Annotated in this window: 211 protein-coding genes, 1 tRNA gene, 1 other RNA gene and 2 riboswitches (2 of these 215 only partly in view); of the genes, 97 read left to right on the top strand and 116 right to left on the bottom strand. The window is 66.9% G+C overall.

Annotated features, from left to right (window positions below; all coding sequences use genetic code 11):
• The 10 genes from gcvP to GV001_RS03030 all read right to left on the bottom strand — a co-directional run.
• Positions 1–610, bottom strand: partial view of an aminomethyl-transferring glycine dehydrogenase gene (gene gcvP / locus GV001_RS03075; protein WP_160078012.1) — the beginning only. The gene continues 2,267 nt to the left of window position 1, outside the view; only the first 610 of its 2,877 coding nucleotides appear in the window; its start codon is at positions 608–610; its stop codon lies off the left edge, out of view.
• 214 nt (positions 611–824) lie between these two features.
• The gene (gcvH, locus tag GV001_RS03070; protein WP_160078010.1) at positions 825–1,214 is read right to left on the bottom strand and encodes a glycine cleavage system protein GcvH; all 390 of its coding nucleotides are present in this window, start codon (positions 1,212–1,214) and stop codon (positions 825–827) included.
• A 52-nt stretch (positions 1,215–1,266) separates the two neighbouring features.
• Complete coding sequence (gene gcvT / locus GV001_RS03065) at positions 1,267–2,349, bottom strand: glycine cleavage system aminomethyltransferase GcvT (RefSeq protein WP_160078008.1); 1,083 nt, start codon at positions 2,347–2,349, stop codon at positions 1,267–1,269.
• Between the two features lie 181 nt (positions 2,350–2,530).
• The gene (locus tag GV001_RS03060; protein ID WP_160078006.1) at positions 2,531–4,150 is read right to left on the bottom strand and encodes an iron ABC transporter permease; all 1,620 of its coding nucleotides are present in this window, start codon (positions 4,148–4,150) and stop codon (positions 2,531–2,533) included.
• 125 nt (positions 4,151–4,275) lie between these two features.
• Complete coding sequence (locus tag GV001_RS03055) at positions 4,276–5,277, bottom strand: extracellular solute-binding protein (RefSeq protein ID WP_160078004.1); 1,002 nt, start codon at positions 5,275–5,277, stop codon at positions 4,276–4,278.
• A 108-nt stretch (positions 5,278–5,385) separates the two neighbouring features.
• Positions 5,386–6,603 (bottom strand): 2-octaprenyl-3-methyl-6-methoxy-1,4-benzoquinol hydroxylase, encoded by a 1,218-nt coding sequence (locus GV001_RS03050; protein WP_160078002.1) that lies wholly within the window; start codon positions 6,601–6,603, stop codon positions 5,386–5,388.
• A gap of 121 nt (positions 6,604–6,724) precedes the next feature.
• On the bottom strand, positions 6,725–7,207 hold the full coding sequence (locus GV001_RS03045; RefSeq protein ID WP_160078000.1) for a DUF4442 domain-containing protein: 483 nt from the start codon (positions 7,205–7,207) through the stop codon (positions 6,725–6,727).
• Positions 7,208–7,214: 7 nt separating this feature from the next.
• A complete protein-coding gene (gene ubiH / locus GV001_RS03040; RefSeq protein ID WP_160077998.1) occupies positions 7,215–8,399 on the bottom strand; it encodes a 2-octaprenyl-6-methoxyphenyl hydroxylase in 1,185 nt (394 codons plus the stop codon).
• A gap of 81 nt (positions 8,400–8,480) precedes the next feature.
• A complete protein-coding gene (pepP, locus tag GV001_RS03035) occupies positions 8,481–9,815 on the bottom strand; it encodes a Xaa-Pro aminopeptidase (protein WP_160077996.1) in 1,335 nt (444 codons plus the stop codon).
• A 14-nt stretch (positions 9,816–9,829) separates the two neighbouring features.
• Positions 9,830–10,387, bottom strand: a complete 558-nt coding sequence (locus GV001_RS03030) for a YecA family protein (protein WP_160077994.1) — start codon at positions 10,385–10,387, stop codon at positions 9,830–9,832.
• A 190-nt stretch (positions 10,388–10,577) separates the two neighbouring features.
• On the opposite strand from GV001_RS03030, the gene GV001_RS03025 reads away from it, so the two are divergent.
• The 4 genes from GV001_RS03025 to GV001_RS03010 all read left to right on the top strand — a co-directional run bounded on the left by GV001_RS03025 (position 10,578) and on the right by GV001_RS03010 (position 11,917).
• Positions 10,578–10,787 (top strand): TIGR02449 family protein, encoded by a 210-nt coding sequence (locus GV001_RS03025; RefSeq protein WP_160077992.1) that lies wholly within the window; start codon positions 10,578–10,580, stop codon positions 10,785–10,787.
• Positions 10,784–11,098, top strand: a complete 315-nt coding sequence (locus GV001_RS03020) for a cell division protein ZapA (protein WP_160077990.1) — start codon at positions 10,784–10,786, stop codon at positions 11,096–11,098. The genes GV001_RS03025 and GV001_RS03020 overlap by 4 nt, the downstream gene beginning before the upstream one ends.
• A 33-nt stretch (positions 11,099–11,131) precedes the next feature.
• A non-coding RNA gene (ssrS, locus tag GV001_RS03015) (6S RNA) lies at positions 11,132–11,310 on the top strand.
• Positions 11,311–11,317: 7 nt separating this feature from the next.
• A complete protein-coding gene (locus GV001_RS03010; protein ID WP_160077988.1) occupies positions 11,318–11,917 on the top strand; it encodes a 5-formyltetrahydrofolate cyclo-ligase in 600 nt (199 codons plus the stop codon).
• A gap of 54 nt (positions 11,918–11,971) precedes the next feature.
• Here the strand turns inward: GV001_RS03010 and GV001_RS20100 are convergent, their stop codons facing one another.
• Positions 11,972–12,103, bottom strand: coding sequence for a hypothetical protein (locus GV001_RS20100; protein WP_256664852.1), 132 nt, complete (start codon positions 12,101–12,103; stop codon positions 11,972–11,974).
• A gap of 202 nt (positions 12,104–12,305) precedes the next feature.
• Between GV001_RS20100 and GV001_RS03005 the strand changes: the two genes are divergently transcribed.
• The 5 genes from GV001_RS03005 (at position 12,306) to GV001_RS02985 (ending at position 19,700) form a co-directional block, all read left to right on the top strand.
• Positions 12,306–12,755, top strand: a complete 450-nt coding sequence (locus GV001_RS03005) for an EVE domain-containing protein (RefSeq protein ID WP_160077986.1) — start codon at positions 12,306–12,308, stop codon at positions 12,753–12,755.
• Positions 12,756–12,805: 50 nt separating this feature from the next.
• Complete coding sequence (locus tag GV001_RS03000) at positions 12,806–14,671, top strand: diguanylate cyclase domain-containing protein (RefSeq protein WP_160077984.1); 1,866 nt, start codon at positions 12,806–12,808, stop codon at positions 14,669–14,671.
• A 103-nt stretch (positions 14,672–14,774) separates the two neighbouring features.
• Positions 14,775–15,845: an HlyD family secretion protein gene (locus GV001_RS02995; RefSeq protein WP_160077982.1), complete on the top strand. Its 1,071-nt coding sequence runs from the start codon at positions 14,775–14,777 to the stop codon at positions 15,843–15,845.
• On the top strand, positions 15,842–18,574 hold the full coding sequence (gene rbbA, locus GV001_RS02990; RefSeq protein ID WP_160077980.1) for a ribosome-associated ATPase/putative transporter RbbA: 2,733 nt from the start codon (positions 15,842–15,844) through the stop codon (positions 18,572–18,574). Before GV001_RS02995 ends, rbbA begins: the two co-directional genes overlap by 4 nt.
• Before the next feature lies 1 nt (position 18,575).
• Positions 18,576–19,700 carry an ABC transporter permease gene (locus GV001_RS02985; RefSeq protein ID WP_160077978.1) on the top strand — a complete coding sequence of 375 codons (1,125 nt, stop codon included), beginning with the start codon at positions 18,576–18,578 and terminating at the stop codon, positions 19,698–19,700.
• A 43-nt stretch (positions 19,701–19,743) separates the two neighbouring features.
• Here the strand turns inward: GV001_RS02985 and GV001_RS02980 are convergent, their stop codons facing one another.
• On the bottom strand, positions 19,744–20,160 hold the full coding sequence (locus tag GV001_RS02980; protein ID WP_160077976.1) for a flagellar basal body-associated protein FliL: 417 nt from the start codon (positions 20,158–20,160) through the stop codon (positions 19,744–19,746).
• A gap of 160 nt (positions 20,161–20,320) precedes the next feature.
• Between GV001_RS02980 and GV001_RS02975 the strand changes: the two genes are divergently transcribed.
• On the top strand, positions 20,321–21,298 hold the full coding sequence (locus tag GV001_RS02975; RefSeq protein WP_160077974.1) for an NADPH:quinone oxidoreductase family protein: 978 nt from the start codon (positions 20,321–20,323) through the stop codon (positions 21,296–21,298).
• Between the two features lie 102 nt (positions 21,299–21,400).
• Here GV001_RS02975 and GV001_RS02970 read toward each other — a convergent pair whose 3' ends face one another.
• The 4 genes from GV001_RS02970 to trxA form a co-directional block, all read right to left on the bottom strand.
• Positions 21,401–22,369 carry a CDP-6-deoxy-delta-3,4-glucoseen reductase gene (locus GV001_RS02970; protein ID WP_160077972.1) on the bottom strand — a complete coding sequence of 323 codons (969 nt, stop codon included), beginning with the start codon at positions 22,367–22,369 and terminating at the stop codon, positions 21,401–21,403.
• Complete coding sequence (ubiD, locus tag GV001_RS02965; protein WP_160077970.1) at positions 22,369–23,835, bottom strand: 4-hydroxy-3-polyprenylbenzoate decarboxylase; 1,467 nt, start codon at positions 23,833–23,835, stop codon at positions 22,369–22,371. The genes GV001_RS02970 and ubiD overlap by 1 nt, the downstream gene beginning before the upstream one ends.
• A gap of 243 nt (positions 23,836–24,078) precedes the next feature.
• Positions 24,079–25,338 (bottom strand): transcription termination factor Rho, encoded by a 1,260-nt coding sequence (gene rho, locus GV001_RS02960; protein ID WP_160077968.1) that lies wholly within the window; start codon positions 25,336–25,338, stop codon positions 24,079–24,081.
• Positions 25,339–25,590: 252 nt separating this feature from the next.
• On the bottom strand, positions 25,591–25,917 hold the full coding sequence (gene trxA, locus GV001_RS02955) for a thioredoxin TrxA (RefSeq protein ID WP_160077966.1): 327 nt from the start codon (positions 25,915–25,917) through the stop codon (positions 25,591–25,593).
• Between the two features lie 217 nt (positions 25,918–26,134).
• Between trxA and ppx the strand changes: the two genes are divergently transcribed.
• Positions 26,135–27,637, top strand: coding sequence for an exopolyphosphatase (gene ppx / locus GV001_RS02950; RefSeq protein ID WP_160077964.1), 1,503 nt, complete (start codon positions 26,135–26,137; stop codon positions 27,635–27,637).
• Positions 27,638–27,728: 91 nt separating this feature from the next.
• On the opposite strand, the gene ppk1 is transcribed toward ppx, so the two are convergent.
• From ppk1 to GV001_RS02935, 3 genes are all read right to left on the bottom strand, one after another.
• Positions 27,729–29,945, bottom strand: coding sequence for a polyphosphate kinase 1 (gene ppk1 / locus GV001_RS02945; protein ID WP_160077962.1), 2,217 nt, complete (start codon positions 29,943–29,945; stop codon positions 27,729–27,731).
• A 19-nt stretch (positions 29,946–29,964) separates the two neighbouring features.
• Positions 29,965–30,978: a porphobilinogen synthase gene (hemB, locus tag GV001_RS02940; protein WP_160077960.1), complete on the bottom strand. Its 1,014-nt coding sequence runs from the start codon at positions 30,976–30,978 to the stop codon at positions 29,965–29,967.
• Positions 30,979–31,077: 99 nt separating this feature from the next.
• The gene (locus GV001_RS02935) at positions 31,078–32,319 is read right to left on the bottom strand and encodes a sterol desaturase family protein (RefSeq protein ID WP_160077958.1); all 1,242 of its coding nucleotides are present in this window, start codon (positions 32,317–32,319) and stop codon (positions 31,078–31,080) included.
• A 150-nt stretch (positions 32,320–32,469) separates the two neighbouring features.
• On the opposite strand from GV001_RS02935, the gene elbB reads away from it, so the two are divergent.
• The gene (elbB, locus tag GV001_RS02930; protein ID WP_160077956.1) at positions 32,470–33,135 is read left to right on the top strand and encodes an isoprenoid biosynthesis glyoxalase ElbB; all 666 of its coding nucleotides are present in this window, start codon (positions 32,470–32,472) and stop codon (positions 33,133–33,135) included.
• 221 nt (positions 33,136–33,356) lie between these two features.
• Positions 33,357–33,827 carry a thioesterase family protein gene (locus tag GV001_RS02925; protein ID WP_160077954.1) on the top strand — a complete coding sequence of 157 codons (471 nt, stop codon included), beginning with the start codon at positions 33,357–33,359 and terminating at the stop codon, positions 33,825–33,827.
• 43 nt (positions 33,828–33,870) lie between these two features.
• Here GV001_RS02925 and GV001_RS02920 read toward each other — a convergent pair whose 3' ends face one another.
• The 5 genes from GV001_RS02920 to GV001_RS02900 all read right to left on the bottom strand — a co-directional run bounded on the left by GV001_RS02920 (position 33,871) and on the right by GV001_RS02900 (position 39,922).
• Entirely contained in the window at positions 33,871–34,323 is a 453-nt protein-coding gene (locus tag GV001_RS02920; protein WP_160077952.1) for a YaiI/YqxD family protein, read from the bottom strand.
• Between the two features lie 63 nt (positions 34,324–34,386).
• Entirely contained in the window at positions 34,387–36,279 is a 1,893-nt protein-coding gene (locus GV001_RS02915; protein WP_160077950.1) for a cytochrome c/FTR1 family iron permease, read from the bottom strand.
• 188 nt (positions 36,280–36,467) lie between these two features.
• Entirely contained in the window at positions 36,468–37,097 is a 630-nt protein-coding gene (gene rhtB, locus GV001_RS02910; RefSeq protein WP_160077948.1) for a homoserine/homoserine lactone efflux protein, read from the bottom strand.
• Positions 37,098–37,173: 76 nt separating this feature from the next.
• The gene (locus GV001_RS02905) at positions 37,174–37,926 is read right to left on the bottom strand and encodes a TerC family protein (RefSeq protein WP_160077946.1); all 753 of its coding nucleotides are present in this window, start codon (positions 37,924–37,926) and stop codon (positions 37,174–37,176) included.
• Positions 37,927–38,008: 82 nt separating this feature from the next.
• Positions 38,009–39,922, bottom strand: coding sequence for an ATP-binding cassette domain-containing protein (locus GV001_RS02900; protein WP_160077944.1), 1,914 nt, complete (start codon positions 39,920–39,922; stop codon positions 38,009–38,011).
• 50 nt (positions 39,923–39,972) lie between these two features.
• Here GV001_RS02900 and GV001_RS02895 point away from each other — a divergent pair, with 50 nt between their 5' ends.
• Positions 39,973–40,434, top strand: coding sequence for a TIGR02444 family protein (locus GV001_RS02895; protein WP_160077942.1), 462 nt, complete (start codon positions 39,973–39,975; stop codon positions 40,432–40,434).
• 1 nt (position 40,435) lies between these two features.
• Here the strand turns inward: GV001_RS02895 and GV001_RS02890 are convergent, their stop codons facing one another.
• Entirely contained in the window at positions 40,436–41,404 is a 969-nt protein-coding gene (locus GV001_RS02890; protein ID WP_160077940.1) for an AlgP family protein, read from the bottom strand.
• A gap of 126 nt (positions 41,405–41,530) precedes the next feature.
• On the opposite strand from GV001_RS02890, the gene GV001_RS02885 reads away from it, so the two are divergent.
• Positions 41,531–42,181, top strand: coding sequence for an FKBP-type peptidyl-prolyl cis-trans isomerase (locus GV001_RS02885; protein ID WP_160077938.1), 651 nt, complete (start codon positions 41,531–41,533; stop codon positions 42,179–42,181).
• A 19-nt stretch (positions 42,182–42,200) separates the two neighbouring features.
• Here GV001_RS02885 and rsd read toward each other — a convergent pair whose 3' ends face one another.
• The 9 genes from rsd to GV001_RS02840 all read right to left on the bottom strand — a co-directional run bounded on the left by rsd (position 42,201) and on the right by GV001_RS02840 (position 50,128).
• Complete coding sequence (rsd, locus tag GV001_RS02880) at positions 42,201–42,674, bottom strand: sigma D regulator (protein ID WP_160077936.1); 474 nt, start codon at positions 42,672–42,674, stop codon at positions 42,201–42,203.
• A 184-nt stretch (positions 42,675–42,858) separates the two neighbouring features.
• On the bottom strand, positions 42,859–43,386 hold the full coding sequence (locus tag GV001_RS02875) for a DUF3833 domain-containing protein (RefSeq protein ID WP_160077934.1): 528 nt from the start codon (positions 43,384–43,386) through the stop codon (positions 42,859–42,861).
• Positions 43,387–43,474: 88 nt separating this feature from the next.
• A complete protein-coding gene (locus GV001_RS02870; RefSeq protein WP_160077932.1) occupies positions 43,475–43,966 on the bottom strand; it encodes a disulfide bond formation protein B in 492 nt (163 codons plus the stop codon).
• A 115-nt stretch (positions 43,967–44,081) separates the two neighbouring features.
• Positions 44,082–45,317 carry a heme biosynthesis HemY N-terminal domain-containing protein gene (locus tag GV001_RS02865; RefSeq protein WP_160077930.1) on the bottom strand — a complete coding sequence of 412 codons (1,236 nt, stop codon included), beginning with the start codon at positions 45,315–45,317 and terminating at the stop codon, positions 44,082–44,084.
• On the bottom strand, positions 45,314–46,423 hold the full coding sequence (locus GV001_RS02860) for a uroporphyrinogen-III C-methyltransferase (protein WP_256664851.1): 1,110 nt from the start codon (positions 46,421–46,423) through the stop codon (positions 45,314–45,316). The genes GV001_RS02865 and GV001_RS02860 overlap by 4 nt, the downstream gene beginning before the upstream one ends.
• A 16-nt stretch (positions 46,424–46,439) precedes the next feature.
• A complete protein-coding gene (locus tag GV001_RS02855) occupies positions 46,440–47,222 on the bottom strand; it encodes a uroporphyrinogen-III synthase (protein WP_160077928.1) in 783 nt (260 codons plus the stop codon).
• Complete coding sequence (gene hemC / locus GV001_RS02850; protein WP_160083129.1) at positions 47,219–48,160, bottom strand: hydroxymethylbilane synthase; 942 nt, start codon at positions 48,158–48,160, stop codon at positions 47,219–47,221. The genes GV001_RS02855 and hemC overlap by 4 nt, the downstream gene beginning before the upstream one ends.
• A 142-nt stretch (positions 48,161–48,302) precedes the next feature.
• Positions 48,303–49,049, bottom strand: coding sequence for a LytTR family DNA-binding domain-containing protein (locus GV001_RS02845; RefSeq protein ID WP_160077926.1), 747 nt, complete (start codon positions 49,047–49,049; stop codon positions 48,303–48,305).
• The gene (locus GV001_RS02840; protein WP_160077924.1) at positions 49,046–50,128 is read right to left on the bottom strand and encodes a sensor histidine kinase; all 1,083 of its coding nucleotides are present in this window, start codon (positions 50,126–50,128) and stop codon (positions 49,046–49,048) included. The genes GV001_RS02845 and GV001_RS02840 overlap by 4 nt, the downstream gene beginning before the upstream one ends.
• Positions 50,129–50,344: 216 nt before the next feature.
• Here GV001_RS02840 and argH point away from each other — a divergent pair, with 216 nt between their 5' ends.
• From argH to GV001_RS02805, 7 genes are all read left to right on the top strand, one after another.
• Positions 50,345–51,739 (top strand): argininosuccinate lyase, encoded by a 1,395-nt coding sequence (argH, locus tag GV001_RS02835; RefSeq protein ID WP_160077922.1) that lies wholly within the window; start codon positions 50,345–50,347, stop codon positions 51,737–51,739.
• Between the two features lie 58 nt (positions 51,740–51,797).
• Positions 51,798–52,277 (top strand): GNAT family N-acetyltransferase, encoded by a 480-nt coding sequence (locus GV001_RS02830; protein WP_160083127.1) that lies wholly within the window; start codon positions 51,798–51,800, stop codon positions 52,275–52,277.
• Positions 52,278–52,297: 20 nt separating this feature from the next.
• Positions 52,298–52,573: a hypothetical protein gene (locus GV001_RS02825; protein WP_160077920.1), complete on the top strand. Its 276-nt coding sequence runs from the start codon at positions 52,298–52,300 to the stop codon at positions 52,571–52,573.
• 183 nt (positions 52,574–52,756) lie between these two features.
• Positions 52,757–52,999 carry a TIGR02647 family protein gene (locus tag GV001_RS02820; protein ID WP_160077918.1) on the top strand — a complete coding sequence of 81 codons (243 nt, stop codon included), beginning with the start codon at positions 52,757–52,759 and terminating at the stop codon, positions 52,997–52,999.
• Between the two features lie 146 nt (positions 53,000–53,145).
• Positions 53,146–55,998 carry a class I adenylate cyclase gene (locus GV001_RS02815; RefSeq protein ID WP_160077916.1) on the top strand — a complete coding sequence of 951 codons (2,853 nt, stop codon included), beginning with the start codon at positions 53,146–53,148 and terminating at the stop codon, positions 55,996–55,998.
• Between the two features lie 18 nt (positions 55,999–56,016).
• Positions 56,017–56,712 (top strand): hypothetical protein, encoded by a 696-nt coding sequence (locus GV001_RS02810; protein WP_160077914.1) that lies wholly within the window; start codon positions 56,017–56,019, stop codon positions 56,710–56,712.
• A gap of 185 nt (positions 56,713–56,897) precedes the next feature.
• Entirely contained in the window at positions 56,898–57,149 is a 252-nt protein-coding gene (locus tag GV001_RS02805; protein WP_160077912.1) for a hypothetical protein, read from the top strand.
• Position 57,150: 1 nt separating this feature from the next.
• Here GV001_RS02805 and rnk read toward each other — a convergent pair whose 3' ends face one another.
• The 4 genes from rnk to GV001_RS02785 form a co-directional block, all read right to left on the bottom strand.
• Positions 57,151–57,558, bottom strand: a complete 408-nt coding sequence (gene rnk / locus GV001_RS02800; protein WP_160077910.1) for a nucleoside diphosphate kinase regulator — start codon at positions 57,556–57,558, stop codon at positions 57,151–57,153.
• A 114-nt stretch (positions 57,559–57,672) separates the two neighbouring features.
• Positions 57,673–57,903 carry a DUF1289 domain-containing protein gene (locus GV001_RS02795; RefSeq protein ID WP_160077908.1) on the bottom strand — a complete coding sequence of 77 codons (231 nt, stop codon included), beginning with the start codon at positions 57,901–57,903 and terminating at the stop codon, positions 57,673–57,675.
• The gene (gene cyaY, locus GV001_RS02790) at positions 57,875–58,207 is read right to left on the bottom strand and encodes an iron donor protein CyaY (protein WP_160077906.1); all 333 of its coding nucleotides are present in this window, start codon (positions 58,205–58,207) and stop codon (positions 57,875–57,877) included. The genes GV001_RS02795 and cyaY overlap by 29 nt, the downstream gene beginning before the upstream one ends.
• A 10-nt stretch (positions 58,208–58,217) precedes the next feature.
• On the bottom strand, positions 58,218–59,267 hold the full coding sequence (locus GV001_RS02785; protein ID WP_160077904.1) for an AraC family transcriptional regulator: 1,050 nt from the start codon (positions 59,265–59,267) through the stop codon (positions 58,218–58,220).
• Between the two features lie 171 nt (positions 59,268–59,438).
• On the opposite strand from GV001_RS02785, the gene GV001_RS02780 reads away from it, so the two are divergent.
• The 6 genes from GV001_RS02780 (at position 59,439) to GV001_RS02755 (ending at position 64,104) form a co-directional block, all read left to right on the top strand.
• A complete protein-coding gene (locus GV001_RS02780; RefSeq protein ID WP_160077902.1) occupies positions 59,439–59,576 on the top strand; it encodes a lipoprotein in 138 nt (45 codons plus the stop codon).
• 9 nt (positions 59,577–59,585) lie between these two features.
• A complete protein-coding gene (gene lysA, locus GV001_RS02775; RefSeq protein WP_160077900.1) occupies positions 59,586–60,833 on the top strand; it encodes a diaminopimelate decarboxylase in 1,248 nt (415 codons plus the stop codon).
• Between the two features lie 10 nt (positions 60,834–60,843).
• Positions 60,844–61,674, top strand: a complete 831-nt coding sequence (dapF, locus tag GV001_RS02770; RefSeq protein WP_160077898.1) for a diaminopimelate epimerase — start codon at positions 60,844–60,846, stop codon at positions 61,672–61,674.
• The gene (locus GV001_RS02765) at positions 61,671–62,369 is read left to right on the top strand and encodes a DUF484 family protein (RefSeq protein WP_160077896.1); all 699 of its coding nucleotides are present in this window, start codon (positions 61,671–61,673) and stop codon (positions 62,367–62,369) included. The genes dapF and GV001_RS02765 overlap by 4 nt, the downstream gene beginning before the upstream one ends.
• A gap of 95 nt (positions 62,370–62,464) precedes the next feature.
• Positions 62,465–63,415 carry a tyrosine recombinase XerC gene (gene xerC / locus GV001_RS02760; protein WP_160077894.1) on the top strand — a complete coding sequence of 317 codons (951 nt, stop codon included), beginning with the start codon at positions 62,465–62,467 and terminating at the stop codon, positions 63,413–63,415.
• On the top strand, positions 63,412–64,104 hold the full coding sequence (locus GV001_RS02755) for an HAD family hydrolase (RefSeq protein WP_160077892.1): 693 nt from the start codon (positions 63,412–63,414) through the stop codon (positions 64,102–64,104). Before xerC ends, GV001_RS02755 begins: the two co-directional genes overlap by 4 nt.
• A 60-nt stretch (positions 64,105–64,164) precedes the next feature.
• On the opposite strand, the gene sutA is transcribed toward GV001_RS02755, so the two are convergent.
• The 5 genes from sutA to glnK all read right to left on the bottom strand — a co-directional run bounded on the left by sutA (position 64,165) and on the right by glnK (position 68,162).
• Positions 64,165–64,494 carry a transcriptional regulator SutA gene (gene sutA / locus GV001_RS02750; RefSeq protein WP_160077890.1) on the bottom strand — a complete coding sequence of 110 codons (330 nt, stop codon included), beginning with the start codon at positions 64,492–64,494 and terminating at the stop codon, positions 64,165–64,167.
• 110 nt (positions 64,495–64,604) lie between these two features.
• Positions 64,605–65,030, bottom strand: coding sequence for a secondary thiamine-phosphate synthase enzyme YjbQ (locus GV001_RS02745; RefSeq protein ID WP_160077888.1), 426 nt, complete (start codon positions 65,028–65,030; stop codon positions 64,605–64,607).
• A gap of 98 nt (positions 65,031–65,128) precedes the next feature.
• Positions 65,129–66,379, bottom strand: coding sequence for an ammonium transporter (locus GV001_RS02740; RefSeq protein WP_160077886.1), 1,251 nt, complete (start codon positions 66,377–66,379; stop codon positions 65,129–65,131).
• A 92-nt stretch (positions 66,380–66,471) separates the two neighbouring features.
• Complete coding sequence (locus GV001_RS02735) at positions 66,472–67,788, bottom strand: ammonium transporter (protein ID WP_160077885.1); 1,317 nt, start codon at positions 67,786–67,788, stop codon at positions 66,472–66,474.
• A gap of 35 nt (positions 67,789–67,823) precedes the next feature.
• Positions 67,824–68,162, bottom strand: a complete 339-nt coding sequence (gene glnK, locus GV001_RS02730) for a P-II family nitrogen regulator (protein WP_021700071.1) — start codon at positions 68,160–68,162, stop codon at positions 67,824–67,826.
• Positions 68,163–68,575: 413 nt separating this feature from the next.
• Here glnK and GV001_RS02725 point away from each other — a divergent pair, with 413 nt between their 5' ends.
• Positions 68,576–68,836: an accessory factor UbiK family protein gene (locus GV001_RS02725; protein WP_160077884.1), complete on the top strand. Its 261-nt coding sequence runs from the start codon at positions 68,576–68,578 to the stop codon at positions 68,834–68,836.
• Positions 68,837–68,875: 39 nt separating this feature from the next.
• On the top strand, positions 68,876–70,369 hold the full coding sequence (locus GV001_RS02720; protein ID WP_160077883.1) for a YifB family Mg chelatase-like AAA ATPase: 1,494 nt from the start codon (positions 68,876–68,878) through the stop codon (positions 70,367–70,369).
• 42 nt (positions 70,370–70,411) lie between these two features.
• Here GV001_RS02720 and GV001_RS02715 read toward each other — a convergent pair whose 3' ends face one another.
• Entirely contained in the window at positions 70,412–71,341 is a 930-nt protein-coding gene (locus GV001_RS02715) for a LysR substrate-binding domain-containing protein (RefSeq protein ID WP_160077882.1), read from the bottom strand.
• A gap of 138 nt (positions 71,342–71,479) precedes the next feature.
• Between GV001_RS02715 and GV001_RS02710 the strand changes: the two genes are divergently transcribed.
• Positions 71,480–72,865 (top strand): NorM family multidrug efflux MATE transporter, encoded by a 1,386-nt coding sequence (locus GV001_RS02710; RefSeq protein ID WP_160077881.1) that lies wholly within the window; start codon positions 71,480–71,482, stop codon positions 72,863–72,865.
• A 98-nt stretch (positions 72,866–72,963) separates the two neighbouring features.
• Here GV001_RS02710 and GV001_RS02705 read toward each other — a convergent pair whose 3' ends face one another.
• Entirely contained in the window at positions 72,964–74,637 is a 1,674-nt protein-coding gene (locus GV001_RS02705; protein ID WP_160077880.1) for a bifunctional diguanylate cyclase/phosphodiesterase, read from the bottom strand.
• 298 nt (positions 74,638–74,935) lie between these two features.
• On the opposite strand from GV001_RS02705, the gene rep reads away from it, so the two are divergent.
• From rep to GV001_RS02690, 3 genes are all read left to right on the top strand, one after another.
• Positions 74,936–76,945 carry a DNA helicase Rep gene (gene rep, locus GV001_RS02700; protein ID WP_160077879.1) on the top strand — a complete coding sequence of 670 codons (2,010 nt, stop codon included), beginning with the start codon at positions 74,936–74,938 and terminating at the stop codon, positions 76,943–76,945.
• Positions 76,946–77,105: 160 nt separating this feature from the next.
• The gene (locus tag GV001_RS02695; RefSeq protein WP_160077878.1) at positions 77,106–77,678 is read left to right on the top strand and encodes a xanthine phosphoribosyltransferase; all 573 of its coding nucleotides are present in this window, start codon (positions 77,106–77,108) and stop codon (positions 77,676–77,678) included.
• 79 nt (positions 77,679–77,757) lie between these two features.
• Complete coding sequence (locus GV001_RS02690; protein ID WP_160077877.1) at positions 77,758–80,316, top strand: SEL1-like repeat protein; 2,559 nt, start codon at positions 77,758–77,760, stop codon at positions 80,314–80,316.
• A 126-nt stretch (positions 80,317–80,442) separates the two neighbouring features.
• Here GV001_RS02690 and GV001_RS02685 read toward each other — a convergent pair whose 3' ends face one another.
• The 5 genes from GV001_RS02685 to dadA all read right to left on the bottom strand — a co-directional run bounded on the left by GV001_RS02685 (position 80,443) and on the right by dadA (position 84,422).
• On the bottom strand, positions 80,443–80,865 hold the full coding sequence (locus tag GV001_RS02685) for a cytochrome c5 family protein (protein WP_160077875.1): 423 nt from the start codon (positions 80,863–80,865) through the stop codon (positions 80,443–80,445).
• A gap of 144 nt (positions 80,866–81,009) precedes the next feature.
• Positions 81,010–81,558, bottom strand: a complete 549-nt coding sequence (locus tag GV001_RS02680) for a cupin domain-containing protein (protein ID WP_160077873.1) — start codon at positions 81,556–81,558, stop codon at positions 81,010–81,012.
• 105 nt (positions 81,559–81,663) lie between these two features.
• On the bottom strand, positions 81,664–82,737 hold the full coding sequence (gene alr / locus GV001_RS02675; RefSeq protein WP_160077871.1) for an alanine racemase: 1,074 nt from the start codon (positions 82,735–82,737) through the stop codon (positions 81,664–81,666).
• Positions 82,738–82,798: 61 nt separating this feature from the next.
• Positions 82,799–83,149: a RidA family protein gene (locus GV001_RS02670; protein ID WP_160077869.1), complete on the bottom strand. Its 351-nt coding sequence runs from the start codon at positions 83,147–83,149 to the stop codon at positions 82,799–82,801.
• Positions 83,124–84,422, bottom strand: a complete 1,299-nt coding sequence (gene dadA / locus GV001_RS02665; protein WP_160077867.1) for a D-amino acid dehydrogenase — start codon at positions 84,420–84,422, stop codon at positions 83,124–83,126. The genes GV001_RS02670 and dadA overlap by 26 nt, the downstream gene beginning before the upstream one ends.
• A 253-nt stretch (positions 84,423–84,675) precedes the next feature.
• Between dadA and dadR the strand changes: the two genes are divergently transcribed.
• Positions 84,676–85,164 carry a transcriptional regulator DadR gene (dadR, locus tag GV001_RS02660; protein WP_160077865.1) on the top strand — a complete coding sequence of 163 codons (489 nt, stop codon included), beginning with the start codon at positions 84,676–84,678 and terminating at the stop codon, positions 85,162–85,164.
• Positions 85,165–85,287: 123 nt separating this feature from the next.
• Here dadR and GV001_RS02655 read toward each other — a convergent pair whose 3' ends face one another.
• A complete protein-coding gene (locus GV001_RS02655; RefSeq protein WP_160077863.1) occupies positions 85,288–85,641 on the bottom strand; it encodes a YkgJ family cysteine cluster protein in 354 nt (117 codons plus the stop codon).
• Between the two features lie 174 nt (positions 85,642–85,815).
• On the opposite strand from GV001_RS02655, the gene GV001_RS02650 reads away from it, so the two are divergent.
• The gene (locus GV001_RS02650; RefSeq protein WP_160077861.1) at positions 85,816–87,150 is read left to right on the top strand and encodes an FAD-binding oxidoreductase; all 1,335 of its coding nucleotides are present in this window, start codon (positions 85,816–85,818) and stop codon (positions 87,148–87,150) included.
• Between the two features lie 80 nt (positions 87,151–87,230).
• Here the strand turns inward: GV001_RS02650 and GV001_RS02645 are convergent, their stop codons facing one another.
• Together GV001_RS02645 and GV001_RS02640 are read right to left on the bottom strand one after the other, a co-directional pair.
• The gene (locus GV001_RS02645) at positions 87,231–88,382 is read right to left on the bottom strand and encodes an MFS transporter (RefSeq protein WP_160077859.1); all 1,152 of its coding nucleotides are present in this window, start codon (positions 88,380–88,382) and stop codon (positions 87,231–87,233) included.
• Positions 88,383–88,672: 290 nt separating this feature from the next.
• A complete protein-coding gene (locus tag GV001_RS02640) occupies positions 88,673–90,166 on the bottom strand; it encodes an aldehyde dehydrogenase (RefSeq protein WP_160077857.1) in 1,494 nt (497 codons plus the stop codon).
• A 215-nt stretch (positions 90,167–90,381) separates the two neighbouring features.
• Here GV001_RS02640 and GV001_RS02635 point away from each other — a divergent pair, with 215 nt between their 5' ends.
• Positions 90,382–90,744 carry a cupin domain-containing protein gene (locus tag GV001_RS02635; RefSeq protein WP_160077855.1) on the top strand — a complete coding sequence of 121 codons (363 nt, stop codon included), beginning with the start codon at positions 90,382–90,384 and terminating at the stop codon, positions 90,742–90,744.
• A gap of 352 nt (positions 90,745–91,096) precedes the next feature.
• Here GV001_RS02635 and GV001_RS02630 read toward each other — a convergent pair whose 3' ends face one another.
• From GV001_RS02630 to GV001_RS02620, 3 genes are all read right to left on the bottom strand, one after another.
• Positions 91,097–91,990, bottom strand: a complete 894-nt coding sequence (locus tag GV001_RS02630; protein WP_160077853.1) for a sigma 54-interacting transcriptional regulator — start codon at positions 91,988–91,990, stop codon at positions 91,097–91,099.
• 119 nt (positions 91,991–92,109) lie between these two features.
• Positions 92,110–92,691: an alpha/beta hydrolase gene (locus tag GV001_RS02625; protein WP_160077851.1), complete on the bottom strand. Its 582-nt coding sequence runs from the start codon at positions 92,689–92,691 to the stop codon at positions 92,110–92,112.
• Between the two features lie 111 nt (positions 92,692–92,802).
• Complete coding sequence (locus GV001_RS02620; RefSeq protein ID WP_160077849.1) at positions 92,803–93,771, bottom strand: sensor domain-containing diguanylate cyclase; 969 nt, start codon at positions 93,769–93,771, stop codon at positions 92,803–92,805.
• Between the two features lie 304 nt (positions 93,772–94,075).
• On the opposite strand from GV001_RS02620, the gene oscA reads away from it, so the two are divergent.
• The 6 genes from oscA (at position 94,076) to GV001_RS02590 (ending at position 99,172) form a co-directional block, all read left to right on the top strand.
• Positions 94,076–94,258, top strand: coding sequence for a sulfur starvation response protein OscA (gene oscA, locus GV001_RS02615; RefSeq protein ID WP_160077847.1), 183 nt, complete (start codon positions 94,076–94,078; stop codon positions 94,256–94,258).
• Between the two features lie 98 nt (positions 94,259–94,356).
• Positions 94,357–95,352 (top strand): sulfate ABC transporter substrate-binding protein, encoded by a 996-nt coding sequence (locus tag GV001_RS02610; RefSeq protein ID WP_160077845.1) that lies wholly within the window; start codon positions 94,357–94,359, stop codon positions 95,350–95,352.
• Positions 95,353–95,504: 152 nt separating this feature from the next.
• A complete protein-coding gene (gene cysT / locus GV001_RS02605) occupies positions 95,505–96,323 on the top strand; it encodes a sulfate ABC transporter permease subunit CysT (protein WP_160077843.1) in 819 nt (272 codons plus the stop codon).
• A 9-nt stretch (positions 96,324–96,332) separates the two neighbouring features.
• On the top strand, positions 96,333–97,205 hold the full coding sequence (gene cysW / locus GV001_RS02600; RefSeq protein ID WP_160077841.1) for a sulfate ABC transporter permease subunit CysW: 873 nt from the start codon (positions 96,333–96,335) through the stop codon (positions 97,203–97,205).
• Between the two features lie 3 nt (positions 97,206–97,208).
• Positions 97,209–98,198: a sulfate/molybdate ABC transporter ATP-binding protein gene (locus tag GV001_RS02595; RefSeq protein ID WP_160077839.1), complete on the top strand. Its 990-nt coding sequence runs from the start codon at positions 97,209–97,211 to the stop codon at positions 98,196–98,198.
• Between the two features lie 209 nt (positions 98,199–98,407).
• On the top strand, positions 98,408–99,172 hold the full coding sequence (locus GV001_RS02590) for a hypothetical protein (RefSeq protein ID WP_160077837.1): 765 nt from the start codon (positions 98,408–98,410) through the stop codon (positions 99,170–99,172).
• A 487-nt stretch (positions 99,173–99,659) separates the two neighbouring features.
• Here GV001_RS02590 and GV001_RS02585 read toward each other — a convergent pair whose 3' ends face one another.
• The 3 genes from GV001_RS02585 to GV001_RS02575 all read right to left on the bottom strand — a co-directional run bounded on the left by GV001_RS02585 (position 99,660) and on the right by GV001_RS02575 (position 102,090).
• Positions 99,660–100,082, bottom strand: a complete 423-nt coding sequence (locus tag GV001_RS02585) for a VOC family protein (protein ID WP_160077835.1) — start codon at positions 100,080–100,082, stop codon at positions 99,660–99,662.
• Between the two features lie 87 nt (positions 100,083–100,169).
• Complete coding sequence (locus GV001_RS02580) at positions 100,170–101,060, bottom strand: EamA family transporter (protein WP_160077833.1); 891 nt, start codon at positions 101,058–101,060, stop codon at positions 100,170–100,172.
• Between the two features lie 61 nt (positions 101,061–101,121).
• Positions 101,122–102,090: a cyclase family protein gene (locus tag GV001_RS02575; protein WP_160077831.1), complete on the bottom strand. Its 969-nt coding sequence runs from the start codon at positions 102,088–102,090 to the stop codon at positions 101,122–101,124.
• 114 nt (positions 102,091–102,204) lie between these two features.
• Here GV001_RS02575 and GV001_RS02570 point away from each other — a divergent pair, with 114 nt between their 5' ends.
• The gene (locus GV001_RS02570) at positions 102,205–103,119 is read left to right on the top strand and encodes a LysR family transcriptional regulator (protein ID WP_160077829.1); all 915 of its coding nucleotides are present in this window, start codon (positions 102,205–102,207) and stop codon (positions 103,117–103,119) included.
• 182 nt (positions 103,120–103,301) lie between these two features.
• On the opposite strand, the gene GV001_RS02565 is transcribed toward GV001_RS02570, so the two are convergent.
• The 4 genes from GV001_RS02565 to GV001_RS02550 all read right to left on the bottom strand — a co-directional run bounded on the left by GV001_RS02565 (position 103,302) and on the right by GV001_RS02550 (position 105,516).
• Positions 103,302–103,378, bottom strand: a tRNA-Arg gene (locus GV001_RS02565).
• Between the two features lie 68 nt (positions 103,379–103,446).
• Positions 103,447–103,611 (bottom strand): rubredoxin, encoded by a 165-nt coding sequence (locus tag GV001_RS02560; protein WP_160077827.1) that lies wholly within the window; start codon positions 103,609–103,611, stop codon positions 103,447–103,449.
• Entirely contained in the window at positions 103,608–104,333 is a 726-nt protein-coding gene (locus GV001_RS02555; RefSeq protein ID WP_160077825.1) for an NAD(P)H-dependent oxidoreductase, read from the bottom strand. Before GV001_RS02555 ends, GV001_RS02560 begins: the two co-directional genes overlap by 4 nt.
• A 130-nt stretch (positions 104,334–104,463) precedes the next feature.
• Positions 104,464–105,516: a fatty acid desaturase gene (locus GV001_RS02550; protein WP_160077823.1), complete on the bottom strand. Its 1,053-nt coding sequence runs from the start codon at positions 105,514–105,516 to the stop codon at positions 104,464–104,466.
• 156 nt (positions 105,517–105,672) lie between these two features.
• On the opposite strand from GV001_RS02550, the gene GV001_RS02545 reads away from it, so the two are divergent.
• The 3 genes from GV001_RS02545 to gabT all read left to right on the top strand — a co-directional run bounded on the left by GV001_RS02545 (position 105,673) and on the right by gabT (position 109,934).
• Positions 105,673–106,686, top strand: coding sequence for an AraC family transcriptional regulator (locus GV001_RS02545; RefSeq protein ID WP_160077821.1), 1,014 nt, complete (start codon positions 105,673–105,675; stop codon positions 106,684–106,686).
• 314 nt (positions 106,687–107,000) lie between these two features.
• A complete protein-coding gene (gene gabD / locus GV001_RS02540) occupies positions 107,001–108,452 on the top strand; it encodes an NADP-dependent succinate-semialdehyde dehydrogenase (protein ID WP_160077819.1) in 1,452 nt (483 codons plus the stop codon).
• Positions 108,453–108,653: 201 nt separating this feature from the next.
• On the top strand, positions 108,654–109,934 hold the full coding sequence (gabT, locus tag GV001_RS02535; protein ID WP_160077817.1) for a 4-aminobutyrate--2-oxoglutarate transaminase: 1,281 nt from the start codon (positions 108,654–108,656) through the stop codon (positions 109,932–109,934).
• Positions 109,935–110,139: 205 nt separating this feature from the next.
• Here the strand turns inward: gabT and GV001_RS02530 are convergent, their stop codons facing one another.
• Entirely contained in the window at positions 110,140–110,733 is a 594-nt protein-coding gene (locus GV001_RS02530) for a 2-hydroxychromene-2-carboxylate isomerase (RefSeq protein ID WP_160077815.1), read from the bottom strand.
• A gap of 162 nt (positions 110,734–110,895) precedes the next feature.
• Positions 110,896–111,636, bottom strand: coding sequence for an SDR family oxidoreductase (locus GV001_RS02525; protein WP_160077813.1), 741 nt, complete (start codon positions 111,634–111,636; stop codon positions 110,896–110,898).
• 90 nt (positions 111,637–111,726) lie between these two features.
• Between GV001_RS02525 and GV001_RS02520 the strand changes: the two genes are divergently transcribed.
• On the top strand, positions 111,727–112,350 hold the full coding sequence (locus GV001_RS02520; RefSeq protein ID WP_160077811.1) for a TetR/AcrR family transcriptional regulator: 624 nt from the start codon (positions 111,727–111,729) through the stop codon (positions 112,348–112,350).
• Between the two features lie 62 nt (positions 112,351–112,412).
• The gene (locus GV001_RS02515) at positions 112,413–113,627 is read left to right on the top strand and encodes an HDOD domain-containing protein (protein WP_160077809.1); all 1,215 of its coding nucleotides are present in this window, start codon (positions 112,413–112,415) and stop codon (positions 113,625–113,627) included.
• 136 nt (positions 113,628–113,763) lie between these two features.
• On the opposite strand, the gene rpmG is transcribed toward GV001_RS02515, so the two are convergent.
• Both rpmG and rpmB read right to left on the bottom strand, forming a co-directional pair.
• Entirely contained in the window at positions 113,764–113,919 is a 156-nt protein-coding gene (gene rpmG, locus GV001_RS02510; protein WP_160077807.1) for a 50S ribosomal protein L33, read from the bottom strand.
• A 10-nt stretch (positions 113,920–113,929) separates the two neighbouring features.
• Positions 113,930–114,166, bottom strand: a complete 237-nt coding sequence (rpmB, locus tag GV001_RS02505; protein ID WP_039806568.1) for a 50S ribosomal protein L28 — start codon at positions 114,164–114,166, stop codon at positions 113,930–113,932.
• Positions 114,167–114,511: 345 nt separating this feature from the next.
• Here rpmB and GV001_RS02500 point away from each other — a divergent pair, with 345 nt between their 5' ends.
• Positions 114,512–116,086, top strand: coding sequence for an ABC transporter substrate-binding protein (locus tag GV001_RS02500; protein WP_160077805.1), 1,575 nt, complete (start codon positions 114,512–114,514; stop codon positions 116,084–116,086).
• Positions 116,087–116,089: 3 nt separating this feature from the next.
• On the opposite strand, the gene radC is transcribed toward GV001_RS02500, so the two are convergent.
• Positions 116,090–116,764, bottom strand: a complete 675-nt coding sequence (gene radC / locus GV001_RS02495) for a DNA repair protein RadC (protein ID WP_160077803.1) — start codon at positions 116,762–116,764, stop codon at positions 116,090–116,092.
• A gap of 204 nt (positions 116,765–116,968) precedes the next feature.
• On the opposite strand from radC, the gene coaBC reads away from it, so the two are divergent.
• The 4 genes from coaBC (at position 116,969) to argB (ending at position 122,200) form a co-directional block, all read left to right on the top strand.
• Positions 116,969–118,177 (top strand): bifunctional phosphopantothenoylcysteine decarboxylase/phosphopantothenate--cysteine ligase CoaBC, encoded by a 1,209-nt coding sequence (gene coaBC, locus GV001_RS02490; protein WP_160077801.1) that lies wholly within the window; start codon positions 116,969–116,971, stop codon positions 118,175–118,177.
• Positions 118,178–118,206: 29 nt separating this feature from the next.
• Complete coding sequence (gene dut / locus GV001_RS02485) at positions 118,207–118,662, top strand: dUTP diphosphatase (RefSeq protein WP_068825207.1); 456 nt, start codon at positions 118,207–118,209, stop codon at positions 118,660–118,662.
• Positions 118,663–119,879: 1,217 nt separating this feature from the next.
• On the top strand, positions 119,880–121,277 hold the full coding sequence (gene algC / locus GV001_RS20040) for a phosphomannomutase/phosphoglucomutase (RefSeq protein ID WP_218583052.1): 1,398 nt from the start codon (positions 119,880–119,882) through the stop codon (positions 121,275–121,277).
• 23 nt (positions 121,278–121,300) lie between these two features.
• Positions 121,301–122,200: an acetylglutamate kinase gene (gene argB / locus GV001_RS02475; protein WP_160077797.1), complete on the top strand. Its 900-nt coding sequence runs from the start codon at positions 121,301–121,303 to the stop codon at positions 122,198–122,200.
• Between the two features lie 42 nt (positions 122,201–122,242).
• Here argB and GV001_RS02470 read toward each other — a convergent pair whose 3' ends face one another.
• Both GV001_RS02470 and pyrE read right to left on the bottom strand, forming a co-directional pair.
• Positions 122,243–122,830: a DUF4124 domain-containing protein gene (locus tag GV001_RS02470; protein WP_160077795.1), complete on the bottom strand. Its 588-nt coding sequence runs from the start codon at positions 122,828–122,830 to the stop codon at positions 122,243–122,245.
• A gap of 33 nt (positions 122,831–122,863) precedes the next feature.
• Complete coding sequence (gene pyrE, locus GV001_RS02465; protein ID WP_160077793.1) at positions 122,864–123,505, bottom strand: orotate phosphoribosyltransferase; 642 nt, start codon at positions 123,503–123,505, stop codon at positions 122,864–122,866.
• A gap of 93 nt (positions 123,506–123,598) precedes the next feature.
• On the opposite strand from pyrE, the gene GV001_RS02460 reads away from it, so the two are divergent.
• The gene (locus GV001_RS02460; protein WP_160077791.1) at positions 123,599–124,378 is read left to right on the top strand and encodes an exodeoxyribonuclease III; all 780 of its coding nucleotides are present in this window, start codon (positions 123,599–123,601) and stop codon (positions 124,376–124,378) included.
• Between the two features lie 17 nt (positions 124,379–124,395).
• On the opposite strand, the gene GV001_RS02455 is transcribed toward GV001_RS02460, so the two are convergent.
• The 3 genes from GV001_RS02455 to rph all read right to left on the bottom strand — a co-directional run bounded on the left by GV001_RS02455 (position 124,396) and on the right by rph (position 126,524).
• Positions 124,396–125,343, bottom strand: coding sequence for a DUF808 domain-containing protein (locus GV001_RS02455; protein ID WP_160077789.1), 948 nt, complete (start codon positions 125,341–125,343; stop codon positions 124,396–124,398).
• A 65-nt stretch (positions 125,344–125,408) separates the two neighbouring features.
• Positions 125,409–125,777: a DUF4870 domain-containing protein gene (locus GV001_RS02450; RefSeq protein WP_160077787.1), complete on the bottom strand. Its 369-nt coding sequence runs from the start codon at positions 125,775–125,777 to the stop codon at positions 125,409–125,411.
• A gap of 27 nt (positions 125,778–125,804) precedes the next feature.
• Positions 125,805–126,524: a ribonuclease PH gene (gene rph, locus GV001_RS02445; protein WP_160077785.1), complete on the bottom strand. Its 720-nt coding sequence runs from the start codon at positions 126,522–126,524 to the stop codon at positions 125,805–125,807.
• Positions 126,525–126,660: 136 nt separating this feature from the next.
• Between rph and GV001_RS02440 the strand changes: the two genes are divergently transcribed.
• The 7 genes from GV001_RS02440 (at position 126,661) to GV001_RS02410 (ending at position 132,298) form a co-directional block, all read left to right on the top strand.
• Positions 126,661–127,524 carry a YicC/YloC family endoribonuclease gene (locus tag GV001_RS02440; RefSeq protein WP_160077783.1) on the top strand — a complete coding sequence of 288 codons (864 nt, stop codon included), beginning with the start codon at positions 126,661–126,663 and terminating at the stop codon, positions 127,522–127,524.
• Positions 127,525–127,564: 40 nt separating this feature from the next.
• The gene (gene gmk, locus GV001_RS02435) at positions 127,565–128,185 is read left to right on the top strand and encodes a guanylate kinase (RefSeq protein ID WP_160077781.1); all 621 of its coding nucleotides are present in this window, start codon (positions 127,565–127,567) and stop codon (positions 128,183–128,185) included.
• A 105-nt stretch (positions 128,186–128,290) separates the two neighbouring features.
• Positions 128,291–128,554 carry a DNA-directed RNA polymerase subunit omega gene (gene rpoZ / locus GV001_RS02430; protein WP_160077779.1) on the top strand — a complete coding sequence of 88 codons (264 nt, stop codon included), beginning with the start codon at positions 128,291–128,293 and terminating at the stop codon, positions 128,552–128,554.
• Between the two features lie 57 nt (positions 128,555–128,611).
• The gene (gene spoT / locus GV001_RS02425; protein ID WP_160077777.1) at positions 128,612–130,720 is read left to right on the top strand and encodes a bifunctional GTP diphosphokinase/guanosine-3',5'-bis pyrophosphate 3'-pyrophosphohydrolase; all 2,109 of its coding nucleotides are present in this window, start codon (positions 128,612–128,614) and stop codon (positions 130,718–130,720) included.
• Between the two features lie 41 nt (positions 130,721–130,761).
• The gene (locus GV001_RS02420; protein WP_160077775.1) at positions 130,762–131,142 is read left to right on the top strand and encodes a RidA family protein; all 381 of its coding nucleotides are present in this window, start codon (positions 130,762–130,764) and stop codon (positions 131,140–131,142) included.
• Between the two features lie 24 nt (positions 131,143–131,166).
• Positions 131,167–131,898 carry a hypothetical protein gene (locus GV001_RS02415; protein ID WP_160077773.1) on the top strand — a complete coding sequence of 244 codons (732 nt, stop codon included), beginning with the start codon at positions 131,167–131,169 and terminating at the stop codon, positions 131,896–131,898.
• Positions 131,899–131,938: 40 nt separating this feature from the next.
• Positions 131,939–132,298: a type IV secretion protein Rhs gene (locus tag GV001_RS02410; RefSeq protein ID WP_160077771.1), complete on the top strand. Its 360-nt coding sequence runs from the start codon at positions 131,939–131,941 to the stop codon at positions 132,296–132,298.
• On the opposite strand, the gene GV001_RS02405 is transcribed toward GV001_RS02410, so the two are convergent.
• Entirely contained in the window at positions 132,274–133,152 is an 879-nt protein-coding gene (locus GV001_RS02405; RefSeq protein ID WP_160077769.1) for an NAD-dependent epimerase/dehydratase family protein, read from the bottom strand. The two genes, GV001_RS02410 and GV001_RS02405, sit on opposite strands and share 25 nt — an antisense overlap.
• A gap of 188 nt (positions 133,153–133,340) precedes the next feature.
• Here GV001_RS02405 and exbB point away from each other — a divergent pair, with 188 nt between their 5' ends.
• The 6 genes from exbB (at position 133,341) to GV001_RS02375 (ending at position 140,225) form a co-directional block, all read left to right on the top strand.
• Entirely contained in the window at positions 133,341–134,450 is a 1,110-nt protein-coding gene (gene exbB / locus GV001_RS02400) for a tonB-system energizer ExbB (protein ID WP_160077767.1), read from the top strand.
• A 3-nt stretch (positions 134,451–134,453) separates the two neighbouring features.
• Positions 134,454–134,879 carry a TonB system transport protein ExbD gene (gene exbD, locus GV001_RS02395; protein ID WP_160077765.1) on the top strand — a complete coding sequence of 142 codons (426 nt, stop codon included), beginning with the start codon at positions 134,454–134,456 and terminating at the stop codon, positions 134,877–134,879.
• Entirely contained in the window at positions 134,876–135,604 is a 729-nt protein-coding gene (locus GV001_RS02390) for an energy transducer TonB (protein ID WP_160077763.1), read from the top strand. The genes exbD and GV001_RS02390 overlap by 4 nt, the downstream gene beginning before the upstream one ends.
• 106 nt (positions 135,605–135,710) lie before the next feature.
• A complete protein-coding gene (locus GV001_RS02385) occupies positions 135,711–136,640 on the top strand; it encodes a hydrogen peroxide-inducible genes activator (protein ID WP_160077761.1) in 930 nt (309 codons plus the stop codon).
• A complete protein-coding gene (gene recG / locus GV001_RS02380; RefSeq protein WP_160077759.1) occupies positions 136,637–138,712 on the top strand; it encodes an ATP-dependent DNA helicase RecG in 2,076 nt (691 codons plus the stop codon). Before GV001_RS02385 ends, recG begins: the two co-directional genes overlap by 4 nt.
• Before the next feature lie 103 nt (positions 138,713–138,815).
• Positions 138,816–140,225: an aminoacyl-tRNA deacylase and HDOD domain-containing protein gene (locus GV001_RS02375; protein WP_160077757.1), complete on the top strand. Its 1,410-nt coding sequence runs from the start codon at positions 138,816–138,818 to the stop codon at positions 140,223–140,225.
• Positions 140,226–140,305: 80 nt separating this feature from the next.
• Here GV001_RS02375 and GV001_RS02370 read toward each other — a convergent pair whose 3' ends face one another.
• The 4 genes from GV001_RS02370 to GV001_RS02355 all read right to left on the bottom strand — a co-directional run bounded on the left by GV001_RS02370 (position 140,306) and on the right by GV001_RS02355 (position 142,412).
• A complete protein-coding gene (locus GV001_RS02370; protein WP_160077755.1) occupies positions 140,306–141,037 on the bottom strand; it encodes a hypothetical protein in 732 nt (243 codons plus the stop codon).
• A gap of 73 nt (positions 141,038–141,110) precedes the next feature.
• Positions 141,111–141,506 carry a helicase gene (locus GV001_RS02365; RefSeq protein ID WP_160077753.1) on the bottom strand — a complete coding sequence of 132 codons (396 nt, stop codon included), beginning with the start codon at positions 141,504–141,506 and terminating at the stop codon, positions 141,111–141,113.
• A gap of 136 nt (positions 141,507–141,642) precedes the next feature.
• The gene (locus tag GV001_RS02360) at positions 141,643–141,915 is read right to left on the bottom strand and encodes an HU family DNA-binding protein (protein ID WP_160077751.1); all 273 of its coding nucleotides are present in this window, start codon (positions 141,913–141,915) and stop codon (positions 141,643–141,645) included.
• A 329-nt stretch (positions 141,916–142,244) separates the two neighbouring features.
• Complete coding sequence (locus GV001_RS02355) at positions 142,245–142,412, bottom strand: rubredoxin (RefSeq protein WP_160077749.1); 168 nt, start codon at positions 142,410–142,412, stop codon at positions 142,245–142,247.
• Between the two features lie 175 nt (positions 142,413–142,587).
• Between GV001_RS02355 and GV001_RS02350 the strand changes: the two genes are divergently transcribed.
• The 5 genes from GV001_RS02350 (at position 142,588) to GV001_RS02330 (ending at position 147,703) form a co-directional block, all read left to right on the top strand.
• Positions 142,588–143,139: a chorismate lyase gene (locus GV001_RS02350; protein WP_160077747.1), complete on the top strand. Its 552-nt coding sequence runs from the start codon at positions 142,588–142,590 to the stop codon at positions 143,137–143,139.
• Positions 143,140–143,240: 101 nt separating this feature from the next.
• Complete coding sequence (ubiA, locus tag GV001_RS02345) at positions 143,241–144,131, top strand: 4-hydroxybenzoate octaprenyltransferase (RefSeq protein ID WP_160077745.1); 891 nt, start codon at positions 143,241–143,243, stop codon at positions 144,129–144,131.
• 86 nt (positions 144,132–144,217) lie between these two features.
• The gene (gene phoB, locus GV001_RS02340; protein WP_160077743.1) at positions 144,218–144,907 is read left to right on the top strand and encodes a phosphate regulon transcriptional regulator PhoB; all 690 of its coding nucleotides are present in this window, start codon (positions 144,218–144,220) and stop codon (positions 144,905–144,907) included.
• Positions 144,908–144,950: 43 nt separating this feature from the next.
• Positions 144,951–146,255: a phosphate regulon sensor histidine kinase PhoR gene (gene phoR / locus GV001_RS02335; RefSeq protein WP_160077741.1), complete on the top strand. Its 1,305-nt coding sequence runs from the start codon at positions 144,951–144,953 to the stop codon at positions 146,253–146,255.
• A gap of 107 nt (positions 146,256–146,362) precedes the next feature.
• Positions 146,363–147,703 (top strand): hemolysin family protein, encoded by a 1,341-nt coding sequence (locus tag GV001_RS02330; protein ID WP_160077739.1) that lies wholly within the window; start codon positions 146,363–146,365, stop codon positions 147,701–147,703.
• 87 nt (positions 147,704–147,790) lie between these two features.
• Here GV001_RS02330 and GV001_RS02325 read toward each other — a convergent pair whose 3' ends face one another.
• On the bottom strand, positions 147,791–148,687 hold the full coding sequence (locus GV001_RS02325; protein ID WP_160077737.1) for a peptidoglycan DD-metalloendopeptidase family protein: 897 nt from the start codon (positions 148,685–148,687) through the stop codon (positions 147,791–147,793).
• Positions 148,688–148,928: 241 nt separating this feature from the next.
• Between GV001_RS02325 and GV001_RS02320 the strand changes: the two genes are divergently transcribed.
• A complete protein-coding gene (locus GV001_RS02320; RefSeq protein ID WP_160077735.1) occupies positions 148,929–150,422 on the top strand; it encodes an acetyl-CoA hydrolase/transferase family protein in 1,494 nt (497 codons plus the stop codon).
• A 60-nt stretch (positions 150,423–150,482) separates the two neighbouring features.
• Here GV001_RS02320 and GV001_RS02315 read toward each other — a convergent pair whose 3' ends face one another.
• The 7 genes from GV001_RS02315 to GV001_RS02285 all read right to left on the bottom strand — a co-directional run bounded on the left by GV001_RS02315 (position 150,483) and on the right by GV001_RS02285 (position 159,913).
• Positions 150,483–151,400, bottom strand: coding sequence for a response regulator (locus GV001_RS02315; protein WP_160077733.1), 918 nt, complete (start codon positions 151,398–151,400; stop codon positions 150,483–150,485).
• Between the two features lie 120 nt (positions 151,401–151,520).
• On the bottom strand, positions 151,521–152,252 hold the full coding sequence (gene phoU / locus GV001_RS02310) for a phosphate signaling complex protein PhoU (RefSeq protein WP_160077731.1): 732 nt from the start codon (positions 152,250–152,252) through the stop codon (positions 151,521–151,523).
• A gap of 83 nt (positions 152,253–152,335) precedes the next feature.
• Positions 152,336–153,169, bottom strand: coding sequence for a phosphate ABC transporter ATP-binding protein PstB (gene pstB / locus GV001_RS02305; protein WP_160077729.1), 834 nt, complete (start codon positions 153,167–153,169; stop codon positions 152,336–152,338).
• Between the two features lie 64 nt (positions 153,170–153,233).
• Positions 153,234–154,850 carry a phosphate ABC transporter permease PstA gene (pstA, locus tag GV001_RS02300; protein ID WP_372238569.1) on the bottom strand — a complete coding sequence of 539 codons (1,617 nt, stop codon included), beginning with the start codon at positions 154,848–154,850 and terminating at the stop codon, positions 153,234–153,236.
• Between the two features lie 81 nt (positions 154,851–154,931).
• Positions 154,932–157,217: an ABC transporter permease subunit gene (locus tag GV001_RS02295; protein WP_160077725.1), complete on the bottom strand. Its 2,286-nt coding sequence runs from the start codon at positions 157,215–157,217 to the stop codon at positions 154,932–154,934.
• Positions 157,218–157,396: 179 nt separating this feature from the next.
• A complete protein-coding gene (locus GV001_RS02290) occupies positions 157,397–158,362 on the bottom strand; it encodes a phosphate ABC transporter substrate-binding protein PstS (protein WP_160077723.1) in 966 nt (321 codons plus the stop codon).
• Positions 158,363–158,605: 243 nt separating this feature from the next.
• Complete coding sequence (locus tag GV001_RS02285; RefSeq protein ID WP_160077721.1) at positions 158,606–159,913, bottom strand: MFS transporter; 1,308 nt, start codon at positions 159,911–159,913, stop codon at positions 158,606–158,608.
• 306 nt (positions 159,914–160,219) lie between these two features.
• Here GV001_RS02285 and GV001_RS02280 point away from each other — a divergent pair, with 306 nt between their 5' ends.
• Together GV001_RS02280 and GV001_RS02275 are read left to right on the top strand one after the other, a co-directional pair.
• The gene (locus tag GV001_RS02280) at positions 160,220–160,624 is read left to right on the top strand and encodes an acyl-CoA thioesterase (RefSeq protein WP_160077719.1); all 405 of its coding nucleotides are present in this window, start codon (positions 160,220–160,222) and stop codon (positions 160,622–160,624) included.
• 177 nt (positions 160,625–160,801) lie between these two features.
• Positions 160,802–161,704 carry a D-hexose-6-phosphate mutarotase gene (locus GV001_RS02275; RefSeq protein ID WP_160077717.1) on the top strand — a complete coding sequence of 301 codons (903 nt, stop codon included), beginning with the start codon at positions 160,802–160,804 and terminating at the stop codon, positions 161,702–161,704.
• 48 nt (positions 161,705–161,752) lie between these two features.
• Here the strand turns inward: GV001_RS02275 and GV001_RS02270 are convergent, their stop codons facing one another.
• The 7 genes from GV001_RS02270 to purE form a co-directional block, all read right to left on the bottom strand.
• Positions 161,753–162,949: an ABC transporter permease gene (locus tag GV001_RS02270; RefSeq protein WP_160083125.1), complete on the bottom strand. Its 1,197-nt coding sequence runs from the start codon at positions 162,947–162,949 to the stop codon at positions 161,753–161,755.
• Positions 162,950–162,977: 28 nt separating this feature from the next.
• Entirely contained in the window at positions 162,978–164,189 is a 1,212-nt protein-coding gene (locus GV001_RS02265) for an ABC transporter permease (RefSeq protein ID WP_160077715.1), read from the bottom strand.
• Positions 164,189–164,872: an ABC transporter ATP-binding protein gene (locus GV001_RS02260; protein WP_160077713.1), complete on the bottom strand. Its 684-nt coding sequence runs from the start codon at positions 164,870–164,872 to the stop codon at positions 164,189–164,191. Before GV001_RS02260 ends, GV001_RS02265 begins: the two co-directional genes overlap by 1 nt.
• Positions 164,869–166,020 carry an efflux RND transporter periplasmic adaptor subunit gene (locus GV001_RS02255; RefSeq protein ID WP_160077711.1) on the bottom strand — a complete coding sequence of 384 codons (1,152 nt, stop codon included), beginning with the start codon at positions 166,018–166,020 and terminating at the stop codon, positions 164,869–164,871. The genes GV001_RS02260 and GV001_RS02255 overlap by 4 nt, the downstream gene beginning before the upstream one ends.
• Before the next feature lie 133 nt (positions 166,021–166,153).
• The gene (locus tag GV001_RS02250; RefSeq protein ID WP_160077709.1) at positions 166,154–166,687 is read right to left on the bottom strand and encodes a DUF3299 domain-containing protein; all 534 of its coding nucleotides are present in this window, start codon (positions 166,685–166,687) and stop codon (positions 166,154–166,156) included.
• Positions 166,688–166,746: 59 nt separating this feature from the next.
• Positions 166,747–167,829, bottom strand: a complete 1,083-nt coding sequence (locus tag GV001_RS02245; RefSeq protein WP_160077707.1) for a 5-(carboxyamino)imidazole ribonucleotide synthase — start codon at positions 167,827–167,829, stop codon at positions 166,747–166,749.
• A 16-nt stretch (positions 167,830–167,845) separates the two neighbouring features.
• Positions 167,846–168,334, bottom strand: a complete 489-nt coding sequence (gene purE, locus GV001_RS02240; RefSeq protein WP_160077705.1) for a 5-(carboxyamino)imidazole ribonucleotide mutase — start codon at positions 168,332–168,334, stop codon at positions 167,846–167,848.
• Positions 168,335–168,968: 634 nt separating this feature from the next.
• Here purE and GV001_RS02235 point away from each other — a divergent pair.
• The 6 genes from GV001_RS02235 to GV001_RS02210 all read left to right on the top strand — a co-directional run bounded on the left by GV001_RS02235 (position 168,969) and on the right by GV001_RS02210 (position 175,496).
• The gene (locus GV001_RS02235; protein WP_160077703.1) at positions 168,969–169,883 is read left to right on the top strand and encodes a glutamate/aspartate ABC transporter substrate-binding protein; all 915 of its coding nucleotides are present in this window, start codon (positions 168,969–168,971) and stop codon (positions 169,881–169,883) included.
• 172 nt (positions 169,884–170,055) lie between these two features.
• The gene (locus GV001_RS02230) at positions 170,056–170,802 is read left to right on the top strand and encodes an amino acid ABC transporter permease (RefSeq protein ID WP_160077701.1); all 747 of its coding nucleotides are present in this window, start codon (positions 170,056–170,058) and stop codon (positions 170,800–170,802) included.
• Positions 170,799–171,467: an amino acid ABC transporter permease gene (locus GV001_RS02225; RefSeq protein ID WP_178091842.1), complete on the top strand. Its 669-nt coding sequence runs from the start codon at positions 170,799–170,801 to the stop codon at positions 171,465–171,467. The genes GV001_RS02230 and GV001_RS02225 overlap by 4 nt, the downstream gene beginning before the upstream one ends.
• Positions 171,464–172,198, top strand: a complete 735-nt coding sequence (locus GV001_RS02220) for an amino acid ABC transporter ATP-binding protein (protein ID WP_160077697.1) — start codon at positions 171,464–171,466, stop codon at positions 172,196–172,198. The genes GV001_RS02225 and GV001_RS02220 overlap by 4 nt, the downstream gene beginning before the upstream one ends.
• Positions 172,199–172,291: 93 nt before the next feature.
• Positions 172,292–174,178 (top strand): ATP-binding protein, encoded by a 1,887-nt coding sequence (locus GV001_RS02215; protein ID WP_160077695.1) that lies wholly within the window; start codon positions 172,292–172,294, stop codon positions 174,176–174,178.
• Positions 174,171–175,496, top strand: a complete 1,326-nt coding sequence (locus tag GV001_RS02210; protein WP_160077693.1) for a sigma-54 dependent transcriptional regulator — start codon at positions 174,171–174,173, stop codon at positions 175,494–175,496. The genes GV001_RS02215 and GV001_RS02210 overlap by 8 nt, the downstream gene beginning before the upstream one ends.
• A 216-nt stretch (positions 175,497–175,712) precedes the next feature.
• On the opposite strand, the gene GV001_RS02205 is transcribed toward GV001_RS02210, so the two are convergent.
• Complete coding sequence (locus GV001_RS02205) at positions 175,713–176,474, bottom strand: general secretion pathway protein GspB (RefSeq protein WP_160077691.1); 762 nt, start codon at positions 176,472–176,474, stop codon at positions 175,713–175,715.
• 4 nt (positions 176,475–176,478) lie between these two features.
• Complete coding sequence (locus GV001_RS02200) at positions 176,479–178,191, bottom strand: AAA family ATPase (protein ID WP_160077689.1); 1,713 nt, start codon at positions 178,189–178,191, stop codon at positions 176,479–176,481.
• 181 nt (positions 178,192–178,372) lie between these two features.
• On the opposite strand from GV001_RS02200, the gene GV001_RS02195 reads away from it, so the two are divergent.
• From GV001_RS02195 to GV001_RS02185, 3 genes are all read left to right on the top strand, one after another.
• The gene (locus GV001_RS02195; RefSeq protein ID WP_160077687.1) at positions 178,373–179,737 is read left to right on the top strand and encodes a sigma-54 dependent transcriptional regulator; all 1,365 of its coding nucleotides are present in this window, start codon (positions 178,373–178,375) and stop codon (positions 179,735–179,737) included.
• Between the two features lie 137 nt (positions 179,738–179,874).
• The gene (locus GV001_RS02190; protein ID WP_160077685.1) at positions 179,875–180,105 is read left to right on the top strand and encodes a hypothetical protein; all 231 of its coding nucleotides are present in this window, start codon (positions 179,875–179,877) and stop codon (positions 180,103–180,105) included.
• 650 nt (positions 180,106–180,755) lie between these two features.
• Positions 180,756–180,829: riboswitch (cyclic di-GMP riboswitch) on the top strand.
• Positions 180,830–180,892: 63 nt separating this feature from the next.
• Positions 180,893–183,181: an Ig-like domain-containing protein gene (locus tag GV001_RS02185; RefSeq protein WP_160077683.1), complete on the top strand. Its 2,289-nt coding sequence runs from the start codon at positions 180,893–180,895 to the stop codon at positions 183,179–183,181.
• 267 nt (positions 183,182–183,448) lie between these two features.
• Here the strand turns inward: GV001_RS02185 and GV001_RS02180 are convergent, their stop codons facing one another.
• A complete protein-coding gene (locus tag GV001_RS02180) occupies positions 183,449–186,115 on the bottom strand; it encodes a hypothetical protein (protein WP_160077681.1) in 2,667 nt (888 codons plus the stop codon).
• Between the two features lie 798 nt (positions 186,116–186,913).
• Positions 186,914–186,988, top strand: a riboswitch (cyclic di-GMP riboswitch).
• Positions 186,989–187,052: 64 nt separating this feature from the next.
• Between GV001_RS02180 and GV001_RS02175 the strand changes: the two genes are divergently transcribed.
• Positions 187,053–189,377: an Ig-like domain-containing protein gene (locus tag GV001_RS02175; protein ID WP_160077679.1), complete on the top strand. Its 2,325-nt coding sequence runs from the start codon at positions 187,053–187,055 to the stop codon at positions 189,375–189,377.
• A gap of 92 nt (positions 189,378–189,469) precedes the next feature.
• Here GV001_RS02175 and GV001_RS02170 read toward each other — a convergent pair whose 3' ends face one another.
• The 13 genes from GV001_RS02170 to GV001_RS02110 form a co-directional block, all read right to left on the bottom strand.
• Positions 189,470–191,296 (bottom strand): hypothetical protein, encoded by a 1,827-nt coding sequence (locus GV001_RS02170; protein WP_160077677.1) that lies wholly within the window; start codon positions 191,294–191,296, stop codon positions 189,470–189,472.
• A gap of 729 nt (positions 191,297–192,025) precedes the next feature.
• Complete coding sequence (gspD, locus tag GV001_RS02165; RefSeq protein ID WP_160077675.1) at positions 192,026–194,248, bottom strand: type II secretion system secretin GspD; 2,223 nt, start codon at positions 194,246–194,248, stop codon at positions 192,026–192,028.
• A gap of 14 nt (positions 194,249–194,262) precedes the next feature.
• Complete coding sequence (locus GV001_RS02160) at positions 194,263–194,979, bottom strand: hypothetical protein (RefSeq protein WP_160077673.1); 717 nt, start codon at positions 194,977–194,979, stop codon at positions 194,263–194,265.
• The gene (gspM, locus tag GV001_RS02155; protein ID WP_160077671.1) at positions 194,976–195,569 is read right to left on the bottom strand and encodes a type II secretion system protein GspM; all 594 of its coding nucleotides are present in this window, start codon (positions 195,567–195,569) and stop codon (positions 194,976–194,978) included. The genes GV001_RS02160 and gspM overlap by 4 nt, the downstream gene beginning before the upstream one ends.
• Positions 195,566–196,675 carry a PilN domain-containing protein gene (locus GV001_RS02150; protein ID WP_160077669.1) on the bottom strand — a complete coding sequence of 370 codons (1,110 nt, stop codon included), beginning with the start codon at positions 196,673–196,675 and terminating at the stop codon, positions 195,566–195,568. The genes gspM and GV001_RS02150 overlap by 4 nt, the downstream gene beginning before the upstream one ends.
• Before the next feature lie 43 nt (positions 196,676–196,718).
• Positions 196,719–197,621 (bottom strand): general secretion pathway protein GspK, encoded by a 903-nt coding sequence (locus GV001_RS02145; protein ID WP_160077667.1) that lies wholly within the window; start codon positions 197,619–197,621, stop codon positions 196,719–196,721.
• The gene (locus tag GV001_RS02140; RefSeq protein ID WP_160077665.1) at positions 197,599–198,264 is read right to left on the bottom strand and encodes a type II secretion system protein J; all 666 of its coding nucleotides are present in this window, start codon (positions 198,262–198,264) and stop codon (positions 197,599–197,601) included. The genes GV001_RS02145 and GV001_RS02140 overlap by 23 nt, the downstream gene beginning before the upstream one ends.
• The gene (locus GV001_RS02135; RefSeq protein ID WP_160077663.1) at positions 198,261–198,653 is read right to left on the bottom strand and encodes a prepilin-type N-terminal cleavage/methylation domain-containing protein; all 393 of its coding nucleotides are present in this window, start codon (positions 198,651–198,653) and stop codon (positions 198,261–198,263) included. Before GV001_RS02135 ends, GV001_RS02140 begins: the two co-directional genes overlap by 4 nt.
• Entirely contained in the window at positions 198,646–199,185 is a 540-nt protein-coding gene (locus GV001_RS02130) for a GspH/FimT family pseudopilin (protein ID WP_256664846.1), read from the bottom strand. Before GV001_RS02130 ends, GV001_RS02135 begins: the two co-directional genes overlap by 8 nt.
• Positions 199,166–199,624 carry a type II secretion system major pseudopilin GspG gene (gene gspG / locus GV001_RS02125; RefSeq protein ID WP_160077659.1) on the bottom strand — a complete coding sequence of 153 codons (459 nt, stop codon included), beginning with the start codon at positions 199,622–199,624 and terminating at the stop codon, positions 199,166–199,168. The genes GV001_RS02130 and gspG overlap by 20 nt, the downstream gene beginning before the upstream one ends.
• Before the next feature lie 14 nt (positions 199,625–199,638).
• Positions 199,639–200,859 (bottom strand): type II secretion system F family protein, encoded by a 1,221-nt coding sequence (locus GV001_RS02120; protein ID WP_160077657.1) that lies wholly within the window; start codon positions 200,857–200,859, stop codon positions 199,639–199,641.
• A 2-nt stretch (positions 200,860–200,861) separates the two neighbouring features.
• Positions 200,862–202,583, bottom strand: coding sequence for a type II secretion system ATPase GspE (gene gspE, locus GV001_RS02115; RefSeq protein WP_160077655.1), 1,722 nt, complete (start codon positions 202,581–202,583; stop codon positions 200,862–200,864).
• A gap of 356 nt (positions 202,584–202,939) precedes the next feature.
• On the bottom strand, positions 202,940–203,845 hold the full coding sequence (locus GV001_RS02110; protein WP_160077653.1) for a LysR substrate-binding domain-containing protein: 906 nt from the start codon (positions 203,843–203,845) through the stop codon (positions 202,940–202,942).
• 904 nt (positions 203,846–204,749) lie between these two features.
• Here GV001_RS02110 and GV001_RS02105 point away from each other — a divergent pair.
• The 3 genes from GV001_RS02105 to aspA all read left to right on the top strand — a co-directional run bounded on the left by GV001_RS02105 (position 204,750) and on the right by aspA (position 208,758).
• The gene (locus GV001_RS02105; protein WP_160077651.1) at positions 204,750–206,198 is read left to right on the top strand and encodes a sodium:alanine symporter family protein; all 1,449 of its coding nucleotides are present in this window, start codon (positions 204,750–204,752) and stop codon (positions 206,196–206,198) included.
• A gap of 103 nt (positions 206,199–206,301) precedes the next feature.
• The gene (locus tag GV001_RS02100) at positions 206,302–207,057 is read left to right on the top strand and encodes an ABC transporter substrate-binding protein (RefSeq protein ID WP_160077649.1); all 756 of its coding nucleotides are present in this window, start codon (positions 206,302–206,304) and stop codon (positions 207,055–207,057) included.
• A gap of 276 nt (positions 207,058–207,333) precedes the next feature.
• Positions 207,334–208,758: an aspartate ammonia-lyase gene (aspA, locus tag GV001_RS02095; RefSeq protein WP_160077647.1), complete on the top strand. Its 1,425-nt coding sequence runs from the start codon at positions 207,334–207,336 to the stop codon at positions 208,756–208,758.
• A gap of 362 nt (positions 208,759–209,120) precedes the next feature.
• Here aspA and GV001_RS02090 read toward each other — a convergent pair whose 3' ends face one another.
• Both GV001_RS02090 and GV001_RS02085 read right to left on the bottom strand, forming a co-directional pair.
• Positions 209,121–209,903 carry a 4-hydroxy-tetrahydrodipicolinate reductase gene (locus tag GV001_RS02090; RefSeq protein ID WP_160077645.1) on the bottom strand — a complete coding sequence of 261 codons (783 nt, stop codon included), beginning with the start codon at positions 209,901–209,903 and terminating at the stop codon, positions 209,121–209,123.
• 378 nt (positions 209,904–210,281) lie between these two features.
• The gene (locus tag GV001_RS02085; protein ID WP_160077643.1) at positions 210,282–211,094 is read right to left on the bottom strand and encodes a helix-turn-helix transcriptional regulator; all 813 of its coding nucleotides are present in this window, start codon (positions 211,092–211,094) and stop codon (positions 210,282–210,284) included.
• 162 nt (positions 211,095–211,256) lie between these two features.
• Between GV001_RS02085 and GV001_RS02080 the strand changes: the two genes are divergently transcribed.
• The 3 genes from GV001_RS02080 to GV001_RS02070 all read left to right on the top strand — a co-directional run bounded on the left by GV001_RS02080 (position 211,257) and on the right by GV001_RS02070 (position 214,249).
• Positions 211,257–212,702 carry a sodium:alanine symporter family protein gene (locus GV001_RS02080; protein WP_160077641.1) on the top strand — a complete coding sequence of 482 codons (1,446 nt, stop codon included), beginning with the start codon at positions 211,257–211,259 and terminating at the stop codon, positions 212,700–212,702.
• Positions 212,703–212,805: 103 nt separating this feature from the next.
• A complete protein-coding gene (locus GV001_RS02075) occupies positions 212,806–213,252 on the top strand; it encodes a GNAT family N-acetyltransferase (protein ID WP_160077639.1) in 447 nt (148 codons plus the stop codon).
• Positions 213,253–213,256: 4 nt separating this feature from the next.
• Positions 213,257–214,249 carry an asparaginase gene (locus GV001_RS02070; RefSeq protein ID WP_160077637.1) on the top strand — a complete coding sequence of 331 codons (993 nt, stop codon included), beginning with the start codon at positions 213,257–213,259 and terminating at the stop codon, positions 214,247–214,249.
• Positions 214,250–214,275: 26 nt separating this feature from the next.
• On the opposite strand, the gene glsB is transcribed toward GV001_RS02070, so the two are convergent.
• On the bottom strand, positions 214,276–215,199 hold the full coding sequence (glsB, locus tag GV001_RS02065; protein ID WP_160077635.1) for a glutaminase B: 924 nt from the start codon (positions 215,197–215,199) through the stop codon (positions 214,276–214,278).
• A 136-nt stretch (positions 215,200–215,335) separates the two neighbouring features.
• Between glsB and GV001_RS02060 the strand changes: the two genes are divergently transcribed.
• The 5 genes from GV001_RS02060 to GV001_RS02040 all read left to right on the top strand — a co-directional run bounded on the left by GV001_RS02060 (position 215,336) and on the right by GV001_RS02040 (position 219,550).
• Entirely contained in the window at positions 215,336–216,331 is a 996-nt protein-coding gene (locus GV001_RS02060; protein ID WP_160077633.1) for an AraC family transcriptional regulator, read from the top strand.
• A gap of 122 nt (positions 216,332–216,453) precedes the next feature.
• Complete coding sequence (locus GV001_RS02055; RefSeq protein ID WP_160077631.1) at positions 216,454–217,485, top strand: histone deacetylase family protein; 1,032 nt, start codon at positions 216,454–216,456, stop codon at positions 217,483–217,485.
• A 24-nt stretch (positions 217,486–217,509) separates the two neighbouring features.
• Complete coding sequence (locus GV001_RS02050) at positions 217,510–218,622, top strand: polyamine ABC transporter substrate-binding protein (protein WP_160077629.1); 1,113 nt, start codon at positions 217,510–217,512, stop codon at positions 218,620–218,622.
• Positions 218,623–218,707: 85 nt separating this feature from the next.
• Positions 218,708–218,893: an alpha/beta fold hydrolase gene (locus GV001_RS02045; protein ID WP_160077627.1), complete on the top strand. Its 186-nt coding sequence runs from the start codon at positions 218,708–218,710 to the stop codon at positions 218,891–218,893.
• A gap of 441 nt (positions 218,894–219,334) precedes the next feature.
• Complete coding sequence (locus GV001_RS02040; RefSeq protein WP_160077625.1) at positions 219,335–219,550, top strand: DUF1127 domain-containing protein; 216 nt, start codon at positions 219,335–219,337, stop codon at positions 219,548–219,550.
• Positions 219,551–219,615: 65 nt separating this feature from the next.
• Here GV001_RS02040 and GV001_RS02035 read toward each other — a convergent pair whose 3' ends face one another.
• The 4 genes in view from GV001_RS02035 to GV001_RS02020 are tightly spaced (at most 29 nt apart) and all read right to left on the bottom strand, a layout consistent with a single transcriptional unit that may run on beyond the window.
• On the bottom strand, positions 219,616–219,918 hold the full coding sequence (locus GV001_RS02035; protein WP_160077623.1) for a P-II family nitrogen regulator: 303 nt from the start codon (positions 219,916–219,918) through the stop codon (positions 219,616–219,618).
• A gap of 1 nt (position 219,919) precedes the next feature.
• On the bottom strand, positions 219,920–220,879 hold the full coding sequence (locus tag GV001_RS02030) for a sodium-dependent bicarbonate transport family permease (RefSeq protein WP_160077621.1): 960 nt from the start codon (positions 220,877–220,879) through the stop codon (positions 219,920–219,922).
• Between the two features lie 29 nt (positions 220,880–220,908).
• On the bottom strand, positions 220,909–222,717 hold the full coding sequence (gene oadA / locus GV001_RS02025; RefSeq protein ID WP_160077619.1) for a sodium-extruding oxaloacetate decarboxylase subunit alpha: 1,809 nt from the start codon (positions 222,715–222,717) through the stop codon (positions 220,909–220,911).
• Between the two features lie 11 nt (positions 222,718–222,728).
• A protein-coding gene (locus tag GV001_RS02020; protein ID WP_160077617.1) for an acetyl-CoA carboxylase biotin carboxylase subunit crosses the window boundary here: on the bottom strand, positions 222,729–223,610 show its 3' portion. 534 nt of this gene lie beyond the right edge of the window; the window shows 882 of its 1,416 coding nt (coding positions 535–1,416); the start codon falls outside the window, past its right edge — the gene reads right to left on this strand; its stop codon occupies positions 222,729–222,731.

Raw genomic sequence — 223,610 nt, 5'->3', positions numbered from 1 at the left:
GGCTGCCGACCAGCACGTCCAGGCCGAAACCTTCGGCACGGGTCTGCACCACGGAGATGGTCTGCGGGTGGCAGTTCTGGTCGACGAAGAACAGGTTGCTCTTCGACTTGGCCACGCGCTTGGCCAGGGCCATGGCTTCGCCGGCGGCGGTGGCTTCATCGAGCAGCGAGGCGCTGGCCAGGTCCAGGCCGGTGAGGTCGATGGTCAGCTGCTGGAAGTTCAGCAGCGCTTCCAGGCGCCCCTGGGCGATTTCCGGCTGGTAGGGGGTGTAGGCGGTGTACCAGCCCGGGTTCTCCAGCACGTTGCGCAGAATCACGGTAGGAGTCAGGGTGCCGTGGTAGCCCATGCCGATCAGGCTGGTCCACTGCTGGTTCTGCTGCGCATAACCCTTGAGCTTGGCCAGGGCGCCCTGCTCGTCCAGCGCCGCCGGCAGGGCCAGCGGGCCGTTCAGACGGATGGCCGGTGGCACGGTCTGCACGATCAGTTCGTCGCGGTCGGCCACGCCGAGGGCGGACAGCATGGCCTGCTGCTCGCCGGCATCGGGGCCGAGGTGACGACGGAGGAAGGCATCGGGCTGGTGCAACTGGGCGAGACGGGGCGTCTGGGACATGGTGGGGCTCTCGAGAAATGACAGAGCCTCGACGAATCGAGGCTCGACAGCGAATGTGGCCTGTGGCGGTTCGTAGAAGCGGATCAGGATCTTGCGAGCTAGAGCCAGACTAGGCGGAAGTGGCCGAGGGAGCGGAGTTTACGTGTTGTAAATGAGCATCCCGAGGCCAGTTCCAACGACGTCTGGCCGACGCGCAGCTGATCCTGGCCGCTTCTTAGGCGTCGGCGTCGCAGGCGGCTTTATAGCCGGCGGCATCCAGCAGGCCGTCGAGGTCGGCGGCATTGCTCGGCTGCAGCTTGAAGAACCAGGCGGCGTAGGGTTCGCCGTTGACCTGCTCGGGGCTGTCGCTGAGGGCTTCGTTGATCGCGATGACTTCACCGGCGATCGGCGCGTAGATGTCGGAGGCGGCTTTCACCGACTCCACCACCCCGGCTTCCTGGCCGGCGGCCAGCTGCTTGCCGACTTCCGGCAGTTCGACGTAGACCACGTCGCCCAGAGCTTCCTGGGCATGGTCGGAGATGCCCACGGTGACGGTGCCGTCCGCTTCGAGGCGGGCCCACTCGTGGCTGGCGGCGTAACGCAGATCGGCGGGGATAGTGCTCATCGGGATGTCCTCAGGATCAGGTGGCGGGTAGCCCGCCCGGAAAAGTTAGCAGTTAGATGACGGCTTTGCCGTTACGCACGAAATTCGCTTTGACCACGCGCACCGGGTACCACTTGCCACGGATCTCCACTTCGGCGCGCTCGCCGGTGGCTGCCGGCACGCGGGCCAGGGCGATGGACTTGCCGAGGGTCGGCGAGAAGCTGCCGCTGGTGATCTCGCCTTCGCCGACGCCGTCGATGCGCACCACCTGGTGGGCACGCAGCACGCCGCGCTCTTCCAGCACCAGGCCGACCAGCTTGGGCTGGCTGCCGGCGGCGCGCTGGCTTTCCAGGGCGCTGCGGCCGATGAAGTTGCGCTCGGCCGGTTCCCAAGCGATGGTCCAGGCCATGTTGGCGGCCAGCGGCGAGACGTCGTCGGTCATGTCCTGGCCGTACAGGTTCATCCCGGCTTCCAGGCGCAGGGTGTCGCGCGCGCCCAGGCCGATCGGGGCGATGCCGGCGCCGACCAGCTCGCTGAGGAAGGCCGCGGCCTGCTCGGCCGGCAGCATGATTTCCAGGCCGTCTTCACCGGTGTAGCCGGTACGGGCGATGAACCAGTCGCCGTCCGGCAGGCCCTGGAACACCTTGAGTTCGTTGATCAGCGCGGCGCGCGCGGGGCTGACCAGCTCGGCGGTCTTGGCGCGGGCGTTGGGCCCCTGGATGGCGAGCATGGCCAGCTCGGCGCGCTCGGCCAGGGTGACGTCGAAGCCGGCGGTGTGCGCCTGCATCCAGGCCAGGTCCTTGTCGCGAGTGGCGGCGTTGACCACCACGCGGTAGCCCCAGTCGGTGAGGTAGACGATCAGGTCGTCGACCACCCCGCCACGCTCGTTGAGCATGCCGCTGTAGAGAGCCTTGCCCGGCGTCTGCAGGCGCGCCACGTCATTGGCCAGCAGGTGCTGCAGCCAGGCCTGGGCCTGGGGCCCGGTGACATCGACCACGGTCATGTGGGAAACGTCGAACACACCGCAGTCGCGACGCACCTGGTGGTGCTCCTCGACCTGCGAGCCGTAGTGCAGTGGCATGTCCCAGCCACCGAAATCGACCATCTTGGCGCCCAGCGCCAGATGCTGTTCGTACAGAGGGGTACGCTGTCCCATGGGTAACTCCTTGCGCTAGACGCCCGCCCGCGCCGGCCGGGGCCTGCAGCGGATGCGGGGTTCATGGTCGGGCTGCGTCAGCAGGCGCGCATTGTAGCCCCGCAAAGGCGTCTGGTCATCTCGCAAAATGACCGATCGGTCACGACCGAGGCCCGACAAGGGCAAGGCACCAGGATCGCCGCTAGTGCCCCGGCTGGCGGGCCGAGCGGCGGATCAGGCCGATCACCGGCAGCAGGCCGACCAGCACCAGGGTCAACGCCGGCAGCGCGGCGCGCGCCCACTCGCCTTCGCTGGTCATCTCGAACACCCGTACCGACAGGGTGTCCCAGCCGAAGGGGCGCATCAGTAGGGTGGCCGGCATCTCCTTGAGCACATCGACGAACACCAGCAGCGCGGCGCTCAGCGCACCCGGCACCAGCAGCGGCAGATAGACGCGGAAAAACAGCTGCGGCCCGCCCACGCCGAGGCTGCGCGAAGCCTGCGGCAGCGACGGACGGATGCGCGCCAGGCTGTGTTCCAGCGGGCCATGGGCGACCGCCATGAAACGCACCAGGTAGGCCAGCAGCAAGGCGCCCAGGCTGCCCAGCAGCAGCGGCTTGCCGGCCCCGCCCAGCCAGGCGGAGACGGGGATGACCAGATGATTGTCCAGGTAACTGAAGGCCAGCATGATCGCCACCGCCAGCACCGAGCCCGGCAGGGCGTAGCCGAGATTGGCCAGGCCCACCGTCGAGCGCATCAGCCGGGTCGGTGCCTGGCGCCGGGCGAAGGCCAGCAGCAGGGCCACGCCGACCGTGACCAGGGCCGCCAACCCGCCCAGGTAGAGGGTGTGCAGGATCAGCCCGACATAGCGCTCGTCCAGGTCGAAACGGCCGCGCTGGAAAAACCACAGCAGCAGCTGCGCCATCGGCACGACGAAGGCACAGGTGAACACCAGGCCGCACCAACCGCTGGCCAGCGCCGCCTGCCAGCCGCGCAGCTGGTACAACGGCTTGCCCCGCGGCCTTTCGCTGGCCGGGCGGCTGGCACCGCGGGCGCGGCGCTCGCCATACAGCACCAGCATCACCGCCAGCAGCAGCAAGCTGGCCAGCTGGGTGGCGCTGGACAGGCTGTAGAAGCTGTACCAGGTCTTGTAGATGGCGGTGGTGAAGGTGTCGAAGTTGAACACCGAGACCGCGCCGAAGTCGGCCAGGGTCTCCATGATCGCCAGGGCCAGGCCGGCGCCGATGGCCGGGCGCGCCATCGGCAGGGCCACCCGCCAGAACGCCTGCCAGGGCGACTGGCCGAGCACCCGCGCCGCCTCCATCAGGCCCTTGCCCTGGGCCAGGAAGGCGCCGCGGGCGAGCAGGTAGACGTAGGGGTAGAACACCAGCACCAGGACGATGATCACCCCGCCGCTGGAGCGCACCCGCGGCAGGCGCAGGCCGCTGCCGAACCAGTCGCGGGCCAGGCTCTGCAGCGGTCCGGCGAAATCCAGCAGGCCGACGAAGACGAAGGCCAGCACATAGGCGGGAATGGCGAACGGCAGCATCAGCGCCCAGTCCAGCCAGCGCCGCCCGGGGAACTCGCAGAGGCTGGTCAGCCAGGCCAGGCTGACCCCCAGCAGGACCACGCCGACGCCGACGCCAAGCACCAGCAGCAGGGTGTTGCCGAGCAGACGCGGCAGCTGGGTGGCCCACAGGTGCGCCCAGATCTCGCCATCCACCTCATGCCAGGACAGCAGCAGCACCGACAGCGGCAGCAGCACCAGACTGGCGATGGCAAAGGCGATGGGATACCAGCGGCGCTGGGCGGGATGGGCCACGCGAGTTCCTCGGCGAGAAAAACAGAACGCCCCGGGCTGGCCGGGGCGTCGAGTATAACGGCTGAGCCCGCCTTTGTTGGCGCGGCGCGGCGCTCGGCCGCAGGGCAGCGCCTAGGCGGCCAGGCTCAGTTCCAGCCGGCGCGATCCATCAGCATGGTCGCCTCGGCCTGACGCTTGCCGGCCACTTCCATCGGGATGCTGTCGGCCTTGAAGCTGCCCCAGGCGGCGACTTCGGCGGACGGCTTGACCGCCGGGTTGGCCGGGTATTCCTGGTTGACGTCGGCGAACAGGCTCTGCGCCTCGGCGCTGGTCATCCACTCCAGCAGCTTCTGCGCCTCGGCGGCGTGCGGCGCGTGGGCGGTCACGCCGGCGCCGGACAGGTTGACGTGCACGCCGCGGTCGGCCTGGTTCGGCCAGAACGGCTTGACCTTCAGCCCCGGCTGCTGCTTGTGCAGGCGGCCGTAGTAGTAGGTGTTGGCCATGCCCACGTCGCACTGGCCGGCGTCGATGGCCTGCAGCAGGGCGGTATCGTCGGCGAACACGTCGGTGGCCAGGTTGCCGATCCAACCCTTGACGATTTCCTCGGTCTTGGCCGCGCCATGGGTCTCGATCAGGGTGGCGGTCAGCGACTGGTTGTAGACCTTCTTGCTGGTGCGCAGGCACAGGCGGCCTTCCCAGTTCTTGTCGGCCAGGGCCTCGTAGGTCGACAGTTCTTCCGGCTTGACCCGCTCGGTGGAGTAGAAAATGGTCCGCGCGCGCAGCGACAGGCCGGTCCAGGCGCCGGAGCTGGCGCGGTACTGAGCCGGGATGTTGGCCTCGATCACGGTCGACTTGAGCGGCTTGAGCACGCCTTCCTGCTCGGCCTGCCAGAGGTTGCCGGCGTCCACGGTGATCAGCAGGTCGGCCGGGGTGTTCGCCCCTTCGGCCTTGAGGCGGGCCAGCAGCGGCGCCTCCTTGTCGGTGATGAACTTCACCGGCACGCCGGTCTTGGCGGTGTAGGCGTCGAACACCGGCTTGATCAGCTCGTCGATGCGCGCGGAGTAGACCACCACCTCATCGGCGGCCTGGGCGCCGGCGGCCAGCGTGGAGAGGACCAGAGAAGCGAGTAGACCGGTACGAGCCTGCATGGGTGCTGCCTCATGTCGAGAAATAGGAGTCGAATAGTAGTGAATACTATTTAGCTTCTCAACTAAAGCCGCCGACAGGCTGTTAACGGATATTGCCGCGCGCCCGGCTCAGCTGCGCGCCAGCGGTGGCAGGTCGCCGGACAGGCCGAGAGCCTGGCGGACGAACAGGGCCTTGGCATCCGGCAGCTCGTCGACCCAGTTCAGCCCGCTGTTGCGCAGCCAGCGCAGCGGCAGCGGGTCGGCCTGGAACAGGCGCTCGAAGCCCTCCATCGCTGCCATCATCGCCAGGTTGTGCGGCATGCGCCGGCGTTCGTAGCGGCTGAGCACGCGCACGTCGTTCGGCTGTTCGCCACGCGAGAGGGCATGCAGCAGCACATCGGCGAGCACCGCGACATCGAGGAAGCCCAGGTTCACCCCCTGCCCGGCCAGCGGGTGAATGCTGTGGGCGGCATCGCCGACCAGCGCCAGGCCGCTTTCCACGTAGCGCTTGGCATGACGCTGGCGCAGCGGGATGCACAGGCGCGGGTCGACCTGGGTGATTTCGCCCAGGCGCCACTCGAAGGCCTTGCCCAGCTCGTGGCGGAAGGCCGCATCGTCCAGCGCCATCAGCCGTTCGGCCTCGGCCGGCACGGTCGACCAGACGATCGAGCACCAGTGCTCATCGGCGCCGCGCCGCAGCGGCAGGAAGGCCAGCGGGCCGTCGTCGGTGAAGCGCTGCCAGGCGGTGGCCTGGTGCGGGCGGGCGCAGCGCACGCTGGTGACGATGGCGTGGTGCAGGTAGTCCCACTCGCGGGTGGCGCAACCGGCCAGGCGGCGCACCGCCGAGTTGGCGCCGTCGGCAGCCACCAGCAGCGCCGAACGCAGCTCACGGCCATCGGCCAGCTTGAGCAGCCAGCCGTCGCCGGAGCGGCGCAGCTGTTCGACGCGGGCGTTGCCGAGCAGGCCCAGGTTGCTGTCGTGCAGGCGTTCGAGCAGGGCATCCTGAATCACCCGGTTCTCGACGATGTGGCCGAGGGTCTCGGCATGCACGCTGGCTGCGGAAAAATGCACGCTGCCGGTGCCGGAGCCGTCCCACACCTGCATCTCGCCGTAGGGCGAGACGCGCCGCGCGGCGATCCCCGGCCACACGCCGAGGCGTTCGAGAATGCGCTGGCTGGCGGCCGACAGGGCACTGACCCGCGGCTCGAAGGCGGCGTCGGCGGCGAAGGGTTTGATGCTCAGCGGGCTGCCATCGACGATCAGGATATCCAGGCCGCTGTGTTCCAGGGCCAGGGCCAGGGCGCTGCCGACCATGCCGGCTCCCACGATGATCAGATCCGCTTGCATCTTCCTTCCTTCTAGAAGCTGTTGCCGCAGTCGGCGAGCAATGGCCGGACAAGCTCGAAATGGCTGAGAACGCGCAGTCTACAGGCAGGGCGCGGGCATGCCGAAGGCATTTTTAGCCGCCTCACGCCGCCTGCCGCGCCCGGGGCTTGAGGCGCACGTAGAGGGTCTTGTGCACGGTGGCCACCAGGTTGCCGGCGCCGTCGCGGACTTCCACCTTGAGCTCGGGCAGGTACTTGTCACCCTGCGCGGTATGGCTGCGGATATCGCTCAGCAGCGTCTCGTCGATGTGGAAGTCGGCATACACCGGGCCCTTGCCGGGAGCGACGAAATCGATGTGCGCGGCCTTGTCCCAGACGATGTAATCGCGACCGAGGTTTTCCATGATCATCAGCATGAAGAACGGGTCGGTCATGGAATACAGCGAACCGCCGAACTGGGTGCCGACATAGTTGCGGTTGTACCAGCCCAGCCCCATGCGGATGCGGATCGCGCGCATATCCGGGGCCATCTTCAGCACGCGGATGCCGGCGCCCAGGTAGGGCGGGTAGAGGTTCATCGCCCAGCGCAGCAAACGCGCCTTGCGGGCCAGTCGGCGGTTACTCATGAGCTTCCTAGAGGGTGCGGGTGCCCAGGCCCATGGCCTGGCGGGCGAACCAGTGCTTGGCCGGCGGCAACAGATCGAGGCCGAGCAGGCCGAGGGTGCGCCCGGCCACCAGCAGCGGCTCGTTGCGGCCGAACAGTCGGGTGACCTGGTCGGAGAAGCCAACGGTCAGGGCCTGGTCCTGCTGCTGGCGACTGCGGTAGCGCTGCAGGGTGGCGAAGTCGCCGAGCGGCGCCGCGCTGGCCAGCAGGCAGTCGGCCAGGGCCAGGGTGTCGCGCAGCGACAGGTTGTAGCCCTGCCCCGCCACCGGATGCAGGCTGTGCGCGGCATTGCCGAGCACCACCAGATGCGGGCGCACCTGTTCCTGGGCCTCGACCAGCGCCAGCGGATAGACATGCCGGGCGCCGACCTGGCGCAAAGCGCCGAGGCGATAGCCGAAGGCCTGCTGCAATTCGTCGAGAAAGGCCCGCTCGGCCAGCGCCTGCAGGCGCGCGGCGTCATTGCCGGGGCGGGTCCAGACCAGCGCGCAGCGGTTGTCCGCCAGCGGCAGCATGGCCATCGGCCCTTCCTCGGTGAAACGCTCGAAGGCCTGGCCCCGGTGCGCCTCGCCCGGGCTGACGTTGGCGATCAGCGCGCTCTGCCCGTAGGGTGTGTGCTTGACCGCGATGCCCAGCTGCTCGCGCAACCCGGAGCGGCCGCCATCGGCCAGCACGGCCAGGTCGCAGTCGAGGACTTCCTCGTCGTTGAGGGTCAGCCGGTAGCCGTCGCCGAGGGCCTGCAGGCGGGTGACTTCGGCCGGGCAGCGCCAGCTCACCACTTCCGGGTCGAGGGCCTGCCACAGGCAGTGGCCGAGCCAGGCGTTCTCCACCACATAGCCGAGGGCCGGCACGCCTTCGTCCTCGGCACTCAGCCGCGCAGCGCCAAAACGGCCGCGGTCGGAGACATGGATCTGGCTGATCGCCTCGGCCCGCGGACTGAGCGCCGGCCACAGGCCGAGGCGCTCGTAGATCTGCCGGGTGCCGTAGGACAGCGCCGTGGAGCGCGCGTCGTAGCTGGGCTGGTAGCTGTCGCCGGGGGCGAACGGCTCGACCAGCACGATCTGCCAGCCACGCGCCTTGACCCCGGCCTGCAGGGCCAGGGCCAGGCTGGCGCCGACCAGACCGCCACCGATGATGGCCAGCTGTACCCGCGCCATCAGACCCTTCCTGCCGTCAGGCTGGCACCGAGCCGACCAATAGCGCCGCCGATAATGGCCAATTGCACCCGCTGCATGACCTCAGGCCGCCTGGCTGCGTGCGGCGGCCATCAGCGCCTCGATCTCGGCGACCGACTTCGGCACGCCGCTGGTGAGGATCTCGCAACCGTTCTTGGTCACCACCACGTCGTCCTCGATGCGCACGCCGATGCCACGCCACTTCTTGGCGACCTTCTCGTTGTCCACGGCGATGTAGATGCCCGGCTCGACGGTCATCGCCATGCCCGGCTCGAGCACGCGCCACTCGCCGCCGACCTTGTATTCGCCGACATCATGCACGTCCATGCCCAGCCAGTGGCCGGCGCGGTGCATGTAGAACGGCTTGTAGGCTTCGCTGGCGATCAGCTCGTCGACCTCGCCTTCGAGCAGGCCCAACTCGACCAGGCCGGCGGTGATCACCCGCACGGTGGCCTCGTGGGCCTCGTTCCAGTGCTTGCCCGGGGCGATGTGCTTGAACGCCTCCTCGTTGGCTTTCAGCACCAGCTCGTAGATGGCCTTCTGCTCGGCCGAAAACTTGCCGCTGACCGGGAAGGTGCGGGTGATGTCGCTGGCGTAGCAGTCGATCTCGCAGCCGGCGTCGATCAGCACCAGGTCGCCGTCCTTGAGCGGTGCATCGTTCTCGCGGTAGTGCAGGATGCAGGCGTTGCGGCCGGCGGCGACGATCGAGCCGTAGGCCGGCATCTTCGCCCCGCCCTTGCGGAACTCGTAGTCCAGCTCGGCTTCCAGGTGGTACTCGGCCAGGCCGCCGCGACTGGCCTGCATGGCGCGGATATGGGCGCGCGCGCTGATCTCGGCCGCCTCGCGCATCACCTTCACCTCGTTGGCCGACTTGTACAGGCGCATGTCGTGCAGCACATGGTCGAGGGCGACGAATTCGTTGGGCGGGGTGGCGCCCTGGCGGGCCTTGGAGCGGATCACGTTGACCCACTCCATCAGCCGGTGGTCGAACTCCTGGTTGCGGCCGATGCCGTAGTAGACGCGCTCGCGGCCTTCGATCAGGCCGGGGAGGATGTCGTCGATATCGCCGATGGGAAAGGCGTCGTCGGCGCCGTAGTTGCTGATCGCGCCGTCCTGGCCGGCGCGCAGGCCGTCCCACAGTTCACGCAGCGGGTCGCGCTCGCGGCAGAACATCACGTATTCGCCATGGGCCCGGCCGGGGATCAGTACCAGCACCGCTTCCGGCTCGGGGAAGCCGCTGAGGTACTGGAAATCGCTGTCCTGGCGGTAGACATGCTCGACATCGCGGTTGCGGATGTACACCGGCGCCGCCGGCAGGATGGCGATGCTGTTGGGTTCCATCTGCGCCATCAGCGCCTTGCGCCGCCGGGCGTATTCCGACTTGGGGATGCTGACCATGGCGATATCCGACCTTAATGCAGGGAAGGTTTGGCCGCGGCCACCGGCGCCGGCTTGGCGCATTCGGTGAACAGCAGCAACGGGGCGACGCGCAGGTATTCCATCACTTCCATGTAGTCGTTCTCGCCGTCCTCGGACTCTTCCAGGGCACTCTGCACCTGGGAGATGGCCGACAGGTCCTGCAGCACTTCCATGGCCTCGGCGCTCAGCGCGGTGTTGCCGAGGACCATGCCGAAGCCGTCGAGGAAGCCCTGGCACCACTGGCCCAGGGCCTGGGCGCGTTCGACCAGCGGCGCATCGTCGCCGGGCAGCAGCAGGACCACGGTGATATCCGTGCCGGTCAGTTCGCCCTTGACCATCTCCTGCAGGCCGATCAGCGCCTGGCGTACGTTGTCGGCCGGCTCGCCGCCGAGCAGCTCGACCGCATCGGCCAGCCAGGGTTCGGCCTCGAAGCCGGCACCGGCGCAGCTGCGGCCGAGCAGCATGCCGTGCAGTTCGGCGGGGGATACGGGTTTGCCGCTGCTGGCGAGCAGGGCGGCGAAAGCGGAGTACGGCGAATTCGAAGAGGTCATGGGCAGCTAGGCGCTAGGCAGCGCAATGTCTAGAATGGAGGCTTCGTATCCTAGCACCGGCAGGCGCGGCAAGACCATCGAAGCCCGGCGTTGGCCGCGGCCGGCGACCGCTCGATAATCGCGACCCGGTCGCCTCCAGGGCCCGACAATCCTTTATAGTTTCGCCACTCATCACCCAGGTAGGGAGCCCATGGAAGACACCGAACTGCAAACCCTGACGCGCAAGCTGGAACTGCTGATCCAGCGCGTGGAGCAGCTCAAGGTGCAGAACCGTGCCCTCCTGGCCAGTGAGAAGGCCTGGCGCGAGGAACGCGCCCATCTGATCGAGAAGAACGAAATGGCCCGGCACAAGGTCGAATCGATGATTTCGCGCCTGAGAGCCCTGGAGCAGGACACATGAGCCAGTCGAACACCGTCACCGTGCACATCCTCGACAAGGAATACTGCATCGCCTGCCCGCCGGATGAGCGCGCCAACCTGGAAAGCGCCGCGCGCTACCTGGACGGCAAGATGCGCGAGATCCGCTCCGGCGGCAAAGTCATCGGCGCCGACCGCATCGCCGTGATGGCCGCGCTGAACATCACCCATGACCTGCTGCACAAGCAGCAGCGCCTGGATCAGGAAGCCAGCCACACCCGCGAACGCGTGCGCGACCTGCTCGAGCGCGTCGACGGCGCCCTGGCCGCCGATCCGGATGGCCTGGGACTCTGATTGCAGAGCCGCCGATTAGGGTATACTCGCGCCAGCTCCCTGGTGTGTTTGCCAGTCGGTGATGTCCCTGAGCCGATACGCACAACCACGGGGGTTGCAAGTGGGGCCGGTGTGCATGTCCGCCTGACGGAAAGCCTTAACGCCTCCTGCAATCTCCACCTTGAACTTTCGGGTTCAAGGGCTAACCCGACAGCGGCATAACCGGGGAGTCCTTTTTCCATGCTCGACGCCGGCACGCTTTCCCGCCCGGCCCTGCGCCGCCAGCTGCGCCAGGCGCGCCGCGACCTCTCTGCGTTGCAACAGCAACGCGCCGCCCTTGCCCTGTTTCGCCAGCTGGCCCAGCACCCGCTGTTCCGCCGCGCCCGGCATATCGCCCTGTACCTGGCCAACGACGGCGAGATCGACCCGCGCCCCCTGCTGCAGGCCGCCCAGCGCCGCGGCAAGGCCATCTACCTGCCGGTACTCAGCGCCTGGCCGCGCACCAGAATGAGCTTCCAGCGCCTGCACCGGCACGATCGGCTGGCAGCCAACCGCTTTTGCATCGACGAACCCCGAGCCAACCGGGCTCGCCAGCGACCGGTCTGGACTCTGGACCTGGTGCTGCTGCCGCTGGTCGGCTTCGACGAGAATGGCGGGCGCCTGGGCATGGGCGGCGGCTTCTACGACCGCGCGCTGGCCTATCGCCATCTGCGCAAAAATTGGCACAAGCCGACGCTATTGGGGCTGGCCCATGAATGTCAGAAAGTCAGCAGACTGGAACTGGCCAGTTGGGATGTGCCGGTGAAGGCGGTGGTGACGGATGCCGGCTGGTACGGCTGAAGCGGTGGCGGGAACGATGGCGCCGCGATCCCTGCGACGCTCGTTTGCCTGCGTTTACTGCGGCGACTGGCTGGTCGCCTGATCGCCCTGACGCTCCCAGAGATTCTGGGTGTAACCCGTGGTAACCATGCCCAGACTGAACAGGATCACCAGTACCCACAATAGATCCGGCTTTTTACGCTTCATTGGTTGCCTCCCCCTTTACCAGGCACCCTGCATCGACTGACCGGTGGTGGTTGTTGTTATTGGCCATGCAACGGCGTCACGACCGAGCACCCTGCCCTCTATGGAGCATTAGGAACCCGGATCCGTTTGACGCCAAACGGCTGTCTCGGGCGGGAACGATTGTCACTCCGCCAACGAAGACCGGCAAACAGGAGCAAAGTTCATGCCTAACTGGCTGATGAAATCCGAACCCGATGAACTGTCGATCCACGACCTGCAACGCCTCGGTCGTGCGCGCTGGGACGGGGTGCGCAATTACCAGGCGCGCAACTTCCTGCGCAGCATGCAAGCGGGCGAGCTGTTCTTCTTCTACCACTCCAGCTGCCCCGAACCGGGCATCGCCGGGATCGCCCGGATCGTCGGCGCCACCTACCCCGATCCGACCGCTCTCGACCCGGGCAGCCACTACTTCGACGCCAAGGCCAGCCACGAGAAGAATCCGTGGAGCGCCATCGACGTGGAGTTCGTCGAGGCCTTCCCCCGCGTGCTGCCGCTGGCCCGCCTGAAGGCCGCGGCGGAACTGGCCGAACTGGCCCTGGTACAGCGCGGCAGCCGCCTCTCGGTGATGCCGGTCGGCGCCGCCGAGTGGGCCGCGATCCTCGCCATGCGTTGAGTCTGTTGCGCCGCTGTGCTATCTGAGAGGCGTAGCCTCCGGAGCCGCCCATGCGCACACGTTCCGTCTGGCCGGCACGGCTGGCGCTGGCCTTCCTCCTCTTGGTGCTCTGCGGCGCCAACCTGATGCTCTGGCGCCAACTGGAGAGCGATCAGCAGGCACGCCTGGCGGAACGCCTCGACTACCAGGCACGCACCCTCGCCCGCCAGCTGGAAAGTAACCTGCGCAACGAGGTGCAGAGCCTCGACCGCATCGCCCAGCGCTGGAACAAGCACGGCCGCCTGCCCCGCGAACAGTGGGAAGACGAGGTCAACCTGGCCCTGCAGGGCTTCCCCGCCTACCAGTCGATCCAGTGGCTCGACGCCGACCTGCAGATGCGCTGGCTGCTGCCACTCAAGGGCAACGAGGCGGCCCGCGACTTCCGCCTGCCGGCCAGCCATCCCAACTACCCGATCGCCATGCAGGCCAGGGACAGCGGCGAGCAGCGCTTCTCCAACAGCGTCGAGCTGGTCCAGGGCGGCCGTGGCTTCGTCCTCTACACCCCGCTGTTCGTCCGCGATACCAGCGGCGCCCGGCGCTTCGACGGTTTCCTGCAGGGCGTGTTTCGCGTCCAGCCGCTGATGGACCAGCTGCTCTACAGCCTCGACAGCCACGAGTTCAGCGTCGAACTGCTGGAGCAGCGCACCCCGCTGTACCGCCACAACCAGCCGCACAGCCAGACCTCACTGACCCTGCAGGTGCCGCTGCGCCTGCTCAACAACCGCAATTTCAGCCTGCAGCTCAAGCCCAGCGACAGCCTGCTGCACAGCCTCAACCCGGCCTTGCCGCAGATGGTGCTGGGCGCCAGCCTGGCGATCAGCCTGCTGCTGGTCGCCGCCCTGGCACTGGCCCTGGAAAACGCCCGGCGCGCCCAGGCCCTGCAGGTCAGCAACCGCCTGCTGAACATCGAGGCGACGCGCCGCGAGGTGGTCGAACAACGCCTGCGCGACAGCCGCGAACGCCTGCAGCTGGTGCTCGACCTGACCGACTCCTGCCACGACAGCCTGTTCATCTTCGATACCCAGAGCCGCGAGCTGCTGCACATGAACCAGGCCACCCATGCCAGCCTGGGCTACCGCGCCGAGCAGTTCGCCCAGCTCCTGCGCGACGACCCGGAACAGCTGCTGCCCGGCTTTCACGCCTGGCTGGAAGAAGTGCGCAGCGCCCGGCAGGGCGAGCAGACGCGCATCTTCCAGCGCGAGATGCGCCGCCGCGACGGCAGCAGCCAGGCAGCCGAGATCAACACCCAGCTGGTGCAGCTGCACGAGCGCGAATACCTGATCGCCGTGTCCCGCGACAACAGCGAGCGCCTCGCCCTGGAAGCGCGCCTGCAGCGCCTGTCGCAGCTGGACGGCCTCACCGGCCTGTACAACCGGCGCTTCTTCGACCAGCAGCTGCACGCCGAGTGGCGGCGCCTGCGCCGTATCGGCGCGCCGCTGACCCTGCTGATGCTGGATATCGACTACTTCAAGGCCTACAACGACGCCCTCGGTCACCTGGCCGGCGACGACATCCTGCGCAAGGTCGGCGTGGTCCTGCAGGAATGCCTGCAGCGCGAAGGCGATGCGGCCTGCCGCTATGGCGGCGAGGAGTTCGCCATCATCCTCACCCACACCGGCCAGCAGGGTGGCGAACATGTGGCGACGCGGATCCACGAGCTGATCGCCAAGCTGGCCATTGCCCACCCCGCCAGCCCGCACGGCCGCCTGACCCTGAGCATCGGCCTGGCCGAAGCCGAGCCGCTCAGCGACGAACACCCCGCCAGCCTGGTCGCCCACAGCGACCAGGCGCTGTACCGGGCCAAGCACGGCGGGCGCAACCGCACCTGCATCTGGAACAACAACGGCGTGCCGATCGCGCAGCCGCAGAGCCCCTAGAACGGCCGCCAGAGCACGCTTGACCTGCATCAACCGCACCGCCGCAGCGCACAGTACAATGGCCGGCACCGCAACACCTCCCTGCCACCGAGAAAGGATGCCCATGGCTACGCGCAAAACCTGGACCGCTCGCCTCGCCCTGGCCGCCGCCCTTGTCGCCGGTGCCGGCCTGCTCTGGTACGAACTGCGCCCCGCCGGCCTGGGCGAAGGCTTCGCCAGCGGCAACGGGCGCATCGAGGCCACCGAAGTGGACGTGGCCGCCAAGCTCGGCGGGCGCATCGCCAGCATCGCGGTCGACGAGGGCGACTTCGTCCAGCCCCAGCAGATCGTCGCGCGCATGGACACCCAGGTGCTCGAAGCCCAGCTGGCCCAGGCCCAGGCGCAGATGCGCCAGGCCGAGAACAGCCAACTGACCGCTGCCGCCCAGGTCAGCCTGCGGCAGAGCGAGAAGGTCACTGCCGAGGCCGTGGTGCGCCAGCGCCAGGCGGAACTCGCCGCCGCGCAGAAACGCCACGCGCGCACCGCCGTGCTGGTCAAGCGCGACGCCATGGCCCAGCAGCAACTGGACGACGACCTGGCGCGCCTGCAGAGCACCGAGGCGGCCCTGGCCGCGGCGCGCTCGCAGGTCAACTCGGCGGCGGCCGGCATCGTCGCCGCGCAGTCCCAGGTGATCGAGGCGCAATCGGCGGTGGAAGCGGCCAGGGCCAGCGTCGCCCGCCTGCAGGTGGACATCGACGACAGCCTGCTCAAGGCACCGCGCGCCGGCCGCGTGCAATACCGGGTGGCCCAGCCCGGCGAGGTGCTCGGCGCCGGCGGCAAGGTGCTCAACCTGGTCGACCTGGGCGACGTCTACATGACCTTCTTCCTGCCCGAGCGCCAGGCCGGCCGGGTCGCCCTCGGCAGCGAGGTACGCCTGGTGATCGACGCGGTGCCGCAGTACGTGATTCCGGCCCGGGTCAGCTATGTGGCCAGCGTCGCCCAGTTCACCCCGAAGACCGTGGAAACCGCCAACGAGCGCGAGAAGCTGATGTTCCGCATCAAGGCGCGCATCGACCCCGAGCTGCTGCAGCGCCACCTGGCCCACGTCAAGACCGGCGTGCCCGGCATGGCCTACCTGCGCCTGGACCCGGCCGTCGAGTGGCCCGAACAGCTGGCGGTCAAGGTTCCGCAATGAGCGCGGCCGCGGCGCCGGTGGCCCGGCTGACCGAGGTCAGCCTGCGCTACGGCAAGACCTGCGCGCTGGACGGGCTGAGCCTGGAGATCCCGGCGCAGCGCATGGTCGGCCTGATCGGCCCGGACGGCGTCGGCAAGTCCAGCCTGCTGGCGCTGCTGGCCGGCGCGCGCGAGATGCAGAGCGGGCAGATCGAGGTACTCGGCGGCGACATGGCCAGCCGCGGCCATCGCCGGCGCACCTGCCCGCACATCGCCTACATGCCCCAGGGCCTGGGCAAGAACCTCTACCCGACCCTGTCGGTATTCGAGAACCTCGACTTCTTCGGCCGCCTGTTCGGCCAGGGCCCGGCCGAGCGCGCCCGGCGCATCGACGAGCTGCTGCGCAGCACCGGCCTGACACCCTTCCGCGAGCGCCCGGCGGGCAAGCTGTCCGGCGGCATGAAGCAGAAGCTGGGGCTGTGCTGCGCGCTGATCCACGACCCCGACCTGCTGATCCTCGACGAGCCGACCACCGGGGTCGACCCGCTGTCGCGCAACCAGTTCTGGGAGCTGATCGGCCGCATCCGCGCCCAGCGCCCGCAGATGAGCGTGCTGGTGGCCACCGCCTACATGGAGGAGGCCGAGCGCTTCGACCACCTGGTGGCCATGGACGGCGGGCGCATCCTCGCCACCGGCAGCCCGCAGCAGCTGCGCGAACGCACGGCCTGCGCCAGCCTGGAGCAGGCCTTCATCGCCCTGCTGCCGGCAGACCGGCGCAAGGATCACCACGCCTTGGTCATCCCGCCGCGGGCGCCGGGCCAGCAGGACATCGCCATCGAGGCGCGCGGCCTGAGCATGCGCTTCGGCGAGTTCGTCGCGGTCGACCGGGTGGATTTTCGCATCGAACGCGGCGAGATCTTCGGCTTCCTCGGCTCCAACGGTTGCGGCAAGAGCACCACCATGAAGATGCTCACCGGCCTGCTGCCGGCCAGCGAGGGCGAGGCGCTGCTGTTCGGCCAGCAGATCCAGGCCAGGGACATGGCCACGCGCAAGCGGGTCGGCTACATGTCGCAGTCGTTCTCCCTGTACGGCGAGCTGACGGTGCGGCAGAACCTGGTGCTGCACGCCCAGCTGTTCCACGTGCCCGCCGCGCAGATCGAGGCGCGGGTGGCCGAGATGGCCAGCCGCTTCGAGCTGGGCACGGTGCTGGACATGCTCCCCGAGCGCCTGCCGCTGGGCATCCGCCAGCGCCTGTCGCTGGCCGTGGCGGTGATCCACCAGCCGGAGATCCTGATCCTCGACGAGCCCACCTCGGGTGTCGACCCGGTGGCCCGCGACGGCTTCTGGCAGCTGATGCTCGACCTGTCGCGCCAGGACGGGGTGACCATCTTCATCTCCACCCACTTCATGAACGAGGCGCAGCGCTGCGACCGCATCTCGCTGATGCACGCCGGCAAGGTGCTCGACAGCGACACGCCACAGGGGCTGATGGCCAAGCGCAGCCTGCCGACCCTGGAGGCGACCTTCATCGCCTACCTGGAGGATGCCGTCGGCCAGGGCCAGACGAGCCCGACCGAGCCGCCGGCCCCAACTCCGGCTGCGCCGCCGCGCCCGGCGCAGCGCCAGCGCTTCAGCCTGCGCCGGCTGTTCAGCTACGCCCACCGCGAGACCCTGGAGCTGCGCCGCGACCCGATTCGCGGCGGCATGGCGCTGCTCGGCACCGTGCTGCTGCTATTTATCATCGGCTACGGCATCAGCCTGGACGTGGAAGACCTGACCTTCGCCGTGCTCGACCGTGACCAGACCACCACCAGCCAGGAGTACCACCTGAATCTGGCCGGCTCGCGCTACTTCCTCGAACAGCCGCCGCTGCAAGACTACGCCGAACTGGAACGGCGCATGCGCAGCGGCGAGATCAGTCTGGCGTTGGAGATCCCGCCGCACTTCGGCCGCGACCTCAAGCGCGGCGACAGCCCGCAGATCGGCATGTGGATCGACGGCGCCATGCCGACCCGCGCGGAAACCATCAAGGGCTACGTGCAGGGCCTGCACCAGGACTACCTGCAAAGCCTAGCGCGGCGCTCCGCGCAAACCCAGGCCGCCAGCCTGGCCGAACTGGAAGTGCGCTACCGCTACAACCCGGACGTGGAAAGCCGCCAGGCCATGGTGCCGGCCATGATCCCGCTGCTGCTGATGCTGATCCCGGCCATGCTCACCGCCCTCGGCGTGGTGCGCGAGAAGGAGCTGGGCTCGATCATCAACCTCTACGTCACCCCGGTGACCCGCCTGGAATTCCTCCTCGGCAAGCAACTGCCCTATATCGGCCTGGGCATGCTCAACTTCGCCCTGCTGGTGCTGCTGGCGATCAGCGTGTTCGACGTGCCGCTCAAGGGCAGCCCGCTGACCCTGCTGCTCGGCGGCCTGCTCTATCTGAGCTGCTCCACGGCCCTCGGCCTGCTCATGTCGACCTTCACCAAGAGCCAGATCGCTGCGGTGTTCGGCACTGCCATCGCCACCCTGCTGCCGGCCATCCAGTTCTCCGGGCTGATCTACCCGGTGTCCTCGCTGGAGGGCATCGGCGCCTTCATCGGCCAGCTCTACCCGACCTCGCATTTCCTGGTGATCTCGCGCGGGGTGTTCTCCAAGGCGCTCGGCTTCGCCGACCTGTCTGCCTACTTCCTGCCGCTGCTGATCACCATTCCCGTGCTGCTGGGGCTGTGCGTGACCTTCCTGAAGAAGCAGGAGGTCTGAGATGGAGCGCCTGGCGAACATCTTCCACCTCGGCCTCAAGGAACTGCGCAGCCTGCAGCGCGACATCGCCCTAGTGCTGCTGATCGTCTGGGCCTTCAGCCTGGGCATCTACTCGGCGGCCACCAGCATGCCGGAAAGCCTGCACCATGCCTCCATCGCGGTGGTCGACGAAGACCGCTCGCAGCTTTCCGAACGGCTGATCCAGGCCTTCCAGCCGCCCTACTTCCGCACCCCGCAGCGCATCGACCTGAGCCAGATGGACCGCGGCATGGATGCCGGGCGCTACACCTTCACCCTGAACATCCCGCCGGACTTCCAGCGCGACGTGCTGGCCGGCCGCAGCCCGGCGATCCAGCTCAACGTGGATGCCACCCAGGTCAGCCAGGCCTTCACCGGCGCCGGCTATATCCAGAGCATCGGCGTCAACGAGGTGGCCGAATTCGTCCGCCGCTACCGGGCGGACCTGCCGCAGCAGGCCGGGCTGGCCGTGCGGGTGGCGTTCAACCCGAACCTGACGCGCACCTGGTTCGGCTCGGTGATGGAGGTGATCAACCAGATCACCATGCTGTCGATCATCCTCACCGGCGCCGCGCTGATCCGCGAACGCGAGCACGGCACCATCGAACACCTGCTGGTGATGCCGGTGACGCCGCTGGAGATCATGCTGGCCAAGGTCTGGTCGATGGGCCTGGTGGTGCTGGTGGCGACCGCGCTGTCGCTGCTGCTGGTGGTCCAGGGCTGGCTGCAGGTACCGATCCAGGGCTCGCTGGCGCTGTTTCTCGGCGGCGCCGCGCTGCACCTGTTCGCCACCACCTCGATGGGCATCTTCTTCGGCACGGTGGCGCGCTCGATGCCGCAGCTGGGCCTGCTGATCATCATCGTGCTGATCCCGCTGGAGATCCTCTCCGGCGGCACCACACCGCGCGAGAGCATGCCCGAGCTGGTGCAGCGGATCATGCTGGTGGCGCCGACCACCCACTTCGTCGACCTGGCCCAGGCCATCCTCTATCGCGGCGCCGGGCTGTCGATCGTCTGGCCGCAGCTGCTGGCCATCGCCGGGATCGGCACGCTGTTCTTCCTCGGCGCCATGACCCGTTTCCGCAAGGCGCTGGCGCAGATGGCCTGAGCCTGCCTGTCGGCGTGCGGGTGCGCCGCGGTTTGCCAGGGCGTTACTGGATGATCAGGTTGTTGAACAAAAGGTCCTCGACGTAGGGCTTGCCTTCTTCCTGGTTGAGCACGTCCTGCACCTGCTTGAGCGCCTCCAGGCGCAGCTTCTCCTTGGCGTCCTGGCCGCTCATGCTGGCCTCGGTCTGCTGGGAGAACAGCATCACCAGCTGATTGCGGATCAGCGGCTCGTGGTGCTCGACCTTCTCCTCGGCCTCGCTGCCGGTGACGCGCAGGGCGATATCGGCCTTGTAGAACTTCAGCTTGGGCCCCGGGCCGAAGTTGCCGACCAGTGCCGGCACCAGGCTGTAGTAGGCCACCTTGGGCGCCGCGTTCTCGCCTTCCGCCTCTTCGCCGCCACTGTTGGCCAGGGCGGTAAGGGGCAGCGACAGGGCCAATAGCAGAGCGATCCAGGTTTTCACGGCGGCAGTTCCTCACGAAGATGTGGCGCTAGCATAGCCATTGCCGGGGCCACACCCAAGCCCGACGCTTATACACCGGCATCAGGCCGGAGCATGCTCGTTGACCGGCCAGGCGGGCCACCTACACTGCCAGACCATCAACCCTGGAGAATATCCGCTGATGAAAGCCGTTCTGTGCAAAGCCTTCGGCCCGGCCGAAACCCTGGTGCTGGAGGAAGTTGCCGGCCCCGCGATCAAGAAGAACGAGATCCTCCTCGAGGTCCACGCCGCCGGGGTCAACTTCCCCGACACCCTGATCATCGAAGGCAAGTACCAGTTCAAGCCGCCCTTCCCCTTCTCCCCGGGCGGCGAAGCGGCCGGCGTGGTGCTGGAAGTCGGCGAGAAGGTCGAGCACCTCAAGGCCGGCGACCGGGTGATGGCGCTGACCGGCTGGGGCAGCTTCGCCGAACAGGTGGCCGTGCCCGGCTACAACGTCATGCCGATCCCGGGCGGCCTCGACTTCACGGCAGCCGCCGCCTTCGGCATGACCTACGGCACCTCGATGCATGCGCTGAAGCAGCGCGCCAACCTGCAACCGGGCGAGACCCTGCTGGTGCTCGGCGCCTCCGGCGGGGTCGGCCTGGCCGCGGTGGAAATCGGCAAGGCCATGGGCGCCCGCGTCATCGCCGCCGCCAGCAGCGCGGAGAAACTGGCCGTGGCCAAGGCCGCCGGCGCCGACGAACTGATCAACTACAGCGAATCGAGCCTCAAGGAAGAAGTGAAGAAGCTCACCGGCGGCCAGGGCGCCGACGTGATCTACGACCCGGTCGGCGGCGACCTGTTCGACGAGGCCATCCGCAGCATCGCCTGGAACGGCCGCCTGCTGGTGGTCGGCTTCGCCAGCGGGCGCATCCCCGAGCTGCCGGTGAACCTCTGCCTGCTCAAGGGCGCGGCGGTGGTCGGCGTGTTCTGGGGCTCGTTCGCCCAGCGCCAGCCGCAGGACAACGCGGCCAACTTCCAGCAGCTGTTCGCCTGGCATGCCGAAGGCAAGCTCAAGCCGCTGGTGTCGCAGACCTTCCCGCTGCAACAGGCGGCCGAAGCGATCAATGCCCTGGGCCAGCGCAAGGCGGTGGGCAAGGTGGTGGTGCAGGTGCGCTAAGCAGCTTGGAGCCGGCTGCGCGCCGCGCCAGGCGCCGTTAAAAGTGAGCTCAGTCCCAAGATAGAAAAAGCCGCCCACGGGCGGCTTTTGCATGGGTAACAGTTAGTCGCGCGGGGCGTAGGCGAACACATCGGCGCGCATCTGGTGCGCGTCCATGCCGGCCGCGACCAGGGCATCCAAGGTGCCGTAGACCATCGCCGGCGAACCGCTGGCATACACATGCAGGGCCTTGAGGTCGGCGAAGTCCTCACACACCGCCTCGTGCAGCAGGCCGCAGCGCCCGGACCAGTCGCCCGGTTCGCTGACCACCCGGTGCAGATGCAGGCCGGGCGTCTGTTGCCAGTCGGCCCAGTGCGGCAACTGGTAGAAATCCTCGGCGTGGCGCACGCCCCAGTACAGGTGCACCGGATGCCGGAAGCCAGCGGCGCGGCAATGCTCGATCAGGCTGTGCATCTGGCCCATGCCGGTACCGGCGGCGATCAGCACCAGCGGCCCGGCCGGCAGCTCGGCCAGGTGGGTGTCGCCGAACGGCAGCTGGACGCGGGCAAAACCCTGCCGGCGGAGGAAGTCGACCAGCGCCAGGGTGCCTTCGTCGCGCGCCAGGATATGCAGCTCCAGCTCGCGCCCGTCGTGCGGCGCCGAGGCCAGCGAGTAGGCGGCATATTCGCCATCCTGACGCTGCAGCAGCAGGTATTGCCCGGCGTGGTAGCGCGGCGGCTTGCCGGCCGGGGCGCGCAGGCGCACGCGGTACACATCGCCGCCGACCTCCAGGCACTCGATCAGCTGGCAGCTCAGCTCGCGCTGCGGCAGCTCGCCCGGCGCCAGCACGCCGTCCCAGTGCAGCACGCAGTCTTGCAGCGGCTCGGCCAGGCAGGTGAACAGCTCGCCCTGGCTGCGCTCCTCACCGCCCTGGCGCACCCGGCCCTCGACCAGCAGGGCCGCGCAGACATGGCAGTTGCCGTTGCGGCAGCTCTGCGGGCAGGTGTAGCCGAGGCGCCGCGCGGCATCCAGAATGCGCTCGCCGGCCCGGACGTCGAGCTGCGCGCCGGACGGTTGCAGAATGACTTTCATCAATCGATCCCGAGCTCGCTCCACAGCGCATCGACCCGCTGCTTGACCGCCTCGTCCTGGACGATGGCACGGCCCCACTCGCGCGTGGTCTCGCCCGGCCACTTGTGGGTAGCGTCCAGGCCCATCTTGCTGCCGAGGCCGGAAACCGGCGAGGCGAAGTCGAGGTAGTCGATCGGCGTGTTGTCGATCAGCACCGTGTCACGCTTGGGGTCCATGCGCGTGGTGATGGCCCAGATCACGTCGTTCCAGTCCCGTGCGTTGACGTCGTCGTCGGTGACGATGACGAACTTGGTGTACATGAACTGGCGCAGGAAGCTCCACACCCCGAGCATCACCCGCTTGGCGTGGCCGGGGTACTGTTTCTTGATGGTCACCACCGCCATGCGGTACGAGCAGCCTTCCGGCGGCAGGTAGAAGTCGGTGATCTCCGGGAACTGCTTCTGCAGGATCGGCACGAACACTTCGTTGAGCGCCACGCCGAGAATCGCCGGCTCGTCCGGCGGCCGCCCGGTGTAGGTGCTGTGGTAGATCGGCTTCTGCCGGCGGGTGATGCGTTCGACGGTGAATACCGGGAAGCGGTCGACCTCGTTGTAGTAGCCGGTGTGGTCGCCGTACGGGCCCTCGTCGGCCATCTCGCCGGGATGGATCACCCCTTCGAGGACGATCTCGGCACTGGCCGGCACCTGCAGGTCACTGCCGCGGGCCTTGACCAGCTCGGTCTTGTTGCCGCGCAGCAGGCCGGCGAAGGCGTACTCGGAGAGGCTGTCCGGCACCGGGGTGACCGCGCCGAGAATGGTCGCCGGGTCGGCACCGAGGGCCACGGCCACCGGGTAGGGCTGGCCGGGAAACTTCTCGCACCAGTCGCGGTAGTCCAGGGCACCGCCACGGTGGCTGAGCCAGCGCATGATGACCTTGTTGCGGCCGATCACCTGCTGGCGGTAGATACCGAGGTTCTGCCGGTCCTTGTTGGGCCCCTTGGTGATGGTCAGGCCCCAGGTGATCAGCGGGCCGACATCGCCCGGCCAGCAGGTTTGCACCGGCAGCCTGGTCAGGTCGACGTCGTCGCCTTCCTCTATCACTTCCTGGCACGGCGCGTCTTTCAGCACCTTGGGCGCCATGCTCAGGACCTTCTTGAAGATCGGCAGCTTGGACCAGGCGTCCTTCAGCCCCTTGGGCGGCTCCGGCTCCTTGAGAAAGGCCAGCAGCTTGCCGATCTCGCGCAGCTCGCCGACTTCCTCGGCGCCCATGCCCAGGGCCACGCGTTTGGGCGTGCCGAACAGGTTGCCGAGCACCGGCATGTCGAAGCCCGTGGGATTCTCGAACAGCAGCGCCGGGCCGCCCTTGCGCAGGGTGCGGTCGCAGATTTCGGTCATCTCCAGCACGGGAGAAACCGGGGTCTGGATGCGCTTGAGTTCGCCGCGCTGTTCCAGGCCGCGGATAAAGTCGCGAAGGTCGCGATACTGCATGCTTGAGCCTCGTATAGGCGTGCAGGTCGGGGCGCAAAGTTTAGCGCCGAACTGGGTTATTCAGAAGGCCGCACAAATGCAAAGGCCGGGTTTCCCCGGCCTTTGTGGCAACGAATCAAGACAGGCTCGTCGCGAGCGACGGTCAGGCTAGGCAAAAATGGCTGAGGAAGCGGAGTTTACGAGTTGTAAATGAGCATTCCGAAGCCATTTTTAACAACGCATGACCGAGCGCAGCAGAGCCGCTTACTTGCGCTTCATCGACAAGAAGAATTCATCGTTGGTCTTGCTGTCTTTCAGCTTGTCGAGGAGGAACTCGATGGCGGCGATCTCGTCCATCGGGTGCAGCAGTTTGCGCAGGATCCACATGCGCGACAGCTCTTCCTCGCCGGTCAGCAACTCTTCGCGGCGGGTGCCGGACTTGTTGATGTTGATGGCCGGGAACACACGCTTCTCGGCGATGCGGCGGTCCAGCGGCAGCTCCATGTTGCCGGTGCCCTTGAACTCTTCGTAGATCACTTCATCCATCTTCGAGCCGGTTTCCACCAGCGCGGTGGCGAGGATGGTCAGCGAACCGCCCTCCTCGATGTTGCGCGCGGCGCCGAAGAAGCGCTTGGGCTTCTCCAGGGCATGGGCGTCGACACCACCGGTGAGGACCTTGCCGGAGCTGGGGATCACGGTGTTGTAGGCGCGCGCCAGGCGGGTGATGGAGTCGAGCAGGATGACCACGTCCTTCTTGTGCTCGACCAGACGCTTGGCCTTCTCGATCACCATCTCGGCAACCTGTACGTGGCGGGTCGGCGGTTCGTCGAAGGTCGAGGCGACCACTTCGCCGCGCACGGTGCGCTGCATCTCGGTCACTTCTTCCGGGCGCTCGTCGATCAGCAGGACGATCAGGTGGCACTCGGGGTTGTTGCGGGTGATGTTGGCCGCGATGTTCTGCAGCATGATGGTCTTGCCCGCCTTCGGCGGGGCGACGATCAGGCCGCGCTGGCCCTTGCCGATCGGCGCGCAGAGGTCGATCACCCGCGCGGTCAGGTCTTCCTTGGAACCGTTGCCGGCTTCCATCTTCAGACGCTGGGTCGGGAACAGTGGCGTCAGGTTCTCGAACAGGATCTTGTTCTTGGCGTTTTCCGGGCGGTCGAAGTTGATCGAGTCGACCTTGAGCAGGGCGAAGTAGCGCTCGCCTTCTTTCGGCGGGCGGATCTTGCCGACAATGGTGTCGCCGGTACGCAGGTTGAAGCGGCGGATCTGGCTGGGCGAGACGTAGATGTCGTCCGGGCCGGCCAGGTACGAGGAGTCCGCGGAGCGCAGGAAGCCGAAGCCGTCCTGGAGGATCTCCAGCACGCCGTCACCGGAGATCTCTTCGCCGCTTTTAGCGTGCTTTTTCAGCAGGGCGAAGATGATGTCCTGCTTGCGCGAACGGGCCATGTTCTCCAGGCCCATCTGTTCGGACATTTCCAGCAGTTCGGCAATCGGCTTTTGCTTGAGTTCGGTCAGATTCATAGGAATGACGTAGCTTTGAGGAAGGGGGGTGAAAGCACTGGGCTTTGGAAGCCGCGCCGCGAGAAGGCGACTGGATCGCTCGATATTATCGATTGGGGATGCGTCGGCGACGGCTTGAAGGGCAGCGGAGGAACCGCTGACCGGCCGAATGTAACACCGGCCAGGCGGTGCGTCCAGCCTGCAGAAAGCAAAAACCCCGCAGAGTGCGGGGCTTTATTGCAACATCCGAGCAGACGGCCGGGCCGCGCGCAATCAGATGTTGGCGTCGAGGAAGGCGGCCAGCTGCGACTTCGACAGGGCACCGACCTTGGTCGCCTCGACGTTGCCGTTCTTGAACAGCATCAGGGTCGGGATGCCACGCACGCCGTACTTCGGCGGGGTGTCCTGGTTTTCGTCGATGTTCAGTTTGCAGACCTTCAGCTTGCCCTGGTAGGTCTGGGCGATCTCGTCGAGCACCGGGGCGATCATCTTGCACGGGCCGCACCATTCGGCCCAGTAATCGACCAGGACCGGACCTTCGGCCTTGATCACGTCGTCTTCGAAACTGGCGTCGCTGACGTTGGTGATGAAATCGCTCATGGATAGTCTCCGTGGTCGGAAGCAGAAAAGTGGCGGCCATGATAGCCCGCCTTGACCTGCGCCGAAAGTCGGCAGGCCATTGTGCTTGCCTATCGCCTGCCCGGGAAAAGCTGATGAAAGAATGCGGCAGGACGGCCGGGGGAGGTTAACATGCAGGGCATTGGACCGACCGCTCCAGTGCGGCCGGCTGCCTCTGTTCAGTTTCGAGACCTTGACCATGCCGCAAACTGCCCCCGAGTCGTTTTCCCTGATTGCCGCCATCGACCTTGGCTCCAACAGCTTCCACATGGTTCTGGCCAAGGCCGAGCATGGCGAAGTGCGGATACTCGAACGCCTGGGCGAAAAGGTGCAGCTGGCCGCCGGTCTCGACGAACAGCGCCTGCTCAGCGAGGAAGCCATGCAGCGCGGGCTCGACTGCCTGAGCCGCTTCGGCCAGCTGATCCAGGGCCTGCCCCAGGGCGCAGTGCGCATCGTCGGCACCAACGCCCTGCGCGAGGCGCGCAACCGCGCCGAGTTCATCCGCCGCGCCGAAGCCCTGCTCGGCCACCAGGTGGAAGTCATTTCCGGGCGCGAGGAAGCGCGCCTGATCTACCTCGGCGTGTCCCACAGCATGCCGGACAACCCCGGCAAGCGCCTGGTCGCAGACATCGGCGGCGGCAGTACCGAATTCATCGTCGGCCAGCGCTTCGAGCCGCTGCTGCGCGAAAGCCTGCAGATGGGCTGCGTCAGCTACACCCAGCGCTACTTCAGGGACGGCAAGGTCACCGCCGCGCGCTATGCCCAGGCCTACACCGCCGCGCGCCTGGAACTAATGACCATCGAACAGGGCCTGCAGCGCCTCGGCTGGCAGGAAGCGCTGGGCGCCTCCGGCACCATCCGCGCCGTGGGCCTGGCGATCCAGGCCGGCGGCCTGGGCAGCGGCGAGATCAACCCCGAGGGCCTGGCCTGGCTCAAGCGCAAGGTGCTCAAGCTCGGCGACGTGGACAAGCTGGACCTCGACGGCATCAAGCCGGACCGCCGGCAGATATTCCCCGCCGGCCTGGCGATCAGCGAGGCGATCTTCGACGCCCTCGACCTGCAGCGCATGGACCACTCCGAAGGCGCCCTGCGCGAAGGCGTGCTGTACGACCTGCTCGGCCGCCATCACCACGAGGACGTACGCGAGCGCACCCTCGGCGCGCTGATGGAGCGCTACCACGTCGACCTGCAGCAGGCCGCCCGGGTCGAGGCCAAGGCACTGTCGGCACTGGAGCAGGTCAGCGAGGCCTGGCAGCTGGACGACGAATGGCACCGCGACCTGCTGCAGTGGGCCGCGCGGGTGCACGAGATCGGCCTGGACATCGCCCACTACCACTACCACAAGCACGGCGCCTACCTGATCGAGCACTCCGACCTGCCCGGCTTCTCGCGCCAGGACCAGCTGATGCTGGCCCTGCTGGTGCGCGGCCACCGGCGCAACATCCCCAAGGAGCGCTTCGCCGAGTTCGGCGAGGAAGGCATCAAGCTGTTGCGCCTGTGCGTGCTGCTGCGCTTCGCCATCCTCTTCCACCATATCCGCGGCACCCAGGAAATGCCCCGCCTGAAGCTGCAGGCCGGGCCGCAGAGCCTCGACCTGACCTTCCCCGAAGGCTGGCTGGACGCCAACCCGCTGACCCAGGCCGACTTCGCCTTGGAAGCCGAATGGCTGACGCGGATCGGCTTCGTCCTGACCATGCGCTGAGCGCCGTCGCAACGAAAAAGCCCCGCATTTGCGGGGCTTTTTCGTTTATGCCGGGCGGCGCGCCAAGGCCAAGGCGTCCGTAGCCGCGGGCTCAGCGCGCCGCGGGGCTGGTCAGCTTCTCCAGCAGGCTGGCCTGGGCGCTGCGCAGGTTGGCGTTGCCGCTCGGGGTGATGCGCAGGTAGCGCCCGTCCGGCTGCAACGCCCAGGCCTGGGTGTTGTCGGTCAGATAGGCTTCCAGCTCCTTCTTCACCCGCACGATCAGCTTGCGTCCCTCCACCGGGAAACAGGTCTCCACGCGCTTGTCGAGGTTGCGCTCCATCCAGTCGGCGCTGGACAGGTAGATCTTCTCCTCGCCGCCATTGAGGAAGTAGAACACCCGTGTGTGCTCGAGGAAGCGGCCGATGATCGAGCGCACCTGGATGTTGTGCGACACCCCGGGAATACCCGGACGCAGGCAGCACATGCCGCGCACCACCAGGTCGATCCTCACCCCGGTCTGGCTGGCCTTGTACAGCGCGCGAATGATCTTCGCGTCGGTCAGCGAGTTGAACTTGGCGATGATGTGCGCCGGCTTGCCCTCGCTGGCCTGCTGGGTCTCGAAGGCGATCAGGTCGAGCAGGGTCTTCTTCAGGGTGAACGGCGCGTGCAGCAGCTTCTTCATGCGCAGGGTCTTGCCCATGCCGATCAGCTGGCTGAACAGCTTGGAGACGTCCTCGCCGAGGGCCACGTCGGCGGTCAGCAGACTGTAGTCGGTGTACAGGCGGGCGTTGCCGGCATGGTAGTTGCCGGTGCCGAGGTGCGCGTAGCGGACGATCTCGCCGCCCTCGCGACGCAGGATCAGCATCATCTTGGCGTGGGTCTTGAAGCCGACCACGCCGTAGATCACTACCGCGCCGGCGGCCTGCAGGCGACTGGCCAGGGCCAGGTTGGACTCCTCGTCGAAGCGCGCGCGCAGCTCGATCACCGCGGTGACTTCCTTGCCGTTGCGCGCCGCATCCACCAGCGCGTCGACGATCTCCGAGTTGGCCCCGGAGCGGTACAGGGTCTGCTTGATCGCCAGCACGTTGGGGTCTTTCGCCGCCTGGCGCAGCAGGTCGACCACCGGGGTGAACGACTCGAAGGGGTGCAGCAGGAGGATGTCCTGCTTGCTCACCACGTTGAAGATGTTCTCGCTGTTCTGCAGCAGCTTGGGGATCACCGGGGTGAACGGCGCGTATTGCAGCTCCGGATGACTGGCCAGGCCGGTGATGGCGAACAGGCGGGTCAGGTTGACCGGGCCGTTGACCCGGTACAGCTCGCTGTCGCTCAGGTTGAACTGCTTGAGCAGGTAGTCCGACAGGTGCTGCGGGCAGGTGTCGGCCACTTCCAGGCGCACCGCGTCGCCGTAGCGGCGACTGAACAGCTCGCCGCGCAGGGCACGGGCCAGGTCCTCGACGTCCTCGGTGTCCACCGACAGGTCGGCGTTGCGGGTCAGGCGGAACTGGTAGCAGCCCTTGACCTTCATGCCCTGGAACAGGTCGTCGGCGTGGGCATGGATCATCGAGGAGAGGAACACGTAGTTGTCCCCCGCGCCGCCGACCTCCTCCGGCACCTTGATGATGCGCGGCAGCAGGCGCGGCGCCGGGATGATCGCCAGACCGGAATCGCGGCCGAAGGCGTCGATGCCTTCCAGCTCGACGATGAAGTTCAGGCTCTTGTTCACCAGCAGCGGGAAGGGGTGCGTCGGGTCGAGGCCGATCGGGGTGATGATCGGCGCGATCTCGTCGCGGAAATAGCGGCGCACCCAGGCCTTGAGCTTGGCGGTCCAGTGCCGACGGCGGATGAAGTTGATGCTGTGCGTGGCCAGCGCGGGAAACAGCACGTCGTTGAGGATGGCGTACTGCCGGCCGACCTGCTCGTGCACCAGCTCGGAGATCCGCGCCAGCACCTGGTGCGGCAGCAGACCATCGGCACCGGCCTGCTCGCGGGCGAAGTTGATCTGCTTCTTCAGCCCGGCCACGCGGATCTCGAAGAACTCGTCGAGGTTGCTGGAGAAGATCAGCAGGAACTTCAGCCGTTCGAGCAGCGGATAGGACTCGTCCAGCGCCTGCTCCAGCACGCGGATATTGAACTTCAGCTGGGACAGCTCGCGGTGGATGTACAGGCTGCTGTCGTCCAGCCCCGGCACGGGGGCCGGCGCGGCCACGGGGGCGGCCACCGGCGCTTCAACGACGGGTGCTACTTCGGCCACGCTCACTTCCTCCAGGATCGGCGCAGCAATCGGCTGACCATCCACTACTTCGTTCTCGCTCAGTCCCTCGGTGTTCATCGCTTGTTCCCTGGGGGCTTCAGTGCCCTGCCTTGATCAGTTCTGCCGCCCGTTTGGCGAAGTAGGTCAGGATGCCATCGGCGCCGGCGCGTTTGAAGGCGGTGAGCGATTCGAGGATCACCGCCTCGCTGAGCCAGCCGTTCTGGATGGCCGCCATGTGCATCGCGTACTCGCCACTGACCTGGTAGACAAAGGTCGGCACGCGGAATTCCTCTTTGACCCGCCAGAGGATGTCGAGATAGGGCATGCCCGGCTTGACCATGACCATGTCGGCACCTTCGGCCAGGTCCGCCGCCACCTCGTGCAGCGCCTCGTTGCCGTTGGCCGGGTCCATCTGGTAGGTGTTCTTGCTGCCCTTGCCCAGGTTGGCGGCCGAACCCACCGCATCGCGGAACGGGCCGTAGTAGGCGCTGGCGTACTTGGCCGAGTAGGCCATGATGCGCACGTTGCTGTGCTCGGCCAGCTCCAGCGCCTCGCGGATCGCCTGCACGCGCCCGTCCATCATGTCCGACGGCGCCACCACCTGGGCACCGGCCGCGGCATGGGACAACGCCTGCTTGACCAGGGCATCGACGGTGACGTCGTTCTGCACATAACCGTTGTCGTCGAGAATGCCGTCCTGGCCGTGCGTGGTAAAGGGGTCCAGGGCCACGTCGCTGATCACCCCCAGCTCCGGGAAGCGCGCGCGCAGGGCACGGATGGCGCGCTGGGCGATGCCGTCCGGGTTCCAGGCTTCCTCGCCGAGCAGGGATTTCTTCTCCAGCGGCGTCACCGGGAACAGCGCCAGCGCCGGAATGCCCAGGGCCACCCACTCTTCCGCCTCTTTGAGCAGCAGGTCGATGGACAGGCGCTCGACGCCCGGCATCGACGGAATCGCTTCGCGGCGGTTTTCGCCGTCGAGGACGAACACCGGCAGGATCAGGTCGTCGACCGTCAGCACGTTCTCGCGCACCAGACGGCGGGAGAAGTCATCGCGACGGTTACGGCGCAGGCGGGTGGCGGGGAACAGGCGATTGGCGGGGGTAAAGCTCACGGCAGACTCCGGGGCCCACGCGCGCGGGCTCAGTGTGACGGTTATAAGCTGCCATTATGACCAATTGATGACGCCTGCGGCATCGCCACGACAAACTAATCAGGCGCGCAGCGGCGCGACCCGTTGCCGCTGCAGCAGCCCCAGCGCCAGCAGGCTCAGGCCGCTGTAGCCCAGCAGCAGCGGCCAGGCCGGATCCGCCGCCGTACCGAGCAGGCCCTGCTGCCCGGCCAGCCATAGCAGCGGCGGGTTGAGCGCCAGGCGCAGCAGCTCCAGCCACAGCACGAACGGCCGGTTCTCCAGCCAGGCGCCGAGGGCATACAGGCCGTAGGCCATCCAGGCGCAGGCGAGCAGCTGGGCAAGCGGCGGCCACTGCTCGCCCAGCGCCAGCAGGCCGCTGCCGAGCAGCAGATAGACGACGAACTGCAGCAGGGCGTAGACCTGCCGCGGCCGCCCCAGCGGCACGGCGAACTTCGTGAAATGCGCCAGGTCCGGCTTGCTGCGCGGATCGCGCGCCGCGACATCGGCCGGACGCCAGCCGGTGCGCATGAAGCCGATACGCAGCTTGTCCCACCAGGATTCGGCGCGCACCGCGTCCCGCCACAGCAGCACGTAGAACTGCAGGTTGGCCCACAGCGGGTTCCAGCTGGCCAGCGGGGTGGTCACGCCGAACACCACCGGTTCCTCGTCGTGCTCCTCCTGGAAGGTGCCGAACAGGCGGTCCCAGAGGATGAACACACCGCCGTAGTTGCGATCCATGTACAACGCGTTCTGCGCATGGTGCACGCGGTGGTTGGACGGGCTGACGAAGAACCATTCGAACCAGCCGAGCTTGGGGATGTGCCGGGTATGCACCCAGAACTGGTACAGCAGATTCATCGCCGCCACGCCGAGAAACACCGGCAGCGGCACCCCGGCGACGGCCAGCGGCAGGTAGAAGATCCAGCCGAAGATGAAGCCGGTGCTGGTCTGGCGCAGGGCGGTGGAGAGGTTGTACTCCTCGCTCTGGTGGTGCACCGAATGGGCGGCCCAGAGGATGTTGCGCTCGTGGCCCAGGCGATGCAGCCAGTAGTAGCAGAAGTCGTAGCCGACGAAGGCGAGCAACCAGACCCACGGGCTGTCGGCCGCCAGCTCGAACAGCCCCAGCTGCTGCCAGGCGAAGCTGTAGCTGAGCACGCCGACACCCTTGCTCAGCAGGTTCAGCGAGGTCGACAGCACGCCGGCGCTGAGGCTGTTCAAGGCGTCGGCCAGGCGATAGCTGCGCACGCCGCGCCAGCGATCGGCGAGCAGTTCGAGGCCGATCAGGAAGAGAAACACGGGCACGGCGTAGAGGATGTAATTCACGGTTCACCCATATCGTTACGGCGGTTCGCGGGCTAGCATTGCGGTATTGGTCGCCATGCTAAGCCAGCCGCGCAGCGCCACCGAGTACCGGGCATGCCAGGCCGGGCGGCATTTGGCGACACCCGCTGTATCCCCGATCAGGAGCAAGCCATGAGCAAGAAAGTAGCCGTCATCCTCTCCGGCTGCGGCGTCTATGACGGTGCGGAAATCCACGAAAGCGTGATCACCCTGCTGCGCCTCGACCAGCGCGGCGCCCAGGTGCAGTGCTTCGCGCCGAACGTGGCGCAGATGCATGTGATCAACCACCTGACCGGCGAGGAAATGGCGGGCGGCCGCAATGTCCTGGTCGAGTCCGCGCGCATCGCCCGCGGCAATGTCGAGGATGTGCGCGAGCTGCACGTCGAGCATTTCGACGCACTGATCCTGCCCGGCGGCTTCGGCGTGGCCAAGAACCTCTCCGACTTCGCCGTGAAGGGCGCCGACTGCAGCGTGCAGGCCGACGTCCTGGCCGCCGCCCAGGCCTTCGCCAGGGCCGGCAAGCCGATCGGCCTGATCTGCATCGCCCCGGCCCTGGCGACCAGGATCTTCGGTGCCGGCGTCACCTGCACCCTGGGCAGCAGCGAAGACCCGGCCGCCGCCGCGCTGCAGACGATGGGCGGCAATCACCAGGAATGCACGGTGGAAGACATAGTCGAGGACAGCGCACACAAGCTGGTCAGCACCCCGGCCTACATGCTCGCCCAGTCGATCGCCGAGGCGGCGAGCGGGATCAACAAGCTGGTCGACCGCGTGCTGGAGCTGGCCCACCCGCACTGAGCCGCGAACCTGGCGTAGGTTGGGTTGAGCGCAGCGAAGCCCAACGGCGGACAGACAGGCCGCTACAGGGCCTGAACCTTCGCCCGTTGGGCTTCGGCGCTGCGCGCCTCAACCCAACCTACGCCGATCCGGCCAATCGCCGTGACAGCCGCGCCGCGGCGCTGGCCAAGCCGGCCCGATTGCGGCAGCGTGACAGGCCACTCCAGCGCAGGAACGCCGTCATGAGCCACGCCCCCTTCGAACTCACCGCCGAGCTGCACGACGCCGTCAGCAGCTTCTTCCAGCGCATCCCGTTCAACCAGGTGCTGGGCATCCGGCTCGACGAGCTGGCCGTCGACAAGGTGGTGATGAGCCTGCCGATGAAGCCCGAGCTGATCGGCAACTTCGTCCACGGCATCCTGCACGGCGGAGTGATCTCCTCGCTGCTCGACGTGGCCGGCGGCGCCATGGCGCTGATCGGCGCCTTCGAGCGGCACCAGCACCTGCCCAGCAGCGAGCGCATGGCCCGCCTGTCCAAGCTCGGCACCATCGACCTGCGCGTCGACTACCTGCGCCCCGGGCGCGGCCAGTCGTTCACCGCCACGGCGGTGCTGCTGCGCTCCGGCAACAAGGTGGCGGTGGTGCGCAGCGAACTGCACGGCGACGACGGCAGCCTGGTCGCCGTGGGTACCGGCACCTATCTGTGCGGCTAAGCCGTAGATCTGCTGAGCTATCTGCCTGCGGATTGCAGCCGGGCTACGCGCGCATCAGGCGGGTGAGGATACGGTCCAGCGAATTGGCGAAGGCCTGACGATCCTTATCGCCGTAGGCGGCCTGGCCGCCGCCCATCTGGCCCTGCTCGCGCAGGTCGGTGAACAGATTGCGCACCGCCAGGCGCTCGCCTATGTTGCGTTCGTCGAACTCGCGACCGCGCGGATCGAGGGCACTGACGCCCTTCTTCACCAGGCGGTCGGCCAGTGGCACGTCGCTGCAGATCACCAGCTCGCCGGGCACGGCATGCTCGACCAGGTGATCGTCCGCCGCATCCGGGCCGCTCGGCACCACGATCAGCCGCACGCAGGTGAAGCCCGGCCGCGCCACCGGCTGGCCGGCCACCAGCACCACCTCGAAGCCACGCTTGAGGGCGAACTTCACCACCTGATCCCGCGCCGCCCGCGGGCAGGCGTCGGCATCGATCCAGACACGCATCGCACAGGTTCTCCAAGAATGACCCGGCCGGCATGGTAAGCCATCCGCCGGCCGGGGTGCGGCCTATCCGGCCGCCTGCGCGCGGCGGCGCTCGCCCAGCCGGCTGCGCCCGTACAGCAGCACGATGGCGGCCAGCGCCAGGCCCTGGGCCGAGAGGCTCCAGGCATCGGCGTGGATGCCCAGCCAGTCGAAGTCGAAGAAAGCCACCGGCCGCGTGCCGAGCACCCCGGCCTCCTGCAGCGCCGCCACGCCGTGGCCGGCGAACACCACCGACAGCGCGCACAGCAGCACCGCGTTGGCGCTGAAGAAGGTCGCCAGCGGCAGCTTGCGCGAGCCGCGCAGGATCACCCAGGCCAGGCCGAGCAGCAGCACCAGGGCCGCTCCGGCACCGGCCAGGACCATGCCGTGACCGGCCGGGCCGGCCTGCAGCCAGAGGGTTTCGTAGAACAGGATGACCTCGAACAGCTCGCGGTAGACCGAGAAGAACGCCAGCACGGCGAAGCCGAAGCGCCCGCCGCCGCCGACCAGGCTTCTCTTGATGTAGTCCTGCCAGGCCGCCGCATGCCGGCGGTCGTGCATCCACACCCCGAGCCACAGCACCATGACGCTGGCGAACAGCGCGGTGAGGCCTTCCAGCAGCTCGCGCTGGGCGCCGCTGACGTCGATCAGGTAGGCCGCCAGGGCCCAGGTGGCGACGCCGGCCAGCAGCGCCAGGCCCCAGCCGATGTGCACGCTGCGCACCGCCTGCGGCTGGCCGGTGTTGCGCAGGAAGGCAAGGATCGCCGCCAGCACCAGGATAGCTTCCAGGCCTTCGCGCAACAGGATCAGCAGGCTGGAGAAGAAGCTCAGCGAGGCATTCATCGCGCCGCCGGCGAGCAGCTCGGCGGACTCGGCCAACTGCACCTTGGCCGCCTCCAGCGCCTGCGCCGCCTGGGCCACGCTGGCGCCATCCTGCAGCGCCTGGCGGTAGGCCATCAGGCTCTTCTCGGTGCTCTTGCGCTGCAGCGTGTCGAGGTTGTCGAGGGCGCCCTCGACCAGCTCGAAGCCTTCCAGGTAGGCGGCCACCGAGAGGTCGTAGGCCTGCTCGCGGTCATGCTCCCTGTAGGCCTGCAGGCTGCGCTCGAGGGTGGCAACGGTGTGCCCGATCAGCTCCTGCGGGCCGCGCTGCTGTTGCGGCGGCTGCGCGCGCTGGGCGCGGAAGGCGGCACTGTCGCCGCCGCGGGCGGCGACCTCGCCCGGCGTCTGCCCGGCCAGGGCGGCCAGGCTGAAAGGGCTGCTGCCCGCCGCGCCGGGCTCGGCGCTGAAGCCGGCGATATAGCTGGCCAGATCCCAGCGCTGGCGCTCGTCGAGCTGGTCGGCGAAAGCCGGCATGTCGGTGCCCTCGATCCCCAGGCCGAGGGTGTTGAACAGGTCGTACAGGCTCAGGCGGTCCAGCCGCGCACGGTCGCGCAGGTTGGCCGGCGGCGGCTCCAGGCCGATGCCGGCGGGGCCGTCGCCGGCCCCCTGGGCGCCGTGGCAGACCGCGCAATGCTGGGCATACAGCGGCGCGCCGCGTGCCGGATCGGGCGTGATCGCCGGCGCCTGGTGCACCTGGTACAGCTCGGCCAGCCGCGCGGCCAGGCGCCGCGCCTCGCTGGCGACCTGCTCGCCCGGCTGGCGCTGGCTAACCGCCTGGCGCAGCCCGGCGACGCCCTGCTCCAGCTCCGCGCGCTCGGCCTTGGCCGGCAGGGCGACGATCAGCCCCTGGAGCACCCCGAGGAATTCCAGCTGCTCGCGGTATTCGCCCCCATCGACGATCTCGCCGGCGGCCACGGTCGCCGGGTAGTCGGCGCCGATATAGCCCAGCAGGTGCAGGGCCTGGGCCGCCCCTTCAGTGGTTGCGGCCCCGGCAGCCAGGCTGAACAGGGACAGGACGGGCAGCAAGAGCATCAGCCAGAAACGGCCAGAACGGGACATGGGCAGATCCATAAATGAGAATGCTTAAGATTAAATTGTTACCTTGCTAACAATTTTTCTCAAGCCCCACTCGATGAAGCGTGCCTGCCCTGCCCCGTTTTACCTGCCAGCCGGGCAGTCGCCGCCGCACACCATGCTGGCCAGCGGCAGCTTCCGGGCCCGGGACGAGCAGCCGATGTGCTGGTGACTCAGGCCGCCGCGCGGCGCACGGTAGCCAGCAATGCGGCGGCGGCGATGAACAGGCCGCCGAAGGTGCGATTGAGCAGGCGCTGCTGGCGCGGCGTGCGCAGGGCACGCAGCACGCGGGAGGCCAGACCGGTGTAGCCGGCCATGACGATCAGATCCACCGTGATCATGGTCACGCCCATGATCAGATACTGCGGCACCAGTGGCTCCTGTGGGTGGATGAACTGCGGCAGCACGGCGAGCATGAAGATGATCGCCTTGGGGTTGCTGGCATTGACCAGGAAGCCGCGCAGCACCAGGGTCAGCGGGCGCCCGAGCGGCCGCTCGCCGGTGGTGACGATCTCGCCGGGCAGCGCCAGCCACTGCTTCCAGCCCAGGTAGACCAGGTAGGCCACGCCGAACCATTTGATCAGGGCGAAGGCCAGCGCCGAGGTGGCCAGCAGCGCGCCGACGCCGGCGGCGACCACGGCGATCTGCAGAGCCAAGCCGATCTGCAGACCCAGGGCGTTCCAGTAACCGCGCCAGAAACCGTACTGCAGGCCGCTGGACATCGAGGCGATGGCCCCGGCGCCCGGCGACAGGCTGATCACCCAGCAGGCGACGAAGAAAGCGAGCCAGGTTTCGAGAGCCATGGCGAATACCTCAAAAGCAAAAAGGGGCAGGCCGTACAGCCTACCCCTCCGTTTTATGCCTGCCCAGCCCTGCGGATCAGTCCGGCAGATCCTTGCGCAGGTGCACCGGCTCGACCTGCTTCTTCTGTTTGCTGCGCAGGCGGATGTTGACCGCCTCCACCGCCAGGGAGAAGGCCATGGCGAAGTAGACGTAGCCCTTCGGCACATGCACTTCGAAGGCTTCGCCGATCAGCACCACGCCGACCACGATGAGGAACGACAGCGCCAGCATCTTCAGCGACGGGTGCTTGTCGATGAAGTCGCTGATGGTGCCGGCCGACAGCATCATCACCAGCACGGAGATGACGATGGCGGCGACCATCACCGGCACGTTCTGCACCAGGCCGACGGCGGTGATCACCGAGTCCAGGCTGAAGACGATGTCGATGATCGCGATCTGCACGATGATGCCCATGAAGCCGTAGGCCTTGCCGCCACCCTGCTGTGCTTCCTCGGCACCTTCCAGGCTGTGGAAGATTTCCATGGTGCTCTTGAACAGCAGGAACAGGCCGCCGAAGAACAGGATCAGGTCACGCCCGGAAATGCCGTGACCGGCGACGCTGAACAGGTCGTTGGTCAGGCGCATCACCCAGGTGATCGACAGCAGCAGCAGGATGCGCGTGCCCATGGCCAGGGCCAGGCCGAAGAAGCGCGCCTTGGGTTGCTGGGCGGCCGGCAGGCGGCTGACCAGGATCGAGATGAAGATGATGTTGTCGATGCCGAGAACGATCTCCAGGGCGGTCAGGGTGAAAAAGGCGACCCAGATCTCCGGGCTCATCAGCCATTCCATGTTGTTGCCTCAGTGGTTTAGTGAATTCGTGTAGAGCTGCCTTGACGCCGCCCGCCGAGCCCGGCAAAGCACCGGCAGGTTGTCAGTCGGCGGCCTGGGCCAGCTGTTGTTCCAGGCTTTCCAAGTGTTCCAGGGCGGCCATCCAGCTTTCTTCCAGCTCGCCTTCGCGGCTTTTCAGGCGGGCCTGCTCGGCCAGCAGCTCGCGCAGCTCGTCCTTGCGCGCGGCCTCATAGATGCCGCTGTCGCCCAGACGCTCCTCGACCCTGGCCAGCTGCTCGTGCAGCTGGCCCAGCTCCTTCTCCAGCTTGTCCGCCTCGCGCTTGTGCGGTGCCAGCTGCTGACGCAGGGCGGCGGCGGCCTGGCGCTGGGCGCGCTTGTCGGTCTTGTCGGCGGCCGGCGCTGCCGTGGTTTGCGGCTGCTGGCGGGCCCGGAAGTCGACCAGCCAGCGCGCGTAGTCTTCCAGGTCGCCATCGAACGGCTGCACGCGGCCATCGGCGACCAGAAGGAACTCGTCGGTGGTGCTCTTGAGCAGGTGACGGTCGTGGGACACCACCAGCACCGCGCCGGCGAACTCCTGCAGGGCCATGGTCAGGGCCAGGCGCATTTCCAGGTCGAGGTGGTTGGTCGGTTCGTCGAGCAGCAGCAAGTTGGGCTTGCCCCAGGCAATCAGGGCCAGGGCCAGGCGCGCCTTCTCGCCACCGGAGAAGTTCTGCACCGCCTCGTCACAGCGCGGGCCGCGGAAGTCGAAGCCGCCGAGGAAGTCGCGCAGGGTCTGCTCGCGCTCGCCAGGGGCGATGCGCTGCAGGTGCAACAGCGGGCTGGCCTTGGCATCCAGCGAGTCGAGCTGGTGCTGGGCGAAGTAGCCGATCGACAGGTTCTCGCCACGCGCCAGGCGCCCGGACAGCGGCGTGAGTTCGCCGGAGAGGGTCTTGATCAGGGTCGACTTGCCGGCGCCGTTGGGACCGAGCAGGCCGATGCGCGCGCCCGGCACCAGCTGCAGCTTGACCTGTTGCAGCACCACCTTGTCGCCATAGCCGAGCTGCGCGTCGGCCATGTCCAGCAGCGGACTGGAGATCTTCTCGGCCTCGCGGAAGACGAAGTCGAACGGCGAGTCGACATGGGCCGGCGCCAGTTCCTCCAGGCGCTCCAGGGCCTTGATCCGGCTCTGCGCCTGGCGCGCCTTGGTCGCCTGGGCCTTGAAGCGGGCGATGTACTTTTCCATGTGCGCGCGCTGCGCCTGCTGCTTCTCGTAGGCCTGCTGCTGCTGGGCCAGGCGTTCGGCGCGGGTACGTTCGAAGGCCGAGTAGCCGCCACGATAGAGGGCCAGCTTCTGCTGTTCGAGGTGCGCCACATGGTCGACCACCGCATCGAGGAAGTCACGGTCGTGGGAGATCAGCAACAGGGTGCCGGGGTAGGCCTTCAGCCAGTCTTCCAGCCAGAGGATGGCGTCGAGGTCGAGGTGGTTGGTCGGCTCGTCGAGCAGCAGCAGGTCGGACGGGCACATCAGCGCCTGGGCCAGGTTCAGGCGCATGCGCCAGCCACCGGAGAAGTCGCCAACGCGGCGATCCATCTGCTCGTTGCTGAAACCGAGGCCGGCCAGCAGCTTGCGCGCGCGGGCATCGGCGGTGTAGCCGTCGGCGTTGTCCAGTTCGCTGTGCAGGCGGGCGATGGCCGTGCCGTCGTGGGCCGCTTCGGCGGCGGTCAGGTCGCGCTGCACCTGGCGCAGGTGGCTGTCGCCATCCAGCACGTAATCCACGGCCAGGCGTTCGAGGTCGTCGACCTCCTGGCGCATGTGGGCGATGCGCCAGTCCGGCGGCAGGTTGCAGTCGCCGGCGTCGGGACCGAGTTCGCCACGCAGCAGGGCGAACAGGCTGGATTTGCCGGCGCCGTTGGCACCGATCAGGCCGGCTTTGTGGCCGGCGTGCAGGGTCAGCTCGGCGCCTTCGAGCAGGCGTTGCGGACCACGCTGTAGAGTGAGGTTCTGGAGTCGGATCATAATGGCCGCGGAGTCTACCAGCTTCGCCCCGCCATCGCCCGGAGAGCCGCATGCCGTCTGACCTGTGGAGTTTTGCCAGTTGTTGCTATGCACGCCCGGGCGTCGAGGCGGCCTGCCTGCGCCTGCAGGCGGCGGGGGCGGACGTGTGCCTGCTGCTGTGCGGGTTGTGGCTGGAACAGCGCGGCGTGCCGTGCAACGACGAGCGCCTGGCAGCCCTCCGCGCACTGAGCGAGCCCTGGCAACGCCAGGTGGTGCAGCCATTGCGCGAACTGCGGCAGAGCTGGCGCACGACGGCAGCCACGGATGAGGTACAGCAACGCCTGCGGGCGCAGGTCAAGGCACTCGAACTGGAGGCCGAGCGCGAGCTGTTGGCCCGACTGGAAGCCGAGGTGAACGGCTGGCCGCACGCCGGGCAGCATGGCGTGGCGGACTGGCTGGAAGCCTTGGCGGGAACCGCAGGAGAGTGCCGCGACGCGCTGCAGGTGCTGCGCGCCGCGACGACTCAGGCCTGACTCAGGCGCCGGTTGGCGGCGTGCTGCCGTTACCGGAGGCCGGCGTAGCCGGAGCAGCAGCCGCAGGCGCCGCGGCCGGGGCAGCCGGCGCGGCGGGCTTGGCCGCCGGCTTCTTCGCGGCAGGCTTGGCGGCGGCCGGTTTCGCAGCAGGCTTGGCAACTGGCTTGGCAGCAGTCGGCGCGGCCTTGGCGGCTGGCTTGGCAGCTGGTTTAGCCGCGGCCTTGACCGGAGCCTTGGCCGCTGCCGGCTTGGCAGCCGCTGCGGCCGGTTTGGCGGCGGGCTTGGCCACCGGCTTTGCAGCAGCCGGCCTGGCCGCGGCGGGCTTGGTGGCGGCGGGCTTGGCAGCAGGTTTGGCAGCGGTCTTCGGCGCAGGCTTGGCCGGGGTCTTGGCCACCGCCGGCTTGGCGGCAGTCGCAACAGGCTTGGCTGCCGACTTGGCCGCTGCCGGACGAGCTACCGCCGGCTTGGCCGCAGTTTTCACCGCGGCCTTGGCCATGGCGGGCTTGCTGGCGGCGGGCTTCTTCGCTGCCGGCTTGGCGGCGGCGCTGACCGCCGGCGCGGCCGTCGAACGCAGGTGCAATGCCTTCGCCGCGGCTTCCTTGACCTTGCCGATACCCTGGGCCAGCTTCAGGCTTTCCTGGGCATCGCGCTTGAGCTGGAGGATGTAATTGCGGGTTTCGGTCTGCCGCGTCTTGAGGTTATCGAGCCCCTCTTCCAGTTCGGCGATCAGCTTGCTGGCCTTATTCTGGGCCTTGGCCTTGCCAGCCTTGGCGGCGTCCTGCAGCTTGCTGCGGGCTTCGTGGAGCTTTTCCTGGGCCTTGCCGCGCTGTTTTTCCAGCTTGGTCAGCAATTCCTCGGCTTCGACCAACGCCTGCGAGCAGGCACTTTCGAGATGCTCCAGCAGGCTATGGGAAAGCTGCTGGAGAAGGTGCAGCGGAGTGGTAACGGGCTTCTTATTGTTGGTCGGCATGGCGTGCCTCCTAACGGACGTGGGTGCCCCCATACTAGACGGCAGATGCGCAGGTCGCTAGCCGCTGATTGTCGCGCTGCGCGGCACTGGCATAATCGGCCGCAACTCCCTTCCGAGACCGCCCCGATGTCGCGCTGTTCCGTGCTTCTGCTCTGCCTGTTTCCGACGCTATTGGCGGCAGCACCGCAACCGGATGATCTGGCCTACAGCCTGGGCGCCCGCCTGGGCGAAAGATTGCGCAGCGAAGTACCCGGCCTGCCGCTGTCGGCGCTGCTCGACGGCCTGAGCCAGGCCTATCGCGGCGAGCCCCTGCGCCTGCCCGCGGAGCGTATCGACAGTCTGCTGGACGAGCACGAAGCCCAGTTGCAGCAGCACGGCGCGGCCGCGCGCCACGAGCAGGCGCAAGCCGCGGAGCGGCGCTTTCTGGCGACGGAAAAAGCCAAGGCCGGGGTGCGTGAACTGGACGGCGGCGTGCTGGTGCAGGAGCTGCGCGGCGGCAGGGGAGACAACCCGCGCAGGAACGGCCGGGTGCAGGTGCACTACCGCGGCGAGCTGGCCGATGGCAGCCTGTTCGACCAGAGCGAAGGCGCCCAATGGTTTCGCCTCGACAGCCTGATCCGTGGCTGGCAGACGGCCTTGCTGGCCATGCCGGTGGGCGCCAAATGGCGGGTGGTGATTCCCGCCGAACAGGCCTACGGCCAGGCAGGCGCCGGCGACCTGATTCCGCCGGATGCACCGCTGGTCTTCGAGCTGGAACTGCTCGACGTCGCCGACTGAAGGCCGGCCCGCGCGCCCCTCAGACCGGAGCGGCGGCCTGCTGCTGGTGGGCGTTGTGCAGCACTTCGATCAGGCAGTCTTCCAGCTCGAAGCGCTCGTGCAGCAGCTGTCCCAGACGTTTCAGCTCGGCGGCCAGCGACGCGGTATCGCGGCAGTCGCCATTGTCGCAGCGGTCATTGAACGCCAGCGCGACTTCGGTGATCGCTTCGATGCGCGGGTAGATCTGCTTGGCCAGGTCCAGGCCGCGCTGATCGCCGAAGGCCTTGGCCTCGCCGGTCAGCTGCTCGTAGACCTCGAAGTGGCCGGCCGACACGTAGTCGACGAGGATTTCGCAGAAGCGCAGCAAGCCCTGGGCGTTGGCCGCGGGAGCCTGGGGCTTATCACTGAGGGCGGAATAGGCATTGACCAGTTCATGGCGTTCTTGCAGCCAGCGGTCGATCAGCTGGTGTACTCCACCCCATCGTTCCTGGGCGTTCTGGCAGCTCTCGAGCATGATGTTGTCACTTCCCTACTAGTGAATGCTGGTGTACTGCGGCCCCGAGCCGGTTATTTGGCATCTTGGGCAGTCTCGGACAATAACTCGACGCAGTGCCGGATTAATGACGAGACGTGGAGCCAGAGTATGCCCGCCAGCTCCCGCCAGCAAGTCACCTTGATCAGGAAGTTTCTTCACCCCTTCAATTTGCCGGTTTATGGAAGCTCAGCGTGACCTCGCCCAGGTCGACGCCCCACTTGGACATGCGGGCACGATTGAGCATCACCCGCCCGTCCATGAGGAACATCCAGTCATCGAAATCGACCACATAGCGCTCGCCATCGACCTTGAGCAGCAGCTGGTAGCGCCAGTGCAAGGCATTGCCGGACACTTCGCCGACGGCCTCGCCGAGCACATCGGCCGCCGTACCGCGCCAGCTGCCATCGGCCTGGCGGCGCAGGGTCCAGACGCGCCGCTCGGTGCTGCCGTCGCTGTAGGTGAAGCGTTCGTCGAGGGTGCCGACATCGCCCTGCCAGGTCCCCGTGAGGGCGACATGGAAACGCTTGACCACTTCCCCGGAACGGTTCTGGAACATGCCCCAGGCTTCCAGGTCGCCGTTCAGGTAGTCGGACAACTCCAGGGCGGGTTGCTGCGCGGCATACTGGCGGATGTCCGGGCCTGTACAGGCGACAATCGACAGGAGCAGAAGCAGGCCGAGAAAGAAGCGCATGAGCGAGTCCCCGTATTCGTGCAGGAAGGGAGACTATGCAAGGAGGGTGGAGCGCCGGCAAACGCGGAGCGTTACCGGCTATTGCCGATCAGCGGCGGCGCAGCAGCTGGAACAGGCCGAACAGGACCATGCCGGCGAAGGCCAGCAGGCTCCACTCCGGCACGCTCAGGCCGAACAGGGTCCAGGTCACTTCGGCGCAATCGGCGGTGCCGTGAAACACCAGGCGCACGATTTCCTGCAACGGCAGGGCATCGAGCATGAACTCCAGACTCGGCAGGCAGGCCTCCAGCTGATCGGGCGGCACGCTCTGCAGCCAGATCTGGCGCCAGGCCGTACCGCCACCGACCAGGGCGAACAGCAGCGCCAGCCCGGCGTACAGGCGCTGGCCGAGCAGCCCCGGGCCATGAATCGCGGCGACCAGGCAGACCAGGGCGAAAAGGATCACGCAGACCCGCTGGACGATGCACATCGGGCAGGGCTCGAGGCCGACCACATGCTCCAGGTACAGCGCGCCGCCCATCAGGACCAGGCAGCCGAGGAAGGCGAGGAGAAACAGGTTACGCGGGGTGGCCAGGGCCATGGGGACTCCGAAGCAGACAGCAAAGGCGGTTACGGTAGAGGAAAGCCGACCGGGCTTTCAAGGCAAGGCGCGGCACCTCGTCCGTGACCAGGTGCCGCACGTCTCGCCGCGCCGCTCAGCCGTGGGCCGGCTGAGGCAGCTGCGGCAACGGCTGGGCGAGCAGGCCGAGGCTTTCCTGCAGCAGCCGGTTGCTCTGCTGCAGATCGCCCTGGTGCGCCAGCAGACGCGCCAGCTCGGCACAGGTTTCCGCGCTGCGGGAGAACTCCAGGCTGATCTCGAAGTACTCGCGCGCCTTGCCCCACAGGCTGTTCTGCAGGCACAGACGGCCCAGGCTGAGCAGCAGCACCGGGTCCTGCGAGTGCTGTTTGAGCAGCCCTTCGGCGGTCTGCAGCTGGCGCAGCGGGTCACGCCCGCGGAGCATGCCGTAGCAACGCACCAGGCGAGGGTCGTAGCCCTGCTTGAGGGCCTTGCGCAGGACCTCCTCGGCCTCTTCCTGGGCGCCCAGGGCATGCAGCTGGCGGGCATAGGCGAGGAGCAGCTCCGGCTCGCCGCGCTGCGCCGAAGACAGCTGTTGCCAGGCGCTGGTCAGCGGCTGCAGGGCCGCCTCGCCCTGGTTCAACCCGGCTTCCCCGGCGGCCTGCAGGCGCCCGCGCCAGACCCGGCGCTCCAGCTCCGCCAGCTCCTCGCCCGGCAGCACCTTGCCCTTGCGCAGCTCGGGCAGCAGGTCGAGCAGCGCCGACCAGTCTTCCCGCGCCAGCAACAGGCTCTGCAGCTGGCGCAAAACCTGGCGGTGCTGCGGATGGCGCTGGCGCATCACCTGCAGGGTTTCCAGGGCGGCAGTCGCCTCGCCACGGGCCTGCTGCAGCTCGGCATGGGTCAGGGCGATCGCCAACTCGGCCTGCGGCTGGCGCTGCAGGGCACGCTCGAGGAACGCATCGCTCTGCTCGTGGTCGCCCAGCTGCTGTGCCGCGCGGGCCGCGCCGAGGTAATACATCAGCGGCTGCGGTTCGCCCTCGGCGGCACGTTGCAGGTGGCGCACCGCGCGCTCCCAGCGGCCTTCGGCGAGGTCCAGCAGGCCCTTGTCGGCGGCCAGCTGCCGGCGCTTGCCGTGGTTGCGTCGCGACCAGGGATTGAGCAGGCCGCCGGAAACATTGAGCAGGCGCCACAGCCAGCGCAGGCCGCGCACCAGCAGCCAGGCCAACAGCACCAGCAGGAGGAACACCCACAGGCTGGACTCGTAGCGGAAGTTCTTCCAGGCGATCAGCACGTAGCCGCTGTGCTCGACGATGGCCAGGCCCAGCAGGGTGGCGCCGGTCACCGCCAGAAGCAGCAGGAGAATGGCGCGGATCATTGCCCGGCCTCCTCAGTATCCACCGCTTCCGGCAGCAGCTCGCCGGCCTCGCGCTGCTTGAGGTAGGCCTGCAGGGTATTCAGCGCGCCATCCAGGCTGGGCAGCTGGCTGACCACGGGCAGCTCGCTCAGTTCGCCGATGCGCTGCTGCATGGCCTTGACCGCCTGGTTGTCGCGGTCGAAATAGCTGTCCAGCACGTTGTGGGCGGAGGCCAGCGCCTGATTGTAGACGTCCGCCTGGCCATTCAACGCGCCCCACTGCGCCTGCTCCAGGGCCAGGGCCAGGGTCAGCCGGACCTGGGCCAGGCTCTGACCGGCCAGCAGCGGACGCACGTCCTGGTCGGCCTGCAGGTCGAGGCGCACATAGCGCGACAACTGCGCCCACAGGTCGGCCCAGCGGCTGCTGTCGCTGGCACTCGCCGCCGTCGGCACCTCGGCCGGCAGGATGTATTCGGGGGCCAGCATCTGCAGCTGGTCGACCTGGCCGCGCAAGGCCGCGAGCTGCAGGAACAGGCCGCTGCGATCGACCTGCGGCAGGCTGCGCAGGGCTTCCAGCACCTTGATCAGTTCGCCGCGAGCGGCGAAGGCCTGCGGATCGTCCTGGGCCTGGAGGATGGTGTCGGCGCCCTGCACCAGCGCCATGGCGCTGTTGACGTCCTGCAGCGCGCTGAGGCGCAGCATGGCCAGGCGCAGCAGGTGCTCGGCCTCGGCCAGACGCCAGTCTTCACGGCTCTTGCCGAGCAGGCTGGCGAGGTTGCGCGCCAGGCGCTGCTGGTCGCCCTGCAGGCTGACCAGCAGCTCGCGCTGGGTCGCCAGCTGGTCTGCCGTGGGCAGGCCCTGCAGACGCGTGGTCACGTCCGCCCGGCTCTGCTCCAGCTGCTGGCGGGTCGCCTCGCCGACCTGCTGCAGCTGCGTCAGCTGCTGCGCGGCCTGGCCCTGCTGCAGGTACAGCTGCCAGCTGCTCCAGCCCCCGGCGGCCAGGCCGGCGGCGCCGACCAGCAAGGCCAGCATGGCCAAGCCGCGGCCCCTCGGCTTGGCGGCCACGGGCGCCGGCTGACGGGAAACGTCCGGGGTGGGTTCGCTGATCTGCGGGGCTGTTTCGCTCACATGTCCTTCCTTTGCATCAGAGGGTCGGCGCCGGGCTTGCGCGCAAGGCCGCCAGAACAGCCGCAGCACTGGCGCCGCGACAATCGATAGGGTGCAGGGCGCCGGCCGCGCGGGCCAGGGCAGCCACCCGCGGACTGGGTACCAGCAAGGGTAGCCGAGCCAGCTCCGGCCAGGCAGCCCCGGCCAGTTGCTGCAGGTGTTCGAGGCTCTGCGCACTGCTGACCAGCAGGGCGTTCAGGCGTTCCCCGCGCACCCGCTGCAGCAGGCTGCCGGCCGGGTAGGACGGCAGCACGCGGCGATACAGCTGCAGATAGTCGACGCGCGCGCCACGGCCACGCAAGGTCTCGGCCAGCAGTTCGCGCCCGCCTTCGCCACGCAGGATCAGCACCCGCGGGTTCGGCACGGCCAGCGCCCGCTCGAGGTCGGGCAGGGCCAGCAGGGCCTCGCTGTCATCGCCCGCGGCCGGATAAGTGGCGCGCTGGCCGTGGGGCAGCAGGTAGTCATCGAGGATCTGCGCGGTGGCCGCGCCGACGCTGAACCAGCGCGGGCCGGCCGGCGGCCTGGGCCAGCAACCCTGGAGCCGTTCCAGGCCCAAGCGGGCGGCCGGCTTGCTGACGACTATCACCGCGCAGTAGCCATCCAGCTCGAGCAGCAGGGCGCGCTGTTCGGCGGTTTCTTCCAGAGCCTCGATCTCCAGCAGCGGCAGGCTGCTGCTGTATACGCCGGCGGCGCCCAGCGTTGCCGCCAGGGCCACATTCTCGGCGGCCGGGCGGGTCAGCAGCAGGCGCCAACCGGTCACTCGGCCGCGGCCTCGCCGTACACCGCCTGGAGAATCGCGGCGGCGCCCTGCGCCAGCAGTTGTTCGGCCACCTGCACGCCCAGCGCTTCGGCCTGGGCCCGCGGCGCACGGGCCTCGGCACGCAGCAGCTGGCCGCCGTCGGGCTGGCCGACCAGGCCGCGCAGCCACAGCTGGTCGCCTTCGAGCAGGGCGTAGCAGGCGATCGGCACCTGGCAACCGCCATTGAGGTGCTTGTTCAGCGCCCGCTCGGCAGTCACCCGGTCGGCGCTATCGACATGGTGCAGGGGCGCCAGCAGCGCGTGCACGTCGCTGTCGGCGCTGCGGCACTCGATGCCCACGGCGCCCTGGCCGCCGGCCGGCAGGCTGTCCTCGGCGCTGATCGAGGAACGGATGCGCGCCGCGAAGCCGAGGCGGATCAGCCCGGCGGCGGCGAGGATGATGGCGTCGTACTCGCCGGCATCCAGCTTGGCCAGGCGGGTGTTGACGTTGCCTCGCAGGAACTGGATCTTCAGGTCGGGCCGGCGCGCCAGCAGCTGGGCCTGGCGGCGCAGGCTGGAGGTGCCGACCACGCTGCCGGCCGGCAGCTCGTCGAGGCTGGTGAAACTGTTGGAGACGAAGGCGTCGCGCGGGTCTTCCCGTTCGCAGATGCAGAACAGGCCGAGGCCCGCGGGGAAGTCCATCGGCACATCCTTCATCGAATGCACGGCGATGTCCGCCTCATTCTCCAGCAGGGCCGTCTCCAGCTCCTTGACGAACAGGCCCTTGCCGCCGATTTTCGCCAACGGTGCATCGAGCAGCTTGTCGCCGCGGCTGACCATCGGCACCAGGCTGACCTTGAGGCCGGGATGCGCCTGTTCCAGGCGCGCCTTGACGTATTCGGCCTGCCACAGGGCCAGGGCACTCTTGCGGGTAGCAATGCGGATTTCGCGGGACATGATCACTTCCGGAAACTGAACTGCCGGGAATGATAACAGGCTGCGCCGGCTCTGGCCGGCGCCGGATTGCCGCGCTCGGGCAATCCACTGCCAGTGGTCCGCTCCCGCTTCGTTCGCGAGCCACGTGAACGAAGCGGGGCAGCCCCTAGAGGTTGTGCATCAGCTTGCGGACACCGGCCACATGCCGGCGGCTGACGGTCAGGGCTTCGCCGCCCATGCCCTTGAGGAACAGCTGGAAATGTCCCAGCGGGGTGCGCTGCAAACGCTCGATGCGCTCGCGCGAAACCAGGGCATTGCGGTGAATACGCACGAAGCGCTCGCCGAACTCGTCTTCCAGCGCCTTCAGCGGCTCGTCCAGCAGCACTTCGCCGCCCTCGTGGCGCAGGGTCACGTACTTGTGGTCGGCGATGAAGAAGATCACGTGCTCCAGCGGAATCAGCTCGATGCCTTTGCGCGTACGCGCACTGATGTGGCTGCGCGGGCCGGCGCCATTGGCGCCGGCCGGGCGGGTCAGGGCCGCGAGCTGCACGCGATTGGGCCGCTCGGCCTTCTTCAGCGCGGCCGCCAGGGCCTCGGGGCGGACCGGCTTGACCAGGTAGCCGACGGCGCTGACGTCGAAGGCTTCCAGGGCGAATTCGTCGTGGGCGGTGCAGAAGATCACCGCCGGCGGCGCTTCGCGCTCGCACAGCTTGGCGGCCACCTGCAGGCCGTCGAGGCCGGGCATGCGGATGTCCAGCAGCACCACGTCGGGCTTCAGGCTGTCGATCAGGGCCAAGGCCTCTTCACCATTGCCAGCCGCGGGTTCGAGGACACGATAACCTTCGAGTTCGCCAACCAGTCGGCTGAGGCGCTCGCGGGCAAGGGGTTCGTCATCGACGATCAGCACATTCATATTGCTCTGGCTTCCTGCGTGAGTCTCTCACATGGATAGCGTAGACAGGTGAAGTGGCGCCCGTCACGGCGATCCACGCTAAGACTTGCGCGCGGCCCGAAAAGTGCCGCCAGACGCGCGTCTATATTCACCAACGCCTGCTGGGTACCGCGCGACGGTTGCCGCTCGGCGCCCTCGTCATAGGGGTTGCTCACACAGAGCAGGAACACCCCGTCTTCATACTGCGCCTCGACCCGCACCAGGCCACCTTCGATGCGCGGCTGGATGCCGTAGATCAGGGCATTTTCCAGCAGCGGCTGCAAGGTCAGTTGCGGAATCGGCAAATCATCCGGTACTGCGTCCACCTGCCAATCCAACTGTAGCCGGTCGCCGAGCCGGTATTGCTCGATCGACAAATATCTTCGCGCCAGCTCCAGCTCCTCGCGCCAGGGCACCAGGGTGCCGGGCTTGGCCAGGCTGGCGCGGAACAGGTCGGACAGATCGAGCACCGCCTGCTCGGCCCTGAACGGATCGACCACCACCAGGCTGGCGATGCTGTTCAGGCTGTTGAACAGGAAGTGCGGACGGATCCGCGCCTGCAAGGCCTCGATCCGGGCGCGCAGCTCGGCCTGCTGCTGTCTGCGCCACTGGCTCTGTAAGTAAAAGTAGCGCAACAACAGGGCCGACATGATCAGGCTGATCAAGGCATGGCGCAGATACAGGTTGACCTCGCCATTGCGCGGCAGCGGCCCGCCCAGCTCGAAGTAGTCCGCCACCGCGGTGCAGGCCAGGGCCAGGCCGACCACCATGGCGCAGCACAGGGTGCCGGCCACGGCCGCGCGCAGGCTGGCCAGCAGGGGCCGCAGGCGGCACAGCAGGCCGGCCGAGAGCAGCACGATCCACTGCACGAACAGCGAGGTCATGGCCAGGCGCACCCAGTTGAAGCCCGGCTGCATGGGCTCGGACAGCACCAGCACCAGCACCAGCAGCTCGGCGAGTAGCACCATGCTCAGCAGCGCCTCGGGCTGGCACAGCTCCGGCAGGAAAAAATCGTCGTCCGCGGCCAGGGTACGGCCCTTGTTGAACCAGTTGATTTGCATCCCGGCAGTTTCCTTGTCCGCCCGCCAACCAGCAAGCCAGAGCGCTGCGGGCGGACGAAATTAGGGGCCCAAGTGGCATGCCGAGCGCAAAACTGTGAGCCCGGCGACATTTCTCCGCCGACCGGGCAGAGCCTCGGTTTTCCCGGCAAGGCTGTTATTATCGGCACACTTTACCGTTCCGCAGGCAACGCGCCTGCCTTTCCCGCGAGTTCCGCCATGAGCACCGAGAAAACCAACCAGTCCTGGGGCGGCCGCTTCAGCGAGCCCGTCGACGCCTTCGTTGCCCGCTTCACCGCCTCCGTCGATTTCGACAAGCGCCTCTATCGCCACGACATCATGGGCTCGATCGCCCACGCCACCATGCTGGCCAAGGTCGGCGTGCTGACCGCGGACGAGCGCGACGCCATCGAGGCGGGCCTCAAGCAGATCCAGGGCGAGATCGAGGCCGGCCAGTTCGACTGGCGCATCGACCTGGAAGACGTGCACATGAACATCGAGGCGCGCCTGACCGACCGCATCGGCGTCACCGGCAAGAAGTTGCACACCGGCCGTTCGCGCAACGATCAGGTGGCCACCGACATCCGCCTGTGGCTGCGCGACGAGATCGACATCATCCTCGCCGAGATCACCCGCCTGCAGCAGGGCCTGCTGGGACTGGCTGAGGCCGAAGCCGATACCATCATGCCCGGCTTCACCCACCTGCAGACCGCCCAGCCGGTGACCTTCGGCCACCACCTGCTGGCCTGGTTCGAGATGCTCAGCCGCGACCATGAGCGCCTGGTCGACTGCCGCAAGCGGGTCAACCGCATGCCGCTGGGCTCGGCCGCACTGGCCGGCACCACCTACCCGATCGCCCGCGAGATCACCGCCGAACTGCTGGGCTTCGACCAGGTTGGCGGCAACTCGCTGGACGGCGTGTCGGATCGCGACTTCGCCATCGAATTCTGCGCCGCCGCCTCGCTGGCGATGATGCACCTGTCGCGCTTCTCCGAAGAGCTGGTGCTGTGGACCAGCGCGCAGTTCCAGTTCATCGACCTGCCCGATCGCTTCTGCACCGGCTCCTCGATCATGCCGCAGAAGAAGAACCCGGACGTGCCGGAGCTGGTACGCGGCAAGACCGGCCGCGTGTTCGGCGCCCTCACCGGCCTGCTGACCCTGATGAAGGGGCAGCCGCTGGCCTACAACAAGGACAACCAGGAAGACAAGGAACCGCTGTTCGACGCCGCCGACACCCTGCGCGACAGCCTGCGCGCCTTCGCCGACATGGTTCCGGCGATCAAGCCGAAGAAGGACATCATGCGCGAGGCGGCACGCCGCGGCTTCTCCACCGCCACCGACCTGGCCGACTATCTGGTGCGCAAGGGCCTGCCGTTCCGCGACTGCCACGAGATCGTCGGCCACGCGGTGAAGTACGGCGTTCAAACCGGCAAAGACCTGGCCGAGATGAGCCTGGACGAGCTGCGCCAGTTCAGTGATCAGATCACCGACGACGTGTTCGCCGTGCTGACCCTGGAAGGCTCGGTCAACGCCCGCGACCACATCGGCGGTACCGCGCCGAACCAGGTACGCGCCGCCGTGGCCCGCGGCCAGCAACTGCTGGCCGGCCGCTGAGCCCACGGCCTGCGGGCGCGCCGAGCGGCGCATCCGCAGGCCCCGAATGGAACGCCAGATGCCGCTGCATATCCGCCCCGCCAGCCGTGACGACGCCGCGCTGATCCTGCGCCTGATCACCGACCTGGCCATCTACGAGAAGGCCGAGCACGAAGTCAAAACCGACGTCGCCGGCATCCAGGCCAGCCTGTTCGGCGCCGGCAGCACTGCCCATGCGCTGATCTGCGAGCGCGATGGCCAAGCGATCGGCTACGCCGTGTACTTCTTCAATTACTCGACCTGGCTGGGCAAGCACGGCCTGTACCTGGAAGACCTGTACATCAGCCCCGAGCAGCGCGGCGGCGGTGCCGGCAAGGCGCTGCTGCGGCACTTGGCGCAACTCGCCGTGAGCCAGGGCTGCGGCCGCTTCGAATGGGCGGTGCTGGACTGGAACCAGCCGGCCATCGACTTCTACCAATCGTTCGGCGCCAAGCCGCAGGACGAGTGGACCACCTACCGCCTGACCGGCCAGGCCCTGCGGGACTTCGCCGCCGGCTGAGCGGCCCAGAGGAAAGCGCCATGAGCGAGCACGACGAGCACGACGAAGAAGCCTTCGCCGAACAGACCCTGATCCAGGCCATCGAGAACCAGCTGGAAGCGGACAGCCCGCCCGCAGCCAAGGCCACCCTGAACAAGCTGACCCTGGTCGGCTACGAGCGCGAGGAAATCCTCCAGCTCATGGCCCTGGTGCTGGCCCACGAGATCGACGCCATGCTGCGCGACGACCGCCCGTTCGATAGCGCCTGGTACGAGCAGGCCCTGCGTGCCCTGCCGGAGCTGCCGGGCGAGGACTGAAGCGCGTCCGCGGCCGCCTTCAGGCCGCCGCCCTGCTGCAACCCTTTCGCCCTGGGCATGCGCCAGATCAAGCGCAATGGCCTCTATCAGCAGATACTAGGTCGGTGGCAGCATGAGCAGACGGCAGAATGAAGCCTGCCCGCTACACTGCACATTGGCCCCCTCACAAGACCCGGAGTCCCTATGGCCTACACCCCCGATTTGGTTGCCGAGCTGGAAATCCTCGCGCTGTACAACCTGGACAACGTGCAAGAAGGCATCAAGGTGCACAACAACGCTGCCCCGAAAGCCCAGGCGGCGATCACCCGCCTGCACCAGAAAGGCCTGGTGACCCAGGCCGACGGCGGCTACCTGACCAGCCTCGGTCTGGATGCCGCAGAACACGCCCAGGCCCTGCTGACCATCCTCCACCCGCAACCCGCCTGATCCGTACGCACCGGCGGGTCGCCACGCGCACCCGCCGTCACCCGCCCCTATAGCCCCCCAGCCGACTGCCGATACAACGAGCAAGGCCCCTGCCGCACGACTGCGCCGGCTGGTAGGCTTGCCTTCTCCACCGTCTCGAGCAGTACATGACGCGCACCCAGGAAATCCGCCCGGACATCAATGACGGCATCGACCGCAAGGTGCTGGCGCAGCTGCGCGCACGCTTCCTGAAGATCAACGACGGGCGCCTGGCGCGGGCCATGCAGGCGCTGTCGACGCGCCAGCAGCTGGTGCTCCGGTTGCTGCCGCTGCTGCTGCACGTGAACCATCCGCTGCTCCCCGGCTACGTGTCCGGCACCACCCCGGCCGGGCTGTGCGGCTTCGAACCGAGCGACGAGCTGCTCGCCGAGGCCACCCGCCTGACCCGCTCCTTCAGCTACAAGCCGCGCCGCGGCAAGCCGGCGCTGCCGATCCACGGCCTGTTCCTGATGGGCAGCCTGGGCACCGTGGCCCAGGCCGAGCAGAGCGACATGGACCTCTGGCTGTGCCACGCGCCGGACCTGGACGGCCAGGCCCTGCACGAGCTGCGCAAGAAGTGCGACCTGCTCGAAGCCTGGGCCGCCACCCTGGGCGCCGAGGCGCACTTCTTCCTGGTCGACCCGGCCCGCTTCACCGCCGGCGACCGCGAAGACGCCCAGCTGACCTCCGACGACTGCGGCACCACCCAGCACTACCTGCTGCTCGACGAGTTCTACCGCACGGCGATCTGGCTCGGCGGGCGCACCCCGCTGTGGTGGCTGGTGCCGGTGTACGAGGAAGCCAACTACGCCGCCTACACCCACGCCCTGCTGAACAAGCGCTTCATCCGCGCCGAGGAAGTGCTCGACCTCGGTCACCTGGCGCGCATTCCACCGGGCGAGTTCATCGGCGCCGGCATGTGGCAGCTGTTCAAGGGCATCGAGTCGCCCTACAAGTCGGTGCTCAAGCTGCTGCTCACCGAGGTCTACGCCAGCGAGCACCCGCGGGTGGAATGCCTGAGCCTGCGCTTCAAGCAGGCGGTGTTCGCCAACCGTCTCGACCTCGACGAGCTGGACGCCTACATCATGGTCTACCGGCGCCTGGAGGAATACCTCACCGGCCGCGGCGAGCGGGAACGCCTGGAGCTGATCCGCCGCTGCCTGTACCTCAAGGTCAACAAGAAGCTCAGCAGCCCGCCGCGCAACCGCGCCAAGAGCTGGCAGCGCCTGCTGTTCGAGCGCCTGACCGGCGAGTGGCACTGGAGCCCGCGCGAGCTGGCGATGCTCGACAGCCGCAGCCAGTGGAAGGTGCGCCAGGTCAGCGCCGAGCGCCGCGCGCTGGTCAACGAGCTGACCTACAGCTACCGCTTCCTCTCCCAGTTCGCCCGCAGCGAACAGACCGGCAGCCAGCTCAACAGCCGCGACCTCGGCGTGCTCGGCCGGCGCCTGTACGCCGCGTTCGAGCGCAAGGCCGGCAAGATCGAATTCATCAACCCGGGGATCGCCCCGGATCTGGCCGAAGACACCCTGACCCTGGTCCACAGCGCCAGCGCCGAGAGCGGCGGGGAAACCCAGTGGGCGCTGTACAACGGCAGCCTGACCGGCCAGGAATGGCCCGACTTCGCCCCACTGAAACGCGCCCGCGAGCTGATCGAGCTGCTTGCCTGGTGCCACCGCAACGGCGTGATCGACAGCAGCACGCGCCTGTCGCTGCACCCCGGAGCTAGCGACCTGAGCGAGTTCGAGCTGTCCAACCTGCTGGCCAGCCTGCAGCAGACCCTGCCGCTCCCCCTGCCGCCGGTGGCCGAAGCGGCCCTGCTGCACGGTGCCGAACCGGCCGAGGTGCTGCTGCTGATCAACGTCGGCCTCGACCCGCTGAAGGCCCACAGCCAGCTCAACGTGCACATGACCAGCGGGCGCACCGACTCGCTGGGCTACTCGGGCGTGCGCGACAACCTGGTGCTGACCCTCGACCAGGTCAGCCTGAACAGCTGGAACGAGCTGCTGGTCAGCCGCTACGACGGCCCGAACGCCCTGCTCGACTGCCTGCGCGACTACCTCAACGCCCTGCCGGCCGACGGCCGCCGGCCGCACCTGCGGGTGCGCTGTTTCTGCCGCAACCGCGCCGGCGCCATTGCCCAGCGCGTCGAGGAGCTGTTCCAGGATGTCCTCGCCAGCCTCGCCAGCCATCGCCACAGCCGCTACCTGCTGCAGGTGCAGCAGCGCTACCACGTGCTCGAACTGCAGCCGGGCCAGGTCAGCCACGCCGCCCTGAGCGACCTGCCGATGCTGGTCGAGCACCTCGGCGAAGAGCAGGCCGACTACAGCCCGCTGCAGGTCGACCGCTATGCCCTGGAAGGCGAGGACCTGGCGCTGATCCTGCCGCAGGGCCGGCCGGCGTGCATCCAGGTGTTCTACCGCCTGGACGGTGCGCAGGCCGAACTCAGCGTGCTCGACGAACACAATGCGCTGTGGCGCCAGCGCCTGCCCTACCGCGACGAGCAGAGCCTGCTCACCCCGCTGCAGCGCTTCCTGCAGTCTGTACTGTACCGGCGCAATGCCCTGCTGCCGCTGGACGACCCGTTGCCGCCGGACGCCCTCGAAGTGCTCTATTACGAGGTGCTGCCGGCAGCGCCGCAGCGCGCCCGCCAGCTCGAACGCCGGACGCCGCCGCAGTCACCGGTGAGCCACCCGTTCTACGACGTGCAGGCCATCGTCGAGCCGGCCGAGCAGGGCCGCGTACACGTCACCCTGTACTGCAACCACCGCGAGTTCTCCGAACTGGAATACGGCGCCGGGCTGTTCGCCGCGGTGGCCCGGCATATCCTCGCCCAGCGCCGCGAGGCCGAACGCTACCCCTGCTACATCACCGATATCGACCTGTCGCGCATTCTCGGCGAAGGCCAGGCGCAGACCATCCACTACCTGCGTTATAAAGCCGAACTGGAAAGCGCGCTGAACCGCGCCCTGCAAAACGCCTGATCCGGCAAGGATGCCCCGATGACCGTCACCACCACCCTATTCGGCGCGGCCGCCCTCGGCGGCGGCTACTGGCTCTGGCGCAAGCTGCGCGTCCGGCAACGCGACGAGTTCATCGCCGCCTTCGAGTTTCCCGAGCGCCTGCGCAGCAAGCTGCTGGAGCGCTACCCGCACCTCACCCCGGCGCAGACCGGCCAGGTGCTGCGCGGCCTGCGCGAATACTTCCAGCTGTGCCGCCTGGCCGAGCGGCGCATGGTCGCCATGCCCTCGCAGGCGGTGGATGTGGCCTGGCACGAGTTCATCCTCTACACCCGCCAGTACCGGGCGTTCTGCCGCAAGGGCCTGGGACGCTTTCTGCACCATGTGCCCAACGACGTGATGCCCAACCCCGGCGCCGCCAGCGACGGCATTCGCCGCGCCTGGCGCCTGGCCTGCCTGCGTGAAGGCCTGGCGCCGCGAGCCCCGGCCAGGTTGCCCATGCTGTTCGCCCTGGATGCCGAGCTGGGGATCGCCGATGGCTTTCACTACCGCCTGGACTGCGGCGCCACACCCGGCAGCTACCAGGCCGGCGATGCCTACTGCGCCAGCCATATCGGCTGCGGCTCGGGTTGTGCCAGCGGTTGCGGCGGCGACAGCGGCTCATCCTCCAGCGGCAGTGATGGCGCAGGCGATGGTGGCGGTTGCGGGGGTGGTTGCGGAGGCGGAGGCGGCGACTAAGGCGCAGGAACTAACAATCGATAATACTGATAGTTATCACGCAAATTAAGCATTATTCAATCGATTCGTTTTGAGTGAACCTGACGCCATCCACTCCCGGCGCAGGAATCCAGCCATGCCCTACCCCCTCGCACAGCACGCCAGCCACAACCTGCTCGCCAGCATCCGCATCGGGGGCTAGGCGCATGCACCTCTCGCCCAGGCGCACCCTCCTGCTGGCAGCCCTGCTGGCCCTCAGCAACGCGCCGGCGCTGGCCGGCAAGGGCGCGGTGGTCGGCGGCGGCGTGGCCCGCACCATCGAGTGCAACCAGAGCCTGGCGCGCCAGCTGCAGCTCGACGAACGGCTCAAGCGCCTGCCGGGCAACCCGCCGGACCGCGGCCAGCAGCACTTCGCCGCGCTCTTCGACCTGCGCAGCCTGAACTGCCCGCGCGGCTGACTCAGCGGCTGTATTCGCCCGCCGCCTCCGGCTGGTACTCGACGGCCAGCAGGGTCAGCTTGAGCGTCTTGCCGCTGGGTGCCGGCCAATCGATATGCTGGCCGACCGTCAGGCCGAGCAGCGCACAGCCGACCGGGGCGAGGATCGACACCGTGCCGTCACCGCCGGCGTCCTGCGGGTAGACCAGGGTCAGGTGGTAGTCCTTGCCGCTGCTCTCCTCGCGGCAATGCACCCGCGAGTTCATCGTCACCACCCCGGCCGGCACCTCCGCGTGACCGACGACCTGCGCTCGCGCCAGCTCTGTTTCCAGCGCCTGGGCCGCCGGGCCGAAGTCCTCCAGACTGTCGAGCAGGCGCTCCAGGCGCTGCAGGTCGAGACGGGTAATGGTGATGGCTGGGGTGCTGCTCATGGCGCTGGGCTATCTCCTGCTGGGGCCAGAAAAGCAAAACCCCGCCCGAAGGCAGGGTTTTGCGAAGTAGGCAACGACCGTAACACAGGCAGCTAAATAAGCAAGACCGTGCGGTCACCAGGCCGGCGGCGGGCGCAGGCGCTGCTGCGCGGCCTGGCAGATCTGCCGGCGGCGCTGGCCATCGGCCCGGCCCCACTCGAGGATCTCGGCCAGGCTGCGGCCGCAGCCCAGGCACTGGTCGTGGTCGTCCAGACAGCACTGCCGGCGGCAGGGCGACTCGACCGCGGCCCCACCCTGCGGGTCCGTGCCCGGCGAATCAGAGCTCTTCGAACTCGAGCTGTTCACCAGCCTGCTCCAGGGTCACGCGGGCCAGCAGCTCGCCCAGCGGCTCTTCGCTGGTATCGCAGATCCACAGGCCCTGCGCCTCGTCGTAGTCGAAGTGGAAACCGCCGGAGCGCGCCGCCACCCACAGCTGGCGGATCGGCTCCTGGCGGCTGAGGATCAGCTGGGTGCCGTTCTCGAAGCGCACGGTCAGCACCCCGGCGGAGTTTTCCAGATCGATGTCCATGTCGCTGTCGTCGAAAATATCTTCCACCGCCTCCTGGGCAGCATCGACCAGATCATGGAAACGGGCTTCGCTCAAACTCATTACAACGTCCTCAGGGCAGGGATGCGGGGTCGGCCAGGGTCAGCCGGTAGGCGCCGGGGCTTTGCCCGGTCCAGCGGCGGAAGGCGCGGGCCAGGGAGCCGGCCTCGCTGAAACCGACGAGGAAGGCGATTTCCGCCAGTTCCAGCGCCGGGTCGCGCAGATAATGCAGCACCAGTTGCTCGCGCGTCTCGTCGAGCAGCTGGCTAAAGGATAACCCGGCCTCGCGCAAACGCCGCTGCAAAGTGCGCGGGCTGAGTTGCAGGGTCTGCGCCAGCAGCTCCAGGTCGGCGCCCTGCTCCGGCAGCTGGCGGGCCAGTTCGTGGCGCGCGCGGTCAAGCACGCCGTGGCCCTGGCGCAGCTCGCCGAGCAGGCGATCGGCGTGCGCGTCGAGCAGCTGGCGCAGCTGCGCATCGGCCTGGCCCAGCGGCGTGGCCAGCAGGCGGCGGGGGAAGACCAGGGCGTTGTCGGCCTGCTCGAACAGCACCGGACAGGCGAAGATGCGCTGGTACTCGCGCAGGTCGGCCGGCGCCGGATGCTGGAAGCGCACCTCGGTGGGCGGAATCTTCAGGCCGCTGATCCAGTGGCCGAAGGTCAGCCAGCCGGCCAGGGTTTCCTCGGCATGCAGGCGCTGATGCTGGGACAGCATGGGCTGCCAGCGGTGCGCCACCTGCGGCTCCAGACCCGCTCGCGGCGGCTCGTCTTCCAGTTCGACGCGCCCCAGGTTGCCGACCAGGCTGGCATAGCGCGCCTGCCGGTGCAGGGCGTCGGCCAGGGTCGCGCAGCTCATGATCAGGTAGCCGAGCACGCCGTAATAGCCGGGGCGGATCGCCTCGCCCAGGTGCAGGCCGAGCTGCTGGTCGCCGGTCAGGCGTGCGCCTTCGCCAAGCAGCTCCAGGTAGGCGCTGGCCGCCACGCGCTGGTCGCGCTGGCCGAGAATCGCCGGGTTGAGCTGCACCCTGGCCAGCAATTCGCCGCTGTCGATGCCCTGGCGGGCGAGGTAATCCAGCAGGCCTTGCAGGTAGGCCACCGAGACAGAACTGGCGAGGGCGGGGCTTTCCATCACGACTCCGTTTTTACTCGCATGCTAGCCGCAAAAGGGCTTGTACAGGCAAGCCCCGCGCGCCAGCGCAGGGGATCGCAGAGCCCGCCGGACGGGAATTCCGGCGCATAGGCAAGGTGGCGGGGGGTCGGTATACTCCAGCCCATTCATGATTTTGCAAAGGAACTCACCATGAAGCGCCTGCTGCTGCCCTTCATCGCGCTTGTCGTCGTTAGCGCCGCCCTCGCCGGCTGTGGCCAGAAAGGCCCGCTGTACCATCCGGACGACCAGAAAACCACGCAAGATCGCGACAAAGACGTCTTCCTCTAAGGGGGTTCCATGCAAGCCTTTACCAACCGCGACGGGCAACTGTTCGCGGAGGGCGTGGCCCTGTCCGCCATTGCCGAGCGCTTCGGCACGCCGACCTACGTCTACTCCCGCGCCCATATCGAGGCGCAGTACCGCGCCTATGCCGATGCCCTGGCGGGCATGCCGCATCTGGTCTGCTTCGCCGTCAAGGCCAACTCCAACCTGGGCGTGCTGAACGTCCTGGCGCGCCTCGGCGCCGGCTTCGACATCGTCTCCCGCGGCGAGCTGGAGCGCGTGCTGGCCGCCGGCGGCGACGCCGGCAAGATCGTCTTCTCCGGCGTCGGCAAGAGCCGCGACGACATGCGTCGCGCCCTGGAAGTCGGCGTGCACTGCTTCAACGTCGAGTCGGTGGACGAGCTGGAACGCCTGCAGGTAGTGGCCGCCGAGCTGGGCAAGACCGCGGCGATCTCGCTGCGGGTCAACCCTGACGTGGATGCCGGCACCCACCCGTACATCTCCACCGGCCTCAAGGAAAACAAGTTCGGCATCGATATCGAGCAGGCGCCGGCCGTCTATGCCCGCGCCGCCGCGTTGCCGAACCTCGAGGTGATCGGCGTCGATTGCCACATCGGCTCGCAGCTGACCAGCCTGCCGCCCTTCCTCGATGCGCTGGAGCGCCTGCTGGCACTGGTCGACCAGCTGGCCGCGCAAGGCATCCGCATCAGGCACCTGGACCTGGGCGGCGGCCTCGGCGTGCAGTACCGCGACGAGCAGCCGCCGCTGGCCGGCGACTACATCAAGGCCGTGCGTGAGCGCATTGCCGGTCGCGACCTGGCCCTGGTGTTCGAGCCGGGCCGCTCCCTGGTGGCCAACGCCGGCGTGCTGCTGACCCGCGTGGAATACCTCAAGCACACCGCGCACAAGGACTTCGCCATCGTCGATGCGGCGATGAACGACCTGATCCGCCCGGCGCTGTACCAGGCCTGGATGGACGTCACCCCGGTGCAGCCGCGCGCCGGTGAGGCCCGCCACTACGACCTGGTCGGGCCGATCTGCGAGACCGGCGACTTCCTGGCCAAGAACCGCGAACTGGTGCTGGCCGAAGGCGACCTGCTGGCCGTGCGTTCGGCCGGCGCCTACGGCTTCGTCATGAGCTCCAACTACAACACCCGCGGTCGCGCTGCCGAGGTAATGGTGGATGGCGAACAGGCCTTCGAAGTGCGTCGCCGCGAAACCCTGGCCGAACTCTATGCCGGCGAAAGCCTGCTGCCACAGTGAGGGCGCAGCCATGCTTTTGCGCTTCACCAAGATGCACGGCCTCGGCAACGACTTCATGGTCCTCGACCTGATCAGCCAGCACGCGCATATCCAGCCCAAGCACGCCAAGGCCTGGGGCGACCGCCACACCGGCGTCGGCTTCGACCAGCTGCTGCTGGTCGAGGCGCCGAGCAACCCGGACGTCGATTTCCGCTACCGCATCTTCAATGCCGATGGCTCGGAAGTGGAGCAGTGCGGCAACGGCGCACGCTGCTTCGCCCGCTTCGTCATCGACAAGCGCCTGACCGTGAAGAAGCAGATCCGCGTCGAGACCAAGGGCGGCATCATCGAGCTGAACCTGCGCCCGGACGGCCAGGTCACCGTCGACATGGGCCCGCCGCGCCTGGACCCCAAGGTCATCCCGTTCCAGGCCGAGGCCGAGGCGCTGAGCTATGCAGTCGAGGTCGACGGGCAAAGCGTCGAGCTGGCTGCCGTGTCCATGGGCAACCCGCATGCCGTGCTGCGCGTCGAGGACCTCGACAACGCGCCGGTGCACAGCCTCGGGGCCAAGCTGGAACATCACCCGCGCTTCCCGCAGCGGGTCAATGTCGGTTTCCTCCAGGTCGTCGACCGCCAGCATGCGCGCCTGCGCGTGTGGGAACGCGGCGCCGGCGAGACCCAGGCCTGCGGCACCGGCGCCTGCGCCGCCGCGGTGGCGGCGATCCGCCAGGGCTGGATGGATTCGCCGCTGCAGCTGGAACTGCCCGGCGGCAAGCTGTGCATCGAGTGGGCAGGCCCGGGTGAGCCGGTTATGATGACCGGACCCGCCGTTCGCGTGTACGAAGGACAAGTCCGCCTATGAGTGACAGCCAGGATTCGCCCGTTCCGCTCGACTCGGATGCCGTCGCCGCCTACCTGCGCCTGCACCCGGAGTTCTTCGTCGACCACGACGAGCTGATTCCCGAACTGCGCATTCCGCACCTGCCGGGCGAGGCGGTGTCGCTGGTGGAGCGCCAGGTCAAGCTGCTGCGCGAGCGCAACATCGAGATGCGCCATCGCCTGTCGCAGCTGATGGACGTGGCCCGCGACAACGACCGCCTGTTCGACAAGACCCGCCGCCTGATCCTCGCCCTGCTCGATGCCGGCAGCCTGGAGGAAGTGGTCGGCGCGGCGGAAGACAGCCTGCGCCACGAGTTCCAGGTGCCCTTCGTCGGCCTGATCCTGTTCAGCGAATTCCCCCTCGGCGTCGGCCGCACGGTGACCAGCGCCGAAGCGCACCAGGCCATCGGCAGCCTGCTGGCCGGCGGCAAGACCACCTGCGGCGTGCTGCGCCCCGGCGAGCTGGAGTTCCTCTTCGGCGCCGCCGAGCAGGGCCAGGTCGGCTCCGCCGCCGTGGTTCCGCTCAGCTACCAGGGCCTGCACGGCGTGCTGGCCATCGGCAGCCCGGACCCGCAGCACTACAAGAGCAGCCTCGGCACCCTGTTCCTCGGCTACGTCGCCGAAGTGCTGTCGCGCGTGCTGCCGCGCTTCGCCGCGCCGCTGCGCTCGGTACGCTGACCCCGTAGGAGCGAGCCCTGCTCGCGAAGCTTTTGCGCAGATCGTTGCGCCAGCAGAGCTCGCCCCTACTCGCATCCCCGCGCCTGGAGCTATCCATGCAGGATCAACTGGACGCCTACCTCGAACACCTGCGCCGCGAGCGCCAGGTGTCGGCGCACACCCTCGACGGCTACCGGCGCGACCTGCTCAAGCTGCTCGCCCTCTGCGAGCAGAACGCCATCGCCCACTGGGCCGAGCTCGACGGCCGCAGCCTGCGCAGCTTCGTTGCCCGCCTGCACGCCCAGGGCCTCGGCAGCCGCTCGCTGGCACGCCTGCTGTCGGCGGTGCGCGGGCTCTACCAGTACCTGAACCGCGAAGGCCTGTGCCGCCACGACCCGGCCAGCGGCATCGCGCCGCCCAAGGGCGAGCGCCGCCTGCCGCGCTCCCTGGATGCCGACCGCACCGTGCAACTGTTGGAGGGCGCGGTGGAGGACGACTTCATCGCCCGCCGCGACCAGGCCATGCTCGAACTGTTCTACTCCTCCGGCCTGCGCCTGTCCGAGCTGGTCGGCCTGGACCTGCCGGCGCTCGACCTGGCCGCCGGCCTGGTGCGGGTACAGGGCAAGGGCAACAAGGTGCGCGAGCTGCCGGTCGGCAGCAAGGCCCGCGAGGCCCTGCACGCCTGGCTGGAGCTGCGCCAGCTGAGCAAACCGGGCGATGGCGCACTGTTCGTCAGCCAGCGGGGCCGCCGCCTCGGCGCCCGCGCCGTGCAGCTGCGCGTGCGCCAGGCCGGTGTGCGCGAGCTGGGCCAGCACCTGCACCCGCACATGCTGCGCCACAGCTTCGCCAGCCATATGCTGGAGTCATCCCAGGACCTGCGCGCGGTGCAGGAGCTGCTCGGCCACGCCGATATCGCCACCACGCAGATCTACACCCACCTGGATTTCCAGCACCTGGCGACGGTCTATGACCAGGCCCACCCGCGGGCCAGACGCAGCACGCAAAACGCCCCGGCCCTTGCCGGCGGGGCGACGCCCAGCGAACGCAGTACGGGAGACGACGAATGAGCCTGCGCCTGATCACCTTCGACCTCGACGACACCCTGTGGGATGTCGCCCCGGTGATGCACGGCGCCGAGGCCAGCCTGCGCGACTGGCTGGCCGTGCAGGCGCCACGCCTGGGCCCGGTGCCGATCGAGCACCTGTGGGCGATCCGCAGCCGCCTGCTGGGCAGCGACCCGGACCTCCGGCATCGCCTCAGCGAGCTACGCCGGCGCATCCTGTTCCACGCCCTGATCGACGCCGGCTACGCCCAGGCTGAGTCGCGCGAGCTGGCCGAACGGGGCTTCCAGGTGTTCCTCGAGGCACGGCATCGGGTCGAGCTGTTTCCCGACGTGCACCAGACCCTGGAGCGCCTGGCCCTGCGCTACCCCCTGGCGGTGATCACCAACGGCAATGCCGACGTGCGCCGGCTGGGCCTGGCCGACTACTTCCAGTTCGCCCTGTGCGCGGAAGAGCTGGGCATCGGCAAGCCCGACCCGCTGCCCTTCCACACCGCCCTGCAACGCGCCGGGGTGGCTGCCGCGCAGGCCGTGCATATCGGCGACCATCCCGGCGACGATATCGCCGGGGCTCGCGCGGCGGGCATGCAGGCGATCTGGTTCAACCCGCAGGGCAAGCCCTGGACCGGCGAGCTGGAGCCGCCCGTACAGATCGCCAGCCTGGCCGAGCTGCCACTGCTGCTGGAGCGCTGGTAGGGCTATGCCTGATATGAAAAAACCCGCCGATTGGCGGGTTTTTTCATCACGGAGCCGGCCTCAGATGGGGCGGCTGCCGTACTTGCTGTCCGGCTTCTTGGGCGGGTCGGCCACCACGTTGGCTTCCACTTCCTGCACCTTGCCGCCGCGCGAGAGGAATTCCTCCATGGCCTTGGCCAGGGCATCGCGTTCCTTCTGCTTGGCTTCGATGCTCGGCAGCTCCTCTACGTCGACCGCCGCCTTGGCCTTCTTGCCAGGCTTGGGGCTGGGAACGTCCGAGCCACTGTCTTCGTCGTCATCGGCAACGCCGTCGTCGGCGGCTTCCAGCTCCTCGCCTTCGTCCTCGTCGCCCGCTTCCAGTTCGTCTTGTTCCAGTTCTTCGTCGCTCATGTTCTACCTCATGACTTGCGCAAAGCAGGTTAGTTATAGCCCAGCCGCGTGCAATGCAAAACGCCGCCGGAGAAAATTCATGGCCAGGTGCCAGACGGCCCCGTGACGCCTCAGCCGATCTCGCCCTGGAGGGTCGCCAGCACACGGCGGCGCCCTGCCCGATCCCGGTGTTCACCGAGGTAAATCCCTTGCCAGGTGCCTAGCGCCAGACGCCCCGCCATTACCGGCAGGCTCAGCTGGCAGCCCAGCAAACTGGACTTGAAATGCGCCGGCAGGTCGTCCGGCCCTTCGTCGTCGTGCTCGTAGTCGCTTGAGCCCTGCGGCACAAGACGATTGAAGAAGCGCTCGAAGTCACGTCGCACCGCACCATCGGCATTTTCGTTGATGGTCAGCGAGGCCGAGGTGTGCTGCAGCCACAGGTGCACAATGCCGACCCGATAGCCGCGCAACTCCGGCAGGGCGGCGACGATTTCGTCGCTCACCAGGTGAAAACCGCGTGCCCTGGCGCGCAGCTCGATCAGCCGTTGTTGCCACATGCTCCGTACCCGCAGCATCCCGTTGGGGGCGCATTCTAGCGTGGCCACAGAAAAAGCAAAGGGCGCCGCAGCGCCCTTTGCCCGAGTCTTTGGTCGAACTATTTGCGGGTGAACTCCGGGTAGGCCTCCATGCCGCATTCGACGATGTCGACCCCCTCGTACTCGTCCTCCTCGCTGACGCGCAGGCCCATGACCAGCTTGATCAGGCCCCAGGTGACTAGGCTGGCGACAAACACCCAGGCAAAGATGCAGGCCGCGCCCATCAGCTGGGCGGTCAGGCTGGCCCCGCTGTTGGTCAGCGGCACCGCCAGCAGTCCCCACAGGCCACCGGCGCCGTGCACCGAGATGGCGCCGACCGGATCGTCGATGCGCAGCTTGTCCAGCAGCAGGATGCTGAATACCACCAGCACGCCGCCCACCGCGCCGATCAGTGCGGCCTGCACCGCGGTCGGCGTGGACGGCTCGGCGGTGATCGCCACCAGACCGGCCAGGGCCCCGTTGAGGATCATGGTCAGGTCGGCCTTGCCGAACAGCACGCGGGCCACCACCAGCGCCGCCAGCAGGCCACCGGCCGCGGCCAGGTTGGTGTTGACGAACACCGCTGCCACCGCGTTGGCATCGGCGATGCTGCTCATCTTCAGCTGCGAGCCGCCGTTGAAGCCGAACCAGCCGAACCACAGGATGAAGGTGCCCAGAGTCGCCAGCGGCAGGTTGGCGCCGGGGATCGCGTTGATCTGCCCCTGGCTGCCGTACTTGCCCTTGCGCGCGCCGAGCAGGATGACCCCGGCCAGGGCGGCGGTGGCGCCGGCCAGGTGGACGATGCCGGAGCCGGCGAAGTCCTTGAAGCCGGCCTGCTTGAGGAAGCCGCCGCCCCAGGTCCAGTAGCCTTCCACCGGATAGATCAGCGAGCACATGACCAGGGCGAACGCCAGGAAGGCCCACAGCTTCATGCGCTCGGCCACCGCGCCGGAGACGATCGACATGGCGGTGGCGACGAACACCACCTGGAAGAAGAAATCGGCGCGCTTGGCGTAATAGGGCGCCCCCTCGCCACCGGCGGCGACGGTTTCGAGCGCATGCTCGCTGCCGATCAGGAAACCGAAATTGGGTATCGCGCCGCCTGCCGCGCCGCCATACATCAGGTAGTAGCCCACCAGCAGGTACATCACGCAGGCCAAGGCGTAGAGCACGATGTTCTTGGTGAGGATTTCCGCGGTGTTCTTCGCGCGGACCAGGCCGGATTCGAGCATGGCGAAGCCTGCCGCCATCCACATCACCAGGGCCCCGCAAATCAGCAGGTAGAAAGTGTCCAGCGCATACTGCAGGGGAATCAGTGCCGTGCTTTCCATGAAGTACTCCGTTGTACCGTTGCACAGTGCGCCGCCGTTGGCGCAGACAGAAAAACGCCCGGCGGACCGGGCGTTTTGCACATCGTCAGGGCTTACAGGTTGTAGCCGCGCTCGTTGTGCTCGGAGAGGTCGAGACCGACGGTCTCGGCTTCTTCGCTGACCCGCAGGCCCATCACCAGGTCCAGCACCTTGAGGATCACGAAGGTGACCACGGCGGTGTAGATCACGGTGAAGGCAACACCCTTGAACTGGATGAACAGTTGCGCGCCGATGTCTTCCACGGTGCCGAAGCCGCCCAGGGCCGGAGCCGCGAACACGCCGGTCAGCAGGGCGCCGACGATGCCGCCGATGCCATGCACGCCGAAGGCATCCAGGGAGTCGTCGTAGCCCAGCTTGCGCTTGAGGCTGGTGGCGCAGAAGAAGCAGATCACGCCAGCGGAAAGACCGATCACGATGGCGCCCATCGGCCCGGCAGTACCGGCAGCCGGGGTGATGGCGACCAGGCCGGCGACCACACCGGAAGCGATGCCCAGGGCGCTCGGCTTACCGTGGGTGATCCACTCGGCGCCCATCCAGCCCAGGGCGGCAGCGGCGGTGGCGATCTGGGTGACCAGCATGGCCATGCCGGCGGTGCCGTTGGCGGCGATCGCCGAGCCGGCGTTGAAGCCGAACCAGCCGACCCACAGCATCGCCGCGCCGACCAGGGTGTAGCCCAGGTTGTGCGGAGCCATGGCGGTGGTCGGGAAGCCCTTGCGCTTGCCCAGCACCAGGCAGGCCACCAGACCGGCAATACCGGCGTTGATATGCACCACGGTGCCGCCGGCGAAGTCCAGCACGCCCCAGTCCCACATCAGGCCGCCGTTGCCGGACCAGACCATGTGCGCGATCGGTGCGTAGACCAGGGTGAACCACACGGCCATGAAGATCAGCATGGCGGAGAACTTCATGCGCTCGGCGAAGGCGCCGACGATCAGGGCCGGAGTGATGATGGCGAAGGTCATCTGGAAGAAGATGAACACGCTTTCCGGGAAGGCGCCGATCAGGCTGCTCGGGCTCAGGCCGCTGAGGAAGGCCTTGGACAGGCCGCCGACGAAGGAGTTGAAGTTGACAACGCCCTGCTCCATGCCGGTGGTATCGAACGCGATGCTGTAGCCGTAGACGACCCACAGGATGCTGATCAGGCCGGTGATGGCGAAGCACTGCATCATCACCGAGAGCACGTTCTTCGAACGCACCATGCCAGCGTAGAACAGCGCCAGCCCCGGGATGGTCATGAGCAGCACCAGCAGGCTGGCGGTCATCATCCAGGCGGTGTCGCCGGAGTTGAGGACGACCTCGTCAGCCATGGCCAGGCCAGGGGTAACGAGGGACAAAAGGGCTCCTAGCCCTGCGATCTTACGCAGAGTCATGTGTTTTTCTCCTGGGGCGTGTGGGGTTCTGAGGCTTAAACTGCGTCGGTACCGGTTTCGCCGGTACGGATGCGGATGGCCTGTTCCAGATTGACGACGAAGATCTTGCCGTCACCGATCTTGCCGGTGTTGGCCGCCTTGGTGATCGCCTCGATGACCCGATCCAGCTGATCGTCGGCAATCGCCACGTCGATCTTCACCTTGGGCAGGAAATCCACCACGTATTCAGCGCCACGGTACAGCTCGGTGTGGCCCTTCTGCCGACCGAAGCCTTTGACTTCGGTGACGGTGATGCCCTGCACGCCGATCTCCGACAGCGACTCGCGCACGTCGTCCAGCTTGAACGGCTTGATGATGGCAGTGACTAGCTTCATGAAACTCTCTCCCGTATTTGGTGGACTTGCCCCAGGAAGAACAAACCCGGCTCAAGTCTAAGCGCAGTACCTGGCTTTTGAAACGAATCAGCCACTTCAGTCGCAACCCGGCCGATACCAACCAACCGCATGCAGCGAAGCATTTCCCCCGCCTCACTCTGCGCACCGGTACTGCATCGGTGCACGCGTCACCAGTCACTAAGCAGAAAGCTTGCCAGCTCTGATAAAAGCCTGTTTTTCATGCAGTTAGCCCGGTATTCGAGGTTTTCCGGCTATCTGACCAACGGGTCATTGCACAACAACGGTGCAGCGTGCGCCCCGTGCATGGTCAATAACCGTGCACCGCAGTGCGACAATAAGCGGCAGCGACCTGCGTGCTACACTGCCGGCCATCTGCAACCGGAACTTTCGCCATGCTGCCTCCCAAAGCCCTGCTCGACGCCCTGACCAGCCACACCTCCCGCCTGTTCAACGGCGACACGCCGCTGCCACGCAGCGAGTTCGAGGCGCAGTTCAAGGTCCTGCTGCAGAGCGCGTTCGGCAAGCTGGACCTGGTCAGCCGCGACGAGTTCGACAGCCAGATGGTCGTCCTGGCGCGCACCCGTGCCCGCCTGGAAGCGCTGGAGGCCAAGGTGGCCGCGCTGGAGTCGCAGCAAACCCCGCCCGCCGACTGATCGCCGATCAGCGGCCGGCGACCTGATCAAGGAGCGATCATGTCCCTGGCCATCGTCCACAGCCGCGCCCAGGTCGGCGTCGAAGCGCCGCCGGTTACCGTCGAGGCCCACCTGGCCAACGGCCTGCCGAGCATGGCCCTGGTCGGCCTGCCGGAAACCGCGGTGAAGGAAAGCAAGGACCGCGTGCGCAGCGCCATCCTCAATGCCGGCTTCGACTTCCCGCCGCGGCGCATCACCCTCAACCTGGCCCCGGCCGACCTACCGAAGGATGGCGGGCGTTTCGACCTGGCCATCGCCCTCGGTGTGCTCGCCGCCAGTGCGCAGATTCCCGCCGCCAGCCTGGAGCACCTCGAATGCCTCGGCGAACTGGCGCTGTCCGGCGCCGTGCGCCCGGTTCAAGGCGTGCTGCCCGCCGCCCTAGCCGCCCGCGCCGCCGGACGCACCCTGGTGGTGCCAAGCGCCAATGCCGAGGAGGCCAGCCTGGCTTCCGGCCTCAGCGTGCTGGCGGTCGACCACCTGCTGCAGCTCGCCGCCCACCTCAACGGTCACACGCCGCTGGCGCCCTACCAGGCCAGCGGCCTGCTGCGCAGCAGCCAGCCCTATCCGGACCTGGCCGAAGTGCAGGGCCAGCTGGCCGCCAAGCGCGCCCTGCTGATCGCCGCCAGCGGCGGGCACAACCTGCTGTTCACCGGCCCACCCGGCACCGGCAAGACCCTGCTGGCCAGCCGCCTACCCGGCCTGCTGCCGCCACTCGATGAAGAGGAAGCCCTGCAGGTTGCCGCCATCCACTCGGTGGCCAGCCAGACGCCGCTGACCAGTTGGCCGCAACGGCCGTTCCGCCAGCCCCATCACAGTGCATCCGGCCCGGCCCTGGTCGGTGGCGGCAGTCGCCCGCAGCCGGGCGAGATCACCCTGGCCCATCAGGGCGTCCTGTTTTTAGACGAGCTGCCGGAGTTCGATCGCAAGGTCCTGGAGGTGCTGCGCGAGCCCCTGGAAAGCGGGCAGATAGTGATCGCCCGGGCGCGCGACCGGGTGCGTTTCCCGGCGCGCTTCCAGCTGGTGGCGGCGATGAATCCCTGCCCCTGCGGTTACCTGGGCGACCCGGCCGGGCGCTGCCGCTGCACCCCGGAGCAGATCCAGCGCTACCGCGGCAAGCTGTCCGGGCCGCTGCTCGACCGCATCGACCTGCACCTCACCGTGGCCCGCGAAAGCACCGTGCTGCATGCCAGTGGCGAAGCCGACCAGGACAGCGCCAGCGTCGCCGCGCGGGTGGCCGCCGCGCGCCGTCTGCAAGTGCAGCGCCAGGGCTGCGCCAATGCCTTTCTCGACCTGCCGGGTTTGCGCCGGCACTGCCCGCTGCAGGCGGACGACCAGAGCTGGCTGGAAGGCGCCTGCGAACGCCTCAACCTGTCGCTGCGCGCCGCCCATCGCCTGCTCAAGGTGGCGCGCACCCTGGCCGACCTGCAGGAAGTCGAACAGATCAGTCGCGCGCACCTGGCCGAGGCCCTGCAATACCGCCCGGCCGCCGGCTAAGCATCCGCTCACGCTCTCGCCCCGGGTGCGCCGAGACAGGTTCTACGCGGGCCTGACCCGCGCCACCGGCGGCAACTGCATCGCCGCCACTTCGGCGAGCAGGAAGTCGCGCAGCCGGCGCAGGCGCTCCTCGCCGCGCCGGCCGCGTGGCCACACCAGGTAGTAGCTGTCGCCGCTGGGCACCGCGCTGGGCCAGGGCAGGCCCAGGCGGCCCTGGGCGACATCCTCGGCGACCATCACCAGGTCGCCGATCGACACACCATAGCCACGGGCCGCGGCGACCATGCCCAGCTCCAGGGTGTCGAACACCTGCCCGCCGCGCAGCGGCACCTGCTCCTCCAGGCCCATGGCCTGCAGCCAGCGGCGCCAGTCGCGGCGGTCCGGCGTCGGGTGCAGCAGCTCGCTGGCCTGCAACCGGGTCAGGTCCCAGGGGCCGGCGGCGGTCGCCTGCGGTGCACACACCGGGATCAGCCATTCGGCGAACAGCTCGACACTCTCCCACTCGGCGGGGAAGACACCGCCGCTGCTGAGCAGCACCGCGCAGTCGAACGGCTCCTGGTGGAAGTCGACCTTGTCCACATCCATCCAGGCGCTGGTCAGCTGCACCTCGATATCGGCATTGAGCAGACGAAAACGCGACAGCCGCGCCAGCAGCCAACGCATGGTCAGGGTCGAGGGCGCCTTCAGGCGCAGGGTCGCGTCATCGGCGCGCAGGGCGGTGCAGGCCCGCTCCAGGGCGTCGAAACCATCGCGCACGCCGGGCAGCAGGGTGCGCCCGGTCTCGCTGAGCTGCAGACTGCGGCCCTGGCGCTCGAACAGGCGACAGGCGAAGTGTTCCTCCAGGGTACGGACATGCCGGCTCACCGCGCTCTGGGTGATGGCCAGCTCCTCCGCCGCGCGGGTGAAGGAGGCATGCCGCGCCGCCGCCTCGAAGGCGCGCAGGGCATAGAGCGGCGGCAGGCGCCGGCTCATGCCTGCAATCCATGAGTATTAGTCATGCCTGGCATCGCTTTTATCCTTTTGTGGAGGACCGCTCGGCTGAGCAGAATAGCGACATTCTTCGCCAGCCCGATGCTCTCGGGCAAGCCTGTCACCTGAGCCTTACTCATCATGCAAAACACCCTGCGCAGCGAACTGGCGGCCCTGGTGCGCCTGGCCGCGCCGCTGATCGCCGCCCAACTGGCCCATGTCCTCATGGTCTTCACCGACACCATCATGATGGCCATGCTCGGCCCCGAGCAGCTGGCCGGTGGAGCGCTCGGCGCCACCTGCTACTACATGCTCTCGCTGTTCTGCGTCGGCATGATGGCGGCCGTGGGCAGCCTGGTCGCCATCCGCCATGGCGCCGGCGACGGTGCAGGGGTCACCCGCCTGATCCAGAACGGCCTGTGGCTGGCGCTGCTGCTGGGCATCGGCGGCGCGCTGGGCCTGCACGGTCTCGGCCCGCTGCTGCCCTACCTGGGCCAGCAGCCTGCCACCGCCGCCCTCGCCATGGAGTTTCTCGGCCCACTGGCGCTGGCCCTGCCCGGCTACCTGTGCTTCATGGCCCTGCGCGGTTTCACCAGCGCCATCGGCTACCCCGGCCCGGTGATGACCATTGGCATGGTCGGTGCCAGCGCCAACTTCGTCATCAACTACGCCCTGATCGAGGGCTGGCTCGGCCTGCCCCGCCTGGGCCTGGGCGGCATCGGCATGACCACCGCCCTGGTCAGCACCGGCATGGCCCTGGCCCTGGGCCTGTACATCCTGCGTTCGCCGGCCTATCGCCGCTATGCCCTGCTCCGCGGCCTGCTGCGCCCGCGCCGCGCCGAGTTGAACATGCTGCTGCGCCTGGGCCTGCCGATCGGCGGCACCTATGCCGCCGAGCAGGGCCTGTTCACCTTCGCCACCCTGTGCATGGGCGCACTCGGCAGCGTGCAACTGGCCGCCCACCAGATCGCCATCCAGGCGGTAACCCTGGCCTTCATCCTGCCCCAGGGGCTGTCCTATGCGGTGACCTTCCGCGTTGGCCAGCACTATGGCGCCGGCCGCCTGGCCGAGCTGCGCCGCGCCGGGCGCCTGGGCATCGCCGGCGGCGCCTGCTGCATGCTGGCCTTCGCCCTGCTGTTCTGGCTGGCCCCGGAAGCCGTGGTGGGCCTGTTCGTCGAGCGCAGCGACCCGGCCTTCGCCGAAGTCGTCAGCCTGGCCGTGAGCCTGCTGGCGGTGGCCGCCCTGTTCGAGCTGTTCGACGGCACCCAGAGCATCGCGATGGGCACGATCCGCGGCCTGGGCGATGGCAAGACCACCCTGCTGGTCGGGCTTGGCTGTTACTGGCTGATCGGCATTCCGCTGGCCTGGACACTGGCCTTCCCCCTGGGCTGGGGCGCGCATGGCGTGTGGTGGGGGCTGGCCGGCGGCCTGGCCTGCGCGGCCATCGCGCTGACCCTGGGCTTCGAGTGGAAGACCGCGCGCTTGCTGCGCCCGCAGCCGGCACAGGGCGCAAGCTGCCTGTCGTAGGTTGGGTTGAGGCGCGCAGCGCCGAAGCCCAACGGGCAAAGGTTCGGCCGCATTGTGGCTGGTCAGTCAGCCGTTGGGCTTCGCTGCGCTCACCCAACCTACGACGGCAAGCCACTCAATAGCGACTGGCGCGCGCCGAACACCAAAAAGCGCGCCAGCTCGGCCAGCGGCAGGGCCTTGCTGATCAGGTAGCCCTGCACCTGGTCGCAGCCGAACTGGCGCAGCAGGGCCAGCTGCTCGGCGTTCTCCACCCCCTCGGCGACCACTTCCAGATGGAGGTTGTGCGCCAGGTTGATCATCGCCCGCACCAGCTGGCGGTTCTCCGCGCGCTCGCCCATGCCGGCGACGAAGCTCTTGTCGATCTTCAGCAAGGCGATCGGCAGGCTGTTCAGGTGCACGAAGGAGGAGAAGCCGGTGCCGAAGTCGTCCAGGGAGAAGCGCACGCCGAGCCGGCCGAGGGCCTGCATGGTCTGCTGTACCTGGTCGCTGCGGCGCATCACCGCGGTTTCGGTCAGCTCGAATTCGAGCCACTGGGCATCCACCCCGCGCTCCTCGATCAGCCGCTGCAGGGTGCCCAGCAGCTGGCTGTCCTGGAACTGGCGGAACGACAGGTTGACCGCCATGTGCAGTGCCGGCAGGCCGCGCCCGCGCAGCCACTGCATGTCGCGCAGGGCGCGGCTGATCACCCAGTAGCCGAGGGGAATGATCAGCCCGCTTTCCTCGGCCAGCGGCACGAACTCGTCCGGGCCGAGCAGGCCGCGTTCGCCATGGCGCCAGCGCACCAGCGCCTCCAGGCCGAGGATGCGCCCGCTGCGCAGGCACAGGCGCGGCTGGTAATGCAGCTCCAGCTCGTCGCGGCGCAGGGCGCGGCGCAGCTCGCTTTCCAGGTCGGCCAGGCTGCGCGCACCGCGGTTGATGCGCTCGTCGAAGACATGGAAGGTGCAGCCCTGGGCCAGCTTGGCCTGCTGCATGGCGATGTGCGCGTGCCACATCAGCGGGTCGGCGCCGGCGTCCGCGCGGGCATGGGCGATGCCCAGACTGCAGCCGATCAGCAGGCTCTCGCCATCCACCCAGTAGGGCTCGGCCAAAGCTTCGGTGATGCGTTCGGCGATCTTCTCCGCCCGCCGCGGATCGCGGCGGGTGTCGATCAGCAGGGCGAATTCGTCGCTGCCCAGGCGGGCCACGCAGTCGCAGGCGTCCAGCTGGCCCTTGAGCCGCGCCACCACCTGGAGGATCAGGCGATCGCCGCCCTGATGGCCGAGGGCATCGTTGGCGTGGCGGAAGTTGTCCAGATCGAGATGGCCGAGGGCCAGGCCGCGGCCGCGGTATTCGGCCAGATGGGCGGCCAGCAGGGTGTGGAAGCCCAGGCGGTTGGCGATGCCGGTCAGCGGGTCCTGCTCGGCCAGGCGCTGCAGGGTGCCCTGCAACTGGCTGCGTTCGCGCGCATAGCGCAGGCAGCGGCGCAGCATGTCGACGCTGAGCTGCTCACGCACCAGCCAGTCGTAGACGTCTTCCGGCGCCTCTTCGGGTTCGGCGTCGAGCAGCAGCACGGTGGGCAGCGGGCAGCGTCCGGGCTCGGGCTGGCAGGCCGGAGTGGTCAGCAGCAGGCCGGCGTAGGGGTCGTCGAACAGGCTGCAGGCGGCTTCCCAGGTGGGCGCGGTGATCAGCGGATAAACGCCGTCCAACGCCTCCAGTCGGGTTCGCAACAAGGTGGCCCATTCCGGCTGTTCGGCCAGCAGGACCAGGCGCAATGGTTCGACAAGCGCGGACAAACGACCTCCCCAGGGCCAGAAGGCAGACTTATCGCGTCTGCGTGCGCCGTAATCGGCGTCTCTTGCCTGCCTGTCCCTGTGCAGATTCCTGCGCATCCTGAGGGAAAGACATAGCAGGGGCAACCGGCACCAATTGGAACAATCGTACTTGATCACTGAAAATAGCGACTCAGCGCACACTCCCGCGGCTTTTTATCGACAACCCGGCCCCTGGGGCGGGTCATCGGACGGCGGCCCGTCGTCCGGCCCGGCCTGCTAGAATGCGCCCCTCGTTTTCCCCCTCGTTGATACCTTCGCCATGTCCCGACTCAATCCCCGGCAGCAAGAAGCCGTGAACTACGTCGGCGGTCCCCTTTTGGTGCTCGCCGGCGCAGGCTCCGGCAAGACCAGCGTGATCACCCGCAAGATCGCCCACCTGGTGCAGAACTGCGGCATCCAGGCCCGCCACATCGTCGCCATGACCTTCACCAACAAGGCCGCGCGGGAAATGAAGGAACGGGTCGGCACGCTGCTCAAGGGCAGTGAGGCGCGCGGCCTGACCGTGTCGACCTTCCACAACCTGGGCATGAACATCATCCGCAAGGAATACGCGGCGCTGGGCTACAAGCCGGGCTTCTCGATCTTCGACGACGGCGACATCAAGGCCCTGCTGACCGACATCATGCAGAAGGAATACGCCGGCGATGATGGCGCCGACGAGGTCAAGAACTACATCGACAGCTGGAAGAACGACCTGATCCTGCCCGAGGAGGCCCTGGCCAACGCGCGCAACCCCAAGGAGCAGACCGCCGCCATCGTCTACCTGCACTACCAGCGCACGCTCAAGGCGTACAACGCGGTGGACTTCAACGACCTGATCCTGCTGCCGGTCAAACTGTTCCAGGAGCACAAGGACATCCTGGAGAAGTGGCAGAACCGTATCCGCTACCTGCTGGTGGACGAGTACCAGGACACCAACTCCAGCCAGTACCTGCTGGTGAAGCTGCTGGTCGGCATGCGCAACCAGATCACCGTGGTCGGCGACGACGACCAGTCGATCTATGCCTGGCGCGGCGCGCGCCCGGAAAACCTGATGCTGCTGAAAGAGGACTACCCCTCGCTGAAAGTGGTGATGCTGGAGCAGAACTACCGCTCCACCAGCCGCATCCTGAAATGCGCCAACACCCTGATCGCCAACAACCCGCACGTGTTCGAGAAGCAGCTGTGGTCGGAGATGGGCCATGGCGACGAGATCCGCGTGATCCGCACGCGCAACGAAGACGCCGAGTGCGAGCGCGTGGCCCTGGAAATCCTCACCGAGCACCTGCGCACCCAGCGCCCGTACAGCGACTTCGCCATCCTCTACCGCGGCAACTACCAGGCCAAGCTGATGGAGCTGAAGCTGCAGCACCACCAGATTCCCTATCGCCTGAGCGGCGGCACCAGTTTCTTCGCCCGCCAGGAGGTGAAGGACCTGATGAGCTACTTCCGCCTGCTGGTCAACCCGGACGACGACAACGCCTTCCTGCGGGTGATCAACGTGCCGCGCCGCGAGATCGGCTCGACCACCCTGGAAAAGCTCGGCAACTACGCCACCGAGCGCAAGATCAGCATGTACGCCGCCAGCGACGAGATCGGCCTGGCCGAGCACCTCGACAGCCGCTACACCGAGCGCCTGAGCCGCTTCAAGCGCTACATGGACAAGATCCGCGAGTTGTGTGCCGGCAACGACCCGATCGGCGCCATCCGCAGCATGGTGATGGACATCGACTACGAGAACTGGCTCAAGCAGAACGCCTCCAGCGACAAGGTCGCCGAGGCGCGCATGGGTAACGTCTGGTTCCTGGTCGAGGCGCTGAAGAACACCCTGGACAAGGACGAAGACGGCGACATGACCGTCGAGGACGCCATCGGCAAGCTGGTCCTGCGCGACATGCTGGAACGCCAGCAGGAAGAGGAAGAAGGTGCCGAGGGCGTGCAGATGATGACCATGCACGCCTCCAAGGGTCTGGAATTTCCCTCCGTATACATCATCGGCTTCGAGGAGGAGATCCTCCCGCACCGCTCCAGCATCGAGGCCGACACCATCGAGGAAGAGCGCCGCCTGGCCTATGTCGGCATCACCCGCGCCAAGCGCAACCTGGCGCTGACCTTCGCCGCCAAGCGCAAGCAGTACGGCGAGATCATCGACTGCACGCCGAGCCGCTTCCTCGACGAACTACCGCCAGAAGACCTGGTCTGGGAAGGCCAGGAAGACGCCCCGGTGGAGGTCAAGGCCGCGCGCGGCAACGACGCCCTGGCCAACATGCGCGCGCTGCTGAAAAAATGATCGGGAAGCATTTTTAACGTCGCGCAGCGACGGCCCGCAGGGTGGCCGCCAAGGATGGCAGGCCATAAAAAATGACCGGGAAGCATTTTTAACGTCGCCCAGCGACGGCCCGCAGGGATGGCAGGCCATCAAAAACAATCGACTACCGGAGGACTGCTGCGTGGAAGCACTGAAACAGATGATTCGCGAACAGGGCACGGTGCTGTCCGACCAGGTGCTCAAGGTCGATGCCTTCCTCAACCACCAGATCGACCCGCGGCTGATGCAGCAGATCGGCCACGAGTTCGCCCGGCGTTTCGCCGGCCAGGGCATCAGCAAGATCGTCACCATCGAGGCCTCGGGCATCGCCCCGGCGGTGATGGCCGGCCTGGAGCTGGGCGTGCCGGTGATCTTCGCCCGCAAGTACCAGTCGCTGACGCTCAGGGACCACCTCTACACCTCCACGGTGTTCTCCTTCACCAAGCAGACCGAGAGCACCCTGGCCATCTCCGCCAAGCACCTGGGCGCCGACGACCACGTGCTGCTGATCGACGACTTCCTCGCCAACGGCCATGCCGCCCGCGCCCTGATCGACCTGATCGGCCAGGCCGGGGCGAGCATCGCCGGCATCGGCGTGGTCATCGAGAAATCCTTCCAGCGCGGCCGCGCCGAGCTGGACGCGCAAGGCTACCGGGTCGAGTCGCTGGCGCGCATCGCCTCGCTGCAGGGCGGCGAGGTCCGCTTCCTCGACTGAGCAGGGCTGCCGGCCGGCGCACAGCTCGCACGGCGGCCACGCCCTATACTGGCGCCTCCCAGGCAAGGAGGCCGTCGCCATGTCCCACCGCATGTACCTGTACAACAAGGCCGTCGTCGGCAGCAGCGACGACGACAGCCAGCTCCTGATGGAGTGGGGCTACGAGCTGCCCCTGCTGTTGCAACCGCTGTTCAGCGCGGCCCCCTGCGTCGGCGCCAACTGCTACAACAGCCCGGGCAGCGAGGAAGGCCTGTACGCCGAGGCCAAGGCCGGCATCCAGGCCCTGCGCGAGTTCTACGACTTCATCGAACGCCACGCCGGCAGCCTGCTGGATGATGTCGAGGCCTTCCGCACGGCGCGGCAGAAGATCTTCCAGCTGCTCGACAAGCAGGCCTGCCACGCCTGGTTCCACCTGGACGCCTGGGACGTGTTCAACATGAGCGACGACGACCGGCGCACCCAGGCCGAGGCCCTGCTCGACGAAATCGAGCAGGCCAACGCCTGTATCCGCGAGGCGATCGCCTGCGACAACCCGCTGCTGCTGGACAACTGCCCAGGGGTCGACGCGCCCTGGGCCGGCAGCTTCCGCGCCGTGCTCAATCTGGGCAACTACGACTACGACTACGGCTGGGAACCGCTGGGTGCGCAGCTGGCCGAGGACGAGGACGGCCTGGAAATCTTCTGCGAGAACCAGCGCTACGGCCTGCGCGGCGCCGATGGACGGGTACTGATCGAGCCGCGCTACCAGGCCTTCTTCGATTTCGACTGGCCCAGCGGGCTGGCCTGCGTGCAGCACGACGGCCGTTTCGGCTATGTCGACCGCCAGGGCCGCGAAGTGATCGCCTGCCAGTTCGAGGACGCCTTCGACTTCATCGGCGAGCATGCACTGATCACCGAGGGTGGCCGCTACGGCCTGATCGACCGCCAGGGCCGGGTAACGCTGCCCTGCCAGTTCGACGGCGGCGAGGCCCTGGATTACACCGGCGCCTACTGGAGCGTGCAACAAGGCGAACTCTGGGGGGTGATCGACCCCAATGGCCGCTGGATGCTGCCGGCCCAGTACCAGCAGATCCACGCCTACGAGGGCTACTACAGCGCGAAGCCGTCCAAAGGCCCGCAACACCTGTTCACCACGCGCTTCCACGACCTTGGCGCCATTGGCCTGGATAACATCAACAGCGTCAGCCTGGGCAAGGGCGGCGAAGCCTATCTGATCCGCCGTCGCGAGGGTAAGCAGTGGCTGTGGCGCGCCCTCGACGAGCTGGGCCAGGCCCTGCTGCCCGGCGAGTACCAGGCGCTCGACTACCTGCACGAGATGCAGGCCTGGCGGGTGCGCGACAACCGCCAGTACGGCCTCTATCGCCACCAGGACGGGTGCTGGCTGCTGCCCTGCGCCTATGCCCGGATCGAGCTGCAACAGGGCTGCCGGGGCGCCGACGGCAGCCACTACTGCCTGGTGCGGGAGAACACGCGCTGGGGCCTGTACCGTGGCGGCGTGCAGGCCGGCTGGACGGTGGAGCCGCGCTTCGAGCGCCTGGAGAGCCTGCACGAAAACTATTTCAACGCCTGCCTGGACGGCTGCTGGGGCATCCTCGACAGCCAGGGCCGGTGGCTGCGCGAACCGCTCGACCAGGCAGCCGCCGAGCGCCGCTTCGTGCAAAGCGATGAGCTGGCTCTGGTGTTCCACGCCGAACAGGCCTGGCTCCTGCAGGAAGACGGCAGCTGCCAGCCACTGGCCGCCGAGCGCGCCCTGCAGATCGTCGACCGCTACGCCCAGTTCGGCCTCAGCGAGGTGCAGCAGGCCTGCCTGCAAAACAGTGCGGGCGATCTCTGGCAGGCTCTGGACAGCCACCGCCGCGGCCTGGTCGCCCTGGACGCGCAGGACTACGAGAAGGCCCGCCCACTGCTGCTGCGCGCCGTGGAGCTGGGTAACAGCGACGCCTTCAATGACCTGGGCTGCCTGCTGGAGCATGCCGACCAGGACTACGCCGGCGCCCTCGCCTGTTTCCAGCGCGCCAGCGACGCCGGCTCGGCCCTGGCCGCACGCAATCTGGGCTACTGCTACCTGCACGGCCAGGGCTGCGCGCCGGACCCCGCCCAGGCACGCCACTACTACCAACTGGCCAGCGAGCGCGGCCATCGCGCCGCACACCTGGAACTGGCCAGGTTGCTGTTCGAACAGCAGCCACCCGTGGGCGATCAGGATCTGGCCCTGCAGCACTACCTGGCGGCCTGGCGCTTTGGCGAGCGCGACGAGAGCGCCAATCACCTGGGCTGGCTCTACGAACAGCGCGAGGACTATGCCCAGGCCCAGCGCTACTACCAGCACGCCATCGGCCTCGGCTACGGCTATGCGCACTGGCGGCTGGGCCGCATGCAGCAGTATGGCCTGGGCTGCCCGGGCAACCCGCACAAGGCCCGCGAACACCTGCAGATCGCCTGCGAGCAGGCGCACGAAGCGGCCTATCTGGACCTGGCCAAGCTGCTGCTGGGTGAAGCGTCGAGCCAGGAGCAAGCCCTCGGCTGGCTGCGCAAGGCCGTGGAATCCGCGGTGCCGGGGGCCCACGAGCTGGTCAAGGAGCTGCTCCGGCAACAGAAGAAACCGGGCCTGTTCGGCCGGCTGTTCGGCAGGTGGTAAGCGCCGTGTGCACGCCTGCCATAGGCGCGGCTGCAGCCATAAAGGCTGCAGCTCGCCCAACCAGCAAAGCGCGGGCATAAAAAAACCGCCCGGAGGGCGGTTTTTTCGGCGATGTCGGGGCTGTTATTACAGGCCGGACATCTTCTGGATGGCGCTCTTCAGCTCGTCATCCGAGCAGGTGGCGCAGGTGCCTTTCGGCGGCATGGCGTTGATGCCGGCGATGGCCGACTTCAGCAGGCCGTCGACACCGCCCTTGGCGTCGGCACGGGTTTTCCACGCGGCGCCGTCGCCAACTTTCGGCGCACCCAGCACGCCGGCGTTGTGGCAGGCGCCGCAATGGGCAGCGATCACGTCGTCGGCGGACTTGGCGCCACCACCGGTAGCCGCTGCAACAGCGCCTACGCCTTTGCACTCTTGGCCTTGCACGCAGACTTCACCCACCGGCTTGATGCGCTCGGCGATCTCGTCGTTGGTCGCAGCCTGAGCGCTCACAGCCCACAGGGCCAATACGGCAGCTTGTGCCACCAGCATCTTCTTGATCAGGTTCACGGTACACCCTCATTGTGGCTAGTCACGCTCGCGGCCACGGTTTCGCGAGCGGGCGCAGTATAACGGTTAGGCCTGCCGGCCGGAACAACCCAAGTTGTCGCAGGGATATTGGACTTTCGGCCCGAGCCGAAAGTCCTGGCCGGCTCAGAAGTTGGCCGGCGTGGTGGCGCTGATCAAGCGTGCCGGGCGGTCATAGGGATTGCGGAAGCGGTGCGGCTTGGTGCTGTCGAAGTAGTAGCTGTCGCCCGGTTCGAGAACGAACACGTCGGCGCCCACGGTCAGTTCCAGCCGCCCTTCCACCAGCATGCCGGCCTCTTCGCCTTCATGGGCGTACATCTCGTCGCCGGTATCCGAGCCAGGCGGATAGGTTTCATCGAGGAAGGTGATGGCCCGGCTGGGATGCGCCTTGCCGATCAGCTTCATGGTCACGGCGCCGCTGGAAAGGTCGGTGAGTTCGTCGGCCCGGTACACCACCTGCGTCTGGTTGTCCTGCTCCATGTCGAGGGAGAAGAATTCCACCAGCGACATGGGAATGCCGCCAAGCACCTTTTTCAGCGAGCTGATCGAGGGGCTCACGCTGTTTTTCTCGATCATCGAGATGGTGCTGTTGGTGACCCCCGCCCGCTTGGCGAGTTCACGCTGGGAAAGGCCTTTGAGTTTGCGAATGGATTGCAGTCGAACACCGACGTCCAATGCTGGAGTCCTCCTTGAGGAGCAGATACGGAAAGTTGGCCGTATCATGGCAACAGTGTTCAGTATTTACAACAGGGTGTTTGCAAATCCTTTGCGCGGCGCTCACTAGCCCCCGGAATAGAGCAGTGGCACCCGCTTCAAGTTGCAAAACAGCTGGTAGGGAATGCTGCCCGCGGCCTGGGCCACGTCGCTGGCCAGCACGTTGCGCCCCCACAGCTCGACCCGGCTGCCGAGCCCGGCCTGGGGTAGATCGGTGAGGTCGACGGTGAGCATGTCCATCGACACCCGGCCGATCAGGCGGGTCATTTGCCCGTCGACCAGCACCGGCGTGCCGGTCGGCGCATGCCGCGGGTAGCCGTCGGCATAGCCCATGGCGACCACGCCGACGCGGGTCGGCCGCTCGCTGACGAAGCGCGCGCCATAGCCCACCGGCTCGCCGGCCGGCAGTTCGCGCACGCTGATGATCTGCGATTCCAGGGTCATCACCGGCTGCAGGCGCGCGGCCAGTTCCTGCGGCTGCTCGAACGGGGTGGCGCCATACAGCATGATGCCGGGGCGCACCCAATCACTCGGAATACTGGGCCAGCCGAGGATGGCCGGCGAGTTGCGCAGGCTGACTTCGGCCTGCAGGCCATGCCGGGCCTCGTGGAACAGGGCCAGCTGCTCGGCGCTGCGCGGGCTGTCCAGCTCGTCGGCGCGGGCGAAGTGGCTCATCAGTACGACCTTCTTCACCTTGCCGCTGGCCAGCAGGCGCTGGTGGGCGTCGCGGTACTCGGCCGGGTGCAGACCGACCCGGTGCATGCCCGAGTCCAGCTTCAGCCAGACGGTCAGCGGGCGCTGCAGCGGCGTGCGCTCGATGGCCTCCAGCTGCCAGCTCGAATGCACCACGCACCACAGCTCATGCTGCTCGATCAGCGCCAGCTCGGCGGCTTCGAAGAAGCCTTCCAGCAGCAGGATCGGTTGGGTGATACCGGCCGCGCGCAGTTCCAGGGCCTCCTCGATGCAGGCCACGGCGAAGCCGTCGACCTCGCTCGCCAGGGCCTGGGCGCAAGGCACGGCGCCATGCCCGTAGGCATCGGCCTTGACCACCGCCAGGGCTTTCGCGCCGCTGACTTCGCGGGCCAGTTGGTAGTTGTGGCGCAAGGCCTGGAGGTCGATCAGGGCACGGGCGGGACGCATGGTTCGGGCTTCTTCAGGGTATAAAAAAGCCCGGCGGGGGGACGCCGGGCGAACGGGATGTTCAGGCTTGTGCGGCAGTCACCATCATCTCGACCAGCACGCGCGGGTCGTACAGCTTGGCCTCGACGCAGGCACGGCCGGGGGCGGCGCCTGCGGCGACCCAGGCGTCCCACTCCAGGTTCATGCCGGCATAGTCGGCCATGTCCTTGAGGTAGATGGTCACCGCGAGGATCTTCGTCTTGTCGCTGCCGGCTTCGGCCAGCAGGCGGTCGATATTGGCCAGGGTCTGGCGGGTCTGCTCGCGGATGTCGCCGGCGTAGTCGTCAGCCAGCTGGCCCGCCAGGTAGACGGTGCCGTTGTGGATGACGATTTCGCTGTAGCGCTTTTCAGTGTGCAGGCGCTGGATGGACATGCTTGGTGGTCTCCTTGGTCTTGCCGTAGCGGGAAATATCCAGGCCTTCGCTGCTGATCTGCGGGCGCTTCTGCGCCATCAGGTCGGCGAGGTAGCGACCGGAGCCGCAGGCCATGGTCCAGCCAAGGGTACCGTGTCCGGTGTTGAGAAACAGGTTGCGGTAGGCGGTGGCGCCGACGATCGGGGTGCCGTCCGGAGTCGCCGGGCGCAGGCCGGTCCAGAACTCGGCCCGGGCCACGTCGCCGCCCTCGGGGTAGAGATCGTTGGTGATCATCTCCAGGGTGGCGCGGCGGGCCGGGTTGAGGGACAGGTCGAAACCGGCGATCTCGGCCATGCCGCCGACGCGGATGCGGTTGTCGAAACGGGTGATGGCGACCTTGTAGGTCTCGTCGAGGATGGTCGAGCTCGGCGCCATCGCCGCATTGGTGATCGGCACGGTCAGCGAGTAGCCCTTGAGCGGGTAGACCGGCGCCTTGATGCCCAGCGGCTTGAGCAGCTGCGGGCTGTAGCTGCCGAGGGCCAGTACGTAACGGTCGGCGGTTTCCAGCTTGCCATCGACCCACACGCCGTTGATGCGGTCGCCGGCATGATCCAGGCGCTCGATATTGCAGCCGAAGCGGAACTGCACGCCCAGCTCCTTGGCCATCTCGGCCAGCTTGCTGGTGAACATCTGGCAGTCGCCGGTCTGGTCGTTGGGCAGGCGCAGGGCGCCGGCCAGCTTGTGCTTGACCCCGGCCAGGGCCGGCTCGACCCGGGCGATGGCGTCGCGGTCGAGCAGCTCGTAGGGCACGCCGGAGGCTTCCAGCACGGCGATGTCCTTGGCCGCGCTGTCGACCTGGGCCTGGGTGCGGAACAGCTGGGTGGTGCCCAGCTGGCGGCCTTCATAGGCGATGCCGGTCTCGGCGCGCAGCTCGTCGAGGCAGTCACGGCTGTACTCGGACAGGCGCACCATGCGCTCCTTGTTCACCGCGTAGCGGGCCGCGGTGCAGTTGCGCAGCATCTGCGCCATCCACAGGTACTGGTCGATATCGGCGGTGGCCTTGATCGCCAGCGGCGCGTGCTTCTGCAGCAGCCACTTGATGGCTTTCAGCGGCACGCCCGGGGCGGCCCAGGGCGAGGCGTAGCCGGGAGAGACTTGCCCTGCGTTGGCGAAACTGGTTTCCAGGGCCGGGCCGTTCTGACGGTCGATCACCACCACCTCGAAGCCGGCACGGGCCAGGTAGTAGGCGCTGGCGGTACCGATCACACCACTGCCAAGAACCAGAACACGCATGATTGTCTCCCTCGTCGCGAGCTTTCGCTGGCGTTTGTTTTACTGAGCGTTATGGGCCGCAGTATAGGAAGACACGACTAGAGATATTCACTGTTTATCTAGTCGCATTTGGCGGTAGTTCTCGGCACAGAGCGGTTTCACAGGATGCCACCCAGGCAATATGGCTGGACTTATCGCATACTCACAGTGAATTATCGCGTTCCACTATTTCACACGCGCACCGCCCGAGCGTGCGCCCGCACCGGAGTCCGCCATGCGTACCCAGCACCAGAGCCGCCGCGAACTGGACAAGATCGACCGCAACATCCTGCGCATCCTGCAGGAGGACGGGCGCATCAGCTTCACCGAACTGGGCGAGCGGGTCGGCCTGTCCACCACGCCCTGCACCGAGCGGGTACGGCGCCTGGAGCGCGAGGGCATCATCATGGGCTACCACGCCCGGCTCAACCCGCAGCAGCTCAAGGCCAGCCTGCTGGTGTTCGTCGAGATCAGCCTGGACTACAAGTCCGGCGACACCTTCGAGGAATTCCGCCGCGCCGTGCTCAAGCTGCCCCACGTGCTGGAGTGCCACCTGGTCAGCGGCGACTTCGACTACCTGGTGAAGGCGCGGATCAACGAGATGGCCAGCTACCGCAAGCTGCTCGGCGACATCCTGCTCAAGCTGCCCCATGTGCGCGAATCGAAGTCCTACATCGTCATGGAAGAGGTCAAGGAGAGCCTGACCCTGCCGGTGCCGGAGTGAGGTCGACGGGGACGTAGGTTGGGTTGAGCCGCGTAGCGGTGAAGCCCAACGAGCGAAGGCTCAGGCAGCGGCGTGGCCAGCCCGTCCGCCGTTGGGCTTCGTCGCGTTGCTCCTCAACCCAACCTACACCAGGCGCTGGCGGGTGCTGGCGATCAGCTGATGGATCTGCCGCTCGACCGCCGGCTCGATCGGCGTTTCCGGGCCCTGGCCACGCGGGCACGGCAGGTTCGGCGTAGTGCCGAACAGGCGGCAGATCAGCGGGCGCTGGTCGTACACCGTGCAGCCTTGCGGGCCTAAGTGCACGCAGTTGAACTCGGCCAGCGCCGCATCGTGCTCGGCCGCGCTTCTGACCGGCAGGCGCGCCAGCTCCTCGGACGAGGCGGTGACCGGGCCGCAGCAGTCGTGGCAGCCGGGCACGCAGGCGAAAGCCGGGATCTGCCGACGCAGGTGATCGATTTTGCGGTTGGTGCAACTCATGGACGGCGCTCGGCAAACTGGCCGCCCATCTTACCCGCGCCTCGCGCTTGCGGCCCGCCCGGCGACGAACGCCCAGGGGGAAAAACTGTTTTTCCTGCCGCGCCCTTGGCTATGAATAAAGCCCGCGCTTATCCTGCGTAAAATTTTAACAACACCGCACTCAGGATTTCAGACATGAACGCCCGCGTTCGCCAACCGCTGCAACACCCCGTGCACGATGACCAGCACGCCGCCTCCTACTACGCCGCCACTGCCAACCGGCAGCTGGCCTACCCGCCGCTGGCGGGTGAGGAGCTGGCCGATGTGTGCATTGTCGGTGGCGGTTTCTCCGGGCTGAACACGGCCATCGAGCTGGCCCAGAAGGGCTTCTCGGTGGTCCTGCTGGAAGCCCACCTGATCGGCTGGGGCGCCAGCGGGCGCAATGGCGGCCAGCTGATCCGCGGCGTCGGCCACGGCGTCGAGCAGTTCGCCCCGGTGATCGGCCAGGACGGCGTGCGGGCGCTCAAGCTGATGGGCCTGGAGGCGGTGGAAATCGTCCGCCGCCGGGTCGAGCAGTTCAACATCGACTGCGACCTGACCTGGGGCTACTGCGACCTGGCCAACAAGCCGGCGCACCTGGAAGGCTTCGCCGAGGACAAGGCCGAGCTGGAAAGCCTCGGCTACCGCCACGAACTGCGCCTGCTGCAAGCGGAGCAGATGCACCAGGTGGTCGGCTCCGAGCGCTACGCCGGCGGCATGATCGACATGGGCTCCGGCCACCTGCACCCGCTCAACCTGGCCCTGGGCGAAGCCGCCGCGGCCGCCTCGCTCGGCGTCAGGCTGTTCGAACACTCGGCAGTCACCCGCATCGACTACGGCCCGCAAGTGACGGTGCATACCGCCGGCGGCCGGGTGCGCGCCAAGACCCTGGTGCTGGCCTGCAATGCCTACCTGGGCGACCTCAACGGCAAGCTCGGCGGCAAGGTGCTGCCGGCCGGCAGCTACGTGATCGCCACCGAACCGCTGTCACCGGCCCAGGCGCGCAGCCTGATCCCGCAGAACATGGCGCTGTGCGACCAGCGGGTGACGGTGGACTACTTCCGCCTGTCCGCCGACCACCGCCTGCTGTTCGGCGGCGCCTGCCACTACTCGGGCCGCGACCCGGCGGATATCGCCGCCTACATGCGGCCGAAGATGCTGCAGGTGTTCCCGCACCTGAAAGACGTGAAGATCGACTACCAGTGGGGCGGCATGATCGGCATCGGCGCCAACCGCCTGCCGCAGATCGGCCGGCTCAAGGACCAGCCCAACGTGTTCTACGCCCAGGCCTATGCCGGCCACGGCGTCAACGCCACCCACCTGGCCGGCCAGCTGCTGGCCGAGGCCATCGGCGGCCAGCTGGGTGGCGGCTTCGCCCTGTTCGACCGGGTGCCGCACCTGACCTTCCCCGGCGGCAAGCACCTGCGCTCGCCGCTGCTGGCGCTGGGCATGGCCTGGCACCGGCTGAAGGAAGCCGCCGGCCTGCTCTGAGCTAACAGCCCCTGGGGGCGCCCTGCGCACCGCAGGGCGTCTCGGTGTGCGCGGCGCACCCTGTGAGGACGGCTGCGGCGCTAGTCGCCGGCCAGTGCCTGCGGGGCAAGAAAGGCCGCGCGGCGCCAGGCCAGCCAGACGAACAGCGCGGCCCCGGCGGCCATCAGCAGCGGCAGCGCATGGCCGCTCAGCCACTGGCTGGCGGCGCCGGTGGACAGCGGCCCGAGCAGGCAGCCGACACCCCAGAGCAGGGCGATATGGGCATTGGCGCGGACCAGCGCGTCATCCCGGTAGAACTGCCCGACCAGGATCAGCGACAGGGTGTACAGGCCGCCGGCCGAGGCGCCGAACAGCACCAGCAGCGGCCAGATCAGCGGCGTGTGCAGCAGTGCCGGAATCGCCAGGCTGGACAGCAGCAGCACCACACCGCAGATGCGGAACAGCAGGCCGCGCGGCACCCGGTCGGCGAGCAGGCCGATGGGCAGCTGCAGCAGGGCATCGCCGACCACCACCACGCTGGCCATCAGCAGGGCGCTGTCCTGGGCGAAGCCTTCGCGCAGCAGGTACACCGGCAGCAGGGTCAGCACCATGGCCTCGAAGGCGGCGAACAGCACCACCGCCCAGGCGATAGCCGGCAGCTGCCGGCAGAACCTCAGCAAGCCGCGCCCGGCGGCGCTGTGGGCATCGACCCGGGGCGCGCCGTCGTGGCCGAACAGCACGCTGCAACCGGCCACCAGCAGCCCGGCAGACAACCAGAAGCCCAGATCCCCGTCGCTGCCGATCAGGGTCAGCAGCAGCGGCCCGCACAGCTGGCTGAGGGCGAAGCCGGTGCCATACAGCGCCACCAGGCGCCCGCGCAGGCGCTCCTCGACCAGCTGGTTGATCCAGCTCTCGCCGAGGACGAACACCACGGTCAGGGAAATGCCGATCAGCAGGCGCAGCAGCAGCCACAGCGGATAGCTGGGCAGCAGCGCCAGCAGGCCGACCGACACGGCGCTGGCCAGCAGGCACAGGCGCAGGGTGCGCGGCGTGCCCAGCCAGCCGGCCAGGCGCCCGGTCAGGCGCGCGCCGAGCAGCACGCCGATGGCCGGCATGCCCGCCATCACGCCGATGGCGAACGGCCCGTAGCCCCAGCTTTCCAGGCGCAGCGAAACCAGCGGCAGGGTCACGCCCAGGGCCAGGCCGACGATGATCACCGCCGAGCAGACGGCGAAATAGGTACCCCAACGCATAGCCACTCCACTCCCTTTCGCTGGCCGTGCTGCAAAACAAAACGGCCGGGTTCCCTAGGAAACCCGGCCGCAGGTGTGGCTCGCCAGAGCCGGCTCCTCTCAAGAAGAACGGACCTTCATAACAACGCTATCCGGCCTTACCTCGACCGAATCCACCACCCATCCAGAGCTTCGGGACTAAGGCCAGGCCAGGCGCCCCGCAGCTTTAAGCGCAGCGTACTGCAGTACGTGAGCATTAAAGCGAGGACGCAACGCCGCATGGCCGACGGCCCGGAGCTCGCCCAGAAGGATTACAGCTTGATCCAGGTGGCTTTCAGCTCGGTGTACTTGTCGAAGGCGTGCAGCGACTTGTCGCGACCGTTGCCGGACTGCTTGTAGCCACCGAACGGCGCGGTCATGTCGCCGCCGTCGTACTGGTTGACCCACATGCTGCCGACGCGCAGCGCCTTGGCGGTCATGTGCGCCTTGGACAGGTTGCTGGTCCAGATCGCCGCGGCCAGGCCGTAGATGCTGTCGTTGGCGATGGCGATGGCCTCTTCGGTGGTGTCGAACGGGATCACCGTCAGCACCGGGCCGAAGATCTCTTCCTTGGCGATGCGCATGTCGTTATGGGCGTCGTCGAAGATGGTCGGCTGAACGTACACCCCGCCGGTCTCGGCCAGGGTCTGCTGGCCGCCGCAGAGCAGCTTGGCCTGGTCGGCATGGCCGGCCTCGATGTACGACAGCACGCTGTTCAGGTGGCCCTGGTCGACCAGCGCGCCGACCTGGGTTTCCGGGTCCAGCGAGTGGCCGACCTTCCAGGCCTGCATGGCTTCGACCACCATCGGCATGAACTGGTCCTTGATCGAACGCTGCACCAGCAGGCGCGAGCCGGCGGTGCACATCTCGCCCTGGTTGAAGCAGATGGCCATGGCCGCCGCCTCGGCGGCGTCCTTCAGGCAGGGCGCGTCCTCGAAGACGATGTTGGCACTCTTGCCGCCCGCCTCCAGCCACACGCGCTTCATGTTCGACTCGCCGGCGTAGATCATCAGCTGCTTGGCGATCTTGGTCGAGCCGGTGAACACCAGGGTGTCGACGTCCATGTGCAGGGCCAGGGCCTTGCCCACGGTGTGGCCGTAGCCCGGCAGGACGTTGAGCACGCCGGCCGGGATACCGGCCTCCAGCGCCAGCTGGGCCATGCGGATGGCGGTCAGCGGCGATTTTTCCGACGGCTTGACGATCACCGAGTTGCCGGTGGCCAGGGCCGGGCCGAGCTTCCAGGCGGTCATGATCATCGGGAAGTTCCACGGCACGATGGCGGCGACCACGCCGACCGGCTCACGGGTGACCAGGCCCAGCTCGTCGTGCGGGGTGGCGGCCACTTCGTCGTAGATCTTGTCGATCGCCTCGCCGCTCCAGCGGATGGCGCGCGAGGCGCCGGCCACGTCGACGCTCAGGGAGAAGCCGATCGGCTTGCCCATGTCGAGGGTTTCCAGCAGGGCCAGCTCTTCGGCATGGGCATCCATCAGGTCGGCGAAGCGGATCATGATCTTCTTGCGCTCGACCGGCTTGAGCCGCGACCACACTCCGGACTCGAAGGTGGCGCGGGCATCGGCCACGGCCAGCTCGGCATCCGGCGCATCGCAGCTGGCCACCAGGCCGAGCAGACGACCGTCCACCGGGCTCACGCATTCGAAGGTGGCGGCGGAAACGGCTTCGCAGAGTTCGCCGTGGATCAGGGCGCGGCCCTCGATCTTCAGGTTCTTGGCGCGCTGTTCCCAGTCGGCACGGGTCAGGGTAGTCATGCGGGAGTCCTCGGTGAAAGCGTGTCGTAAATCGACAACACGCACTGTCAATTATTCTGCCAGGCCGCTTGCCGGCCATCGTGCCCGTAACACTAAACCAGAGGCCGTGACCTTTTCAATATTTTTGACAGAAGGCCAGCAAACGCCTTGCAATGTTCGTTTTATCAAACATAGACTCCAGAACGTTTTTGCCCACCCAGACCTGGAACAGGCCCATGCATATCGAGCAGATCGTTGACTTCGCCACCGCCGGCACCACGCCCGAGTACTACCGCCCGGCGCCCGAGAAAATCCTCAAGGGCGACCCCGAGCAGAGCGTACGCAACCATTACGGCAGCCCGTGCGGCCAGTTCCATGCAGGCATCTGGGAAGGCGCCGTCGGCCACTGGACGGTCAACTACACCGAGCACGAGTACTGCGAGATCCTCCAGGGCGTCTCGGTGATCCGCGATGCCGCCGGCAATGCCAAGACCGTGCGCGCCGGCGACCGCTTCGTGATCCCGGCCGGCCTCTCCGGCACCTGGGAAGTCCTGGAACCCTGCCGCAAGGTATATGTGATGTTCGAGGCCAAGGCCTGACTGCACGCCGCCCCAGGGCGGCGCCCCCGCGTGACCCTGTTGCCCGCTTAACTGCGGGCTTTTTTATGCGCCGGCGCCGCCCTTCGCGGCTGCAGCCGCTGCCACCGTCTGTTACTCGAACCTGCAGGCACCCATCCCACCGATCTGGACGGCTTTCGACAGCGCCTGGCTTGCCGAAACCATCGACGGCATCCGTCAGGCACGCCGAACCTCGGCGCTGCGCCGCTGGCGCGACAGAGCCTGGGTCGCCTACCTGCGCCACAGACTCAAGTCCGAGTGGGAAAGCATCGCCCGCGAACTGGATCGGCAAGCGGACTGAGAATCGGCAGACCCGAGGAGCCATCACGCCACGCTAGTGCGCCAGCAACTCGCGCAGCCGTGCGCGCTGCGCCGGGTTGAGGCGGGCGACCTGCAGCTCCAGTTTCAGGGTCGGCAGGTTGAGATGCTGCGGCAGGATCTCCGCGCCGCTGCTGACCAGCAGGGCGAAGTGGATGACGTTCTCCAGCTCGCGGGTATTGCCGTACCAGTGATGGCTCTCCAGGGCGGCCTGCACGGCCGTGCCGAGCAGCGGAATGGCCAGGCCCAGGCGCTGGGCATAGATGCCGAGGAAGTATTCGGCCAACGGCAGGATATCGCCCGGCCGCTCGCGCAGCGCCGGCAGTTCCAGGCGGCTTTCGTTGAGGTACAGGTAGAGACGCTCGCTGAACTTGCCGGCGGCCACCGCCTGGGCCAGGTCGATGCTGGTGGCGACCACCAGGCGCACATCCACCGGGGTCGCGTGCTGGGCGCCGACGCGCAGCACTTCGCGGGTTTCCAGCACGCTCAGCAGCTGGTCCTGCAGGACGCGCGGCAGATCGCCGATCTCGTCCAGGTAGAGGGTGCCGCCGGTGGCCGAACCGAACCAGCCGGCGCGGCTGCTGGCCGAACCGGCATAGGCGCCAGCGGCATGGCCGAACAGCTCGGCCTCGCCCCACTGCGGACTGATTGCGCCGCAGTTGACCGCGACGAACAGGCCGCCGCGTTCACTTTCGCGGTGGATATGCCGCGCCAGCAGCTCCTTGCCGGTACCGGTCTCGCCGACGACCAGCACCGGCAGGGAGAGGGCCGCCAGCCGGTTGGCCTGCTCGCGCAATTCACGGGAGCGCGGGTCGACGAACACCAGCGCCTTGGCGCGGATGCTCAGCGGGCTCTTCTCGGTGTCGGCAAAGGTCAGCAGGGCCTGCTGGGGATGCTCGGGGCGGCTCATGGATAGGTGTCCCTGTGCGCGATGAGCCACCGCACGGCAGCGGACTCAGGATGAATAGGGGTCGTGGACGGGCAAGCCGCCGGGCATTGGCCTGGCGGGCGAAGAGGTCTGGCGAGGTTTCACGCGCGCTGCCGGCCCTGCTGTTCGATCTGGCTCTGCAGGCGGTACAGGTAGGCGAAACCCTGTTCCCAGCGCTGGTGGCCGGACTTCACGTTGATATGCTCGGCGCCGCTCAGCACCGCGGCCTGCGCGCCCCAGTCACGGGCCAGTTGCAGGGCACGGGCGGCGCTCGCCGCCGGGTCGTTGTCGGAGCCGACTAGCTGGCTGGGGAACGGCAGCAGCTCGCGGGAAATCGGCGCGAAGCCTTGCAGGGCCTCGGGGCAACCGGGGCGCTCGACATCCGCCGGGGCCACCAGCAGGGCGCCGCGCACCCGGCGCAAGGACGCCAGCGGCGCCTGCGCCGCCCAGCGCGCCACGGTGACGCAGCCGAGGCTGTGGGCGATGAGGATCACCGGGGTGCTGGCGGCACTGACGGCGCGTTCCAGGGCGGCCACCCAGCTGGCCGGATCGGGCTGATCCCAGTCGGCCTGCTCGACCCGCGTGGCGTTCGGCAGGCTGCGCAGCCAGTGGCTTTGCCAGTGATTGTCCGGCGAACCCTGCCAGCCCGGCAGGATCAGGTAGCGGATGGATTGGCTGCGCATCGCGGGCCTCCTTGAGCGGTGAATGGGGGCCAGTCTAGGAGGACGAGAAAGATATGTTAAGGAATAAGAAATTATTTATTTATGCCTAAATAGATATAAGAAGTGAGGCGCTCACACCTGCACGATGCAGTTCTTGCCGCCGTGCTTGGCCTGGTACATGGCCTCGTCGGCACGCACGTAGAGCGACTCCAGGCTGTCGTCCGGGCCCAGGCTGGTGAGGCCCTGGCTGATGGTCACGTTGAAGGTGCGCCCGTCGGCGCTGAATGTCAGGCGCTGCACTTCGCGCTGCAGGCGCTCGGCTATCTGCAGCGCCTGCACAGCGGTGCAGCCGGGGAAGATGGCGGCGAACTCCTCGCCGCCGATGCGCCCGAACAGGTCGTCGCGGCGCAGCACGTAGGCCCCGCAGTGGGCGATGCGCTGCAGCACGCGGTCGCCGATCTGGTGGCCGTGGCTGTCGTTGATCTTCTTGAAGTCGTCGATATCGAACAGCAGGAAGGCCAGCGGGTGAGCGTTGCCCCGGGCCTGCTCGAAGGCCAGTGCGGCGCTGTCGAAGAAGTGGCGGCGGTTGTGGATGCCGGTCAGCACGTCGGTGGTGGCCAGGCGATGCAGCTCGCCCTGCAGCTGCTTCTTCTCGGTGATGTCCTCGGCGATGCCGACGATCAGCGGCTGGCCCTCGGGCGTGCTGCGCGGGCTGACGAAGCACTTGTCGCTGAGCCAGCGGATCTGCCCGTCGCCGCGGATGATGCGGTATTCGCGCTGCTCCACCGCACCGACCTCGAGCACCGAGGCCAGGCTCTGCGCGGCGAACTCCATGTCGTCCGGGTAGATGCTGTTGAGCCACTCGCCGTAGTCGCTCATCAGCAGCGCGGCCGAACGACCGAACACGCTTTCATAGGCCGGGCTGACGTAGACCACCCGTTGCTGCTGCCAGTCGAAGGCCCACAGCACCACATTGACGCTGCCCAGCAGGCTGCTGACCAGCGACTCGCGCTCGCGCAGGCGCTCGACCTCGCCCCGGCTGTGCAGCAGGGCGAGGGTCAGGGTTTCCAGCTCACTGGGCGCACGCGCGTTGTCATCCATGGGTCATCTCCTGACTGCCAATTCACAAGACTATCCCGCGGGCCAGAGGCTGGCGATGGGCAGGCGGCAGTGATGTGACCAGCGGCAGAAAAACCGCCGAATCAGTCAGGATCAGGGAACTTGCGGCCACCTGGCAGTTCCGCCGGACACTCGCCGGGGTGGCAGGCCAGCCACGCGCAAATAGAAGTAAAAAGAATATATAAATCATTAAATATTCTTTTTAAGCATATTAAATCTACCCCTAGTATCCGCTCCACGCCCAGCGCCTATCCCCGGCCGGGCCTCTTTCCCCAGGAGCAGAGTCATGAGCGCAACCCTCAGAAGCGTCGAAGGCCAGGACGAAGCCAGCATCCTGCGCGAGATCCAGGCAGCCCTGCAGGGCCTGCGCTTTGGTTCGGTGGAAATCACCGTGCACAACGCTCAGGTCGTGCAGATCGAGCGCAAGGAAAAAATCCGCCTGCAGGCCCCGGCCAGCAAACAAGCCTGATCACCTAACGAACAGCCCGACTGGACAACCAGAGGGTGCCAAACCTGAAACCAACAATACCTACACGCCAACACCGCAGAATTCTCAGGAGCACCCCCATGTCCATTCGCCGTTTCGCTCTGGCCGCTCTGGCCTCCGCCCTGATCGCCGGCCCGGCCGCCGCCACGGAAATCCTCAACGTGTCCTACGACCCGACCCGCGAGCTGTACCAGGAGTACAACGCCGCCTTCAACAAGCACTGGCAGGCCGCTGGCCATGAAGCCGTGACCATCCAGCAATCCCACGGCGGCTCCGGCAAGCAGGCCCGCGCGGTGATCGACGGCCTCAAGGCCGACGTGGTGACCCTGGCCCTGGCTGGCGACATCGACGAACTGCACAAGCTCGGCAAGCTGATCCCGGCGGACTGGCAAAGCCGCCTGCCGCAGTCCAGCACCCCCTACACCTCGACCATCGTGTTCCTGGTGCGCAAGGGCAACCCGGAAGGTATCAAGGACTGGGACGACCTGGTCAAGCCGGGCGTGGAAGTGATCACCCCCAACCCGAAGACCTCCGGCGGTGCGCGCTGGAACTTCCTCGCCGCCTGGGCCTATGCCCAACAGAAGTACGGCAGCGAGGCCAAGGCCCAGGCGTTCGTCGAGCAGCTGTACAAGAACGTCCCGGTGCTGGACACCGGCGCCCGTGGCTCGACCATCACCTTCGTCAACAACCAGATCGGCGACGTGCTGCTGGCCTGGGAAAACGAGGCCTTCCTGGCCCTCAAGGAACAAGGCGGCGACCAGTTCGAAATCGTCGCTCCCTCGCTGTCGATCCTCGCCGAGCCGCCGGTGGCGGTGGTCGACAAGAACGTCGACAAGAAGGGCACCCGTGAAGTGGCGACCGCCTACCTCAACTACCTGTACAGCGAGGAAGGCCAGCGCATCGCCGCGAAGAACTTCTACCGCCCGCGTAACGCAGCGGTGGCCGCCGAGTACGCCCAGCAGTTCCCGCAGCTGAAGCTGGTGACCATCGACCAGGACTTCGCCGGCTGGAAGACCGCCCAGCCCAAGTTCTTCAACGACGGCGGCATCTTCGACCAGATCTACCAGGCCCGGTGAGCTCGTAGAGCGAACGTAGGATGGGTTGAGGCGCGTAGCGCCGATACCCATCGCCGCACGACATGGGTATCGCTGCGCTCAACCCATCCTAAGGCTGACCTTCGCTCGCAACGCGTCACTCCTTCGTCGTAAATCCAGCCAAGGCCAAAACCATGTCTCGCCGCATTTCCCCCGTCATACCCGGCTTCGGGCTGACGCTGGGCTACACCCTGGTGTACCTCAGCCTGTTGGTGCTGATTCCCCTGGGTGCCATGTTCGTCCACGCCGCCCAGCTCACCTGGGCCGAATTCTGGGCCATCATCTCCGCACCGCGGGTGCTGGCTGCGCTCAAGCTGAGCTTCGCCACCGCCTTCGCCGCCGCCGTGCTCAACGGCCTGATCGGCACCCTGCTGGCCTGGGCTCTGGTGCGCTACAGCTTCCCCGGGCGCAAGATCATCGACGCGATGATCGACCTGCCCTTCGCCCTGCCCACCGCCGTGGCCGGCATCGCCCTCACCGCGCTCTATGCCCCGGCCGGCCCGGTCGGGCAGATCGCCACCTGGCTCGGTTTCAAGATCGCCTACACGCCGTTGGGCATCACCCTGGCCCTGACCTTCGTGACCCTGCCGTTCGTGGTGCGCACCCTGCAGCCGGTACTCGCCGACATTCCCCGTGAGGTCGAAGAAGCTGCCGCCTGCCTGGGCGCCAAGCCCCTGCAGATATTCCGCCATATCCTCGTGCCGGCGCTGCTGCCGGCCTGGCTGACCGGCTTCGCCCTGGCCTTCGCCCGTGGTGTCGGCGAGTACGGCTCGGTGATCTTCATCGCCGGCAACATGCCGATGAAGACCGAGATCCTGCCGCTGCTGATCATGGTCAAGCTCGACCAGTACGACTACACCGGCGCCACGGCCATAGGCGTTTTGATGCTGGTGGTCTCCTTCCTCCTGCTGCTGCTGATCAACCTGCTGCAGCGCCGCATCGAAAAGCCCTGAGGAGCCGCCATGACCTCCATTACCCTTGGCGCCGCCGCCAGCGCCAATGCCGCCCGCCGCGGCAGCCGCGCCGGGCGCATTGCCCTGATCCTCGGCGCCTGGCTGGCCTTCGTGCTGTTTCTCCTGCTGCCCTTGCTGGTGGTGCTGAGCGAGGCACTGAAGCTCGGCCTCGGCACTTTCTTCAGCGCGCTGATCGAGCCGGATGCGATTGCCGCGCTGAAGCTGACCCTGCTCGCCGTGGGCATCGCCGTGCCGCTCAACCTGGTGTTCGGCGTAGCCGCCGCCTGGTGCGTGAGCAAGTACGAGTTCACCGGCAAGAGCCTGCTGGTGACCCTGATCGACCTGCCGTTCTCGGTGTCGCCGGTGATCGCCGGTCTGATCTACGTGCTGCTGTTCGGCGCCCAGGGCTTCTTCGGAAGCTGGTTACAAGATCGCGATATCCAGATCATCTTCGCCCTGCCCGGCATAGTCCTGGCGACTGTTTTCGTCACCGTACCCTTCGTCGCCCGCGAGCTGATCCCGCTGATGCAGGAACAGGGCACCCAGGAAGAGGAAGCCGCGCGCCTGCTCGGCGCGGGCGGCTGGCAGATGTTCTGGCACGTGACCCTGCCCAACATCAAATGGGGCCTGATCTACGGCGTGGTGCTGTGCGCCGCGCGGGCCATGGGCGAGTTCGGCGCGGTATCGGTGGTGTCCGGGCATATCCGTGGCTACACCAACACCCTGCCGCTGCATGTCGAGATTCTCTACAACGAATACAACCACGTCGCCGCGTTCAGCGTGGCCAGCCTGCTGCTGGCCCTGGCCCTGATCATCCTGCTGCTCAAGCAGTGGAGCGAAGCGCGTCTGTCCCGCCTCAAATCGAATGCCGACGAGGAATAAGCCATGTCTATCGAAATCCGTAACGTCAGCAAGCATTTCGGCGCCTTCCGCGCGCTCAACGACATCAATCTGGACATCAACAGCGGCGAGCTGGTGGCTCTGCTCGGCCCCTCCGGCTGCGGCAAGACCAGCCTGCTGCGCATCATCGCCGGCCTGGAAACCCCGGACAGCGGCAGCATCCAGTTCCACGGCGAGGTCGTCTCCGGCCACGACGTGCGCGATCGCAACGTCGGCTTCGTGTTCCAGCACTACGCGCTGTTCCGTCACATGACGGTGTTCGACAACGTCGCCTTCGGCCTGCGCATGAAGCCCAAGGCCGAGCGCCCGAGCGAGGCGGAAATCGCCGAACGGGTGCACGAGCTGCTCGGCATGGTCCAGCTCGACTGGCTGGCCGACCGCTACCCGGAACAGCTGTCCGGCGGCCAGCGCCAGCGCATCGCCCTGGCCCGCGCCCTGGCGGTGAAGCCCAAGGTGCTGCTGCTCGACGAACCCTTCGGCGCCCTCGACGCCAAGGTGCGCAAGGAGCTGCGCCGCGCTCTGGCGCGCCTGCACGAGGAGATCCACCTGACCAGCGTGTTCGTCACCCACGACCAGGAGGAAGCCATGGAAGTGGCCGACCGCATCGTGGTGATGAACAAGGGCTCGATCGAACAGATCGGCGCGCCGGGCGAAGTCTATGAGCAGCCGGCCAGCGACTTCGTCTACCACTTCCTCGGCGACTCCAACCGCCTGCATATCGGCGAGGATCAGCACCTGCTGTTCCGTCCGCACGAGGTCTCGCTGTCGCGGCTGGCGATCGCTGAACACCAGAGCGCCGAGGTGCGCGATATCCGCCCGCTCGGCGCCATCACCCGGGTGACCCTCAAGGTCGCCGGCCAGGACGAGCTGATCGAGGCCGAAGTGGTCAAGGATCACGCCAGCCTGAACGGGCTGATCCGCGGCGAAACCCTCTACTTCAGGCCCAAGGTCTGGCAACAGCAAGCGGCTCTCTGAGCCGTCCTGGACCTCGCGCTACCCGCCGGCTCCGGGGCGGGTAGCACAGGCTGAGCCGCAACGGCTCTGCGGCGTCATAATTGCGACGCAAATCACTCTTTTGGCTCATCCTTTGCTATGACAAGCACAGTAGGCTGTTGCCACTGCGCGACAGCTGCTGTTTTGCCTACGTTCCCGCGGCTCACAAGAATAATAAGGAGTCCCACGGTATGAACCGTAACCCTTTGATCAATAAAATCTTTACCCTTTGCATGGGGCTTCTGGCACTGCTTTCGGCAGAAGCCTTCGCCGCCCCGATGACCGCTGCCGAACAGGTTCAGGTGTTCGCCAGCCGCGCCACCGGCAGCCTGCTGCTGCTACGCGGCGAGGGCTTTCAGGAAAGCCATCTGAGCCGCCTGGAGAAGGATATTGCCGATCTGGAAGGCGCCGCACAGAACGCCATCAGCGCCAGCTCGGAAATCCCCGGCCTGACCACCAAACTTGTTACCCAGTTACGCCTTGGTGTTTCCTTTGGCCCCAAAGAAGACAACGTGCCATGGCGCTACCCGGAAGAACTGGCCCAGTCCCTGCGTGACCTGCTCACCGTGGCCCGTGCCGTACCCGGCGCCGACCCGGAAGGCGAACTGCCGGCCAAGGTCGAATACCTCGCCGTGCAATACCTCAGCCGCTCCTACATCGGCACCTTCGAGATCGCCCGCGAACAGCCGGACAACTACGTCGGCCAGGACGAGCGCGTGCTGGTGCCGGACATCGACCAAGAGATGCAGGTCCTCGACGGCAAGAGCAACCCGGCCGTGGCCAAACTGAAGACCCGCTGGAACTTCCTGCGCGCCGCCCTGATCGACATGAACAGCCAGAGCAACGCCCTGGCCAGCGCCTCCGGCCGCGCCTTCGCACCGACCACCGTGGACCGCCACGCGCGCTCGCTGAGCAACCAGTGGATGGCCATCAACTCGCTGGCCGGTATGCCATAAACAGCCCCCCCAGCGAACCGAAGCCGGGCCGAGTGCCCGGCTTTTTTCTGCGCGGCCACCGGCAGAGCGGACACGGCCGGCAGGCATGTTTGCGCCGGAACCGCGGCGGCAAGCGGCGCCGAACGGCCCGCAGGAGCAGCTCCAGCCGCCAATTCATAAAAAAGCCCCTGGCGCAAACCAGGGGCTTTTTCGTATGTCCAGGCGGGATTCGAACCCACGCCCCCTGCCTTCGGAGGGCAATGCGCTGCAGTCATCTTGGTTGGCGGCAACGCTCCTGAATGTCTCTTAGGTGCGTCTGTCATGTGGGAAAGGGCCGATGCCAGGTGCTCGCAGCGGCTAAAAGCTCCGAGATGAGCGAATGACTTGATTGATGTGGGTCGAATCGCCGCTTTCAAAATCAACGGGGCTGAAGTTAGCCATAGATACATGACAGCACCGTGCCGCAAAGGTCAGCTTTTGCACTCAGATTTTGCCGCCGCCCAGAGTTTTAGGTGTTGTAGATTGTGAAGGCAATTTCCTGCCCACAGGAAATCTCAAGTGTGTTTCCATCTGGGTCGGCTATGTAGGCCCAATACCCTACGGGGTTGCCGCCATCCTTCGGCGGGGAGCGCAGAATACCCAGATGTTGTGCCTGCTCTGCCAGTCGGTCCACCTCTTCGCGAGATCTGCAGGCGACCCCGAGATGGCCGTGGGGGCCGAGTGGCGTATCGCGCAACGTGTCCGATTCGACCAGCACAAGAGCGAATGGGCGGGACAAATCAGACATCCAGGCAACCGCCTGAATATCTCCAGCCGCCTCTCGGCGATGGACGACGGTCATGTTGGCAAACTGCTGGTAGAAACGAATGCTGGTGTCCAAGTTGCGAATGAAGAACGCTACGTGTGAGAGCCCAATATCGATGCTGTGCATATGAGTGCTCTTGGCTGATGGGGTGAATGACGCATTGCGTGAATTGCCCGGTTTGAATCAGTTCGTACCTGCTTGAGCGTCAGACATTCAGCGTTCTGGCAGAGGCGCCTTGCTACCGACGATATGTATGTGGGCGTTTTGGCTGAACCAGATACTCAGCAGCACGATGAAAATCCCGGCCATTTGCAGGAACGTCAGTGTCTGCTCCAGCAGCAGCCAACCGAGCAATACCGCTACCAGTGGGCTCAGCAGACCCAGTGAGGCCACGGCCGCCGGAGCCAGTCGTGCGATCCCGCGAAACCAGCAGAAATAGGTCAGGGCGGCACCTATCAGCGACAGGTAGGCAATTGCGCCCAGGTTGCGCAGTTCCAGAGTCGGCAGCGGCGGCTCAAAGTAGAAGGCTATTGGCAGCAAGAGCAGGCCGCCCGCGCTGAGCTGCCAGGCGGTGAATGTCAGATTGGATACTGGCGGGCGCCAGCGGCGCGACAGCACAGTACCGGCCGCCATGGCGGCGGCACCCACCATAGCGGCAAGGATGCCGAGCCCATCCAGTTCGGCTGCCGGTGCCAGCACCAGCATGCCGACGCCGCAGACGCCGAGCACACCGGAGACCATGGCCAGCGGCAGCAAGGCCTGGCCCAGCCAGAGCCACGCCAAGGCGATAACCAGCAGCGGCTGAATCGCCCCAACCGTCGCCGCCACTCCACCGGGTAAGCGGTAGGCCGCGACGAAGAGCAGGCTCCAGAACACCGAGAAATTTAGCGCGCCGAGAACGGCCGTGCGGTAAATCCAGACGCCACGCGGCAGGCGCCGGACGATCAGTAACAACAGCAGCCCCGCCGGCAAGGCGCGCAACAGGGCCATGGTCAGCGGGTAGCCGGCCGGCAGAAATTCGCTGGTGACCAGGTAGGTGCTGCCCCAGATGATGGGCGCCAAGGCCGTGATGGCGATGTCCAACGGCAGTCGGTTCGAGTTCATGGCAGACTCCTTGGCGCCAGGCAGGCCGGAAGATTGAGGCAGCACAACTACCTGTGGCGGTTCAGTCGATTGGCAGGGCCACCGGACGCATCGGTGCGCCGTCAGCCCCGCGCAACTTCAGCGGCGCGCCGAACCAGGCGAACTGGTAGACCTTGTCGGCAGCCAGCTCCTCCAGATAGACGTTCTGCATGATCGGCACGCCTTTGATCGACAGCATCGAACTGTGCACCGGAATCCAGTTGTCTTTTTCCTTGGACGGCCAGACATCGGTGCTGATGTTGTCGACACCGATCACCACGGCGCCCTGTTCTGCCAGGAAGTCCGCCGACTCGCGGGTCAACCCCGGGGTGTTGTGCATGTAGCGCTCCGGCTCTTTGAACCACTTCATGCGCCCGGTGCGTACCACCACGACATCACCGGATTCAAAGCGTATGCCCTGCGCTTTGGCCGTCTGGCGCAAATCCTCGACGCTGATGCCATAGGACTCGGGGAGTACCTCGACGCCTTTGTAACGCGCCACGTCGAGCAAGATGCCGCGGGCGATGATCGGCGGATAATTCTCTACACCGGCCTTGTGCCAGCCGCGATCACCCAGGTGCTCCTCGGTGGCGAAGCCGTTGTAGATCTTGCCCTTGAGCCCAAAGTGCGACAGCGCGTCGATATGCGTGCCGGTGTGGGCATACATCGAGATGGCTGATCCGGAGTAGCTGATCAGGCTGTTTTTCTCCTTGCCCAGGCCATTGGGGTCGTCAACGATGGTGCCTTGCGGGGTGTGTACGTTCCAGATCTGGTAGCGCGGTTGTCCCAGGAAGTAGTAGCTGGGCATGCCCACGTAATACTCGACACTGAGGTCGTAGGCTTTGCCGCTTTTCACGCGCTGTACGACATTCAGAATCGACTCTGGGGTGATACGGTTCAGGGCGCCAATTTCATCGGCGCTGCCCCAGGGACTTTGGCCAACCGTGGTGGTGTCGGCCTGGGCCAGTTGCGTGCCGAGGCAGAGCGCGGCGACAAGTGATAGGTATTTCATGGGACGTTCTCCGCAATAGGTAGCGGTCGTTACTCTAGGGGTGCGCAGAGGACGGAAAAACAGAGGGATCGCGAAAGTACTTTTCGTGTTTCGCAAAAGGCCAGGTGGGTGGGAATGGACAGATTGCAGGCAATGCGCTGCTTCGTGCGCGTCGTCAAACTGGGCAGCTTTTCGGCTGCGGCAGAGGAAATGGCGTGCTCGAATGCCACCATCAGCAAGTACGTCAAATACTTGGAAGACTGGGTGCAGAACCTGTTGCTGCAACGCAGCACGCGTAGCCTGCAACTTACCGAAGCCGGCCAGCTGTTTTACGAGTACTGCCTGCGTGTCGAGCAGGAAACCCAAGCGCTGCACGACCAGCTCAGCCAGGAACGCCAGCAGGTGGCGGGGCGCCTGGTGATATCCGCCCCGGTGTCGCTGACGCTGACCCTGCTCGGACCGCTGCTGCTCGACTTCCAGAACGAGCACCCGCAGCTGCAGCTGGAGCTGCGCCTCAGTGACCAACCGGTTGATCTGGTGCGCGATGGCATCGATCTGGCTCTGCGCGCGTCTGCCGAGCTGGCAGATTCAAACCTGGTGGCCATGCCGATGACCCTGCTGCAGCGCGTTGTCGTGGCAACCCCTGCTTACCTGGAGCGACACGGAAGACCACGCCACCTGGAGGAACTCGTCCAGCACAATTGCATCGTTTATAGCCGCAGTAGCGACGCTACAGACTGGCAGTTCACGGTGGGCGATGAGATTCGTTCGGTGCGAGTGGGTGGGCGGCTGAGTGTGGATAACAGCCTTCTGTTGATCCAAGCGGTGCTTCACCACCAGGGGCTCGGCCTGGTGCCTCGGGTCATGGTCGACAGAGAGATGGCTGCCGGGACTGTGCTACCGGTGCTGATGGATTACCCCCCCACGGCGCGCACCCTGCATGCCATTTACCCCAATCGCCTGTATTTGCCCCGCAGGGTGAGCGTGCTGGTGGCCTACCTCAAGGCCCGCTTTAGGGGAACTCAGGAAAACCCGCTTTTTACCCAATGACCGGCCTGTAAACCAGATGGTTGCTGGGCTGCACTTTTCGAAGAGAGATCTTTCATACCGCCCGGGGCGGGGCCAGAAGAGGGGGCATATTTATGTCCATCTAAGCTGTCGCGCCGTGCTAGCTAGAGGCAAAAGCAGGCACAAAAAAAGCCCCTGGCGCAAACCAGGGGCTTTCTCGTATGTGGCGCACTCGGCGGGATTCGAACCCACGACCCCTGCCTTCGGAGGGCAGTACTCTATCCAGCTGAGCTACGAGTGCGTTGCGGGGCGCCATCATACGCATCCGCCGCGCGGGCGTCCATGCGTCGCGGGCATGCGCTGGTCGGCTTACAGCTCTTGCATGTCGAAGTCGGCCTTGCTCACCCCGCAGTCCGGGCACAGCCAGTCGTCCGGCACCTCGGCCCAGGGCGTGCCGGCGGGGATGCCGTCGTCCGGCCAGCCGCTGGCCTCGTCGTAGATCAGCCCGCAGATCACACAGATCCAGGTCTTCATGCCGGCACCTGCTCTTTATTTGTCAGCGGTTGCAGCTGGCGGTCGAAGTCGGCCAGCGACGGGACTGTCAGCGGCTCGACCTGATCCAGGCCCTGCAGATAGTCGCGGTAGCGGTCGAGGATCCCCGCGCGCGCCGGCTGATCGATGTAGGGCACATGGCAGGCGGCGAACGGTGGCAGCACGCGCATGCCGACATAGGCCAGGGTGCCGCGTTGCAGCGGGCGCAGCATGGGCTCCCAGTCGCCATGCACGGCATCTTCGTCGGCGAACATGTGCGCCTGGCCGCCGAGGCTGAAGCTGAGCAGCGCGCGCTTGCCGGCCAGGCCGCCGCGGTCGTAGAAGCGCAGGCCGCCGTAGCAGGTGCCGGAGACCAGCACGCGGTCGATCCAGCCCTTGAGGATGGCCGGCACCGAGCACCAGAACAGCGGGAAGTTGAGGATCACGAGATCCGCCCACAGCAGCTTGTCCAGCTCGGCGGCGATATCCGGCGCCAGGCTGCCAGTCTTCACCGCCTCGCGCTGTTCCAGGGCGTAGACCAGGTAATCCGGGTTGCTGCGCGCCTGGAAGTCGGCGGCGCTGGCCACCGGGTTCCAGTTCATCGCATAGAGGTCGGAGACCTGCACGCGGTGCCCGGCCTGCTGCAGGGTGGTGATGGCGAGGTCTTTCATCGCGCTGCAGAAGGACTGCGGCTCGGGGTGGGCGTGGATGATCAGGGCGTTCATAAAGCCTTCGCAAACATAGCAGTGAAGGGGGCACGGCCTCTGTAGGAGCCAGCTTGCTGGCGATCCGGCGGACTATCGCCAGCATCCTGGCTCCTACAAAAAACGCGGGTGGCTGTGGCAGGGAGAGGGATCAGGCGGTCTGCGCCGCTTCGCCAGTCGGCTTCTCTTGCGCCTGCCAGCGGTTGGCGCGGGTGAAGGTGCCGAAGTCGTTGAAGCGCACCCCGGCTTCGCGCATCAGCCGGTGCGCCAGCGGCGCGGTGAGCTGGCGGATATAGAAGGGCTCCTTGACCACGAAGTGGTGGATGCCGTGGGTGCTGCCGAAATTGAAGCAGAACGCCTGCAGCGGCCACAGCCACCAGGCATTCAGCACCTGGGTCTGCTGGATCACGTTGCCCGCTTCGATGTCGCCGTAGTAGTGCATGTTCGAGCTGATGAAGTGCAGGCAGAAGGTGCGCAGCACGTTGGGCCCGATCAGCGCGACCACGGCGATGTTCACGCCGTCCATCAGGCTCAGGGTGGCGGCGGACCAGGTGATCGGCGCGCCCGCAGCGCTGGCGGCGAAGTCGAGCAGGTGGAAGCCGAGGAACACATACCAGGTGCTCCAGTTGAGCAGGCCCAGCGGCGCGTAGCCGATCAGCGTGCGGCGGACGATCATCTTGCGCTGCGCCCAGGTCTTGGCGCGCAGGAAGCGGATCAGCGAGGACATCAGGTTGTCGCCGACCATCAGCAGGCGGGCCAGGCCCCAGGGCTCGCCGTTGGTGATGGCACGCTCCTCGATATCAGTCTCGCTGCCGGACACCTTGTGGTGGTTGAGGTGCAGGTGGCGGCGGATCCACGGGTTGATCGTGCTTGGCCGCGCCAGCCAGACCAGAGCCATCATCAAATTGTGCGGCACGCGCTGCTTGCGGAAGTACATGGAGTGGATCAGGTCGTGCTCCAGTTCGTGGGTCAGCGAGGCGAAGAAGGCGTTGGCCAGCAGACAGGCCCACCAGGCAATGGCGCCGTCCAGGTAGAGCCAGGCACTGCCGAACATGCCGGCCAGGGCGAAGGCCAGGATGCCGGCACCGAGGGCGTCCTGGTGCTGCAGAATGGGGTAGCGCTGGCGCAACTCTTCGCCACGGGCCAGCACCTGGCTGCGGATATGCGCGGATCGTTGCTGATGGCTTGCAGGAGTCGGGGTCATGCACGCATCCTCTTCTCTGTTCGCCGAACGTTGCCATGCGGGGCAGCGGGTCGGCATGCGGACTGTTGTGGGAAATCGTCTGAGCTACTGTGCGCGCCTGTCGCACGGGTCGCCTGACCCATAACGCCAACCTGTTGACCGAGAATGCCAACCTGCATGACTGAAGCCTCCACCCTGGCCAGCTGGACCCGCGCCCTGCGCCGCCAACTCGACGGCCTCGGCCTGGACAGCGCCGCGCTGTGCCGCGAGGCCGGCCTCGACCCGCAACTGCTGGATGACGCCAATGCGCGCTACCCGCTGTCGGCCACCACCCGACTGTGGCAACTGGCGGTGGCCGCCAGCGGCGACCCGGCGCTGGGCCTGAATACCTCGCGGCACGTGGCGCCGACCACCTTCCATGCCCTGGGCATGGCGGTGATGGCCAGCGGCAGCCTGCGCGAGATCTTCGAGCGCATCGTGCGCTACCACCGGGTGGTCAGCGACGCCCTGGCGCTGGAGCTGCGTGATGTTGGCGATAGCTGCGAGCTGCATTTGCGCCTGCTGCCGGGCGCTCCGGCACCGGCCGCCGAGGCCATCGATGCCTTCGCCGCGATCTACGTGCGCACCTGCCGCAATCGCCTGGGGCGCGCCTACGCGCCACTGGCCGTGCACCTGCGCCGGCCGCCGCCGGCCGACCCGCAGCCCTGGCTGGAGGTGTTCCGCGCGCCGGTGCATTTCGCCGCCACCGAGGACATGCTGTGCTTCGCCCGCGCCGACCTCGACCGCCCGCTGGATGACGGCAACCCGGAGCTGGCCGCGCACAACGAGGCGGTGCTGCGCAAACGCCTCGACGCCCTGCAGCCGGATACCGTCAGCCGGCGCCTGCGCCGCGCCCTGGAACAGTGCCTGCCGAATGGCGAGCCGTCCGCCGAGGCGCTGGCCCATGGCCTGCACCTGAGCCTGCGCAGCCTGCAGCGCCACCTCAGCGAGGAAGGCAGCAGCTACGAGCAGGTGCTGGCCGAGACCCGCCATGCCCTGGCCCTGCAGCACCTGGACGCAGCCGACTGCTCGATCAGCGAGGTGGCCTATCTGCTCGGTTTCGCCGACAGCAGCAGCTTCAGCCGCGCCTTCAAGCGCTGGAGCGGGCAGAGCCCCAGCCAGTACCGCGACGGGCTGCGCCAGGCGCTGTAGCGCGGGGTGGAAAACACTACAGGGCGCCGCCAGAGACCTGTTCTTAATATCGAACAGGTATGCAGCTGCGCCGACTCATGCCGGCGCGGCTGGAAGGCTGGGGGCGACTGAGCGCCAACGGAAAAGCGGGGGAAGTCCCGGGCACAGGCCGCTTCTCATACTTTTTGGTTATTTCGTTGGTTTTATCGAACATAGCTCTTGCCCTTTGTCGACGCCGGCCCTAGCATTCGTTTGACATTTCAAACGCCGGCACCTCGTCGCTGCGATTCGCTGCTGTGCTGCCCGCCCCTCGGCGCCCTTACCAGGAGAACAAGATGCAACTGAAAGACGCCCAGCTGTTCCGCCAGCAAGCCTATATCGACGGTCAGTGGCTGGACGCCGACAGCGGCCAGACCATCGCGGTCAACAACCCGGCCACCGGCGAGATCATCGGCCATGTGCCGAAAATGGGCCGCGCGGAAACCCGCCGCGCCATCGAAGCCGCCGAGCGCGCGCTGCCGGCCTGGAGCGCGCTGACCGCCAAGGATCGCGCCAACCGCCTGCGTCGCTGGTTCGAGCTGATGATGGAAAATCAGGACGACCTCGGCCGCCTGATGACCATCGAGCAGGGCAAGCCGCTCTCCGAAGCCAAGGGCGAAATCGCCTACGCCGCCTCTTTCCTCGAGTGGTTCGCCGAAGAAGCCAAGCGCATCTATGGCGACACCATTCCCGGCCACCAGCCGGACAAGCGCATCATCGTGCTCAAGCAGCCGATCGGCGTGACCGCGGCCATCACCCCGTGGAACTTCCCCTCGGCGATGATCACCCGTAAAGCCGGCCCGGCCCTGGCCGCCGGTTGCACCATGGTACTCAAGCCTGCCTCGCAGACCCCCTACTCCGCCCTGGCCCTGGCCGCCCTGGCCGAGAAGGCCGGGATTCCGGCCGGCGTGTTCAGCGTGGTCACCGGCAGCGCCGGCGAAGTCGGCGGCGAGCTGACCAGCAACCCGATCGTGCGCAAGCTGACCTTCACCGGCTCCACCGAGATCGGTCGCCAGCTGATGGCCGAGTGCGCCCAGGACATCAAGAAAGTGTCCCTGGAGCTGGGCGGCAACGCGCCGTTCATCGTCTTCGACGACGCCGACCTGGATGCCGCTGTGGAAGGCGCGCTGATCTCCAAGTACCGCAACAACGGCCAGACCTGCGTCTGCGCCAACCGCCTGTACATTCAGGACGGCGTGTACGACGCCTTCGTCGACAAGCTGAAAGCCGCCGTGGCCAAGCTGAAGATCGGCAACGGCCTGGAAGACGGCACCACCACCGGCCCGCTGATCGACAACAAGGCCGTGGCCAAGGTCCAGGAACACATCGAGGACGCCCTGAGCAAAGGCGCCAAGCTGGTTGCCGGCGGCAAGCCGCACAGCCTGGGTGGCAGCTTCTTCGAGCCGACCATCCTGATCGACGTGCCGAACAACGCCGCCGTGGCCAAGGAAGAGACTTTCGGCCCGCTGGCGCCGCTGTTCCGCTTCAAGGACGAGGCCGAAGTGATCGCCATGTCCAACGACACCGAGTTCGGCCTGGCTTCCTACTTCTATGCCCGCGACCTGGGCCGCGTGTTCCGCGTGGCGGAAAAACTGGAGTACGGCATGGTCGGCATCAACACCGGCGTGATTTCCACCGAAGTGGCACCGTTCGGCGGCGTGAAGGCTTCCGGCCTGGGTCGTGAAGGCTCCAAGTACGGCATCGAGGACTACCTCGAGCTGAAGTACCTGTGCCTCGGCGGTATCTGAGTTAACTGATTTCCGTGGGTGTCGGGTGACAGGCAGGAGCCGTGGTCACCCGGCGTCGGCGTTTCCGGTGGTGGCACCGGCGAACCCTGCAGACGAATCGGCAGGTGCCTGGCAGTTCGATCATCGCTAGCTGCCAAGCCCCGCCCCATCGTCATCATCCTTGGACCAAGCCGCATCAATCCCGCGGCCGATGAGGAAACCATGAGCAAGACCAACGAATCCATTCTGCAACGCCGTGCTGCCGCCGTTCCGCGCGGTGTAGGTCAAATCCACCCGATCGTCGCCGAACGCGCCGAGAACGCCACCGTGTGGGACGTCGAAGGCCGCGAGTTCATCGACTTCGCCGGCGGTATCGCCGTACTCAACACCGGCCACCTACACCCGAAAGTGGTCGCCGCCGTGCAGGAGCAGCTGACCAAACTGTCGCACACCTGCTTCCAGGTGCTGGCTTACGAGCCCTACATCGAGCTGTGTGAAGAAATCGCCAAGCGCGTGCCGGGCAACTTCGCCAAGAAGACCCTGCTGGTCACCTCCGGCTCCGAAGCGGTGGAGAACGCCGTGAAGATCGCCCGTGCCGCTACCGGCCGCACCGGCGTGATCGCCTTCACCGGCGCCTACCACGGCCGCACCATGATGACCCTGAGCCTGACCGGCAAAGTGGTGCCTTACTCCGCCGGCATGGGCCTGATGCCGGGCGGCGTGTTCCGCGCCCTGGCTCCGTGCGAGCTGCACGGCATCAGCGAAGACGAGTCGATCGCCAGCATCGAGCGCATCTTCAAGAACGACGCGCAGCCGAGCGACGTGGCCGCCATCATCATCGAGCCGGTGCAGGGCGAAGGTGGTTTCTACGTCAACTCGCCGGCCTTCATGAAGCGCCTGCGCGCCCTGTGCGACCAGCACGGCATCCTGCTGATCGCCGACGAAGTACAGACCGGCGCCGGCCGTACCGGTACCTTCTTCGCCACCGAACAACTGGGCATCGTCCCGGACCTGACCACCTTCGCCAAGTCGGTCGGCGGCGGTTTCCCGATCTCCGGCGTGTGCGGCAAGGCCGAGATCATGGACGCCATCGCTCCCGGCGGCCTGGGCGGCACCTATGCCGGCAGCCCGATCGCCTGCGCCGCGGCCCTGGCCGTGCTGAAAGTGTTCGACGAAGAGAAGCTGCTGGAGCGTAGCCAGGCCGTGGGCGAGAAGCTCAAGGCCGGCCTGCGCGAGATCGCGGCCAAGCACAAGGTCATCGGTGACGTGCGCGGCCTGGGCTCGATGGTCGCCATCGAACTGTTCGAGAACGGCGACCACGACAAGCCGGCGGCCGAGCTGGTCGGCAAGATCGTTGCCCGCGCCCGCGACAAGGGCCTGATCCTGCTGTCCTGCGGCACCTACTACAACGTCATCCGCTTCCTGATGCCGGTCACCATCCCCGATGCCCAGCTGGAAAAAGGCATCGCCATCGTCGCCGAGTGCTTCGACGAGCTGGCGTAACTGCTCTGCCGAGGCTTCCGGCCCCGCCGGAAGCCGCAGCGAATCCGCCTGAAGCTCACCAGGCCAGGCGTTTCTTCGAGACCCGCGCAAGCGGGTCTTTTTTTGTGACCTGCCATCCCTGGCGGTCACCCTTCGGGCCGTCGCAAGCGACGTCAAAAATGGCTCCTGGCCATTTTTTGCCCGCACCTCGGCGGTGCCCCTACGGTCAGCCCTGCAGCGCCTCGCGCACGAAGTCCAGGCGATCCTGGCCGAAGAACAGCTCGTTACCGACAAACATGCTCGGCGCGCCGAACACCCCGCGCTGCACCGCTTCCTCGGTGGTGGCCTTGAGCCTGTCCTTGACCTCCTGCTCGCTCGTCAGCGCCAGCAGTTGCTGCGCATCGAAGCCGGCCTCGCTCAGTACCTTGCCCAGCACCGCCAGGTCGCCGAGATTCAGCGCATCCACCCACATCGCCTGGAAGATGGTTGTCAGATAGGCGTCGAAGCGCTCGGGCAGGTGTAGCTGCACGGCCACCGCCCCACGCATCAGGGTCAGGGTGTTGATCGGGAAGTACGGGCTGAACTGCATCGGCACCTGGTAGCGGCGGGCGAAGCGCTGCAGGTCCTGGAGCATGAAGCGGCCCTTGCTCGGAATGCTGATCGGCGAGGCATTGCCGGTGGCCTGGAACACCCCGCCGAGCAGCATGGGCTTGTACACCAGCTCGGCGCCGGCGGCGGCGCAGATCTTCGGCAACTGGGTCCAGGCCAGGTAGGTGGCGGGACTGCCGAAGTCGAAGTAGAACTCGACGGATTTGCTCATTGAGGAATTCTCTCTTGTTGTTTTAACGAGTTTTCGCGCCCCAGCGAGCGACGTTCAGGCTAGGCGGCGAAGTGGAGAGAAAGCGCAGTTGGCTGCTGCCAATGAGCATTTCGCACCGCTTCGCCAACAACGCCTGGGCGTCGCGCAGCGGGTCGATGCAAGTCACCATTTTTCCATCCAGGGGCGCAGATCCAGTTCGAAGGTCCAGGCATCGCGCGGCTGGGCATGCAGGAACCAGTAGTTATCGGCGATATGCTCGGGATTGAGGATGCCGTCCTGGTCCTTGTGCGCATACATCTCGGGGAAGCTGTCGCGGATAAAGGCGGTGTCGATGGCGCCATCCACCACCACATGGGCGACGTGGATATTCCGCGGCCCCAGCTCACGCGCCATGCTCTGCGCCAGGGCGCGCACACCGTGCTTGGCGCCGGCGAAGGCGGCGAAGTGCGAGGCGCCGCGCAGGCCGGCAGTGGCGCCGGTAAACAGGATGGTGCCGCGGCCGCGGGTGACCATGCGTCGCGCCACCGCCTGGGCGGTGAGGAAGGCAGAGAAGCAGGCCATTTCCCAGATCTTGAAGTACTTGCGCGCGGTCTCCTCGAGGATGCTGCACGGCACGTTGGCGCCGATGTTGAAGACGAAGGCCTCGATCGGGCCGATGCTGCTCTCGATCTGCTCGACCAGCGCGGCGACCTCTTCTTCCTTGCGCGCATCCGAGGCGAAGCCGTGGGCCTGGCCGCCGGTGGCACGGATTTCATCCACCAGCGGCTGCAGCTTGTCGGCGCTGCGCCGGGTCACGCAGGCGATATAGCCTTCGCGGGCGAAACGCTTGGCGATGGCTCCGCCGGTGGCGTCGCCGGCGCCGATTACCAGCACCACTTTGTTGTCGTTGTTCTGCGTGCTCATGGACCTCACCTTTACTAAACGATCGTTAGCTAAACGGACGTTATGCTACGCTCGTGGCATCGTCAAGCCGGTTTAGCAGCGGAGACTCCCATGCGCTATTCGCCCGAGCACAAGGCCCAGACCCGCGAGAAGCTGTTGCACAGCAGCGGCGCCATCGCCAAGCAGGGCGGCTTTTCCGCGGCCGGCGTGGACAGCCTGATGAAGGCCATCGGCCTGACGGGCGGCGCCTTCTACAGCCACTTTCCGTCGAAGAACGACCTGTTCGGCGCCATCGTCGAGCGCGAGCTGAGCCACAGCCTGCAGCGCCTCGGTGAAAGCAATGAGGCCAGTCGCACCAAGCTGCAGCGCTGCCTGGAGCGCTACCTGAGCCTGGCCCATGTTCAGCATCCGGACAGCGGCTGCGCCATCCCCACCCTGGGTGCCGAGATCGCCCGCGCCGATATCCGCGTGCGCGAGCAGGCCGAGCACTGGCTGGTGCGCCTGCAGCAGGCCTGGAGCGAGGTGCTGGGCAGTGGCGAGCTGGCCTGGGCCATCCTCGCCCAGTGCGTCGGCGCTCTGGTGGTGGCGCGCATGCTGGCCACGGAGCCGCGCCAGGCCGAAGTGCTGGAGGCCAGCAAGGCGCTGCTGGCTGCGACAGTGGGTCGCGCCCCGTCAGGGCCGGAAAGCGGTGAAACCCCGGCGACGGCTATCGCCATCCAGACGCCGCGGGGATAACCTGTCGCGGCAATCAACATTCCGCGCCCGCCCCCTATTCCGCCACTGTCGTTGAGGTTCCCATGACTGCCCCGGCTACCGCTCCGGAGATCCTGATTGCCGAAGCGAACCCCTGGACAGCCGACCTGCTGGCCCAGCTGGTGCTGGATGTGCGCCGCGACGCCGTGGTCACCAGGGTTGCCGATGGCCAGGCGGCGCTGGCCCGCTGCCGGCGCAAGCTGCCGGATCTGGTGATCGCCGATGGCGAACTGGCCATCCTCGACGGCGTCGAACTGCTGCGCCAGGTGCGCCGCCATCCGCGCACCCCAGCGCTGCCGTTCATCCTAATCAGCCGGCATACCGATGCCCGCAGCGTGCGCGCCGCCCTGCCGCTGGCGCCCACCGCCTACCTGGCCAAACCGTTCAATGCCGAGCTGCTGCGCCAGCGCCTGCAGGGCCTGCTGCAAGGCTCGGGGCCGGCCCCGGCCTACCCGCCGGCGCTACTGGTCAGCGACCTCCAGCAGTACCTGGATGACGTCCGCGAGGCCGGCCAGGGCGCGCCGCTGCTCGGCGACCTGCGCGACGCCGTGGCCCGCAGCCTGCAGGCCAGCGAGGCGAGCCTGGGCGAGCTGGAGCAGGAGTTCGCCCGCGACCCGCAGATCACCGCACGCCTGATCGCCGCCGCCAACAGCGCGGCGGAACACCGCGGCGCCGCCAGCCAGACCCTGGCCCAGTCGCTGCACCGCCTGGGCGTGGCGCGCAGCCTGAACCTGGTGCTGGGCCTGGCCATCCAGCGCAACGCCCGCCTGCAGGACCCGCGCCTGAGCGAACTGGCCGGGCACACCGGGCAGCAGGCCCAGCACAGCGCCGAACTGGCCTTCTGGCTGGCCGGGCGCCTGGGCCTGGATGCCGAGCTGTGCTACACCGCCGGCCTGCTGCACAACATCGGCGAGCTGGCCCTGCTGCGCTGCCTGCAGGACTGGCTGGATGCCGGCGGCGAGCTGAGCAGCGAACAGATCGACAGCGCCCTGCACCAGCGCGCCGCCAGTTACGGCTCGGCCCTGCGCATCCGCTGGCGCCTGCCCTTCGGCCTGCGCGAGCTGATCGCCGCCTACTACGGCCTGGGCAACGGGGTGTTCTCGCGCGAGGCGCTGGTTCTCAACCTCAGCGCCGAACTGCTCGCCCTGCCGGCCGGGCAGGGGCCCGAACAGGCCGCCCAGTGCCGCGCAGCGAGCATGCTGCGGCTGCCCACCGCACTGCTCGGGCAGGTGCCGGTGAGCCTGCTCAGGCGGGACTAGGCGCCAGCGCCACTGCGCCGCATCCGCCAGAAGAACGCCATACCCCGCACCCGGCAGCGAGTACCAGCCGCCGGCACTTTTCTGCAGGCATGAAAAAACCCGCCAGAAGGCGGGTTTTTTCGTGGTCGCCGATCAATTACTTGATCTTGGCTTCCTTGTAGATCACGTGCTTGCGGATGGTCGGATCAAATTTCTTGATCTCGATCTTGTCCGGGGTGGTGCGCTTGTTCTTGTCGGTGGTGTAGAAGTGGCCGGTACCGGCGCTGGACACCAAACGGATCAGTTCACGCATGATTTGCTCCTTAAACCTTTTCGCCGCGGGCGCGCAGCTCGGACAGCACTACGTCAATGCCGCGCTTGTCGATGATACGCATGCCCTTGGCGGAAACGCGCAGACGCACGAAACGCTTCTCGGACTCGACCCAGAAGCGGTGATGCTGCAGGTTCGGCAGGAAACGACGACGGGTTTTGTTGTTTGCGTGGGAAATATTGTTCCCGGTTACCGGACCCTTACCGGTAACTTGACAGACTCTCGACATGCCTCAGCCCTCTAAACCACATGCCCAACCCGGCATGGGTTGGCCGCTTGAACTCAATAGTCATTTGGCGCTCAGCGCCACGTTTCTCGGGGGTCTTACCGCGCTTGTCTGCTTGCGCAGGAGGCGGGCCCCTAGAAAAGAGCGCTGCTTTATACCAGAACACCCTGGCACTCGCAAGGTTGAGCATGTCTTTCCGGCCGCGGGGTGACCCTGGGCGGCGCGCTCTGCGGCGGGCTTGAAGGGCCGCGCCGGCTTGACCGCTCGTCGCCGCTTGCCGATTGTCCCACTCCGGCCCTTGGTCTAGGGTAGACCCTTGCCACCAATTGTCTCACGGAGATCCCACCCATGCGCCTTGCCGCCCTGCCCCTGCTGTTCGCCCCGCTGCTGAGCCAGGCCGCCGTGCTCAGCGTCTGCACCGAGGCCAGCCCGGATGGTTTCGACGTGGTGCAGTACAACGCGCTGACCACCACCAACGCCTCGGCCGACGTGCTGATGAACCGCCTGGTCGAGTTCGACGCCGCCAGCGGCCAGCTGCAGCCGAGCCTGGCCAGCAGCTGGACGGTGTCGGCCGACGGCCTGGTGTGGGACTTCCAGCTGCGCCCCGGGGTGAGATTCCAGCGCACCGAGTGGTTCAGCCCGGGCCGCGAGCTGAACGCCGAGGACGTGCTGTTCAGCTTCCGGCGCATGCTCGACCCCGCCCATCCCTGGCACCGGAGCGCGCCCGGCGGCTATCCGCACGCCCAGTCGATGCAGCTGCCCGCGCTGATCAAGCACGTCGAGGCGCCGGCCCCGTTGCAGGTGCGCTTCACCCTCAACCAGGCGGACGCCACCTTTCTCGCCACCCTGAGCATGGGCTTCGCCTCCATCTACTCGGCCGAATATGCCGCGCAGCTGCTCCAGGCCGGCACCCCGGAGAAGCTCAACAACGCGCCGGTCGGCACCGGACCGTTCATCCTCAAGCGCTTCCAGAAGGATGCCGCGGTGCGCTACACGGCCAACCCGGACTACTTCGCCGGCAAGCCCGCAGTGGACGGCCTGATCTTCGCCATCACCCCGGACGCCAACGTGCGCCTGCAGAAGCTGCGCCGCGGCGAGTGCCAGATCGCCCTGTCGCCCAAACCGCTGGATGTGCAGGCGGCGCGCCAGGACCCGGCCCTGCGTATCGGCGAGACGCCGGCCTTCATGACCGCCTTCGTCGCCTTCAACAGCCAGCACCCACCGCTGGACAAGCCGCAGGTGCGTCAGGCGATCAACCTGGCCTTCGACAAGGCCAGCTACCTCCAGGCGGTGTTCGAGGGCAGCGCCACCGCAGCCAGCGGCCCCTACCCGCCGACCACCTGGAGCCATGCCAAGGACCTGCCCGGCTACGCCCACGACCCGGCCAAGGCCAGGGCGCTGCTGGCCGAAGCCGGGCTGGCGGAGGGTTTCAGCACGACGCTCTGGACCCGCCCGTCGGGCAGCCTGCTCAACCCCAACCCCAGCCTCGGCGCGCAACTGCTGCAGGCCGACCTGGCCAAGGTCGGCATCCGCGCCGAGATCCGCGTGATCGAATGGGGCGAGCTGATCAAGCGCGCCAAGGCCGGCGAGCATGACCTGCTGTTCATGGGCTGGGCCGGCGACAACGGCGACCCGGACAACTTCCTCACCCCGCAGTTTTCCTGCGCCTCGGTGCAGTCCGGGCTGAACTTCGCCCGTTTCTGCGACCCGCAACTGGACAAGCTGATCGCCGCCGGCAAGCTCAGCGCCGAGCAGGCGGTGCGCAGCGGCCTGTACCAACAGGCCCAGACGATCATCCAGCAGCAGGCGCTGTGGCTGCCGCTGGCCCACCCGACCGCCTTCGCCCTGCTGCGCAGCAACGTGCAGGGCTATCGGGTCAACCCCTTCGGCCGCCAGGACTTTGCCAGGGTGCAGCTCGACTGAGCGCTACAGCCAGCCGTATTCGGCCAGGGACAACGGCTCGCCATCGCCGACGATGAAGTGATCGAGCACGCGCACCTCGATCAGCGCCAGCGCCTCCTTGAGGCGCCCGGTGAGCACGCGATCGGCCTGGCTGGGCTCGGCCACTCCGGACGGATGGTTGTGCACCAGGATCGCCGCGGCCGCGTTGTGCGCCAGGGCCCGCTTGACCACCTGGCGTGGGTAGACGCTGGCACCGTCGATGCTGCCGTGGAACAGCGCTTCGAACTCGATCACCCGGTGCTTGGCATCGAGAAACAGGCAGCCGAACACCTCGTGGGGCTCGTGGCGCAGGCGCGCCTTGAGGTAGTCGCGCACCGCCTGCGGGCTTTCCAGCGCCGACTCGCGCTTGAGCCGCTCGGCCAGGTGGCGCCGGCCCATCTCCAGCACCGCCTGCAGCTGCGCATATTTGGCCGGGCCCAGGCCCAGGCGCCGACTGAAGCAGGCCAGGTCGGCCTCGAGCAGCGCGCGCAGGCTGCCGAAGTCCTGCAGCAGATGCCGGGCCAGGTCCACCGCACTCTGCCCGGTGACCCCGGTGCGCAGGAAAATCGCCAGCAATTCGGCGTCGGTCAGGGCCGCCGCCCCCATTTCCAGAAGCTTCTCCCGCGGGCGTTCCGCCGCGGGCCAGTCGCGAATACTCATGACATCTCCCTGTCGAGCCGGCCCGCTGTTCCGGCGCGGGCCCTGTGCTATCTTAGCCCGGCTTTTTCGCGGCGTTTGCCTGGCAAATCGGCGGGCAGTGGCGACCTCGGCAGCACCGCGGCGCCCATCGCCGATGCCTGGCCCAGGGGAGGGAACGCCAACGCCGCCAGCATTCCACACAACCCTACTGATCAAGGCAGGCCTATGCAGCGGCTTTATCGGAAACGCATTGTCCTCGGCGTCGGCGGCGGTATCGCCGCCTACAAGAGCGCCGAACTGGTGCGTCGCCTGCGCGACCAGGGCGCCGAAGTGCGCGTGGTAATGACCCGCGGCGGGCGTGAATTCATCACCCCGCTGACCCTGCAGGCGCTGTCCGGCCACCCGGTCAGCCTGGACCTGCTCGACCCGGCCGCCGAAGCCGCCATGGGCCATATCGAACTGGCCAAGTGGGCCGACCTGGTGCTGATCGCCCCGGCCACCGCCGACCTGATGGCGCGCCTGGCCCAGGGTGTGGCCGACGACCTGCTGACCACCCTGGTGCTGGCCACCGACGCCACCGTGGCCCTGGCCCCGGCGATGAACCAGGCCATGTGGCGCGACCCGGCGACCCAGGCCAATGCGCAGCTGCTGCAAAGCCGCGGCCTGCGCCTGTTCGGCCCGGCGGCCGGCAGCCAGGCCTGCGGCGACGTCGGCCCCGGCCGCATGCTCGAAGCCGAGGACCTGGCCCAGCTCGCCGCCGACTGCTTCCAGCGCCACAGCCTGACAGGCAAGCACGTGCTGATCACCGCCGGGCCGACCCAGGAAAACATCGACCCGGTGCGCTACATCACCAACCACAGCTCCGGCAAGATGGGCTTCGCCCTGGCCGAAGCCGCGGTCGAGGCCGGCGCCAAGGTCACCCTGATCAGCGGCCCGGTGCACCTGCCGACCCCCGACCGGGTCAGCCGCATCGACGTGATCAGCGCCCGCGATATGCTCGCCGCCTGCGAGGCCGCGATGCCCTGCGACCTGCTGATCGCCTCCGCCGCGGTCGCCGACTACCGCCCGGAAGTGGTCGCCGCGCACAAAATGAAGAAAGACCCCAGCACCGGCGACGGCCTGCTCCTGCAGCTGGTGCGCAACCCGGATATCCTCGCCACTCTCGCCGGCCGGGAAGACCGCCCGTTCAGCGTCGGCTTCGCCGCGGAAACCGAGAACCTGCTCGGCTATGCGGCGCGCAAGCTGCAGGACAAGAACCTCGACCTGATCGTCGCCAATGACGTGGCCAACCCCAGCATCGGCTTCAACAGCGAGGAAAACGCCATCACCATCATCGACCGCGAGCTGCAGGCGACCACTTTCGCCCAGACCAGCAAGGGCAAGATCGCCCGCCAGCTGGTGAGCTTCATCGCCGAGCGCCTGACCCGCGCCTGATCCACTTCCGACCGTTCACAGGGCCCGCCATGCACGCTTTGCAAGCCAAGATTCTCGACCCGCGCCTGGGCAGCGACTTCCCCCTGCCGCAGTACGCCACCCCCGGTTCGGCCGGCCTCGACCTGCGCGCCATGCTGCAGCAGGACAGCGTGCTGGAGCCCGGGCAGACCCTGCTGATCCCCACCGGCCTGTCGATCTACATCGGTGACCCGGGCCTGGCCGCGCTGATCCTGCCGCGCTCGGGCCTGGGCCATAAGCACGGCATCGTGCTGGGCAACCTGGTCGGCCTGATCGACTCGGACTACCAGGGCGAGCTGATGGTGTCGTGCTGGAACCGCGGGCAGACGCCGTTCACCATCGCCGTGGGCGAACGCATCGCCCAGCTGGTGCTGGTGCCGGTGGTGCAGGCGCACTTCGAGCTGGTCGAACAGTTCGACGAAAGCCAGCGCGGCGCCGGCGGCTTCGGCCACTCCGGCAGCCACTGACCCCGCCACATCCGGACGAACCGCTCAGGAGACGCTGCGTGAAACTGTTCAAGCGCACTGCCAAGGATGACGCCAGCCCGATTCCGGCCAGCCCCGCGACGCCGGCACCAGGCAACAGTCGCCAGGCCCTGCTGCCGGGGGCGCTGGTCGCCCTCGGCGGGCTGCTGGCCGCCGCCCTGCTGCTCTGGCTCAGCCTGAACGGCAGCGACCGCCAGCAGCAACAGCAGCTGGTCCAGGCCTGGGGCGGCAGCCAGGCCAGCGCCCTGCAGCACGCCCTGCAACAGCTGCAGGCCGACACCCAGGCCGTGGCCGGCAACCCGGCGCTGCTCGAAGCTCTGCACAGCGGCGACCGCAGCCTGATCGCCGCCGCCGAGCGCAGCCAGCAGCACTGGCAGGGCGTGGTCGACGTACACCTCAACGCCCCCGGCCGGGCCAGCCTGGATATCGGCCGCAACGGGCCGATGAACTTTGCCGCTCTGGACCTGCTGCGCCGCCTGGAAAATGGCCAGGTGCCGGCAGCCGAGGCCTACCGGATCGGCGAGCGCTGGCTGGTGTACAGCGCCGCGGCGCTGCGCAGCGCCGACCAGAGCCAGCTGCAGGGCACCCTGCTGCTGGTGGTCGACCTCGAACGCCTGCTCAACAGCCTGCCCGCGCTGCCGGCCGGCATCGGCCAGATGCAGCTCAGCCAGCAGTTCGGCGATACCGCCGCCCAGCTGCTCAGCACCCGCGGCGAGCCAACCAGCGCGAGTGCCCAGATGTTCGCCAGTGGCAACCCGAACTGGACGCTCAGCTTCGCCCCGGGGCCGAACCTGCAGGCGCCGGCGCTGTCGCCCGTCCTGTTGGGCCTGGCCGCCCTGCTCGCAGCCGTCGGCGCCCTGTGCGGCCTGGCCCTGCTGCACAGCCAGCTGCAGAGTCGTCTGCGTAACGACGTGCGCCAGCTCGGGCAGATGCTCCAGGAGCTGTCCAATGGCAAGTCGGTCAAAGCCTTCAGCCTGAGCCTGACCGCCCTCGACGGCCTGGCCCAGACCCTGGCGCGCCTGCCGCGCCGCAAACAAGAAGCCTCGCCCGACGAGGCCGGCAGTCCACTCGCTACTGCCAAGGCGGAACTCGCGAACCAGCCGCTCCGGCCGGCCGAATCGCCGTTCCAAGACACCGATATCCTCGATATCGACATTCTCGACGAAGACCAGGACCTCCTGGGATTGGAGCAAACATCAATGGACAGTGCCCAGCAAACCCCACCGAAGCTGCCCGCCAGCATCTTCCGCGCCTATGACATCCGCGGTGTAGTCGGCGACACCCTGACCACCGAGGCGGCCTACTGGATCGGCCGCGCCATCGGCTCCGAGAGCCTGGCCAAGGGCGAACCGAACGTCGCCGTCGGCCGTGACGGCCGCCTGTCCGGCCCGCAGCTGGTCCAGCAGCTGATCCAGGGCCTGCTCGATTGCGGCTGCCAGGTCAGCGACGTCGGCATGGTGCCGACCCCGGCGCTGTACTTCGCCACCCATGTGCTCAAAGGCAAGTCCGGGGTGATGCTGACCGGCAGCCACAACCCGCCGGACTACAATGGCTTCAAGATCGTCATCGCCGGCGACACCCAGGCCAACGAGCAGATCCAGGCGCTGAAGACACGCATCGACAACAACGAGCTGGCCAGCGGGGTCGGCAGCGTCGAACAGGTCGACATCCTGGCGCCCTACTTCAAGCAGATCGTCGGCGACATCGCCATCGCCAAACCGCTCAAGGTGGTGGTCGACTGTGGCAACGGCGTGGCCGGGGTGATCGCCCCGCAACTGATCGAGGCCCTCGGCTGCACGGTGATCCCGCTGTTCTGCGAGGTCGACGGCAACTTCCCCAACCACCACCCGGACCCGGGCAAGCCGGAAAACCTGGTCGACCTGATCGCCCGGGTCAAGGCCGAGGGCGCCGACCTGGGCCTGGCCTTCGACGGCGACGGCGACCGCGTCGGCGTGGTGACCAACGTCGGCAACATGGTCTTCCCCGACCGCCTGATGATGCTGTTCGCCAAGGACGTGGTGTCGCGCAATCCCGGCGCCGACATCATCTACGACGTCAAGTGCACCCGCCGCCTGGGCGCCCTGATCAGCGGCTACGGTGGCCGCCCGGTGATGTGGAAGACCGGCCACTCGCTGATCAAGAAGAAGATGAAGGAAACCGGCGCCCTGCTGGCCGGCGAGATGAGCGGGCACATCTTCTTCAAGGAGCGCTGGTTCGGCTTCGACGACGGCATCTACAGCGCCGCACGCCTGCTGGAGATCCTCAGCCAGGAGAAACGCAACGCGGAACAGGTATTCGCCGCCTTCCCGGCAGACATCTCGACCCCGGAAATCAACATCAGCGTCACCGACGAGAACAAGTTCCAGCTCATCGACCAGCTGCAAAGCGACGGCGTCTGGGGCGAGGCCAACCTGACCACCCTCGACGGCGTGCGTGTCGACTATCCCAAGGGCTGGGGCCTGGTGCGCGCCTCCAACACCACGCCGGTGCTGGTGCTGCGCTTCGAAGCGGAGACCGATGCGGAACTGGAGCGGATCAAGGAAGTCTTCCGTGCCCAGCTCTACAGCGTCGCCCCCGACCTCAACCTGCCGTTCTGATCCAATCTGGAGCCCATTGCGCCATGACCCTCAACCGTGATGCCGCCACCCAAGTCGCCAAGGTCCTGTCCGAAGCGCTGCCCTATATCCGTCGCTTCGTCGGCAAGACCCTGGTGATCAAGTACGGCGGCAACGCCATGGAAAGCGAAGAGCTGAAAGAAGGCTTCGCCCGCGACATCGTGCTGATGAAGGCGGTCGGCATCAACCCGGTGGTGGTGCATGGCGGCGGCCCGCAGATCGGCGATCTGCTCAAGCGCCTGTCGATCGAGAGCCACTTCATCGATGGCATGCGCGTCACCGACACCGCCACCATGGACGTGGTGGAGATGGTCCTCGGCGGCCAGGTCAACAAGAGCATCGTCAACCTGATCAACCAGCACGGCGGCAGCGCCATCGGCCTGACCGGCAAGGACGCCGGCCTGATCCGCGCCAAGAAACTGCAGGTCACCCGGCAGACCCCGGAGATGACCCAGCCGGAGATCATCGACATCGGTCATGTCGGCGAAGTCACCGCAGTGAACACCGACCTGCTGAACATGCTGGTGCAGGGCGACTTCATCCCGGTGATCGCGCCGATCGGCGTGGGTGAAGGCGGCGAGTCCTACAACATCAACGCCGACCTGGTCGCCGGCAAAGTCGCCGAGGCCCTGAAGGCCGAGAAGCTGATGCTGCTGACCAATATCGCCGGCCTGATGGACAAGCAGGGCGAGGTGTTGACCGGGCTCTCCACCGAGCAGGTCGACGCACTGATCGCCGACGGCACCATCTACGGCGGCATGCTGCCGAAGATCCGCTGCGCCCTGGAAGCCGTGCAAGGCGGCGTGACCAGCGCGCACATCATCGACGGCCGGGTACCCAATGCGGTGCTGCTGGAAATCTTCACCGACAGCGGTGTCGGCACGCTGATCAGCAATAGCAAGTAAGGGACTGACGGCCCGGCAGGTGCGTACCTGCCGGGCCGGCACTCAGCGCTGGCGCAACTCCAGCAGACGCGCCCGATCCGCGGCAAAGGCCGCTTCCTCGACAGCCCGCCCCTCGCGGTAGCGCTGGATGTCCTTCTCCACCCCGGCCTGCTCGATCTTCAGGTTCTCGATCTGCACCAGCAGATGCTCGGGCACCGCACGCCCGGCCCGCTCGTGCTCAGCGGCCTTGGCCTGCAGGTTGTCCTGTTGGGTACGCAGGGACTGCAGGTTGCCCTGCGCCACGCCGATCACCCCGTCCAGTTCGGCCAGCTTGCGATCGCGCGCGCGATCGACATCACCGACTTCGGAGTAGATGCGCAGCAGCTGGGCATCGGATTTGGCCTTGGCCTTCTCCTCGGCCAGGCGCTTGCGCTCCTCGGCGTTCGGCGCCGGCGGCACCACGCGGACCACCCGGCCCTGCTCGTTGAGCACCTCATAGCCCTTGGCCACAGACTCGGGCGGCACGCCGAGGCGATTGATCACGGTCAGGCCGCGCTCATCGACATAGCGGTACATCTCCGCAGCCCCGGCCAGGATCGGCAACCCCAGGGCCAGGAACAACGTACAACGCAGCGCAACCGGTTTGAGCATGAACAGAACACCCTGTGCTGGTAGTGGGGAACGCTAGATGCCGTATTGTGCGCGGTACGCCTCGACCGCCGGCAGGTGTTGCTTCAGCCCGGCATCGCCGGCCAGATAATCCAGCACCTGCTCCAGCGAGACAATACTGACCACCGGCATGCCATAGTCGCGCTCGACCTCCTGGATCGCCGACAGCTCGCCCTGGCCGCGCTCCTGACGGTTCAGCGCGATCAGCACGCCGGCCGCCTGGGCGCCCTGGGCCTGGATGATCTGCATCACTTCGCGGATCGCGGTACCGGCGGTGATCACGTCGTCGACGATCATCACCCGGCCGGTAAGCGGCGCGCCGACCAGGGTGCCGCCCTCACCGTGATCCTTGGCTTCCTTGCGGTTGAAACACCAGGGCAGGTCGCGCTGATGCTGCTCGGCCAGGGCCACCGCGGTCGCCGCCGCCAGGGGGATGCCCTTGTAGGCCGGGCCGAACAGCACATCGAAGTCGATGCCGCTGTCGACCAGCGCGGACGCATAGAAGCGCCCCAGCTTGGCCAGGGCCAGGCCGCTGTTGAACAGCCCGGCATTGAAGAAGTAGGGGCTGGTACGCCCGGACTTGAGGGTGAACTCACCGAAACGCAGCACGCCGCGTTCGATGGCAAAACGGATGAATTCGCGCTGGTACGCCTGCATGAAAAGCCTCGAACGGCACGGTTGTAGCTATGAATTTGGCTAATTGGGAATGAGCTCAGGTATCATACACGCAGGTGTTTTTGGGGGCTATTTATGCGGATCATCAGTGTCAACGTGAATGGCATTCAGGGTGCGGTCGAGCGCGGCTTGCTCAGCTGGCTGCAGGCCCAGAATGCCGACGTGATCTGCCTGCAAGACACCCGCGCCTCCTCCGTCGAACTGGACGATCCGGCCTTTCAGCTGGATGGTTACTTCCTCTACGCAGCCGATGGCGAGATTCCCGAACAGGGGGGTGTCGCGCTGTATTCCCGCCTGCAACCGAAGGCGGTGATTCACGGCCTCGGCTTCGAGATGGCGGATCGCTACGGGCGCTACCTGCAGGCGGATTTCGACAAGGTCAGCATCGCTACCGTGCTGCTGCCTTCGGGCCAGGGTGGCGACGAGAGCCTCAACCAGAAGTTCAAGTTCATCGACGACTTCACCGGCTACCTGGACAAGCAACGGCGCAAGCGCCGCGAGTACATCTACTGCGGCTCGCTGTACGTGGCCCACCAGAAGCTCGACGTGAAGAACTGGCGCGACTGCCAGCAGACCCCCGGCTTCCTCGCTCCCGAGCGGGCCTGGCTGGACGAGGTGATCGGCACCATGGGCTACGTCGATGCGCTGCGCGAAGTCAGCCGCGAAGGCGACCAGTTCAGCTGGTGGCCGGACAACGAGCAGGCGGAAATGCTCAACCTCGGCTATCGCTTCGACTACCAGCTGCTCACCCCTGGCATGCGCCGCACCGTGCGCAGCGCCAAGTTGCCGCGCCAGCCGCGCTTCTCCCAGCATGCGCCGCTGATTGTCGACTACGACTGGCTGCTTAGCGTCTAAGCAGCCAGCTCCACGCTCTAACCGGCGGCTCCGCCGCGCAATGCTCCCCAGGCCTTGCCGGCCGCACCGACCACGCCCAGCACCAGGGCGCCGACCAGCACCCCGAACAGGGCATCGACCAGAGTCGGCGCCAGCACGGCCAGCACGCCACCCACGGCCGGCATGCTGCCGATGACCCCGACCCAGTGCTGGATCAGCGCATGGGCACCGGGAAGGCCATGGGTGAGGATGCCGCCGCCAACCATGAACATCGCCGCCGTACCGACCACCGACAGCGCCTTCATCAGCCAGGGCGCCAGCCACAGGATGCCGCGCCCGACGGCCTGCGCCAGGGCGCTGGCGCGCCGGCTGAGGTAGAGCCCGGCATCGTCCAGCTTGACGATGCCGGCAACCAGGCCATAGACACCCACGGTCATCAGCAGGGCGATGCCGGACAGCACCGTGACCTGCTGCAGGAACGGCTGGCTGGCCACCACGCCGAGGGTGATGGCGATGATCTCCGCCGACAGCACGAAGTCGGTGCGTACCGCGCCCTTGATCTTGTCCTTCTCGAAGGCCTGCATGTCCTCCGCCGGATCGGCCAGCGCCTGCACATGCGCGGCATGCTGGCCGCTGTCCTCAGCCTGGCTGTGGAGGAACTTGTGCGCCAGCTTCTCGAAGCCCTCGAAACACAGGAAGGCGCCGCCGAGCATCAGCAGCGGCGTCACCGCCCAGGGCGCGAAGGCGCTGATCAGCAGCGCGGCCGGCACCAGGATCAGCTTGTTGATCAGCGAGCCGCGGGCCACCGCCCAGACCACCGGCAGCTCGCGATCGGCCTTGACCCCGGTGACCTGCTGGGCATTCAACGCCAGGTCGTCGCCGAGCACGCCGGCGGTCTTCTTCGCCGCCACCTTGGTCATCACCGAGACATCGTCCAGCACGCTGGCGATGTCATCGAGCAGGGCTAACAGATTGGCTCCAGCCACGTCAGGTTTCCTTACTTAACAGGGGATGAAACGACCAGCCCCGGGCGGGGCCGGCAGAATGGGTGTCACTTGATCAAGCGCAGGCACAGCGGATAACGGTAGGCCTGGCCTTCGTTGGCCTTGATCCCGGCGATGATGGTCAGCACCAGCGCGGTCACACCGACCAGCAGCATCAGCGGAAAGCCGATCAGCACCCAGGCCAGCGCGCCGCAGACCATCATGGCGATGCTGTAGGTGATCTGGAAGTTCAGCGCCTCGCGGCCCTGCTGGTCGACGAAGGGGTCCAGGTCCTTCTTCAGCTGCCAGACCACCAGGGGACCGATGACATTGCCGATCATCGGCGCGACGACCCAGAAGAAGGCCGCGTAGTGGCACAGCATCGCCCATTGGCGGGCCTCCGCGCTCGGCGTGGGCACCAGGTTCTGCTCGTCCATGCTCTTCCTCCGCGTCGTCGTGTCGACTCAGTCGGCCAGGGCCGCCAGCTGCAGCTCGAACAGCTCGCGCATGCCGTGCTGGGCCAGGGCGAGCATGGCAGTCAGCTCTTCCGGCTGGAAGGGTGCGCCCTCGGCAGTGCCCTGCACTTCGATGAAGCCACCGGCGCTGGTCATCACCACGTTGAGATCGGTCTCGGCGGCCGAGTCTTCCAGGTAGTCCAGGTCCAGCACCGGCTCACCCTGGTACATGCCCACCGAGACGGCGGCGACCATCTGCTTTAGCGGCTCGCCCTTCAGCCCGCCGCGCTTCTTCAGCAGCTTCAGGGCATCGACCAGGGCCACCATGGCCCCGGTGATGGACGCAGTCCGGGTACCGCCGTCGGCCTGGATCACGTCGCAGTCGATGAAGATGGTGTTCTCGCCCAGCTTGCTCATGTCCAGCGCGGCGCGCAGCGAGCGGCCGATCAGGCGCTGGATTTCCAGGGTACGCCCGCCCTGCTTGCCGCGGCTGGCCTCACGCGCGTTGCGCTCGCCGGTGGCGCGCGGCAGCATGCCGTACTCGGCGGTCAGCCAGCCCTGGCCCTGGCCCTTGAGGAAACGCGGCACACCGGACTCGACGCTGGCGGTGCAGATGACCTTGGTATCGCCGAACTCGACCAGTACCGAACCCTCGGCATGCTTGGTGTAGTTGCGGGTGATGCGTACATTGCGCAACTGGGAGGAGGCACGGCCACTGGGACGTTTCATCTGCGTATACCTGATAAGGAGCGGGAATCTGCCGGCATTATAGGGCGCCCACCGCCCATGCGACATGTCCGATTGGGCCGGCGGTCGCTCTGCGTTACAATCCCGCGCCCCAGTTTCCGATCCGAGAGGTTTTCCCATGGTGCACAGCATGACCGCCTTCGCCCGCGTCGAAGGGGCCGGCGCCCACGGCACCCTGAGCTGGGAACTGCGCTCGGTCAACCACCGCTACCTGGAACCGCACCTGCGCCTGCCGGATGCCTTCCGCGACCTCGAAGGCGCGGTGCGCGAGACCCTGCGCCAGGGCCTGTCGCGCGGCAAAGTGGAATGCACCCTGCGCTTCGCCGAGGAAAACACCGGCAAGCCCCTGCAGGTCGACAGCCAGCGCGCCCGCCAGCTGATCGCCGCCGCCGAGCAGGTGGCCGCCCTGATCCAGCAGCCGGCAGCGCTCAACCCCCTGGAAGTGCTGGCCTGGCCCGGCGTGCTGGTGGCCGACGCGGCCGACCCGCAGGCGCTGAATGCCGCCGCCCTGGATCTGTTCAACCAGGCCCTGGCCGAGCTGAAGAACGGCCGCGGCCGCGAAGGCGCCGAGCTGGCCAAGCTGCTCAATGAGCGCCTGGACGGCATCAATGCGGAAGTCGTCGCCCTGCGCGAGCTGGTGCCGCAGATGCTGGCGGGCCAGCGGCAGAAGATCGAAGCGCGCTTCGCCGAACTGCAGGCCGAGCTGGACCCGCAGCGCCTGGAGCAGGAGCTGGTGCTGCTGGCGCAGAAGAGCGACGTGGCCGAGGAACTCGACCGCCTGAGCACCCACGTGGCCGAAGTGCGCCGCGTGCTCAAGGCCGGTGGCGCCGCCGGCCGGCGCCTGGACTTCCTCATGCAGGAACTCAACCGCGAGGCCAATACCCTCGGTTCCAAGGCCTTCGACCCGCGCAGCACCCAGGCCGCGGTCAATTTGAAAGTCCTGATCGAGCAGATGCGCGAACAGGTCCAGAACATCGAGTAAGCCCCTGCTAGGCTACGAACAACGTTTCCAGGATGCATCCATGACCGTCACCACCGGCACCCTCTACATCGTTTCCGCGCCCTCCGGCGCCGGCAAGACCAGCCTGGTCAAGGCGCTGATCGACAGCGAGGCGCAGATCCGCGTCTCCGTCTCGCACACCACCCGCGCCATGCGCCCGGGCGAGGTGGACGGAGTCAACTACCACTTCGTCAGCCGCGAACAGTTCGTCGCTATGCTCGAGCACAGCGACTTCCTCGAGCACGCCCAGGTCTTCGACAACCTCTACGGCACCTCGCAGAAGTGGGTCGAGCAGACCCTCGCCGAAGGCTACGACCTGATCCTCGAGATCGACTGGCAGGGCGCCCAGCAGGTACGCCGGCTGATGCCCCAGGCCAAGTCCATCTTCATCCTGCCGCCGACTCAGGAGGCCTTGCGCCACCGCCTGACCAACCGCGGCCAGGACAGCGGCGAGATCATCGAGCGCCGCATGCACGAGGCGGTCAGTGAGATGAGCCACTACGTCGAGTACGACTACATCCTGATCAACGACGATTTCGCCCATGCCCTGGCCGACCTGAAGGCGATCTTCCGCGCCAATCAGCTGCTGCAGCACGTGCAGCAGCAGCGCCACGCCGGCCTGCTCAGCGAACTGCTGGTTTGAGCCGGGAAATCAGTGCTTCCCTTAACGCTGGTGATTTTTTAGACTATTCAGTCCGCTCGCCCATCCGGGCCCAGCTCTTTATCTGCATTTGCTACGAGGAACACCATGGCCCGCGTTACCGTTGAAGATTGCCTGGACAACGTCGATAACCGCTTCGAGCTGGTCATGCTCGCCACCAAGCGCTCGCGTCAGCTGGCCACCGGCGGCAAAGAGCCGAAAGTGGCGTGGGAAAACGACAAGCCGACCGTAGTCGCCCTGCGCGAAATCGCCGCCGGCCTGGTCGACTATGACGTGATCGCCCAGGATGACCTGGTCGAGGAAGAGCCGTTCTTCGCCCCCCTCGAGGACGAGGCCAACGAGCCTCTGTAAGGCCATGGGTCGAAGTCGCGCGACTCGCAGTCAGCCGGTGCGGCAGGGGGTGCCACCTTGCCGAGCATAGACACACTCGCCGAACGCCTTTCGACCTACCTCGGCCCGGACCAGGTCAACCTGGTCCGCCGCGCCTACTTCTACGCCGAGCAGGCCCACGACGGCCAGCGCCGCCGCAGCGGCGAAGCCTACGTCACCCACCCGCTCGCCGTCGCCAGCATCCTCGCCGACATGCACATGGACCATCAGAGCCTGATGGCCGCCATGCTGCACGACGTGATCGAGGACACCGGCATCGCCAAGGAAGCCCTCACCTCGCAGTTCGGCGAGACGGTTTCCGAACTGGTCGACGGGGTCAGCAAGCTGACCCAGATGAACTTCGAGACCAAGGCCGAGGCCCAGGCCGAGAACTTCCAGAAGATGGCCATGGCCATGGCCCGCGACATCCGCGTGATCCTGGTCAAGCTGGCCGACCGCCTGCACAACATGCGCACCCTGGAAGTGCTGGCCGGTGAGAAGCGCCGGCGCATCGCCAAGGAAACCCTGGAAATCTACGCGCCCATCGCCAACCGGCTGGGCATGCACAGCATGCGCGTGGAATTCGAGGACCTGGGCTTCAAGGCCATGTACCCGATGCGTTCCGAGCGCATCCGCACGGCGGTCAAGCGCGCCCGCGGCAACCGCAAGGAAATCGTCAACAAGATCGAGGAATCGATCACCGCCTGCCTGCAGCGCGAAGGCATGCAGGGCGAGGTGATCGGCCGCGAGAAGCACCTGTACAGCATCTACAAGAAGATGCGCGGCAAGCGCCGGGCGTTCAACGAGATCATGGACGTCTACGCCTTCCGCATCGTGGTCGACAAGGTCGACACCTGCTACCGGGTGCTCGGCGCCGTGCACAACCTGTACAAGCCCCTGCCCGGCCGCTTCAAGGACTACATCGCGATTCCCAAGGCCAACGGCTACCAGTCGCTGCACACCACGCTGTTCGGCATGCACGGCGTGCCGATCGAGATCCAGATCCGCACCCGCGAGATGGAAGAGCTGGCCAACAACGGCATCGCCGCCCACTGGCTGTACAAGTCCGCCGAGGACGAGCAGCCCAAGGGCAGCCACGCCCGCGCACGGCAGTGGGTCAAGGGCATCCTCGAACTGCAGCAAAGAGCGGGTAATTCGCTGGAATTTATCGAGAGCGTGAAGATCGACCTGTTCCCGGACGAGGTCTACGTCTTCACCCCGAAAGGCAAGATCATGGAGCTGCCCAAGGGCTCCACCGCGGTCGACTTCGCCTACGCGGTGCACACCGACGTCGGCAACAGCTGCATCGCCTGCCGCATCAACCGCCGCCTGGCGCCGCTGTCGCAGGCCCTGGAGAGCGGCTCGACGGTGGAAATCGTCACCGCCCCCGGCGCCCGGCCGAACCCGGCCTGGCTCAACTTCGTGGTCACCGGCAAGGCACGCACCCATATCCGCCATGCCCTCAAGCTGCAGCGCCGCTCGGAATCGATCAACCTCGGCGAGCGCCTGCTGAACAAGGTGCTCACCGGCTTCGCCAGCCACCTGGACAAGGTGCCGGCCGAGCGGGTGCAGGCAGTGCTCGGCGAATACCGCCTGGAAGTCATCGAAGACCTGCTGGAAGACATCGGCCTGGGCAACCGCATGGCCTACGTGGTGGCGCGGCGCCTGCTCAGCGAAGGCGGCGACCAGCTGCCGAGCGCCGAAGGCCCGCTGGCCATCCGCGGCACCGAAGGCCTGGTGCTGAGCTATGCCAAGTGCTGCACGCCGATCCCCGGCGACCCGATCGTCGGCCACCTGTCGGCCGGCAAGGGCATGGTGGTGCACCTGGACAGCTGCAAGAACATCAGCGAGATCCGCCACAATCCGGAAAAATGCATCCAGCTCAACTGGGCCAAGGATGTCACCGGCGAATTCAACGTCGAGCTGCGCGTCGAGCTGGAGCACCAGCGCGGCCTGATCGCCCTGCTGGCCAGCAGCGTGAATGCCGCCGACGGCAACATCGAGAAGATCGGCATGGACGAGCGCGATGGCCGCATCAGCGTGGTCCAGCTGGTGGTCAGCGTGCATGACCGCGTGCACCTGGCCCGCGTGATCAAGAAACTGCGCGCCCTCACTGGCGTGATCCGCATCACCCGCATGCGCGCCTGAAGGCGCGCGCCCCAACAAGAAAAACCCTATCGGAGCTTTCCATGAGCAAGACCGTCATCACTTCGCCCAACGCCCCGGCCGCCATCGGCACCTACTCCCAGGCGATCAAGGCCGGCAACACCGTGTACCTGTCCGGGCAGATCCCCCTGGACCCGGCCACCATGGAACTGGTGCAGGGCTTCGAGGAACAGACCGTGCAGGTGTTCGAGAACCTCAAGGCCGTGATCGAAGCCGCCGGCGGCAGCTTCAAGGACCTGGTCAAGCTGAACATCTTCCTCACCGACCTCAGCCACTTCGCCAAGGTCAACGAAGTCATGGGCCGCTACTTCGAGCAGCCCTATCCGGCCCGCGCCGCCATCGGCGTGGCGGCCCTGCCGCGCGGCTCGCTGGTGGAAATGGACGGCATCCTGGTGCTCGACTGATCCATCCGACCGGAGGCCTCCCGCATGCGTCGACTGTCCGCCTTCGCCCTGTGCTGCGGCCTGCTCAGCGGCTGTGCCGGCCCCGGCAGCCCGGACGGCATCTGGATCAACCAGCCGCTGATCGAGGCGGCCCGCGAAGGCGGGCCGCTGCGCGAGGCGCTGCTGGCCTACGGCCCGAACCTGGAATGGCAGATCGACAGCCAGCGCGGCCTGGCCACCTACAGCAACGGCTTCGAACTGGCTGAAGGTCGGCTGACGGCGCAACAGCCCGGCCAGTGGCGGGTCGACTACCACGGCGACGTCCACGAGCAGCTCAGTTTGCACGACGACGAGCTGGTCCAGCAGGCCAACAGCAACGGCCCCGAGCAACGCTTCAGCAAGCCGCTGCAGCCCGCCGCGACCGACGCGCCGCCGGGCAGCAGCTTCGAGGCGGCGCTGTATGACGCCTACCTGGGCGGCACCTGGAAGATCCGCGAAGGCCTCGGCCAGGGTGGCCTGGTGCTGTTCCACGCCGACGGCCGCATCGAGGGCCTGCCGGGCGCCGAACGCTATGCCCTGTGCCTGGCCGGCGACTGCGCGTCGATGAGCGGCGAGCACGACAGCCTGTGGCTGCAACTCGGCCAACAGGGCCGCTCGTGGATCTTCCAGCGCGACGGCGAACAGCTGCGCATCCTCGAGGCCCTCAACCGCGCCCAGCTGGACGAAGTGCCCGAGCTGCATCCCGGGCGCCAGGCCTGGCTGCTGGAACGCGACTGATCCGCCGCACTCCAACGGTTTTCCCTGTGGAGTTTCCCCCATGCGCCTGATTCTACTGTGCTGCCTGCTCCTCAGCCTGAGCGCCCAGGCCGAACAACGCCACTACGACAGCAGCGGGCGCTACCTGGGGCGCACCGATGACAACGGGCGCGCCTATGACAGCAGTGGCCGCTACAGCGGCCGCACCGACGCGGACGGCCGGCATTACGACGCGGCGGGGCGCTATATCGGGCGCGACGACGAAGACGGCCGGCGCTATGACGCCAGCGGCCGCTACAAGGGGCGCCAGGACCACGACGGGCGCATCTATGACAGCGCCGGGCGCTACCAGGGCCGCGAAGACGACGATGGCCGGCGCTACGACGACAGCGGTCGCTACAGCGGCCGCAGCGACGACTGAGCGGCGGCCAGCAGCGCCGCGTAGCCCTCGCGATAGCTCGGGTAGTGCGGCGCCCAGCCGAGCGCCCGCGCCCGCGCATTGCTACAACGCTTGCTGCCGGAACGACGCACCGCGGACTCCTCGGCCCAGTGGCTGACGCCCAGTTGCTCGCGCAACCAGCCGACCACCTCGTGCAGCGGCGCCGGCTCGTCATCCACGCCGATATAGCAGTCGGCCAGCGCCACTCCGCGGGCATCGGCCTGCAGCAGGAAGGCCAGCAGCCCGGCGGCATCGTCGGCATGGATGCGATTGCCGTACAACGGCGGCTCGCTGGCCGCACGATAGCCCTGGCGCACCTGATTGAGCAGCCAGGTGCGTCCCGGGCCATAGATGCCGGTCAGGCGCAGCGCGGTTGCCGGCAGGCCGCTGTGCAGCGCCAGCTGCTCGGCCTCGCGCATGATCCGTGCGGAGTAGCCCGGCGCCTCGGCCGGGGAATCCTCGTCGATCCATTCACCGCCCTGCTGGCCGTACACGCCGCTGCTGGAGACGAACAACAGCCGCCGCGGTCGCTGGCCCGCCGCGGCCAGCCAGGCCAGCACATGGCGCAGGCCATCGACATAGGCGGCGCGGTAGCCGGCCTCGTCATGCTGGGCCGGTGTCGCGCAGTACACCAGGTAGTCCAGCGGCCCCTGCGGCCAGGCCGCCGGGCGACTGTCGACCTGCAGGTCGCCGGGCACCGGCACAACGGCGGCCGGCAGGCGTGCGACATCGCGCCGCAAACCGTAAACCGTCCAGTCGGCCACAATAAGTTGTTGGGCCAGGCGACCACCGACATCGCCGCAACCGGCGATCAGCAGAGAGGGGGAGGCAGGCATGCTCAACTCCATGAAACAGGGCGCCCAGCCTAGCGCCAGGGGCTCCGGCGGCCAAGTGCCGGGAGATGTAAATGCGAATTACTCTTTTGTTAACAAGAATTACTTGCAATAATGCCGGCACTTTTGCTCCACCGCGCTCCTGCGCCGGTGGCCGCCAACGCTCTTTTCCTTCTTCAGGTCCGGCCAGCATGAACCCATTCAGCCAACCCGCCCACTCCATCGCCGCCACCGCGCAAGTGCTGCTGCGCCGGCTCGCCCTGGCCCTGTTCGGCCTGCTGCTGCCGGTTGTCGGCTACGCCGAAGAAGTCCCCGCCGCGCCGGCGCCGGCCGTCCAGCAGAGCGCTCCGGCCACCGCCTCTGGCCAGCCCGATCCCAGCGCCGCGGCCCCGGCCGCCAGCGCAGACCCCAGGTTGAACGCCCTGCGCGAGAAGATCGCCGCCCTCGGCGAGCAGGCCAGCGCCGAGCAGATCGGCGCTGTGCAGCAGCAGTTCATGCAGGACCACGGCATCGCCGAGGCCGACGCGCAGCAGCTGGTCGCCGCCCTGCAGGCGCTGGACGCCCTGGGCCAGCAACCGGCCGCCACCGAGGAAGGCGCCCACGACCTGTCGCCCTGGGGCATGTACCAGAACGCCGACGTGGTGGTGAAGACGGTGATGATCGGCCTGATGCTGGCCTCGGTGCTGACCTGGACCATCTGGATCGCCAAGAGCCTGGAACTGGTCAGCGCGCGCCGCCGCCTGCAGCGCGAACTGCTCGACCTGAAGAGTGCACGCAACCTCAACCAGGCCGCCGAGCAGGCCCGCGCCAAGCACAGCTTCAGCGCCCTGCTGATCGATGACGCCCGCGAGGAGCTGAAGCTCTCCGCCGGCAGCAAGGAGAAGGACGGCATCAAGGAACGGGTCAGCTTCCGTCTGGAGCGCCTGGTCGCCGCCTGCGGCCGCGAGATGAGCAAGGGCACCGGCGTGCTCGCCACCATCGGTTCCACCGCGCCCTTCGTCGGCCTGTTCGGCACCGTCTGGGGCATCATGAACAGCTTCATCGGCATCGCCAAATCGCAGACCACCAACCTCGCCGTGGTCGCCCCAGGCATCGCCGAAGCCCTGCTGGCCACCGCCCTGGGCCTGGTCGCGGCGATTCCCGCGGTGATCATCTACAACGTCTTCGCCCGTTCCATCGCCAGCTACAAGGCGCAGGTCGCCGATGCCTCGGCCCAGGTGCTGCTGCTGGTCAGCCGCGACCTCGACCTGCCGGCCGTGCCCGAGCGCAGCGCGCCACCGCACATGGTCAAGGCGGTCTGAGCCATGGGCCTGCATTTGAAAGAAGGTGGCGACGATCTCCAGGAAAACCACGAGATCAACGTCACCCCCTTCATCGACGTGATGCTGGTGCTGCTGATCATCTTCATGGTCGCCGCGCCGCTGGCCACCGTCGACGTCAAGGTTGACCTGCCGGCCTCCACGGCCAAACCGGCGCCGCGTCCGGACAAGCCGATCTACCTGAGCATCAAGGCGGACAGCAGCCTGTTCCTCGACAACCAGCAGGTCGCAGCCGCCCAGCTCGGCAGCGCCCTGGACCGGCTGACCGGTGCCGACAAGGACAAGACCATCTTCGTCCGTGGCGACAAGGGCGTGGACTACGCCGAGCTGATGGCCGTGATGGACAACCTGCGCGGCGCCGGCTACCTGAAGATCGGCCTGGTCGGCCTGGAAACGGTCGGCGGCCAATGAGCAGCAGCCTGCGCAAGCTGCCGCTGTGGGGCGTCAGCCTGGTCCTCGTGCTCGCCCTGCACCTCGGCCTGTTCCTCTGGGCCCTGTACTGGCGCCCGCAGGCCATGCCGCTGGCAGTGCCGCCGGCGGCCATGCTGATCGAGCTGGAGCCGCTGGCCGCCGCGCCCAAGCCGGCCCCGCCGCCACCGCCGCAGGTCCAGCCGCCGGAGCCGGAGCCGCAGCCCAAGCTGGTCGAGGCGCCGAAGCCGAAGCTGGCCGTCGCCCCGCCGAAGCCCCAGCCCAAGCCACGCCCGCCCCAGCCGGTCGAGCCCAAACCGCAGGTCAAGCCGGCGGACAACCCGCCGCCGGACACCCCGCCGGCGCCGGTGGCCGCCGCCGATGCCAAGCCGGCCGCCCCGCAGCAGGCCGCGGTCAGCGCGCCGAGCAAGGCCGAGATCAGCTGGCAGAGCAAGCTGCTCAGCCACCTGAGCCGCTACAAGCGCTACCCGGACGACGCCCGCCGGCGCGGCTTCGAGGGCGTCAACCGGCTGCGTTTCGTGGTCGACGGCCGCGGCAAGGTGCTCTCCTACGCTCTCGCCGGCCGCTCCGGCAGCGCCTCGCTGGACCGCGCCACCCTGGAGATGATCCGCCGCGCCCAGCCGCTGCCGCCACCGCCGGCCGAGATGCTGCAGAACGGCCAGCTGGAAATCGTCGCGCCCTTCGTCTATTCCCTCGACCGGCGTTGAGCACACACCCGTAGGGTGCGCCGCGCGCACCTGGCAACTGCTCCGGGACAGTTGGTTCCATTGAAGACAGCCGCTATGCTTGAGCGCATCTCAATGGATTCAGACTATGACCCTTACCGAACTGCGCTACATCGTCACCCTCGCCCAGGAACAGCATTTCGGCCGGGCCGCCGAGCGTTGCCATGTCAGCCAGCCGACCCTCTCGGTGGGGGTGAAGAAGCTCGAGGACGAGCTCGGCGTGCTGATCTTCGAGCGCAGCAAGAGCGCGGTGCGCCTGACCCCGGTCGGCGAAGGCATCGTCACCCAGGCGCAGAAGGTGCTGGAGCAGGCCCAGGGCATCCGCGAGCTGGCCCAGGCCGGCAAGAACCAGCTCACCGCACCACTGAAGATTGGCGCCATCTACACGGTCGGCCCCTACCTGTTCCCCCACCTGATCCCGCAGCTGCACCGGGTCGCCCCGGACATGCCGCTGTACATCGAGGAAAACTTCACCCACGTGCTGCGCGACAAGCTGCGCACCGGCGAGCTGGACGCGATCATCATCGCCCTGCCGTTCGTCGAGGCCGACGTGCTGACCAAGGCGCTGTACGACGAGCCGTTCTACGTGCTGATGCCGGCCGGCCACCCCTGGACCGCCAAGGAACACATCGACGCCAGCCTGCTCAACGACAAGAGCCTGCTGCTGCTCGGCGAAGGCCACTGCTTCCGCGACCAGGTGCTGGAAGCCTGCCCGGCCACGCGCAAGAGCGAAGAAAACAAGCACACCACCATTGAGTCCAGCTCGCTGGAAACCATCCGCCACATGGTCGCCTCGGGCCTCGGCATCTCGATCCTGCCGTTCTCCGCGGTGGACAGCCACCACTACGCCCCCGGCGTGATCGAGGTGCGCCCACTGACCCCGCCGGTGCCGTTCCGCACCGTGGCCATCGCCTGGCGCGCCAGCTTCCCGCGGCCCAAGGCCATCGAGCTGCTCGCCGATTCGATCCGCCTGTGCTCGGTGGCCGCGCGTCCGCAAGGTCAAGCCCTGCCGGCATGACCGAACTGGCCCGGGTACCGGTCACCGCGCTCAAGGGAGTGGGCGCGGCGCTGGCGGAAAAACTCGCCAGGGTCGGCCTGGAAACCCTGCAGGACGTGCTGTTCCACCTGCCCCTGCGCTACCAGGATCGCACCCGCGTGGTGCCGATCGGCGCCCTGCGCCCCGGCCAGGACGCGGTGATCGAAGGCGTGGTGGCCGGCGCCGATATCGTCATGGGCAAGCGCCGCAGCCTCTTGGTGCGCCTGCAGGACGGGAGCGGCACCCTATCCTTGCGCTTCTACCACTTCAGCCAGGCCCAGCGTGACGGCCTCAAGCGCGGCACCCACGTGCGCTGCTACGGCGAGGCGCGCCCCGGCGCCTCCGGCCTGGAGATCTACCACCCGGAATACCGCGCCCTGGGCGCCGACGAAGTGGCGCCGGTGGAGCAGACCCTGACGCCGATCTACCCGACCACCGAAGGCCTCACCCAGCAGCGCCTGCGCAGCCTCAGCCAGCTGGCCCTGGCCCGTCTCGGCCCGCATAGCCTGCCGGACTGGCTGCCGGCCGAACTGGCCCGCGACTACCGCCTCGGCCCGCTGGACGAGGCGATCCGCTACCTGCACCGGCCGCCGCCGGATGCCGACCTGGAAGAACTGGCCGAAGGGCGGCACTGGGCCCAGCACCGCCTGGCCTTCGAGGAACTGCTGACCCACCAGCTGTCGCTGCAGCGCCTGCGCGAGCAGGTCCGCGCCCAGCAGGCGCCGCGCCTGCCGCTGGCCAAGCGCCTGCCGCAGCTGTTCCTGCAGAACCTCGGCTTCGCCCCCACCGGCGCACAGCAGCGGGTCGGCGCGGAGATCGCCTACGACCTGTCCCAGGACGAGCCCATGCTGCGCCTGGTGCAGGGCGACGTCGGCGCCGGCAAGACCGTGGTCGCCGCCCTCGCCGCCCTGCAGGCCCTGGAAGCCGGCTACCAGGTGGCGCTGATGGCGCCCACCGAGATCCTCGCCGAGCAGCACTTCCTCAACTTCTCGCGCTGGCTGGCGCCGCTGGGCATCGAGGTCGCCTGGCTGGCCGGCAAGCTCAAGGGCAAGGCCCGAGTTGCCGCGCTGGAGCAGATCGCCGCGGGCGCGCCGATGGTGGTCGGCACCCACGCCCTGTTCCAGGACGAAGTGCAGTTCCAGCGTCTGGCCCTGGCGATCATCGACGAGCAGCACCGTTTCGGCGTGCAGCAGCGCCTGGCCCTGCGCCAGAAAGGCATCAACGGCCGCCTCTGCCCGCACCAGCTGATCATGACCGCCACGCCCATCCCGCGCACCCTGGCGATGAGCGCCTACGCCGACCTCGACACTTCGATCCTCGACGAACTGCCGCCGGGACGCACGCCGGTGAACACCGTACTGGTCGCCGACAGCCGCCGCATCGAAGTGGTCGAGCGGGTGCGCGCCGCCTGCCGCGAGGGGCGCCAGGCCTACTGGGTGTGCACGCTGATCGAGGAATCCGAAGAGCTCACCTGCCAGGCCGCCGAGACCAGCTACGAGGAGCTGTCCAGCGCCCTCGGCGAGCTGCGTGTCGGCCTGATCCACGGGCGCATGAAGCCGGCCGAGAAGGCCGCGATCATGGACGAGTTCAAGCGCGGCGAGCTGCAGTTGCTGGTCGCTACCACGGTGATCGAGGTCGGCGTCGACGTGCCCAACGCCAGCCTGATGATCATCGAGAACCCCGAGCGCCTGGGCCTGGCCCAGCTGCACCAGCTGCGCGGCCGGGTCGGTCGCGGCAGCGCGGCCAGCCACTGCGTGCTGCTCTACCACGCGCCGCTGTCGCAGCTGGGCCGCGCACGCCTGGGGATCATGCGCGAGACCTGCGACGGCTTCGTGATCGCCGAGAAAGACCTGGAACTGCGCGGCCCCGGCGAGATGCTCGGCACCCGCCAGACCGGCCTGCTGCAGTTCAAGGTGGCCGACCTGATGCGCGACGCCGACCTGCTGCCGGCCGTGCGCGACGCCGCGCAGAGCCTGCTGCAGCACTGGCCGCAACACGTCAGCCCGCTGCTCGAGCGCTGGCTGCGGCATGGCCAGCAGTATGGCCAAGTGTGAGCCAATCGACAGCGCACCGCTGGTCACCTGTCCGGCGGCAGCCACGCGCGCGCGAGCGGCTGGTTATACTCCCAGCCAGTAGTTCCCCTGCCGGATGTTGCCCATGACCGAAGTTGCCCTCGCCCCCGACCCTGCGCCGCGTCCGCCGGCGGTGATCCTCCAGCTGCTGGACAAGCTCGGCGTGGCCTGCACGGTACGCCACGAGCATGCCGGTCTGCCGGCCGCCCGCCGGGTGCAGGCAGTGCTGCTCGACGACGCGGTCGGTGCCCTGCTGGTGCTGTTCCCGCAGAGTCAGCTGCTCGACCTCAACCGCCTGACCGAACTGACCGGGCGCAAGCTGGCGGCGGTCAAGCCGGAGCGCCTGGAACGCATGCTGGCCAAGCACAGCCTCGGCGCCCTGCCGGGCCTGCCGCCGCTGACCAGCTCGCCATGCCTGTACGACGAGCGCCTGCTGCAAGAAAGCAGCCTGCTGGTGGAATCCGGCGAACCCGGCGTGCTGCTGGAAATCGCCAGCGACGCCTACAAGAGCGTGCTGCTGAGCAAGGCCAGCGCCGCGCGCTTCGGCGAGCCGGTGCTGGCGATCAAGCCCAACCTCGACCGTCCGGACGACGACCGCGCGGAAATCACCCAGGCCGTGCAGGCCTTCACCGCCCGGCGCATCCAGCAGCGCCTGGAAGAAACCATCGAGATTCCGCCGCTGCCGGAAACCGCGCAGAAGATCATCAAGCTGCGCGTCGACCCGGATGCCACGGTGGACGACATCACCGGCGTGGTCGAAACCGACCCGGCCCTGGCCGCCCAGGTGGTCAGCTGGGCCGCCTCGCCCTACTACGCCGCGCCCGGCAAGATCCGCTCGGTGGAAGACGCCATCGTCCGCGTGCTGGGCTTCGACCTGGTGATCAACCTGGCCCTCGGCCTGGCCCTGGGCAAGACCCTGTCCCTGCCCAAGGACCACCCGCAGCAGGCCACCCCCTACTGGCAGCAGGCGATCTACAGCGCCGCGGTGATCGAGGGCCTGACCCGTGCCATGCCGCGCGCGCAGCGCCCGGAAGCCGGCCTGACCTACCTCGCCGGGCTGCTGCACAACTTCGGCTACCTGGTCCTGGCCCATGTCTTCCCGCCGCACTTCTCGCTGATCTGCCGGCACCTGGAGGTCAACCCGCACCTGCCGCCGAGCTATATCGAGCAGCACCTGCTGGGTATCACCCGCGAGCAGATCGGCGCCTGGCTGATGCGTTTCTGGGACATGCCCGAGGAGCTGGCCAGCGCCCTGCGCTTCCAGCACGACCCGACCTACGACGGCCCGCACAGCGCCTATCCGAACCTGGTCTGCCTGGCCGTCAGCCTGCTGCGCAGCCGCGGCATCGGCAGCGGCCCGCAAGGCGAGATCCCGGATGAGCTGTTCGAGCGCCTGGGCATCAGCCGCGACAAGGCCGAGGACGCGCTGAACAAGGTGCTGCAGGCGGAAGTGGCGCTGCGCGAACTGGCGGCGCAGTTTCATCACCCGCACTGAGCGGCGACGATCCCCCCGTATTTTCCGGGGATGGGTAACGAAAAAGGGGCCTCGCGGCCCCTTTTGACTGTCAGCACCGGCTATTTCAGCAGCGCGCGCCGGGCGGCGAACACCTTGGGCAGCTCGCGGACACTGGCGTCGAGCAGGGCGCGCACGGCGTCCTGCTCATACAGCGCAGCATATTCGGCCAGCTGGACGCTGGGCGACTGGCGGTAAGCGTAGAGCATGAAGGCCTCCACGCCACTGGCACTGGAAGCGCGCAGCGGGGCGACCTGGGCCGCGGTCTGCTCGCCCAGGGCCTGCTCCGAAATATTCTCGCCGCGGCTGCGCAAGGCCAGCAGCGCCTGGGTCTTGCCCACCTCGTAGCGCAGCAGGGTGGCCAGCTCGGTGGTGTGCGCGGCCTTATCCAGACGCTGCACCAGCTGCAGGCGCTCGGCCCGCGGCGGGCGTTCGCCTAGCTGGGCACGGTAGGCGGCCAGGCCGCCGTCGGCTCCCAGGGTACGTTCGGCCTCGCTGAACTGCCTGGCCAGCGGGCTGTCGAGCAGCTGCAGCGCCGCCTCCAGCTGGGCCTGGGGCAATGCGCCGGCCAGGCGCTTGGCCAGGTCGGCGCACAGCGCCTCGGCGCTGAAGGCCTTGGCCAGCTGCTTCTGCTGGGCGGCGGGCAGGCCGCGCTGCAGCAGGGCCGGCGTCTGCTCGCAGAGCAGCTGCACGCCGGCCAGTTCGAGCGCGCGCTTGAGCGTGGGCTCGAGCGGCGCGGCCTGCAGCGGGGCCACCAGGAGCAGGAGCAGGGAGAGGGATGTCAGCAGACGCATGATGATCACGGCTTGCGGAAAAAGGGCCCAGCCTAGCCAATGCCCACGGCACAGGCCAGCGTCCGGGTCGGCCTCAGGCCGCTTTCTTGACGGCAGTCTTGTTTTTCTTCGGCATGATGTACTTGAACAGGCCCTGGAACCAGATCACCAGCGCCGGGTTGCCCTGGATCTGGATGTCCTTGTTCTGGATGCCCTGCATGAAGGCCAGCTGCTTGTTCTTCGCATTCATGGTGGCGAAGCCGTACGGCGCATCCTTGAAGCCGATGGCGAACGCCGGCTCGCCGGCCTTGCCGGCACGGCTGGTGATGCGCTGGTCCTTGATGATGTACTGGCGCGAGACCTTGCCATCCAGGGTATGCAGCTGGAACACCATGTCCTTGCCCGCCAGCTGTTGCTGGAAGTCAGGATTGGTACGGCTGGCCTTGGCCATCAGGCGGCCCAGCATCCAGAGGAGAAAGCGGAATTTCATGGCGCACAGCCTCGAAGTCGGGGAAATCGGCGGCGCATTGTAGCGGGTTGCGGGAAGGACTACATCCTGCCTGGCACGGTGCAGGAAAAACCGCGGAAAAGCGGTCCGGAGCCTGGCGACCCCGGACCCGGACGCCTTAGTTGACGGCGTCCTTCAGCGACTTACCCGGCTTGAAAGCCACGGTGTTGCTGGCCTTGATCTTCACCGGCTGGCCGGTTTGCGGGTTTTTCCCGGTGCGGGCGCCGCGATGGCGCTGCAGGAAGGTGCCGAAACCAACCAGAGTCACACTGTCCTTGCGGTTCAGCGCGCCGGTGATTTCTTCGAGAACGGCGTTGAGTACACGATTGGCCTGGTCTTTGGTCAGATCAGCCTTTTCGGCGATGGCCGCGGCGAGTTCGGGTTTACGCATAGATGCCTCTTTGACGGTTTGTTGTTTTTGTGTCCGTGCTGTCCGTCCGGAACAGCGCTCAAGGCGCCGCAACAGCTCTGCGCTGCGGCAGACCGGGGGGAGAATGGCACGCCATCCGGCACTGCGCCAGTAGTGCCCGGCGTTTTAGGCTACCAATATAAAGACGTTTACGACAGAACGAACGGCATTTACGCCATTAGCCCGGATTTTCCGGCGACGCCCGGCACGTTCGTACCAGCTCGCCAGACCAACGGTCGACGGCTTGCATCTCGCGCCAATGCAAACGGCGGCCCCAGGGCCGCCGTTCAGGGTGCAGCAGGCGCGGCCGATCAGCCGATTTCGATCATCTCGAAGTCGCCCTTGCCCACGCCACAATCCGGGCACAGCCAGTCGGCCGGAACATCTTCCCAGCGCGTACCGGGAGCGATGTCGTCGTCCGGCCAGCCCAGACTTTCGTCATAGATCAGGCCACAGACCACACATTGCCACTTCTTCATCACTTCCACCTCATCATCGGCCGGACCGGGCGCCTCTGGCGGGCGCTGCCTGGTCAAAAAATCAGCAGGCTTTGTACTGGCATGCGCGCCTGCATGCAAGTGCCGGACGACGGCCTACCTGGCGGTCCGGCATGCTAAGCTCGCCGCCGTCTGTCGCCGCCAAAGCCTGTCCGCCGTGCCATCCGCCGCCCTCGCCCATCCGCCACGCTGGCTCACCTGTGCCCAGTTGCATCCTGCGCCCACCGCCCTGCAGCGCGACTGGCTGTTCGATGAGGGCTCGCTGACCCGACGCCTGGACGCCCTCAGCGCCGGCCAGTTCAGTGTACTGCCGCTGGCGCAGGGCTGGCAGGTGTTGCGCGCCGACGAATGCCACAGCCTGCAGGTCCCGGCCGGCAGCCTCGGCTGGGTGCGCGAAGTGTACCTGCGCGGCGCCGAGCAGCCCTGGGTGTTCGCCCGCAGCGTGGCGGCACGCAGTGCCCTGGAAGGCTCCGGCTTCGAACTGGGCAAGCTCGGCAGCCGTTCGCTGGGCGAACTGCTGTTCAGCGACCGCGCCTTCGCCCGCGGCGAGCTGCAGGTCTGCCGCTACCCGGCCGCCTGGCTGCCCGGCGAGGTGCGCGAGGAACGCCTGTGGGCCCGGCGCTCGAACTTCTGCCGCGACGGCCTCGGCGTGCTGGTGGCGGAAGTGTTCCTGCCGGCGTTCTGGACCCAGGCCCAGGCCGCTCGGTAACCCCGCCCTGATCGCGCAAGCGTGACCCAGGCGGCGCACCCGCCGATTTCCTGGAGCGCCCGGCTCCGTATAATCGGCGCACCTGGACCGGAGAGTCGCCGATGTACACCACCCTGCTGCAATCGCTGAACCGCCTGCACCCGCGGGCCTGGGACTTCATCCAGCTGATGCGCCTGGACCGGCCGATCGGCATCTACCTGCTGCTGTGGCCGACCCTAGGCGCCCTGTGGGTGGCGGCCAAGGGCGTGCCGAGCCTGGGCAACCTGGTCATCTTCAGCCTCGGCGTGATTCTCATGCGCTCGGCCGGCTGCGTGATCAACGACTTCGCCGACCGCGACTTCGACGGCCATGTCAGCCGCACCCGCAACCGCCCGCTGGCCAGTGGCAGGGTCAGCTCGCGCGAAGCGCTGGGCCTGTTCGCCGTGCTGGTGGCCCTGAGCTTCGGCCTGGTTCTGCTGACCAACGCCTTCACGGTCTGGCTGTCCTTCGGCGCCCTGGCCCTGGCCGCCTGCTACCCCTTCATGAAGCGCTATACCTTCTACCCCCAGGTGGTGCTCGGCGCGGCCTATTCCTGGGGCATCCCCATGGCCTTCAGCGCCGAGAGCGGCGACCTGCCGGCCGCCGCCTGGCTGCTGTACCTGGCCAACCTGCTGTGGACCGTGGCCTACGACACCTACTACGCGATGACCGACCGCGAGGACGACCTGAAGATCGGGGTGAAATCCACCGCCATCCTGTTCGGCGAAGCCGACCGGCTGATCATCCTCTGCCTGCAGGGCCTGAGCCTGCTGTGCCTGGCCATGGCCGGCGCACGCTTCAGCCTGGGTATCTGGTTCCTGCTCGGCCTGTTCGGCGCCGCCGCCTGCTTCGCCTGGGAGTTCTGGCAAAGCCGCCAGCGCGAACCGCAGGCCTGCTTCGCCGCCTTCCTGCACAACCACTGGGCCGGCCTGGCGGTGCTGATCGGCATCGCCCTCGACTATGGCCTGCGTTAAGCAAAGGCCCGCCGCAGAGCTGTCATATCACTGCAATAATTCCGTTATCTAATGCGGCGCAAGACAGACGACCCGAGGCTCGGTCCATGGTTGGCAAGAACATCCTGATCGTTGATGACGAAGCACCGATCCGCGAAATGATCGCAGTGGCCCTGGAGATGGCCGGCTACGATTGCATGGAAGCGGAAAACACCCAGCAGGCCCACGCCCTGATCGTCGACCGCAAGCCGGACCTGATCCTGCTCGACTGGATGCTGCCGGGCACCAGCGGCATCGAGCTGGCCCGCCGGCTCAAGCGCGACGAGCTGACCGACGACATCCCGATCATCATGCTCACCGCCAAGGGCGAAGAGGACAACAAGATCCAGGGCCTGGAAGTCGGCGCCGACGACTACATCACCAAGCCCTTCTCGCCGCGCGAGCTGGTCGCCCGCCTCAAGGCCGTGCTGCGCCGCGCCGCGCCGAGCGACGGCGAGGCGCCGATCGAGGTCGGCGGCCTGCTGCTCGACCCGATCAGCCACCGCGTCACCATCGACGGCAAGCCGGCCGAGATGGGCCCCACCGAATACCGCCTGCTGCAGTTCTTCATGACCCACCAGGAACGCGCCTATACCCGCGGCCAGTTGCTCGACCAGGTCTGGGGTGGCAACGTGTATGTCGAGGAGCGCACCGTCGACGTGCATATCCGCCGCCTGCGCAAGGCGCTCGGCGAGGTCTACGAGAACCTGGTCCAGACGGTACGCGGTACCGGGTATCGTTTCTCCACCAAGAATTGAGCCGCCACAGCGTTCGGCTGCGGTTACTGAAAGGACGCGCTAGGTGAATCAGAACTGGCGCGGCGCCGTGGTGCGCCGCCTATTGTTATTGCTGGCCGGCTGCGGCCTGCTGGGCCTGCTCAGCGGGCAATACGCCTGGTGCCTGGCCGTCGGCCTGGGCCTCTACCTGGCCTGGCACCTCAAGCAGCTGCTGCGCCTGCACCAGTGGCTGCGCGAGCGCCAGCCCGACGAAGCCCCGCCGGAAGGCTACGGCCTGTGGGGCGAGGTGTTCGACAACATCTACCACCTGCAACGCCGCGACCAGCGCGTGCGCGGGCGCCTGCAGGCTGTGATCGACCGCGTGCAGGAATCCACCGCCGCCCTGCGCGACGGGGTGATCATGCTCGACAGCGACGGCAACCTGGAGTGGTGGAATCGCGCCGCGGAAACCCTGCTCGGCCTGAAGACCCCGCAGGACAGCGGCCAGTCGATCACCAACCTGGTGCGCCATCCGCGCTTCAAGGAATACTTCGAGCAGGGCAACTACCAGGACGCCCTCGACCTGCCCTCGCCGGTCAACGACCACCTGCGCCTGCAACTGCAGATCACCCAGTACGGCAACCGGGAACACCTGATGCTGGTGCGCGACGTCACCCGCCTGTACCAGCTGGAACAGATGCGCAAGGACTTCGTCGCCAACGTCTCCCACGAGCTGCGCACGCCGCTGACGGTGATCGCCGGATACCTGGAAACCCTGCTGGACAACGTCGAGGAGGTCAATCCGCGCTGGCTGCGGGCCCTGCAGCAGATGCAGCAGCAAGGCGCGCGCATGCAGAACCTGCTGAACGACCTGCTGCTGCTGGCCAAGCTGGAGGCCACCGACTACCCCTCGGACAATCATCCGGTGGCCGTCGACCTGCTGCTGCTCTCCATCAAGAACGATGCCCAGGCGCTGTCCGGCGCCCGTCACCACCGCATCAGCCTGGAGGCCGACGCCCACGTCAAGCTCAAGGGCAGCGAGGCCGAGCTGCGCAGCGCCTTCTCCAACCTGATATTCAACGCGGTGAAGTACACCCCGGACGAAGGCGAGATCCGCATTCGCTGGTGGGGCGACGACAACGGCGCCTACTTCAGCGTGGCCGACAGCGGCATCGGCATCGAGGCCAAGCACCTGCCGCGCCTCACCGAGCGCTTCTACCGGGTCGACTCCAGCCGCGCCAGCAACACCGGCGGCACCGGCATCGGCCTGGCCATCGTCAAGCATGTGCTGCTGCGCCACCGCGCCCGCCTGGACATCAGCAGCAGCCCGGGCAAGGGCAGCACCTTCACCTGCCACTTTCCCGCGCAACAGGTGATCCGCCGCGGCTGATCCAGCCCCGGCCAGCGCATCCGGAAACCAGGGCGCCGGCGCTTGCGGCTTGCATTCGCCGCCAGCAGCCGCCACCCTTTAGCGGTCATTAGCCAACCACAGACCCCATGGACCCTTCTCCTAGTTACACCGCCGCCTCCTATTTCGCCGATTTCGGCCTTGTGCTGTTCGCCCTGTTCCTCGTTCTGCTCAACGGCTTCTTCGTCGCCGCCGAGTTCGCCATGGTCAAGCTGCGCTCGACCAAGGTCGAAGCCCTGGCCGAGCAGAACGGCTGGCGCGGGCATATCCTGCGCACCGTGCACAACCAGCTGGACGCCTACCTGTCGGCCTGCCAGCTGGGCATCACCCTGGCCTCCCTCGGCCTCGGCTGGGTCGGCGAGCCGGCCTTCGCCCACCTGCTCGGCCCGCTGCTGGAGTACGCCGGCATCGACTCGCCGAAGCTGGTGCATGCCATCGCCTTCTTCGTCGCCTTCTTCATCATCTCCTACCTGCATATCGTGGTCGGCGAGCTGGCACCCAAGTCCTGGGCGATCCGCAAGCCCGAGCTGCTGTCGCTGTGGACCGCGGTGCCGCTGTACCTGTTCTACTGGGCCATGTACCCGGCGATCTTCCTGCTCAACGCCAGCGCCAACGCCATCCTACGCTTCGCCGGCCAGGGCGAGCCGGGGCCGCACCACGAGCACCACTACAGCCGCGACGAACTCAAGCTGATCCTCCACTCCAGCCGCGCCAGCGACCCCAGCGACCAGGACATGCGCGTGCTGGCCTCGGCCGTGGAGATGGGCGAGCTGGAGGTGGTCGACTGGGCCAACTCGCGCGAGGACCTGGTGTTCCTCAACAGCGACGCCAGGCTGGAGGATGTCTTCAGCCTGTTCCGCCGCCACAAGTACAGCCGCTTCCCGGTGTACGACGAGCAGGCCGGCCACTTCATCGGCCTGCTGCACATCAAGGACCTGCTGCTGCAGCTGTCGCTGCTGGAAATGCTGCCGTCCAAGTTCAAGCTCAGCGAACTGCTCCATCCGCTGGAACGGGTGACCAAGCACATGCCGCTGTCCAGCCTGCTGGAGCAGTTCCGCCAGGGCGGCGCGCACTTCGCCCTGGTCGAGGAGGCGGACGGCAAGGTGGTCGGCTTCCTGACCATGGAAGACGTGCTGGAAGCCCTGGTCGGCGATATCCAGGACGAACACCACAAGGCCGAGCGCGGCATCCTCGCCTACCAGCCGGGCAAGCTGCTGGTGCGCGGCGACACCCCGTTGTTCAAGATCGAGCGCCTGCTCGGCATCGACCTCGACCATATCGAGGCCGAGACCCTGGCCGGGCTGGTCTACGAGAGCCTCAACCGCGTGCCGGAAGAGGAGGAAGTGCTGGAGAGCGAAGGCCTGCGCATCATCGTCAAGAAGATGAAGGGGCCGAAGATCGTCCTGGCCAAGGTGCTCAAGCTGGATTGAAGTGCGCCGCCGTAGGCTGCGCCGTGCGCACCACGGGCTGCAACGGGGCGCACCCTTCCCGGACCGGCCCAGGCCCGCAAGCAGGCCTTATTCGCCGCCGACGGCGAAGTTGGGCAGGCTGTCCACCGGCTGGGCGAAGCTGAAGGGAATCGACTCCAGGGCCAGGCCGACGTTGCGCTGCACCACGAAGTGCAGGTGCGGGCCGGTGCTGTTGCCGGTGTTGCCGGAACTGGCCAGGCGCGTGCCGGCCTCCACCCGCTGCCCCTCGTGCACGCTCACCGAACCGCGCAGCAGGTGCAGGTAGACGCCCATGGTGCCGTCGTCGTGGAGGATGCGCACGAAGTTGCCGGAGGGGTTGGTGCCCCGCCCGCTCTGCTGGTTCTCGGTCTTCACCACCATGCCGCCGCGCGCGGCGACGATCGGCGTGCCTTGCGGCATGGCGATATCCAGGGCATAGCGTCCCTTGGGGGTGAAGTGGCTGTAGCGGCCGTTGGCGCCCTGGGTCAGCTTGAACGGCCCGCCACGCCAGGGCAGCGGGTAGCGGTAGAGCTGCGGCTGCAGCCGCGGGTCGCCCATGGCGTAGCGCAGGCGCGGCTTGTAGCTCATCGGCTGGCTGGCATCGATGGGGGCCAGGGTGGCCAGGCGGATCTTGCTGCGCGGCGGCAGCACCCAGCGAATCGGCTGCTGCGGGGCGCCCGTGGCGTTGACCACGCGGTTCAGGCTCAGCTCGATTTCCACCGGGGCATACAGGTCGTTGCGGATCAGCAGGGTCTCGCCGGCGTCGTGCTTCTTGGTTTCCAGCTTCACCAGGTTGTCCAGGCGCTCGATCATGCGGTCGCGGAACACGAACACCTGGGCGCCGGCCACGGCCTTGTCGCTATAGGTCACCACGCCGTTGGCGTCGACGTACTTGTAGATGGTCAGCGCACTGGCCTGGCCGGCGGCCAGCAGCAGAGCGCAGAAGAGCAATACGGGCCTTAGCATGACTTCACGGATCGAGTGGTTTTTGGTTATCCGGGGGTTAGTAAGACTAGCAGCGCCGCCCAGGCCACGCGAGAGCCGGCAGGCGCGGCTGTGCGACAGTCGGCATTGCCTCCAGGGCGGAATTCGACCGCTCGTCTGCAAAGCCCGGAACAGAGCGATCCATTCGACTTAGGTATGAGTGGCGGGCGCCCCCCCAGCGCCTAGACTGCCGGCCTCGTTTTCGCTGCCCCGAGGTTCCCCCATGTATCGCGATCGTGTGCGCCTGCCCGCGCTGTTGGCCAAGGTGATGAGCGCGGCCGACGCCGCCAATCTGATCGAGGACGGCATGACCGTCGGCATGAGCGGCTTCACCCGCGCCGGCGAAGCCAAGGCGGTGCCGCGCGCCCTGGCCGAGCGGGCCAAGCAGCAGCCGCTGCAGATCAGCCTGATGACCGGCGCCAGCCTGGGCAACGACCTCGACAAGCAGCTCACCGAAGCCGGCGTGCTGGCCCGGCGCATGCCGTTCCAGGTCGACCCGACCCTGCGCCGCGCGATCAATGCCGGCGAAGTCATGTTCGTCGACCAGCACCTGTCCGATACCGTCGAGCAGATCCGCAACCACCAGCTGAAGAAGCCGGACATCGCGGTGATCGAGGCGGTGGCCATCACCGAGCAGGGCCATATCGTGCCGACCACCTCGGTGGGCAACTCGGCCAGCTTCGCCATCTTCGCCGAGCGCGTGATCGTCGAGATCAACCTGGCGCACAACCCGAACCTGGAAGGCCTGCACGACATCTACATCCCCACCTACCGGCCGACCCGCACGCCGATCCCGCTGACCCGCGTGGACGACCGCATCGGCAGCAGCGCCATCCCCATCGACCCGGCGAAGATCGTCGCCATCGTCATCACCGAGCAGGCCGACTCCTATTCCACGGTGACCGCGCCGGACGCCGACACCCAGGGCATCGCCGACCACCTGATCGCCTTCTTCGAGAAGGAAGTGGCCGCCGGGCGCATGCCGAGCAACCTCGGCCCACTGCAGGCCGGCATCGGCAGCATCGCCAACGCGGTGATGTGCGGCCTGATCGATTCGCCGTTCGACAACCTGACCATGTACTCCGAAGTGCTGCAGGACTCGACCTTCGAGCTGATCGACGCCGGCAAGATGAACTTCGCCTCGGGCTGCTCGATCACCCTGTCCGAGCGCTGCAACGCGCGAGTGTTCGGCAACCTGGAAAAGTACAAGGACAAGCTGGTGCTGCGCCCGCAGGAAATCTCCAACCACCCGGAGGTGGTGCGCCGTCTGGGCATCATCGGCATCAACACGGCGCTGGAGTTCGACCTCTACGGCAACGTCAACTCGACCCACGTCGGCGGCACCAGGATGATGAACGGCATCGGCGGCAGCGGCGACTTCGCCCGCAACGCGCACCTGGCGATCTTCGTCAGCAAATCGATCGCCAAGGGCGGGGCGATTTCCAGCGTGGTGCCGATGGTCAGCCACGTCGACCACAGCGAGCACGACGTCGACATCCTGGTCACCGAAGTCGGCCTGGCCGACCTGCGCGGCCTGGCGCCGCGCGAGCGGGCGCGGGTGATCATCGACAACTGCGTGCACCCGGACTTCCGCGGGGCGCTGAACGACTACTTCGAGCGCGCCTGCGCCAAGGGCGGGCACACCCCACACCTGCTGCGCGAAGCACTGCAGTGGCACATCAACCTGGAAGAATGCGGACGCATGCTGGCGGGCTAAGACAGCGGCCCACAATGCACAACGGCGCCCGAGGGCGCCGTTGGCGTTTCTGCGTGGCGCTCAGGCGCCGGGGACGAAATGCTTCTGCGCACTGCCGCGCGCGATCAGGCGCGACAGGTAGTCGAGCTTCTGCGGGTCGCGGTCGACGAACTTGAAGGTGATCTGCAGCCATTCGCTGGCCGGCGTGGGCTCCAGCGCCGCCACCGCGTGCAGGTAGCCGTTGAGCCGCGCGGTCTCGGCGGCCTCGCCCTGCTCCAGGTCGAGCACCGCGCTTTCCAGCACCTGCGGCAGCGGTTCGCCGCGTTTGACCACCAGCAGCGCCTCCTTGATGCTCAGGGCCTTGATCACACAGGCCATGTTGCCGCCGGGCAGGCGCAGCTGGCCCTGGCCACGGCCGCTCGGTGCGGCGCTGGCCGCCGGCTTGGCGGCGGGTGCGGCGGCCTTGGCGAAACCGGGGGCGGGAGCGGGAGTCGCGGCCTTGGCCGCCGGCTTGATCACATCGGCATTGCCGCCGGTCAGCGCGGCCAGGGAATCATTGGCGAAGGCGCCCGTGCTGAGCATCTTCGGCGGCGCGCTGGACATCAGCGTCTGCAGCTTGCCGGCGCGGTGCAGGGCCTTCTTCACCTTGGTCACCAGCTGCTCGTTGGAAAACGGCTTGCCGATGAAGTCGGAGACCCCGGCCTGGATGGCCTGCACCACGTTGTCCTTGTCGCCGCGGCTGGTGACCATGATGAACGGCACGACCTTCAGGCTGTCCTGCTCGCGGCACCAGCTGAGCAACTCCAGGCCGGACAGCTCGGGCATCTCCCAATCGCAGAGGATCAGGTCGACCGCCTGGCGGCTCAACATCTGCTGGGCCTTGCGCCCGTTGATCGCTTCCTCGATCTGGATGCCGGGGAAATGGTCGCGCAATCCCTTCTTCACCAGATCACGGATAAAGGTTGCGTCGTCCACCACCAGCACACTGACTTTGCTCATCGGCCACTCCTGCGACAATCCTCACAGCATAGCCGCGGATGATGGCTCAAGGCCAACCATGGCAACGCCGGAAATTGCCGCGCGCACGGCCGAGCCCGCCGCTGCGCGCGCTGGCGGGGCTCACTCGGCCTTGCCGGTGCCCTGCACTTCTTCCTGCATGCGCGCCAGGCCCATGTGCCGCACATCGGTGCCGCGCACCAGGTAGATCACCAGTTCGGCGATGTTGCGCGCGTGGTCGCCGATGCGCTCCAGCGAGCGCAGGACCCAGATCACGTTGAGCACGCGGGTGATCGAACGCGGGTCTTCCATCATGTAGGTGACCAGCTCGCGCAGGGCGGTCTTGTACTCGCGGTCGATGGTCTTGTCGTACTGCGCCACAGACAGGGCCAGGTCGGCATCGAAGCGGGCGAAGGCATCCAGCGCCTCCTGCACCATGCGCCGTACCTGGTCGCCGATATGCCGCACCTCGACGTAGCCGCGCGGCGCCTCGCCTTCCTCGCACAGCAGGATGGCGCGCTTGGCGATCTTCGACGACTCGTCGCCGATGCGCTCCAGGTCGATCACCGACTTGGAGATGCTGATGATCAGGCGCAGGTCGGAGGCGGCCGGCTGGCGACGGGCGAGGATGCGCAGGCATTCCTCGTCGATGTTGCGCTCCATCTGGTTGATCTGGTCGTCGATCTCGCGCACCTGCTGGGCCAGGCCGGAGTCGGCCTCGATCAGCGCGGTGACCGCGTCGTTGACCTGTTTCTCGACCAGGCCGCCCATGGCCAGCAGGTGGCTGCGCACCTCCTCCAGCTCGGCGTTGAACTGCTGGGAGATGTGCTGGGTGAGGTTGTCTTTGTTCATCATTGTCTGGCTCCGCGGAAGCTGTGTGTAGGGTGCGCCGCGCGCACCGCCCCATGGTGCGCCTGGCGCACCCTACGGGTGACGACCTAGCCGTAGCGCCCGGTGATGTAGTCTTCGGTCTGCTTCTTCGCCGGGTTGGTGAACAGGGTGTCGGTATCGCCGAACTCGATCAGCTTGCCCATGTACATGAACGCCGTGTAGTCGGAGACCCGCGCGGCCTGCTGCATGTTGTGGGTGACGATGACGATGGTGTACTTGCTCTTCAGCTCGTAGATCAGCTCTTCGACCTTGAGGGTGGAGATCGGGTCCAGCGCCGAGCAGGGTTCGTCGAGCAGCAGCACTTCCGGCTGCACCGCCACGGTACGGGCGATCACCAGGCGCTGCTGCTGGCCGCCGGACAGGCCGAGGGCCGAGTCGTGCAGGCGGTCCTTGACCTCGTCCCACAGCGCCGCGCTCTTCAGCGCCCATTCCACGGTCTCGTCGAGCACGCGCTTCTGGTTCACGCCCTGGATACGCAGGCCGTACACCACGTTCTCGTAGATGCTCTTGGGGAACGGGTTGGGCTTCTGGAACACCATGCCGACGCGACGGCGCAGCTCGGCGACGTCCACGCCCTTCTTGTAGATGTCCTGGCCGTCGAGGAGGATCTGGCCGTCCACGCGGCAACCGTCGACCAGGTCGTTCATCCGGTTGAAGGTGCGCAGCAGGGTCGACTTGCCGCAGCCGGACGGGCCGATGAAGGCGGTCACCCGCTGTTTCGGGATGTTCAGGCTGACATCGAACAGCGCCTGCTTGTCGCCGTAGAACAGGTTGAGGCCGGGCACTTCCAGGGCCACGCTTTCCTGGGCCAGGTCGAGGCCCTGCTTCTCGCGACCGAGGGCCGCCATGTTGATGCCGTGGGTGTGTACTTCGTGCTGCATGGGATGCTCCCTACGCTAACAATTCGTGGTTGCCGCCGCAGCCTGGCTGCGGCGGCGCAATGCATTAATGGTCCAGCGCCTTGTACTTCTCGCGCAGGTGGTTGCGGATGAACACCGCGCTCAGGTTGAGCAGGGCGATCACCAGCACCAGCAGCAGCGCGGTGGCGTACACCAGCGGGCGGGCGGCCTCGACGTTGGGGCTCTGGAAGCCGACGTCGTAGATGTGGAAGCCCAGGTGCATGATCTTCTGGTCCAGGTGCAGGTACGGGTAGTTGCCGTCCACCGGCAGCGCCGGCGCCAGCTTGACCACGCCGACCAGCATCAGCGGCGCCACTTCGCCGGCGGCGCGGGCCACGGCGAGGATCATGCCGGTCATCATGGCCGGGCTGGCCATCGGCAGCACCACTTTCCACAGGGTCTCGGCCTTGGTCGCGCCGAGGGCCAGGGAGCCTTCGCGCAGTGCCCGCGGGATGCGCGCCAGGCCTTCCTCGGTGGCGACGATCACCACCGGCACGGCGAGGATCGCCAGGGTCAGCGAGGCCCACAGCAGGCCCGGGGTGCCGAAGGTCGGCGCCGGCGCCGCCTCGGCGAAGAACAGCCGGTCGATCGAGCCGCCCAGCACGTAGACGAAGAAGCCCAGGCCGAACACGCCGTAGACGATCGCCGGGACGCCGGCCAGGTTGTTCACCGCGATGCGGATGATGCGGGTCAGGGTGCCCTGCTTGGCGTACTCGCGCAGATAGATGGCCGCCATCACGCCGAACGGGGTGACGATTACCGCCATGATCAGGGTCATCATCACGGTGCCGAAGATGGCCGGGAAGATGCCGCCCTCGGTGTTGGCCTCGCGTGGCTCGTCGCTGACGAACTCCCACAGCTTGGCGAAGTAGAAGCCGAGCTTGTCGAAGGTGCCCATGGCGTTCGGCTGGAAGGCGCGCACCACCTTGCCCAGGCTGATTTCCTCGACGCGGCCATCGACCGTCTTGACCGTCACGCTGTCGCGGTTGAAGGCGCCGTGCAGTTCGGTCAGCTGGGTTTCCAGGACCTTGTACTGGGCGTCCCATTCGGCACGCTGGGCGTCCAGGTCGGCCTGGGCCGCGGCGTCCAGCTGGCCCTTCAGTTCCAGGCCGCGGGTCTGCAGGCGCAGGCGTTCGAGGCCGGCGTTGATGCGGCCGATGTCCTTCTTCTCCAGCCTGGCGATCTGCGCGTGCAGCTCGTCGATGCGGGCGATGCGCTGCTGCAGCTCGCCCCAGGCAGCCTCACCCTCGGCGACCAGCTGGCCGTCCTGCTTGACGTTGACCAGGTAGCCGTAGAAGTTGCCCCACTCGCGGCGTTCCATCACCAGCAGGTTCTGCGGGGTGTGCGAGTCGCTCATCCACTCGGCGACCACCCAGCTGAAGTCGGCGCCGAACAGCTCGCGGTTGCCGACCTTGAGCAGCTCGCGGGTCATGAACTCGCCGCCCTTCACATCCACCGGCAGGCCGGCGGCGGCCAGGCGCGCGCGCGGCACTTCCTCGGCCTGCACCAGCTCGCCGGCGATGATCCGCGATTCCTCGCCCGGCACCTGGTAGCGCGACTCGATCACGTCGGCCGGCCAGAAGTGGCCGAGGCCGCGGGTGGCGATCACCGCCAGCAGGCCAATGGTCATGATCACCGCGATGGACACGCCACCGGCGGTCATCCACACCCAGGGCGCGCCGCTCTTGAACCAGGACTTGAGGTTTTGCTCTTTGCTTTTCACGGACATCTACCTTCCCAGTTCTCAGAGCGATGCGTATTTCTTGCGCAGGCGGGTACGGATCACTTCCGCCAGGGTGTTCATCACGAAAGTGAAGGTCAGCAGCACCAGCGCGGAGAGGAACAGCACGCGGTAGTGGGTACTGCCGACTTCCGACTCCGGCATCTCCACCGCCACGTTGGCGGCCAGGGTGCGCAGGCCTTCGAAGATGTTCATGTCCATGATCGGCGTGTTGCCGGTGGCCATCAGCACGATCATGGTCTCGCCCACCGCCCGGCCCATGCCGATCATCAGCGCCGAGAAGATGCCCGGGCTGGCGGTGAGGATCACCACCCGGGTCAGGGTCTGCCAGGGCGTGGCGCCGAGGGCCAGGGAACCGAAGGTCAGGCTCTTGGGCACGCTGAACACGGCGTCTTCGGCGATCGAGTAGATGTTCGGGATCACCGCGAAGCCCATGGCCAGGCCGACCACCAGGGCGTTGCGCTGGTCGAAGGCAATGCCCAGGTCATTGCTGATCCACAGGCGCATGTCGCCGCCGAAGAACCAGTTCTCCAGGTGGCCGCTCATGCCCAGGGAGCCGGCGCCGATCAGCAGGATCACCGGGATCAGCAGCGCCGCTTCCCAGCCATCCGGGATCAGCAGGCGGATGCGCTCCGGCAGGCGGCTCCAGGCGTAGGCGGCCAGCAGGATGCCGACCGGTGTCAGCAGCAACAGGCTGAACATCCCGGGCAGGTGGCCTTCCACATAGGGAGCGAGGAACAGGCCGGCGAAGAAGCCGAGGATCACCGTCGGCAGCGCTTCCATAAGTTCGATCACCGGCTTGACCTTGCGGCGCATGGCCGGGGCCATGAAGTAGGCGGTGTAGATCGCCGCGCAGATGGCCAGCGGCGCGGCCAGCAGCATGGCGTAGAAGGCCGCCTTGAGGGTGCCGAAGGTCAGCGGGGCGAGGCTCATCTTCGGTTCGAAGTCGCTGTTGGCCGAAGTCGACTGCCAGACGTACTTGGGCTCGTCGTAGCTCTCGTACCAGACCTTGCTCCACAGCGCGCTCCAGGAAATCTCCGGATGCGGGTTGTCGACCACAAAGCGCTGCACCTGGCCCCGGGACTCGACCAGCACGCGGTTGGCGCGCGGCGACAGGGCGGCGATGGCGGCGCCATCGGCGACCTGCTCGGTGAGCAGGGTGCGGTGCGCGGTGCTGTGGAAGATGCCCAGGGTGCCTGCGGCATCCAGGGCGAGGAAGCCCTTGCGGCGTTCTTCCGGGAGGATCTGGGTGATCGCCTGGCCGTTCAGCTGGAAGTCGCGGATACGGGTCAGGCTCGACTTGTCGTCGGCATCACGGACCATGAACCACTGGGCGATGGTGCCCTGGCTGTCGCCGACCATCAGCGAGATGCCGCCCAGCAGCTGGCTGACGCTGGTCACTTCGGCCGGGCCCTCAAGCAGCTTGTAGCGGCCGTTGAGGCTGTTGCTGCGCAGGTCGAAGACATCCGCGGTGGCCTTGCCGTTGATCACGTACAGCCACATCTGCCGCGGGTCGATGACCATGGCCTTGATCGGCTCGGCGATCTGCGGCAGGGCGATGCGCTGCTCCTCCAGGCTCGACTCGCCGGTGAGCAGGTTCTCGCTGCGGGTGATCGACAGCAGGTGCAGCTCGGCACCGGTGGAGGCGCTGAGCAGCAGGGTGTCGTCGTTCTGGCTGACGGCCACGTGCTCCAGGGCGCGGCCCTGGGCATCCAGCACCAGCGGCACCTCGCCGAAGGGGTAGTTGAGCTTGGCGGTGATGGTCTTGACGTTGTCCGGGTAGCTGACCTTGTAGTCATGCTGGAACAGCAGCACCTGGCCGTTGGACAGGCCGAGCACCACGCGGCGGCTGCCGGGCTGGTCCTGGCTGACCGAGCTGATGCCGACACCGGCCGGCAGCGGCAGCTGGTAGTCGTTCAGCAGAGTGCTGTCCTTGAGGCTGAAGAACTGCACCTGGCCGGCACGACTGAGGCGCATGGCGACCTTGTTCTGCTCTTCCACGGCCAGCAACAGGGCCTCGCCCTGGCTAGCCAGCCAGGCCGGCTGCTGGGCCTTGCGCGACTCCAGCTCGGCGCCGCCGAACATCGGCAGCACCACGTGGGCCAGGTAGAAGAAGATCAGGGTGATGCAGGCCAGCACGGCCAGACCACCGACGCTCACGTACCAGCGCGTCATCCGGTCCTTGAGCGCGCGCATGCGGCGCTTGCGCAGCAGGGCCGGGGTGTTGAAGTCCAGCCGTTGGCTGTTGTTCGAGGAAGCGGTCATGGTGTCGTTGGCCAAGTCGTTCATGCGAAATTCTCTGGGCGGTTGCGCACGCGCGCCCCTGATTTGAGCAGGCGCTTAAATCTAGCCACCTTGTGTGACAGAAAGATTACAGCGTGGTGACATGACAACGCCCGCGACTCCAAAGAGTAGCGGGCGTGTCGGCTGGTGCACCGGGCTTGTAGCCCGGGCACTGGCGGGGCCGGTTACAGACCCAGGTCCTTCAGAGCCTTGGCGGCCACCTTGGCCGGCATCGGGATGTAGCCATCCTTGAGCACGACTTCCTGGCCTTGCTTGGACAGCACCAGCTTGACGAACTCGGCTTCCAGCGGGCTCAGCGGCTTGTTCGGCGCCTTGTTGACGTAGACGAACAGGAAGCGCGACAGCGGGTACTTGCCGGCCAGGGCGTTGGCCTCGTTGGCCTCGAAGGCTTCGCCGCCTTTCTTCGACAGCGGCACGGCACGTACGCTGGCGGTCTTGTAGCCGACGCCCGAGTAACCGATGGCGTTCACGGTGCTGGAGATCGACTGCACCACGGAAGCCGAACCCGGCTGCTCGTTGACGTTAGGCTTGAAGTCGCCCTTGCACAGCGCGGTTTCCTTGAAGTAGCCGTAGGTACCGGATACCGAGTTGCGGCCGAACAGCTGCACCGGCTTGTCGGCCCACTCGCCGGTGAGACCGACGTCACCCCAGCTCTTCACGTTGCCGCCACCGCACAGGCGGTTGGCCGAGAAGATGCCGTCGACCTGGGCCATGTCCAGCGACTTGATCGGGTTGTCCTTGTGCACGAACACGGCCAGGGCGTCGACGGCGACCGGGATGGCGGTCGGCTTGTAGCCGAACTTCTCTTCGAAGGCCTGCAGCTCGTTGTCCTTCATCTCGCGGCTCATCGGGCCGAGGTTGGAGGTGCCTTCGGTCAGCGCGGGCGGCGCGGTGGAGGAACCGGCAGCCTGGATCTGGATGTTCACGTTCGGGTAGAGCTTCTTGTATTCCTCGGCCCACAGGGTCATCAGGTTGGCCAGGGTGTCGGAGCCGACGCTGGACAGGTTGCCCGATACACCGGAAGTCTTTTCGTAGGTCGGCAGAGCCGGGTCGATAGCAGCCACCGCGGTAGCGGCGCTTACGCCAGCGGCGACGAAAGTCAGGGCCGCCATCAAACGCTTCAGTTTCATGCCTTGCTCCAAGCAGGATAGGGTTGGATTGAACGGGGCCAAGTATCTGCAGGCCGCATGACCACTCTATGAATGGATTGTGACAATTAGATTAAAGCGCGGGAAATTACCCAGGCGCCCCTGCGGGCCTGGTGAGCGTAGGTTGGGTTGAGCGCAGCGAAGCCCAACGGCGGTACCCGGCCCAACACCGAGACGGGCCCGTCGACAGCCGTTGGGCTTCGGCGCTACGCGCCTCAACCCAACCTACGCCAGCACCTGCGCCGCATCGCGGCGCTGCCACAGCCAGCCGCCGATCAGCATGAACAGCAGGCACAGGGCACCGACATAGTAGGCCGGGCCCAGCGGGCTCCACTTCAATAGCAGGCTGACCAGGATCGGCGTCAGCCCGCCGCAGATGGCGTAGGCCAGGTTGTAGGAGAACGACAGCCCGGAGAAGCGCACCACGGCCGGGAAGACGCGAACCATCACCAGCGGAATCGCGCCGATGCTGCCCACGCCCAGGCCGGCCAGGGCATACAGCGGCAGCAGCAGTTGCGGCTGGCTGGCCAGGCTGCTGTAGAAGGCCCAGGAACTGAGCAGCAACAGCAGGCCGCCGAACACGAACACCCGGCTGGCGCCGAAGCGGTCCGCCGCCCAGCCGGCCAGCACGCAGCCCAGGCTCAGGCAGACGATGGCCAGGCTGTTGGCCTGCAGCGCGTCGGCCGGCTTGAAGCCATGCAGGGTCTGCAGCAAGCTCGGGGTCATCAGGATCACCACCACTATGCCGGCCGACAGCACCCAGGTCAGCAGCATGCACAGCAGCACCGCCGGCCTGTGCTCGCGCACCACCGCCTTCAGCGGCAGCTCGGCGGCCAGCGCCTGGCGCAGCTGCATCTCGGCGAACACCGGGGTCTCGTGCAGCCAGCGCCGCAGGTACACGGAAATCAGGCCGAACACCCCGCCGACCAGGAACGGGATGCGCCAGGCGTAGGCCGCCAGCTCCTCGGGGCTGAACACCCGGTTGATCAGGCTGGCGGTCAGCGAGCCGAGCAGGATGCCCACCGTCAGCCCGGCGGTCAGGGTGCTGCAGGCGAAGCCGACATGCCGCGCCGGCACGTGCTCGGCGACGAACACCCAGGCCCCCGGCACCTCGCCGCCGATCGCCGCGCCCTGCACCACGCGCAGCGCCAGCAGCGCCAGCGGTGCCCAGATGCCGATCTGCGCGTAGGTCGGCAGCAGGCCCATGAGCAGGGTCGGCACGGCCATCAGGAAGATGCTCAGGGTGAACATGCGCTTGCGCCCGAGCAGGTCGCCGAAGTGGGCCAGGATGATGCCGCCCAGCGGCCGCGCCAGGTAGCCGGCGGCGAAGATGCCGAAGGTCTGCAGCTGGCGCAGCCACTCGGGCATGTCGGCGGGGAAGAACAGCTTGCCGACCACGGCGGCGAAGAACACGAAAATGATGAAATCGTAGAATTCCAAGGCGCCGCCCAGGGCGGACAGCGACAGCGTCTTGTAATCGCCACGGGTCAACGGGCGCGCCGCGGGCGCAGCGCTGGAGGGCACGGAAGGCATGGTCGGCAGCATCTTCTAAGAGGTCGAGGGACGGCTGCCAGCGGCAGCCGGGGCACGATAGCAAATTGCAGCGGTCTTAGGACCTGCCGCCGCCGCGATGCTTCGGGGCTCCGAAAGCGCCGCCCGGGCCACACAATCGGACGACAAATGCAGAACCGGGCGGTCGTCGTCTGACGCGCCGCCCGATATACTGCGCGTCTGGCCCGCTGGGCCACGGGCGATTGCGCAAAGGCCTGGGCACCGGCCAAGCCTTTGCAGAATTTCCCATACCACTCCAAACATAAGAACACCGGCACGGGGCCCACCATGATCGAGCTCGAACAGGAAGATCCGATACCGCAAGGCGATCTGGCCCTGCAGCTGACCGCGCTGCCGCGCGAAACCAACGGCTTCGGCGATATTTTCGGCGGCTGGCTGGTGTCGCAGATGGACCTGGCCGGCACCGCCATGGCCAGCAAGGTCGCCGGCGGCCGGGTGGCCACCGTGGCCATCGACCGCATGGCCTTCCTGGTGCCGGTGGCCGTCGGCGCGCAGCTGTCCTTCTATACCCAGGCCCTGGAAATCGGCCGCAGCTCGATCCAGATGCTGGTCGAGGTGTGGAGCGACGACCCGCTGTCCAGCGAGTGGCGCAAGGTCACCGAGGCGGTATTCGTGTTCGTCGCCATCGACGGCAGCGGCCGCACCCGCCCGGTACCACCGCGCCGCGGCTGAGCCGGCCCTGGCACCAGCCATCCGTTTGCCGGTGCGCGCCGCCCCTGTATGGGGCGCGCGGACGCTCTAGCACGCCAGCGCCGGCGACAAGCCGCACCCGCCCACGCGCCGCTCCCCGGCACTGGCCTTTCGCCGGAGTCTGCGGTACACCTCTACTTTTAGCGTGTGGATACCGAGATGAACGCCCTCCCCTCTGTCGAACGCGTCGAGCTGGATGAACTGACCTGCTGGCGCGTGCATGTCGGCGACGCCGAACTGCTGGTGGCCCAGCAGGGCGCACAGATCCTGCATTACCAGCACGGCGCGCAGGCGCCGCTGATCTGGCTCAGCGAGCAGGCCGCCTACCACCGCGGCCAGTCGGTGCGCGGCGGCGTGCCGGTATGCTGGCCCTGGTTCGGCGACCTGCGGCGCAACCCGCCGGCGGTGCAGGCGCAGTACGCCGGCGGCACGATCAGCCCGGCGCATGGCGCGGTGCGCGGCCTGGACTGGCAGCTGCAAGGCATCGAGCAGGCCGACGGCGCGGTCAGCCTGAACTTCGTCTTCGACAGCCGCCAGCATCCCCTGTCCGACTGGCCGCATGCGGCCGAACTGCACCTGAGCATCCGCCTCGACCAGCAGCTGCACCTGAAGCTGGGCAGCCGCAACCTGGGCGACCAGCCGCTGGCGCTGAGCCAGGCGCTGCACAGCTACTTCGCCGTCAGCGACATCCGCCAGGTGAGCGTGCAGGGCCTGGACGGCTGCCGCTATATCGAGACCCTGGACAACTGGCAGCAGCACCGCCAGCACGGCGCCCTCGGCTTCGCCGGGGAAACCGACCGCATCTACCTGGACACCCCGACGCGCCTGAGCATCGTCGATCCGGGCTGGCAGCGGCGCATCCACCTGGATGCCTGGGGCTCGCACTCGGCCATCGTCTGGAACCCCTGGATCGACAAGGCCCGGCGCCTGTCGCAGTTCGCCGAGGACGCCTGGCAGCGCATGCTGTGTATCGAAACGGCGAACGTCGGCGACGACATCGTCACCCTGGCCCCCGGCGAGTCCCACAGCCTGCGCCTGACGCTCAGCAGCGAGGCGCTCTAAGAGCCCGTTCTAAGCCCCGCACCGGCAAGCCCGTAGCCAAGCAGAGGCCTATTCGCCGCGTAGCGCCTCCACCGGGTGCAGGCGCGCCGCCGCCCGCGCCGGGGCGATGCCGGCGAGTACGCCGATCAGCCCGGCCAGCAGCAGCGCCAGCAGCAGGAACGCCGGGCGCAGGGCCAGCGGCAGGCCCGGCACCGCCAGGTGCAGCACGCCGAGCAGCAACGCCAGCAACAGCAGGCCGAGCAGGCCGCCGGCCAGCGACAGCAGGGTGGCCTCGGCGAGGAACAACCCCAGCACCTGCCGCGGGCTGGCGCCGATGGCGCGCAGCAGGCCGATCTCCGCGGTGCGCTCGCTGACCGTGGTGGTCATGATGGTGAGGATGCCCACCGCCCCCACCAGCAGGGAAACCCCGCCGAGAGCGCCGACCGCCAGGGTCAGCACCGAGAGGATGCGCCCCAGGCTGGCGAGCATGTCGTCCTGGGTGGTGATGTTGAAGTCCTCCATGCCGTGCCGTTCGACCAGCAGCGTGCGGATGCGCTCGGCCAGCGGCGCCGAGCCGGTGCCGGCATTGAACACCACGTCGATCTCCATCAGCCCCTCGCGGTTGAACAGGCTCTGCGCCCAGTCCACCGGGATGTAGGCGATGTCGTCGAGGTCGAAGCCGAGCAGCTGGCCCTTCTCCGCCATCACCCCGATCACCCGGAAGCGCGTGCCGCCGATGCGCACCAGCTCGCCCAGCGGGTTGGCCGCACCGAACAGCTCGCGGTGCAGGGTGTAGCCGAGCACCGCGTAGGGCGGCGAACGGCCGTCGCGCGCCGGCGGCAGGAACTGGCCGAGGGCCAGCTCGAAGCGCCAGGCCTCGGCCAGCTGGTGGCCGCCGCCGATGATGTCGCTGCGCCGCGAGCGCTGCTGGTACTGAATGTCGCCGCTGCCCTGGATGATCGGCACCACCGCCTCGACATGCGCCAGCCGGCCCAGGGCCGCGGCGTCGCCCAGGTTGAGCGGGCGCACGCTGCTGAGGATGCCGCCCAGGCCGCCGGTCTGGGTCTTGCCCGGGTGGATGGCGATGATCCGCGTGCCGAACTGCGAAAAGTTGTCCAGCACGTAGCCGCGCAGGCCCTCGCCGATGGCGGTGAGCAGCGCCACCGCGGCGATGCCGATGGCCACCCCGAGCAGGGTCAGCAGGCTGCGCAGCGGCCGGCTGGTCAGCGCCGAGGCGGTCAGGGCGAAGCCATCGCGAAGGCGCATCATGGCCGGCGGACTCGGCGCGCGGCCATCAGCGCGCCGCCTGCGGACGCAAGGCATCCACCGGGTGCAGCGCCGCCGCGCGGCTGGCCGGCAGCCAGGCGAACAGCAGCGCCGTGGCCAGCGCCAGCAGCGCCGCACTGAGGCGCGCCCACCAGGGCGCATGCAGGGGGAAATCCCAGATCCAGCGCCCCAGCCACAGCAGCGCCTCGCCCAGCGCCAGCCCGGCCAGGGCGCCGGCGCCGGCCAGCAGCCCCGCCTCGCCGAGAAACAGCAGGCGCACCTGCGCCGCGCTGGCGCCGATGGCCTTGAGCAGGCCGATTTCGGCGGTGCGCTGGTTCACCGCGATCCAGGTCACGTTCATGATCAGGATGCCGGCCACCAGCAGGCTGATGGCGGCGATCCCGGCCAGGGCCAGGGTCAGCGCGCGGAGGATGTCGGCGAAGGCGGCGAGCATGGCGTCCTGGCCGATCAGGGTGATGTCGTCCTCGCCCTCGTGGCGCTCGCGAATGGTCGCGATGATCTGCGCCTTGCCGCTGGCCAGCAGGCCGGGCCCGCGCAGCTCGGCGAACACGCGGAACAGCCCCTCGCGGTCGAACAGCATCTGCGCGCTGGCCACCGGGATGATCAGCATCTCGCCGAAATCCATGCCCAGTGACTCGCCACGCTCGGCGAGGATGCCGACCACGCGGAAACGCCGGTCGCCGGCGCGCAGCCACTCGCCCAGCGCCGGGCGCGTGCCGAACAGCTCGCGGCGCAGCTTGGCGCCGATCACGCAGACCGCCCGCGCCTCGCCGAAGTCCAGCGCCGGCAGCGGCTGGCCCTGGCCGACCCGCAGCTGGCGGATGGCGAAGAACTGCTGGCTGGTGCCGAGGGTGAAGGCCTCGCGGTTGCGGTTGCCGACGCTGACCTCGACCTGCCCGGCCTGCAGCGGCGCCACCCGCAGCACCGCGGGCAGGCGGGCGATGGCCGCGGCGTCCTGCAGGGTCAGGTCGCGCGGCGCCAGGCCGGTGATCGGCGGCATGCCGCCGCTGGTTTCCTTGCGCCCGGGCAGGATGATCAGGGTGTTGCGCCCGAGCACGGCGAACTCGCCGAGGACATAGCTGCGCGCGCCTTCGCCGAGGCCGGTGAGCAGGCTCACCGCGCCGACCCCGATGGCCACCGCCAGGAGCAGCATCAGGCTGCGCGAGCGGTGCCCGCGCAGGCTGCCGAGGCACAGGCCGAGGGCATCGGCGGCGCGCATCAGTTCGGCTCCTGGCGGCGGTCTTCGACGATGCGCCCGTCGCGCATCAGCAGCTGGCGCCCGGCGCGCCGCGACAGCTGCGGGTCGTGGGTCACCACCAGCAGGGTCAGGCCCTCGCCGTTGAGCTCCTCGAGCAGCGCCACCACTTCGCCGCCGGTGTGGCTGTCGAGGTTGCCGGTGGGCTCGTCGGCCAGCAGCAGGGCCGGCTGCATGGCCATGGCGCGGGCGATGGCCACCCGCTGGCGCTGGCCGCCGGACAGCTCGCCGGGGCGATGGGCCTGGCGGTCGCCGAGGCCCAGGCGCTCGATCAGGGTGGCGCTGCGGCGCCGGCGCTCGCCCGGCTCGATGCCGGCCAGGAGCATCGGCAGCTCGATGTTGTCCCGCGCGCTCAGGCGCGGGATCAGGTGGTAGGACTGGAACACGAAGCCGATCCAGCGGCTGCGCAGCTCGGCGCGGCGCACCTCGTCGAGGGCCGCCGTGGCTTCGCCGCGCAGCCAGTATTCGCCGCTGTCCGGGGCATCCAGCAGGCCGAGGATGTTGAGCAGGGTCGACTTGCCCGAGCCGGACGCCCCGGTCACCGCCAGGTACTCGCCGGCTGCCACCTGCAGGTCCACCGCGTCGAGGCCCATCACCCGCTGATCGCCGAGCTGGAAGCAGCGGGTGACCGCGCGCAGCTCGATCATGGCGGGCTCTCCGCCGCCTCCTCGGGGCGCACCGCCAGGCCGTCGGCCAGGCCCTCCTGGTCCAGGCTGGCGAGGATCCGCGCGCCCGCCTCGACGCCACCCTGCACCTCGGTCCAGCGCCAGTTGCTCAGCCCCGTGCGGATGCGCGTTTCGCGCAGGCGCCCGGCCGCGGCGTCGTAGCGGTACAGGCGCTGGCCGTCGAGCAGGGTTTCGGTGGGCACGCGCAGCACCTCGCGCTTCTCCTCCAGGAGGATCTCCACATCGGCGCTGTAGCCGGTGAGCAGGGTCACCTCGGGCGGCACCTCGGCGAAGCGCACCTCCACGTCGACGGTGCGCGCCTGCTTCTCCAGGTCGCGGACGAAGGGCGCGATGCGGCTGACCTGGCCGGCGAAATGGCGGCCGCGGAAGGCGTCCAGGCTGATCCGCACCGGCATGCCGAGGCGCACCCGGGCGGCGTCCACCTCGTCGATCGGCGCCTCGACGTACAGGCAGCTGTCATCGATCAGGTCCACCGCCGGCGGCGTGGGGATGCCCGGCGGCGACGGGGTGACGTACTCGCCCAGCTCGCCGTTGATCTGCGCGACGATGCCGGCGAAGGGCGCGCGCAGGGTGGCCTGGTCGAGCAGCGAGCGCTGCAGCTCCAGCTGCGATTCGGCCTCGGCGATCAGCGCGGTGCTGGCCGCGCACACCAGGGCCGACAGGTTGGCGCGGGTCTGGGCCTGGTCCAGGCGGTCGGCGGCGGCCAGCTTGCGCTCGGCCAGGTGGCGCAGGCGTTCGAGGTCGCGGCGCTCCAGATGGGCCTGCTGGCAGCGCTGCTCGCGGGCATTGCGCTGCGCGGCCAGGCGCGACTCGGCCTCGCTGACGCGGGCCTGGCGGTCATCCTGGCGCAGGCGCAGGAGCACCTCGCCGGCCTGCACGCGCTGGCCCTCGTCGACCAGCAGCTGGCTGACCTGGCCGCCCAGGTTGAACGACAGGCGCGAGCGCCGGCAGGCCTTGAGGGTGCCGGCGCGGGTATTGGCCACCAGGGTTTCCACCGTGCCGCGCTCGACCGCCACCAGGCGCACCGGCAGCGGCTCGGGGCGGCTCCACCACCACAGCAGCAGGCCCAGCACCAGCAGCAGCGGGACGCCGAATAACAGTTTGCGCATGCCCATCTCCCAGGCTCCAGTCCATTCAGACTAGGTGCTGGTGGCGCAGATGTGCCAGAGATCGGCCGGTATGGGCGCGGGCGGAGGGTGCGCCGCGCGCACCAGGCCCCGCACCGACGCGCGGGGCGCGGGGTTACAGGTCTTCTTCCTCGACCAGGCGCACTTCGCCGCCGCTGATGGTGTAGGCGGCATCGGCCAGGTCGTTGCTGACCGCCTCGATCTTCAGCGTGCCGCTGACCCACAGGGGCGCGTAGATGTCTTCGAGGAGAATGGCCTTGGCCGGGCGCACCAGGATGATCTGGTTCGGCGGCGGCGGCGGCACGTGGATGCAGGCGCCCGGATAGGGCACCAGGAAAAACAGGGTGCTGCGGCCCTCGGCGTCGCTCTCCAGCGGCACCGGGTAGCCGCCCAGGCGTACCAGCTTGCCGTTGAGGTGGGGCACGGTCCTGCTCGAATACATCACCGCCGGCAGGTCCTTGGCCTGCTGCTTGAGACCGCCCTGCTGGCCGAAGGTACCGGCGCCTTCCGGCGTCTCGTGGCTGATTTCCGGCATGGCTTCGAGAGCCTTCTGGTCCTCGCGCGGCATCAGCTCCAGCCAGTCGGTTTCCCGCGGTTCGGCGTGAGCCAGCAGTGGCAGCAGCAACAGGGCAAACAGCATTCGGCGCATGACAACTCCCGGTACAGCGGTGCAGGTGCGGGACGGCGGGCTGCGCCGCCCCACCGGTCTCAGGCTTTGATCAGCGCCTCGACCTCGGCGATGCGCGCCTTCAGCGTGGCCATGTCGGCACAGCGCAGGGTGGCGTGGCCGACCTTGCGCCCGGCCTTGAAGGCCTTGCCGTAGTGGTGCAGGTGGCAATCGGCAATCGCCGTCACCTGCTCCACCGCCGGCACTTCGCCGAGGAAGTTGAGCATGGCGCTTTCGCCGACCTTGGCCGTGGAGCCCAGCGGCAGGCCGGTGACGGCGCGCAGGTGGTTCTCGAACTGGCTGCACTCGGCGCCTTCGATGGTCCAGTGCCCGGAGTTGTGCACGCGCGGGGCGATTTCGTTGGCCTTCAGGCCGCCGTCGACCTCGAAGAACTCGAAGGCCAGCACGCCGACGTAATCCAGCTGCTTGAGCACGCGACCGACATAGTCCTCGGCCAGCGCCTGCAGCGGATGCTCGGTGCTGGCGATGGACAGGGCCAGCACGCCGCCGTCGTGGCGGTTGTGCACCAGCGGGTAGAAGCGCGTTTCACCGTCACGGCCGCGCACGGCCACCAGCGACACTTCGCCGGTGAACGGCACGAAGCCTTCGAGGATGCACGGCACGCTGCCCAGCTCGGCAAAGGCACCGACCACGTCTTCGGGCTGGCGCAGCACCTTCTGGCCCTTGCCGTCGTAGCCCAGGGTGCGGGTCTTCAGCACAGCCGGCAGGCCGATGGCGGCCACGGCGGCGTCCAGGTCGGCCTGGGACTGGATATCGGCGAAGTCCGGGGTGGGGATGCCGAGGTCCTTGAACATCGACTTCTCGAACCAGCGGTCGCGGGCGATGCGCAGCGCCTCGGCGCTCGGGTAGACCGGGACGAACTGGGAGAGGAAGGCCACGGTCTCGGCCGGCACGCTCTCGAACTCGAAGGTCACCAGGTCGACATCATCGGCCAGGCGGCGCAGGTGCTCGTGGTCGTTGTAGTCGCCGCGCAGGTGCTCGCCCAGGGCCTGGGCGCAGGCGTCCGGCGCCGGGTCGAGGAAGGCGAAACTCATCCCCAGCGGAGTGCCCGCCAGAGCCAGCATGCGGCCCAGCTGGCCGCCACCAATGACACCGATCTTCATAGCTTCTGAGCCCCTGTCAGGAACGCGGATCCGGGTTTTCCAGCACCGCTTCGGTCTGCTCGGTACGGAACTGTTTGAGCTTCTCGTGGAACTGCGGGTGCTGGTGACCGAGGATGCTCGCCGCCAGCAGCGCGGCGTTGATCGCCCCGGCCTTGCCGATGGCCAGGGTGGCGACCGGGATGCCGGCCGGCATCTGCACGATCGACAGCAGCGAGTCGACGCCCGACAGCACGGCCGACTGCACCGGCACGCCGAGAACCGGCAGGTGGGTCTTGGCCGCACACATGCCCGGCAGGTGCGCCGCGCCACCGGCACCGGCGATGATCACCTGGATGCCACGGCTGTCGGCCTGTTCGGCGTACTGGAAGAGCAGGTCCGGAGTGCGGTGGGCGGAAACCACCTTCACTTCATAGGGAATGCCCAGCTTCTCCAGCATGTCTGCGGTGTGACTGAGGGTGCTCCAATCGGACTTGGAGCCCATGATCACGCCAACCAGTGCGCTCATCGTTTTGCCTCTGACTCGGGCGCCTGTCGGCGCGACAAAAACCAACAAGCCACGCATCGGGCGTGGCTTGTTATGTGCGGGCCAGGCCGCATGGGGCCTGGAGGCGGCGCAGTATACCGGAAAGCTACGGCAGTCGCGCCCCTGAGGTGACCGTTTGTCAGGGGGTGCTGGGCAGCGCTTGCAGAATTATCGCCAGGGAAACTCCCAAGCCACTCGGAGCCAAGTTCCCCGTCAGAAGGCTGAGCGCACCCCCCCCTACGCAATGACTCCACTCGGCCTCCTGATGGGGCGCTCGGAGTTGCCTGGGCGTTCATGGGAATGCCGGTTAAGGCAAAGGCACCCTACGTCTGAGCGCCCGTCCCCGTCCGCCAACCTCGCCTCGCGCAAACGTTCGGTTAACCGAACGCGCCATGCCGCCCGGTTCGCCCAGGCGAACGCGACGGCGGTCGAGGCTCACCGCAAAATCTTATTTAATCGTTTATTTTCAATAACTTAGCCAAAGAACGAGACATGTCGAAAGCCTGGCACACAACCTGCTCTACCTCACTGCAGGAACGCCATGAGCCTTCCACCACCCACGGGCACCGCGCCGCCCCCGACGGCCACCCGCATAACAACAAGAGTGAGGATCAGCATGTTCAAGAGCAATCTCTCCCGCGCCGTCAGCATCGCCCTGGCCGCCTCCCTGTGCAGCGCCCCGGCCCTGGCCGAGGAACTGACCGGCACCCTGAAGAAGATCAAGGACAGCGGCACCATCGTCCTCGGCCACCGCGACTCGTCCATCCCCTTCTCCTACTTCGGCAGCGACCCGCAGCAGCCGGAAGGCTACTCCCACGACCTGCAGCTGAAAGTGGTCGAGGCGCTCAAGCAGCAGCTGGGCCTGCCCGAGCTGAAGGTGCGCTATAACCTGGTGACCTCGCAGACCCGCATCCCGCTGGTGCAGAACGGCACCGTCGACCTGGAGTGCGGCTCCACCACCAACAACGTCGAGCGCCAGCAGCAGGTGGACTTCTCGGTGGGCATCTTCGAGGTCGGCACCCGCCTGCTGGCGAAGAAGACCACCGGCATCGCCGACTTCGCCGACCTCAAGGGCAAGAACGTGGTGACCACCGCCGGCACCACCTCCGAACGCCTGCTCAAGGCGATGAACGCCGACAAGCAGATGGGCATGAACATCATCTCGGCCAAGGACCACGGCGAGTCGTTCCTGATGCTCGAATCCGGCCGCGCCGTGGCCTTCATGATGGACGACGCCCTGCTCGCCGGCGAAATGGCCAAGGCCAAGCAGCCGGCCGACTGGGCCGTGGTCGGCACCCCGCAGTCCTACGAGATCTACGGCTGCATGGTGCGCAAGGGCGACCCGGCGTTCAAGAAAGTGGTCGACGACGCCCTCACCGCCACCTTCAAGTCCGGTGAAGTCAACGCCATCTACGACAAGTGGTTCCTCAATCCGGTCCCGCCCAAGGGCCTGAACCTCAATTTCCCGATGAGCGACGAGCTGAAGAAGCTGGTCGCCAACCCCACCGACAAGGCTGCCGAACAGCTCTGACGCGGTGCCACCGCGCCTCCACAAGGGGCGCGGTGCGGGAACCAGGGGGCGACCGCCCCCGCCTTCGCCAGATAGGACAGGGGCACCGCCGCTACCCGCGACGGGGGTACGCGAGTACCCGGCCACCCGTCCGCCTGGGCCTTGCATCGGCTTTATCCGAGGGGAAACCCACATGAATTACAACTGGGACTGGAGCGTGTTCTTCAAGTCCACCGGCATCGGCAGCGAAATCTACCTGGACTGGTTCGTCACCGGCCTGGGCTGGACCCTCGCCATCGCCCTGGCCGGCTGGCTGATCGCCCTGGCGCTGGGCTCGCTGCTCGGCGTGCTGCGCACCGTGCCGAACCGCTGGCTGAGCGGCTTCGCCACCTGCTACGTGGAGCTGTTTCGCAACGTGCCGCTGCTGGTGCAGCTATTCCTCTGGTACTTCCTGGTCCCGGACCTGCTGCCCGAGCCGCTGGAGATGTGGTTCAAGCAGGACCTCAACCCCGCCACCTCGGCCTACCTCAGCGTGGTGCTGTGCCTCGGTCTGTTCACCGCGGCGCGGGTCTGCGAGCAGGTGCGCACCGGCATCCAGGCGCTGCCCAAGGGCCAGCTGGCCGCCGGCTACGCCCTGGGCTTCAGCCTGGCGCAGATCTACCGCGACGTGCTGCTGCCGCAGGCCTTCCGCATCATCATTCCGCCGCTGACCAGCGAGTTCCTCAACATCTTCAAGAACTCCTCGGTGGCGTCCTTGATCGGCCTCATGGAGCTGCTGGCGCAGACCAAGCAGACCGCCGAGTTCAGCGCCAACCTGTTCGAGGCCTTCACCCTGGCCACGCTGATCTACTTCACCCTGAACATGAGCCTGATGCTGCTGATGCGCCTGATCGAGAAGCGCGTGGCGGTGCCGGGGCTGATCGCCATGGGAGGCAAATAATGGACTTCTCCGCTATCGTCCCGGCCCTGCCGGGCCTCTGGCAGGGCATGGCCATGACCCTGCAGCTGATGCTGCTCGGCGTACTCGGCGGCGTGCTGCTGGGCACCCTGCTGGCCATGGCGCGGCTGTCGCACAACAAGTGGCTGGCCAAGGCCGCGGCCACCTACGTCAGCTACTTCCGCTCCATCCCGCTGCTGCTGGTGATCACCTGGTTCTACTTCATGGTGCCCTTCCTGCTGCGCTGGATCACCGGCGAGGACACCCCGGTGGGCGCCTTCACCTCGTGCCTGGTGGCCTTCGTCATGTTCGAGGCGGCGTACTTCTGCGAGATCGTCCGCGCCGGCATCCAGGCCATCCCCAAGGGCCAGATGGGCGCCGCCAGCGCGCTGGGCATGAGCTACGCGCAGAGCATGCGCCTGATCATCCTGCCGCAGGCCTTCCGCAAGATGACCCCGCTGCTGCTGCAGCAGAGCATCATCCTGTTCCAGGACACCTCGCTGGTCTACACCGTGGGCCTGATGGACTTCCTCAACGCCGCCCGCTCGCGCGGCGACATCCTCGGCCAGGCCCATGAATTCCTGATCTTCGCCGGCCTGGTGTACTTCACCCTCAGCTTCGCCGCCTCGCAGGCGGTCAAGTTCCTGCAAAAGAGGTTAGCCGTATGATTTCCATCCAGAACGTCAACAAGTGGTATGGCGACTTCCAGGTGCTGACCGACTGCAGCACCGAGGTGCAGAAGGGCGAAGTGGTGGTGGTGTGCGGGCCGTCCGGCTCGGGCAAGTCGACCCTGATCAAGTGCGTCAACGCCCTGGAAGCCTTCCAGAAGGGCGACATCGTGGTCGACGGCACCTCCATCGCCGACAAGAAGACCAACCTGCCGCAGCTGCGCTCGCGGGTCGGCATGGTGTTCCAGCACTTCGAGCTGTTCCCCCACCTGACCATCGCCGAGAACCTGACCATCGCTCAGGTCAAGGTGCTCGGCCGCAGCAAGGCCGAGGCCAGCGAGAAGGGCCTCAAGCTGCTCGAGCGGGTCGGCCTCGCCGCCCATGCGCACAAGCACCCGGGGCAGCTGTCCGGCGGCCAGCAGCAGCGGGTGGCGATCGCCCGCGCCCTGGCCATGGACCCGGTGGTGATGCTGTTCGACGAGCCGACTTCGGCCCTCGACCCGGAGATGGTCAACGAGGTGCTCGACGTCATGGTGCAGCTGGCCAACGAAGGCATGACCATGATGTGCGTGACCCACGAGATGGGCTTCGCGCGCAAGGTCGCCGACCGGGTGATCTTCATGGACCGCGGGCAGATCGTCGAAGACTGCGCCAAGGAGGAGTTCTTCGGCGACATCAACGCCCGCTCCGAACGGGCCCAGCAGTTCCTCGCCAAGATCCTCCAGCACTGACAGGTAGGATGGGTTGAGCGCAGCGATACCCATGGGCACGGGTTGATGGGTATCGCAAGCTCAACCCATCCTACCCAGCCCCGGACGACTGTGATGCAATGTCTCTCCCCCAGCGTCCGCGCCCTGCCGCCCGCCCTCATGGCCAGACCACGCCTGTTCCGCCAATTGCTGCTGACCCTGCTGGCGCTCCTGCTGATCGGCGCCTGCGGCTATGCCGGCTATCGCCTCAGCGAAGCCAGCGGCATCCGCGCCCTGGCCGGCAACGGTGAACGCCAGCTGGAGCTCAATGCCCGCGCGGTGGAAAGCGAGATCAACCAGTACACCTACCTGCCCAGCCTGCTGGAGCTGGAAAACAGCGTCAGCCGCCTGCTGCTGACGCCCAGCACGCAGGACCGCCAGCGCCTCAACGATTACCTGGAAGGCCTCAACCGCCGCAGCGGCAGCCTGGCCACCTATGTGCTGGACCGCGAAGGCCGCGTGGTGGCGACCAGCAACTGGAACCAGGCGGACAGCTACCTGGGCGAGGACCTGTCCTTCCGCGCCTATTTCCAGGATGCCGTGCGCGGCCGCCCGGGGCGCTTCTACGGCATCGGCAGCACCACCGGCGAGCCCGGCTACTACCTGGCCCACGGCCTGCGCAGCCACGGCCGGGTGATCGGCGTGGCGGTGGTCAAGGTGCGCCTGGACGCCCTGGAGAAGCGCTGGGCCGACGCCCGCGTGGAGGCCTACGTCAGCGACGAGAACGGCATCATCATTCTCTCCAGCAATCCGCGCCGCCGGCTCAAGGCCATCCACCCGCTGGACGCCGCCAGCCGCGAACGCCTGGCGCGCAGCCTGCAGTACCACTGGGCGGCGCTGGAGGAAATGCAGCCGCTGGCGCGCCACGAACTGGCCGACGGCCTCGAGGAAGTGCGCCTGGCCGGCGCCGACGGCCAGCCGCGCGACTACCTGCGGCAGAGCCGGCCGCTGGCCGACAGTCCCTGGCACCTGACCCTGCTCACCCCGCTGGACGACCAGCGCCGCGCTGCCAGCAGCCACGCCATGCTCGCCGCTGTGGCCTGCGCCCTGCTGCTGCTCCTGGCCCTGGTGCTGAACCAGCGGCGCAAGGTGATCGCCACCCGCCTGGCCGCCCGCGCCGCCCTGGAGCGGGCCAACAGCGAGCTGGAACGCAAGATCGCCGAACGCACCGCCGACCTGCAGGCCAGCAACACCCGCCTGCAGGACGAGGTGCGCGAACGCCAGCAGACCGAGGCCAACCTGCGCCAGGCCCAGGACGGCCTGGTGCAGGCCGGCAAGCTGGCGGTGATCGGGCAGATGTCGACCAGCATCGCCCACGAACTCAACCAGCCGCTGGCGGCGCTGCGCACCCTCTCGGCCAACGCCGCGCGCTTCCTCGAACGCGGCGCCCTGGATACCGCCGGCAGCAACCTGCAGGCGATCGGCGAGCTGGTCGACCGCATGGGCCGCATCACCGCCAGCCTGCGCGCCTTCGCCCGGCGTGGCGGCGACCGCGGTGAGGCCGGCCTGGAGCAGGCGGTGGAGGCCGCGCTGTTCCTCCTGCACAGCCGCATCGAGCAGGAGCGGCCGGAGCTGCACCGGCAGTTCGCCGACGCCCGCCTGGCCATCGACCAGACCCGCCTGGAACAGATCCTGGTCAACCTGCTGAGCAACGCCCTCGACGCCCTGCGCGAACAGCCACGCCGCGAACTGTGGCTGAGCGGCAGCGCGCACGGCGACAGCTACCATCTGGAGGTGCGCGACAGTGGCGCCGGCATCGCCCCGGACGTGCGCGCCCACCTGTTCGAGCCGTTCTTCACCACCAAGCCCGGCGAAAAGGGCCTCGGCCTCGGCCTGACCCTGTCCGCCAGCCTGGCCGCGGCCGCCGGCGGCAGCCTGGCCGTGCGCCACCCGGAGGAAGGCGGCAGCGCCTTCATCCTCAGCCTGCCGATCCTGCGCGAGGGGAATCACCGCCATGACTGAAACGCTGAGCGTCCTGATCGTCGAAGACGACCCCCACGTGCTGCTCGGCTGCCAGCAGGCCCTGCAGCTGGAAGACATCGCCAGCATCGGCGTGGGCAGCGCCGAGGAGGCGCTGGCCAAGGTCGGCGCGGATTTCCCCGGCATCGTGGTCAGCGACATCCGCCTGCCGGGCAGCGACGGCCTGACCCTGCTGGGCCGCCTCAAGCAGCGCGACCCGAGCCTGCCCGTGGTGCTGATCACCGGTCACGGCGACATCGGCATGGCGGTCGGCGCCATGCAGGACGGCGCCTACGACTTCATCGAAAAACCCTTCTCCCCCGAGCGCCTGGTCGAGGTCGCCCGCCGCGCCCTGGAGCAACGCAGCCTGGCCCGCGAGGTCAGCGCCCTGCGCCGCCAGCTGGCCGGGCGCCAGGCCCTGGAACAGCGCCTGATCGGCCGCTCGCCGGCCATCCAGCAGCTGCGCGAGCTGATCGCCAACGTCGCCGACACCGGCGCCAACGTGATCATCGAAGGCGAGACCGGCACCGGCAAGGAGCTGGTGGCGCGCTGCCTGCACGACTTCAGCCGGCGCCAGGCCAAGCCCTTCGTCGCCCTCAACTGCGGCGGCCTGCCGGAAAGCCTGTTCGAGAGCGAGATCTTCGGCCACGAGGCGCACGCCTTCACCGGCGCCAGCAAGCGGCGGATCGGCAAGATCGAACATGCCGACGGCGGCAGCCTGTTCCTCGACGAGATCGAGAGCATGCCGCTGGCCCTGCAGATCAAGCTGCTGCGCGTGCTGCAGGAACACAGCCTGGAACGCCTCGGCTCGAACCAGCCGATCAGCGTGGACTGCCGGGTGATCGCCGCGACCAAGGCCGACCTGAACGAACTGGGCAAGCGCGGCGAGTTCCGCAGCGACCTCTACTACCGGCTCAACGTGGTGACCCTGGAACTGCCGCCGCTGCGCGACCGCCGCGAGGACATCCTGCTGCTGTTCGAACACTTCCTGCAGCAGTCGGCGCTGCGCTTCGACCGCGCCCCGCCGGTGCTCGACCGCAGCACCAGCGCCGCCCTGCTGGCCCACGACTGGCCGGGCAACGTGCGCGAGCTGCGCAACGTCGCCGAGCGCTTCGCCCTCGGCCTGCCGGTGTTCAAGGGCAGCGGCGCGGCGCCGGACGGCCACCAGCCGAGCTTCGCCGAAGCGGTGGAAGCCTTCGAGCGCAACCTGCTGGGCGCCACCCTGGAACGTCACGCCGGCAACCTCAGCCAGGCCGCCCAGGCCCTGGGCATGGCCAAGACCACGCTGTTCGACAAGGTGAAGAAGTACGGCCTGGGCTGATGCCTTGCGCTGGGCAACGACGCCACCTTATCCAGGACCGGCCCGGCTCGCGGCCATGGCCAAGTGCCGAACGCCGGCGACTCGCCAGTAGGGTGCGCACCAGCAAGCCCACCGAAGCCCCTGGTGCGCACGGCGCACCCTACGGCAGCACCCCAGCAACCGGCCACGGGAAAAACCCGGCACGGCCTGAAGGTTGCCCCTTGGCGGCCGGGACGCTCAGTTCAAGCGCATCCAGTACGGGGCCCCCTGGTAGGTGAAGACGATGCCGTCGCTGGTGATCTGCTGCAGCTGCAGCTCGTCGGTCAGGCGGTCACCCTCGTGCAGGCTGCGGCCCTTGGCGCGGATGAAGCGGGCGCTGCTGTCCGCGGAGTAGACATGAGCGTTGATGCCCAGCTCGCGCACCTGCCGCTGGATGCCGGAGGGCAGGCCCTTCCAGTGGCTGACGCCGTTGAGCTGGGCGCCCTGGCCCTGCCCCGCGTCCTCGGCGCCGCGCTGCGGGATCGGCGGCGGTGGCGCCTGGCGCTCGCGCGGCAGCGAGGCCTGCGGCGGGGTCACCCGTCCGGCGGGCAGCGGCAGCTCCAGCACCACCGGCGCTGCGGGGCGGGCCGGCGGCTGGTCGTCGAGCTGGATGCGCGTACCGGCCATGCTCTGCAACTGCGACAGGCCGGGGGCCTGCGGATCGCTGGGCGCCGCCGGGGCAGGCGCGGCGACGACTGCGGCCGGGGCCGCCTGGCTCGGGGCGATCGCGACGGGTGGCGCAGGTGGCTCGGCGGGCGGCGCCGGCTGCCGGTTCATCATTACCCAGCCGACCGCGAGCACCGGCAGCAGGCCGGCCAGCATCGCCCAGCCGCGGCCGATGCCGCGGCGCCGCGGCGGGCGGTAGGGGCTGCTCGGCTCCTGGGCCGTGTCGATATGGGGAATCTCGCCCAGGTTGCGCTGGCTTTCCGACTGTTTCAGCGCATTGAGGATGTAGGACATGGCCTCACTCCCAGTCCGCTTCGGCGGCGGCGGTCAGCAGGGGAATACCGGTTTCGGTCAGGGTGCTGAGGCGGATCAGGGTCTGCGGCCCCAGCACCGCATCGGTCGCCAACTGGTATTGGTGCTGGAAGGCCAGCACCTGCATCTGCAGGGGCTCGTCGTAGCGCTGGCGCTGGCCGCGCGGCGGCTCGAGGCCCTGCAGCTTGGCCAGACGGGCCGCCAGCCACGGCACCACCGGGCTGCTGGTTTCCGGGCGCAGCGGCTCCTGGTAGCCCGGCGGCAGGCGCCAGAGCAGCAGCGCGCCGGCATCCAGCCAGTTGCGCAGGTCCTCCAGCTCGACTTCGCGCGGTTCGCCGGCGACGTCCAGGGTGGCGCGCCCGGTCTGCCGGTCGAGGCCGACCAGGGTGGCATGGAAGCGCTGCCCGCGGGCATTGCGCAGGCGGATCACCGCCGGCAGGTTGAAGCCGAGCAGTTCCTCGAGCGAGCCAGGCGTCTGCAGGCAGTCCAGCCCGTGCTGACGGGCGTAGCGGCAGATCACCGGGGCCTGCTGCGGGTCATAATCGAGCCCCCAGAGGTCGAACAGGCGCCGGTAGGCCAGCACCTCGGTGGCCGTCAGGTCGGTGCCCGCCGGCCATTGCCACTGCGCCGGGCTCGACGGCAACAGCGCGGGCTGCAGCTGGCCGTCGGCCGGCAGCTCGCCGGCCTGCGGTTCGGCCGCCGGGGCCAGTACCGGCTCCGCCAGGGGCACCGCCAGCGGCGTGGCCGGCGGCGCCTGCACCTGCTCGACCGGCGCGGGGCGCATCCAGGCCAGCAGCTCGTGCCCGCCGGGGATCAGGAAACCGCCCAGCAGCAACAGCAACAGCGCCAGCGGCAACAGCGCCCAGCGCCAGGACGACGCGGGCGCGGCGAACTGGCCGCGTACCTCGCGCGCCGCCCGGTTGAGCAGCCACCAGTTGACCCGCGGCCGGCGCTCGACATAGGCGCCGAGCAGGGCGCGGTCGCAGATCACATTGATCATCCGCGGCACCCCGCCGGTCAGGCGGTACAGGCGGTGCAGCGCCGCCCGGCTGAACAGCGGCGCATCGCGCCCGCCCACGGCCAGGCGATGGCCGACATAGGCCGGCAGCTCCTCGCGGGACAGGGCGTGCAGGTGGTAGCGCGCGGTGATGCGCTGGTCGAGCTGGCGCAGCTCGGGGCGGGCCAGGGTGGCGAGCAGTTCCGGCTGGCCGATCAGGATGATCTGCAACAGCTTCTGGCTGCTGGTTTCCAGGTTGGTCAGCAGGCGGATCTGCTCCAGCACGTCGAGACCGAGGTTCTGCGCCTCGTCGATGATCAGCACGGTATTGATCCCGCGCCCGTGGGCTTCCAGCAGGTGCTGGTTGATCGCGTCGATATAGCCCTTGATCCGGTGGCTGCTGTGCGGGCGGTGGATCTTCAGCTCGTCGCAGATGGCCTCGAGCAGCTCGGTGATGCTGTACTTGGGATTGAGGATCACCGCGACTTCGGTGTTTTCCGGCAGCTGTTCGAGCAGGCAGCGGCACACCGTAGTCTTGCCGGTACCGACATCGCCGGTCAGCAGGACGAAACCGCCGTTGCAGTTGATGCCGTAGAGCAGGCTGGCCAATGCCTCGCGGTGCTGCTCGCTCAGGTACAGGTAGCGCGGGTTGGGCGCTATGGTGAACGGCAGTTCGGAGAAGCCGAAATAGTTGCTGTACATGGACGTCTGACCTCGCAGTCTACCTGTGACTATAGAAGTCGACAGGGCACTTTCCAGTCCGGTACGGGCATACGTCCTTTCGTCGGCGAAACAGCCAAATCATCGCCCCGATCTACACTGTGTAAAGAGGATCGCCTGTTTGAAGTAGCAGAGTCACGCTACTGTATCAAAGGCTTAACACATGTCCGCGATAGTCTCCGAAGCGCCCGGCGCCCCACGCCGCGCGCTGCTTCTCGATCTCTCCAGCGAAGAGACCCCGCCGCCTCTGCAGCACCTGCAGGACTGGGTATTCGACCGGGTCACCACCCTGGACAGCGCCCAGGGCCTGCTGAAGTTCCATCAATACCGGGTCGGCATCGTCATGCTGCCGGAGCTCGCCGAAGAGCAGTACGAGCCGCTCGAAAGCCTGCTCGACCACGACGAGCACCTGTCCTGGGTCGCCCTGACCCGGTCCGGGCTGCTGGAACAGCAGAATTTCCGACGACTGATCTACGAGCACTTCTACGACTACTTTTCCCTGCCGCTGCAGGGCAACAGCCTGGACCACCTGCGCCACGCTCTCGGCCATCTGGACGGCATGTCGCGCCTGCGCGCCCTGGAGCAGGAGGCCCTGGTGCCGCTGGCCGAGTTCCAGATGGTCGGCGGCAGCCGGCATTTCCTCGCCATCTTCGACCAGATCCGCCGGGTCGCCGGGGTCGAGGCGCCGGTGATGATCCGCGGCGAGACCGGGGTGGGCAAGGAGATGATCGCCCGCGCCATCCACCAGCGCTCGCCCCAGGCCGAGGGGCCGTTCGTCGCGGTGAACTGCGGCGCCCTGCCGGAGACGCTGATCCATGCCGAACTGTTCGGCTACGAGAAAGGCGCCTTCACCGGAGCCTACAAGCGCAAGATCGGGCGAGTCGAGGCGGCGCAGAACGGCACCATCTTCCTCGACGAGATCGGCGACCTGCCGCCGCAGATGCAGGTCTACCTGCTGCGCTTTCTCGAACAGAAGACCATCGAGCGCCTGGGTGGCAACCAGAGCATCCAGGTCAATGCGCGGGTCATCGCCGCCACCCACGTCAACCTGGAACAGGCGGTGGCCGACGGCACCTTCCGCGAGGATCTCTACTACCGCCTCAACGTGCTGAGCATCTATGTGCCGCGCCTGGCCGAGCGCGGCAACGACATCGAGCTGCTGGCGCGCTACTTCCTGCACAAGTTCGCCAAGGAGTACGGCACCAGCTCGCGCGGCCTGACCCGCCAGGCCATCGGCGCTCTGCTCAGCCACAGCTGGCCGGGCAACGTGCGCGAGCTGATCAACCGCATCCGCCGCGCCCTGGTAATGAGCGAGAACCGCATGATCAGCGCGGCCGACCTCGGCCTCGAGGAATGCGAGAGCCTGGACATGGTCATGCCGCTGGAGCAGGCCCGCGCCCACGCCGAGGAACTGGCCGTGCGCAGCTGCCTGAGCCACTCGATGAACAACGTGTCGCAGGCTTCAAAACTGCTCGGCGTGTCCCGTGTAACCCTCTATCGCATGATGGACAAATACGGCATCCGTTAAGCCCAGCTGTAACGGCCGAGCAACAGTCGACCGCCCCGGCGCCCCGCCTTTAGCGCGGCGACCCGCCTGGGGCGGGCCTTTCAGGTCTTTGGCGTGCTACCTGCATGGTTTCTCCGGCCAGTGCGGAGGTAAGCAGCATGCCCGAACGCGGTCGCCGAGCCACCGATCTGCAGACGCCGGAAAGAAGAGGCAGCGGCGCCGCGGAAGTGGTCGGCGCATGCCCGGAAAGCGGCACGCTGGCCTTCCCCCTGTTCAGCGAACCGCCCTTCGTCAACTGGTACCACTACCGCAAGCAGCGCATCCAGCATCGCCAGCATGCCTCCAGTTCGCCGCCGATCCTGCTGTGGGATGAAGCGGAAGATCCCTGAGCAGCCGCGGCGCGCAATCTCTCGTAGGGTGAATGCGCACCTCAAACCACGCACAGACCTGAAATCAGTCGGTTCGGCTCCCTCGCGGCAGTGCCAGGAAGTGATCGTGAACCGACTCCGGGCAGCGCCCTCCCGTACCGCCCTTCGCTCCAACCTCGACTAGCCTGCCCCTCTGACGGCTACTGCCGTGCGCCGTCCACCGCCTGCCGCAAAGCCGGCCACCGGCCATGATTCTAAAGCGCCATTAGTGGCCGAAAGCCAGTGTGACGATGGTCTCGTTCCCCCATCTGTATCGATGAACGGTAGCAAAGCGCCGATGCCCGGCTCGATTTGCCCGCACGCCTCTAGCACGCCCATTTCGCTCGCCCGGCAAAAAAGTTCCAGATCATTTTTTAACCAAACCTCTACAGCCTTATGCCTCGTTTGTATAAAAAACGAACAAATCGCGTGCTAGATTCCGCTCCCGTAACAGCTGTACAGAAAATGAACAGAACATCCCTGGCATCTGTTACAGGAAATACCCCGCTGCATTGCGCAGTGAACAGTGAGGTTTGCCGATCCACGCACTGGCATTAGATGTCGTCGAAGATCGAGGGGCTTTAACCGGGCAGCCGCGGCTGCCCCTGTTGTACCGCTACAGAAAGCTCCTCTCCCGACAAAGGCATAACCAGGGCAACCTGGCGACGCAAAGTCACGGGCCCTCAAGGGTCGCCGGACTGCCGAAGGAGACATCCCTCATGGACAGCCGTGAAGAGGAACTTTTCTGAACCTGATTCAGGAGAGCCCCATGCGCTTGTCCAAGCCTTACGCCACATCTTTGCTTTGCATTCTGGCACTCAATGCCGCCCCGGCCTTCGCTACCCAGCCTGCCAGCAATCCCAGCGTCACCCACACGGACATGCGCACCCTGCCAGCTGCCCGCGAGGCCGCCAGCACCCAGACCACGGAACTACTCGGCTTGCACAAGCGCCTGCAGAAAGCCGCAACCGGCGAGCGAGCGCAACTGCGTGAGCAACTGCTCGGCAAGGCCGAACAGCGCCGGCAACTGCTGCTCGAACTGGCGCAGAGCCATCCCGAGGAAGTGCTGCGTGTCGCCATCCCCGAGGACAAGCAGAAAGGCATGCCCGCCGAGGTAGTGGCCAAGCTGGAGCAGCATCAGGAGCTGGAAGGCGAACTGGAAGTGCTCTACGAGGACTACGAGGACGGACCGGCCAAGCTGCGCCACTTCCTCAACACCCCCTTCGGCGAGCGCTTCGAACTACGCCTGGCCAACGCCCAGCGCGAATGGCGCAGCGGCCTGAACGTGCGCGCCCAGGGCGTGCTGCTGGAACATGTCGATGGCGCCAGCGAAGCCATCCAGGGCGACCTGGTGGTCAACGACGACGACAGCGGCCTGCTGTTGTTCGCCGATGGCACGACCACCAGCACCGCTACCGGCGAGCTGGCCTTCGCGATGTCCAATACCCTGGGCGCCCAGCGCACCCTGGCGATCATGGTCAACTTCCAGGATGCCCCGAGCGATAAGCCCTGGACCGCCAGCCAGGTCAACAGCCTGGTGTTCGGCGAGGTCAGCAACTTCTTCAAGGAAAACTCCAGCCAGCAGACCTGGCTGACCGGCAGCGTCGCCGGCTGGTACACCATCCCGCTCAGCAGCACCGTCTGCAGCGGCTCGGACATTGCCAACTATGCCAAACAGGCAGCTCAGAACGGCGGCTACAACCTGAGCAACTACGACCGTTTCGTCTACTTCTTCCCCAAGAACAGTGCTTGTGGGTACAGCGGCATGGCTCAGGTCGGCGCATTCCCGTCGAGTACCTGGATCAACGGCAGTCTGACTGTGAGCACTGTTGGCCATGAGATGGGCCACAACCTCGGCCTGCACCACTCCCATGCCCTCGACTGCGGCAACACCATCCTGGGCAGCAGCTGCAGCTCCCAGGAATACGGCGACACCCTGGACATCATGGGCTACTCCGGCACCGTCGGGCATTTCACCGGTTTCCATAAGGAACGCCTGGGCTGGCTGGCCAGCGACAACATCATCAATGTCACCAGCAGCGGCAGTTTCTACCTGAAGCCCGCCTCAACCCAGACCACTGGCAGCAAGCTGCTGAAGATCGCCAATGGTTTGGACAGCAGCGGTGCAGCCAACTACTACTACGTCGAATACCGCCAGCCGCTGGGCTTCGACGCCCAGCTTCCCAACCGCGGCGTGATCGACACGAACAACGTATTCAATGGGGTGGCCGTGCGCCAGGCCAGCCCAAGCAACGGCAATAGCAGCTACCTGCTGGACATGACCGCCGGCAGCAATTTCGTCGACATGAAGGACGCCGCCCTGACCGGCGGGCGCAACTTCAGCGCCAGCGGCATGACCCTCACCACCCAGTGGACCGATGCCAGCCAGGCCCTGGTCACCGTCGATTTAGGCGGCGGTGGCGGCAGCACCCCGACCTGCACCCGCAGTGCGCCTGTCGTCAGCGTCAGCCCGGGGCAAAGCACCTGGCTGGCCGCCGGCAGCAGCTACAGCTTCACCGTCAGCGTGACCAACAAGGACAGCAGCGGTTGCACCAGCAGCAGCTTCAGCCTCGCCGCCAGCAAGCCCAGCGGCTGGAGCGCCAGCCTGGGCAGCGCCAGCCTGAGCCTGGCCCCGGGCGCCAGCAGCAGCACCACGCTGAATGTCACCTCGCCGAGCAGCGCCGTCGATGGCTTCTACAACGTCGGCGCCAGCGCCACGGCCAATGGTCTGAGCGCCAGCGGCAGCGCCAGCTTCGTAGTGGACAACCCGACCAGCGTGACCAACCAGGCGCCCAAGGCACTCAGCGACAGCGCGCTGCTCACCAGCCTGACCGCGGTGAACATCGCCGTGCTGGCCAACGACAGCGATCCGGACGGCGACGCCCTGAGCATCGTTACCTTCACCCAGGGCAGCAAGGGCAAAGTCAGCCTGAACAGCAACGGCACCCTGAAGTACAGCCCGGCCAAGTCGCTGAAAAGCACCGACCAGTTCAGCTACACCATCAGCGACGGCAAGGTCAGCGCCAGCACCACTGTGAACATCAGCCTCAAGCGCTAGCAGAAGGCCGATTCCACACATGAAAAAGGCGCGGGGCCTGGGCCTCGCGCCTTTTTTATTCCGACCGAACTGCGCCCCTGTAGGTGCGGATTCATCCGCGCTGGGAACTGCCTGTCCGGCACAACTGTCGCGGCTAAAACTCCGCCCACCACAGCGGCCGGGTTCATTCGGCAAAGAGAAAAGCAGCACACAAAAAAGCGCAGGGCCACGCCCTGCGCTTTTCGTTTTGCGATGCCCGGGTCATCCCTGACTGCGGCGGGTTACTCCTTAGAACGAGTTATCGTTCGGCAGGTCGCAACCCAGGTTGTTGTAGCCATCCAGCTCTGCGTGCAGCGCCAGGATGGTGGCCCGATCCTTGGTGGCCAGAGCCGCATTGACTTGGGCAATTACCTCTGCGGTGGTCAATGGGAAGTCGTCGACCTCCGGATTGGTGGAGTTGAGCAGCGAAGCCACTGCCGAGCGCAGCAGATTCTGCGCCGCGCCGACCAGGTTTTCGCCACCACCGTAGTTCAACGCCTCCATCAGGGTGTCATCACCCAGTTGGTTGTTGATCTGACCGTTAGGCAGACTGAACACCGAGGTGATCAGCTGATTCGGGCTGTAGCCCACCCAACTGCCGGGGCTGTTCTTCCAGAAGCCCGGGGTGCAGCCTTCCAGATCCGATGGCGGCGGAACCTCGCAAGTCGCGTTGGCCGGTTCCGACTCAAGCACCGAGCCATCCGCGCCAGTCGCAAATGCCACCACGGTATTGGTGTGAAGGCCGGCCGACAACGGTGTGTAGCTGCCGTTGTAGTTGGTCGTAGCCCCCGGAGCCAGATCACCGAGGTTGAAGGTCACGTCGTCCAAGACATCGCCCGGCGTACCATTGTCATCCACTACCGTGATGCCCAGCAGCGCAATGTTTCCGCTGTTGGTCACAGTGCCGTCGAACAGAATCGCCTGACCGAAGGCCGGTGCGTCAGTGCACTGCTTAGTGACCTCAATGAACGGACTTGGGGTCGCCGAGCAAGTGGCGTCTGCATTAGCTTCCGGCGTGGTTTGGGTCAGCACATCGGTTCCGCTAGCGACAACATTGTCAATGGAGCTGAAGCCACTGGCATTGTAGCTGCCGCTGTACGGTGCCGATTCCCCCGGCCCCAGGTCAATCGGGCCCAAGACAATGCCGTCACCGCCTACCTGGTCATCCACCACCGTGACGCCCGTCAGCTTGACATTACCGGTGTTGGTCACCGTACCGGCAAACTCAGCCAAGATGCCCGTGCCGCCGGCATTGATGGTAGCCCCGGTGCACTCCTTGGTAACCGCTATGCCCGGCGTTACCGTTGCCTCGCAGGTCGCAGGTGCCGGCAGCGCTTCCACTGGCGTTCCAGCCAATACGTCGACCCCGGTTGCGGTCACTGTATTCAGGGAGCTGGCGGTACCCGGAACGCTGTACTGGCCCGTGTAGTCTTTCGACTCACCGGCGTTCAGGGTGATGGCGCCACCGAATACATTGATGTCATCGCCGCTATCGCCCGGCGTGCCAGCGTCATCCATCACGTTGACATCCTCCAGCGCGACCAAACCCGGGTTGCTCACCGTGCCACTGAAGTTGACCACGATGCCGTCACCCGTGCCGTTCACCACCGTTTCATCGCACTGCTTGGTCACATTCAGCAGCGGCTCGATTTGCGGCGAGCAGGTGTCCGAGGCCTCAGCCGTGACGCTGGTGCCGTTGCGATGGCCTTCGGCGGTCACCGTATCGGTGGCAGGGATGGACAGGGTGGTGTAAGCCGCACCGCTGTAGTTAGCCGAAGCCCCCGGCTCCAGATCGCCGATAGGGATCTCCTCGTCATCCGCGGTATTACCCGGAGTTCCCATGTCATCGGTCACGGTGACGCCAAACAGCTTCAGGCCACCGTCATTGGTCACCGTGCCGCTGAAGTTGACCACGACGCTGTTGCCGCCATCCTGATCGTTCACCGTAGCCTCGCACTCCTTGGTCACGGCGATGCTGCAGAGGTCGAAGTCACCCAGCACGAAGTCCTTCAACTGCGCGGTTTCCGAACGCGAGCTACGGGTCTCGGCGAGGAAGCTGCTGAAGCAGGGCACATCGCCGCCGAGCAGCTTGCTCACATTGATGCCGCCCTCGTAGAAGCTCTCGAGGGGAATCCCCGCAAAGCCATTCTTCGGCGTGTAGGGCCAGGCCGGTTCGCCGCTCAGGTTGCCGTGGTTAGTGATGGCACAAGCGAGCTTGTCACCCGCGCCATCGCACTGGGCGGTGGTGGTGAAGATCTGATTCAGGTGTTCCGCGACGTTGCCGCCGCTAGTCACCCATTCGTAGACCTTGATCTCCGGTACCGCGTTGGCGCCCTGGGGATACTCCACCAGCACCAACAGGTCCCCTGGCGTGTGTACACCATTGAACTGCTTGTTTGGCCCCAGGCCGACCTCGTCCTGGAAGAACCAGAAACCGGCGAAGGCATCGCCATTGTTGGCGTAGCGATCCAGGCCGAAGTAGATGATCAGGTCGCCCGGATCATTCATCGTGTCGCCCCCGCCAGCCGGCACCGTATAGGCTGCCGCATAGGCATTGGTGATGTCGTCCTTGTCCGGCACGCTGCCATCGGTATAACGCCAATCCGAGACATCGTTGATGTCCTTCGAGCCGCCCTGGGTAAAGATGGTCAGCGGTGCCGGGTCGTCGATGATGACGTTGCCGGTATCCGGATCGACAGTCGTGCCTGCCGGTGTACCCAACTGGGTGCCCAAGTGCAGGCTGCCCCAGTCATCGCCACCGCCCGGCTGCACATCCACCGTGTTGCCATCCAGTTCAAACAGTCCTGGCGGGGTGCCATCCACGGCATAGATCGCCGTGGTCGTGACGCCCGCCACCAATGCCGCAGCTAGCAAACAGCGCGGCAGCGTTCGCAGTAAAAAGCTGTGCGTGTGCATAACCATGCTCCCTCGCCCTGCCGACCTGCCCTGGCCACAGGAACGATAGAGCCCTGACGCCGCCGACGCGGACATCCTCGACCCGCCCGGAACCAAGATTCCAGGCGACGACAAGGCACTCTCACCTTGGCTCTCCCGCAACCACTGCACGCTGGGCCTGAGCCATACCGGAAGCCCTCGAGCTTCCTCGACAGACGTCGATTCAATAACCGCGCCACAATCATATCTGCCTGTTTTTAAAGGATTTAATGATCGTTAATGGGAGCTGACGGACAGTCGCCCCCGGCGCAAAGCCGATTTTTTGTACAGGCCCCGAAACAGCCCGATGCGAGTTGCGCCGCAAGGCGCAAGAAAAAGCCCCAGAGGCCCCATGCCCAGGCCTGCCTGGGAAAAAGCCTCGGTTGTTCAGAGGGCGTAACAGCGGTGTTCATGCAACGCCATCCGTCGGCTGCCCACCCGCTCCGGCGCGTTTCGGCGCCCCGTCATGAATCGACGAAAAGCCTCTAGCACGGGCATTACAGCCTGACTGACACCCCCTCCTCAGTGGCTCAGCCAGGTAACGACTGCCCTTATGACACTTCTGTATAAAAAATGAACAGTTGCCGTGTTAAATTTCACGCCTGGTACAGCTGTTCAAAAAACGAACGATCAAACAGCCGTGCCGTAACAGGAAATACCCGCCCACTGCAAAGCGCAGTAGACATTGAGGTTACAGATCACCGCCCGTCGGGCAGTGCATCGGGGGCTTTAACCGGGCAGCTGCGGCTGCCCCTGTTGTATCGCTACAGAAAGCTCCTCTCCCGACAAAGGCATAACCAGGGCAACCTGGCGACGCAAAGTCACGGGCCCTTCCAGGGTCGCCGGACTGCCGAAGGAGACATCCCTCATGGACAGCCGTGAAGAGGAACTTTTCTGAACCCGTTTCAGGAGAGCCCCCATGCGCTTGTCCAAGCCTTACGCCACGTCTTTGCTTTGTATCCTGGCGCTCAATGCCGGCCTGACCTTCGCCGCCCAACCTGCCAGCGTCGCCCACACGGACATACGCACCCTACCGGCTGCCCGCGAGGCCGCCAGCACCCAGACTACGGCGCTGCTCGGCTTGCACAAGCGCCTGCAGAAAGCCGCGGCCGGCGAGCGTGCGCAACTGCGTGAGCAACTGCTCGGCAAGGCCGAACAGCGCCGGCGACTGTTGCTCGAACTGGCGCAGAGCCATCCCGAGGAGGTGCTGCGTGTCGCCATCCCTGAGGACAAGCAGAAGGGCATGCCCGCCGAGGTAGTGGCCAAGCTGGAACAGCATCAGGAACTGGAAGGCGAGCTGGTGGTGATGTACGAGGACTACGAGGACAGGCCGGCCAAGCTGCGCCACTTCCTCAACACGCCCTTCGGCGAGCGCTTCGAGCTACGCCTGGCCAACGCCCAGCGCGAATGGCGTAGTGGTCTGAACGTGCGCGCCCAGGGCGTACTGCTGGAGCATGCCGATGGTGCCAGCGAGACTATCCAGGGCGACCTGGTGGTCAACGACGACAACAGCGGCCTGCTCCTGCTCGCCGACGGCGCGACCGGCAGCGCCAACAGCACTGGCGAGCTGGCCTACGACCTGCCCAACACCCTGGGCGCCCAGCGTACCCTGGCCATCCTAGTGAACTTCGAGGATGCCCCGAGCAATATGCCGTGGACCACCACCCAGGCCAACAGCCTGCTGTTCGGCAGCGGCGGCGTCAGCGACTTCTTCAAGGAAAACTCCAGCCAGCAAACCTGGCTGACCGGCAGCGTCGCCGGCTGGTACACCATACCGGTGAGTAGCACTGTCTGCGACAGCATCGCCATCGAGAAATATGCCAAGTCGGCGGCCCAGGCGGCGGGTTTCAACCTGAGCGACTATGATCGCTTCGTTTACCTCTTCCCGAAGAATAATGCTTGTGGTTTCAGCGGGGCGGCCCAGGTTGGCTCCTTTCCTTCCGGCGCCTGGATCAATGGCAGCATGATCCTGCGCACTGTTGCCCATGAGATGGGCCATAACCTCGGCCTGCACCACGCCCATGCCCTGGATTGCGGCGACACCACCCTGGGCAGCAGTTGCTCCAGCCAGGAGTACGGCGACACTCTAGATATAATGGGCTACTCCGGCACCGTCGGGCATTTCAACGGTTTCAGCAAGGAGCGCCTGGGCTGGCTGGCCAGCGGCAATATAATCAACGTCGGTAGCGGCGGCAGCTTCTACCTGAAGCCGGCCTCAGTCCAAACTACCAGCGGCAAGATCCTGAAGATCACCAACGGTGTGGATAGCAGCGGAGCCCCCAGCTACTACTACGTCGAGTACCGCCAGCCGCTTGGCTTCGACGCCCAGATCACCGACCGTGGTGTGGTCGACCCGAGCAACGTGTTCCAAGGCGTGGCGGTGCACCAAGCCAGCCCGAACAATGCCAACAGCAGCCAGTTGCTGGATATGACCGCCGGCAGCAATTCAGTAGACATGAAGGATGCCGCCCTGACTGGCGGGCGCAGTTTCAACGACAGTGGCATGACCCTCACCACCCAGTGGACCGACGCCAGCCAGGCCCTGGTCAGCGTCGACTTCAGTGGCGGCAGCACCCCGACCTGCACCCGCAATGCGCCTGTCGTCAGCGTCAGCCCGGGGCAAAGCACCTGGCTGGCGGCCGGCAGCAGCTACAGCTTCACCGTCAGCGTGACCAACAAGGACAGCAGTGGCTGCACCAGCAGCAGCTTCAGCCTGGCCGCCAGCAAGCCCAGCGGCTGGAGCGCCAGCCTGGGCAGCGCCAGCCTGAACCTGACACCGGGCGCCAGCAGCAGCACCACGCTGCAGGTCACCTCGCCGAGCAGCGCAGCCGATGGCTTCTACAGCGTCGGCGCCAGCGCCACCGCCAACAGCCTGAGCGCCAGCGGCAGCGCCAGCTTCGTGGTGGACAACCCGACCAGCGTGACCAACCGGGCGCCCCAGGCGGTGAACGACGCCTCGCAACTGACCACCATCGCCTCGGTCAACGTGCCGGTGCTGGCCAACGACAGCGACCCGGATGGCGACAAGCTGAACATCGTCGCCTTCACCCAGGGCAGCAAGGGCAGTGTCAGCCTGAACAGCGACGGCACCCTGCGTTACAGCCCGGCCAAGGCGTTCAAGTCCGGTGACCAGTTCAGCTACACCATCAGCGACGGCAAGAGCAGCGCCTCAGCGACGGTGAGCATCGGTCTGCAGTCCAGCGCCAGCGGTGGCGGTACGGGGGGCGGTAAGAACGGTCGCTGAGCGAATCCAAAAGAAAGGGCGCTGCTGTGCAGCGCCCTTTTGCCAGGCCGGCGGTCCTGTCCTAGAAGACCGCACCGCCATTACTCACTGGGTCAGGAGCCATCATGCGGCGGGCAGAGCGGGCAACTGGCATCATCACTGTCGGTGACATCCTGAGTACCGGTGATTGCCCCATCACCCACAGCGGTGGCGGTGTTGTTGAAGTACACCTCGCTGGGAACCAGACTACCCGTGATGTTCTGGCCATCCGGTCTGTAGGTCTGATTGATCGTCACCTCCTCCCCGACATTCAGGAAGCCGATGCACTCACCGACACCCGCGGTAATGCTGCAACTGATGTTATCAGAATTATCGGTGAGGCTCTGGATGCCCGACTCCGTGTCAGTGATGGCTACAGCGACCAGTTTCTCATCACCGGTATTTTTCACCTTGATGAGGTTGTCCACCTCGACCAGCACCTCGCCGCCTTCTGCCACCAGCCGTACGCCACCGCCCTCCGGATCGCATTCCTTGGTTACCTCGATGCCCGGTGTCAGATCCAGGAGACAAGTCGCCTCGGCTGTTTTTGTGTCGATGAGTGTCAATGTACCGGCGGAGAAGAACTTCATGGTCACTTCGTCAGAGTACGAGAGCGTAGTGACTGCCGTTGTATAGTTCCCCTCATAGTGCACCCGCTGACCCGCGCCCAAGGTAAAGGTGGCGGTGGCGCCCGTGGTCACGTCGGTGGGCCCAGGAGGCACAACGGCATCGCAGATATCGTTGTTGTCGTTGTCAAAGCACACCGTGGTGAACGCGGAACCGTCCTGGTTATCATCCAGTTCAACAAACACCGACTGACCGCCGGTATTGAGCACGTTACCCTGGAAGTTCACCGTGACTTCAGTCTTGTCCTCACTGAGCACCGGTGCCCCCAAGCATTTCTTCTCGACCTCGGCGCCGCAGACTGGGAAGTCGTCTATCACGAAGTCCTTCAGCGTGGCGGTTTCCGAACGGGAGGCACGGGTCTCGGCGAGGAAGGCGGCGAAACAGGGGGTAGAGCCGAGCAACTGAGTAACGTTGATGCCGCCCTCGTAGAAGCTCTCGTGGGGCAGCCCGGTGCCGGATTTCGGCGTGTAGGCCCAGGGTATCGGATCTGGATCTGCCGGTAGATCCAGCGGGTTGGTTTTGGCACAGGCCAGTTTGCCGCCAAAGCCATCGCAGGCGGCATCCGTATCGCTGGCCAACAGCAGGAGGTTAGGCGCCACGTCGCCGCCGCTATCCACCCATTTGTAGACCTTGATTTGCGGCGAGGCATTGGCACCTTGTGGGTATTCCACCAGCACCAGGATGTCGCCCTCCATGTGGTTGCCGGTGAATTGGTTGTTGCCATTGGTGGCGACTTCATCCTGGAAAAACCAGAAGCCGGCGAAGGCGTCACCGTCGTTGGCGAAACGGTCCAGGCCGAAGTAGACGATCAGGTCGCCGGCCTCGTGCACCGGCACCATGTCGCCGCTACAGGCCACCGCCTCCGTACCGTCGAAACAGACATTGTTCGGGTTGGTAAAGGCCGCCGCGTAAGCGTTGGTGATGTCATCCTTGTCCGGTACCGAGCCATCCTTGTACCACCACTCGCTAACGTCGTTGATGTCCTTGGAGCCGCCCTTCCAGTAGACGGTTTGTGGCGCCGGGTCGGCGGTGATCCCGGTAAAGGTGACCATATTTTCTGGAAACTCTCCGGGCGGGACGCTTTGGCTTAACTCGTACAGCTCTGACCAGTCGGTTCCGGGGCCGTCATTCACTAGGATATTGCCCTCCAGCTCGAACAAGCCGGGTGGATCGCCGTCGACCGCGTTGACCGTGGTCGAGCTGGCGATGCCAGCCGCCAAGATCGCGCCGAGCAGACAGCTCGGCAGCTTTCTCATCAAGTGTTTCGTGTTCATCTGTCTGCTCCTTCACCGCCGCTCGAGTGTCGACGAGATTGCGGTGTTCAGACGCCCAGCCATGGCGCATGGAATAACGCCGGTGTCGGGGGTTGCCCTTGGGCCGGCTGGGACGCTGTGCTCTTGCGCAGGGTGCTAGCGGATCTCGATTGCGGTTTTTCTCGCTTGCGATGCCATCGAGACCCCTCTCCGGAGGACGACCGACTCTCCTCGCCGCAGAGGCAATCAATTGCCATGCCAAATTTATAACTATATGTTTTATATGATTTTTTTTATAAAAAATGGCAGGACTTGATGCGACTGATGCGCCGCGGAGAGGATTGCAGGGGGGCATTGTTAAGGCAGAATGACAGCAGGCTCCCGGCATAGGCGAAAAACCCTATTCATTTCAGCAGCTTGGCTGTTTAGTCGGACAGTTGCGGCTGTACAGTCGGCGAGACAAACACCGATGACACCTGATCACCAACGCCGCTGGAAATGTTAAGGCAGACTGACAGCAGGCCCCTGGTGCGCACGGCGCACCCAACAGACCGCTTCGCCTTCAGCCCCGGTCGATCAGGCCAACAGGTAACGTGGACAGAACCATTATCGATCCGGCCCGATAAAGGGTTACACAGCGCGGCTATTGTAGGAGCCAGCTTGCTGGCGATTCGGGCGTGAAGAGCATCGCCAGCAAGCTGGCTCCTGCACAAGGCCGAATCTATGGGGTTCTGCGACCTGGCCCTGGAATCATTCGAACTGACGCCCCTGGCCCTGCCAGGCATCCTGCGGCAGGGTCACGCCCTTCAGTTTGTTGCGGTACTCCTGGGTGACGTCTTTGGCCTCATCCGTACTGGTGACTGCGGTCGGAGTAATCAGCACCACCAGTTCGGTGCGCTGGATCTGCTTGCCCTGGCTGCCAAAGGCCCAGCCCAGAAAGGGAATGTTGCGCAGGTAGGGCAGGCCCTCGCTGGTGCGGCTGTTGTTCTCCTGGATCAGCCCGCCCAGCACGAGGGTCTCGCCACTCTGCACCGCCACATTGGTATTGATCCGGCGCTGGGTAATGGTTGGTGAGTCGATACCGGAGGTGGTGGTGGGTTTTACATCGTTGACTTCCTGAGTGATTTCCAGGGAGATCATGCCGCCCGCGTTGATCCGCGGCTTCACCTCCAGCAGCACCCCCGTATCCTGATACTGGATGGTGCTGGTGACCAGGGCCGAGGGGTCGATGGGGTCGTCGATCACGCCGCTGGTGTTGGTGGTTTCCGAGGTGCGGATCGGCACCCGATCACCGACTCGAATGGTCGCGGCGCGGTTGTCCAGCACCATCAGGGTCGGCGAGGAAATCACATTGATCTTTGAGTCCGCCGCCAACACGTTGAGCAGCCCGCGAATGTCGCCGCCATCGAAGATCGCCAGGGAGCCAGTGGGAGTGGCCAGGTCCGCCGGGTTGAGCAGGTTGCGGGTGCCTATAGGGGAGGCGCGCCCGAGAACGCCGACGTAGTCCTTGCTACCGATATTGCCCTTGAAGAACCACTGCAGGCCGTAGCGCAGCTCGTCCTCCAGGGCGACCTCGACGATGGTGGCCTCCACCAGCACCTGCAGCGACAGCACGTCGAGCCGCTCGATTGCCTGCAGCACCCTCTCGTAATCGCTGGGCGTGGCCATCACCAGCAGGGTGTTGGTCTCGTCATCGGCGATGATGCTGACCTCACCCACCTCCAGGCTGGCGCCTTGGCCGTCCGGGCCGATCAGCACCGGCTCGCGGCCGACCTCGACTGCGGTCTCGCCATCTGCCGCCGCAGTCGCCGACGGTGGCGGTTCGCTCATAGAGTTCATCTGCCCACCGTCCCGCGGCTCATCCTCGGTCGTACTGCGCCCCTCGAACAGCTGCGTGAGGATATCCGCGATGGTTTCCGCCTTGCCGTGCTGCACATGGTAGACATGCATGCTCACGCCCTGGCCACCCTCCGCGCGGTCCAGGCGCTCGACCCAGGCACGGGCATCATCCAGGTACTTGGCCTGCGGGGTGATCACCAGCAGGCCGTTGAGTCGCTCGATCGGCAGGAAGCGCACCATGCCGGCCAGCGGCCCGCCCGCCGAATCGCCGAAGATTGCCTCCAGCTCCTTGAGCACCACTGGCGCCTCCACCGCCTGCAGGCGGAACAGGCCGACCGACATGCCGCGCAACTGGTCGACATCGAACACCCGCACGGTCTCGCGGATGTTGTTCAGCTCATCCTGGGTGCCGGCAACCAGCAGCAGGTTGCGCGTTTCGTCGACCCGCATCAGGCCCTTGACCGGCTTGAGCGGCTCGAGAATCTTCTGCAGTTCGGCGGCGGAGATGTAGCGCAGGGGAATCACCAGCAACTGGTAACCGCGCAACTCTGCCGGGCTGAGCCGCGGCACCAGGGCGCCCGACGACGCGGCGTCGATGGGCACCACTTCGTAGAAGTTCTCCGACTTGACCAGCACGGCGCCATTGACCTGCAACAGCGCTTCCAGGGTCGGTAGCAGCGCCTCGCGGGTGAGCGGCCGGCTGGTCTGAAGGCTGACCGTGCCGCTGACGTTCGGATCCAGCATGTAGTTCAACCCGAGGATCTCGCCGAGGATGATCTTGACCACCTCGGCGATCTCCATCTGCTGGAAGTTCAGGGTGATTTCGCCCTCCTTGGCCACCGGCTGCTGGGGCACGCTACCGAGAGCGACCATGCTGCCGGAGCCCCGGTAGATCTCGGCGCGGGGTGCCGACTGGGATGTGACGGGCACCGGGGTAGCCTCGCGGCGCAGCGGTTCGCCCTGCGGGCGCGGCTGGCGCACGCCGCTGGGTGGCGTCGGCTCGGCCTGCTCGGCCTTGTGCCCCCAGGGGTTGTCGAATGTAGCCCGGTCGCCTCCTGGAATCGCCGCACAGGCTGCCAGCAGCAGATAGCCGCCGAGCTGGAAAGGGCGAGTCACGATCCTGAGCATCTTCATCTGTGTGTTCTCCTCTACCCCTGTTGGGCCGGCGCGGCAGGTGCCGGCGTGCCCGCAGGGGGGGGTGTCTTGTTCGCCGGCGCCGCCGGTGCTGCGGGCTTGTCCTTCTTGCCCTTCTTGCCCTTCTTGTCCTGCTTGTCCTGCTTGGCCTGCTTGGCCTTCTTGTCCTCCGGCGCTCCGGCGACGACCGGCTCGCGCAGCGGCATGTGCACCTCGCTGGTTCCATTGCTGAGCAGCACATGGTCGCTGCCGATGAAATCCAGTCGCCATTCGTCAACCAGCACCATGCCCTGCTCCAGCAGCAGGCGCTGCTCACCCTGACGCTCGCTGAAACTGGCCAACTGACGGCCTTGCTGCATGGCGATACCGCTCAGGCGCCAGGCCTCGCGCAGCTGCTGCGCATCGAGGTTGACCTGCGGCGCATCCTTGAGCACCGGCGGCCGCCGCGTGTTGCTGAACAGCGGGCGCTCGATCATCTCCCGGTACGCCTCCAAGGGTTGCGGCTCATCCGGCACGCTGGCGGGCACCGGCTCGGGCTCGGGCTCGGGCTCGGGCTCGGGAACAGGCTCGGGCGCCGCCTCGCTCACTTGCTCTGCAGGCACCGGAGCGGGTGACGGCTCATCCCCGGCTGCTACCAGCGCAGCGACTACCGCCGGCAACAGCAACAGCACGATCAGCACCAGCACGACCAGCCGCCAGTGCGTGCGCAGCAGGCGCAGCAGCCCGTTCATTGCCCCTCCCCGCGGGCGATGAAGCCCCTCAGATCGAAGGTGATATCCAGCGACGGCACAACCTTGAGATCCGCCGCCTGGCGGATGCGCTGCATGTCGACCCGCGGGTTGCTGAGCACCACGATGTTTTCCACCAGCAGCAGCGGCTGGTGATGCGCCAGTTCATGCAGCAGGCGCACCAACTGATCGGTTTCGCCGCGCAGATGTACCTTGATGCCCACCGCCGGCAAGGGCGACCCGGTGTCCTCCAGGTTGAGAATCTGGGTGCTGACCACCTGGGCGCCGATCTGGCCGATCAGTTGACCGATTTGCTGCTGCAGCTCGGCGCTGGCCAGCGCCGGGCGGGTTTCGGCAATGACCAGGCGGGCCATCGGGTCGCTACCCTTGAGTTCAGCCAGGCGCGCCTCCTGGGCTGGCAGCTCGGCGATCAGGCGTTGATAGACCTCCAGCCGTTGCTGCAGGCCGGCAATAATCTCTTCATCGGACTGGAAGCGGCTGAGCAAGGGGCCGATCACCAGCCACAGCAGCAGGCTGACCGCGCTCAGCAGGATCAGTACGGCGAGCAACTGACGCAGGCGCAGCGGGATCATGGAGCCTCCTGCGCAGGGCGACGCTCGGCGAGCAGGCTGAATCGATCTTTCTGGGTGCGCGGGTTGCTGGTGATCGGCGAGGCGTAGCTGACGTTCTGCAGGGTCTTGGATTGTTCGAGCAGGCCGATCAAGGCCGAGGCCTCGGCCGATTCGCCCTCCAGGCGCACCCGCTCACCGCTCAGCTCGAAACGACTGAGCCAGGTGGTATCCGGCAGCAGGGTCGTCAGCTCCTTGAGCATGCCCAGCACCTCGCCGGCATGGGCCTGCTGCTCGCTCAAATAGCGCCGCCCGGCTTCCAGCTGCTCCAGTTCGGCACGCACTGCGGTGGCTCGCTCGGCCGCCGCCTTGGGCGCATCCAGTTCGGCCGCCAGGCGTTCGGCACGCTGCTGTTGTTGCAACAGCGGGAGCACCGCCAGCGCGAGCAGCCCCAGGCCTGCTGCAACCTGCAGGCGGCGGTTGCCGCGCAACCTGCTGCCGCGGCTGCGCTGCCGGTCACCCGGCAGCAGGTTGATCGACTGGCCGCCGCCACGCGCCCCCCCCTCATCCAGGGTGACCAGCACGGGGTGCACGCCGAGGCTGTCGAAACGGTGGAGCAGCTCATCCAGGTATTCGCGCAGTACCACCAGCAGTTCCACCTGCAGGCGCTGATGGCGGCGGTCGCGCTCGAGAATGCGAAAGCCGAAGTACACCTGCTCGCCGCTAAACGGGGTGTGTCGATCCATCTCGAAGCGCAGTACGTTGCTCATCCCCGACTCGGTGGCAGCCGGCAGGCTGAGCACCTTGCACAAGACCTGTTGCGGCGGGAGCAGCAAGACCACCTTGGCCGCCATGCCCAGGCGCTCGAGAAGCACCTGAAGCAGCGCCGGCGGCAGCTCGCCCTCGGTACCCAAGGCGCCGCTGACCAACCTCTCGTGCTGACCGAAGCTGCCAAAATCGAGACTGCACTGGCCCTCTTGCAGGACGATAAACAATAGATTGCCGCGCCGCCGCAGACGATCGCGCCAGCGCTCCGGAACCAGGCCGAGCAGCTCCTGGCTCCACCACTGCCAGAAGCGCTGCGCCAAGGCGATCAGGGAATCCGTCGCCACTTGCAAACGCTTGTTCATTGACTGCCCCTTCGCTCAAGGACACTTCAGTAGCAACAAGACCTCACGGCTGGAGACTGTTGTGCAGCACCTGGATACCCTGTGTACTGCCACCGCCACGCCGGCTTATCACCAATTGTTGCCGAACCTTTACTCCTGTCCCCACCGCTGTATCGGTAACGATAGAGTAGTTGACGCCCGGGGCGTTGGGAGACAGCAGCAGCGGATCCACGCCGGTCAACAACGGCGGTCGCTCGCCTGCGGCGTAGTTGCGCCGGCGCTCCTCGATATAGCTGTCGATGCTCTCCGGACGTATCCCCGGCAACGCCAGCAATACCTCGCGCGGCGCCACCATGGGGTTGACCTCGGCCTTGTTCGAATACAGGGTCAACGCCGGCAACACCTGCTGGTAAAGCGCCTCGCTCATGCCCAGCACCTGGCGCAGTTCCGCCAACTGCTCGAACGGCTGGTTGGCCGGTCCCAGCAGGCCCGCCACGCGGTATTGCTCCTCTTCGGCCCCGGTCGGGCGCAGCAGGTCATCCTCATCGCGCCAGTCGAGAATGGCTTCGGCCTGGGCCAGCGCGGCCTTCTCGTCCAGCCCCACCGATTCGAACAGCCCCGCCAACAACTGCTGGTCGGCCTCGTTCAGGTCGATCTTGCCCTGCTCGTCGAACAGGGCCACGTCGACCCTGACGCCATCCAGCTCCAGGCTGCGCGTGCCACCATCGGCCAGCCAGCCGGCGGTATTGGCCTGCAGCAGACTCCACACCCCCCAGTTAACCCCGGCCTCGGTGACATGCCGGGCATTGGCCGCCAGGCGCGCGTTGCCCGCCAGCTGCAGCTCGGTTCGGCTGCCGGCCGACAGGTTGAGGACGATCAGCGACAGCAGTACCAGCAGCCAGAGCACGCCGACCAGCGCCACTCCGCTGCCGCACCGGCGCCCCTCAACGGCTCCTGAAGATGGCATAGGCCATGTCCCTCGGTGCCACCAGCAGTTCGGCCACCCCGGCCTTGCGCCGCCGCGGCGGAGTCAGGCGCAACAGTACCGGCAGGCCGGACTGCTGCTGCCATTGGCTCTGCCATTCCAGCTCGCCATCGTCGCTACGCGCCAGGTAGGCGAATTTCCACGCCCTGGGTAACCCCTCGACCAGCATCTTGCGCCCCCCCTCGCTGGCCAGGGTATCGGCCAGGAGGGTCCAGTTGAGCTCTTCCACCTCGACAAAGGGCATGTAACGCAGCTCCAGTTGCCAGGCCAGGCCTTTGGCCGTGATCTGCTTTTCCTGCACCAGATGCACCCAGTACAGCTGTTCTTCGTTGTCCAGCGCCGGCAGATAGGCCACAAAGATGACCTGCTCCTCGTCGCCGAAGAAGGCCACCTGCTGCACGCCATCGTCGTCGCTCACCGATAACTCCTGCGGGCTTTCCAGCAGGCGGCGCAGCAGGGACTGGGTCAGGTAGCTGCGCTCCGTTTCCTGCTGGCGCGACTCGGCACTGGTCCAGCTGCGCAGGGCGACATGCAGGCCACCGTAGGCCAGCATCGCCAACAGGCCGGCGAGCATCATCGCCACCAGCAGCTCGATCAGGGTGAAGCCCCGCAGCCGGCGCTTCATGGCGTTTCCCGCAGCAGACGGATGGTACTCAGGCTGACCCGCTCGGCCGGGCGCGTGCCCCAGCTGACCGAGACACGGATCAACAGGGGCGTGACGCTGTAGTGCGTGCCGGGTTCCTGATTGTCGAATTGATAAGGTTCGATCTCGCTTTCCCAGTCGTAGCGACTATCCAGGCGCCCCTCATCCTTGCCCTCACTGCTGCCATCGAGGTGGATCAGCACGTCTGCCAGCTTGGACTCGGCCAGTTGCAGGGCGACCTGGTGATGGTCGGCGGCGTCCAGGGCAGCCAGCGACTGCGAAACGATGCGCATCAGCACGCTCATGCTCAGGCTGAGGATGAGGAAGGCCACCAGCACCTCAAGCAGGGTGAAGCCGCGCGAACTAGTCATCCACCTCACGTTGGTCCTCCGATGCCTGTTCCTTTTGCTGTTCCTCATTGAGCAGCGGCGGCGCTTCCTGCAACAGGCCACGTTGTACCCGCCCGCTCAGCCAGTCGACGCTGACCGCCTCGTTGCGCCCGTCGTCCAGCGCCAGGCTGAGGCTGCCGCCGGAAGAGTCGCCGCGCGGATAGAAGAGAATCTGCGTCACGCCCACTGCCGCTTCGGTGGCACCCGGCCCGGCCTCCAGCGCCAGGCTGAAGTGTTCGGGCGGCACATAGGGTTGCTCGCGGTAGCTCAGGCGCAGGCCGCCGCTCTCGGCATCCAGGCTGATCGCCACCGGGGCGCCGCTGAGAATTGCCTGGCTGCGGGCATGGCGCAGCAGCGCCGCCAGCTTGCGGGTCTCGGCCTCCAGGGTGAGGCCCGGCAGGAGACGCTGGAAAGCCGGCCCGACCAGGCTGACCGCCAGGCCGGCGATCACCAGCACCACCAGCAATTCCATCAGGGTGAAGCCACGCGATCCGCTACTCCCAGCTGCGCACATCGCTGTCTTCTCCGTCGCCTCCCTCGCGGTTATCGGCCCCCAGGCTCCACAGGTCGAAATCGCCGTACTGCCCCGGCGCGCGGTACTGGAAGTCGTTGCCCCAGGGGTCCTTGCGGATCACGTTTTTCTTCAGGTACGGCCCGTTCCAGCCCTCGACGTTGCGTGGCTTGGTGATCAACGCGTCGAGCCCCTGGTCGCTGCTGGGATAGCGGCCCAGTTCCAGGCGGTAGAGATCCAGTGCCGAACTCAGTTCCTGGATCTGCAAGGCCGCCGCCTTGGTCTTCGAGCCGCTCAGCTGCTTGAACACCTGCGGCCCCACCAGACTGGCCATCAGGCCGAGGATCACCAGCACCACGAGGATTTCCAGCAGGGTAAAGCCCGCAGAGCGCCTGTCTGTCGATGTGGCGAATGAACATGTAGGCCTGCTTCGACTGTGCATGAGTCTCTCCCAAGTCAGATCGGTATTTCGGTAATGCTCATGATGGCCACCAACACCGAAAGGATGATGCCGGCGATCAGCAGGCCGAGACCGACAATCAATGCCGGTTCCAGCACCGCCAACAGCCGCTGAATGGAGACCTCGACCTCGCGGTCGTAGGTGTCCGCGACTTTCAGCAGCATCTCGTCGAGATGCCCGGTTTCCTCGCCCACCTGGATCATTTGCAACGCCAGCACCGGAAACACTCCGGCCGCCAGCAGCGGCGCCGCCAGTTGGCGACCCTGTTTCAGGCTCTCGGTGGCAATGCCGACCTGCTCCACCATCAACTGGTTGCTCAGGGTCTGGCGGGCGATGCTCAGCGCCTGCAGCAGTGCCACCCCGCCCGTCAACAGGGTGCCCATGCTGCGGGCGAAGCGGGCGGTTTCGATGCGCTGACGCAGCGCGCCGAACAACGGCATGCGCAGCATCAGGCGGTCCCAGCGCAGGCGGTAAGCCGGCTGTTTGAGCAGTCGCCGCCACAGCCAGAGCGCCGCGATCACCGCCAGCACCATCCAGCCGGCGGCGCTGCGCAACAGTTCGGCCACGCCGATGACGATCTGGGTCGACAAGGGCAGCGCCGCCCCCATGTCGTCGAACAGCTGGCGGAACTGCGGAATCACATAGGTGAGGATCACCAGCAGGGAGCTCACCGACACCAGCAGCAGGATCACCGGATAGATCAGTGCCGACACCAGGCGGTCACGCAGCGACTTGCTGCGCTCCAGGTAGTAGGCCAGGTTGGCCAGACCCGCGGCCAGGTCGCCACCTACTTCCGAAGCCTGCACCATGCTGATATAGAAGCCGGAAAACAGCTCCGGGCGTTCGCCAAGAATGCGCGACAGGCTGACCCCGCGGCGCACCCCGTCCTGAATCGGCGTGATCAGTTGTTGCGCCAGCGGGTCGACACTGACCCGCAGCATGATTTCCAGCGAGCGATCCAGTGGTACGCCTGATTGCAGCAGCGAGGCCAGGTGCTGGGTGAACAGGATCACCAGCTTCTTGCTCCGCGAATGCCGCAGCAGGTCGTTGAAGTCGAATTGCAGCCAGCTCTGCCAACCCGGCTTGGTGCCGATTTCGAGCGCAATCAAGCCGCGCGCGCGCAACTGCTCGAGCACCGCCTGCTCGTCGGCGACCTCCAGCTGGCCCTGCTGGATCTCGCCGTTGTCGGTTACCGCGCGGTAGTAAAAGACTGGCACGTTCAATCCTCCTGGGTGACGCGCAGCACTTCTTCGATGTTGGTGGTGCCGTCCAGCGCTTTCAGGCAACCGTCCTCGTACATGCTCAGCATGCCTTCCTCACGCGCCACCTGCCGCAGCGCCCCGGCGTCGGCATGCTTGAGGATCAGGCTGCGGATGGCATCGCTCATGGTCAGCACTTCGATGATGGCGATACGGCCGTGGTAGCCGGTGCCGTTGCAGGCACTGCAGCCCTTGGCCCGATAGAGCGTCACCGGCCGGCCGCCGGCCAAACGATCCAGGCGCAACTCATGGAGCATTTCCGCCAGTGGCTGGTAGGGTTCGCGGCACTCGGTGCAGAGCATGCGCACCAGGCGCTGGGCCAGCACGGCATTCAGGGTCGAAGTCAGCAGGTAGTCTTCCACGCCCATTTCCAGCAGGCGGGTGATGCTGCTCGGCGCGTCGTTGGTGTGCAGGGTGGAGAGCACCAGGTGGCCGGTCAGCGCCGACTGGATGCAGATGCGCGCGGTCTCCAGGTCGCGCATCTCGCCGACCATGATCACGTCCGGGTCCTGGCGCACGATGGAGCGCAGGGCGCTGGCGAAGGTCAGGCCGATGCTCGGCTTGACCTGGATCTGGTTGACCCCCTCGAGCTGGTACTCGACCGGGTCTTCCACGGTGATCAGCTTGCTCTCGCTGGTATTCAGGCTGTTCAGCGCGGTGTACAGGGTGGTGGTCTTGCCGCTGCCGGTGGGCCCGGTGACCAGCAGCACGCCGTGGGGAATCTTCAGCACGCTGTGCAGGCGCGTCAGCGGCTGTGCGCTGAAGCCCAGGGCGGTGAAGTCGAGTACCACGTTCTCGCGGTTGAGCAGGCGCAGCACCACGCTTTCGCCGTGCATGGTCGGCACCGTCGACACGCGGATGTCGAGGTCGCTGCCCTGGATCCGCATCTCGATGCGGCCGTCCTGGGGCAGGCGCCGCTCGGCGATGTTCAGCCGCGCCATCAGCTTGACCCGCGAGATCACCGCCGGCGACAACTGCACCGGCGGCGCCTCGGTTTCATGCAGCACGCCGTCGATGCGGTAGCGCACCTTGAGGCGGCTCTCGAACGGCTCGATGTGGATGTCCGAGGCGCGCAGCTCCACCGCGCGCTGGATGATCAGGTTGACCAGGCGGATCACCGGCGCCTCGCTGGCGCGGTCGCGCAGCTGCTCGACGTCGGCCACCTCGTCCTGCTCGTTGCTCTCGACCCGTGCCAGGATGCCGCCCATCTGGCTCTGGCCCTGGCCGTGCATGCGCTCGATGGCCGCGTCGATCTCCGAGCCGAGGGCCACCCGCGGGCTGATCCGGCAGCCGCTGGCCAGGCGCAGGGCGGCCAGGACGAAGGCATCCTGCGGGTCGGCCATGGCCACCCGCAGCTCGCCGTCGACCAGCTCCAGCGGCAGCGCGCGGCACTCCTTGAGGAAGCGGAAGGACAGGCGCTCGGCCAGCAGCGGCTCGGCGGGGAAGTCCTCGCCGGCGATCAGCGGCAGGTCGAGCAGCTGCGCCAGCTGGGCGGCGATGTCGCGCTCGGCGACCAGGCCCAGGCGGTTGAGCAGGTTGACCAGCGAACCGGCCTCGGGTTGCGCCGCCTGCATGCGCAGCACGCGTTTGTGGTCGGCCTCCGACAGGCAGCCGGCCTTGACCAGCGCCAGCCCCAGATCCACAGGCTCGGGATCGGGCTCAATGCGTTCCGCGGCAACCATGGTGCAATCCTGTCAGCATGCCCAAACGCGCACGGGATCCCTGTGACAGGTACATGTTGCATCCATCCGCTTCGATTCCAGACCTTGTCAACCGGCGTTGCGCGCGAAGATCTGGCGAGGCGCGGCGCAACGTCACGGCCACAGCCGGCGGCTGGGCACGCTGCGAACGGGGCAGGCCCCTCTCGGCCCTGCGTCTGACGGCAACGCCACAGGCCGCAGCGGGGGTCACCGGCGGGCCGGGTTCGCAACTTGTTTCACTATAGCCGCTGGTATCCGGGGCGCTGTTTCAGTGGCGAAACTAACGGATCGACGGCTGTTGCGCCGGCTTGGCAGCAGGCGCAAGGCACCGCCGGCGCCTACTCCTGGCCGGCGCCCGCCCCCAGCTTGCGCCAGAGCAGGCGCACCAGTGCCTTGCGCGACAGTTCGCAGCGGTACAGGCGGATCTCCAGCGGCACCTGCCAGTGTTCGCCGCCGCAGATGACCAGCTCGCCACGGGCCAGTTCGGCGGTCACCGACAGGCGCGGCACCCAGGCCACGCCCAGGCCCTGCATGGCCATGCTCTTCAGGCTGTCGGCCATCGCCGTCTCGTACACCGTGCTGGAGCGCAGGGCGCGCTGGCGCAGCAGCAGGTTGACCGAGCGGCCGAGGAAGGCCCCGGCACTGTAGGCCAGCAGCGGCACGCTGTGCCCGCTGTCGAGGTCGAACAGCGGCGCGCCATGTTCGTCCACCGCGCACACCGGCAGCATCGAGGTGGCGCCCAGGTGCAGCGAGGGGAAGATTTCCGGCGCCAATTGCAGTGCCGCGTCCGGATCGTAGTAGGCGAGGATCAGGTCGCAGGCGCCTTCGCGCAGGGCATGCACCGCCTCGCCGACGTTGCTCGCCACCAGCCGGGTATTGAGCGGCAGGCCTTCGCGGCGCAGGCGGGCGATCCACTCGGGAAAGAAACCGAGGGTCAGCGAGTGCGCGGCGGCGATCTGCAGCACCTCGCCCTGCTGGCCTTCGAGGTTGTGCAGGTGACGCACCACCTCGCCGAGCTGCTCGACCATGCTCCGTGCGGTGACCAGAAACAGCTGGCCGGACTCGGTGAGTTCCACCGGGGTGCGCGAACGGTTGACCAGGGTCAGGCCCAGCACCGCCTCCAGGCTGCGGATGCGCCGGCTGAAGGCCGGCTGGGTGACGAAGCGTTTTTCCGCGGCCTGGGAAAAGCTGCGGGTGGCGGCCAGGGCGACGAAGTCTTCCAGCCACTTGGTTTCCAGATTCATCGGGACTCCGTGGGCGAATAAAGGCGGATTACACGTCCAAAGACTTTGGGGCGTCACACCGACACTATGCCGATTGCGCATGCCCCAGCTTTTAACAGCATTGGTCGGGAATGTGCTGCAGTCCTTATCTTACAGGGTATCGCTGACCTCGCCGGATCTTCCAGAGCAGTTCCCCATTATGTCCGCAGCTGCATCTTCCCGAGTCGGAAAGACCTGCTTGGCATCCGGGAAGTCGCCGCCTGGATCTAGTGCGCGATCCAGCCCCCGCGCACTGTCCGGAATCTTCGTCTCTGCGGCGTGCTGCTGGCGCACAGGCCGAAACGGGATGGTCGAGCATCAGTTGATCGCGCCGCTGGCAGTCTGAGCCACGGCGCAACGAAGGGCATTGCAGGCTCAAGCCATGCTCTGCACTGGCCTCGTCAACCAGAGCAATACCCGCAGCAGGACGTGCGGGGCTTATGCGCCGACCCAGCGCATCGGCACAAGCCGGCAGGAAACCGGCAGCCAACGAGATGCTTATCGGCATCCAGGGCATACCTACAATAACTACGCAGGGTGACACCATGAAATTGATCGACCGCCTTCGTCTCTCCTCCCGCCAAACGTCAGGCCACCCCTGTCGCGCTGGCAGTCGCTCGGGTTGATCCCCGACAGGCTGCTGCTCGCCTGAACAGCCCGCTCAGTTGACTCAAGCCCGGTTTGCTAACGCTGCTGCATCCGTCATGGCTGGCCATGACGCGGCGCGGCAGTTCCGTGTCGGCGCACAACCAGGCCGAGCTTGATCGACTGAACGGGCACCCAGGTCATCTGGCCCACCCGTTGTCGACCGTCGGCACCGCCCCGCGTTGCCGCGGCGTCATCACCTTTTATCCCCCCGATATCACCACAAGTGAGGGAGAGACCCATGCTGGATTTACTCAATGACCTGCTCTGGAGCAAGGTCCTGATCGTTACGCTGGTCGGCCTCGGCCTGTACTTCTCGATTCGCTCGCGTTTCGTCCAATTCCGTTACTTCGGCGACATGTTCAGCATCTTCGCCGAAGCCTTCCAGCGCCAGCCGGGCCAGCTCAGCTCGTTCCAGGCGCTGATGCTCTCCGTGGCCGGCCGCGTCGGCGCCGGCAACATCGCCGGTGTGGCGGTGGCAATCATGCTCGGCGGCCCGGGCGCGGTGTTCTGGATGTGGCTGGTGGCCCTGCTCGGCATGGCCACCAGTTACTTCGAATGCTCCCTGGCCCAGCTGTACAAGCGCCGTGAAACCGACGGCACCTACCGTGGCGGCCCGGCCTTCTACATCCTGCATGGCCTGGGTCAGCGCTGGCTGGCGGTGATCTTCTCGATCCTGCTGCTGGTGACCTTCGGCTTCGGCTTCAACGCCGTGCAGTCCTACACCGTGGCCACTTCGCTGCACGACACCTTCGGCGTGCCCACCTGGGCCAGCGGCCTGGCACTGGTCGGCGTGATCGGCCTGATCATCTTCGGCGGCATCAAGCGCATCGCCAGCATGGCTGACGTGCTGGTCCCGATCATGGCCTTCTCCTACATCGGCATGGCGCTGGTGGTGATCGGCATGAACGTCAGCGAAGTCCCGGCGGTGCTGAGCCTGATCGTCAAGAGCGCCTTCGGCCTGGAGCCGGCCTTCGCCGGTGGCATCGGCGCGGCCATCCTGATGGGCGTCAAGCGCGGCCTGTTCTCCAACGAAGCGGGTCTGGGCAGTGCGCCGAACGTCGCCGCCGTGGCCGAGGTCAAGCACCCGGCTGCCCAGGGCATCGTGCAGTCGCTCAGCGTGTTCATCGACACCATCCTGGTGTGCACCAGCACCGCGCTGATCATCCTGCTGTCCGGCGTGTACCAGCCAGGCAGCGAGATGGCCGGCGTGATCCTGACCCAGAACGCCCTGGCCGCCGAAGTCGGCGAGTGGGGCCGGATCTTCGTCAGCACCGCCCTGCTGCTCTTCGTCTTCACCACCCTGGTGTACAACTACTACCTGGGTGAGAACGCCCTGGGCTTCTTCAGCAGCAAGCGCATCCTGCTGCAGGTCTATCGCGTGCTGGTGATCGCCCTGGTGCTGTGGGGCTCGATGCAGGACCTGTCCACCGTGTTCGGCTTCGCCGACGTGACCATGGGCCTGCTGGCACTGGTCAACCTGGCCGCGCTGTTCTTGCTGTTCAAGACCGGCCTGCGCCTGATGCGCGACTACGACAGCCAGCGCCAGGCGGGCGTGCAGTCGCCGGTGTTCGACCCGAAGGCCTACGCCGACCTCGACCTGGACCCGGCCGCCTGGCCGGAGAAGCCGCTGACCGCCCGGCCCAGTGCGACCAGCCAGACGCCGGCCCACGTGCTGCAACAACGCTAGCCCCTGCCGCCCGGACTCCGCTCCGGGCGCTTCCGTTGTGTCATGGGCCCCGCGCAGCCAGGTGGCAGGCGCGGGACTCTCTGTTTCACAGGAGTGCCAGACCATGCGCCATTATCTTTGCGCCGCCCTGTTGTTCTGCCTGCTGTTCAGCCCCCTGAGCCAGGCCCAGCTGCCGCCCGACTACAAGGTGGTGCTGCTCACCGAGAACTTCCCGCCCTTCAACATGGCGAGCAACGGCAAGAACTTCGCCCGCGACGCCAATATCCAGGGCATCAGCGCCGACATAGTGCGCGAGATGTTCAAGCGCGCCGCCATCGACTACAGCCTGACCCTGCGCTTTCCCTGGGATCGCATCTACAAGCAGGCGATGACCACCCCCAACCACGGCCTGTTCTCCACCTCCCTGAGCGAGGCGCGCAAGCCGCTGTTCAAGTGGGTCGGCCCCATCGCCCAGTACCAGAGCGTGCTGGTCGGCCTCAAGGATGGCGGCCCCCGCCCAGCCGACCTGGAACAAGCCAGGGCCTACCGCATCGGCGCCTACCAGAGTGCGGCGGTCAGCCAGCACCTGGAGCGCCTGGGCTTCAAGCCGCAGAACGCCCTGCGCGACCAGGAAAATATCTACAAGCTGCAACGCGGGCGGATCGACCTGTGGGCCACCTCCGACCCGGTCTGGCGCGCCTACGCCAAGGAACAAGGGGTCGAGGGCCTGGACACCGTCCTGAGCTTTCAGACCTCGCCGCTCTACCTGGCGCTGCACAAGGACACCCCGGACGAGGTGGTGGAGCGCCTGCAACAGGCCCTGGAGCAGATGCGCCGCGAAGGCTACGGCAGCTGCACAAAAAATCCGCAGCTGTGCTGATCGCCACCAGGCCTGGCGTAACCCCTGCCGGGCCGGGCGAAGCCACCCGGTTTGCCGGCTCATCGAATCTGCGCAGTCCGGGCTGCATCCGGCTGCGCATTTTTACCCCGGCAATTCGTTCGAAATTATGCACGCGCGACATTCGCCCCGGGTCACCGCGACATTATGCCGATTGTGCATACCATAGCGGTTAACAGCATTAGCCGACAAACGGACTCAAGCCTAGTCTATTGGGCATCGCGGCACTCGCCGTATCTACCAGAGATAAATCTCATCATGTCCGCTGCTGCATCCACCCGCGTCGAAAAAGACCTGCTCGGTAAACTGGAAGTCCCGGCCGATGCCTATTACGGCATCCAGACCCTGCGCGCCGTGCAGAATTTTCGTCTCTCCGGTGTACCGCTGTCGCACTACCCGAAACTGGTGATCGCCCTGGCCATGGTCAAGCAGGCCGCCGCCGACGCCAACCGCGAGCTGGGCCACCTGTCCGCCGCCAAGCACACCGCGATCAGCACCGCCTGTGCGCGCATCATCCAGGGCGAGTTCCACGAGCAGTTCGTGGTCGACATGATCCAGGGCGGCGCCGGCACCTCGACCAACATGAACGCCAACGAGGTGATCGCCAACATCGCCCTGGAAGCCATGGGCCACGAGAAGGGCGAGTACCAGCACCTGCACCCGAACAACGACGTGAACATGGCGCAGTCGACCAACGACGCCTACCCCACCGCCATCCGCGTCGGCCTGCTGCTCGGCCATGACTACCTGCTCACCGCGCTGGACAAGCTGATCCAGTCGTTCGCCGCCAAGGGCCTGGAATTCGGCCACGTGCTGAAGATGGGCCGCACCCAGCTGCAGGACGCCGTGCCGATGACCCTCGGCCAGGAATTCCGCGCCTTCGCCACCACCCTCGGCGAAGACCTGCAGCACCTCAAGCGCATGGCCCCGCAGCTGCTGACCGAAGTGAACCTGGGCGGCACCGCGATCGGCACCGGGATCAACGCCGACCCGGCCTACCAGAAGCTGGCGGTCGAGCGCCTGGCGATCATCAGCGGCCACCCGGTGGTACCGGCGGCCGACCTGATCGAAGCCACCTCGGACATGGGCGCCTTCGTGCTGTTCTCCGGCATGCTCAAGCGCACCGCGGTCAAGCTGTCGAAGATCTGCAACGACCTGCGCCTGCTCTCCAGCGGCCCGCGCACCGGGATCAACGAGATCAACCTGCCGGCACGCCAGCCGGGTAGCTCGATCATGCCGGGCAAGGTCAATCCGGTGATTCCGGAAGCGGTCAACCAGGTGGCCTTCGAGGTGATCGGCAACGACCTGGCCCTGACCATCGCCGCCGAAGGTGGCCAGCTGCAGCTGAACGTGATGGAGCCGCTGATCGCCTACAAGATCCTCGACTCGATCCGCCTGCTGACCCGCTCCATGGATATGCTGCGCGAGCTGTGCATCGACGGCATCAGCGCCAACGAAGCCCATTGCCGCCAGCTGATGGAGAACTCCATCGGCCTGATCACCGCGCTCAACCCCTATATCGGCTACGAGAACGCCACCCGCATCGCCAAGGTCGCCCTGGATACCGGACGCGGCGTGCTGGAACTGGTGCGCGAGGAGAAGCTGCTGGACGACGCCACCCTGGCCGACATCCTGCGCCCGGAAAACATGATCGCCCCGCGCCTGGTGCCGCTCAAAGCCTGAGCCTGCGACGCGCCCTAGCGCACTGAACATCGACCGAGAGGCGCCCCCGCCTCTTACCCTCAGGGATGGCTCCGGCCATCCCTTTTTTTGTCCAGGAAAAAGCGCAACCCGGGAAGTCCGCGCAGCAGCCACAGCAAGGCTGCGTGGACAGGCTCACCAGCCAGAAGTTTCTCCGCCCTCACATTTCACGGGATGCGCCCCAAGGCATCCCGTTCTTTTTTCTTTGCCCGGCGGCCAATCGAACATAAAAAAACCCTGCATCAGCAGGGTTTCTGGCAGCCCCCAAATGCAAACCTGGGTTTGCGGGGATTGCCTACCATCCATGATATTGAGCAAATCCTTTCGCCCCCTCCACCTTAACCTTAATGCATTAAACCGGACTTACTACGCAGGAAGTGTTCATGGATGTACGGCTCCATGAGGTCCTGCATGTTGTAGAGGCCCTTTTCCAGACTGGTCAGGTGCTCGATGGCAAACAGCGCGCCATTGCCAAAGGCCTCGCGGGAAATCGAATCGTGCATCAGCCTCACGGTCTGGAAAGGGAAGCCGAAGATCACCTCATGACGCCCCACAATACCACCCGCTCGCACCGACTTGATGTCATCGTCGACCTTGCCCAGGCACTCGGCAATCGCCTTGGCCGTTCCTGAGGTTTCGGGCTTGGCCGCGAAATGCTCCTCGACGATTTCAATATCCGCCTGCGGGGCAATTTTCTGAAGAATCTTGGCAGCGATCATCAGGAAATTGATGCCAACCGTAATGTTCGGAGACCAGACTACCCGACAATGCTCTGCAATTTCCTGCAACTGCTGAATACGCGCCGGTGGGTAATCGGAAATGGCACTGACAATATCCACGGAATATTTGCGCGCAACATCGGCATATATGTCGAGGGCATCAGCACAAGAAAAATCGACAATCACATCGACTGGCTGTTCTTCAAAGATTTTCTCAAACTCGCTATTGTCCAGCCCGATCAATCTGGAGGGGTCACTCGAACTGCTCTCAAAATATTCGGCAACTCGCCGTGACTCATTGCCCGCAGACCTGCGCACAACCCACTCCAGACAAGCGTTATCGCTGTCCAGAAGAGCGGACGCAACGGACTTTCCAGCCCGACCAAAGCCAATTAAACCTACTCTCAATACTTCATCTCCCCAGCTCTTAACACACTCCTACAGAGAGAAGGAACAACAGCTGATTGATATCTTCATCACTTGATTACCGTAACCAAAAAATTGCCACTTAGTCCAATGGCAATCTCCAACCGCCCCCTTTGACAGCCGCCAAATCACACCCAGCAAATCGCCTTAACCCTCATGACAAGGGGCTCTCAGCTGCGCAATATTCAGTTACGAAATTAGCCCTGAAGCGACCTTGCAAAGCGCTATCGACTCAGAATCTGCAGGCCATTTTGCCCAACACAACACTGGTCGTGGCCGGTCGAGGTTTAGGCAAGACTGCAATAGAGTGGTTATGAACGCGACCATATAAGACACGACGGGCTCGGTGCAGGCCGGGTCCTACTCGATCTCGAACAGGCCGTTCTTCAGCGGCTCCACCGTCAGGCGCTGGCGGATGTCGGCATCGATGCGCGCATCGTCCGGGCGGTACAGCATGATCTGCCGGTAGGCGTTGACCCGGTTGATCTCCGGCCCCAGGTATTCCCAGACCACGCGGGTGCAGGCCGGGTTGCGCCCGTCGCCGCTGGAGACGCCGGTCTTCAGGCCATTGAGGCGGGTGATGCGGCTCTTGTAGCTGGGGATGAGGATGGTCTGGCTCATCTCGTTGACCGTGAGCGACTCGTAGTCCAGCAGGAACAGCCGGTCCTGCAGGGCGAAGGCGGCGCCCAGGTAACGGCAGCGCACCCAGTCCTCGGCCTCGCCGGTGCGCGAGCGTTCCTGGCGCTCCTGACGCTCGAACAGGTAGGTGCCGCGCTCCTCGCGCAGGTGCACCAGCGACAGCAGGATGAAGCCCGGCACCGACATGCAGTTGGAGTATTCGAAGTAGTAGCCGCAGTAACGGCCGAGGTTGCCGGCGTTGTCGCGCAGCGGCTGCAGCAGCTCCAGCAGCGGGTCGCCGTCACTGACCTTGCCCGGCTTGGCGTCGCGGGCGCCGATCAGGCGGGCGAACTGCTCCGGTGGCTGGCCCAGCTCGTATTCCTCGACGCCGAAGAAGTCGCAGATGCGCTTGAGGTTGTAGGGCGTCGGGCGGCTCTGGCCGCTGAGGTACTTGTTGAACTGGGCACGATTGATCGCCAGCTTGCGGCACACCTCGGCAATCGAGCGGTAATGGCTGCACAGCAGCTTGAGGTTGTCGCCGAAATGTTCCGCCATGATCCGGACCCTGATGATGCGAGTGACGCGATTCTAGCATCAACTCGCATCAACTCGCCGCGACCCGCGAAATTGCGCCGGCGCCGCTCTTGGCCAACCATGCCGGGGCCGCACGGTGGCGCGGCCTCGCCCATCCAGAACAACAAGAGAGACACCCTCATCATGCTCGATCTCCTCAACGACCTGCTCTGGAGCAAGGTCCTCATCGTCGCCCTGGTCGGTCTCGGCCTGTACTTCACCATCGCCTCGCGTTTCGTCCAGTTCCGTTACTTCGGCAGCATGTTCAGCATCTTCGCCGAAGCCTTCCAGCGTAAACCGGGCCAGCTCAGCTCGTTCCAGGCGCTGATGCTTTCCGTGGCCGGCCGTGTCGGTGCCGGCAACATCGCCGGTGTCGCCGTGGCGATCATGCTCGGCGGCCCCGGTGCGGTGTTCTGGATGTGGCTGGTCGCCCTGCTCGGCATGGCCACCAGCTACTTCGAATGCTCCCTGGCCCAGCTGTACAAGCGCAGCGAGCCGGATGGCACCTACCGCGGCGGCCCGGCTTTCTACATCCTGCATGGCCTGGGTCAGCGCTGGCTGGCGGTGATCTTCTCGATCCTGCTGCTGGTGACCTTCGGCTTCGGCTTCAACGCCGTGCAGTCCTACACCGTGGCCACTTCGCTGCATGACACCTTCGGCCTGCCGACCTACATCAGCGGTATCGCCCTGGTGGCGGTGATCGGCCTGATCATCTTCGGCGGCATCAAGCGCATCGCCAGCACCGCCGACGTGCTGGTACCGATCATGGCCTTCTCCTACATCGCCATGGCGCTGGTGGTGATCGGCATGAACATCACCGAAGTGCCGGCGGTGCTGACCCTGATCGTCAAGAGCGCCTTCGGCCTGGAGCCGGCCTTCGCCGGTGGTATCGGCGCGGCCATCATCATGGGCGTCAAGCGCGGCCTGTTCTCCAACGAAGCAGGCCTGGGCAGTGCGCCGAACGTCGCCGCCGTAGCCGCGGTCAAGCACCCGGCCGCCCAGGGCATCGTGCAGTCGCTCAGCGTATTCATCGACACCCTGCTGATCTGCACCAGCACCGCGCTGATCATCCTGCTCTCGGGCGTCTACGAGCCGGGCAGCAACCTGGCCGGCGTAGTCCTGACCCAGACCGCCCTGGCCGCCGAAGTCGGCGAGTGGGGCCGCGTGTTCGTCAGCTCCGCCCTGCTGCTCTTCGTCTTCACCACCCTGGTGTACAACTACTACCTGGGTGAGAACGCGCTGAGCTTCTTCAGCGAGAAGCCTGCACTGCTGATCGCCTACCGCGTGCTGGTGATTGCCCTGGTGCTGTGGGGCTCGATGCAGGACCTGTCCACCGTGTTCGCCTTTGCCGACGTGACCATGGGCCTGCTGGCGCTGGTCAACCTGGCCGCCGTGACCCTGCTGTTCAAGACCGGCCTGCGCCTGATGCGTGACTACGACCGGCAGATCAAGGCTGGCGTGCAGTCGCCGGTACTGGATCCGAAGGACTATGCCGACCTCGACCTGGACCCGGCTGCCTGGCCGACCCCGACCCAGGGCGAGAGCGCCAACGCCCGTGCCGAGATGGCTCACACCGCGCACCAGCGCTGAGTCAGCGCACTCAGGGAAGAGGGGGCTTAGGCCCCCTTTTTCTTGCCCAATCGCCGCCGTTTCGCCGTTACACTCGGGCGAAACCCCGCGCCAGGAGCCGCCGATGTCTCTGCAAATCCGCCCCGTTACTGCCGCCGATCACGCCGCCTGGCTGCCGCTGTGGCAGGGCTACCAGCGCTTCTACCACAGCGATATTCCGGCCGAAGTCAGCGCCGTGACCTGGCAGCGCTTTCTCGACCCGAGCGAGCCAATGCAGGCCGCACTGGCCTGGCAGGACGGCGTGGCCATCGGCCTGGTGCACTGGATCTTCCACCGTTCCTGCTGGACGCTCGGCGACTACTGCTACCTGCAGGATCTGTACGTGAGCGAGGCCGTGCGCGGTGGCGGTATCGGCCGCGCGCTGATCGAGCAGGTGTATGCCGCCGCCCAGGCCGCCGGCGCCAGCCGGGTGCACTGGCTGACCCAGGAAGACAACGCCCAGGCGCGCCAACTCTACGACCGGATCGCCAGTCGCTCCGGCTTTATCCAGTATCGACACTTGTTTGGTTGACCCCATGACTCCGACCCAAAAGCTGCTGGTGCTGTACACCGGCGGCACCATCGGCATGCAGATGAGCGCCGCCGGGCTGGCCCCGGCCTCCGGCTTCGAAGCCCGCCTGCGCGCCGAACAGGCCGCCCACCCCGAGTGCCCCGTCCCGGCCTGGCAGTTCGCCGAGCTGCTGCCGCCGCTGGACAGCGCCAACATGACCCAGGCCAACTGGCTGGCCATGCGCGATGCCATCGTCCACGCGGTGGACGAGGACGGCGTTGATGCCGTGCTGCTGCTGCACGGCACCGACACCCTGGCCTACAGCGCGGCGGCCCTGAGCTTTCTGCTGCTCGGCCTGGACGTGCCGGTGCTGCTGACCGGCTCCATGCAGCCGGCCGGGGTGCCCGGCAGCGATGCCTGGCCGAACCTGTTCGGCGCCTTGGCCCTGCTCGTCGAAGGCGTGGAGCCCGGCGTGCACCTGTATTTCAACGGCCAGCTGCTGCACGGCGCGCGCGCCAGCAAGCTGAAGAGCGAGGCCTTCGACGCCTTCCAGGACACCCGCCGGCCACGCCACGGCCAGGCCGTCGACACGCTGCCCGCCGCCCTGCACTACCGCCAGCCGCGCCGCCCGGTGGCGCTGGCCGTGCAACCGCTGTTCCCCGGCCTGAGTGCGGCGCAACTGCGCGCCGTGCTGGCCAGCGGCGCCGAGGCGCTGCTGCTGGAATGCTACGGCAGCGGCACCGGCCCGTCGGACAACCCGGAGATCCTCGCCGCCCTGCGCGAGGCGCATGCGCGCGGCGTGGTGCTGGCGGCGATCAGCCAGTGCGCCCAGGGCCATGTCGAGTTCGGCGTGTATGCCGCCGGCAGCGCCCTGGCGCAGGCCGGCCTGGTCAGCGGCGGCGGCATGAGCCGCGAGGCGGCGCTGGGCAAGCTGTTCAGCCTGCTCGGCACGGGCCTGCCCCAGGCCGAGGTGGAGCGCCTATTCGCCCTCGACCTGTGCGGTGAGCTGGCCGAGTAGGCAGCCGCTCCCACAAAAGCCGGGATCTACGCATTCAGCGGCGCGAACACCGACCAGCCGATCCGTTCGCTGAGCAGTTCCAGCGCCGCCATGCCGGCCAGCGAGTTGCCGGCGGCGTTCAGTTCCGGCGACCACACGCACAGGCTGAAGCGCCCCGGCACCACGGCGACGATGCCGCCGCCGACCCCGCTCTTGCCCGGCAGGCCGACCCGGTAGGCGAAGTTGCCGGCCTCGTCGTACAGCCCGCTGGTGGCCATGATGGCGTTGACCTGCTGGGTCTGCCGCGGTGTCAGTACCGCCTCGCCGCTGAACGGGCAGACACCCTGGTTGGCCAGGAAGCCGCAGGCCCGCGCCAGGTCGACGCAGCTCATGGCCAGCGCGCAGTGGTGGAAGTAGCTGCGCAGCACCGTCTCGACCTCATTGTGGAAGTTGCCGAAGGCCTGCATCAGGTAGGCCGCGGCGGCGTTGCGCGCGCGGTGCTGGTACTCCGAGTCGGCCACCTTGCCGTCGGAGTTGAGCTGCGGGTTGCCCGCCAGGCGGCGGACGAAGTCGCGCATGGACAGCGCCGGAGCGGCGAAGCGCGACTGGTTGATGTCGCAGATCACCAGAGCGCCGGCGTTGATGAAGGGGTTGCGCGGCCGGCCGCGCTCGAACTCCAGCTGCACCAGCGAGTTGAACGGCTGGCCGGACGGCTCGTGCCCCAGGCGCTGCCAGATGTCCTCGCCGCCATGCTGGATCGCCTGGACCAGGCTGAACACCTTGGAAATGCTCTGGATGGAGAACAGCGTGTCGGCGTCGCCGGCGCTGTACAGGCTGCCATCGATGCCGTACACGGCAATGCCCAGCTGCCCGGCCGGCACCTCGGCCAGCGCCGGGATGTAGTCGGCGACCTTGCCCTGGCCCAACAGCGGGCGGACCTGCTCCAGAATCTCGTTCAACACCGCTTGCATGGCCTGTCTCCACCTATCCACGAGGCGAAATAGACGCCCGGCGCACGCCGTCCATCACAGTTGGCGGTGACCCTCCGCTGCCTGCCGGGGCATACTTCTTGCGTCTGAATTGGCATCCTTCACTGGCGGTGTCGCCATGCTGCATTCCCACCTCACCACCCTGCACAGCGTCGCCCTGATCCTGCAGACCCTCGGCGACCACCCCGGCGTCAGCGCCGAAGCCCTGCTGGCCGGCAGCGGCATTCGCCTGGCCGACCTGCAGCACCCGGATATCCGCATCAGCACCGCCCAGGAAATGCGCGTGTGCGCCAATGCCCTGGCCCACTGCCAGGAGCTCGGCCTGCTGCTGGGCCGGCGCATGCACGTTTCCTCCTACGGCGCGCTCGGTTACACCCTGCTCGCCAGCGCTACCCTGGGTGACGCCCTGCGGCTGGCCCTGGAGTACCCGGCGCTGCTCGGCACCTACTTCGAGCTGAGCCTGGTGGACGACGGCGACAGCGTCTGGCTGTGCGCCGACGGCTACCGCGACCAGGCCGAACTGCAGACCTTCAACGTGGAGTTCTGCCTGGCCTCGATGAAGCTGATCTGCGACGACCTGCTCGGCCAGCCGCTGCCCCTGGTCGGCGCGCAGTTCCGCCATGCCGCCCCCGCCTACGAGGCGCAGTACGCCGCCAGCTTCGCCTGCCCGCACCAGTTCGGCGCCGCGCGCAACGCCTTCGGCTTCCCCCGCACCTGGCTGGAACGGCGCCTGCCGCTGGCCGACCCGGTGACCGCACGCGACATGCGCGAACAGTGCCGCCAGCTCAACGCCACCTTCGTCAGCCGGCAGACCCTGGTCACCCGCTGTCGCCAGCTGCTCGCCGCCCAGTTGCAGGCGCCGCCGGGGCTGGAAGGTCTGGCGGCGCAGCTGCACTGCTCGCCGCGCAGCCTGCGCCGCCACCTGCACGATGCCGGCAGCAGCTACCAGAGCCTGCTCGACGAACTGCGTTTCAGCCGCGCCCGCCAGCTGCTGGAACAGCAGGAGCTGCCCATCCACCAGATTGCCGAGGCCATGGGCTACAGTGAAACCGCCAGTTTCCGCCATGCCTTCCAGCGCTGGAGCGGGCTGCCGCCCAGTCGCTTCCGCGCCTGAGACGGGCATGCAGGTTTCAACAAATTGGCCACATCTATCCCCTTGTGGCCGCTCCGGTCGTTTTCTCCCGGCCACGGCACTGCCAACAATGGCGCCAGATGCATTGCCAGGAGAACAACAAGATGCTGACCTTCTACAGTGACGACCACCGCCTGCACCACGGCCGCTGCGAGCTGATCGACGGCGAGCTGAAGCCCTGCTTCGAAATGCCCTCGCGCGCCGACCACGTGCTGCAGCGGGTCAAGGAGCGCAACCTGGGCGAGGTGCGCGGCCCCAACGATTTCGGCATGGCGCCGATCGAGCGCATCCACGGCGCCGACTACCTCACCTTCCTCGAAGGCGCCTGGGCGCGCTGGGCGGCCGCGGGCAACCCCAACGGCGACCTGCTGCCCTTCACCTGGCCGGCACGCACCCTGCGCCACAAGCTGCCGGACAGCCTGCACGGCCAGCTCGGCTACTACAGCTTCGACGGCGGCGCGCCGATCACCGCCGGCACCTGGCAGGCCGTGTACAGCTCGGCCCAAGTCGCCCTCAGCGCCCAGCGCGAGATCGCCGCCGGCGCACGCAGCGCCTTCGCCCTGTGCCGGCCGCCGGGCCACCACGCCGCCGCCGACCTGATGGGCGGCTACTGCTACCTGAACAACGCCGCCATCGCCGCCCAGGCCTGCCTCGACCAGGGCGCCCTGCGGGTGGCCATCCTGGATGTCGACTACCACCACGGCAACGGCACCCAGTCGATCTTCTATGCGCGCAACGACGTGCTGGTGACCTCGATCCACGGCGACCCGAGCTTCGAGTTCCCGTTCTTCCTCGGCTATGCCGACGAGGTCGGCGAAGGCGCCGGGCGCGGCTTCAACCTCAACCTGCCGCTGGCCGCCGGCAGCGCCTGGGACGCCTGGGGCGCCGCCCTCGACAGCGCCTGCCAGCGCATCGCCGCCTATGCTCCGGACGTGGTGCTGGTCTCGCTCGGCGTCGACACCTTCAAGGACGACCCGATCTCCCAGTTCAAGCTCGACAGCCCGGACTACCTGCGCATGGGCCAGCGCATCGCCGCCCTCGGCAAACCGACCCTGTTCGTCATGGAAGGCGGCTACGCAGTGGCGGAAATCGGCATCAACGCCGTCAACGTACTCGAAGGTTTCCAGGGCGCCTGACGCGCCCCGCATGAGGAGAACAAGATGAACAAACTCCACCAGCTGATCGCTACCACCCTGTGCAGCACCGCCCTGCTGGCCGGCACGGCCCAGGTACAAGCCGCGGACCCGCAGCGCGAACTGCGCGTGTACAACTGGGCCGACTACATGCTGCCGTCGGTACCCAAGGAGTTTTCCCAGAACACCGGGATCAAACTGACCTGGGACCTGTTCGACACCAACGAGTCGCTGGAGGCCAAGCTGCTCACCGGCAACTCCGGCTACGACCTGGTGGTGCCGACCAATACCTTCCTCGAAAACGAAATCAAGGCCGGGGTGTTCCAGAAGCTGGACAAGAGCCAGCTGCCCAACTGGCAGCACCTCGACCCGGCCCTGCTCGAGCTGATGACCGCCAACGACCCAGGCAACCAGTACGCCGTGCCCTACATGTACGGCACCGTGCTGATCGGCTTCAACCCGGCCAAGGTCAAGGCCGTGCTCGGCGAGGATGCCCCGGTGGACAGCTGGGACCTGATCTTCAAGGAAGAGAACATCAGCAAGCTCAAGCAGTGCGGCGTGGCCGTGCTCGATTCGCCCGGCGAGATCCTGCCGATCGCCCTGCACTACCTGGGCCTGGATCCGAACAGTCGCACCCCGAAAGACTATGAAAAGGCCGGCGAGCTGATGCAGAAGATCAGCCCCTACATCGCCTACTTCCACTCGGCCAAGTACATGACCGATATCGCCAACGGCGACATCTGCGTGGCCATCGGCTACTCGGGCAGCTTCTACCAGTTCGCCAACCGCGCCAAGGAAGCCGGCAACGGCGTGGTGGTCGACTGGCGCCTGCCCAAGGAAGGCGCACCGCTGTGGTTCGACTCCTTCGCCATTCCGAAAAGCGCGAAGAACGTCGCCGAGGCCCACGAGTTCCTCAACAACCTGCTGGAGCCGAAAGTGGTGGCGCCGATCTCCGACTTCCTCGGCTACCCCAACCCGAACAAGGACGCCATGCCGCTGGTGCAAGCCGCAATCCGCGACAATCCCAACCTGACCCCGACCGCCGAGGCGCAGAAGACCCTCTACGTGTTGCAACCGCTGCCGCAGAAGATCGAGCGGGTGCGCACCCGCACTTGGAGCAAGATCAAGACCGGCAGCTGAGCCCCAGCCAGCCCGGCGCCGACCGCCCGGCCGCTGCCGGACGGCGGGATGGACGGCGGCGGCAGCGGCTTGGCTGCAGGTGCCGGTGCTCTACCTGGTCGGCCGGCAGTCGCCGGTCTCGGCCCGCGAAGTCGCCCGCCTGCTCGCCGGCGCGCTGCCCCAGGCGCAGCGGGTGGAATTCGCCGAGCTCGGCCACATGGGCCCGATCACCCATCCGCAACGGGTCAACCCGCTGATCGCCGACTTCCTCCAGCGCCACTGTGCTGCTTGAGCCCTGCTCAGGCGCCGCGGATACACGACCCCAACTGCTGCCGTCTTGGCCGATTAGCTGGCCCGGCATCGGCCAGCGGCAACGTGGCGATTTGCATGGGCACCATTGAGAAAATCATGGACCGCCGCGACGGCCGGAAACAGCACGATCCGGGCAATAACAGATCGACAATTATCCGGCTCAGAAAACAACTGTACCGCCACCAATTTGCCGCAATTCTCATCAGCTGCAGTGGAAAGTCTCGCCATTGCGCCTACTGCCTGACTTTTCACGGATGACCAGTACAGTTGCCGACAAAAAAGCAGAACAGTTACCAAGCTGACTAACAAATAGCCCTGCAATTAACCGCAGCTGTGCCTACAAAAACGACCATTTAGTCAGGAAAATACTTCTCCAGACGAACACACTCTCACCCCGCCACAAGCGGAAGGAAGCACCACCATGGAACGTACCCTCAGTTCCGACTCGCTCTTTCAAGACAGCTCCAGCAACGCCCGCGGCAGCCTGCCGCTGCAGGTCATCGCCACCCTGTTGCTGTGGAAACGCCGCATCGTCAGCCGCCACCAGCTGGCCCGCCTGGACGAACGCCTGCTGGCCGACGCCGGCATCAGCCTGTACGAGCGCCAGGTCGAGGTCAGCAAGCCGTTCTGGCGCTGAGTCCGGCCGATACGAACAAAGGGGAGCCTAGGCTCCCCTTTTTCTTGCTCATACGAGTCGCGCTGCTAGAACTTCTCCGGGCGCAGCACCTGCACGTCGGACAGATAGCAGACCATCGCGTAGTTGGCGTAATAGCGCTGCTGCAGGTGCTCGGCGATGCACTCGGCCAGCTCGCGCGCACAGATCACCTCCAGGCGGATGTTGCCTTCGGTGTCCCAGCCGGCGCTGCGCACGCCGCGGCCGCCACGGCCACGGGCGTCGGAAATGGTCCAGCCCGGCGCGCCCAGGGTTTCCAGGTCGGCCAGCAACTTCTTCTCCAGCGCCGCTTCGCCAATCACGGTGAGCAAGGTGCGAGTATGTACGTTCATCTCAAAGCCCCCAGGCGATCAACTGTTCGGCCAGCGCCAGATAGAGCGGTATGCCGACCAGGATATTGAACGGGAAGGTAATGCCCAGCGAAGCCGTCAGTGACAGCGAGGGATTGGCCTCGGGCAGGGCCAGGCGCAGCGCCGCCGGCACGGCAATATAGGACGCCGAGGCGGCCAGGGTGGCGAGCATCGCCGTGCCGCCCAGACTCAGGTCCATACCTCGCGCCAGCAAGGCGCCAATCAGCGCGCCGAGCAGCGGCATGAGCAGGGCGAAGGTCGCCAGGCGCAAGCCGAATTGCTTCAGCGCACCCAGCTGGCCGGAAGCGATCAGGCCCATTTCCAGCAGGAAGAACGCCAGCACCGGCTTGAACATGCTGGTGTACAGCGGCTCCAGCGGCTTGATCGCCTCCTTGCCGGCGATGGCACCGATCACCAGACCGCCGAGCAGCAGCATGATGCTCTTGCCGAGGAATATCTCGCGGCCCAGCTCTCTCCAGTCGGTACCGCGACTGACACCCTTGGCCAGCAAGATGCCGACCAGAATTGCCGGAATCTCCAGAATCGCCACGAACAGCGGCATGTAGCTCTCGAAGTAGATCTCGCGCGACACCAGGTAAGCCACCACCACGGCAAAGGTACCCGCACTCACCGATCCATAATGCGCGGCCACCGCCGCCGCATTGACTCGGTCAAAGCGCAGCCCGCGCAACAGGGCGAAGGCCAGCAACGGCAAGCCGATACCTAGCCCCAACACCTGTGCCGCCTGCCCCAAAAGTTGCAGGCTGGCCTGCTCGGCCAGCTCCACGCCTCCATGCAGACCAATGGCCAGGAGCAGGATGATCGATAGCGTCTCGTACAACGCCGCCGGTAGTTTCAGCTCACTCTTCAATAGCCCGGCGACCAGACCGAAGACGAAGAACAACACCACCGGGTCCACCCCACACCTCCTTTCTGAAGACAAAAAAAGGGGCGCTTACGCGCCCCTGGGACTCAACCTTCGATCTCCACCAGCACTTCACCGGGGGTCACCCGGTCGCCCTTGGCCACGTGGATGGCCTTGACGGTACCGGCGATCGGCGCCTGCACTTCGGTTTCCATCTTCATCGCCTCGGTGATCAGCACGGCCTGGCCGGCCTTGACCTGATCGCCTTCCTTGACCAGCACCTCGACGATATTGCCCGGCATGGTGGTACTGACATCGCCCGGGGCGCTGGCGCTCTTGCGCTTGCTGCCGCCACCGCCGACGAACTGGTTGAGCGGCTCGAACACCACCTCTTCCGGCATGCCGTCGATGGACAGGTAGAAGTGGCGCTTGCCGTCGCCCTTCACGCCGACGCCGGTGATGTCCACACGGTAGCTCTCGCCGTGCACGTCGATGACGAACTCGGTCGGTACGCCTTCGCCGCCGGCCGCGGCCACGCCGCCGGCTTCCGGGATCGGCAGCAGCACTTCCGGGGTCAGGGTGCCGGCGGCGCGCTCTTCCAGGAACTTGCGGCCGATGTCGGGGAACATGGCGTAGGTCAGCACGTCTTCCTCGGACTTGGCCAGGGCGCCGATTTCCTCGCGCAGCTTGGCCAGTTCCGGCTTGATCAGGTCGGCCGGGCGCACGTCGATCACGTCCTCGCTGCCGATCGCCTGGAAGCGCAGGTGTTCGTTGATCTTGCCCGGCGCGCGGCCGTAGCGGCCCTGCAGGTACAGCTTGACCTCGTTGGTGATGGTCTTGTAGCGCTCGCCGGCCAGCACGTTGAATACCGCCTGGGTGCCGACGATCTGCGAGGTCGGGGTGACCAGCGGCGGGAAGCCGAGGTCTTCGCGCACCTTGGGGATCTCGGCGAACACTTCGTTGATGCGGTGCAGGGCGCCCTGCTCCTTCAGCTGGTTGGCCAGGTTGGACATCATCCCGCCCGGCACCTGGTTGACCTGCACGCGGGTGTCCACGGCGGTGAACTCGCTCTCGAACTGGTGGTACTTCTTGCGCACGGCGTAGAAGTACAGGCCGATTTCCTGCAGCAGCTCCAGGTCCAGACCGGTGTCGTATTCGCTGCCCTTGAGCGCGGCGACCATCGACTCGGTGCCCGGGTGGCTGGTGCCCCAGGCGAAGCTGGAGATCGCGGTGTCGATATGGTCGGCACCGGCCTCGATGGCCTTGAGCTGGCACATGGCGCCCATGCCGGCGGTGTCGTGGCTGTGCACGAACACCGGCAGGTCGATCTCGGCCTTCAGCGCCTTGACCAGGTCGGCGGCGGCGTAGGGGGTGAGCAGGCCGGCCATGTCCTTGATCGCGATCGAGTCGATGCCCATGGCCTGCATGGCCTTGGCCTGCTCGACGAAGGCGGCCACGGTGTGCACCGGGCTGGTGGTGTAGCTCAAGGTGCCCTGGGCATGCTTGCCGGCGGCCTTCACCGCCTCGATGGCCACGCGCAGGTTACGCACGTCGTTCATCGCGTCGAAGATGCGGAACACGTCGATGCCGTTGACCGCGGCCTTGGCCACGAAGGCGCGCACCACGTCGTCGCTGTAGTGGCGGTAGCCGAGCAGGTTCTGCCCGCGCAGGAGCATCTGCAGGCGGGTGTTGGGCAGCGCGGCCTTGAGCTTGCGCAGGCGCTCCCAGGGGTCTTCCTTGAGGAAGCGCACGCAGGCGTCGAAGGTGGCGCCGCCCCAGACTTCCAGGGACCAGTAGCCGACCTGGTCGAGCTTGTCGCAGATCGGCAGCATGTCTTCGGTGCGCATGCGCGTGGCGATGATCGACTGGTGGGCGTCGCGCAGGATGGTATCGGTAACGGTGATCTTCTTAGTCATGGCTCAATTCCTCACAGGCCGGCGTGGGCGGCGATGGCGGCAGCGATGGCCAGGGCCAGCTCGTCCGGTTTGCGCTTGATCGAATAGTTGGTCAGTTCCGGATGGGCTTCGACGAAGCTGGTGTTGAACTGGCCGCTGCGGAACTCGGGGTTACGCAGGATTTCCTGGTAGTAAGCGGCAGTGGTCTTCACCCCCTGCAGGCGCATGTCGTCCAGGGCGCGCAGGCCGCGGTCCATCGCCTCTTCCCAGGTCAGTGCCCATACGATCAGTTTCAGGCACATGGAATCGTAGTACGGCGGAATGGTGTAGCCGGTGTAGATCGCCGTGTCGGTGCGCACGCCGGGGCCGCCGGGGGCGTAGTAGCGGGTGATCTTGCCGAAGCTGGGCAGGAAGTTGTTCTTCGGGTCTTCGGCGTTGATGCGGAACTGCAGGGCGAAGCCGCGGTACTGGATGTCTTCCTGCTTGACCGACAGCTCCAGGCCAGAGGCGATGCGGATCTGCTCGCGCACCACGTCGATGCCGGTGATCTCCTCGGTGATGGTGTGTTCCACCTGCACCCGGGTGTTCATCTCCATGAAGTACACCTCGCCCTCGGCGAGCAGGAACTCCACGGTGCCGGCGTTCTCGTAGCCCACCGCCTTGGCCGCGCGCACGGCCAGGTCGCCGATATAGGCGCGCTGCTCGGGGGTCAGCTGCGGGCTGGGGGCGATCTCGATCAGCTTCTGGTTACGGCGCTGGATCGAGCAGTCGCGCTCGTACAGGTGCACGGTGTTGCCGAAGCTGTCGGCGAGGATCTGCGCCTCGATGTGCTTGGGATTGACGATGCATTTTTCCAGGAACACTTCGGCCGAGCCGAAGGCCTTGGTCGCCTCGGAAATCACCCGCGGGAAATT

The organism is Pseudomonas sp. 8AS, assembly GCF_902506505.1.
Lineage (GTDB): Bacteria > Pseudomonadota > Gammaproteobacteria > Pseudomonadales > Pseudomonadaceae > Aquipseudomonas.
This window is presented reverse-complemented; position numbering and strand designations above follow the sequence as displayed.

What these genes read in the sequence shown, in the direction of transcription:
- GV001_RS02195 (WP_160077687.1), top strand. Translation starts at nt 178,373, where the DNA reads ATGTCCGCGATAGTCTCCGAAGCGCCCGGCGCCCCACGCCGCGCGCTG.
- purE (WP_160077705.1), bottom strand. Translation starts at nt 168,334, where the DNA reads ATGAGCGCACTGGTTGGCGTGATCATGGGCTCCAAGTCCGATTGGAGC.
- GV001_RS03050 (WP_160078002.1), bottom strand. Translation starts at nt 6,603, where the DNA reads ATGCAAGCGGATCTGATCATCGTGGGAGCCGGCATGGTCGGCAGCGCC.
- GV001_RS02255 (WP_160077711.1), bottom strand. Translation starts at nt 166,020, where the DNA reads ATGCGCAAACTGTTATTCGGCGTCCCGCTGCTGCTGGTGCTGGGCCTG.
- GV001_RS02555 (WP_160077825.1), bottom strand. Translation starts at nt 104,333, where the DNA reads ATGAACGCCCTGATCATCCACGCCCACCCCGAGCCGCAGTCCTTCTGC.
- GV001_RS02780 (WP_160077902.1), top strand. Translation starts at nt 59,439, where the DNA reads ATGAAGCGCCTGCTGCTGCCCTTCATCGCGCTTGTCGTCGTTAGCGCC.
- argH (WP_160077922.1), top strand. Translation starts at nt 50,345, where the DNA reads ATGAGCACCGAGAAAACCAACCAGTCCTGGGGCGGCCGCTTCAGCGAG.
- GV001_RS02710 (WP_160077881.1), top strand. Translation starts at nt 71,480, where the DNA reads ATGCAAAACACCCTGCGCAGCGAACTGGCGGCCCTGGTGCGCCTGGCC.
- GV001_RS03010 (WP_160077988.1), top strand. Translation starts at nt 11,318, where the DNA reads ATGCTCGACGCCGGCACGCTTTCCCGCCCGGCCCTGCGCCGCCAGCTG.
- GV001_RS02500 (WP_160077805.1), top strand. Translation starts at nt 114,512, where the DNA reads ATGCGCCTTGCCGCCCTGCCCCTGCTGTTCGCCCCGCTGCTGAGCCAG.
- GV001_RS02630 (WP_160077853.1), bottom strand. Translation starts at nt 91,990, where the DNA reads ATGAGCCGCCCCGAGCATCCCCAGCAGGCCCTGCTGACCTTTGCCGAC.
- gspE (WP_160077655.1), bottom strand. Translation starts at nt 202,583, where the DNA reads ATGGTTGCCGCGGAACGCATTGAGCCCGATCCCGAGCCTGTGGATCTG.
- GV001_RS02180 (WP_160077681.1), bottom strand. Translation starts at nt 186,115, where the DNA reads ATGCACACGCACAGCTTTTTACTGCGAACGCTGCCGCGCTGTTTGCTA.
- GV001_RS02805 (WP_160077912.1), top strand. Translation starts at nt 56,898, where the DNA reads ATGCACCTCTCGCCCAGGCGCACCCTCCTGCTGGCAGCCCTGCTGGCC.
- pstA (WP_372238569.1), bottom strand. Translation starts at nt 154,850, where the DNA reads ATGACCGCCGGTGGCGTGTCCATCGCGGTGATCATGACCATTGGCCTG.
- ppk1 (WP_160077962.1), bottom strand. Translation starts at nt 29,945, where the DNA reads ATGAACACCGAGGGACTGAGCGAGAACGAAGTAGTGGATGGTCAGCCG.
- GV001_RS03005 (WP_160077986.1), top strand. Translation starts at nt 12,306, where the DNA reads ATGCCTAACTGGCTGATGAAATCCGAACCCGATGAACTGTCGATCCAC.
- GV001_RS02995 (WP_160077982.1), top strand. Translation starts at nt 14,775, where the DNA reads ATGGCTACGCGCAAAACCTGGACCGCTCGCCTCGCCCTGGCCGCCGCC.
- GV001_RS02205 (WP_160077691.1), bottom strand. Translation starts at nt 176,474, where the DNA reads ATGTCCTACATCCTCAATGCGCTGAAACAGTCGGAAAGCCAGCGCAAC.
- GV001_RS02640 (WP_160077857.1), bottom strand. Translation starts at nt 90,166, where the DNA reads ATGACTACCCTGACCCGTGCCGACTGGGAACAGCGCGCCAAGAACCTG.
- gcvT (WP_160078008.1), bottom strand. Translation starts at nt 2,349, where the DNA reads ATGGGACAGCGTACCCCTCTGTACGAACAGCATCTGGCGCTGGGCGCC.
- GV001_RS02085 (WP_160077643.1), bottom strand. Translation starts at nt 211,094, where the DNA reads ATGGCGGAACATTTCGGCGACAACCTCAAGCTGCTGTGCAGCCATTAC.
- GV001_RS02580 (WP_160077833.1), bottom strand. Translation starts at nt 101,060, where the DNA reads ATGAACTCGAACCGACTGCCGTTGGACATCGCCATCACGGCCTTGGCG.
- GV001_RS02365 (WP_160077753.1), bottom strand. Translation starts at nt 141,506, where the DNA reads ATGAAATTCCGCTTTCTCCTCTGGATGCTGGGCCGCCTGATGGCCAAG.
- dadR (WP_160077865.1), top strand. Translation starts at nt 84,676, where the DNA reads ATGCGTACCCAGCACCAGAGCCGCCGCGAACTGGACAAGATCGACCGC.
- oadA (WP_160077619.1), bottom strand. Translation starts at nt 222,717, where the DNA reads ATGACTAAGAAGATCACCGTTACCGATACCATCCTGCGCGACGCCCAC.
- GV001_RS02060 (WP_160077633.1), top strand. Translation starts at nt 215,336, where the DNA reads ATGCTGCATTCCCACCTCACCACCCTGCACAGCGTCGCCCTGATCCTG.
- GV001_RS02650 (WP_160077861.1), top strand. Translation starts at nt 85,816, where the DNA reads ATGAACGCCCGCGTTCGCCAACCGCTGCAACACCCCGTGCACGATGAC.
- GV001_RS02375 (WP_160077757.1), top strand. Translation starts at nt 138,816, where the DNA reads ATGACCGAAGTTGCCCTCGCCCCCGACCCTGCGCCGCGTCCGCCGGCG.
- GV001_RS02515 (WP_160077809.1), top strand. Translation starts at nt 112,413, where the DNA reads ATGACTGCCCCGGCTACCGCTCCGGAGATCCTGATTGCCGAAGCGAAC.
- gspD (WP_160077675.1), bottom strand. Translation starts at nt 194,248, where the DNA reads ATGAAGATGCTCAGGATCGTGACTCGCCCTTTCCAGCTCGGCGGCTAT.
- GV001_RS02755 (WP_160077892.1), top strand. Translation starts at nt 63,412, where the DNA reads ATGAGCCTGCGCCTGATCACCTTCGACCTCGACGACACCCTGTGGGAT.
- GV001_RS02175 (WP_160077679.1), top strand. Translation starts at nt 187,053, where the DNA reads ATGCGCTTGTCCAAGCCTTACGCCACGTCTTTGCTTTGTATCCTGGCG.
- cysT (WP_160077843.1), top strand. Translation starts at nt 95,505, where the DNA reads ATGTCTCGCCGCATTTCCCCCGTCATACCCGGCTTCGGGCTGACGCTG.
- GV001_RS02210 (WP_160077693.1), top strand. Translation starts at nt 174,171, where the DNA reads ATGACTGAAACGCTGAGCGTCCTGATCGTCGAAGACGACCCCCACGTG.
- GV001_RS03000 (WP_160077984.1), top strand. Translation starts at nt 12,806, where the DNA reads ATGCGCACACGTTCCGTCTGGCCGGCACGGCTGGCGCTGGCCTTCCTC.
- GV001_RS02220 (WP_160077697.1), top strand. Translation starts at nt 171,464, where the DNA reads ATGATTTCCATCCAGAACGTCAACAAGTGGTATGGCGACTTCCAGGTG.
- GV001_RS02545 (WP_160077821.1), top strand. Translation starts at nt 105,673, where the DNA reads ATGACTGAAGCCTCCACCCTGGCCAGCTGGACCCGCGCCCTGCGCCGC.
- GV001_RS02055 (WP_160077631.1), top strand. Translation starts at nt 216,454, where the DNA reads ATGCTGACCTTCTACAGTGACGACCACCGCCTGCACCACGGCCGCTGC.
- GV001_RS02820 (WP_160077918.1), top strand. Translation starts at nt 52,757, where the DNA reads ATGGCCTACACCCCCGATTTGGTTGCCGAGCTGGAAATCCTCGCGCTG.
- GV001_RS02295 (WP_160077725.1), bottom strand. Translation starts at nt 157,217, where the DNA reads ATGAACGACTTGGCCAACGACACCATGACCGCTTCCTCGAACAACAGC.
- coaBC (WP_160077801.1), top strand. Translation starts at nt 116,969, where the DNA reads ATGCAGCGGCTTTATCGGAAACGCATTGTCCTCGGCGTCGGCGGCGGT.
- GV001_RS02815 (WP_160077916.1), top strand. Translation starts at nt 53,146, where the DNA reads ATGACGCGCACCCAGGAAATCCGCCCGGACATCAATGACGGCATCGAC.
- GV001_RS02185 (WP_160077683.1), top strand. Translation starts at nt 180,893, where the DNA reads ATGCGCTTGTCCAAGCCTTACGCCACATCTTTGCTTTGCATTCTGGCA.
- dadA (WP_160077867.1), bottom strand. Translation starts at nt 84,422, where the DNA reads ATGCGTGTTCTGGTTCTTGGCAGTGGTGTGATCGGTACCGCCAGCGCC.
- GV001_RS02290 (WP_160077723.1), bottom strand. Translation starts at nt 158,362, where the DNA reads ATGAAACTGAAGCGTTTGATGGCGGCCCTGACTTTCGTCGCCGCTGGC.
- rpoZ (WP_160077779.1), top strand. Translation starts at nt 128,291, where the DNA reads ATGGCCCGCGTTACCGTTGAAGATTGCCTGGACAACGTCGATAACCGC.
- GV001_RS02100 (WP_160077649.1), top strand. Translation starts at nt 206,302, where the DNA reads ATGCGCCATTATCTTTGCGCCGCCCTGTTGTTCTGCCTGCTGTTCAGC.
- ubiA (WP_160077745.1), top strand. Translation starts at nt 143,241, where the DNA reads ATGTACACCACCCTGCTGCAATCGCTGAACCGCCTGCACCCGCGGGCC.
- GV001_RS02320 (WP_160077735.1), top strand. Translation starts at nt 148,929, where the DNA reads ATGTATCGCGATCGTGTGCGCCTGCCCGCGCTGTTGGCCAAGGTGATG.
- GV001_RS02900 (WP_160077944.1), bottom strand. Translation starts at nt 39,922, where the DNA reads ATGATCCGACTCCAGAACCTCACTCTACAGCGTGGTCCGCAACGCCTG.
- GV001_RS02635 (WP_160077855.1), top strand. Translation starts at nt 90,382, where the DNA reads ATGCATATCGAGCAGATCGTTGACTTCGCCACCGCCGGCACCACGCCC.
- GV001_RS02575 (WP_160077831.1), bottom strand. Translation starts at nt 102,090, where the DNA reads ATGAAATACCTATCACTTGTCGCCGCGCTCTGCCTCGGCACGCAACTG.
- GV001_RS02895 (WP_160077942.1), top strand. Translation starts at nt 39,973, where the DNA reads ATGCCGTCTGACCTGTGGAGTTTTGCCAGTTGTTGCTATGCACGCCCG.
- GV001_RS02715 (WP_160077882.1), bottom strand. Translation starts at nt 71,341, where the DNA reads ATGAGCCGGCGCCTGCCGCCGCTCTATGCCCTGCGCGCCTTCGAGGCG.
- GV001_RS02105 (WP_160077651.1), top strand. Translation starts at nt 204,750, where the DNA reads ATGCTGGATTTACTCAATGACCTGCTCTGGAGCAAGGTCCTGATCGTT.
- GV001_RS02975 (WP_160077974.1), top strand. Translation starts at nt 20,321, where the DNA reads ATGAAAGCCGTTCTGTGCAAAGCCTTCGGCCCGGCCGAAACCCTGGTG.
- rpmB (WP_039806568.1), bottom strand. Translation starts at nt 114,166, where the DNA reads ATGTCGAGAGTCTGTCAAGTTACCGGTAAGGGTCCGGTAACCGGGAAC.
- pyrE (WP_160077793.1), bottom strand. Translation starts at nt 123,505, where the DNA reads ATGCAGGCGTACCAGCGCGAATTCATCCGTTTTGCCATCGAACGCGGC.
- GV001_RS02560 (WP_160077827.1), bottom strand. Translation starts at nt 103,611, where the DNA reads ATGAAGACCTGGATCTGTGTGATCTGCGGGCTGATCTACGACGAGGCC.
- algC (WP_218583052.1), top strand. Translation starts at nt 119,880, where the DNA reads ATGGACAGTGCCCAGCAAACCCCACCGAAGCTGCCCGCCAGCATCTTC.
- GV001_RS02655 (WP_160077863.1), bottom strand. Translation starts at nt 85,641, where the DNA reads ATGAGTTGCACCAACCGCAAAATCGATCACCTGCGTCGGCAGATCCCG.
- GV001_RS02450 (WP_160077787.1), bottom strand. Translation starts at nt 125,777, where the DNA reads ATGGACGAGCAGAACCTGGTGCCCACGCCGAGCGCGGAGGCCCGCCAA.
- GV001_RS02270 (WP_160083125.1), bottom strand. Translation starts at nt 162,949, where the DNA reads ATGCGCCTTCGCGATGGCTTCGCCCTGACCGCCTCGGCGCTGACCAGC.
- pstB (WP_160077729.1), bottom strand. Translation starts at nt 153,169, where the DNA reads ATGCAGCACGAAGTACACACCCACGGCATCAACATGGCGGCCCTCGGT.
- GV001_RS02590 (WP_160077837.1), top strand. Translation starts at nt 98,408, where the DNA reads ATGAACCGTAACCCTTTGATCAATAAAATCTTTACCCTTTGCATGGGG.
- GV001_RS02150 (WP_160077669.1), bottom strand. Translation starts at nt 196,675, where the DNA reads ATGAACAAGCGTTTGCAAGTGGCGACGGATTCCCTGATCGCCTTGGCG.
- pepP (WP_160077996.1), bottom strand. Translation starts at nt 9,815, where the DNA reads ATGGTCAGCATCCCCAAGTCGGAATACGCCCGGCGGCGCAAGGCGCTG.
- gspM (WP_160077671.1), bottom strand. Translation starts at nt 195,569, where the DNA reads ATGATCCCGCTGCGCCTGCGTCAGTTGCTCGCCGTACTGATCCTGCTG.
- GV001_RS02530 (WP_160077815.1), bottom strand. Translation starts at nt 110,733, where the DNA reads ATGAGCAAATCCGTCGAGTTCTACTTCGACTTCGGCAGTCCCGCCACC.
- rhtB (WP_160077948.1), bottom strand. Translation starts at nt 37,097, where the DNA reads ATGGCTCTCGAAACCTGGCTCGCTTTCTTCGTCGCCTGCTGGGTGATC.
- gabT (WP_160077817.1), top strand. Translation starts at nt 108,654, where the DNA reads ATGAGCAAGACCAACGAATCCATTCTGCAACGCCGTGCTGCCGCCGTT.
- GV001_RS02740 (WP_160077886.1), bottom strand. Translation starts at nt 66,379, where the DNA reads ATGGAAAGCACGGCACTGATTCCCCTGCAGTATGCGCTGGACACTTTC.
- GV001_RS02160 (WP_160077673.1), bottom strand. Translation starts at nt 194,979, where the DNA reads ATGAACGGGCTGCTGCGCCTGCTGCGCACGCACTGGCGGCTGGTCGTG.
- GV001_RS02810 (WP_160077914.1), top strand. Translation starts at nt 56,017, where the DNA reads ATGACCGTCACCACCACCCTATTCGGCGCGGCCGCCCTCGGCGGCGGC.
- rep (WP_160077879.1), top strand. Translation starts at nt 74,936, where the DNA reads ATGTCCCGACTCAATCCCCGGCAGCAAGAAGCCGTGAACTACGTCGGC.
- GV001_RS02925 (WP_160077954.1), top strand. Translation starts at nt 33,357, where the DNA reads ATGAGCCACGCCCCCTTCGAACTCACCGCCGAGCTGCACGACGCCGTC.
- GV001_RS02570 (WP_160077829.1), top strand. Translation starts at nt 102,205, where the DNA reads ATGGACAGATTGCAGGCAATGCGCTGCTTCGTGCGCGTCGTCAAACTG.
- GV001_RS02525 (WP_160077813.1), bottom strand. Translation starts at nt 111,636, where the DNA reads ATGAGCACGCAGAACAACGACAACAAAGTGGTGCTGGTAATCGGCGCC.
- GV001_RS02725 (WP_160077884.1), top strand. Translation starts at nt 68,576, where the DNA reads ATGCTGCCTCCCAAAGCCCTGCTCGACGCCCTGACCAGCCACACCTCC.
- GV001_RS02470 (WP_160077795.1), bottom strand. Translation starts at nt 122,830, where the DNA reads ATGCTCAAACCGGTTGCGCTGCGTTGTACGTTGTTCCTGGCCCTGGGG.
- GV001_RS02885 (WP_160077938.1), top strand. Translation starts at nt 41,531, where the DNA reads ATGTCGCGCTGTTCCGTGCTTCTGCTCTGCCTGTTTCCGACGCTATTG.
- GV001_RS02610 (WP_160077845.1), top strand. Translation starts at nt 94,357, where the DNA reads ATGTCCATTCGCCGTTTCGCTCTGGCCGCTCTGGCCTCCGCCCTGATC.
- GV001_RS02285 (WP_160077721.1), bottom strand. Translation starts at nt 159,913, where the DNA reads ATGCCTTCCGTGCCCTCCAGCGCTGCGCCCGCGGCGCGCCCGTTGACC.
- GV001_RS02595 (WP_160077839.1), top strand. Translation starts at nt 97,209, where the DNA reads ATGTCTATCGAAATCCGTAACGTCAGCAAGCATTTCGGCGCCTTCCGC.
- GV001_RS02625 (WP_160077851.1), bottom strand. Translation starts at nt 92,691, where the DNA reads ATGCGCAGCCAATCCATCCGCTACCTGATCCTGCCGGGCTGGCAGGGT.
- GV001_RS03025 (WP_160077992.1), top strand. Translation starts at nt 10,578, where the DNA reads ATGGAAGACACCGAACTGCAAACCCTGACGCGCAAGCTGGAACTGCTG.
- GV001_RS02890 (WP_160077940.1), bottom strand. Translation starts at nt 41,404, where the DNA reads ATGCCGACCAACAATAAGAAGCCCGTTACCACTCCGCTGCACCTTCTC.
- alr (WP_160077871.1), bottom strand. Translation starts at nt 82,737, where the DNA reads ATGCGTCCCGCCCGTGCCCTGATCGACCTCCAGGCCTTGCGCCACAAC.
- cyaY (WP_160077906.1), bottom strand. Translation starts at nt 58,207, where the DNA reads ATGAGTTTGAGCGAAGCCCGTTTCCATGATCTGGTCGATGCTGCCCAG.
- GV001_RS02250 (WP_160077709.1), bottom strand. Translation starts at nt 166,687, where the DNA reads ATGCGCCGAATGCTGTTTGCCCTGTTGCTGCTGCCACTGCTGGCTCAC.
- oscA (WP_160077847.1), top strand. Translation starts at nt 94,076, where the DNA reads ATGAGCGCAACCCTCAGAAGCGTCGAAGGCCAGGACGAAGCCAGCATC.
- ubiH (WP_160077998.1), bottom strand. Translation starts at nt 8,399, where the DNA reads ATGGCGCGGGTACAGCTGGCCATCATCGGTGGCGGTCTGGTCGGCGCC.
- GV001_RS03030 (WP_160077994.1), bottom strand. Translation starts at nt 10,387, where the DNA reads ATGACCTCTTCGAATTCGCCGTACTCCGCTTTCGCCGCCCTGCTCGCC.
- GV001_RS02645 (WP_160077859.1), bottom strand. Translation starts at nt 88,382, where the DNA reads ATGCGTTGGGGTACCTATTTCGCCGTCTGCTCGGCGGTGATCATCGTC.
- GV001_RS02745 (WP_160077888.1), bottom strand. Translation starts at nt 65,030, where the DNA reads ATGTGGCAACAACGGCTGATCGAGCTGCGCGCCAGGGCACGCGGTTTT.
- GV001_RS02265 (WP_160077715.1), bottom strand. Translation starts at nt 164,189, where the DNA reads ATGCGCGCCGCCGATGCCCTCGGCCTGTGCCTCGGCAGCCTGCGCGGG.
- GV001_RS02130 (WP_256664846.1), bottom strand. Translation starts at nt 199,185, where the DNA reads ATGTGCGCAGCTGGGAGTAGCGGATCGCGTGGCTTCACCCTGATGGAA.
- GV001_RS02915 (WP_160077950.1), bottom strand. Translation starts at nt 36,279, where the DNA reads ATGTCCCGTTCTGGCCGTTTCTGGCTGATGCTCTTGCTGCCCGTCCTG.
- GV001_RS02140 (WP_160077665.1), bottom strand. Translation starts at nt 198,264, where the DNA reads ATGAAGCGCCGGCTGCGGGGCTTCACCCTGATCGAGCTGCTGGTGGCG.
- GV001_RS02245 (WP_160077707.1), bottom strand. Translation starts at nt 167,829, where the DNA reads ATGAAGATCGGTGTCATTGGTGGCGGCCAGCTGGGCCGCATGCTGGCT.
- GV001_RS02970 (WP_160077972.1), bottom strand. Translation starts at nt 22,369, where the DNA reads ATGAAAGTCATTCTGCAACCGTCCGGCGCGCAGCTCGACGTCCGGGCC.
- phoU (WP_160077731.1), bottom strand. Translation starts at nt 152,252, where the DNA reads ATGATGAACAAAGACAACCTCACCCAGCACATCTCCCAGCAGTTCAAC.
- GV001_RS02420 (WP_160077775.1), top strand. Translation starts at nt 130,762, where the DNA reads ATGAGCAAGACCGTCATCACTTCGCCCAACGCCCCGGCCGCCATCGGC.
- GV001_RS02875 (WP_160077934.1), bottom strand. Translation starts at nt 43,386, where the DNA reads ATGCGCTTCTTTCTCGGCCTGCTTCTGCTCCTGTCGATTGTCGCCTGT.
- GV001_RS02330 (WP_160077739.1), top strand. Translation starts at nt 146,363, where the DNA reads ATGGACCCTTCTCCTAGTTACACCGCCGCCTCCTATTTCGCCGATTTC.
- xerC (WP_160077894.1), top strand. Translation starts at nt 62,465, where the DNA reads ATGCAGGATCAACTGGACGCCTACCTCGAACACCTGCGCCGCGAGCGC.
- GV001_RS02415 (WP_160077773.1), top strand. Translation starts at nt 131,167, where the DNA reads ATGCGTCGACTGTCCGCCTTCGCCCTGTGCTGCGGCCTGCTCAGCGGC.
- recG (WP_160077759.1), top strand. Translation starts at nt 136,637, where the DNA reads ATGACCGAACTGGCCCGGGTACCGGTCACCGCGCTCAAGGGAGTGGGC.
- ubiD (WP_160077970.1), bottom strand. Translation starts at nt 23,835, where the DNA reads ATGCAGTATCGCGACCTTCGCGACTTTATCCGCGGCCTGGAACAGCGC.
- GV001_RS02460 (WP_160077791.1), top strand. Translation starts at nt 123,599, where the DNA reads ATGCGGATCATCAGTGTCAACGTGAATGGCATTCAGGGTGCGGTCGAG.
- GV001_RS02040 (WP_160077625.1), top strand. Translation starts at nt 219,335, where the DNA reads ATGGAACGTACCCTCAGTTCCGACTCGCTCTTTCAAGACAGCTCCAGC.
- GV001_RS02215 (WP_160077695.1), top strand. Translation starts at nt 172,292, where the DNA reads ATGCAATGTCTCTCCCCCAGCGTCCGCGCCCTGCCGCCCGCCCTCATG.
- GV001_RS02035 (WP_160077623.1), bottom strand. Translation starts at nt 219,918, where the DNA reads ATGAACGTACATACTCGCACCTTGCTCACCGTGATTGGCGAAGCGGCG.
- GV001_RS02920 (WP_160077952.1), bottom strand. Translation starts at nt 34,323, where the DNA reads ATGCGTGTCTGGATCGATGCCGACGCCTGCCCGCGGGCGGCGCGGGAT.
- glsB (WP_160077635.1), bottom strand. Translation starts at nt 215,199, where the DNA reads ATGCAAGCGGTGTTGAACGAGATTCTGGAGCAGGTCCGCCCGCTGTTG.
- GV001_RS02405 (WP_160077769.1), bottom strand. Translation starts at nt 133,152, where the DNA reads ATGCCTGCCTCCCCCTCTCTGCTGATCGCCGGTTGCGGCGATGTCGGT.
- GV001_RS02325 (WP_160077737.1), bottom strand. Translation starts at nt 148,687, where the DNA reads ATGCTAAGGCCCGTATTGCTCTTCTGCGCTCTGCTGCTGGCCGCCGGC.
- sutA (WP_160077890.1), bottom strand. Translation starts at nt 64,494, where the DNA reads ATGAGCGACGAAGAACTGGAACAAGACGAACTGGAAGCGGGCGACGAG.
- GV001_RS02385 (WP_160077761.1), top strand. Translation starts at nt 135,711, where the DNA reads ATGACCCTTACCGAACTGCGCTACATCGTCACCCTCGCCCAGGAACAG.
- GV001_RS02260 (WP_160077713.1), bottom strand. Translation starts at nt 164,872, where the DNA reads ATGATCGAGCTGCGCGCGGTCACCCGCTGCTTCCAGCTCGGCGATCAG.
- GV001_RS02520 (WP_160077811.1), top strand. Translation starts at nt 111,727, where the DNA reads ATGCGCTATTCGCCCGAGCACAAGGCCCAGACCCGCGAGAAGCTGTTG.
- GV001_RS02870 (WP_160077932.1), bottom strand. Translation starts at nt 43,966, where the DNA reads ATGGCCCTGGCCACCCCGCGTAACCTGTTTCTCCTCGCCTTCCTCGGC.
- gmk (WP_160077781.1), top strand. Translation starts at nt 127,565, where the DNA reads ATGACCGTCACCACCGGCACCCTCTACATCGTTTCCGCGCCCTCCGGC.
- GV001_RS02275 (WP_160077717.1), top strand. Translation starts at nt 160,802, where the DNA reads ATGAACGCCCTCCCCTCTGTCGAACGCGTCGAGCTGGATGAACTGACC.
- GV001_RS02905 (WP_160077946.1), bottom strand. Translation starts at nt 37,926, where the DNA reads ATGGAATGGCTGATGAGCCCGGAGATCTGGGTCGCCTTTTTCACCCTG.
- GV001_RS02550 (WP_160077823.1), bottom strand. Translation starts at nt 105,516, where the DNA reads ATGACCCCGACTCCTGCAAGCCATCAGCAACGATCCGCGCATATCCGC.
- GV001_RS02070 (WP_160077637.1), top strand. Translation starts at nt 213,257, where the DNA reads ATGACTCCGACCCAAAAGCTGCTGGTGCTGTACACCGGCGGCACCATC.
- GV001_RS02985 (WP_160077978.1), top strand. Translation starts at nt 18,576, where the DNA reads ATGGAGCGCCTGGCGAACATCTTCCACCTCGGCCTCAAGGAACTGCGC.
- GV001_RS02440 (WP_160077783.1), top strand. Translation starts at nt 126,661, where the DNA reads ATGGTGCACAGCATGACCGCCTTCGCCCGCGTCGAAGGGGCCGGCGCC.
- gabD (WP_160077819.1), top strand. Translation starts at nt 107,001, where the DNA reads ATGCAACTGAAAGACGCCCAGCTGTTCCGCCAGCAAGCCTATATCGAC.
- exbD (WP_160077765.1), top strand. Translation starts at nt 134,454, where the DNA reads ATGGGCCTGCATTTGAAAGAAGGTGGCGACGATCTCCAGGAAAACCAC.
- GV001_RS02235 (WP_160077703.1), top strand. Translation starts at nt 168,969, where the DNA reads ATGTTCAAGAGCAATCTCTCCCGCGCCGTCAGCATCGCCCTGGCCGCC.
- trxA (WP_160077966.1), bottom strand. Translation starts at nt 25,917, where the DNA reads ATGAGCGATTTCATCACCAACGTCAGCGACGCCAGTTTCGAAGACGAC.
- GV001_RS02360 (WP_160077751.1), bottom strand. Translation starts at nt 141,915, where the DNA reads ATGCGTAAACCCGAACTCGCCGCGGCCATCGCCGAAAAGGCTGATCTG.
- GV001_RS02845 (WP_160077926.1), bottom strand. Translation starts at nt 49,049, where the DNA reads ATGAATGTGCTGATCGTCGATGACGAACCCCTTGCCCGCGAGCGCCTC.
- rpmG (WP_160077807.1), bottom strand. Translation starts at nt 113,919, where the DNA reads ATGCGTGAACTGATCCGTTTGGTGTCCAGCGCCGGTACCGGCCACTTC.
- ppx (WP_160077964.1), top strand. Translation starts at nt 26,135, where the DNA reads ATGCCGCAAACTGCCCCCGAGTCGTTTTCCCTGATTGCCGCCATCGAC.
- GV001_RS02390 (WP_160077763.1), top strand. Translation starts at nt 134,876, where the DNA reads ATGAGCAGCAGCCTGCGCAAGCTGCCGCTGTGGGGCGTCAGCCTGGTC.
- GV001_RS02410 (WP_160077771.1), top strand. Translation starts at nt 131,939, where the DNA reads ATGCGCCTGATTCTACTGTGCTGCCTGCTCCTCAGCCTGAGCGCCCAG.
- GV001_RS02585 (WP_160077835.1), bottom strand. Translation starts at nt 100,082, where the DNA reads ATGCACAGCATCGATATTGGGCTCTCACACGTAGCGTTCTTCATTCGC.
- GV001_RS02315 (WP_160077733.1), bottom strand. Translation starts at nt 151,400, where the DNA reads ATGAGCAAAGTCAGTGTGCTGGTGGTGGACGACGCAACCTTTATCCGT.
- aspA (WP_160077647.1), top strand. Translation starts at nt 207,334, where the DNA reads ATGTCCGCTGCTGCATCCACCCGCGTCGAAAAAGACCTGCTCGGTAAA.
- argB (WP_160077797.1), top strand. Translation starts at nt 121,301, where the DNA reads ATGACCCTCAACCGTGATGCCGCCACCCAAGTCGCCAAGGTCCTGTCC.
- GV001_RS02355 (WP_160077749.1), bottom strand. Translation starts at nt 142,412, where the DNA reads ATGAAGAAGTGGCAATGTGTGGTCTGTGGCCTGATCTATGACGAAAGT.
- GV001_RS02670 (WP_160077869.1), bottom strand. Translation starts at nt 83,149, where the DNA reads ATGTCCATCCAGCGCCTGCACACTGAAAAGCGCTACAGCGAAATCGTC.
- GV001_RS02620 (WP_160077849.1), bottom strand. Translation starts at nt 93,771, where the DNA reads ATGGATGACAACGCGCGTGCGCCCAGTGAGCTGGAAACCCTGACCCTC.
- GV001_RS02765 (WP_160077896.1), top strand. Translation starts at nt 61,671, where the DNA reads ATGAGTGACAGCCAGGATTCGCCCGTTCCGCTCGACTCGGATGCCGTC.
- GV001_RS20100 (WP_256664852.1), bottom strand. Translation starts at nt 12,103, where the DNA reads ATGAAGCGTAAAAAGCCGGATCTATTGTGGGTACTGGTGATCCTGTTC.
- GV001_RS02170 (WP_160077677.1), bottom strand. Translation starts at nt 191,296, where the DNA reads ATGAACACGAAACACTTGATGAGAAAGCTGCCGAGCTGTCTGCTCGGC.
- rho (WP_160077968.1), bottom strand. Translation starts at nt 25,338, where the DNA reads ATGAATCTGACCGAACTCAAGCAAAAGCCGATTGCCGAACTGCTGGAA.
- GV001_RS03020 (WP_160077990.1), top strand. Translation starts at nt 10,784, where the DNA reads ATGAGCCAGTCGAACACCGTCACCGTGCACATCCTCGACAAGGAATAC.
- GV001_RS02735 (WP_160077885.1), bottom strand. Translation starts at nt 67,788, where the DNA reads ATGACTCTGCGTAAGATCGCAGGGCTAGGAGCCCTTTTGTCCCTCGTT.
- GV001_RS02145 (WP_160077667.1), bottom strand. Translation starts at nt 197,621, where the DNA reads ATGCCATCTTCAGGAGCCGTTGAGGGGCGCCGGTGCGGCAGCGGAGTG.
- elbB (WP_160077956.1), top strand. Translation starts at nt 32,470, where the DNA reads ATGAGCAAGAAAGTAGCCGTCATCCTCTCCGGCTGCGGCGTCTATGAC.
- gcvH (WP_160078010.1), bottom strand. Translation starts at nt 1,214, where the DNA reads ATGAGCACTATCCCCGCCGATCTGCGTTACGCCGCCAGCCACGAGTGG.
- GV001_RS02230 (WP_160077701.1), top strand. Translation starts at nt 170,056, where the DNA reads ATGAATTACAACTGGGACTGGAGCGTGTTCTTCAAGTCCACCGGCATC.
- GV001_RS02075 (WP_160077639.1), top strand. Translation starts at nt 212,806, where the DNA reads ATGTCTCTGCAAATCCGCCCCGTTACTGCCGCCGATCACGCCGCCTGG.
- GV001_RS02080 (WP_160077641.1), top strand. Translation starts at nt 211,257, where the DNA reads ATGCTCGATCTCCTCAACGACCTGCTCTGGAGCAAGGTCCTCATCGTC.
- rbbA (WP_160077980.1), top strand. Translation starts at nt 15,842, where the DNA reads ATGAGCGCGGCCGCGGCGCCGGTGGCCCGGCTGACCGAGGTCAGCCTG.
- glnK (WP_021700071.1), bottom strand. Translation starts at nt 68,162, where the DNA reads ATGAAGCTAGTCACTGCCATCATCAAGCCGTTCAAGCTGGACGACGTG.
- radC (WP_160077803.1), bottom strand. Translation starts at nt 116,764, where the DNA reads ATGAGTATTCGCGACTGGCCCGCGGCGGAACGCCCGCGGGAGAAGCTT.
- GV001_RS02690 (WP_160077877.1), top strand. Translation starts at nt 77,758, where the DNA reads ATGTCCCACCGCATGTACCTGTACAACAAGGCCGTCGTCGGCAGCAGC.
- GV001_RS02190 (WP_160077685.1), top strand. Translation starts at nt 179,875, where the DNA reads ATGCCCGAACGCGGTCGCCGAGCCACCGATCTGCAGACGCCGGAAAGA.
- rph (WP_160077785.1), bottom strand. Translation starts at nt 126,524, where the DNA reads ATGAAACGTCCCAGTGGCCGTGCCTCCTCCCAGTTGCGCAATGTACGC.
- dut (WP_068825207.1), top strand. Translation starts at nt 118,207, where the DNA reads ATGCACGCTTTGCAAGCCAAGATTCTCGACCCGCGCCTGGGCAGCGAC.
- GV001_RS02785 (WP_160077904.1), bottom strand. Translation starts at nt 59,267, where the DNA reads ATGGAAAGCCCCGCCCTCGCCAGTTCTGTCTCGGTGGCCTACCTGCAA.
- GV001_RS02370 (WP_160077755.1), bottom strand. Translation starts at nt 141,037, where the DNA reads ATGCGTCTGCTGACATCCCTCTCCCTGCTCCTGCTCCTGGTGGCCCCG.
- phoB (WP_160077743.1), top strand. Translation starts at nt 144,218, where the DNA reads ATGGTTGGCAAGAACATCCTGATCGTTGATGACGAAGCACCGATCCGC.
- GV001_RS02830 (WP_160083127.1), top strand. Translation starts at nt 51,798, where the DNA reads ATGCCGCTGCATATCCGCCCCGCCAGCCGTGACGACGCCGCGCTGATC.
- GV001_RS02280 (WP_160077719.1), top strand. Translation starts at nt 160,220, where the DNA reads ATGATCGAGCTCGAACAGGAAGATCCGATACCGCAAGGCGATCTGGCC.
- cysW (WP_160077841.1), top strand. Translation starts at nt 96,333, where the DNA reads ATGACCTCCATTACCCTTGGCGCCGCCGCCAGCGCCAATGCCGCCCGC.
- exbB (WP_160077767.1), top strand. Translation starts at nt 133,341, where the DNA reads ATGAACCCATTCAGCCAACCCGCCCACTCCATCGCCGCCACCGCGCAA.
- rsd (WP_160077936.1), bottom strand. Translation starts at nt 42,674, where the DNA reads ATGCTCGAGAGCTGCCAGAACGCCCAGGAACGATGGGGTGGAGTACAC.
- GV001_RS02050 (WP_160077629.1), top strand. Translation starts at nt 217,510, where the DNA reads ATGAACAAACTCCACCAGCTGATCGCTACCACCCTGTGCAGCACCGCC.
- GV001_RS02200 (WP_160077689.1), bottom strand. Translation starts at nt 178,191, where the DNA reads ATGTACAGCAACTATTTCGGCTTCTCCGAACTGCCGTTCACCATAGCG.
- GV001_RS02840 (WP_160077924.1), bottom strand. Translation starts at nt 50,128, where the DNA reads ATGCAAATCAACTGGTTCAACAAGGGCCGTACCCTGGCCGCGGACGAC.
- dapF (WP_160077898.1), top strand. Translation starts at nt 60,844, where the DNA reads ATGCTTTTGCGCTTCACCAAGATGCACGGCCTCGGCAACGACTTCATG.
- rnk (WP_160077910.1), bottom strand. Translation starts at nt 57,558, where the DNA reads ATGAGCAGCACCCCAGCCATCACCATTACCCGTCTCGACCTGCAGCGC.
- GV001_RS02720 (WP_160077883.1), top strand. Translation starts at nt 68,876, where the DNA reads ATGTCCCTGGCCATCGTCCACAGCCGCGCCCAGGTCGGCGTCGAAGCG.
- GV001_RS02110 (WP_160077653.1), bottom strand. Translation starts at nt 203,845, where the DNA reads ATGAATCTGGAAACCAAGTGGCTGGAAGACTTCGTCGCCCTGGCCGCC.
- GV001_RS03045 (WP_160078000.1), bottom strand. Translation starts at nt 7,207, where the DNA reads ATGAGTAACCGCCGACTGGCCCGCAAGGCGCGTTTGCTGCGCTGGGCG.
- lysA (WP_160077900.1), top strand. Translation starts at nt 59,586, where the DNA reads ATGCAAGCCTTTACCAACCGCGACGGGCAACTGTTCGCGGAGGGCGTG.
- GV001_RS02865 (WP_160077930.1), bottom strand. Translation starts at nt 45,317, where the DNA reads ATGATCCGCGCCATTCTCCTGCTGCTTCTGGCGGTGACCGGCGCCACC.
- GV001_RS02135 (WP_160077663.1), bottom strand. Translation starts at nt 198,653, where the DNA reads ATGACTAGTTCGCGCGGCTTCACCCTGCTTGAGGTGCTGGTGGCCTTC.
- gspG (WP_160077659.1), bottom strand. Translation starts at nt 199,624, where the DNA reads ATGCACAGTCGAAGCAGGCCTACATGTTCATTCGCCACATCGACAGAC.
- GV001_RS02825 (WP_160077920.1), top strand. Translation starts at nt 52,298, where the DNA reads ATGAGCGAGCACGACGAGCACGACGAAGAAGCCTTCGCCGAACAGACC.
- GV001_RS03055 (WP_160078004.1), bottom strand. Translation starts at nt 5,277, where the DNA reads ATGCAGGCTCGTACCGGTCTACTCGCTTCTCTGGTCCTCTCCACGCTG.